This is a genomic window from Stenotrophomonas sp. GSD10 (assembly GCF_056172695.1).
In genome coordinates, this window is sequence record NZ_JAOCMC010000002.1 from 1,483,647 (window position 1) to 1,714,332 (window position 230,686).

Consider the following 230,686-nt stretch of genomic DNA (forward strand, 5'->3'; position numbering starts at 1 on the left):
AGGCGCGATCCTGAAGGGTGTCGTCAAGAACCTGACCGACTACGGCGCGTTCGTGGACCTGGGCGGTATCGACGGCCTGCTGCACATCACCGACATGGCATGGAAGCGCGTGCGCCATCCGTCCGAAGTCGTCAACGTCGGCGACGAGCTGGACGTGCGCGTGCTGAAGTTCGACCGCGAGCGCAACCGCGTTTCGCTGGGCCTGAAGCAGCTGGGCGAAGATCCGTGGGATAACATCGCCCGTCGTTACCCGGCCAACAGCCGCGTCTTCGGCAAGGTCTCCAACGTCACCGATTACGGCGCGTTCGTTGAGATCGAGCCGGGCGTCGAAGGCCTGGTGCACGTCTCCGAGATGGATTGGACCAACAAGAACGTCAACCCGTCCAAGGTTGTGCAGGTGGGTGACGAAGTCGAAGTGATGGTGCTGGACGTCGATGAAGAGCGTCGCCGTATCTCGCTGGGCATGAAGCAGGTTGCCGCCAATCCGTGGGAAACCTTCGCTGCCACCCACAAGAAGGGTGACAAGGTGTCGGGCCAGATCAAGTCGATCACCGACTTCGGCATCTTCATCGGCCTGGACGGCGGCATCGACGGCCTGGTCCACCTGTCCGACATCAGCTGGAACACCACCGGCGAAGACGTCGTTCGCAACTTCAAGAAGGGCGACACCCTGGACGCCGTTGTCCTGGCCGTCGATCCGGAACGCGAGCGCATCTCCCTGGGCGTGAAGCAGCTGGAGCAGGATCCGTTCGGCCAGTACATGGCTGCCAATCCGAAGGGCTCCAAGGTCGAAGGCGTGGTGAAGGAAGTCGACGCCAAGGGCGCGATCATCGAGCTGGCTGACGGCATCGAAGGTTACGTCTCGGCACGCGACATCGCCAACGAGCGCGTTGACGACGCCACCCAGCACCTGAAGGTCGGCGACAAGGTCGAAGCCAAGTTCGTGGGCATGGACCGCAAGGGCCGCACCCTGCAGCTGTCGATCAAGGCCAAGGACGACGCTGAAATGCGCGAAGTGCTGGAGGAATACCAGTCCTCTTCGGCTTCCAGCGGCACCACCCAGCTGGGCGCGCTGCTGCGTGCACAGCTGAACGGCAACAAGTCCGAGTAATATCGGCCTGTAGCTGTTCGTTGTTTCCTGGACGGCCCGGGCATTGCCCGGGCCGTTTCAGGCTGAGTGACCCCTGATGTGAGCCGGCGATGACCAAATCCGAACTGATCGAAATCCTCGCGCGCCGCCAGGCGCACCTGAAGGCCGATGATGTCGATCTGGCGGTAAAGTCGTTGCTGGAAATGATGGGCGGTTCCCTGTCTGCCGGGGATCGCATCGAAATCCGTGGTTTTGGCAGCTTCTCGCTGCACTACCGGCCGCCGCGCCTGGGACGCAACCCGAAGACCGGCGAATCGGTCGCCCTGCCGGGCAAGCACGTTCCCCATTTCAAGCCGGGCAAGGAACTGCGCGAGCGGGTCAGCAGCGTGCTGCCGCTGGACGCCGATCCGGCCTGAGCCCCGTCGCGTCACCGCGTGCGAATCCAGCCGCGAGTCGGATAAGCTACGGACTCCTGCCACTGGAGCTCTCGCATGAAGGTGTTTCGTCTGCTGGTCCTGCTGGCGGTGCTGATCCTTGGATTGATCATCGGTGCGGTCAACATGACCGCGATGTCGATCAACCTGCTGTTTACCCAACTGCACACCTCGGTGGGCGTGGCCCTGATCGCCGCGCTGCTGGTCGGTGTCGTGGTCGGTGCCGGCCTGGTGCTGGTGAGCGTGGTCATTCCGCTCTACAGCCAGCTGCGCCGCGCCAACAAGTCCGCTGCCGCCTCGCCGGCACCGGTTGCCTCCCCAATCCTTTGATGGACGCTGATCGAAGATGGATTTCGTCACCGAGTGGTTCTGGTTCTTCCTGTTCGTCCCGCTGGCCGCTCTGGCCGGATGGGTGATCGGACGACGTGGCGGTCAGCGCCACGGTGACAACCAGGTCAGCCGCCTGTCCAGCACCTACTTCCGCGGCCTGAACTACCTGCTCAACGAGCAGCCGGACAAGGCCATCGAGCTGTTCCTGCATATCGCCGAGCTGGACAAGGAAACCTTCGAGACCCAGGTCGCGCTGGGCCATCTGTTCCGCCGCCGCGGCGAAGTCGATCGTGCCATCCGCCTGCACCAGGGCCTGGTCAACCGCAGCGACCTCAGCGACGCGCAGCGCGTGCAGGCCCTGCTGGCACTGGGCGAGGACTACATGAAGTCCGGTCTGCTGGATCGGGCCGAGACGGTCTTCACCGAACTGGCCCAGCTCGACCAGCGCGCACCGCAGGCGCTCAAGCATCTGATCGGTATCTACCAGGCCGAGCGTGACTGGGAAAAGGCGATCGACAACGCCACCCGTTTCGAAGACGTCACCGGCGAGCCGATGGGCAAGCTGATCGGACAGTTCGAGTGCGAGCTGGCCGAACGCTTCCGTGGCGCCGGCAAGCTGGAAGAGGCGAGGGCGGCGATCGCCCGCGCCTACCAGGCCGATGCGATGTCGGTGCGTGCCGGCATCATCGAAGGTCGCCTGGAAACCGATGCCGGTAACTCCGAAGCGGCCGTGCGCGCGTTCGAGCGTGCCGCCCGCAACGACCCCGAATACCTGCCCGAGCTGCTGCCGGCGCTGATGCAGAACTACCGCAAGGTGGGCGACCTGGCGGGCGCGCGTGCGTTCCTTTCGGAAATGACCGAGCACTACCGTGGCATCGCCCCGGTGCTGGCACTCACCCGCCTGATGGAAGAGCAGGAGGGCGTGGCGCCGGCACGGGCCTATCTCGGCCGCCAGTTGAAGGACCGACCCTCGGTGCGCGGCGAGTCGGCGCTGATCGACCTGACCCTGGCCGAAGGTGCCGATTCCACCGCCACCCTGCACGACCTCAAGCACATCACCGACCAGCTGCTGGTACGCAACCCGGCTTACCGTTGCACGCGCTGCGGCTTCGGTGCGCGCACCCATCACTGGCAGTGCCCGAGCTGCAAGGAATGGGGTACGGTCAAGCCGCTGCTGAACTACGCGGTGCTCTGATCCATGCCGTGGCTTGTGATGGCGGCGCTGCTGGCGCTTGCGCTGCTCAGCGCGGCGCTGACCTGGGCGGCGCGCGGTTACGCCCTGCGTCGGCAGTTGCTGGACCAGCCCGGAGAGCGCCGCAGCCATAGCGTTGCCACGCCCCGCGGTGGGGGCATTGCCATCGTCATCAGCCTGCTGGTGGCCGCCGGCGTGGCCATGTGGGCGTGGCCGCAGGCCATGCCCAGCCTGTTGGTGGCCAGCCTCGGGCTGGGGTTGGTGGCCGGCATCGGCTGGTGGGACGACCACAGACCGCTGCCGGCGATGCGTCGGCTGATGGTGCACTTCATCGCCGCCGCGCTGCTGGCGGGGCTGGTCAAGGTGCACGGCGGCAGCTGGCTGCTGGCGGTGCTGGTACTGCTGTTCACCGCCTCGCTGATCAACATCTGGAACTTCATGGACGGCATCAACGGTATCGCCGCCAGCCAGGCCGTGGTGGCCGCGCTGGGGCTGGCGCCGGTGCTGCCGTGGCCGTACTCGCTGGCGGCCATCGCACTGGGCCTGGCCTGCCTGGGTTTCCTGCCGTTCAATTTCCCCGGGCCCGGATCTTCATGGGCGATGTCGGTAGTGGCGCGCTCGGCTATGCGGTCGCCGTGGTGCTGGCCATCGCCAGCGTGCGTACCGACATCCACTGGATCCTGCTGCTGGTGCCCATTTCGCCGTTCCTCGTGGACGCAGGCTTCACACTGCTGGCGCGCATCATTTCCGGACAACGCTGGATGGAACCCCATACCCAGCACGTCTACCAGCGCGCGGTGCAGGCAGGAGCCAGTCACCCCCAGGTGACAGGGATGTACTTTGCTTTGGGCCTGTTCAGTATTACAGTGTTCAATGTCTGCTCGAATCTGCAGCCGAGGTGGGAGGCTGTCGTGGCGGTCGCGTGGTTCATCGCGCTGACTGTCCTTTGGCTCCTCCTGCGCAATGGAATGCGCCATCGACAAGGAACTACCTGACTTATGGCTTCACCCTGGCGGGACAGAATTCTCGGCCTGATGCCGCGTTCGGCCATCGTCTGCCACGACCTGTTCATGGTCTGGGCATGCTGGCAGTTGCTCCATGCAGGGCGCTACTCGATCCTGCCCAACGCGCCGGCGTTGCCGCTCTGGAATGTCGATACCACCCTGGTGCTGCTGCTGCAGGGCCTGGTGTTCTGGCGGGTGGGCCTGTATCGCGGGCTGTGGCGTTTCGCCAGCGTCAGCGACCTGCTCAACATCTTCAAGGCCAGCTTCATCGGCATGGTCGCCATCGTCCTGGTGCTGATGTGGAAGCGCTTCGACGGTGTGCCGATGTCGGTGCTGGTGATCTATCCCTTCGCGCTGTCGGCGCTGCTGGGCGCACCGCGCCTGTTGTACCGGGCCTGGAAGGACTACCAGGCACTGCAGTCCGATTCCAGCGCGCGCCGGGTACTGATCCTGGGCGCCGGCCAGGCGGCCGAAACCCTGGTACGCGACCTGCGCCGCTCCGGCAATTTCGAGCCGGTCGGCCTGCTCGACGACGCCCCGCACCTGCGTGGGGCCAAGCTGCAGGGCCTGCCGATCCTGGGCACGCTGGACGATGCGCCGACCGTGGTGCGCGAAACCGCGGCCAAGCTGCTGGTCATCGCCATTCCATCGCTGGATGCCGCTGGCATGCAGCGGGTGGTCGCCATCTGTGAAAGCACCGGCGTGCCGTTCCGCACCGTGCCCAAGCTCAGCGACATCCTGCAGGGCCAGTCGTTGCCGGGCCAGCTGAAGGAAGTCGCGATCGAAGACCTGCTGGGGCGCAAGCCGATCATGCCGGACTGGAACCTGATCCGGGGCTGGCTGGGCGGACGCACGGTGATGGTGACCGGCGCCGGTGGCTCGATCGGCTCCGAGCTGTGCCGGCAGTGCGCGCGACATGGTGCCGGCCGCATCATCCTGCTGGAAATCAGCGAGCTGCTGCTGTTGACCATCGAAGGCGAGCTGCGCCGCAGCTTCCCCGATGTCGAGATCGAGGCCGTACTCGGCGATTGCGGCGACCCGGCGGTGATCCGTCACGCGTTGTCACTGCATCCGGTCGATACCGCCTTCCACGCCGCCGCCTACAAGCATGTGCCGGTGCTGGAGCGGCAGCTGCGCGAAGCGGTGCGCAACAACATCCTGGCGACCGAGAACGTGGCCCGCGCGTGCCTGGAGGCACGGGTGGAGCATTTCGTGTTCATCTCCACCGACAAGGCGGTCGATCCGGTCAATGCGCTGGGTGCGAGCAAGCGCTACGCCGAGATGATCTGCCAGAGCCTGGACCAGAAGTCCACGCACACCCGTTTCGTCACGGTCCGCTTCGGCAACGTGCTGGCCTCGGCCGGCAGTGTGGTGCCGCTGTTCCGCGAACAGATCCTGCGGGGCGGTCCGATCACCGTCACCGACCCGGAAGTCAGCCGCTACTTCATGACCATCCCCGAGGCCTGCCAGCTGATCCTGCAGGCGGCCGCCTCGGCGTCGCATGGCGCCATCTATACGCTGGACATGGGCGAGCCGGTGCCGATCCGCGTGCTGGCCGAGCAGATGATCCGCCTGACCGGCAAGCAGCCGTACAAGGACATCCAGATCATCTACACCGGCCTGCGCCCCGGCGAGAAGCTGCACGAGACGCTGTTCTATTCGGACGAGGATTATCGTTCGACCGCGCATCCGAAGATTCTCGAGGCCGGCGTGCGCGCGTTCTCGCGCGACCTGGTGCTGGGCAACGTGCCGCGCCTGCGCGAGGCGATCGCCAGCTACGACACCGCCAGCATCCAGGAAATCCTGTTCACGACGATGCCGGAATTCTCGCCGATCGAACAGGACGCTTACATTTCATCCGCTAAAGTCGTGCCTTTCCCGGCACGTGAGGCCAACAGGCACCAATGAGCAAGCGAATTCGCAAGGCGGTATTTCCCGTGGCAGGGCTGGGCACGCGTTTTCTGCCCGCAACCAAGACCGTGCCGAAGGAGATGCTGCCCATCATTGATCGTCCGCTGATCCAGTACGCGGTGGACGAAGCGATTGAAGCGGGCTGCGACACGCTGGTGTTCATCACCAACCGCTACAAGCACGCGGTGGCCGACTATTTCGACAAGGCCTACGAGCTGGAGCAGAAGCTCGAGCGCGCCGGCAAGCAGGAACAGCTGGAGATGATCCGCCACGTGCTGCCCAACGGCGTGCGCGCGATCTTCGTCACCCAGGCCGAAGCCCTGGGCCTGGGCCATGCGGTGCTCTGCGCCAAGGCGGTCATCGGCGACGAGCCCTTTGCCGTGCTGCTGCCGGACGACCTGATCTGGAACCGTGGCGACGGCGCGTTGAAGCAGATGGCCGATCTCAACGAAGCCAGTGGCGCCAGCGTGATCGCGGTGGAAGACGTGCCGCATGACAAGACCGCCAGCTATGGCATCGTCGCCACCGAGGCGTTCGATGGCCGCAAGGGGCGTATCTCGCAGATCGTGGAGAAGCCCAAGCCGGAGGACGCGCCGAGCGATCTGGCCGTGGTCGGCCGCTATGTGCTGAGCCCGAAGATCTTCGAACTGCTGGAGCAGACCGGCAGCGGTGCCGGCGGCGAGATCCAGCTGACCGATGCGATCGCGCAGCTGCTGAAGACCGAAGAGGTCGACGCCTATCGCTTCGAGGGCACGCGTTTCGACTGCGGTACGCACCTGGGTCTGGTCGAGGCGACGATCCGCTTCGCGCTGGACAACCCGAAGCTGGCCGGCCCGGCGCGGGAGAAGCTGGCGGCGATGCTGGCGGAATAAGGGTTCTATCAAGCGCTCCGTGCAGCGCCTTGATTGATACGTGATGGGCGGGACGGGTGGGCCTTTGCAGGACACGCCGTAAACCCGTCCATGGGGGCTCGATGGCGCCATCCATGGCGCCAACGGTCCTGCAAAGGCCCACCCGTCCCGCCTGTCAGATTTCCCGTGGGCGCGGACGGGAAGGGCGGAATCAAGGGCAGAAGCAAAAGCAAAAAAGGCAGCCATTGGCTGCCTTTTTCGTGGATCGGGGTCAGATCCCTTTGCGCTGCAAAGGGCTCTGCCCCCGGCCTTTGACCCTGCCTTTGCTCATCCCTCCGCCGCGCGGAATGTTGGGTGGCGCGGGTGGGTGAGGCTGACTGGGACCGTTGGCGCCATGGATGGCGCCATCGAGCCCCAGGGACGGGTTCACGGCGTGTCCCGGGCAGCCTCACCCACCCGGGCCCCACAGCCAACCAACAATCAGTCGGCAACGCCTTGAACCTTACAGCGCCTCGAAAATACCCGCCGCGCCCATGCCGGTGCCGATGCACATGGTCACCATGCCGTACTTCTGCTGGCGACGACGCAGGCCGTGCAGCAGGGTGGCAGTACGGATCGCGCCGGTCGCACCCAGCGGGTGGCCCAGGGCGATCGCGCCGCCCAGCGGGTTGACCTTGCTCGGGTCCAGGCCGCAATCGCGGATCACCGCCAGCGACTGCGCGGCGAACGCTTCATTGAGCTCGATCCAGTCCAGCTGGTCCTGGGTCAGGCCGGCCTGCTTCAGCGCCTTCGGAATCGCGGCGATCGGGCCGATGCCCATCACTTCCGGACGCACGCCGGCCACCGAGAAGCTGACGAAACGGGCCAGCGGGGTCAGGCCGTAGTCCTTGATCGCCTGCTCCGAGGCCAGCAGCACCGCACCGGCACCATCGCTCATCTGCGAGGAGTTGCCGGCGGTGACGGTGCCGCCGAACTGGCCGTTGCGGAACACCGGACGCAGCTTGGCCAGGCCTTCAGCGGATGAATCCGGGCGCGGGCCTTCATCGGTATCGGCAATCTTGTTGCGGGTGATGATGCGCTGGCCATCGGCCAGGTCCGGCAGGTGCGAGACGATCTCGTACGGGCTGATCTCATCCTTGAACTCGCCGTTCTGGATCGCGGCCATGGCCTTCTGATGCGAGGCGAGGGCGAAGGCGTCCTGGTCTTCGCGCGAGACCTTCCACTCTTCGGCCACCTTCTCGGCGGTGATGCCCATGCCGTAGGCGATGGCAACGTGGTCGTTGTCGAACACGCTCGGCGCCATCGCGATCTTGTTGCCCATCATCGGCACCATCGACATCGACTCGGTGCCGCCGGCCAGCATCAGGTCGGCGTTGCCCAGGCGGATCGCGTCGGCGGCCTGCGCCACGGCCTGCAGGCCGGAGGAGCAGAAGCGGTTCACGGTCTGCGCGGCGATGGTGTTGGGCAGGCCAGCCAGCAGCACGCCGATGCGCGCCACGTTCATGCCCTGCTCGGCTTCCGGCATGGCGCAGCCGATGATCGCGTCATCGATGCGGTTGACGTCCACCCCGGCGCCTGTGCGACGACGCTGCGCAGCACGTGCGCGAGCATGTCGTCGGGGCGGGTGTTGCGGAACATGCCCTTGGGCGCCTTGCCCACCGGGGTGCGGGTGGCGGCGACGATGTAGGCGTCCTGGATTTGCTTGGTCATTGCGGTGATCTCATGAATGGGTTTTGCCGGTGTGCCCACCAAGGTGGGCACCTACCAGAGGCGGAGGCGTGCCGACCAACGGTCGGCACCCACCAAAAGCAGGGGGCGATCAGTTACGCAGCGGCTTGCCGGTCTTCAGCATGTGCGCGATGCGGGCCTGGGTCTTTTCCTGCTGGGCCAGTTCAACGAAATGCTTGCGCTCCAGGGTCAGCAGCCACTCTTCGTCGACCAGGGTGCCGCGATCGACCTTGCCGCCGCACAGCACGGTGGCGATGCGCTCGGCGATCTCGTAGTCGTACGGGCTGATGAAACGGCCTTCCAGCATGTTGACCAGCATCATCTTGAAGGTGGCGATACCCACGTCACCGGCCACCTGGATGCGGCGTGCCGGCAGCGGCGGGCGGTAACCGGCTTCGGCCAGCGCGCGGGCTTCGGCCTTGGCGATGTACAGCGCCTCGTAGCTGTTGAACACCACCTTGTCGGTGCTGCGCAGCAGGCCCAGTTCCTGGGCGTTGACCGCCGAGTTGGACACCTTGGCCATCGCCACGGTCTCGAAGGTCTTCTTCAGTTCGGCGAACACGTCACCGCCCGGGCCGGCGGCCTGCGAGGCGCGCACGGCCAGTTCCTTCAGGCCACCACCGGCCGGCAGCAGGCCCACGCCGGCCTCGACCAGGCCGATGTAGCTTTCCAGGAAGGCCACGGTCTTGGCGCTGTGCATCTGGAACTCGCAGCCGCCACCCAGGGCCAGGCCACGCACGGCGGCCACCACCGGTACCAGCGAGTACTTGATGCGCTGGCTGGTGCGCTGGAAGTTGGCCACCATTTCTTCGAACTGGTCGACCTTGCCGGCCTGCAGCAGGCCCAGCGCGCCGGCCAGGTCGGCACCGGCGGAGAAGGGTTCCTTCTGCTGCCAGATCACCAGACCCTGGAAGTCCTTCTCGGCGCGGCTGACGCACTCCTGCAGGCCATCCAGCACCTGGTCGGACACGGTGTTCATCTTGGTCTTGAAGCTGACCACGGCGATGCCATCGCCGTCATGCCACATGCGCAGGCCGTCGTTCTCGAACACGGTCTCGCCCGGCGCGAACTTTTCGCCCAGCAGCGGATCCGGGAAGCGCTGGCGCTGGTACACCGGCAGCGACGAGCGCGGCAGCTTGGCGTTGCGCGACGGGCTGTAGCTGCCTTCGGCGGCATGCACGCCGTCGCGGCCATCGAACACCCAGTCCGGCAGCGGGGCGTTGCTCATGCTCTTGCCGGCCACGATGTCATCGGCAATCCACTGCGCCACCTGCTTCCAGCCGGCAGCCTGCCAGGTTTCGAACGGGCCCAGCGACCAGCCGTAGCCCCAGCGGATGGCGAGGTCGACGTCGCGTGCGGTCTCGGCGATGTCGGCCAGGTGGTAGGCGCTGTAGTGGAACAGGTCGCGGAAGGTCGCCCACAGGAACTGCGCCTGCGGGTGCTGGCTCTCGCGCAGCTTGGCAAACTTCTCGGCCGGGTTCTTGATCTTCAGGATCTCGACCACTTCCGGTGCGGCGGTGCGGTCGGCCGGACGGTAGTCCTGCTTCTCCAGGTCCAGCACCACGATGTCCTTGCCGACCTTGCGGAAGATACCGGCACCGGTCTTCTGGCCCAGCGCGCCCTTGGAAATCAGCGCGTCCAGCCACTTCGGCGACTTGAAGAACTCATGCCACGGGTCGTTCGGCAGGGTGTCGCCCATGGTCTTGATGACGTGGGCCATGGTGTCCAGGCCGACCACGTCGGAGGTGCGGTAGGTGGCCGACTTCGGGCGGCCCACCAGCGGGCCGGTCAGGCCGTCCACTTCATCGAAGCCCAGGCCGAACTGCTGGGTGTGGTGGATGGTGGACAGGATCGAGAACACGCCGATGCGGTTGCCGATGAAGTTCGGGGTGTCCTTGGCGTACACCACACCCTTGCCCAGGGTGGTGACCAGGAACGCTTCCAGGCCTTCCAGCACCGCCTTGTCGGTGGTGGTGGCCGGAATCAGCTCAGCCAGGTGCATGTAGCGCGGCGGGTTGAAGAAGTGCACGCCGCAGAAGCGGTGGCGCAGCTGCTCGGGCAGCACGTCGGCCAGCTTGTTGATGCCCAGGCCCGAGGTGTTGGAGGCCAGCACCGCGTGGTCAGCCACGAACGGGGCGATCTTCTTGTACAGGTCCTGCTTCCAGTCCATGCGCTCGGCGATGGCCTCGATGATCAGGTCGCAGTCCTTCAGCTGTTCCAGGCTGGTTTCGTAATTGCCGGGGGTGATGGCTTCGGCCAGCGACTTGCTGGCCAGCGGCGCCGGGCTCAGCTTGCCCAGGTTGGCGATCGCCTTCAGCACGATGCCATCGGCCGGACCTTCCTTGGCGGGGAGGTCGAACAGTACGGTGTCGACGCCAGCGTTGGTGAGGTGGGCGGCGATCTGGGCACCCATGACGCCGGCACCCAGCACGGCGGCGCGGCGGACTAGCAGGGAATTGGACATGGTGTAGGGCCTTTGTTGGTCAGCAGTTACGGGGTGGGTCGCACCCGATGGAATCAAGGGGAAGCGGGCAGGGCGCTGGCGCGTGCGGCGGCGCGGAACCCGGCTTCGGCGAAATGGATCAGTTCGTGGGCGGCATGGGCACGATGCGCCGCTTCGGTGACACCGGCGGGACGCTTGATCAGCCCGAAGTCGGCCATCGCATAGGTCAGCGAGCCGGCCAGGAAGTCCAGGCGCCAGTACAGCTCTTCCTTGCTCAGGTCGGGAATGCACTCGCCGATGGCCTTGCCGAACGCACGCAGCACATGGCCGTAGTGGTCGGACAGGAACTTGCGCAGGTTGTCGTTCTTCTCGGCGTAGGCGCGGGCGATCACGCGCACGAAGGCGCCGCCGTTCTGGCGGTCCTGGGCCAGCGCCAGCGCCGGTTCGACGAAGGCGGCCAGTACCGGGCGCAGCTGGCCGGGGTGTTCGGCACGGGCGCGCTCGAGCTGTGACAGGCGGGCGCCGGTCATCTCGTCCATGCGACGGCGGAACACCTCGTTGACCAGGTTTTCCTTCGAGCCGAAGTGGTAGTTGACCGCCGCGATGTTGACGTCGGCCTGGCTGGTGACCTGGCGCAGCGAGGTGCCGGCGAAGCCGTGCTGGGCGAACAGCTCCTCGGCGGCACCGAGGATCCGGTCCTTGGTCGAGAAGTGGGCGGGCTTGGCCATCGGTGGGCGGACCTTAATCAAACGATTGTTTGATACTAGAACCAGACGGTAGCGTATGGCATTTTGCAGTGCAGCAAAACTGCCCGGGGCGGTCAGAATCCGCTCAGGTGGGTGAATGGGGGCCTGAACCTGTAGAGCCGAGCCCACGCTCGGCTGCCTTTCTGGCCAAAAGCAGCCGAGCATGGGCTGGGCTCTACAGGGGGCGCTGGCCGCCCTCTACCACGGCAGCGCTTTATCTTTTACAATTCGCCTACGTTTATCAGGCTAAGCCCGCGTCCCGACGCGGGTTTTTTCATGTTACCCTTCGGGCCATCAGCGGCCCGATTCCATTGGAGACATCCCATGGCGCTGGAGCGCACCCTTTCGATCATCAAGCCGGACGCCGTTGCCAAGAACGTCATCGGCGAAATCTACGCCCGCTTCGAGAAGGCCGGCCTGAAGGTCGTGGCCGCCAAGTACAAGCAGCTGTCGCGCCGTGAAGCCGAAGGCTTCTACGCTGTGCACCGCGAGCGTCCGTTCTTCAACGCGCTGGTCGAGTTCATGATCTCCGGCCCGGTGATGATCCAGGCCCTGGAAGGCGAGAACGCCGTCCTGGCCCACCGCGACCTGCTGGGCGCCACCAACCCGAAGGAAGCCGCTGCGGGCACCATCCGCGCCGACTTCGCCGAATCCATCGATGCCAACGCCGCCCACGGCTCGGACTCGGTCGAGAATGCCGCGATTGAAATCGCCTACTTCTTCGCCGCCACCGAAGTCGTCTCGCGCTGAGAGTAATGCCGTGAACGAGGTCGTACAGTCCCCCGCCATCCAGCCGCTGCCGAAGTCGGCACCCACGGCTGGCAAGCAGAACCTGCTCGACCTCGATCGCGCGGGCCTGGAACAGTTTTTCGTCGAAAAACTCGGCGAAAAGAAGTTCCGTGCCCATCAGGTGATGAAGTGGATCCACCATCGCTACGTCACCGACTTCGATGAAATGACCGATCTCGGCAAGGTCCTGCGCGCCAAGCTGCAGGCCCATGCCGAGGTCGTTGTCCCCAACATCGTGTTCGACAAGCCCTCCGCCGACGGCACCCACAAGTGGCTGCTGGCGATGGGCGTGGATGGCAAGAACGCCATCGAGACCGTGTACATCCCGGACAAGACCCGCGGCACGCTGTGCGTGTCCTCGCAGGTCGGCTGCGGCCTGAACTGCACGTTCTGCTCCACCGCCACCCAGGGCTTCAACCGCAACCTGACCACTGCCGAGATCATCGGCCAGGTGTGGGTCGCGGCGCGCCACCTGGGCAACGTGCCGCACCAGATGCGCCGCCTCACCAACGTGGTGATGATGGGCATGGGCGAGCCGCTGATGAATTTCGACAACGTTGTGCGCGCCATGAGCGTGATGCGCGACGATCTGGGCTACGGCCTGGCCAACAAGCGCGTGACCCTGTCGACCTCTGGCCTGGTGCCGCAGATCGATCGCCTGTCCGCCGAAAGCGACGTGTCGCTGGCCGTTTCCTGCATGCGCCGAATGACGCGCTGCGCGAAACGCTGGTGCCGTTGAACAAGAAGTACCCGATCGCCGAGCTGATGGCTTCGTGTGCCCGCTACTTGCGCGCCAACAAGCGCCGCGAATCGGTCACCTTCGAGTACACCCTGATGAAGGGCATCAATGACAAGCCCGAGCATGCCCGCGAGCTGGCCCGGCTGATGCACCAGTTCGACAACGCGGTGCAGGCCAGGGACTCTGGCAAGGTCAATCTGATCCCGTTCAACCCGTTCCCGGGCACCCGCTACGAGCGCTCCGAAGAGGCGCATATCCGTGCCTTCCAGAAGATCCTGCTGGACAGCAACGTGCTGACCATGGTCCGCCGCACCCGTGGCGACGACATCGACGCGGCCTGTGGCCAGCTCAAGGGCCAGGTGATGGACCGCACCCGCCGCCAGGCCGAGTTCAACAAGACGCTGCAGGCGGGGAAGGGGAGCGATGCCGCGGCCTGACCGCCTCTGGCTGGTCCTGTTCGCAGGCACGCTGGCCCTCGCGGTCGGCGGCTGCAAATCCCATCCCAAGGCCAGGCTCGGACCGAGCGAGGCGCCGGTGTATTCGGTGCGCGACCCGGATGGGGTGCGCCGCCAGGTGCGCCTGAACGACCTGCTCACGCTGGCGGCCCGCGACATGCAGGTCGGCAATCTCGACGGTGCCGAGCGCAAGGCACGCGAAGCCATGAAACTGGCTCCGGGTGAACCGGACGCGCTGGTGCTGCTGGCCGGCATCGACGAGCGCCGTGGCCGCACCGTGCAGGCCGGCGAGGGCTTCCGGCGGGCTGCCGAGCTGGCCCCGACCCGCGGTGACGTGCTCAACAACTATGGCGCCTGGCTTTGCCAGCAGGGGCGCCCGGCCGAATCGCTGGCGTGGTTCGACCGTGCGCTGCAGGCACCGGGCTATCCCACGCCGGCCGAAGCCCAGGCCAACGCCGGGGGCTGCGCGCTGGACGCTGGCCAGTTCGAGCGTGCCGAACGCGACCTGCGTGCCGCGCTGGCGACGGTGCCCGGCAACCCGGTTGCACTGGAAGCGATGGCACAACTGAGCTTCCGCCAGGGCCGCTACATGGAGGCTCGCGCCTTCGCCGAGCGCCGTATGGCGGCTGCACCGGCAACACGTTCCGTGTTACAACTTGCCTCTCAAATCGAAGCGCGGCTGGGCGATCGGGCGGCATCTGATCGCTATCTGCAGCGGATTCGACAGGAATTTCCGCAGGATGCGGGCTCCTAACTCCAGGGTTGATGCATTGTGATTGATGACCAGACTGTGAGCGCTCTCGAGACTGCGGCCGGCTGTGGCACCCGCCTTCGCCAGGCCCGTGAGGCGGCCGGACTGACCCTTGAAGACGTTGGCTCGCGCCTGCGCATGCCCGTCCAGGTGGTGAAGTCCCTGGAGGAAGAACAATGGCAGAAGCTGGGGGCGCCGGTGTTCGTGCGCGGCCAGCTGCGCAGCTATGCGCGCCTGCTGAACGTGGATATCAGCCAGCTGCTCGAGCAGGCCCAGGTCGGGCCGGTGGTGCCGCCGACGCTGGTCAGCCATACCCATACCCCGCGCGCGCGCCGCATTGCCGAAAACCTTGGCCGGCGCATGCTGTATGTCGGCATCACCGCGGTGCTGGCGGTGCCGGTGTGGTTCGCCACCCGCGGCCATTTCGATGGCAGTGCCAGCTCCTCGCCGAGCACCGCGTCGCTGGATGCGATTCCGGCGGCGGTGCCAGTGGCCCCGTCTGCGGCCGGTGTCGAGCCTGCCGCGCCGTCCGATGCCGGCAGCGCGCCGGCCAGCAAGCCGGCAGCCACCCCGTACGTGGCCTCGCTGGCCCCGGTGCCGCGTCCTGCGCCGGCCCCGGCGGCGGCCGGTAACACGCTGGAGATGCAGTTCAGCGGCGACAGCTGGGTCGATATCGGTGGCCCGGACGGCGCCACCGTCGAGAAGGCTCTGATCAAATCCGGCGAGAGCCGCAGCTTCACCCCCGGCCAGGTGGCCCGGGTGACCCTGGGCAACGCCTCGGCGGTCCAGGTTCAGCAGAATGGCGCTATCGTCGATCTGACCCCCTACCAGCGAGCCAACGTGGCACGCTTTCAGGTATCCTCTGAAGGCTCCGTAGTCCCGGTTTCGCACTGAGGCGCGGTTTCACCACCTTCGATTAAACCCAATGGTCCCTCCCGATGGGCGGGGCGAGAGTACGCATGGCGATCGACGATCTGCTCGACGAGCACGAACAAAGTGAACGCGTCCGCAGCTGGCTGCGGAAGAATGGCGCCAGCATCCTCGGTGGCGTGGTCATCGCCATCGGTGCCATTGCCGGCTGGCAGTGGTACCAGAAGGATCAGGGCGGCAAGCTGGCCTCGGCCAACGTCGAGTACCAGAAGGCGCTCGAAGGCCTGCAGCAGAACAAGCTTGACGATGCCGCCAAGGCGGTCAAGGCGCTTGAGGCCGGCCCGTCCAGCATCTACGGCGACCTCGCGGCGCTGCAGCTGGCCAAGGCCCAGGTCGATGCCGGCAAGAACGAAGAAGCCCTGGCGACCCTGCGCGCGGTGAAGGTTGAAGGCGACCTGCAGCGCGTGGTCGACCAGCGCGTGGCGCGCCTGCTGGTGGCCACCGGCAAGAGCGATGAGGCGATCAAGCTGCTGGGCAGCGCCACCGACAGCAGCAGCCTGGAAATCCATGGCGATGCGCTGCTGGCGCAGGGCAAGCGCGATGACGCCCGTGCACAGTACGAAAAGGCGCTGAAGTCGCTGGACGTGGCAGCGCCGCAGCGGCGCCTGCTGGAAACCAAGGTTATGGACGCCGGCGGCACCGTCGCCGCCCCTGCGGAGTCGGTTTGATGAGTCAGAAGGTCATGATCACCCGCGTCGCCACCGTGCTCCTGATGGGCATGGCCCTGACCGGCTGCAGCACCATGAAGGGCTGGTTCGCCGGCAAGGACGCGGCAGCGAAGAAGGCGCAGGAGCCGGCTGAACTGGTCAAGTTCGAGCCGACCGTGAAGGTCAACAAGATCTGGTCGGTCAACCTGGGCAAGGGCGAGCGCCGTATCGGCGTGCGCCAGGGCCCGGCGGTGGCCAACGGCCACGTGTTCGCTGCGGCGATCACCGGTGGCGTGCATGCCATCGACCTGGAGACCGGCAAGAAGGCCTGGACCTGGGAGCCGAAGAAGGAAAAGAAGAAGGCCAAGCTGCGCCTGTCCGGCGGCCCGGGTGTCGGTGAGAACCTGGTCGTGGTCGGCACCCTGGACGGCCAGGTCATCGCCCTGGACATCAACGACGGCAGCGAGAAGTGGCGCGCCCGTGTTCCGGGTGAAGTCATTGCCGCACCGGCCGTGGCCCAGGGCCTGGTCTACGTGCGCAGCAACGATGGCCGCGTGACCGCCTTCGATGCCGGCAACGGCACCCAGAAGTGGTTCAACCCGAGCGAGCTGCCGGCGCTGACCGTGCGTGGCAACGCGCCGGTGGTGACCGGCCCGGGCGTGCTGTTCATCGGCAAGGACGAGGGCTCGGTTGCAGCCCTGGCCCAACAGGATGGGCGTACCCTGTGGGAGCAGAACCTCGGCAACGGCGAAGGCCGTACCGAGCTGGAGCGCATGGCCGACGTCGACGGCGCGCCGGTGCTCGAGGGCAACACCCTGTATGTGAGCAGCTTCAAGAACCAGACCATGGCCATCGAAGGCCCGACCGGTCGCCCGCTGTGGGCGCGCGACCATGGCGGTGCCGGTGGCGTGGCGGTGTCGTCGGGCAATGTGTTCGTCACCGACAACAAGGGCGGCGTGTTCGGCCTGGACAAGGCCAGCGGCGCGGCCATGTGGTCGCAGACCGAGCTGGCGCGTCGTTCGCTGACCGGTCCGGCGTTGCACGGTGACTACGTGGTGGTCGGCGACTACAAGGGATACGTGCACTGGCTGCGCACCTCCGATGGTGCCATGGCGGCACGGGCCAAGAGCGGTGGCGACGCCCTGCTGGCCCAGCCGGTCGTGGTGGACGGGGTGCTGCTGGTGCAGAACGTGGATGGCAAGCTGACCGCCTTCCGGTTGGCAAATTAAAAATTGGAGTAATCGCGATGCTGCCTTTGGTCGCCCTGGTTGGACGGCCGAATGTCGGCAAGTCGACTATTTTCAATGCGCTTACGCGCACCCGTGACGCGCTGGTCCATGACCAGCCCGGTGTCACCCGTGACCGCAACTACGGCGTCTGCCGCCTCGACGAGGACAACCATTTCCTCGTCGTGGATACCGGCGGTATTGCCGGTGAGGACGAAGGCCTGGCCGGCGCCACCACGCGCCAGGCGCGGGCGGCTGCCGCCGAAGCCGACCTGATCCTGTTCGTCGTCGATGCCCGCGAGGGCACCTCGGCGCTGGACGACGAGATCCTGGCCTGGCTGCGCAAGCTGTCGCGCCCGACGCTGCTGCTGATCAACAAGATCGACGGCACCGACGAGGACAGCGTGCGTTCGGAGTTTGCCCGCTACGGCTTCGGCGAGATGCTGACCGTCTCGGCCGCCCATCGCCAGGGTCTGGACGACCTGCTGGATGAAGTGATCCAGCGCCTGCCCGAAGAAGGCAGCGGCGAGGAGCTGGACAACGATCCGAACCGCATCCGCATCGCCTTTGTCGGCCGCCCGAACGTGGGCAAGTCGACCCTGGTCAACCGCATCCTCGGCGAGGAGCGCATGATCGCCTCCGACGTGCCGGGCACCACCCGCGACTCGATCGCGGTGGACCTGGAGCGCGATGGCCGCGAATATCGCCTGATCGATACCGCCGGCCTGCGCCGTCGTTCGCGCGTGGACGAGGTCGTCGAGAAGTTCTCGGTGGTCAAGACCATGCAGTCGATCGAGCAGTGCCAGGTGGCCGTGCTGATGCTGGATGCCACCGAAGGCGTGACCGACCAGGACGCCACCGTGCTCGGTGCCGTGCTCGACGCCGGCCGCGCGCTGGTGATCGCCATCAACAAGTGGGATGGCCTGACCGAGTACCAGCGCGAGCAGGCTGAAACCATGCTGTCGCTGAAGCTCGGCTTCGTGCCGTGGGCTGAATCGGTGCGCATCTCGGCCAAGCATGGCTCGGGCCTGCGCGAGCTGTTCCGTGCGGTGCACCGCGCGCACGAATCGGCGAACAAGACCTTCACCACCAGTGAAGTGAACAAGGCGCTGGAAGTGGCGTACGAGACCAACCCGCCGCCGACCATCCGCGGCCATGTCTCCAAGCTGCGTTACGTGCACCCGGCCGGCGCCAACCCGCCCACCTTCATCGTGCACGGCACGCGCCTGAAGGAGCTGCAGGAGTCGTACAAGCGCTACCTGGAGAACTTCTTCCGCAAGCGCTTCAAGCTGATCGGCACGCCGGTGAGCTTCATCTTCCGCGAGGGTGCCAACCCGTACGAGGGCAAGAAGAACGTCCTCACCGAGCGGCAGGTCAAGGCCAAGCGGCGCTTGATGAAGCACGTCAAGGGCAAGTGATGGGAAAAAGGCGGCCAGAGGGCCGCCTTTTTCGTTCGCGCTTTGTGGTCGCCTTCCTCAGGCGTGGCCCCACGGCAACAGCACGCCACGGAACCTCATCTTTCCTGACGACAGGCGGTCATACGCCTCGCTTGCCTGGTCAAGATCAAAGGTCTCGACCATCGGCTTCACCTTGCCGGCGGCGGCGAGCTGCAGCACTTCGCTGAGGTAGTGCTGGCCACCATGGGTGGCGCCGATCACCCGCTGACGCATCATGTGGAATGGCACGCCTTCGGACGAGATCGAGAAAGGCTGGCTGAAGTCCAGGCCGCACAGCACAACGCGCCCGTCGACACGCAGGCCGGTCATCGCTTCTTCGGCCGAGCTGAATTCATTGGTGGTCACCAGCAGCACGTCGGCGCCGCCGATGTCCTTCAACTCCTTGCCATTGGCCACGACCTTGTCGGCGCCCAGCTGCTGGGCGAGCGCATGCTTGTCTGCGGAATGGGTGATGGCGATGGTCTCGAAGCCACAGGCCTTGGACAGCTGCAGGGCGACATGGCCCAGTCCACCAATACCCAATACCGCGATCTTCTCCCGTGGCTGGGGCGCCGCATCGCGCAACCCACTCCAGGTGGTGTATCCGGCACACATCATCGGCGCCGCGTCCACGTAGGAGAGGCCGTCAGGCAGCAGTACCGTGCCTTCGGCGGAGATGGCGATGTACTGTGCGTGTCCACCCTGCGCGGCGAAGCCCGTGGTGCGGGGTGCATCGCAGTTCATCGCAGTCTGCCCGGACAGGGGGCGGCTCTCGCGGCAGTAGGGGCAGCGTCCGCACGCGGACTGGACCCATGAGGTGCCCACGCGATCACCCACCCGGCGCGTGTGCACGCCCGCGCCCACTTCCACGACCTCGCCGACCACTTCATGCCCCGGTGTCTGCGGGTAGATGTCGCCGCCATAGCCCTGGGTTGCCCATACGTCCGTGTAGCACATGCCCGATGCGTGGACCTTGACCAGTACCTGGCCCGGTTCGATCACGGGCATCGGCACGTCCTGGACCTGCCACGGTGCATTCGGCCCGGTCATCACAACCGCTTTCATCGTCTTCATCGTCTTGATCCTGTCCCGGTGGGTGAGCGCCGAGGGCGTGTGCCCGCCGACACCCGGAGCGTAGAATCGGTTGACTATCAAGACAATCGCTTCAATATTTCACGATATGGTGAGTCGAATTCAGCAATCGAGCGGAGGGGATCTGGCCGCCTTCACCGCGTTCCTGGCGGTGGCGGCGCATCGGAGCTTCCGCAGCGCGGCGGCAGAGCTGAACATCACGCCGTCGGCGATCAGTCATGCGATCAAGGCGCTCGAGCAGCGGCTGGGTGCGCGCCTATTCAATCGCACCACGCGCAGCGTGTCGCTGACCGACGCCGGGGAGCGCCTGGCGGAAAAACTGCGACCGGCCATGGCCTCGATCGAGGAGGCCCTGCAGTCCGTGGACACTGAGGCGGGCACGCCGCGTGGCACGGTCCGCATCAACGCCAGTGAGGGTGCCATACGGCTCGTGCTGAAGCCGGTGCTTGCGCGGTTCCTGCGCCAGTACCCGCAGGTCCACCTGGACATCGTCAGCGACGGTAGGTTGGGCGATATCGTTTCGGAGGGTTTCGATGCGGGTATACGCCTGACCGAAGCCGTGCCCCAGGACATGGTCGCGATTGCCGTGACCGCCCCCATGCGCTTCGCGGCGGTTGCCTCACCGGCGTACCTGCGGGCGCGTGGCCGACCACTGCGGCCGCTGGATCTGCATCAGCACGACTGCATTCGTTTCCGCTTCGAAAGCGGGGCGATCTACCGGTGGGAGTTCGAGCATCAGGGCACCACCGAACGGGTGAACGTCTCTGGGCCGATCACGCTGACAGACCAGCCGTTGATGGTCGACGCGGCCATTGAAGGTATCGGCATTGCCTTCGTTCCCGAGCATCTGGCGCTGGAACCATTGGCCGATGGCCGCCTGCTGCGGCTGCTCGAGGACTGGTGTCCTGAGTTTCCCGGGCTTTCGCTGTACTACCCGGGCCATCGGCATGTGCCGCCCGGGCTGAAAGCGCTGATCGGTCTTCTTCAGGAGCAGCACGGCGGGCGCGGGCAGACCGGGTAGCGCCGGGCTACGCTTGTGGTGGACCTGTAGAGCCGAGCCTATGCTCGGCTGCTTTTCGCGCATTGTCGCGCGCCAGCCGAGCATGGGCTCGGCTCTACAGATCCTGGTCAAGGCGAGCCGGCGCAACGTGCGTGATAATGCGGGCATGAGCATCCAAGAGCTTTCCCCGCGCAGGCACGCGAGCGCCTGGCCCACGGCGCCGTGCTGATCGATGTGCGCGAGGCGCACGAGCGGGCTGGAGGCATGGCCGAGGGCGCGCGTGGCGTGGCCAAGGGCGAGTTGCTGGCTGACGCGGCCGCGCATCTGCCGCGGCCGGACCAGGAGATCCTGTTGATCTGCCAGAGCGGCAAGCGCTCGGCCGATGCGGCGCAGGCGCTGCTGGATGCGGGCTACACGAACGTGAGCTCCGTTGCTGGCGGCACCGTCGCTTGGCGCGAGTTATCGCTGCCGTTGGTGCAGCCGCTGACCAGCGCCGAAGACCGCGATTTCTTTGATCGCTATTCGCGCCACCTGCTGCTGCCTCAGGTCGGGGAGGCCGGGCAGCGCCGGCTGCAGCAATCGCGCGTGCTGGTGCTGGGCGCGGGCGGGCTGGGTGCGCCGGCTGGCTTCTATCTGGCCGCGGCCGGGGTGGGGCACCTGCGCTTCGCCGACCATGACCGGGTGGAGCGCAGCAACCTGCATCGGCAGATCGTGCACACCGAGGCCAGCGTCGGCCAGCTCAAGGTTGATTCCGCGCGCGAACGGTTGCTGGCGCTGAACCCTCCATCGAGGTCGAGGCGGTGCCGGAGCGGGTGACGTCGGAAAATGTGGATGCGCTGCTGGCGGGCGTGGACGTGGTGCTGGACGGCTCGGACAACTTCCCGCTGCGCTATCTGCTCAACGACGCCTGCATCAAGCACGCAAAGCCATTGGTGTATGCCGCCATCGAGCGCTTTGATGGCCAGGTAAGTGTGTTTGACGCTGGTCGCCAGCGCGGCGTGGCGCCGTGCTACCGCTGCCTGTTCCCGGAGCCGCCGCCGCCGGAGTTCGCGCCGAACTGTTCCGAAGCGGGGGTGCTGGGGGTGCTGCCCGGGTTGGCCGGCGTGCTGCAGGCCACCGAGGTGCTGAAGCTGCTGCTGGGCATCGGCGAGCCGCTGGTCGGGCGCCTGCTGCGTTTTGATGCGCTGGGCATGCGCTTCCGCGAGACGGGCATCCGGCCGGACCCGCAGTGCCCGGTGTGCGCGCCTAGCGTGCCGTTCCCGGGGTATATCGATTACGCCGCGTTCTGCCGGGGCGGGTGAACCGCATCTGGGATTCATCCACGCATGGCGTGGATCTACTGTAGAGCCGAGCCCATGCTCGGCTGCTTCTGCTCTCGGTACGAAGAGCAGCCGAGCATGGGCTCGGCTCTACAGGTCATGGGCCCAGCGAAGCATGTGCCTGATTTCGGGATGATGTTGGGGGTCGATCCCTGCATCGTTCCACCTCCAAGACAATCCGGCGCAACATGCGTGCTATTGCCGTCATCGGCATTGCTCTATTGTTGAACCCGATTCTGGATCTTGGGGAAAACACCGCATGGCGGTAGAAGCAGCGACCAGCGAGCTGGTCAAGGTCGTCGCCCTGTTGGGCGCGGCGGTGGTGATGGTGCCTTTGTTCCGCCGGGCCGGCCTGGGCTCGGTACTGGGCTACTTCGCCGCTGGCCTGGCGATCGGACCGTTCGGGCTGGGCTGGTTCTCCGACCCGCAGGCCATCCTGCATACCGCCGAACTCGGTGTGGTGATGTTCCTGTTCGTGATCGGCCTGGAAATGCGGCCCTCGCACCTGTGGAGCCTGCGCAAGGAAATCTTCGGGCTGGGCACGCTGCAGATCGTCACCTGTGCGCTGGTGCTGACCAGCATCGCCAAGCTGTTCGGCCTGCCGTGGCAGGTGGCTTTCATCGGCGCCACTGGCTTCGTGCTCACCTCCACCGCAGTGGTGATGCAGTTGCTGGCCGAGCGCGGCGACATCGCGCTGCCGTCGGGGCAGAAGATCGTCTCGATCCTGCTGTTTGAAGACCTGCTGATCGTGCCGTTGCTGGCGCTGGTGGCCTGGATGGGCCCGAGTGCTGGCAGCGCCGATGGTGAGGGTTCGCGCTGGCTGTCGGTGGCGATCGGCGTGGGTGCCATCGTCGGCCTGGTACTGGTTGGCCGCTTCCTGCTCAATCCGCTGTTCCGCGTGCTGGCCGAATCGAAGGCGCGCGAAGTGATGACCGCCGCCGCGTTGCTGGTGGTGCTGGGCGCGGCGCTGCTGATGCAGCTGTCGGGCCTGTCGATGGCGATGGGCGCGTTCCTGGCCGGTGTGCTGCTGAGTGAGTCGACGTTCCGCCACCAGATCGAAGCGGACATCGAACCGTTCCGCGGCATCCTGCTGGGCCTGTTCTTCCTCAGCGTGGGCATGGCGCTGGACCTGAGCGTGGTGGCCGCGCACTGGCAGCTGATCCTCGGGCTGGTGCTGGCGTTGATGGCAGCCAAGGCGCTGTGCATCTACGTGGTGGCGCGCATCATGGGCAGCGATCACGCGCAGGCGCTGGACCGTGGCGTGCTGATGGCGCAGGGCGGCGAGTTCGCCTTCGTGTTGTTCTCGGCCGCCGCATCGGCCGGCGTGATCAACATGGAGATCAATGCCAACTTCACCGCCGTGGTGGTGCTGTCGATGGCGCTGACCCCGCTGGTGGTGCTGCTCTACAAGCGCGTCGCGCCGAAGCCGACGGTGAACCTGGACGGCGTGGACGAAGCCGATGGCCTGTCCGGCAGCGTGCTGCTGATCGGCTTTGGTCGCTTCGGCCAAGTTGCCAGCCAGTCGCTGCTGGCGCGCGATGTGGACGTGACCATCATCGACAACGATGTGGAGATGATCCAGAGCGCGGCGCGCTTCGGTTTCAAGATCTACTACGGCGACGGCACGCGGTTGGATGTGCTGCATGCTTCGGGCGCCGCCACTGCGCGCGCGATTGCAGTGTGCGTGGACAAGGCCGAGGCCGCCGACCGCATTGTTGAACTGGTGGCACATGAGTTCCCGCAGGCCAAGCTGATGGTGCGCTCGTTCGACCGCGAGCATTCGCTGCGGTTGATCCATGCCGGTGTCGATTTCCAGATCCGCGAGACGTTTGAATCGGCCGTGCTGTTCGGCCAGGCCGCACTGGTGGAGCTGGGTGCGGATGAGGACGATGCGGTGGAGATCGCCGCCGAGATCCGGCGCCGCGATGCCGAGCGGTTCGAGCTGGAGATTGCCGGTGGTGGTTTGAATGCCGGCGCGCGGATGATCTACGGCAACGCCCCGCAGGGCGTGCCGACGCCGACCCCGTTCACCGCGCCGAAGCGGGCGAGCAAGACGCTGAACCCACAGGATGTGCCGGAAGAGGAAGAATAAAGCCCGGTAGTGCCGGCCGCTGGCCGGCAGATACGGGAACGTTCCGATGTCATGGGGTTGCCGGCCAGCGGCCGGCACTACCGGTGGGTGGTGCCGACGCGTAGCGGTGGGCGAGGGGGCCTGAATCGGGGACAATAGCGTCCCCGCCGCCCCACGCCTGCCCCCGATGACCGATTCCGCCCCCAGCATCCTGCCCGCATCCTCGATGGCCGCCGTATCGCCGAGGACCTGCTCGACAGCCTGAAGGTGCGCGTCGACGCCCGCGTGGCCGCTGGTGGCAGCCGCCCGGGCCTGGCCGTGGTGCTGGTCGGTGGCGACCCGGCCTCGACCGTGTACGTGCGCAACAAGCGCCGTGCCGCAGAGAAGGTCGGCATCGAGGCACACGACTACGATCTGCCGGCCGGCACCACCGAGGCCGAGCTGCTCGACCTGATCGACCAGCTCAACGCCGATCCGAAGATCAACGGCATCCTGATCCAGCTGCCGCTGCCGGGCATTCCCGACGCGCGCCGGCTGATCCAGCGCATCGACCCGCGCAAGGACGTGGACGGCTTCCACCCGGAAAACGTCGGCCACCTGGCCCTGCGCGAGTTCGGCCTGCGCCCGTGCACCCCGCGCGGCATCACCACGCTGCTGGGCCATACCGACCAGCCGGTGCGTGGCCGCAACGCCACCATCGTGGGCGTGAGCAACCACGTCGGCCGCCCGATGGGCCTGGAGCTGCTGATTGCCGGCTGCACCGTCACCAGCTGCCACAAGTTCACCCCCAAGGACGTGCTGGAACAGGCCGTGCGTAACGCTGACATCCTGGTGGTGGCGGTGGGCCGCCCGGGCATCGTGCCGGGCGAGTGGGTGAAGCCGGGCGCGGTGGTGATCGACGTGGGCATCAACCGGCTGGATGACGGTCGCCTGGTGGGCGATGTTGGGTTTGAGGCCGCCGCCCAGCGGGCGAGCTGGATCACCCCGGTGCCGGGTGGTGTGGGCCCGATGACCGTGGCCACGTTGATGCAGAACACCCTGGAAGCCGCGGAAGCGCTGAGCTGACCCCAGTTGGGGCTATCTGCTGTTGGTGGGTGCCGACCGTTGGTCGGCACATTGCCGGGGCAGGCCGATGACCCGCTCCTGGTAGGTGCCAACCTTGGTTGGCACGCATCCATCAGTGCCATCGGCCCATCTGGGGTACCGGTGCCGGACGGATCGTGCCAACCAAGGTTGGCACCTACCAAAGGCGGTTCCGTAGTGGTTCCATGTCCGTGGGGGTTCCGTGGCGGTGCGGCGGCCCCGGTCCATCGCCCTGAACCAATCACCGCCCGCGCGACACTGCGTCGCATCTACCCCCTGCCACACGGCGCGAAAACAGGGTAAAATGTCGCGCTTCCCCACATCTCGGGTATGCCGATGCTGCGCATCCAGGCTGAAGCACTCACTTACGACGACGTCTCGCTCGTCCCCGCCCACTCGACCATCCTGCCCAAGGACGTCAACCTCGAAACGCGGTTGACGCGCGACCTGAAGCTGAAGCTTCCGATCCTGTCCGCAGCCATGGATACCGTCACCGAAGCCCGCCTGGCCATCGCCATGGCCCAGCTCGGCGGCATGGGCATCATCCACAAGAATCTCAGCCTGGAACAGCAGGCCGCGGAAGTGGCCAAGGTCAAGAAGTTCGAGGCCGGTGTCATCCGCGACCCGATCACCGTCGGCCCGGAAACCACCATCCGCGACGTGCTGGCCCTGACCCAGGCGCACAACATCTCCGGCGTGCCGGTGGTGGGCAGCGACGGCCTACTGGCCGGCATCGTGACCCACCGCGATATGCGCTTCGAGACCGAGCTGGACGATCCGGTCCGCCACATCATGACCAAGAAGGATCGCCTGATCACGGTCAAGGAAGGCGCCGCCTCCGACGAAGTGCTGCAGCTGCTGCACCGCAACCGCATCGAAAAGGTGCTGGTGGTCAATGACTCGTTCGAACTGCGCGGCCTGATCACCGTCAAGGACATCCAGAAGAACACCGACTTCCCGAATGCTGCCAAGGATCTGTCGACCCGCCTGCTGGTCGGCGCTGCCGTCGGCGTGGGTGGCGATACCGATCGCCGTGTGGAAGCGCTGGTCGCCGCCGGCGTGGACGTGATCGTGGTCGATACCGCGCACGGCCACTCGCAGGGCGTGCTGGACCGCGTCAGCTGGGTCAAGAAGAACTTCCCGAACGTGCAGGTCATCGGTGGCAACATCTGCACCGGCGAAGCCGCACTGGCGCTGCTGGACAGCGGCGCGGACGCAGTCAAGGTCGGCATCGGCCCGGGCTCGATCTGCACCACCCGCGTCGTCGCCGGCGTTGGCGTGCCGCAGGTCACCGCGATCGACCTGGTGGCCGAAGCGCTGCAGGACCGCATCCCGCTGATCGCCGACGGTGGCATCCGCTACTCGGGCGACATCGGCAAGGCGCTGGCCGCCGGTGCCTCGACCATCATGGTCGGTGGCCTGCTGGCCGGTACCGAGGAATCGCCGGGCGAGACCGAGCTGCACCAGGGCCGTTCGTACAAGAGCTACCGCGGCATGGGTTCGCTGGCTGCCATGGAGAAGGGTTCGAAGGACCGCTACTTCCAGGATGCCGCCACCGCCGACAAGCTGGTGCCGGAAGGCATCGAAGGCCGCGTGCCGTACCGCGGCCCGGTGGGCGGCATCATCCACCAGCTGATGGGCGGCCTTCGCGCCACCATGGGCTACGTGGCTGCGCCACCATCGAAGACATGCGCAGCAAGCCCAAGTTCGTCAAGATCAGCGGCGCCGGTCAGCGTGAGAGCCACGTCCACGACGTGACCATCACCAAAGAGCCGCCGAACTACCGCGCCTGACGCGGGCCGGGCAAAGAGGAACGAGGAAGCTGATTCCCGTTCCTCTTTCTCTATCTGCTGTTGAAAAAGTATTCGAAGTTTCGTTTTCCCTACTGCATTGCCAGGGCGCCATGACCAACATCCATAACGACAAGATCCTGATCCTCGATTTCGGCGCGCAGTACACGCAGCTGATCGCCCGCCGCATCCGCGAGCTGGGTGTCTACTGCGAAATCTGGGCGTGGGACCACAACCCGGCCGAGATCGCGGCGTTTGGCGCCAAGGGCATCATCCTGTCCGGCGGCCCGGAATCGACCACGCTGCCGGGTGCCCCGGCCGCGCCGCAGGAAGTGTTCGACAGCGGCCTGCCGATCTTCGGCATCTGCTACGGCATGCAGACCCTGGCCGCGCAGCTGGGCGGTGCCACCGAGGCGGCGGACCAGCGCGAATTCGGCCACGCCGAAGTGAACGTGATCAACCCGGATGCGCTGTTCAAGGGCCTGAGCGACCACGGCGGCGAGCCGAAGCTGAATGTCTGGATGAGCCACGGCGACCACGTCTCCGTTGCGCCGCCGGGCTTCACCATCACCGCCACCACCGACCGCATTCCGGTGGCCGCCATGGCCAACGAAGAAAAGCGCTGGTACGGCGTGCAGTTCCACCCGGAAGTGACCCACACCCTGCAGGGCCAGGCGCTGCTGCGCCGCTTCGTGGTGGACGTGTGCGGCTGCCAGACCCTGTGGACCGCCGCCAACATCATCGACGACCAGATCGCCCGCGTGCGCGAACAGGTGGGCGATGACGAAGTGATCCTGGGCCTGTCCGGCGGCGTTGATTCGTCCGTGGTGGCTGCGCTGCTGCACAAGGCCATCGGCGAGAAGCTGACCTGCGTGTTCGTGGATACCGGCCTGCTGCGCTGGCAGGAAGGCGACCAGGTGATGGCGATGTTCGCCGAGCACATGGGCGTGAAGGTGGTGCGCGTGAACGCCGCCGACCGCTACTTCGCCGCGCTGGAAGGCGTGAGCGACCCGGAAGCCAAGCGCAAGATCATCGGCAACCTGTTCGTTGAGATCTTCGATGAAGAGTCGAACAAGCTGAAGAATGCCAAGTGGCTGGCGCAGGGCACCATCTACCCGGACGTGATCGAGTCGGCCGGCAGCAAGACCGGCAAGGCGCATGTGATCAAGAGCCACCACAACGTGGGCGGCCTGCCGGAGCACATGAAACTGGGCCTGGTGGAGCCGCTGCGCGAGCTGTTCAAGGACGAAGTACGCCGCCTGGGCGTTGAGCTGGGCCTGCCGCGCACCATGGTCTACCGCCATCCGTTCCCGGGCCCGGGCCTGGGCGTGCGTATCCTGGGCGAAGTGAAGCGCGAATACGCCGAGCTGCTGGCCAAGGCCGATGCCATCTTCATTGATGAGCTGCGCAAGGCGGATCTGTACGACAAGACCAGCCAGGCGTTTGCCGTGTTCCTGCCGGTGAAGTCGGTGGGCGTGGTGGGTGATGCGCGGGCGTATGAGTGGGTGATTGCGCTGCGGGCCGTGGAGACGATTGACTTCATGACCGCGCATTGGGCGCATCTGCCGTATGAGTTCCTGGGTACGGTGAGCAACCGGATCATCAATGAGTTGCGGGGGTGTCGCGGGTTGTCTATGACATCTCGGGGAAGCCGCCGGCGACTATTGAGTGGGAGTGAGTTGAAAGAACGAGGGCGCCGAGAGGCGCCCTTTTTGTAGCCGCATAATCTGTTGAGGTGGCGTCGCGTGGCTCATGAAAGCTATTTGCACGCATCGCCTTTCAAAGCAGTGCTGTCAATACCGACTCGGATCAATAACCTCTACACTCGCGACGTCGATCCAAGGAACATTTCGTGTTTCTCGCCCGGGTGTCGAGGTAGCCATTCCTCATCATCGCTCGTTAGGGGGTAACGGTGGTTAGTGGTCGAGTAGACAATCTGCACGTCGAGACTTCTTGCAAGTTTGCCGAGTTCACTAATGTAATTGGCAAGATCTTCTCTCGAAATGTCTTGCTGTCTGGGCGTGTCTAAGATGAAAAATCTCGGAATAGATCCTTGGCGCTGAGCGGCCAGTTCAAATGTTGCAGTTCGAATGGCCAAGACGACTCTTGTTCGTGTGCTTCCTTTGAACTGAGAAACCTTCTGTCCGCCAAAAGTGACATTGAAATCAACATCGACTTGAATGTTTAGATCCACATTGGAAGTTCTTAGTATTCCGAGCCAGTGTTTAATTCGATCACGAAGCCCATTTCGCAAGCGTAGCTCTTCAATATCAGAAACTCCCCGATTGCTCTCAAGGCTATCGAGGTGTGCTTGGACTCTGTCTCGTTCTTGAAGGCGTTCAAGGTAAGACCTCTCATTTCGTACAAGTTCCTCTTCCAAGCCTTTGTCCTTGCGGAGCTTGATGATTCTTTCTGTCAACGATGCTACCGCTTCAATAAGAGTGCTCGTATTGGCTCTGGCGGTCGCTTCATCGCGGATCCTGCGAGCAGCCGCCATCTGCGATGAAAGATCAGAGAGTTTAATGTCCATCTCCGCGATTCGCTGCAAACTACTCTGATTGGTGCGCTCAAGGTCCTTCATCTGATCGCGCAAGTAGAGGAGGCTTTTACCATAAGATTCCGTGCTGCGCACAAAGAGCTTGCAACTTTCATTCGCGCAGATAGCATCAAATGAAGCGAAAACACGCCGTGCCTCCTCATTCAATGAGAGGGTGTCTGCCTCAACATTTATCTCATTTCTTATTTGAGCAAATCCTCTTGCGCGCGCCTGAACCAGTGATCGCTCTCGGCGAATCGCGCGATCTTGCTCGAGAAGACGTGCGACTTCGGCGTCCAGCGCCGTTGTTACATCCTGAGGGTCGCCGCTGCTCTTCTTCAAATTTTCGAGATTGGCAATGCTCTCCCTAAGGTCGCGATCTATATCGGAAATCGGCCGCCGGGCTTCGGAAAATTCAGATTCAAGTTCTGATATGATTCCCTGAATTCTGAATACTGTTCTGTCTAAATATTCCAGTCGATCCTTCAGCTCAATTCGTTCTCTGCGTCTGTAGAATGGATTCTTTGGCTTTAGTCCGAACGTAATTCTAACTACTTCAGAGTATTGCTCTTTAATGAACTTGCTATGGATGAAGTAGTCTTCTGAATATCCCCTGTCCTGATCTAGATAGAAGAGTGGGATTATCTGTGAGCTGTATGCCTGTGATGGAGTGGCGCCAGCCGTGGTAAAGACTGGATTATCAACTCCCCAGAGGGAAAAAAGAAAATTACTAAACTCTCTTTCGCCGAAGAATTCAACCGCCGGGCCGTTGATCTCTTGGACGTCGACGCTAAGGACGGATGGCGCTCGAATGCGCCGAGTTATCGTCAGCATCCTTCCGGATACTCGTACCGTCAGTACGACGCGATCACAATGCTCAACTATGTCTTCGCGGAACTCAACTTTGTAGCCTAAGGCAAATACTATTGATTGAATAATAGGGGTTTTGCCGCAACCATTTTCCCCGAAAAGCTGCGTGATTCTATTGCCGAATGTCAGGAGGTCTGACGACCAGCCGTTTGGACCATTGCCAATGATTTGTAGGTTAATCAATTTCATCTCGGTGCCAGCCTTAGCTGCCTCTCAACTCGGATATCGCGATAGCGTCGTTCAATGGCTGAGAGTGTTGAGGCTAAGTCCCCCGGCAGTGAATCCGCGCGTTCTAATACGGCTCTGCCAACGCTAGTGGCACAGATTTTCCTATTATTTGACTCTATCTCAACCAAGCCCGATTGCTCCAGGAAAGATAACGCCTGGACCGTTCTGACTCGCAGCGCCGCCGACCATCCAAGATGCTGTGCTGATCCACGAAATCCGGGGAAAGTTCGTTCGTAGCAGTCTCCTACTAGCTGCCCGACCTCTCCAACGCTGGGCTTAACGTGGCCTCTGGATATTGCAAGAATTGTGATGGCGATGAGTGGGAGATGGAACATGGCTTCATTGCTCAACCTCGGTGTTGCCATGCCTTGTGTTCCATCAAAGCTGACTTCTATATTTTCTGACTTTATTGCAGAGAAAAATTCTTCAAACCTCATTTTGTCTCTCCTTTGACCAGTCGGGCGAGGACCCCGCCCAGCAAAACCTTCCTTGTCAAAATTGATGATATTGGCTTTGTAGATATCGACTTCTCTAAGTCATTTATCTCGCCTTCAAGTCCTGCAAAGGAAACCTCACCTTTTGCCCAGCGGACATAGATGGAGTTTATCTTGTTCTGCAGAAACCAGAAGTCATCCTCATGGACATGACGCTGAGTGCGGAACCAATTATCCCATTCAACTTTCCATAGCGATGCGGTCTCAATGATCTCAGGTGTTGCTCCAGCTTGAGCAAGCTTTCTCTGTAGTATCGAGGAATTCTTTAGTGCTTTCTCATCGCCACTATTAATGAAATTGAAATATGCCTCCTTGGATACTGGAAGCAGTTCGAGAAGATCGTGAATGCCAATTCCAGCTGCATCATCAAGTTCGGCTTCAGTAATTCGCGAAAGAAGCTTTCCGCTGGATTTGGATCTAACCAAGGAAATGAGCTTATTTGCAAGCTCTCGGCTTTCAATGTGACTGAGATCTATTTCACTATACTTAAATAGTATCTTTCCCGCTTTTGCGTCAAAGTCGATGTGGCTCGGGTCGATATAGTCAACTTCGGGTACTAATAACAATTTTGCTATCGCAGCTTCCACGTCCTCTTGTGACGGGGTGTGGCTCATATTGTTAATGGCTGCATAGTTGTCGGATAGGTATCGAAGTGTTCTGTTGTTGAAGTCCCTTTTTGCGATGGATGCAACAATATCCTCTACTTCATCTGTCAGATGTGTATTTGTGAGGAATCTGACGCTTCCGCAGGAATTCGTGAATCGCGCGGTATGCTCTAAAAGTCTACCCACGAAACTGCTCTTTATCTTCTCAATCTGTGCCGCCGTTGCGGGCTTTGCTGGGCCTGCAAGTGCGGTTGGCTTTGGCTGGGCCGGGACGTTTGACGCCAGGCCAAAGAGCTCTAGTCGATTCCATTGATGCTTCTTGGAAGACTTGGTCTTCACTTGCACGAAATGATAAACGGATACACCGTCTACCCTTTCGCGTGAAACGTAGTCATCATGAAAGTCACAGTAGACTCGATCGGTGCCGTCTTCGGGGCTGAGTATGCTGAGGCAAGCCATAGCAGCTCCCCTAAACTGTGCCTCGAAACGCGAGGTAGTGTCCCTTCCTGCTACTTCCCGCGCTGGAATTTCGTGCAATTGCGGCGAAGTTGTGTGGCTCTTGCTGTTGATCATCCATGCCCCCTGAGCGTGCCTCTTGGCAATCATCGCCGCGATGCAGGTGCGTAGTCAATTCTCTGTGGAATTCTAGATATTTGAGGTCCTTATTAGGCGGTTGGCCTGCTGAGAATTGGATTATTGACGGGGCTTTCCTTATTCGGGTCCTGAAGTTCCATCGGTGCTCACGGGAGCTCCGCTGGACGCCATATTGGCACAGTGGTGGCGTCAAAAAATTTTAGGGTCCGACCGATTTTCGAAAGATTGGCGGTAGCGTTCGCAATTGAAATCCGATTGGATTCAGTGTCTTCTCTGCCAAAAATACTTACGTAGATTTGAGATGTTGTGCTTTCCCTGATCTGTTTAAAGATGTGTTTGTCATTATCATCCATGGAGTGACCAAGGACTATGAGACACCCTTCCGAAGCTCTGAGCGCGCGAAGACTTGAGCTCAAATAGGGGCTGCGATTTATTCGCCTCAGCTTCTTCTGGGAGGTTGGTTCTGATACAAAAACCGGGAAGTTACCGTTGTTCAGCCTGTCCCTGACCTGATTAATGATGGCTTCGCCTTCATTGGCTGATGAAAATTTCCTGACGCCAGATTGATCTTCATAGATGTGTAGGGCACCATGCAGAAAGTGCACGTTCTGCTGGGTGCCGAATTCGTTCCATCATGCCCCGCCCCGGAAACCGTCATCTGTCCGCCAGTTCTCAGGTCTTAGGTTGTCCTTGTTTCGGGCCCAATAGAGTAGTAGGTCGTAGTTCAGTGTGAAGATATTTTTAAAGCGTGATAGGAAGTCGCGAGTCGATTCGTATCTGTCGTCATCAATTTGGTATGGGTATGTGGGGTGTGTTCTTGATATAACCTCGATGAGAGATGTCTTCAGTTGGATAAGATCCAGGCTAATCTGCTCAAGTAGTGGATTGGCGTTGTCGTAGCGTTCGACTACCAGTTTTGCGGATTCAAGGCACCTGGCGACTGCTTCAAAGTCATATGTCCCAAGATTCTCGAATATTGATCTAATGGTTGCTTCGCGACCGCCGAATTCCGCGCTTTGAAAGAGGCTTTGGTAGCTAAATATTTCATTGAGCAGAGATCTTGAGAATCCGTTGCCTAACAGAACATTGGTGCATGTGTCTTGATGTATTTCTTGAAGAACTTCATCGTAGGACAGGAGCGGCATGAGGAATGATCGCTGTTGTTGAATTCGTTAGAATACGCGCAATGGAACACGTATCGCGAGCGTCATATCTTCACTTCGGAACGACCACCTATTTGAGCTCGTGCCGTGTCCAGCATCTTTGAGCTTGCGCCGCGTTCAGCATGGTTGAGCTAAGTGCCGCTCTACCTAAGGGGAGCAATCATTAGATAGATCACTCCGGCCTAACTTCCCGACAAGCCCACTCAACCAACCCCCGGCAAGCCAGAAACAACCCATCAACCACCCCCTCATCCAAATGCCGCTCCGGGTCCGCTGCCACCCGGCAGCGGTCTGCCGCGTGCAGCAGCTCAAGCACCGTGAGTGCCCCTACCATCGCGCGCTCGCTCCTGGCCAGGCTGACGCGGCGACCGGGTGACACATCCGTTTCTGGCCACGGATGCCCATCTGCACCCTCGCAGCCGCGCATGCGCTTGAGGATGCCGAGGAGGTAGTTCAGGTCGGGCAGGGGAGTGTCGTCGTTGATGGGTTCAACAACGGTGTACGAAGAGAGGGTGTCGGATTCGTTCATGGCGTCGGTTTCCTTGGCTGTGCTTAACAGCGCCACCGCGTGAGCGAGGTGGCGGACGATGCGTGGCTGCAAACCGGGATGAAATAGCACCATAGACCGGTGGGCCCGAAGGCCCCCACGCACCGCCCGCCAAAAAGGCCGACGGATTACCCGCCGGCACCGGTTAAGGACGGTGCCGACGGGTAAGCGCAAACTACAGGTGCATCTCTCATCACGGGTTTGCAGACCCGCTGCCACCCTTTTCCGGTGGCGCGCCATGGTGTTTACGCCGCCGCTTCGAGTTCCAATAGAAATTCGCGAAGGAATCGCGGAATCCGAGAGCGAAGAACTATTGTGGCACGCACCATTCATGCAGCACGCGACACCGCCAGACGTATTCGAGTAGCTGCTCTGTTGATTGCGATTCCGAATGACGCAATCGCCCGCGCCACAAGCGCATAGCGCGACGGCTTTCTTTACAACAGTTCTTAGTCATGCACGGCAGGCAACAGCGCCCAATCAGCCCCACGCCCCGAAAATCGGTTCAAACACGACACCGCCAGCAAGCGTCACAGCCTCAACCACCACCATCCCCAGCCACCCCCGCATTCCCTACCAGCAACTCAATCATCGCCCGCGCCGCCGCCGACTGCCGCCGATGCGGCGCATAGATCACCGAGAACGGCCGCGATCTCCCCCGCAGCTGCGGCAACACCTCCACCAGTTCCCCGCGCCGCAACCGCTCGCGCACGATGAACGCATAGCTCTGGCAGATGCCGATGCCCTGTTCGGCCAGCGACACCACGCCCAGCACATCGTCGGAGGTCTCGATGGACGAACGCGGTAGCCAGTCCACGTCGCGCCCGCCGTCGCGGAAGATCCACGGCGCCAGCCGCCCGGTGCGCGGCATCACGAAGGGCAGGCACAGGTGCTGCTGCAGATCGTCCAGCGTCTGCGGCGTACCCCGGCGCTCGATGTAGTCTGGCGCGGCCACCAGCAGCAGCGGCGCGTCTTCCAGTTTGCGCCCCACCAGCCCGCTGTCCGGCAGCTGGCCCAGGCGGATGGCCAGGTCGAAGCCTTCGGCCACCAGGTCCACGTTGCGGTTGGTGATGTTCAGTTCCACCTGCACCTCCGGGTACTGCTGCGCAAAGCGCACCAGCACGGGCGGCAGCCGGTAGTGGCCATAGGTGGTGGGCACGCTCAGGCGCACGCGGCCGGCCAGCGCACCGTCCTGGGCCAGTACGTCGCGCTCGGCGTCGTCCAGCAGGCCGAAGGCGGTGCGCACCTGTTCCAGATAGAGCCGCCCGGCATCGGTAAGGCCCACGCGGCGGGTGGTCCGCTGCAGCAGCTGCCGGCCCAGCCGCGCTTCCAGACGGGTGACCGCGCGGCTCAGCACCGAGGGCGTGGTGGACAGCGCCACCGCGCCGGCGGTGAACGAGCCGTGCTCGACCACCGCCAGGAACACCTCCACATCGCCCAGGTAGTCGAACTTGCGGCTCATTTGGCTCTCCGGGGAACAGATGTTTTGCGGTGAGGCCAATTTATCGCCGCTGGGGCTATGAATAAAGTGGTCGGCATTCCCCGATAGGAGCTCCCCATGAACCTGATGACCCGGCTGGCCGCAGCGCTGGCCTTGACCTTGGCCGCGACCGGCGCGCAGGCCGCCAACGTGCTGGTGGTGCTGTCCGACGAAAACCACCTGGACCTGAAGGACGGCAAGGTGCTGTCGACCGGCTTCTATCTCAACGAGCTGATGCAGCCAGTCAAGCTGCTGCTGGACGCGGGCCACGAGGTGACCTTCGCCACGCCGCAGGGGCGGGCGCCGACGGTGGATGCGTCCTCGGTGACGCCGGCGTACTTCGGCAACGATGCCGCGCAGCTGAAACTGCACAAGGAGCTACTGGAGAAGCTGGCGCTGACCTCGCCGACGGCCTCTCCGGTGGTCAGCCTGGCGCGCGTTGAGCAGCAGGGCTACGCGCGTTTCGATGCGGTCTACATTCCCGGTGGCCACGCGCCGATGCAGGACCTGCTGAAGAGCCCGGCGCTGGGCCGGCTGCTGGCCGACTTCCACCAGCGCAACAAGACCACCGCGCTGGTCTGCCACGGGCCGATTGCGCTGCTGTCCACGCTGCCGGATGCGGGTGGTTTCGTGGCGAAGCTGGAAGCCGGTGCCACGCCGGCCACGCCGAAGTGGATCTACAGCGGCTACCAGATGACGGTCATCAGCAACCAGGAGGAAGAGCAGGCCAAGCCGCTGCTGGGCGGCGGTGAGATGAAGTTCTACCCGCAGACGGCGTTGCAGCGGGCGGGCGCGAGGTTCAGCAGCAATGCCGCGCCGTGGACCGGGCATGTGGTGGTGGATCGCGAACTGATTACCGGCCAGAACCCGGCTTCGGCGTTGGAGGTGGGGCAGCGGTTGGTGGAGCGGTTGAAGTAAGTCGGGTTCTGCATCGCGTGCGGTGCCATGGCACCATGGCGGACTGGCTTCGTCCTTATGGGCGGAGCCGGTTTTCCCCAAGGAAGCCTCGAACACGACATGCGAACGTCCTTCTTCATTCTCTCCGCCCTGTGCCTTGGCCTGCTGACTGGTTGCGCCAGTGGCCCCGAGGTGAACACCTCAAGCCGCGAAATCACCGGTGCGTTCGTGGCCGACGACGGCCAGCTGTACCTGCTGCCGCGCTTTGAAGAGCCGATGCGTTTCAATGCCGCGCCGTTCCGCGAGTACCGGGCGCTGATGGACAGCCCGCTGCGTGAGGCGGTGGCCTGCGCGCAGATGTACTTCCACGAGGATTGGCGCGACCCGGCCAACAAGGCCAAGGTGCACGGCAGCTATGCGCTGCTGCTGCGGCCGGAGCAGGTGACGCCGGAACAGGCCGCGCAGTTCAAGCTGGAGCGGATTGAGGTGCTCCCGCGCGAGGCGAAGTATGTGGATGAGCATGCACGCTACTACCTGCCGCAGGATCGGAGCCGTTACGCGCTGGCGTTTGATCGGGCCTGCAATCTTTCAAAGAAGGGCGGCAGCTATTACAGCGCGCTGTTCGAGGGCGACGGCGAGCGGGTGAAGTTGCCGGACGCTGCGGCGCTTGCGGAGAAGGCGAAGCTGGCGCAGCCGATCAGTGCACGGGCGCAGCGGATCCAGCCAGAGAGGGAGGACAGGCCGGGTGTTGGGACGGCGGCAGGCAAAGTGCTGGGTGCGGCGCTGGTGCCAGTGGCGGTTCCGGTGTTTGTGTTGAGCCTCCCGTTCCTGGGGCCGGATCATTGGAAGTGATGGGGCGGTGAGGCCCAAGCATCCACGCGCGGCGTGGATCTACCTCGGATGACCGTCAGGTGGCGGCGCTCAGGCCTCCACCTCTACCGCCTGTTCAACAGCTGCCGCGCGTTGCAGCCGGGCCTTGAAGTAGGCCGCAACCTGCGGGTCGGTCGCGTAGACGTAGCAGCCCTTCATCCCTCGGGTCATCAAGGTGCGGTAGGTGTTCTTGATGATGGTGTCCGCAAGCTCGGCCGCGTGTGCGGGATGAGCCTTTGACAGCTTCACGAATCCCTTCATGGTCTTGTCGTGCCGGTCCCGCGCGCGAGGCACGGTCTTGAGCGCGCCGTCTTCCATGACCAGGTCCGGCCCGATGATCACCCCGATGTAGTCGACTTCCAGCCCCTGGCAGGTATGGATGCAGCCTACCTGGTCAACCGAGTCCGGCGAGATGATCCAGAGGCTTCCGTCGTCGTTGAGGTTCCATTGCCGCCGGTAGTTGCCGATGACAATGTCCATTTCCTTGCTGTTCTTCTTGCTGTTCCACGGCCAGCAGTAGCCAGCCACCACGCGCGCGCGGTTGCCGGTGTTCCTGGCTTCGATGGCGGCATGCAGCGCGGACGGATCATCGAAGATCTGGAAGTCGTAGCTGTTCTCGTCCAGCGTTGTGTTTGCGGTGGGCCTGATCTGCAGCACGTCATCCAGCCATGCGAGATAGCCGTCGGAGCCTGCGCAACGGAACTGCGAGGACAGGACATACTCCTCCACCGTCGCGCCACGGGCGAGTGCGAAGTCCCGAATGGCTTCTTTGGTGCCGACATCCTTCAGCGTGACACGCTGGTCTTCGTCAATGAAGAACACGCTGCACAGTGCGGCGTTGATCAATTCCTGGATCTGGTGCGTACCGAGGTTGCCATAGAACCCGCTCTTCTCGGTAAGGCGGTGTGCCTCATCCACGACCAATACGTCGTACGCGTTCTGCGCCGACTCGGTGAACGAGCCGGAGCCGCCGAAAAGATGCACCAGATGGGCGTTCTCGGGCTTCTGGATGAGCGTGTTGCTGTATACGGCGCGAGGCGCGGCATTCTTGGAGATGTACTTGACGGTCAACCCATCGCGAAGCGCCGCGAGCAGGTTCACCGCGACAATCGACTTGCCCGTGCCCGGGCCGCCTTCAACGATGACGACGCGGGGCTTTCCGCTCGCGTGCGCTTGAGCACAGGCGGCCTTGGCGGCTTCAAATACCTGCTTCTGCTCATCGAGCAGCGCAAAGGCGCTGTTTCCCCTCAGCAGCCGATGCACGTCGTCGGCGAGCGCCTTGGAGGGACGGATTCGCCCATTCTCCAGCTCGGCAAGTACAGACGCGCCATCGCCCTTGCAGGTGTACTGGCTGATGAAGCTGCGCAGCCCTTCCAGATCCCCGGTGCTCTTCAGGAAGAGCGGGGCCCGTTCAATGTAGGGCTGATAGTGGGGGAGTTGATGACACCGTCCGGCACATAGTTGTGCAGGTAGGCACAGGGGTGCAGCTGGAGCCTTCCTTCATGGACCGCTTCGTTGAAGCCTTCCAGGAACGCAGCATAGGACCACGCCTGATAGCTGGGGTGGACGAGCGGCTGCCCTTCACGAAGCTCTACGATGGCGTCGCGCTTGGTCGGCTTGATGGCGGACCACTGCTTGAGCTCGACGATGATGACGTGCGGTGAGCCATCCTCGGCGTGACCGGTCAGGACGACGTCGATGCGCTTCTTCGACTGGGGAAGAATGAACTCCACCGCCACGCCGATGTCATCGGGAATGGAGTGATGGGTGAGCGCACGCGCCACGTAGCGAAGCGACTCGCGCCAGGACCGGATCTCGGACTCGCCCACGTCACCCTTTGTCGCGGCCTTGAAACTGGCGCGGATGACCTCCTCGATCTCCTCGTCGTTGCATTGACGAAGGAAGGACGCCTTGTCTGCCTGGTAGACGATCATGGCTGCGACAGCTTGTTGTACTTGGTACTGACACCCCGCGAGAGGTCCACCGGGTACTTGGCGGCATTGGTGGCCAGCTTGCTGCTGACGGCTTCGTTCAGATCGATGCCCAGCACGTCCGACAGCCGGATGAGGTACAGCGCTACGTCGGCGATTTCATCGCGTACGGCGCTGGCGGTGGCTTCTGAAGACGCTGCCTTGAAGGAATCGGCCTCGGTCATCCACTGGAAAATCTCGTTCAGCTCTCCAACTTCGCCGGAAAGGGCCATGACAAGGTTCTTGGGGAGTGGAACTGCGCCCAGTCACGGGCTTCGGCGAACTCCCTGAGCGCCTGGGCAGCGCCCCGAACCTCAACAAGAGGGTGATCCATGGCATGGCCTTGTACGACAGAATTTGGCCAATTCTACCCATGCTGACAGGGCGTAAGCGACATTTCGCCCTTGATTGGCCTGGAAGCAACAAGGGCGCCAATGGGCGCCCTCGTGGGTGAAGCGATCAGGCGATGCGCGCCCGTTTACACATCAATCCCGGCACCTTGGTGTGCCACCTGCCACGCAGTTGGCCCGCCAGTTCTCCCAGGTCTTGGCATCGATGCCGGCCTTCAGTGCGACGGCTCGCAGCTCCTTCCAGTTCGTGGGGGAGGGTGCGGCCAGCAGCCCGCGCATGAAGGCCTGCATCTTCGCCTCACCCACCTGCTTTTCCAGCGAGAGCAGCAGTAAGGGGCCGTAGCCGTAGCGGTACAACTCGCCCAGATCCGAGTTGCTGTCGATGGTGTCGAACGCCTGCAGCGGTTTGTCCGTCTTGTCGACGGCCGATTGCAGCCGCGCGATATGGCGATCGGCTGCAGCATCCCCACTGATCTCACGCAGCGCCTTGATCGACAGGAACTCGGCGCTGGATTCCAACAACACCCAGAAATACGGCCCCTGCGGACGGTTGAGCGTGCCAAAGTAGTAATGGCCCATTTCGTGCGCGATGTACTGCACGCGCCGCTCGGCCTTCTCGCCGCCGGCCAGCAGTGAATCGACCACGTTGCCGATGCTGCCGCTCATGGCGATGGTCGGCCAGGTGGCAAAGCCCCATTCGCTGCCTTCGCGGTCGCGCTCGATCTGGTTGAGCGTGACCATGCGCAGGAAGGTGGGGCGGTCAGCCAACGGTACGCCCATGTAGCGGCTGTGCACGTCGGCCACTTTCTGCACCGTGTTGGACAGCGCATCGACCTTGGCCGCGGGCAGGGTCTCGTTGAGGATGGTGACCTGCGCGGTGCGGGTGATCGGGCTGCTACCGCCGAACAGCAGGATCGGCCGCACGTTGTCGCTGCGGAATCGCCCCTGTGCGCCTTCGACGGCCGGGCTGCCGTTGAGATACAGGAAACGGCAGCCGGCGCAGTCCACCTGCAGGTCGTAACGGCTCTGGCTGCTGCGCACGCGGGCCTTGGGGTCGAACGCCTGCGGCAGCCACGCGGACTGCTCGGTGAAGCGGGCGCTGTCGCCGTTGAACGCCATCATGCCTTTGAAGTCGCCCAGGGCATCGTGATTCGGGTACAGCGGGAACGCGCCGACGTACTGCACGCAGAGCTTGGCGGCGGGTTCGGCCAGGGTGTAGACGCGCGCTTCGCCATCCACGCCCGGGGCGTACCAGCCATCAAAGCCGACCGGCTTGCCTTCGCCATCGGTGACCCGTGCGACGTTCAGGCCGGCGTTGAGCACGAAGTGGGCTTGGGCGGTGGCATTGGATACGCACACATCGCCCTCTACGCGGCCGCTGGCGATATCCACCCGCACGCTGCCGGTGGTGAGCGGCGTGGCTGGTTGCGCGGGCAAGGCGGCCTGGCTGATGGCGGGGGCGAGCAGTGCGGCGACTACGGTGGGCAGCAGAGCCTTGCAGGGGTTCATCGGGCCATCCATGGGTGGATTGGGGTGAATATAGGGGGAATGTGGGTTTATGCCGAGGGGGAGCATCCACGCGTGGCGTGGATCTACACTGTGACTCCGTCCGATGGAAGCTCACCCATGTTCAGTGGCAAGGTTGCGGTGGTTACCGGTTCCACCAGCGGTATCGGTCTTGGCATCGCCACGGCGCTGGCGCGGCAGGGCGCGGACATCGTGCTGAATGGCTTTGGCGATGCGGCGGAGATCGAGCGCATCCGTTCCCGCCTGGAAGCCGAGTTCGGTGTACGGGTGGCGCATGACGGCGCCGACCTGTCCAAGGCCGAGGCGGTGCGCGCGATGATCGATCACGCCGTTGCGAAGATGGGCCGCATCGACATCCTGGTGAACAACGCGGGCATCCAGCACACCGCGTCGATCGAGGAATTCCCGGTCGAGAAGTGGGATGCGATCCTGGCGCTGAACCTGTCGGCGGTGTTCCATGCAACAGCAGCGGCCTTGCCGCACATGAAGCAGCAGGGCGCCGGCCGCATCATCAACATCGCGTCGGTGCACGGGCTGGTGGGCTCGGTGAACAAGTCGGCCTATGTGGCGGCCAAGCATGGCGTGGTGGGCTTCACCAAGGTGACTGCACTGGAGAATGCGGGCACCGGCATCACCGCCAACGCGATCTGCCCGGGCTGGGTGCGGACCGCGCTGGTCGAGCAGCAGATCACTGCGTTGGCCGGGAAGGACGGCACGGATCAAGAATCCGCGGCGCGTGCGCTGCTGGCCGAGAAGCAGCCTTCGTTGCAGTTCGTGACGCCCGAGCAGCTGGGCGAGATGGTGGTGTTCCTGGCCTCGGACGCGGCAGCGCAGATCACCGGTACGGCGCTGCCGGTGGATGGGGGTTGGACGGCGCGCTAGTGTGCCGGTTGCGCGCGCCGCTGCAGCATCGGCAGCGCCACCAGCGTAACGAGGATGGTGAACAGCACCAGCGACGAACCTACCGTGCCGAAGCCCAGCCCGCCCTTTTCCAGCGGCTTGGTGAGCAGGTCGCCGAAGGTGGCGCCGAACGGACGAGTGAGCACGAAGGCGATCCAGAACAGGATGACCCGGTTGATGCCCTTGATGCGGGTGGCCAACGCGGTGAGCGCGATGAGGCTGCCGATCAGCAGTGCGCCGCCGGTGAAGCCGAGCCCGGAATCGTCGGCAAGGAAGTCGCCCAACGCGGTGCCGAGCGTGTTGGAGAACAGCACGGCGGTCCAGTAGAAGCTTTCGGCGCGGCGCGATGCGATGTTGCTGACCGAGATCGACTTTTCCGAGATCCGCCAGGCCAGCAGGACCAGCGCCAGACAGCCGGCCAGCAGGCTGGCGCCAGTGGCGTAGCCCAGGCCGAGCGTGCGGTCGAGCAGGTCGGACATGGTGGTGCCGGCGGTGCTGGTAGCCAGCACCACCGACCAGAACAGCACAGGGTGGAAGCGTCGTGCCGACAACTGCATGCCCAGCAGGCCGGCGAAGATGGTCAGCAAAATGGCCGAGCTGGCTACGTAACCCAGGTTGAGCGTCATCGACAGCAGGTCGCCCGCGGTCTCGCCGAGGGTGGTGGCGGCGATCTTCATCACCCAGAAGCCGAGGGTGACCGCCGCCACTTTGCTGTGCAGGGAATCGGTGTCTGAAGCACGCATCGAACGTTGCCCGTGGAGCCTGTCGGTGATGCTGTGGCGGGCGGCGTCGGAGTGCAGTCGGAACCGGGTTCGGTGAGGGTGGGCGTGGGGCTGGCGTTCAGCCCGCGCTGGCCGAGGCCGACAGGCGGGCCAGCAGCGCATCCCAGTCGGCAACGAAGCAGCCATTGTGGCCGCGGTTGCATTCGGTGATCCACGCGTCCAGCGATTCACTCTGTGCGCGGTAGCCGCTGACATCGCCCAGCACGGCGAAGCGCAGGCGGTAGTTCACCAGCATCTGCAGCCACTGGCCGGCCATGCCGGAGCGCAGCTCGAAGAAGTCTGGAGAGAGGCGCTGCACCGGGATGGCAATCCACTCGGCCTGATGCCCGAGTGCGTCGCCGACCAGATCACGCAGGCCGTTGGCATCGAGTGCGGGACCCTGCGTCTCGGTGCGCAGGATACGGGTGGTGCCGAGCAGTTCCAGAGAAGGGGGCATGGGGTGTCCTGGGGTTTGTCCTTACGTCCAGCCTGTCGGATTGTGCAGTGCTGAGTGTCGTAAAGCACCACATGTTCGGGGCGATCTGTGTGGCCGTGCTGAGAACGTTCCCTTTTCCTTCAGCACCTTACCGGATCGATGCGCTGCGATTGGGTCATTGTTGCTGGATGCCTGCTTGGCAACGCCGCTAGTTTCGTGGCGCCGGCCGAGTAGGCCAGCGCTCACCTCGCGCGGAATGCAGATATGGGTCGATTGATCGTGGTGGTAGGGGATAGAACCAGCGGTGGTGGACGCGTCATCACCGGCGCGCCATTCACCGACATCAATGGCAATGCCGTGGCCCGCATTTCGGACAAAGCGACGTGCCCCAAGCATCAGGGCATCTTCTCGATCGTCACCGGCGACATTACCTGGCGAGTGGATGGCCAGCCAGTTGCCCGGGATGGAGATCGATTGGAATGCGGGTGCAGCCTGATGGCGGGCACCCAGTTGACGGTGGACATTTCTTCAGGGGGAGCACCCGCGCCTGAGAAGTCTGTTGCGCCGGTTGCGGAGCGGCCGCCATGGCTGGCCGCCTCTACGGTGCCCAGCAAGCCCGTCTGCGAGGCATGTCTGCGGGCTGCGGCAGGCCGCGGTACGGCTTTCCTGAGGAGATGAGCATGAACTATGCCATCGTCGATGCAGCACGCTGTGCCGACAGCGCCGCTGTTCTGCATCGGTATGCAGCGGAGGGAAGGGCTCGAGCGCTGTTCGAAGGGCAGCCGGAAAGCCTTCATGAAGATGCCGGACCTTGGCTGTTTCTTCTGAATGAGGACCCGGTCCTGCATCAGTGGCTATTCAATCTCGACGCGATCCCGGGTGCCGTCTGCCGTTTCTCCAGTACAGTGAACGTCGACGCTGTCGTGGCGCATCTTCAGGCCCGCATGGCGATGCAGCTGCAGGATGGAGCCGGGGCGCTGTTCCGCCTTTGGGACGGACGTGCATTGTACCGGATGTGGGGAGTAATGACGCTGGCGCAGAGGGCCGCGTTCATTGGGCCGTTCTCGCGCTGGTCGGTACAGCTGCAGGGGCAGCTTTGGGAGTTGGATCACATGGCGGTGGAGAAACCATGATGCTCAAGCTGGATGCTCGACAGGAGGCCTTGCTGCGTCTGCCTGATCCCTTCTCGTTCCTGCCTCGACTTGCGGCAGAGATCCGTCGTGACCTGCCAGAGCGGGTCATAGGGCTGGATGATGCGGTGTTGCTGGCGGAGACGGATCGCTGCTACACCTATGCCGCCTATGAACTTGGCATCACTCATCTGCCAACACTGGTCGCATGGACCAAGGCGGATGTCGGCAGCGGTGGAGAACTTCATCGCAATGTCGACGTGGACATCGCCATGCGCCATGCGGTCAAGCCCAACATCCAGGCAGCGGATCTGCTGGGTGCCTTGGTGGCTCTTCATCGCTGGCCGAAGGACGTCGTGTAATGGCTGCCATTCCGATTCGATGGGGGTTGGGAAAGCTGGCCGAGCGCGCAGCCGCAGCGGCTGCCGCCGCAGCGGCGGCAGATGCGGCCAAGGACGTAGTGAAGGACAAGCCCGACGTAAGGGCACGTGAGGCGGAGTGTGCAGACACTCACGACGCCAGCGATTGCAACGAGTGCCGGCTCGGCGATGGCAGGGTAGGACAGCCGCCGACGCCTCGGTACATCACGCGGCGCACGCGTATCAACTATGACTACCAGCTCCAGATAGCGAACATGTATGCCGGCCCGGAGAGATTCGGCTATGTGAAGCGAGGCGACAGTGCGGATGAAATCGTGAACATGGATCTTGAATCGTTCAAGAATCTATTTGGACGAGGTGGCGAGTACACAACGCTGGAGTGGTTGTTCGGCGGCCATGCATTCGACGGATTCTGGCGGAGGCGATGCACCGTGGTGGAGGCCAAGGCAAACTTTGACAAGTTCTTCGACGAACGTGGCCTGGATGCGAAGCCGTTCACATTTTCTGTAGTTCAATCATGGATCAGTAGCTACCAAGTTCAGACGGCAGCTGTAGCTCCTGCAGCTCCTCAGGGGCGCCTGGAGTGGCACTTCATGGACGCCTCTGCATTTCTTGCCGCTGTCGAGGCCGGACTTCCACCGGAGAATGTCCGCCACACTCCTTTGCTTCTAGGCAGGATTTGAAATGAGCGCAACGTTGATAGTGAAGTTCACCCCGCAGAAGCTCTCACTGCAAGATGCGTATGCGTTCAGTGAAGCAGTAGTTGAGGGATTGGGTAGCCTGGAGCCTGAACCACGAAACTGGTGGTCCTTGCCCCGGGGACCAAAGGCCCCTTTGTGGCGTTCACGGAGCGATCAAGGATCATCGCGCAGATGGAAGCGGATGACCCCGAGTTTGTGGGGCTGGATCTGGGGCCGCCCAGCGTTCAGCTGACAAACGCTGGCGATGAGAAGGCGTGGAGGGCGCATGGTCGAGTGGGAGTGGCGATCGATCCGAGTCTGGGTACGATCCGGCTCAGTATCTCGGACCTTGAGAAAGCATTCGAACGACCGTCGGATGGCATGTGGTCCATCCTGCACGGATTGTCCGGGACGCCCGACGTTCGTCTGGTACAGACAAACGTAAGGCAAACTGTCGGTGCCGAACGACTGCTCTACAGCATTCATCGCGCGCCCTTCCCACATCGGGAATTCCTCGGCTGGATGGGCTACGTAGACGCCCCGCTGACCCAAGAACAGGTTCCTGCCGCAGCAAGGCTTGAGCGTCGGGGTGGTGGCACGCTCATCCTCGCCACGGAAGTTCTCGATCTTGCTGATGCCCATGCCGTCAAACAGGCCAACCAGGTCGAGATGAGCCTGGTTGACCTGGGGCTGCTTCCGGTTACGGATCCCTTGCTGGGGTAGCGCGTTTCGCGCCCTGCAGCGAATCAACTCGGCTTGGCAAACACATCCAACCCCTTGCCCGTCTCCAGCAGCGACTTCAGGCTCGACAGCACAATCGGCCAGCCCTGTCGGATGCCGGTATCCATGCCGCTGCCGGGTTCCAGTTCGTCATGGGTAACGGTCAGCCGCACCATGTCCTGGTAGGGCACGATCTCGAAGGTGACCCGGCTGTAGGCATCCGGGTTGTCGGCCTGCGTGGCGGCGGCCCAGGTGATGACCAGCCGCGAGGGCGGGGTGCTTTCCACCACCTCGCCGACCAGCTCGACCGAGCGTGTTTCGTTGGCGCGCACATGCTGCCAGCGCGAGCCGGGTTTCCAGTCCGAGACGTTTTCGTGGCCCCAGTAGCGGCTGGCGATCTCGGGGCGGGTGATGGCCTCGAACACCTTCTGCGGTGTGGAGGCGATGTAGATCACGTGGATGAAGCGGGTGGTCTCTGCGGACATCGTCATTCTCCTTCCAGTTCTCGTTTCAGGTCATGCAGCAGGCTCAGGCGCTGCTGCTCGAACTTGCGTACCCAGCGTTCGTAGACCTCATGCAGTGGCACCGGGTTGATGAAGTGCAGCTTCTCGCGGCCACGGCGCACGGTGCTGATCAGGTTGGCGTCTTCCAGCAGGCCCAGATGCTGGGTGACCGATTGCCGGGCCATGTCCAGGTGTTCGCAGAGCTGGCCCAGGGTCTGGCCGTTGTCTGCGCAGAGCAGGTCCAGCAGGGTTCTGCGCGTGGGGTCGGCCAAGGCCTTGAACACCTTGTCTGCATTCATGCGGGGCGTCTTCAGTTCCAGTTGTCGATCCTGATGTCGTGTGGGTTGGGCTGGCCCTTGCCGGTTTCCAGCAGGGCTTTGAGGCTCATCAGGAACACCGCCCACTTGGTGCTGCAGTGGGAGGTGAACTCGACGCGTTCCTTCCAGCCTTCGTGGGTGAACAGCACGATGCAGTAGTCGCCCTCCTGCTTCAGCACGAAACGCGCATGCGTGCCGATCCATTCGGTGGGGCCGGCCAGGAACTGCCAGAGCACGAGTTCGTCAGGAACCAGTTGTTCCAGCTTCATCTGCATGGCGCCGATTTCCTGGCCGTTGTTGGTGAAACGGACCTTGACCGTGCCGCCGACGTTACGGTCGCCGTGGGTGTCTTCTGCCCACCAGGCGGCGACGCCTTCGGGGGTGGCCAGTGCTTGATACACCTGGCGTGCGGGGGCCTTGATGCCAACCCGATGTGCGATATCCACCATTGCAGGTTCCTCGCGATGGGCGGGCGAGTGCCGTCCTTGGTGTCGACTATATGCAGGCAAATGCCTGCATGTCAAATGAGGTCGTTTGGAGGAGCTTTCCAGGCCTGGCCTGGCACTACTGCGTCACTGGGTCGCAGGCGGGCTGAAGCATGAGGGACACGGGTTCGGCGCTAGAGTGGGGTGGACCCCTCCAGGAAGGAGCAGTGCATGTACTACAGCAGTGGCAACTACGAAGCCTTCGCGCGGCCGCGCAAGCCGGCCGGTGTGGATGGCAAGCGCGCCTGGTTTGTCGGCTCGGGGCTGGCCTCGCTGGCCGGTGCGGCGTTCCTGGTGCGCGACGGGCGCATGGCCGGTGAACGCATCACCATCCTGGAACAACAGCAGATTGCCGGCGGCGCGCTGGATGGCCTGAAGGTGCCGGAAAAGGGTTTCGTGATCCGTGGTGGTCGCGAGATGGAGAACCACTTCGAGTGCCTGTGGGATCTGTTCCGCTCGATTCCCTCGCTGGAGATCGACGATGCCAGCGTGCTGGACGAGTTCTACTGGTTGAACAAGGACGATCCGAACTATTCGTTGCAGCGCGCCACCATCAATCGCGGCGAAGATGCACACACCGATGGCCTGTTCACCCTGACCGAGCAGGCGCAGAAGGACATCATCGCGCTGTTCCTGGCCACCCGGCAGGAGATGGAGAACAAGCGCATCAACGAGGTGCTGGGCCGTGATTTCCTGGACAGCAATTTCTGGCTGTACTGGCGCACGATGTTCGCGTTCGAGGAGTGGCATTCGGCGCTGGAGATGAAGCTGTACCTGCATCGCTTCATCCACCATATCGGTGGGCTGCCGGATTTCTCGGCGCTGAAGTTCACCAAGTACAACCAGTACGAATCGCTGGTGCTGCCGTTGGTGACGTGGCTGCAGGACAAGGGCGTGGTGTTCCAGTACGGCACCGAGGTGACCGACGTCGACTTCGATCTCCAGCCGGACCGCAAGCAGGCCACGCGCATCCACTGGTTGCGTGATGGTGTGGCCGGTGGCGTGGATCTGGGTGCGGACGATCTGCTGTTCATGACCATCGGTTCGCTGACCGAGAACTCGGACAACGGCGACCACCACACCGCAGCGCGCCTGAATGAAGGCCCGGCGCCGGCCTGGGACCTGTGGCGGCGCATCGCGGCGAAGGATGCGGCGTTCGGGCGCCCGGATGTATTCGGCGCGCATATTCCGGAAACCAAGTGGGAGTCGGCGACGGTGACCACGCTGGATGCACGCATTCCGGCTTACATCCAGAAGATTGCCAAGCGCGATCCCTTCAGCGGCAAGGTGGTGACCGGCGGCATCGTCAGCGTGCGCGATTCGCGCTGGCTGATGAGCTGGACGGTGAACCGACAGCCGCATTTCAAGAACCAGCCCAAGGACCAGATCGTGGTCTGGGTGTACTCGCTGTTTGTGGATACGCCCGGCGATTACGTGAAGAAGCCGATGCAGGACTGTACCGGCGAGGAGATCACCCGCGAGTGGCTGTACCACCTGGGCGTGCCGGTGGAAGAGATCGACGAACTGGCCGCGACCGGCGCGAAGACGGTGCCGGTGATGATGCCGTACATCACCGCGTTCTTCATGCCGCGCCAGGCCGGTGACCGCCCGGACGTGGTGCCGGAGGGGCGGTGAACTTCGCCTTCATCGGCCAGTTCGCCGAATCGAAGCAGCGCGACTGCATCTTCACCACCGAGTACTCGGTGCGCACGCCGATGGAAGCGGTGTACACGCTGCTGGATATCGAGCGCGGTGTGCCGGAGGTGTTCAATTCCACCTATGACGTGCGCTCGCTGCTGGCCGCGACCGGACGGCTGCGCGATGGCAAGGAACTCGATATTCCCGGGCCGGCGTTCCTGCGCAACCTGCTGATGAGCAAGCTGGACAAGACCCAGATTGGTGGGTTGCTGCGCGAGTTCAAGCTGGTGCAGGAGGACTAGGCCTCGCCGGGCGTGGCCCGGCGCTACCGCACCCCAGCAATCGACCGGTAGCGCCTACGGGGTGCTGTCGGTCGAGCGACTCAGCGGTTCCCACGCATCGATGTTGCCGACCATCGATGCCAGTTTTGCGCGTACCAGTTGCAGTGCGTCGCTGCCCAGCAGCAGATGGCGCGGCGGCGCATCACTGTCGATGATCTGCAGCATGGCCTGCGCCGCCTTTACCGGATCGCCCAGCTGCTGGCCGCTCTTGGCCTGGCGCGCACTGCGGATGGGATCGAACAACGTGTCGTAGTCTTCAATGCTGCGCGGCGCCCGCACCATTGAACGGCCGGCCCAGTCGGTGCGGAATGAGCCCGGCGCGACGGCGGTGACGTGGATGCCGAACGGCGCGACTTCCTTGCCGAGCACTTCGCTGATGCCTTCCAATGCGAACTTGCTGCCGCAGTACCAGGCGATGCCGGGCAGGGTGATGAAGCCGCCCATGGAGGTGATGTTGAGAATGTGGCCGCGGCGGCGCGCGCGCATGTGCGGCAGCACTGCTTTGATCAATGCGGCCGGGCCGAACACGTTCACTTCGAACTGCTGGCGCAGCTCGGCCAGCGTGGATTCTTCGAGGATGCCTTCGTGGCCGTAACCGGCGTTGTTGACCAGTACGTCGATGGCGCCGACGTTCGCTTCGATTTCGGCGACGAGTGCATCGATGGCAGCGGTATCAGTGACGTCCAGCAGGCGACCCAGGGCGCGACCGGGAGCGAGGGCTTCAAACGCGTGGCGCGCGGCGTCGTTGCGTACGGTGCCGATCACGCGATGGCCGGCCAGCAGTGCCTGCTGGGCAAGCGCGCGGCCGAAACCGCTGCTGGCGCCGGTGATGAGGAGGAGTCGGGATGTGGTCATGATCGGGAGTTGGCAGAGGGCAGGGCTTGCACGTTAGTGCTTGCGCGAGGCCATTCCCAGGCCTAGGCTTCGCCCAGTCTTGCCTATTCCTCTGAGGTGCCTGTGGTCGATTCCCTGCAACGGCAGGTGCAGGCGCGCATGGTCGGCCTCCTGCAGACGCTGGCGGTGGAGGAGGGCTATACGCTCACGCCGCTGCCCGGGGTACGGCTGCTGCGATCCAACCGTCCCTTGGCGCGCACGCCGGTGCTGTATGACCCGGGCATCGTGATCGTGTGCCAGGGCGTGAAGCGCGGCTACCTGGGCGGGCAGGTCTACCAGTACGACGCGCAGCACTACCTGGCGGTGTCGGTGCCGGTGCCGTTCACGATGGAAACCGAGGCATCGCCTCAGGCGCCGCTGCTGGCGATCTACCTGCACCTGGATCTGCAGATGGCGGCGGAGCTGCTGATTGAACTGGGCGAGCAGGCGGGTACGACCGAAACGCCGGCGCAGAGCATGATGTCCAGCCCGATGCAGGCGCCGATGCAGGCCACGGTGCTGCGCCTGCTGGAGGCGCTGGCCGAGCCGTTGCAAGCGGCCATATTGGGCCCGGCGCTGGTGCGCGAGCTTTACTTCCGTGTGCTGACCGGCGCACAGGGCGGTGCGTTGCGCGAGGCACTGGCCATGCGCGGGCGCTTCGGCAGCATTGGCCGGGTGCTGCGTACGATCCATGCGGCGTATGCCACGGCGCTGGATGTGGGGCAGCTGGCAGCAGGGGCCGGGATGAGCGTGGCGACCTTCCACGATCACTTCCGCAAGATGACCGGTACCTCGCCGATGCAGTACGTGAAATCGACCCGGCTGCATCAGGCGCGGTTGCTGATGCTGCGCCAGGGGATGACCGCCGAAGCGGCGTCGCTGGCGGTGGGGTATGCCAGCGCGTCGCAGTTCAATCGCGAGTTCAAGCGCCTGTTTGGGTTGCCGCCCGCTGCCGAAGTGGCGCGGATGCGGCGCAGCTTCGCGCTGCCACCGCCGCCGGCCGATGCGATGTACGTGTCTTCGCATTGAACGGGCGCAGGGATCGCCTTGGTTTTCTGGGATGCCGGGCAGCGGCCGGCACTACCGGTGGGGGCGGCAGGGTGGGGTATTGACTGCGGGTCTACCTACTAGTAGGTTGTGACCCATGAAAGAGTCGCTCTCGCCCAAGGCCCAGGAGATCCTGGCCCACGCCCGTTCGCTGCTGGAGGCCGGTGGCTACAACGGTTTCAGCTACGCCGATGTGTCGGCGCGGGTGAACATCAGCAAGGCCAGCATCCATCATCACTTCCCCAGCAAAGCGGAACTGGTGCGTACGGTGGTGGTGCTGTACCGGGCCGAGGCGCGCGAGGGCCTGGCGCTGCTGGATCGGCAGCTGGACGATCCGCTGCGCGAACTCCAGGCCTATGTGGACTACTGGTCCAGCTGCATTGCCGGTGGCACCTCGTCGTTCTGCATCTGCGCAATGCTGGCGGCCGAGGCGCCGATGATTCCGCCGGAAATCGCCGAGGAAGTGCGCGGGCATTTCGAGGACCTGAGCGGCTGGCTGGCGCTCACCCTGGAGAAGGGCGCGGCGGCCGGCCAGTTGCGGTTGCAGGGTTCTGCCGCCGATGAGGCCAAGGCGTTCATGTCTGCGGTGCACGGGGCGATGCTGGCTGCGCGGGGGTTGGGCGATGCAGCGACCTTCGCGGCATTGGCGCGGTTGGCGATCGCGCGGGTGGCCGTGGCTGCCTGAGTTGTGGTGTGTGCGGCCTGCCCAAGCGCAGGCCTTTTCTTTGCCTTTCAGGCCTACCTACTAGTAGGTTCAATCATTCAATGGAGATTCCCATGTCGCATCCACTTTCGACCCTTGGCGTCGTGCATACCGCGGTCAGCCTGGTTCCGGTGCTGGCCGGGGTGTACGGCTTCATCCGCCACGGCGCGATCGATCCTGCCACGCGCTCAGGCAAGCTCTACCTGTGGGGCCTGCTGTTGTCGGTGGCCACATCCTTCACGGTCTCCAGTACGGGCGGGTTGAACCCCGGCCATGCGTTCGGCGTGATCGTGCTGTTGGTGGCGTTCGGCGGTGTGGTACTGGCGCGGCTGCGCTGGCTTGGGCGTGCGGCGCGCTATCTGTCCACGTTCGCGTTGTCTTTCAGCTTCCTGCTGTCGCTGGTGCCAGGCGTGAATGAAACGCTGACGCGGTTGCCGGTGGGTCACCCTGTCGCTGCTGCGCCGCTGGCGCCGGTGATCCAGCAGACGCTGCTCGGCTGCGCGCTGCTGTTCGCCATCGGTTTCCTGGCGCAGTGCTGGGTGATCCATGCGCGCGCTGCACGTACGCGTGGCTGAGACCGCCAGCGCTGCGGATCAGTCGGCCAGGACGGTGTCCGCGCCTTCGCCGTAGGTGGCGCGGGCGCTGCCACATGCAGCGTGGGAAGCAGCGCTGGGCGGCAGGCCGGTGGCCTTGATGCCGCGCAACGTATTGCCCTCGAATATCTCGGCGTAGCGTTCGGCGGCCAGCGCGCCATCGGGCAGCACGTACAGCAGCGTGCGCTGAAGGGTCGATTGGCCCTGCAGTGGCTGCGGTTGCCGGAACGCAGGTACCTGCACGCGCGCGCTGTGCCATCGCGTGGGCGCATCGACAGTCTGCCAGCGGACCTGCAGCGGCAGGTCGAGCGAGATCAGCGCGACACCGGCGGGAAGGCCGTAGGACGTGCAGTCCATTGGTGCTGCGGGGATGTTTGCGAGGGCCCTGTCGCCGATGTCCAGTGCGATGCCGTTGACCTCCAGCCGCACCATCGGCGCACTGCCGTAGTTGTGGACCTTGAACAGCACCAGGCCTTCGAGGCGGCTGCGCTCCAGTTCGTCGGCGGTGAGGCCGCTGAGACGTGCGAGCGTGGGTGCGACCTCCACGTGATCGCTGTAGTGGTAATAGAGGTGCACGAGCTCCGGTGTGCCCGCACGGCGCCATCCGGCGTTGAATGGCGTGGTGTCCGGATACGCCTGGCGCACCAGTGGCACATCGGTCACGGCGCGATCTCCCGACGGTGTGGCGTAGCGGTAATGATCAACGGAGCGCTTCAGGCGCGCGTCCTGGTAGGGGAAGCCACTGTCCGCATCGGATTCCGCGTTGGGGTAGCGGTGGAAGGCCACGAAGCGCTCAGGTGTATCGCCTTGCATCGGCAGGTCCGGGCCAGCGCCGGAGCCGGTGGATGCATACGGCGAGGTGTCCAGCCACAGCGGCTGCCCGCTGAGATTGATGTGCAGCTCCGCAATGGGCGCACGCGAGCCGCCGGCAACGCTATCCCAGCTGCGTTGCAGGGAAAACCACACGGGGACGATGAGCAAGGCCGCGGCGGTCGGTGCAAACATCATCGCGTGCACGCGGCCAGGGACGCGCCCGCGCTGCCGCACCATGTAGCGCAGCCACGCCAGCAGCAGAACCAGCAGCAACGGAACGCCCACCCAGATCGCCACGGTGGCCAGCGCCACGGCGCCCCAGCCCAGGTTGGGGGTGGCCACCGCGATGAGCGAGAGCGCGCCGATGAGCGTGGCCAGCAGCAGCGATATGCCGATGCCAACGCGGTAGTTCCGGTACGGGCTGTCAGTCATCACCGTTCCATCGGCAGTGCGGGGATGGCCCTATCTTGCAGGGGTGGGAACGGCGTGCAAAGTCGGGGAAGGAGACAATCAGCAGCCGACCAGCCGGTCCGCGCCGATGCCATTGCGATGCTGGCTGCGATATTCGGTCGGGCTGGCAGCCGCCTGGCTGCGGAAATGGCGGCGGAACGATTCCTGCGAGCCGAAGCCGGCCTGCTCGGCGATCCACTGCAATGGCCGGTCGGTGGTTTCCAGCAGTTCGCGGGCGTAGGCCACACGCTCGCGGATCAGCCAGTCGATGGGCGACAGGCCGGTGGCTTCGAGGAACTGTCGCTGTAGCGTGCGCTGGCTCAAGGCCGCCTGCTCGGCGAGGCTGCCCAGCGAGTGCGGTTCACGCAGGTTGCGGCGCATCCACTCCATCAGCTTCGCCAGCCGCGTGGGCTCGCCACTGGGGATGGCCCGGCTGACGCGCTGGCTGCGGCCGGCATCACGCCACGGCGCCAGCACCAGCCGTTCGGCTACAAGGTTGGCCACGCGCGCGCCGTAGTCCTTGCGCACCATGTGCAGCATCATGTCCATGCCGGTGGCCGAGCCTGCGGAGGTGATGATGCTGCCGGTGTCCACGTACAGCACATCCTCGCGCACATCGATGCGCGGGAACGCATGCGTCAGCGCTTCGGTGAGGCGCCAGTGGGTGGTGGCCTGGCGGCCATCGAGCAGGCCGGCCCAGGCCAGCACGAAGGCACCGGAGCAGATTGAAGCAATGCGCGCACCACGTGCGTGGGCGCGGATGAGGGCATCGAGCAGCGCCTGCGGCGGACGCTCGCTGGGTTCGCGCCAGCCGGGGATGACGATGATGTCGGCATCTTCGACGGCATCGAGTGAAAAGGGCAGTTGTACCTGCGTGCCGCCGAGCATGCGCAGCGCCCCGGGCTCACCCGCGCACAGCTGCGTGCGGTACCAGGCCACGCCGAGTTCCGGCCGCACGGGCGCGAACAGGCCGACCGCACAGCCGAACTCGAACAGCCCCTGGCCGTGACAGGCGACGATGGCGACGAGCGGCGCGGCGGGATCGGCAGATGGGCTGGACATGGATCGATGCTACGGGCGGTGGTGCGCGGCGCGCAGTAGCGTGCGGGCATGAGGTGATGCCTGTGGAGCATGTGCACGAGGGGGCGTTGATCGGAAGCAGGCTGGGGATGGCCGTCGGGCTTGGGACAACTGACTGGGTAGAGTCGACTGTTAGTCGACTGCTGTTGGCGACACCGCTTGGATGCCCGCGCTACGCGCGATAGTCGACTAACAGTCGACTCTACCCTGCCGTTCGCCGTTCGCCGTTCGCCGTTCGCCGTTCGCCGTTCGCCGTTCGCCGTTCGCCGTTCGTCCGTCGCCATTCATGGAGGCGCCATCGGGCGGCGTGCCGGCCCAGCCTTGCCTAACCTCATTACCAGCAGTCATGTGAGTGGCCGGATGTTACGGCTGGGTGACGCGATTCCGCCTGTCGTGGCGCGTGAACAGGCCCTTGAATGGAAGCGTGTCTCCGGCCCACCCCCACGAGCCCCCATGCCTGCCGCCCACACTCCTGTCCTGAGCTCTCTTGCCGTCCTGATTGCCGCTGTCCTTGCTGCGTCGCCCAGCCATGCCGCTGAAGCCGATGCCGAGCCCGCCACCACGGCAGCGACCGCCAATGTCGCCGCCTCTACGCTGGATGCGGTAGTGGTGACCGGGTCGCGCACCAGTACGCGCACGGTGAAAAACAGTTCCACGCCGATCGACGTGATTTCCGCCGAGGATCTGGCGTCAACGGGTCAGGCCAACCTGCTCGAAGCCCTGCAGCGTGCGCTGCCCTCGCTCAGCCAGATTGGTGGCTACCAGAGTGATCAGGAGAGCCTGATCCGCGGCTACCAGCTGCGCAACCTGTCGCCGGGCTACACGCTGGTGCTGGTGAACGGCAAGCGCCGCAATGCCAGCGCCTACGTGAGTGGGGCAAACGGTGGTGGCTTTCCGGGCCATGCCTGGGCCGACCTGGCGCTGATTCCGGTCTCGGCCATCGACCATGTGGAAGTGCTGCGCGATGGTGCATCGGCCATCTATGGCTCGGACGCGATCACCGGCGTGGTCAACGTGATCCTCAAATCGCAGGCGCACGGTGGCGAGTTGGCCGTGGAAAGCGGGCAGAGCGTCGATGGCGATGGTTCGCGCACCAGCGTGCGCGCGAATGTGGGTCTGCCGTGGGGCGCTGACGGCTTCATCAATCTGTCGGGTGAGACCACGCGTCAGCACCACGCGATCCGCACCCGGCGCTATATCGATGGCTACCTGAGCTATCCGGCGGTGGATGCCAGCGGCAATCGGGTGGCCCTGCGCCCGAACAACCGACTGCCCGCCGGCGCGTCACCGAACCCAGCCGAGGCCACGCGTGATGCTGAGGCCAACACCATCCTCAGCTCGCCCTCGTATGCGCTGAAGGCGTTCGCGGTGAACGTGGGCCATGGACTGGGTGAAAGTGCGCAGTTCTACGCCAATGCCACGGCCAGCGACCGCACCGCGCAGGCGATCCAGAACTTCCGCCTGCCGGCGACGATCTTCACCACCTACAGGGCTCCCGGCGTACTGAGCGTGTTCCCCGATGGCTTCCTGCCGGTGCTGGAAACCAAGGAGAAGCAGTACACCGGCACTGCGGGGGTGAAAGGCCAGATCGCGGGCTGGGATTACGACGCCAGCCTGACCGGTAACCGCAGCACGGTGCGCACCTACACGCGCAACTCGGTGAACTACTCGCTGCCGTATCCCGGTTCGCCCACCGATTTCTACGACGGCAAGCTGGACTACCAACAGGGCATCGCCAATCTGGATCTGCGCCGTGGTTTCGAGGTGGCAGCGTTCGCCTCGCCGCTGGAAGTGAGTGCCGGTGCGGAGTACCAGCATGAACAGTACGAGCGCGGGGCCGGGCAGTGGGAGTCGTACACCGGCTTCGGTGCGGCCGCCTTCGTGGGCTACTCCACCGCCGATGCGGTGAAGGCCACTCGCAACAGCAAGGCGGTCTACGTGGGCGCGGCCACCAACATCACCTCGCGCTGGTACCTGGATGCGGCCGCGCGCTGGGAAGACCATTCCGACTTCGGCAGCGTGTCCACCGGCCGCCTGACCACGCGCTTCGACTTCACCGATGCGCTGGGTCTGCGCGCCACGGTCAGCAACGGTTTCCACGCACCGAGCCTGGGCGCGCAGTTCTACCAGGCCACCGGCAGCTGCCCCTGCGGCACCACGCTGGTGGCGCAGGTATCTTCACCGGCGGCCGTCGCATTGGGCGCCACGCCACTGAAGCCGGAGAAGGCCACCAACTACAGCCTGGGCGTGACCTGGGACCCCAGCCCGGCCTTCCACCTGGCGCTGGACGCGTACCAGATCGACATCCGAGGCCAGCTCGGCCAGTCCAGCCAGATCGGCTACAACGCGCAGGACCCGGCGCGCATCACCGACAACAGCGGCACCGTGCTGAGCGCGGCGCAGAAGAACACCATCGATGCGCTGCTGGGTTCGGCGGGCATCAGCATCCTGCCAGGTGATGCGTTCTACGCCAGCTACTTCACCAACGTGGGCAATACCCGCACGCGCGGGGTCGAGCTGACGCTGGAAGCGAACCAGGAAACGGCGTGGGGCAAGCTGCGCTGGAGTTATGCGGCCAACGTGGGGCGCACCACCATCCAGAAGGTCAGCGACATTCCTGCGGCGCTGCAGGGGCTGCCCAACATCAATCTGTTGACCAAGAGCAGCGAGTACGCGCTGCGCTTCCGCACGCCGAGCTACACGCAGGTGGCCGGGCTGGGCTGGCAGAACGGGCGCTGGCGCTCGAACGTCGATTTCACCTACTACGGCCCGATCAAGCGGCTGAACAACGGCGTGGAGTACAAGCAGCCGCCGGTGCTGGTGACCAACCTTTCAGGTGCGGTGGAGCTGGGGGCGGGTTGGAGCGCGGCGCTGGGCATCAACAACGTGTTCGACAAGCGCACGCGCAAGGTGCCGGAGTACGCACGTAGCGCTACCGACGTGGCGAGTATCGAGACCACCTGGGATTCGGGCGATGTGCTGAGCCGGATCGGGGCGTTCTGGTATGGGCGGATCAATTACCGGTTTTGAGGTTCAGGCCAACGGCAGCCGAGCATGGCTCGGCTCTACAGAGGAGCAGGTCAATGTCAGGTGCTTTGAAGGTGGTTGCGCTGGTGGGGTCGCCGACCAGTTCGGCGACGTCGCGCACGCTGTTGCTGGTGCGGCATCTGCTGGAGTCGCTGCAGCAGCGGCTGCATGCCAGCGTGGAGCTGGTGGAGCTGGCGCCGATCGCGCGCTCGCTGGGGCAGTCGCTGTCGCGTGATGAGGCCGAGCCTGCGGTGGAGCAGGCGCTGCAGACGATCGAGGCGGCCGAACTGCTGGTGGTGGCGGCGCCGGTGTACCGCGGCTCCTATCCCGGCCTCTTCAAGCATCTGGTCGATTTCATCGGGCTGGAGGCGCTGGTGGATACGCCGGTACTGCTGGCGGCAACCGGTGGCAGCGAACGCCACGCGCTGGTGATCGATCACCAGTTGCGGCCGTTGTTCAGCTTCCTGCAGGCGCACACGCTGCCGATCGGGGTGTATGCAACGCCAGCGGATTTCGAAGGCGAGCGCATACACAGCGCGGCCTTGCAGGCGCGGATTGGGCTTGCCGCCGAGCGCGCGGTCGGGCATCTGGCCGCGCAGGCACGGGTCTTGCCGGTGCCGCTTCGGCGCATCGCCTGACGCCATAACGGGCGGCGCTTTGCTTATGGCCAAGGCGCATCTGCATGGCCGGATCTGACCGCCGATTGTCGCCAGGCATCGCCGTCGACGCTGCCGGTATCTCTAGCATCGAAATCGAAGCGGCATGGCATTGCCGGCACCGATGAGGACAACCCCGTGAGTGTGGACGCAACCGATAAACCCATCCTGTTCCTGCTCGACCGCGAGTTCGAGGACGGTCAGCTTCCCGGCCAGCGCTTCTTCTGCCGGCACAGCCTGCTGCTGGAAGGTGCGCTGTCGAGCATCGATGGCCTGGATGCGCAGCTGGACGTGCGCCGCATCGGCTTCGCGCGGCCGCGCCGCGAGGTGATCGCCGCGATCGGCGAGCAGGACCAGTCGCTGCCGAAGCTGGTGTTGCCGCATGGCGTGCGCAGCGAACTGGCCAGTGGCGCCCACCAGGACCGGCAGTACATCTCCGGTGCCGAGCCGATCCTGGCCGCGCTGAACGGGTTGCTGGGCATCCCCGTGGCCCATCCCTGAGCGAGGACGCGAGCATGAGCTATCAGATCAGCGTGTTGGACAAGAGCCCGGTGGCCGAGGGTGCGTCGCCGGAACAGGCGCTGCGCAACAGCCTGCAGCTGGCGCAGCGTGCGGAGCAGCTGGGCTACCACCGCTATTGGTTTGCCGAACACCACGCCGCGCCGACGCTGGCCAGCCCCGCACCGGAAGTGCTGGCGGCGTGGGTGCTGGCGCAGACCCGGCGCATCCGCATCGGCAGCGGCGGGGTGATGCTGCGCCACTATGCGCCCTACAAGGTGGCGGAGAACTTCAACCTGCTGTCCGCGCTGGCACCGGGCCGCGTTGATCTGGGCGTGGGCAAGGCCCCTGGTGGCCTGCCGGCCTCGACGGCAGCACTGGCGGCAGGACGACCGGCGTTCGCTGACTTCGATCAGCAACTGCGCGACCTGGAGGGCTATTTGACGGGCGTTGACGCCGATGCGCTGGCGCGTCCGATTCCGCAGCAGGCGCCGGAGCGCTTCCTGCTCGGTGCCAGCCCGCAGAGTGCGCGGCAGGCGGCCGAGCTGGGTTGGCGTTTCGTCTACGCCGCGCACTTTGATGGCGACCCGAAACATATCGAGGCTGCGTTCGACGCCTACCGCGGTGTCTCCACGCAGCCTCCACTGTTGGCCACGGTGGCGTTCGCCGCACCTACCGCCGAAGCGGCTGCGCGCCATATCGGCGCACTGCGGGTCTACAAGCTGCACCTCGGCCCCGGGCAGACGGTGAACCTGCCCAGCCCCGAGGCCGCTGCCGAGTACGCACGCCAGGTGGGCGTGACCGACTTCCGTGTCGAGGAAACCCGCCCGAGTGTGCTGTCCGGCGATGCGCAGCATGTACGCGGCGAACTGGACGCGCTGCACCGGCGCTTCGGCGTGGGTGAATTCATCCTCGATGCGCCGGTGGCCGACCTCGACGCACGTCTGACATCCCTTGAACTGCTGTCGCCCGCGCCGCGCGCGGCGGTGGCCTGACCTGCAGGAGCGATTCCCATGAGCACGACCCCGCGCCACATTCCGTTCGGCATCATGTTGCAGGGCCCCGGCAGCCATATGCATGCCTGGAAGCATCCGTCCAACCCGGCCGATGCCAGCGTCAACCTGCAGTTCTACATCGACATCGCGCGCACCGCCGAGGACAACGGCATCGCGTTCGGCTTCGTGGCCGACGGCCTGTACATCAACGAGAAGTCGATCCCGCACTTCCTCAACCGTTTCGAGCCGATCTCGCTGCTGTCGGCACTGGCCACGGCAACCAGCAAGATCGGGTTGGCCGGTACTTTGTCGACCTCCTACAGCGATCCGTTCACGGTGGCGCGCCAGTTCGCCTCGCTGGATCTGCTCAGCGGCGGCCGTGCCGGTTGGAATGTGGTGACCTCGCCGCTGGAAGGCTCCGGCCGCAACTATGGCCGCCCGCATCCGGAACACGCCCTGCGCTATCAGATCGCCGACGAGTATCTGGACGTGGTGCAGGGGCTGTGGGATTCGTGGGATGACGACGCCTTCGTGCGTGAGCGCGACAGTGGCACCTTCTTCGCGCCGGAAAAATTCCGCCGGCTCGATCACAAGGGGCGCTTCTTCCAGGTGGAAGGGCCGCTCAACATCCAGCGTTCGCCGCAGGGCCAGCCGGTGATCTTCCAGGCCGGTTCGTCTGATGATGGCATTGCATTGGCCGGCAAGTACGCCGATGCGGTGTTTACCCATTCGCCGTCGCTGGAAGAAACCCGCGCGTTCACCCAGAAGGTGAAGAACTCGGCGATCGCGCACGGCCGCAGCGGCAACGACGTGAAGATCTTCCCGGGCATCGGCCCGATTGTCGGTCGCACCGCCGAGGAGGCCGAGGCCAAATACCAGGCGATCGCCGCGCTGGCCACGCTGGAAGATGCGCTGGCCTACCTTGGGCGATTTTTCGATCACCATGATTTCAGCCAGTACGACCCGGATGCACGGTTCCCGGAGCTGGGTGACATCGGCAGCAATTCGTTCCGCTCCACCACCGACCGCATCAAGCAGGACGCGCGCGAGAAGGGGCTGAGCCTGCGCCAGGTGGCGTTGGAAGCGGTCAGTCCGCGGCCGAACTTCATCGGCACGGCCGAAGACGTGGCCGACGAGCTGATCCGCTGGTTCGATGCCGGTGCCAGCGATGGCTTCATCCTCGGTTTCGCCGCGCAGCGCGAAGGCCTGGACGATTTCGTGACCCAGGTGCTGCCGATCCTGCAGGCCCGTGGCTATCACCAGCGCGAGCTGGAAGGGCAGACCCTGCGCGAGCATCTGGGCCTGCCGTACAAGGCCAGCCGTCATTCAACCGACGCCGAACCGGCGCTGAAGGTGGGGTAGGGCGATGAGCGGAGAGAGTTCGGTAGCGCCGGGCAACGCCCGGCGGACTTCCCCAACAACCGGCGTGCTGCCTGAGATCGCAGCGCGCGCCGAGGCGGCCATCGCGATCCGTCATGATCTGCACCGGCACCCGGAGCTGGCCTTCGAGGAGCATCGCACCAGCGCCCGCGTGGCCGAGCTGCTGCAGCAATGGGGCTATGAGGTGACCACCGGCCTCGGCGGCACCGGCGTGGTCGGCACGCTGCAGCGCGGGCAGGGCAGCCGTCGCCTGGGCCTGCGTGCGGACATCGATGCATTGCCGATCCAGGAAGACTCCGGGTTGGCCTATGCCAGCCAGACCGACGGCCTGATGCATGCCTGCGGTCACGATGGCCACACCGCCATCCTGCTGTCCGCCGCGCACTACCTGGCCCATCACGGGCGCATCGACGGCACCCTGCAGCTGGTATTCCAGCCCGCCGAGGAAACCGGCTCGGGCGCGTCGAAGATGATTGCCGACGGCCTGTTCGAGCGCTTCCCGGTCGATGCGATCTATGGGCTGCACAACTGGCCGGGTGTGCCGGTGGGCCATTTCGGTTTCGTCGATGGTCCGGCGATGGCCTCGGTGGACTGGGCGCGGCTGAAGGTGATCGGCAAGGGCGGCCACGGCGCCGAGCCGCAGGGCAGTGTCGACCCGATCCTGGTGGCGGCACACATCATCACCGCGCTGCAGAGCGTGGTCTCGCGCAATGTCGATCCGCGGCAGATGGGCGTGGTCACCGTCGGCTCGATCCATGGCGGGCAGGCGGCCAATGTGATTCCGGACGTGGTGGAGCTGAAGCTGACGGTGCGCGCCTACCTGCCCGAAGTGCGCGACACGCTGCGGCGCCGGGTCACCGAACTTGCCAAGCAGACCGCTGCTGCGTTCGGTGCGCGTGCCGAGATCGAGTTTCCGCGCGGCTTCCCCAGCGTGATCAACCACCCACAGCAGACCGCCTATATCCGCGAAGTCGCCGAGCGCGGCTTCGGCGCTGGACAGGTGGTGCCCGATTTCGCGCCGCGCACGGCCAGCGAGGATTTCGCCTTCCTGCTGCAGGCGCGGCCCGGCAGCTTCGTGTTCGTCGGCAACGGCGACAGCGCACCGCTGCACAGCCCGCGCTATGTGTTCAATGACGCGGCGATCGCACCCGCGGCCAGCCTGTGGGCGCGGCTGGCCGAAGACTATCTGGTGAAGGATGCCGCATGAGCAGCAACGAACGCTTCCTCTACACCTCGGTGGATGACCCGTTGGCGCGTCCGCTGTTCGACGGCCTGGAGCAGGAGTACGACAGCCGCTATGCCGACGTGCACCGTCGCATCGGCGGCAGCGCCCGCGAAGAGCTGCAACGCTATCCAGCGCAGGCCTTCGCCGCGCCGGTGGGGGCGTTCGTGCTGCTGCTGCGCGATGGCCTTGCCATCTCCGGCGGTGCCTTCATGCCACACCGGGACCCGGATACCGCCGAGTTCAAGCGCATCTGGACGCTGCCGGGTCTGCGCCGCCAGGGCATCGCGCGGCGCGTGCTGCAGGAACTGGAAGACCAGGCGCTGCGCCAGGGGTACCGCCGCGTGTTCCTGACCACCGGCTTCCGCCAGCCCGAAGCGGTGGGCCTGTACCTCAGCCATGGCTACACCGCACTGTTCGACCTTCAGGCCGATCCGGAAACCGTCGCGCATCTGCCCTTCGAGAAGCACCTGCTCGCGCCGGCGGCGGTGATCGCACCTGCACCTGCCGCCGTGCACGGAGCCCACGCATGAGTACGCCCTCGACAGCACTGGAAGGCATCGCTGCACGGCCGGCACAGACGCCGGCGCTGAAGATCGTGCCGGCCCGGCATCCATTGCAGGTGATCGGCACCGTGTTGGCGCTGGCCCTGATCCTGATCGGGCTGCAGTCGGTGCTGGGCAATCCTCGCTGGGGTTGGGGCACCTTCGCCGAATGGTTCTTCGCGCGCCCGGTGCTGGAAGGGCTGGGCCGTACGCTGCTGCTGACTGCACTGGGCACCGGGCTGGGGTTTGCGCTGGGCACGCTGCTTGCACTGGCGCGCGTGTCCGGTTCGCCGTTGCTGTCGGCGGTGTCGTGGGGCTATGTGTGGTTGTTCCGCTCGATTCCGCTGCTGGTGCTGTTGCTGCTGCTGAACAATCTGGGCTATCTGTACAGCACCATCGAACTGGGCGTGCCGTTCACCGGCATCAGCCTGTTCTCGTACCCGACCACGCAGCTGATCGGCGTATTCACTGCCGCGGTGCTGGGCCTTACGCTGAACCAGGCCGCGTTCTCGGCCGAAGTGATCCGTGGCGGCATTCTGTCGGTCGACCACGGACAGTACGAGGCCGCCGCCGCGCTGGGTCTGCCGCGTGGCCGGCAGGTGCGCCGCATCATCCTGCCGCAGGCAATGCGCTCGATCCTGCCGGCCGCGTTCAATGATGTGATCGGCCTGGCCAAGAGCACCTCGGTGGTCTATGTGCTGGCGTTGCCGGAACTGTTCTACACCGTGCAGGTGATCTACCGCCGCAACCTGGAGGTGGTGCCGTTGCTGATGGTGGCCACGGTCTGGTACCTGGTGATCCTGACCGTGCTGTCGCTGCTGCAGCGACGCGTGGAGCAGCGCTTCGCGCGCGGCCAACTGCAGCGTGAGCGCTCGGTGTCGCGCGTGTCATCGCCGCTGCGCGCGCAGAGTGATGCCGCACCGCGCGTGATCAATCGCCCGCGCATCGTCACCCAGGTCGAAGCGGGCGAGGGTGCGGCGGTGTCGCTGCATGGCGTGGGCAAGGCCTTCGGCGAGCAGCCGGTGCTGGAAGATGTGAACCTGGATCTGCGCGCCGGCAGCGTGACTGTGCTGATCGGCCCCTCGGGTGCTGGCAAGTCCACGCTGCTGCGGTTGATCAATCATCTGGAACGTGCCGACAGCGGTTACGTGACCGTCGGCGGCCAGCTGATCGGCTACCGCCGCGACGGTGACACGCTGTACGAGTTGCCCGAGCGCGAGATCCGCCGCCGTCGTGCCGAAGTCGGCATGGTGTTCCAGGGCTTCAACCTGTTCCCGCACCTGACCGCGCTGGAAAACATCGTCGAGGCACCGATCGCGGTACGCGGCGTGTCGCGCGCGCGGGCCGAGCAGCAGGCGCGCACGCTGCTGGAACGGGTCGGTCTGGCCGACAAGGCCGATGCCTTCCCGCGCCAGTTGTCCGGTGGCCAGCAGCAGCGCATTGCCATTGCCCGCGCGCTGGCGCTGCAGCCGAAGGTGCTGCTGTTCGATGAACCGACCTCGGCGCTGGACCCCGAACTGGTGGCCGAAGTGCTCAGCGTGATCGAAGAGCTGGCCCGCTCTGGCACCACGCTGGTGATCGTCACCCATGAGCTGGGCTTTGCCCGCCGCGTGGCCGACCACGTGGTGATGATGGACCAGGGCCGGGTGATCGAGCAGGGCACGCCCGACGCCGTGTTCGAGCGACCGCGCCAGCAACGTACCGCCGACTTCCTGGCCAAGACCCTGTAACCCTCAAGGAATGCCATGAGCCCTGCAGCACCCCGTCGCCCCTCGCGCAGCACCCTGTTGATCGGGGGCGTGCTGGTCATCGGCATCGCCGGCATCGTCTACTCGCGCGTGCGCCAGGCCCCGGAGGCTGCGGTGGTGGCCGCGACCAGCCTGGCCGGTACCAACACCGCCGTGCTGAAGGGCACGCTCGATCCCAAGGCGCAGGCCTTGATTCCCGCCGGCTACCGTTTCGTCACTCCTGGTGCGTTTACCGTAGCTACCCATCCAGGGCAGCTGCCGCTGGCCGACTATGGTGCCGACAGCAGGGAGGTGGTCGGCATCGAGCCGGATATCGCCCGCCTGATCGCCGATGGCCTGGGCCTGAAGCTGGTAATCGTGCCGGTGGCCTGGGCCGACTGGCCGCTGGGGCTGGAATCGGGCAAGTACGATGCGGTGCTGTCGAACGTGACGGTCACTGAAGAGCGCAAGAAGAAGTTCGATTTCTCCAGCTACCGTTACGATCTGCTGGGCATCTACACGCGCAGCGACGGGCCGATCCAGAAGATCGAAAAGCCCGCCGATGTGGCCGGGCTGAAGGTGGTGGTCGGCGCCAGCACCAACCAGGACCAGATCCTGCGCCAGTGGGACCAGCAGAACATCGCCGCCGGCCTGAAGCCGGTGGAGTACCAGTACTTCGATGACGCGGTGGTTGGCCGGTTGGCGGTGATCACCGGCCGCGCCGATGTCTCGTTCGAGCCCAATGCCACCGGCGCCTATTCGGCGCGCGACGGCAAGGTGCGGCGCGTGGGCCTGTTTCCGGGTGGCTGGCCGAATGCCGCGGCGATCTCGGTGACCACGCGCAAGGGCAGTGGCCTGGCTGATGCAGTGACGCAGGCGCTGAACACGCAGATTGGCAGTGGCACCTATGCGCAGGCGTTGGCGCGCTGGAACGTGGCGGAGGAGGCCGTGCCGCAGTCGCAGACCAACCCGCCGGGGTTGCCGACGCTGCAATAACGCCGGGCACAGCCCGGCGCTACCACGACGTCGGGATCGCGCCGGTGATCTCGTAGCGTCGAGCTTGCTCGACGGGCGTGATGATGGGCGAAGAGCAGTCGAGCAAGCTCGACTCTACCAACGCGCCTCCAGCGTCCGGCATCTCCGCCGGGGTTGCCGACGCTGCAATGACGCCGGGCACGGCCTGGCGCTACCACAACGTCGGGATCGCACCGGTGATTTCGTAGCGTCGAGCTTGCTCGACGGGCGTGATGATGGGCGAAGAGCAGTCGAGCAAGCTCGACTCTACCAACGCGCCTCCAGCGTCCGGCATCTCCGCCGGGCTTGCCGACGCTGCAATGACGCCGGGCACGGCCCAGCGCTACCACGACGTCGGGATCGCGCCGGTGATCTCCTAGCGTCGAGCTTGCTCGACGGGCGTGATGATGGGCGAAGAGCAGTCGAGCAAGCTCGACTCTACCAACGCGCCTCCAGCGTCCGGCATCTCCGCCGGGGTTGCCGACGCTGCAATGACGCCGGGCACGGCCTGGCGCTACCACAACGTCGGGATCGCACCGGTGATCTCGTAGCGTCGAGCTTGCTCGACGGGCGTGATGTTTGGCGAAGAGCAGTCGAGCAAGCTCGACTCTACCAACGCGCCTCCAGCGTCCGGCATCTCCGCCGGGGTTGCCGACGCTGCAATGACGCCGGGCACGGCCTGGCGCTACCACAACGTCGGGATCGCGCCGGTGATCTCGTAGCGTCGAGCTTGCTCGACGGGCGTGATGATGGGCGAAGAGCAGTCGAGCAAGCTCGACTCTACCAACGCGCCTCCAGTGTATTGAACGGCTTCGCCAGCCGCACACCCTCGGCATCGAAGCTGCTGACCGCTCGACCGTCCACGCGTACCGTCTTCGGTGCCGTGCGATCAGGCCACCAGACCTTCACCACGGTCCCGCTGCGCAGCCCTCGCCGAGCGCCACCGTCAGCACGCCGTCGCGCTGCCGCGCCTGCATCTGCAACGTGCCATACGCCGTCGGCAGGCGCTCCACTGCCAACCCATCCCCCGCCACCCACGACGATGGCGTGCCTGGCAGCAGCGACAGCGCATCGTCGTCTTCGCGCATCAGCATGCCGAACAGCGTGCGGCCGTATTCGGCGCCGATCCAGGTGTGCGGCATGTCGCCCAGGTAGCGTGGGAAGCGCAGGCGTGAGTGCACGACCTCGGCCAGCACTTGCCACTCAAGCGGGCGTCGATCATGCAGCAGGCCCTGCAGCAGCTCGTCGGCCGCCTGCGGCTGGCCAAGGTGCACGTAGCTCAGCACGTTGCGGATCTCGTATGGCGTGTAGGCGTACAGCGCACCGGGCTGGCTGCGCTTGCGCACGTCCTCCAGATAACGGGCGAAAGTGGTCTTCAACGCCTCGGGAGGCAGCACGCTCTGCGCTCCGGTCGGGTCCAGCGCGATCGATACCCCGGTGGGGTCACCATCGCCCAGATCGGCAGAGGAGGGGATGAAGTCGATGCCCTTCCACGCCATCGTCGCCCGGATCGATGCATGCAGCGCGTCGTACAACGCCTTGTACTGTTCGCGTGCCCACACCGCAGTCTCGTGGTCGCCCAGCGATTCGGCCAGCCAGGCGCCGTCGTGCCAGCCTTTCAGTCCCCAGTAGTCATCCCAGTAGCTGTGGGTGGGCGAGGGGTAGCCCTCGTGGCTGATCGACGGCGCAAGAATGCCGGCGAAGCGCTCCGGTGCCGGCTGGTCGGCCTTGTAACCTTCCACCAGCGTGCGCTCGCGCAATTCCTGCAGGAAGCGCAGGGCCGCTTTCACCTTCGGCAGATACGGGCGTACCGATTCGGGCCCGCCATCGAGGCGCGCCACATCGGCCACCAGCGCGACGTACTGGCCCTGGCTGTCGTACTCGATGTCCGAGCCGAAGCCGGTATTGACGCTGCCATCGTCGTTGAGGATCGGTGAGACCAGGCCGTTGGCGTGCACGCCGTGCTCGCTGTACCAGGCCAGGTAGTCGCGCGCGACCTTCGCCTCGCCCATGCGCAGCAGCACCGCCGAGGTGGCCATGCCGTCGCGGATGAACGAGCGGTTGTAGTTGCGTGGGCCGGGCTGCATGGCCGGACCGGTCTGGTTGATCAGCATGTAGGCGGCCTGCGCGCGCAGCATGTCCACCAGGGACGGATCGGGCAGGCGCAGGCCAACCTGGCCGAGTCGTGCCTGCCAGTCCGCCGAGGCCTGCGTGGCCAGTGTGTCGAAGGCGCCGTTGGCGTCGTCTGGCAGCGAGGCCAGATCGAGCGGTGGCGCTTCGGGCAAGCTGCCGTTGGCATCGGCCGCAGCGGTACCCAGCGGGAAAGCCACCACGACCGATTGGCTGGCACCCGGCGCCAGCGAGATGGGATAGTCCAGCGCCGCTGCTGCAAGACCCTGGTCGTCGCGCGCCTGCTGTGCGGAAGGCAGCTGTCCGGCGGCAATTCCCGCGGTGATTTCTGTTGCACCATCCTTGCCGAAGGGCGCCGCACCGGACGCAGCCACCGGCGTGAGTGACTGCAGCAGCGTGCGCCCGTTGATGCGCACAGCCTGTCCGTTGATGACCACCTCGCGGATCGGCGACAGCCCGCCGTTCTGCCACGGTGGGTTCATCTGCATCGGGCGCACGACCAGGCTGAGTGTGCCTTCCACCCTGGTGCTGCCGGTGTTGTGCAGGCGGTGGCGCAGGAAGGTGACCGGCTGGCCAGCGCGTTCGATGGCGAAGGCCTCGCTGCGCAGCTCCAGGCCTGGCTGCGGTGACCAGGAGGCCGAGGGTATCGGCTTCCAGCCATCGCGCAGTGCGTGCTGCACGGGCTGTTCGGCGGCACCTGCGCTGCGGCCGCCAGCGTCGCGCCAGATCGGCTGCACCAGGGGGCGCCCTTGAACGCTTCCAGGTTGCCGTACTCGTCGAAGATGGACTTCTGTCGCCCGGCATGCACGCCCACCGCAGTCCAGTAGGTCTGCTGCATCTGCAGCGATGCGGGAAACAACGCGCGCTGCGCACCGCTTGCGGCAATCTGGTACTGCCTCATCGGCGTCATCACCGCCTTCGGGCCGAGCAGGCGCAGGCGTGCCACCTTTGGTGCAGGACCATCCACGCTCAGGCGGAATGCACGCACGGACTGCGCGGTATTGGCCGCGAGCCAGCTCTGCTTGTGGTCTGCCGCCTGCGCATCGTGGGCCAGTTCCTGCCAGCGGCCTTGGGCGTCCTGTGCCTGCAGGCGGGCCGCACCGCGCGTGCCATCGGCCCATTCCACGACCAGACCGGCCGTGGACTGCGCACGTGGCAGGGTGACTTCGAGCATGTGGCTGCCGCCTCGTCCGGCCGGCAGGGCGACCGCTCTGCCGCCTTGCCAGAGTGCGGCTGCCTGCGTTGCATCAATACCGGCGATGCGTGCGCTGAGTGTGCTGTCCAGCGGCTCCATCTCGAAGATCGACACCCCCAGTCGGAGGTGCGCTGCGGGCTGGCCAGCCGCAGGTAGCGCGCCTGGCGCGGTGCGAAGTACAGCGTTTCCACATCGCCCAGCGAATCGGCCATGGTGTAGGCGGTCTGCCACTGCGTGCCGTCCAGCGAGGTCTGCAGCGAATAGCCTTCCGGGTTGGAGACATCCCAGGTGAGGCGGGCGCCGGTCAACTCTGCCGGTGCGCCCAGATCGATCTGGAACCAGTGGCCGGGACTGAAGGCGCCGCCGGTGACGGTTTTCGCATCGCCATCGATCAGGTGGCTGATCGCCATGGCCGGCACCTGCTGCGAGGAACTGCTGGCCTGCCACTGGCTGCGCGGGGAAGGGTCTGTGCGTGCGCGGCGGCGGCCAGGGCGGTGAGCAGCAGGGCCGCAGCAGGCCGCATCGGAGGGAGAGGGAGTGAGCCTGGAACGTTCAGCGCGCAACGTCATTACGGACAGCCTCGCAGGTTCGGCCGGAATCGGGCGAGCGCTACGCTAGCAAGGGATGTAATCGTTTTCATGACGCGCTGCAATAACGTCGATGCCGTTGCGGGCATGATCCGGGCCGGCCGGCTGACGGGTATGGCTCTGGACGTGTTGGCACGATCGGCCAGGTTCGATGCACGCCACGGAGCTTGGGTGGGTTGTCATTTGACAATGCGCCCGAACAGGTACAGACTTCGGAGAACAGCGGATGTCTCGAGTGCGTCACCCTGACAAGGACATCGAAGCCGCGTTGCGTTTTGCCGAGACGCGGGGCTGGAGATTGCGCGTCGGCGGGAGCCACGCCTGGGGCCGGATGTACTGCCCCTACAACGACAGCGAATGCCGGTGCGGGGAGTTCTGCGTTGTGAGCATCTGGAGCACGCCGCGCAGTGGCCGCAATCACGCCCGGGCGCTGCGTCGCGTTGTCGAGAACTGCAGCCGCGAGCAATGAGAAGCGGTCGAAGCCGAAACGAGGTGGGCCATGATGGAATTCAATTTCACCCTGAAGTACCGCGTGCCGGACGTGTACGACGATACCGATATCCTGGAGCAGCGCCTGGCGGCATCGGGTTGCGACGATGCGCTGTTGGGCATCGGGCGTCCGGGCAGGATGGCGCTGGCGTTCTGCCGTGAGGCCTCGCGTGCCGATGAAGCGCTGCACTCGGCGCTGGAGGATGTGCAGCAGGCGGTGCCGGGCGCCGAACTGGTTGAAGTAGGCCCCGATCTGGTGGGGTTGACCGATGTGGCCGACCTGCTGGGGATGTCGCGGCAGAACATGCGCCAGCTGATGCTGGCCCACCCGCAGTCGTTTCCGTCGCCGGTGCACGAAGGCAGCACGTCAATCTGGCACCTGGCCGACATCCTCGGCTGGTTGCAGGCGCGTGGCAGCGGCAAGGTCAGCTCGGAACTGGCCGAGCTGGCCGCCGTTGCATTGCAGCTGAATCTGGCCCGCGAAGGGCGCAGGCTGCAGCCCAAGGCATAGTGCCGGGCAGGGCCGGCACCTATCCGCAGCGCGCTGCGTTACAGCTGCACCTTTTCCCACCAGCGTGTGCCGGCCTGCGGCGCCTGCATGTCCAGGGCCTCACCCATCATCGGCGTCGCTACCGGCACGTTGCTGGCGGCGGCCAGCGCGGTGATGCGTTCGAACGGCTGCTGCCATTCGTGCAGGGCCAGATCGAAGGTGCCGTTGTGGATCGGCAGCAGCCACTTGCCGCGCAGGTCCAGATGCGCCTGCAGGGTCTGCTCGGGCTGCATGTGCACGAAGGCCCAGCGCGGGTCGTAGGCACCGGTTTCGATCATGGTCAGATCGAACGGGCCGTACTTCTCACCGATGGCCTTGAAGCCGTCGAAGTAGCCGGTGTCGCCGCTGAAGAAGATGCGGAAGTCGTCGTCCTGGATCACCCACGACGCCCACAGGCTGCGGTCGCTGTCGCCCAGCCCGCGGCCGGAGAAGTGCTGGCCTGGCGTGGCGGTCAGGCGCAGGCCGTTGGCCTCGGTCGATTGCCACCAGTCCAGTTGTTCCACCTTGCCCGCATCGATGCCCCAGGCGATCAGCTGGTCACCCACGCCGAGCGGGGCGATGAAGCGCGCGGTCTTGCGATCCAGCTGCATCACCGCAGCGTGGTCGAGATGGTCGTAATGGTTGTGCGAGAGGATCACGCCGGCAATCGGCGGCAGTTCATCGATGCTGATCGGCGGGGCATGGAAGCGCGCCGGGCCCATCCACTGCACCGGCGAGGCGCGCTCGGAGAACACCGGGTCGGTCAGCCAGTACTGGCCGCGCAGCTTCAGCAGGATCGTGGAATGGCCGATGCGGAACAGGCTGCGGTCGGGCGCAGCATCCAGCGTGGCGCGGTCCAGCGGCTGCACCGGGATGGGGTGGGCGGGCACGGTGCCCTTGGGCTTGTTGAACAGGAACGTCCACCAGATCTCAAGGCCGTCGCGTAGGCCCATCGCCGGCTTCGGCAGGGCATTGCGGAACTTGCCGTCGCGGTATTGCGGCGAGGCCGGGAAGTCGGGGAGGGACCAGGACTTGCAGAAGGTGTAGGCGGTCACGGCAAGGATTCCAAGCAGGAGGACAAGGAGCAGGCGCTTCATGGGTGACGTCCGCTGAGTACACTGCACAGTGTAGTTTCCTGTTTTTCAAAAGTACACTGCCGGGTGTAAAATGTGCGCATCCGTTCAGCTTCCTGGTGCTCCGCCATGCCCCGTGCCCCGCAACGCCTGACCGACCGCAAACGCGAGGCCATCGTGCGCGCTGCGGTCGAGGAGTTCCGTGCAGCGGGCTACGAGGCCACCAGCATGGACCGCATTGCCGAAGTGGCGGGGGTGTCCAAGCGCACCGTCTACAACCACTTCCCGAGCAAGGAAGCGCTGTTCTCGATGATCCTGGAGGAGCTGTGGGAGCGCAGCGTGGCCAGCGACACGCTGCCGTACCGCGCCGACCAGCCATTGGAGGCGCAGTTGCTGCAACTGCTTGGCCAGAAGCTGGAGCTGCTCAGCGACGCCAACTTCATCGACCTGGCGCGGGTGGCAATGGCCGAGATCATCCATTCCCCCGAACGCGCGCAGGCCATCGTCTGCCGCATGGGCGAGAAGGAGAGCGGCGAGAGTGCCTGGATCCGCGCCGCGATGGCCGATGGCCGGCTGCGCGCGGTCGATCCGGAGTTTGCCGGCCACCAGCTGCACGGGCTGGTGAAGAGTTTTGCGTTCTGGCCGCAGGTGACGATGGGGCAGGCGCCGTTGAGTGCGGCCGAACGCACGCGCGTGGCCGAGTCGGCGGTGGCGATGTTCCTGGGCTTCTACGCGATCTGAACGCTGCGGGCTAGCGTGCCGCAAGCTGGCGGAACTCGGCGGCCGGCAGCGCCGCCGAGTACAGGTAGCCCTGTCCGACATCCACCCCCAATGCACGCAGCTGTTGTTCCTGAGCCAGCGTTTCGGTGCCCTCGGCCACCACGATCGCGCCGCAGCGATGAGCAACCTCGACGATGAAGCGGACAATCGACTGCGATTTCGCGTCGGCCAGGGTGGCAATCAGCGACTGCTCGATCTTGACCTCGGCGATGGCCAGCTGCGAAAGCAGGATGAGCGTGGAGTAGCCGGCGCCGAAATCATCCAGCGACAACGTCACGCCTGCGGCGAGCAACTGGGCGATGTTGGCGTCGACGACGTCGCGTTCGACGATCTCCGTCCACTCGACGATCTCCAGGCGCAGCATCGCACCGGCCACGCCATGCAGCTGCAGCAGCTCCTGCAGGCGCAGGCCGAAGTCGGGCAGGCGCAGTGATTCGGCCGATACGTTGACGGCGATGGTCAGCGCGGCGACTTCCTGCTGGCTGTGCTGCAGGAAACGCACCGCCGAACGCAGCGTGGCCCACTCCAGATCTGCCAGCCGGCCGTGCCGGCGCACCAGCGCGATCACCCGCATCGGTGCGATGGCGCGCCCTTCACCGTCGCGCATGCGCAGCAGCGCCTCGGCACCTACCAGCTGCCCATCGTGCAGGCGATGCTTGGGCTGGTAGCACAGCGGAGCGTCGCCCTGCTGCAGCCAATGATCGAGCGCGCTCTCGATCAGGGCGTCGATCTCGCTGTCGCGCTGGATCGGATCATCGAAGAACACCACGCCGGATTCGATCGTACTCAGTGCCAGGGTGATCGCGCGGAACGGCAGGTGGCCATCGTCGGTATCACCCGGGGGCTTCAGTTCCACCACCGCGCAACGGAACAGCGGCCGGAAGCCTGGCCAGTCCTGCGCAACCCGGTCGGCCAGGTTGGAGGCCAGTTCGGCAATCTGCGGCTGCACGCGCAGTTCGGGCAGCGACAGGTCATGGATCAGGATCGCCAGCGCGGCGTCGCCAAACTGGTAGATCTCCACCCGCTCTGCGGGCAGCGGCGGCAGCAGCCGACGCACGTCGTCGCTGCTGTCGCGTCGCCACAGCCCGTTGTCCTGCAAGGGCCCATAGCGAAGGCGCAGGTCGCGCAGGTTGCCCATCTCGGCCACGATCAGGCAGGCCTTGCCGATGCCGTCGTTGTCGCGCCATACCTGCTGCAGGCGTTCGCCCAGTGCACGCATGTTCGGCAGCCCACTGATCGGATCGACGCGCAGCCAGGCCTGTTCGCGCTGACGCTGCGCATCGATCTGCGCGTCGTTGTAGACCAGCGCGAACACCGCGCCGAGCATCAGCAGCGAAAGCGGCAACGCCAGCAAACGCTGGATCGCCAGTTCTTCCACCGGCAGGTGGGCGGCACCGATGATCGCCACGCCCAGCGCCAGGCCAAGGGCGGTGACCACGATGCGCACCCCCACGCCTGCAGGAGAATGCGCAGCGAGAGTTCGCCGAGCATGCGCGGGTGCAGGCGACGACGCAGCCAGATGCCGGCCAGCATCTGCAGGGTGGATTCGAGGCTGGCAGGCAGGAAGAACTGCGTACCCGAAAACTGATAGCGCGCCATCAGGCTGCCGGCGAGACAGGCCAGGCCGCCGCGCCAGCCGCCGAGCAGACCACTGATCAGCAGGATATCGAAGCCGAGGTGGAGCTTGACCACCCCCTGGGTGTAGCGGGCCACGAACCAGGAATTGAACAGGTAGATCAGGCCCAGCGCCACGCCCACGTACAGCCGGCGGCCTTCGATGGCATGGCCGGCACGGCGGGTGGCGATCAGCAGCACGCCGATCATGCCGATCACCGCAGTGGCCTGCAGCAGGTACAGCGGCAGGCTGGGCAGGGCGCTGTCCAGGACCTGGGCCGCAACCCGTGAAAGCGCATCCATAGCAGGTTCCCGCCTGTGACCGACGGCCAGTGAGGAGCAGGGTAAACCACGGCCGCGCGCGCGGCCACTGAGGCCGCGCGGCGCTGGCTGCCGGGGTCAGTAGCGAGGGTCGGCGATGGCCGGCAGCACCAGTTCGCGTACGAAGCCGGACGGCGACAGCTGCAGCAGTGCACGCACCATGGCCACCACGTCGTGCACCGGTACCAGTTCACCTTGGCCACGTGCCGCCGCGTCGGCCACCGGTACAGACAGCGCATCGTCGGTATTGAGATAACCCAGCTGCAGGCTGGTCACCGCCAGGCGTCGATCACGGAAGCCTTCGCGCAATGCGTCGGCGATGCCATTGAGTGCGAATTTCGAGGCGCCGAACGCTACTTCCGGACGGCCACTGCGCGGCAATGCCGAGGTCGAGCCGGTCAGCACCAGCTGCGGCCGAGGCGCGTTCAGTACGCGCGGCAACAGGCGCTGCAGCAGCATCAGCGTGGCGCTGATGTTGACGTCGACCAGCTGCGTGAGCGCCGCATCGCTTTCATCGAGGAAGGCGTACTCGTCGCTGAAAGCCTTCTCTTCCCAGATACCCAGGTTGTGGATCAGCACGTCCAGATCGGCCGGTGCCTGCGCGGCAATGTGGTCGGCGGCAGTGGAGGGTTGGGCCAGGTCGGCCTCGATCCATTGCAGGGTGATTCCATCCGGGCATTGCAGGTCGCGCGGGCGGCTGCGGGAAACGCCGATGACCGTATCGCCGGGGCTGCACAGGCCTTCCACGAACGCCCGACCGAGGCCCCTGCTGGCGCCGATGACCATCAACTTCATGTTGCTTCCTTGTATTCGGGAGGTGCAGCGATCGTCGCGGCGCCGGCCACTGTGGACGGCATGCAGCGATTCGTCCATCGCCGCGCGCGCTGGCGTACGGATCCGGTTCAGCGCGGCGACGTGCCTGCCGGAAGTACGCGACAATTGCCAACGTCACCGACCGACGCCGGACCTTCGCATGTGCATGGACGAACCCGAACCCACCGCTGGCGATATTCCGCTGCCGCAGGCGTGGCGGGAAATGCTGGCCGGCGCCCGCATCGAACGGCAGTCGATTGGTGTCTCGCGTGCGGATGTTGCCCGCGTATATCGGCCCGGACAGGCCGACGCTTTCCTGAAGTCGGAAGTGATCGATGCCTTCAGTGAACTGGGTGACGAGATCGCGCGCCTGCGTTGGCTGCAGGCTCAGGGCCAGCCTGCGCCGACGGTGATTGCCACCGCAGAGGAAGCCGGTCGACGCTGGTTGCTGATGAGTGCGCTGCCGGGTCGTGATCTGGCTTCTTCACCGGACCTGCCGCCGCAGCAGGTGGTAGCTGTGCTGGCCGACGCGTTGCGCGGCCTGCATGCCTTACCGGTGGCGGCGTGTCCGTTCGACCAGCGGTTGGCCTCGCGCCTTCAAGCCGCACAGGCGCGCGTCAAGGCGGGTCTGGTCGACGCCGACGACTTCGATGACGAACGTCTGGGGCAGAGCGCGCAGCAGGCGTTCGCCGCGCTTGATGCCACCCGGCCGGAGCACGAGGACCTGGTGGTGAGCCACGGCGATGCCTGCCTGCCCAATCTGATGGTGGCCGATGGCCGCTTCAGCGGTTTCATCGACTGCGGGCGGCTGGGCGTCGCCGACCGCTACCAAGACCTGGCATTGGCGGCGCGCAGCCTTGTGCACAATTTCGATGACACCCGCTGGGTGGCACCGCTGTTCCAGCGCTATGGCGTGATCGCCGATGAGCGACGGTTGGCGTTCTATCGATTGCTCGACGAGTTCTTCTGAGGCAACAGGCGGGCGCTGACCTGCAGAAGGCCGTTGCCGGCCGACGCTGCCGAAGTGAACTGCAGAGCCACGGGCTCGGGTAGTAGGTCGAACAGGCGTACACCGCCGCCGAGCAGCACGGGCAGCCAAGTCAAAACCAGTTCGTCCAGCAGTTGTGCCTGCACCACTTGGCGGACCATCGCGCCACCATCGACATAGACGTCCTTGCCAGCGGCGAGGGCGCCTGCCCGTTCGACCAGATTGCCGATGCTGCCCTGTGCAACCTGCACGTTGGCAGGGGCGTCATGCAGTGCGCGATGGCTGGCGACGAGCACTGGAAGGTCGCGGTACGGCCACTCCGGCATGGCGGCCACCACGTCGTAGGTGGTGCGCCCCATCAGCAGGCAACCGATGTCGGCGATGAAGCGTGGGTAATCCAGATAGTCCGGTGACGCGGGCAGATCACCTTGGCATGCGTGGTCTGCGCTGAGCCAGTCCAGATCGTTGTCCGGTCCAGCAATGTAGCCATCCAAAGAACTACCCAGATAGGCGCGGATGCGTGATCGAAGCTGAGTCATTGCCAGGTTATATATAAACGAATATTCATTTATATTATGCCAATGGCACGGACCAAATCCATTTCCGACGAACGCGTGGTCGACCTGGCCGTGGACCTGTTGGTGGACGCCGGCCCGCAGGGCTTTACCCTTGCCGCGCTCGGCGCGCGCGCGGGGCTGTCGGCGGCGACGCTGCTTCAGCGTTTTGGCAGCCGCGCCGCATTGCTGGAAAGGGCGATCCGCCGTTCCAGCGAGCGCCTGGCCGCCTCGGTACCGGCACCTGCAGCAGCGACGGTGGAATCGCTGGTGAGCTGGCTGGGTGGGCAGACCCGCGGCATGGAAACGCGTCAACGTCTCGCCGGTCATATGGCGCTGCTTATGGAAGACCTGCGTGCGGCTGGCGGGCGCCGGGCCCTGTTGGCCAATACACATGTGCTTGACATGCGGGCCGGCATTGCGAAGCAGCTGCAGGCGATGGGGTTCATCGATGCCGACGCAGCTGCGTCGACGGTGGAAGCGCACTGGCATGGCCTGGTTATCCAATGGGGGCTCACCGGCAAGGGCAGCCTTCGCAGCTGGGTTGAGGCCGGACTGCGGCGGGTCATCGCTCTGCTGCCGAAGCGCTGATCGCGCGGGGGCGACGGGCGGAGTTGAATCTTCGTTGAGGTCAGGGCTGGCTGAACGAATCCCGGCTGAGGATAGATGGGTGCTTACAATAGAACGAACGTTCGTTCATTGTTGGGGCCATGAACCGCATCGACCGCAATCAGCAACGCATCGCGCAGATCCTGCAGGCGGCCCTGCAGTGCTTCTTGGCCAAAGGCTTCCATCAGACCAGCATGCGCGACATCGCACAGGCAGCCGGGGTCAGCCTGGGCAATCTCTACAACCACTTCCCGGGCAAGGAGGCGATCATCCTTGCGGTGGCAGTGGCCGAGAGCGAGGAACTGGCGCCGCTGCTGGCGCGGTTGACTGCAGCAGACGGTGAACGTACGCAGGTGCTCGCGTTCCTGCGGGCGTTCCACGCGCTGTGCCGGCAGCCGGAATGGGCCACGCTTGCCGTCGAGATCCTCGCCGAATGTGCGCGGACCCCGGAAGTAGCCGCCGCCTTCAACGCCAATCGACGGCAGGTGCAGCAGGCGCTGGCAGATGCATTGCTGCGCCTGGCGAAGCGCGAACGCCGGCGACCTGCACTGGCACCGGCGCTGCAGGCGCAGGTCATGCTGGACGCCATCGAGAGCGATGCGCTGCGCCGGGGCCTTTTCCAGGCGGGGATGTGCAGGAAGTCGCGCTTGATCCCGGCCAGCTGCTGGCACTGCTGGGCGCACACGGGTGAGTGCCGTCGACCGGCGCATGCATGGCCTGGATCTCGCGCGCTACCTGGCCCTGGCCGGCATGGTGCTGGTCAACTTCCGGCTGGCGATGGCCGTGCCTGCGGAAGGTGACGGCTGGCTGGCCGGCTTCTTCCATCTACTCGAGGGCAAGGCATCGGCGACGTTCGTCACGCTGGCAGGGTTGGGCCTGGTACTGGCCACGCAGCGCCAGCAATGGGGGCCGGCAACGCTGCAGACCTGGCGGCGCGCGATGGCCCTGCTGGTGCTGGGCCTGCTCAACCTGACCCTGTTTCCGGCCGACATCCTGCACTATTACGCGGTGTACTTCGCGCTTGCAGTGCTGTGGCTGCGCGCGTCGCCGAAGGTGTTGCTGGCGAGCATCGTCGGCCTGGCGGCGTGCTCGTTCTGGGCGCTGCTGCGCTGGGATTACAGTCAAGGCTGGAACTGGCAGACACTGGAGTACGCGGGCCTCTGGCAATGGCCTGGCGCGGTGCGCAACCTGCTGTTCAACGGTTTCCATCCAGTGCTGCCGTGGCTGTGCTTCTTCCTGCTGGGGATGCTGTTGGCGCGCCTGCCGCTGTCGCTACCCCGGGTGCAGCGGGCAGTGCTGATGCTGGGGCTTTTGCTGATCGTTGCCGGCCACGGTGTGCAGCATCTGGCGCAGGCAACGCCCTGGCAGGCGTGGCTGGGAACGCAGCCGATGCCACCCGGTCCGGCCTACCTGCTGACCGGCGCTGGTGCGGCGTGTTCGCTGATCGCCACCTGCCTGCTGCTCACGCGTCGATACCCGGGTGACTGGATGGAACCGTTCACCGCCGCAGGGCGCATGACCCTGACCCTGTATGTCGGCCACATCCTGCTGGGCATGGGCACACTGGAAAGCCTGGGCCTGCTGGACAGCAGGGCTTCGTTGGCGTCGGTGCTGTTGTGGGCGCTGCTGTTCCTGATGCTGGCGACAGGCGCAGCGTGGCTGTGGTCGTGGCGGTTTGCGCGTGGCCCGCTGGAAGCGTTGATGCGTCGCGTCGCGAGCTAGCCTTCAGCGCGCCCCGGCACGACGTTGTGACGGACATGTCTGTGTCTCGGCGAGGGCATCTGCGATAGTGGGCGCAGGTAATACTTTCCCCTTCCATTCATGTCATTCGCGTCGGCGCAGCATCTCGGCGAAGTTCTACAACAGTCCTACGGCATTACGGCGACCGCAGTGGTGCCACGCGCGGTCGGCGCCGACGCGGGCGCCAGCGTGTACCGCGTCGATGCGCGGCATGGCCAGTGGTGGCTGAAGTGCCGAACCTACCAGGTTGATCCCACGGTGTGGGACAGCCTGCATTGGTTGCGCGGCACCTCCGGTATCGACGAGATCGTGGCGCCCTGGCCGGCACTCACCGGCGGCGCATCGGTTCAGCGCTGGGGCCTGCAGTTCACCCTGTTTCCCTATATCGAAGGTCAGTCCGGTTTCGAGGCCCCCTTGAGCCGCGCCCAGTGGAACCGGTTGGGCCAGGTGCTGCGGCGTCTGCACGAGGTGCAGCTGCCTGCGGAACTGCACGGCGCATTGCCGCGCGTGCGGCTGGAGCCCGCAGCGCTGGAAACGGTGGGCCGCTGGCTGGCGGAGGGCGGCCTGCCGGCGGCCCAGGACGGGCTCAGTCGCGCGTTCGTCTCCATATGGGAGCAGCAACACGCGCGCATCGCCGCGCTGCACGCACACGCGCTGCAGCTATACGGCGCACTGCAGGGCGTTGCGATGGACCTGCACCTGTGCCACACCGATCTGCACGCCGGCAACCTGCTGATGGGCAACGATGGTGGCCTGCACCTGATTGACTGGGACGGCCTGTCACTGGCACCGCGTGAACGTGACCTGATGTTCGTCGGTGCCGCCGTTGGAGGGCGTTGGGGCCGTGAGAATCCGGCGGGTTTCGGCGAAGGTTATGGCAGCGCCCCGGGCGATCCGCGCTGGATCGCCTGGTATCGCCACTGGCGCATCCTGCAGGACCTGATCGAGTTCCAGCAGGTGCTGCTGGCGCCAGGCGCGTTGGATCGCTCGCCCCAGCTGCGCCGGCAGTCGCTGCATTTCCTCAGCGAGCAGTTCGCTCCGGGCAACGTGTTTGATGCCGCCGAGCGCGCGTATCGCGCGCTGGGCTAGGTTCCGGGCCGCTGCCAGAATCGCCCCGGGTAGAGTCGACCGTTCGTCGACTGCGCTTCGACTGGGCCAGGCAAAGCACGCGCTGCGCGCGATAGTCGACTAACCGTCGACTCTACCCATGGCTTGTCCATGCAAGACCCATGGCTTGTCCATGCGGGCAGTTTTCATTCGGCCGGTTTGGCGGCGGCAGAGGCGGCAGCGCTGGCGGCACGCCGCGACAGCACGGCTTCGCGATGGGCGATATAGGCATTGGCGGCGAGGATGATGCCGGCACCGAGGATCGTCCAGCGATCGACGGTTTCATTGAACAGCAGCCAGCCGCACAGGGTCACCAGTGGAAGCTGCAGGAAGCTGATCGGGGTCAGCGCTGACACCTCGCCCAGGCGCAGTGCGCGCGTCCACAACAGCTGGCCCAGGGTGCCAAGCACGCCGGTGGCCAGCAACCACAACCAGGCCAGGCCGGTGGGCCAGACCCAGACGAACAGCGCCGGGACCAGCGACAACGGCACCCAGAACACATAGGTGTAGAGCACCACGGTATCGGCGCTGTCGATGCGGGTCAGCTGTTTGATCTGGATTGCCACCAGCGAGCTGAGCACGGCCGCGCAGACCGCGACCAGGCTGCCAGCGGTGAAGCCGGCGGTGCCAGGGCGCACGATCACCAGCACGCCGATGAAGCCGACCACCACCGCCGCCCAGCGGCGCACGCGCACGGTTTCGCCCAGCCAAAGTACCGCCGCAATGGTGACGAACAGCGGCGTGGAGTATGAGAGCGAGACCGCCTGCGCCAGTGGCAGGTGGCCCAGCGCCCAGAACGCACACAGCATCGACGCCAGGCCGATCGCACTGCGCACGAAATAGCGGGGCAGCTGCTGGGTCTTCAATGGCGCGCGGCCCGGCCGCAGCAGCATCGGCAGCAGCGCAAGCAGGCCGAAGGCGTTGCGGAAGAACGCCACTTCCTGGGTCGGCACATAGCGGGTGGCATAGCGGATGGCGACTGCCATCAGGCCGAAGGCCATCGTGCTGCCGAGCATCAGCAGCGCCGCCCGCATCGGGGTGGCGCCGGGGGAGAGGGTGGGGCTGTTCACCACTGTGCGCCGAGCAGGCGGGGCTCCGGTTCGATCGGTACGCCGAATTTCTCCAGCACCGAGGCCGAGATGCGGCGCGCCAGTGCCAGCAGTTCGGCGCCGGTGGCGTTGCCGTGGTTGACCAGCACCAGCGCATGGCTCGGCGCCACGCCCGCATCGCCTTCGCGGAAGCCCTTCCAGCCGCAGGATTCGATCATCCAGGCCGCCGAGACCTTGCGTTTGTCCTCCTGCTCGCCCGGGAACACCGGCAGCTCGGGGAAGTGCTGCAGCAACACGTCGACCTGCTCCAGCGGCAGCACCGGGTTCTTGAAGAAGCTGCCGGCATTGCCCAGCACAGCCGGATCGGGCAGCTTGCGGCGGCGGATGGCGATCACTGCATTGGCCACGTCCACCGCGCCGGGCAGTTCCACGCCCTGAGCGTGCAGCTCCTCGCGGATGCCGGCGTAGTCCATGCGCAGGTCATGCAGCAGCGGCAGCTTCAGTTCGATGGCGGTGATCAGGTAACGGTCCATCTGCTGCTTGAACACGCTGTCGCGGTAGGCGAAGCCGCACTGCTCGTTGTCCAGGCGGACCCACGCCTGTTGCTGGCAGTCCCAGGCTTCGACGGCCTGGATGAACTCGCCGACCTGCACGCCATAGGCGCCGATGTTCTGGATGGGGGCGGCACCGGCGGTGCCGGGAATCAGTGCCAGATTTTCCAGGCCGGACAGGCCTTCCTGCAGCGACCACATCACCAGGCCATGCCACGGTACACCGGCGCCGGCGCGGATCACCGCATGGTCGGCGCGGTGCTCGAGGAAGCTGATGTCGCGGTTGCCGAACACCAGCACGGTGCCGGGCAGGTCCTCGGCGATCAGCACATTGCTGCCACTGCCCAGCACCAGCAGTGGACCGTTGGCCACTTCGGGCAGCGCCAGCACCTCCGGCAACAGCGCCGGGTCGTGCAGTTCCAGCAGCTGTGCCGCGCTGGCCTGCACATGGAAGGTGTTCAGTGCCTGCAGCGGCGCATTGCGGGTGAGCGTCCAGCGCAGCGGTGCGGCGGCGTCGGTGCTGTCCATGGGCGCGCTCACAGCGGTGCCACCGCGCCACGGCTCGGCGCTTCGCGGCGGCGACGGATCGCCTCCACGCATTCGGAAACCAGCGCTGGGCCACGGAATATCAGGCCGCTGTAGCACTGCACCAGTGCTGCGCCGGCGGCCATCTTGGCCACCGCGTCGGCACCGGACAGAATGCCGCCGACACCGACCAGCGGCACCGACTCGGGCAGGCGCGCGCGCAGCCGGCGCAGCACCAGGGTGGATTGTTCCAGCACCGGTGCGCCGGACAGGCCGCCGGCTTCGTTGGCCAGCGGATCGCCAGCCACCTTGCTGTGGTCGATGGTGGTATTGGTGGCGATCACGCCGTCCACCTGAAGCTCACCGAGCACACGCGCGGCGGCGTCGATGTCGCGCTCGCTCAGGTCCGGTGCCACCTTCACCAGCATCGGCACGCGACGACCGTGCTGCGCGGCCAGCGTTTCCTGGCGGTCACGCAGCTGGCTGACCAGCTGGCGCAGCGCGGTCTCTTCCTGCAGTTCGCGCAGGCCGGCGGTGTTGGGCGAGGAAATGTTGACCGTGATGTAGTCGGCCAGCGGGTACACCTTGTCCATGCAGGCGATGTAGTCATCGGCCGCCTGTTCGTTGGCGGTGTCCTTGTTCTTGCCGATGTTGATGCCGAGCAGGCCGCGGCGGTTGCGCGCGCGCTCGACGTTGCGCACCAGCACGTCCACGCCCGCATTGTTGAAGCCCATGCGGTTGATGATGGCGTTGTGTTCCGGCAGGCGGAACAGGCGCGGCTGCGGGTTGCCGGCCTGCGGGCGCGGGGTGATGGTGCCGATCTCGACGAAGCCAAAGCCCAGCGCAAACAGGGCATCGATGTGTTCGCCGTTCTTGTCCAGGCCGGCGGCCAGGCCGACCGGGTTGGGGAAGCTCAGCCCGAACACGGTGCTCGGCATCGGCGCGATGCGGGCAGCCAGCAGCGGCGTGGTGCCGGTGCGCCAGGCCAGGTCCAGTGCGGACAGGCCAAGGCCGTGGGCGCGCTCGGCGTCGAGCGAGAACAGGAAGGGGCGGGCAAGCGAATACATGCGTCGGTTCAGTCCAGCGTGCCGAGGAAGGCTCGGGTTTGATATTCAAAAGCGACCTGGCCGTCGACCGCGTGGGCGGCGAACAGGTCCTGCAGCGCGGCGATCATCGGCGCGTGCTGCGGATGGCCAGCCTGCGGTGCATAGGAAGAGGACAGCAGCCGCCCGCGCAGGGCGTCCAGATCCAGGTACTGCACGTTCGGCAACTGGACCATGCCGCGCAGCCCCTTCCCGAACCATGCCTGCATCGTGGCATCGTCCTGGTAGCGCTCGGCCACCGCGCTGTAGTCGGTGCCGAAATCCAGCAGCAACTGCTCGTAGCCGATCAGGAACGGGTTGGCATCGAGCAGGCGCGAGTTCCAGTAGATCAGCGCCTGGCCGCCGGGACGCAGGATGCGCTGCCATTCGGTGCGCACGGCCACGGTGTCGAACCAGTGGAAGGCCTGCGCGACGCTGACCAGATCGATGCTGGCATCATCCAGGCCGGTGGCCTCGGCGCGGCCATCGACCGCCCGGAACTGCGGGTACTGCGGGCCCAGCCATTGCTCGGCGGCGGCGCGCATGGCCGCGTTGGGTTCAACGGCGATAACGGGATGACCGGTGGCCAGGAACAGGCGGCTGGAGATGCCCGTGCCGGCGCCGATGTCGGCGACCTGGACCTGATGGCTGACGCCCATCGGGCCATGCAGCCACTCCAGCAGGGCGGGTGGGTAGTCAGGCCGATAACGGACGTAGTCGGCGACGCGGCTGCTGAAGCGTTCAGTGCTGTCGGAAGTCGTCATGGCGGGCTCAGTTCGACATCGCGGCGAGCCAGGCCAGGCCGCCGAAGAACAGGATGAAGACCACGATCGCGGCGATCACGGCGCCGACCATCAGCCAGCCAAGCACCAGGCCGGTGACGGCCAGACCGTCACCGTCAAGGTCATGCGGGCGGCGGTGGATCTCGGCGCGGGCCATGTGCCCGGTGACGATGGCCACGATGCTGGCCACGAACGGCAGGACGGTCCAGCTGGCGATGCCGGCGACCAGGCTCACTACGGCCAGGGCACTTGTCTGTCGGGGTGCCACGCTCATCGGGGTCCTCCTTGCAGTGTGCACATGATAGTGCCTCTGCCCGGGCAATCCCATGGGCAATGCCCTGTAGAGCCGAGCCCATGCTCGGCTGGACCCTGGACAATGCAGTGTAGACCGCGCCTCGCGCGTTAGCCGAGCGTGGGCTCGGCTCTACAGATTCAGCCCATCAATACCTGGCCACCGTCCACATTGAGCACGCTGCCGGTGATCCAGCGCGCCAGCGGCGAGCACAGGAACAGGGCGGCATCGGCGACCTCGCGTGGATGACCGAAGCGTCCGAACGGAATTTTCGCCAGGGTGCCGTGGTACAGCGCAGGATCTTCGGTGCGGCGACGGTCCCACAGGCCATCGTCGAACGCGATCGAGCCCGGTGCGATGGCGTTGACCCGGATGCGGTGCGGGGCCAACGCCAGCGCCTGCGAGGTGGTGTAGTGCGAAAGCGCGGCCTTGGCCGCGGCGTAGGGCGCGCCACCGGGGCGCGGCTGCTGCGCGGCGATCGAGGACAGATTGAGGATGCAGGCATCGCCGGACGCGCGCAGCCAGGGCAGTGCCAGGCGCGAGGCACGCACGGCCGCCATCAGATCGATCTGCAGGCTCGCAGCCCAGCCGTCCTCATCGTCGGCCATGCCGTAGCCGGTGGCATTGTTGACCAGTACGTCGATGCCGCCGAGTGTGTCGGCGGCGGTGTCCAGCCACGCCTGGATCTGGCCGATGTCGGCCAGATCGGTGGCAAACGTGTGCAGCGGTGTGCCCTGGGCGCGGGCGTCGGCCTGCAGCGCATCCAGCCCGGCCTGGCCGCGGGCGCAGGTCGAAACCTGCGCACCGGCAGCAGCGAATGCCAGCGCCATTTCACGGCCAATGCCCTTGCTGCCGCCGGCGATCAGCACTCGGCGGCCGGTGAAGTCGAGGGTCGGCGCCCCTGCGGGGGCCGACCCTGGGCAGGGGTCAGATCCCCGGAGGGGCTCTGACCCGCAGGCATGGCCGAATCGTTCGCCATTACAGGTCGAACTTGATGCCCTGGGCCAGCGGCAGCGAATCCGAGTAGTTGATGGTGTTGGTCTGGCGGCGCATGTAGACCTTCCACGCATCCGAGCCCGACTCACGACCACCGCCGGTGTCCTTCTCGCCACCGAAGGCGCCGCCGATCTCCGCACCGGACGTGCCGATGTTGATGTTGGCGATGCCGCAGTCGCTGCCGGCCGCCGACAGGAACTTCTCGGCGGTCTTCAGGTTCTGGGTGAAGATCGAGGACGACAGGCCCTGCGGCACGCCGTTCTGCATGTCGATGGCTTCGTCGATGCTGTCGTACGGCATCACGTACAGGATCGGCGCGAAGGTCTCGTGCTGGACCACGGCGTCGCTGTTCTTCAGGCCGGAGACGATGGCCGGCAGCACGAAGTTGCCTGCGCGGTCGATGCGGGTGCCGCCGGTCTCGATGGTGCCGCCGGCGGCCTTGGCCTGGGCGATGGCATCGAGGAACTGCTGCACGGCGCCGTCGCTGTTCAGCGGGCCCATCAGATTGGCGGCATCGGTCGGGTCGCCGATCTTGCCTTCCACCTGCTTGTAGGCCTTGACCAGGGTGGCCAGCACGTCAGCGTAGATCGAGCGGTGCACGATCAGGCGGCGGGTGGTGGTGCAGCGCTGGCCCGCAGTGCCGACGGCGCCGAACACGATGCCCGGCACGGCCAGCTTCAGGTCGGCGGTTTCGTCCAGGATGATGGCGTTGTTGCCGCCCAGTTCGAGCAGGCAGCGGCCGAGGCGGCGCGCCACCTTCTCGTTGACGGTGCGGCCGACCTGGGTGGAGCCGGTGAAGCTGATCAGCGGCACACGGCGGTCATCGACCATCTTTTCCGACAGCGCGGTGCCGGCGTCGTTGATCAGGAAGAAGATGTCCGGGAAGCCGGCTTCGCGCAGGGCATCGTTGCAGATCTTCAGCGAGGCGATGGCGGTCAGCGGCGTCTTGTTGGACGGCTTCCAGATGCACACGTCTCCACAGATGGCGGCCAGGAACGAATTCCAGCTCCACACTGCCACCGGGAAGTTGAAGGCCGAGATGATGCCGACCAGGCCCAGCGGGTGGTACTGCTCGTACATGCGGTGGCCGGGGCGCTCGGAATGCATGGTGTAGCCGTACAGCATGCGGCTCTGGCCCACGGCGAAATCGGCGATGTCGATCATCTCCTGCACTTCGCCATCGCCTTCGGGCTTGCTCTTGCCCATTTCCAGGGCGACCAGCGAACCGAGGGCATCCTTGTGCTTGCGCAGCGCTTCGCCGCACAGGCGCACGGCTTCACCGCGGCGCGGCGCCGGCGTGGTACGCCAGATCTTGAAGGCTTCCTGGGCGCGAGCGACGACGGTCTCGTACTCGGCCTCGGTGGTCGCGCGGACCTGCGCGATCGGCTCGCCGGTGGTCGGGTTGACCGGGGTGATCAACTCACCGCTGGTCGCGCTCGACCACTCCCCGTTGCCCAGGTACGTGCCAGCGTTGATCGCGTCCAGGCCAAGGGACTTGAGCAGCTCGGAAGACATGCAGACTCCTGTGTTTCGTTACGTTGTTTGGCGCCATCGCGGGCAGGTGGGGGCGCGATGAACGGAACCGCCGATGGTAGCAGAGGCCGGTTGCGCGGCTTTGGTGCGGTGCGGGGTAGGGGGCGCGGCCCGGGGCGTCAAGCGCTTGGCACCCTGTGAAGGCCTGTTGACGGTTTGTGACGCAAGGTGACGCATATCGACACCCTCCGAAACAAACAAAAATAGTAATAGTCCTAATGACTTAGCTCTGCCAGGAGCGGAAGGTGTGCGCCATTGAGTGACCGGGTTCCTATCTTTTGCGCGTGACATCATTCACAATCCCTGCACATTTAATTGACACAGCCTCGACACTTCCGCGCGGGCTGGGAGTCCCGCGCGCGACAGCGAGCCGCTCGCTGTCAAGTCGGGTAGACATGGAGAAGTGCTTTGCTACATGGATCCGTAGAAGACCTTCCCGCCGAGCGGGCCCGGGCTGGCCGCCGCCGGGTCGAAGCCCGGGCGGCCCTGGAGCTGGGGCTGCGCCTGGGGGATCTGTTGCTGCTGCCAGGCATGGCGGTGCTTTCGCACGTGCTGTGCTACGCCACCGGGGCGCCCAGTCCCTCGCAGCGCATCGTGTTCGGCGCGGTGATTCTCAGCGCCATCGTCTGTTTCTCCATTGCCCCGGTCTATCGGAACTGGCGCGTGCGTGGCCTGCTCGCCGACCTGTGGCTGCTGCTGCTGGCCTGGTCCGGCACGTTCGCCCTGTTCTCGCTGTACGCGGTGCTGGTCGGCCTGGGTGACGCGGTGCCGGCGCAGTGGCTGGTGGGCTGGTATTTCACCGGGCTGGCCTCGATGGCGACGGTACGCGTGCTGCTGCGGGTGCAGCTGCACCGGCTGCGATCGCGTGGCCTGGATCGGGAGCGGGTGTTGCTGGTGGGCCTGCGGGCGCCGGCGCTCAGGCTGCACCGGCTGCTGCGTGGCAAGCCGGAGCTGGGCAAGGAAGTGGTCGGCTATTTCACCAGTGCTGGCGACATCGCCACCCGCCGTGGCGGCGACGCGCCGCGCCGTCTGGGTGCTCTGAACGACGTTCCGCAGTACATGGACCTGCACCGCGGCGAGTTCGACCAGGTCTGGGTCTCGATGCCCATGGGTGACACCGCGCCGATCAAGGACATGCTCAAGCAGATCGAGCGCTTTCCCGTGCCTGTGCGCCTGATTCCCGATACCACTGGCCTGGGTGCGTTGAATCCCGGGGTGCACCAGGTGGGCGATGTGCCGATGATCGGCGTTCGCCAGGGCCTGGCCGACCATCGCTTCCGGCTGTTCAAGCGTGTCGAGGACATCCTGGTGGCCGGCGTGGCGGTGGTGCTGCTGTCGCCGCTGTTGGTGGTGCTTGCGCTGGGGGTGAAGCTCAGTTCGCCGGGCCCGGTGCTGTTCCGGCAGCGGCGTCATGGGCTGGGTGGCAAGGAATTCTGGATGCTCAAGTTCCGCTCCATGCGCGTGCATGAAGAGGGTGCGGGGCAGCTGACCCAGGCTACGCGCGGCGATCCGCGGGTTACCCGGTTCGGTGCGTTCCTGCGCCGCAGCAGCCTGGATGAGCTGCCACAGTTCTTCAACGTGCTGGGCGGCAACATGTCGGTGGTGGGGCCGCGGCCGCACGCGATCCAGCACAACAACCACTACGAGCGGGTGATCGAGCGCTACATGCATCGTCATTACGTCAAGCCGGGCATCACCGGCTGGGCGCAGGTGCACGGGCTGCGTGGCGAGACCCCCGAGCTGCGCTCGATGAAGAAGCGTGTGCAGTACGACATCGACTACATCCGCCGCTGGAGCCCGACGCTGGACGTGCGGATCATCGCGTTGACCGTGCTGAAGGTGCTGGGCCAGAAGTCCGCGTATTGAGCTGGCCGATGTGCGGAACTGCGACGTAATTCCATGAATCTGTTGGCGATTTCATCGCCTGTAATGCGCATGTAAGGTATCCTGTGCGGCTGCCGCCGGCCCATGTTGTTCTGGCCGGGCGCGCCGCAAGGAATGCCACAGGATCCAGGTCAGTGTTCAAGAACGTTCTTTTTGTATGTGTAGGCAACATCTGCCGCAGCCCTTCGGCTGAAGTCATGCTCAGGCAGGCCGTGGCCGGCAAAGGCATCCAGGTGTCTTCGGCGGGCCTGGGTGCGCTGGTGGGGCATGGCATCGATGCCACCGCACAGGAGCTGCTGGTGGAGCAGGGCATGGATGGGGTGGCCCACCGCGCCCGTCAGATCGATGACGCCATCCTCGGCGCCGCCGATCTGGTGCTGACCATGGAGCGCAAGCACGTGCGCCGCATTGCCGAGATCGCTCCGCAGGCGTCCGGCAAGACCTTCCTGCTGGGCAAGTGGCAGCAGGATCGGGAGATTCCCGATCCCTACCGCCAGCAGCGTCCCGCGTTCGAACATGTCTACAAGCTGATGGCTGAGGGCGTGGAGAGTTGGGCGCGTCATCTTTGATTGCTGCCCGCTTCGCCGGATCGACCGACACTTCTTTCAATTTGAATCCAAGCGCACATGACCACTGATTCACGTTCCATCACACAGGATGATGCAGAAGAGATCGATCTTCGCCAGCTGCTCGGTACCCTGGTCGATCACAAGTGGTGGATCCTGCTCATCACCGGCGCGTTTCTGGTCGCATCGGTCGCCTACGTTCTTCTGGCCACGCCGATCTATCGCGCCGACGCGATTGTGCAGGTTGAGCCGAAGACGCCCTCGCTGCCAGGCTTGACGGACTTGAGCCAATCGCTGGGCATCAATGCCGGCACTGCGGAAGCGGCAACAGAGATTGCATTGATCAAGTCCCGTGCGGTTGTCGGCAGTGCTGTGGATGCGCTGCGACTGGATATTGAGATCGTTCCCAGGCACCTCCCCTTGATGGGCGGGTACTTCGTGCGCCGCGCCGAGAAGCGCGCTCCAGGTGAGCTGGCGGACCCGCTGCTGGGTCTGTCGAGCTTCGGTTGGGGTGGTGAGCAGCTTCGGATCTTCCAGCTGGACGTTCCCACCGCTTTGCTGACCACCGATCTGGAGTTGGTGGCTGGGGAGGGTGGGCGCTACGAGCTGTTTGACGAAGATGGGCAGCGCCTCCTGTCGGGCGTAGTGGGCAAGGCTGCCAGTGGCAAAGGCGTGACGATTCAGGTCGAGACGCTGAATGCTCATCCCGGCATGCGGTTCAAGGTGGTGCGTCATCGCCACCTCAGTGTCGTCAGCGACCTTCAGAAGGAAATTGGAGTGGGTGAGGCCGGAAAAGACTCCGGGATTCTCACGCTGACCTACGAAAATGCGGATTCCGACCTCGCCAGGAACTTCCTGCAGCAGGTGGCGCAGGCCTATGTTCGGCAGAACGTGGAGCGCAACTCTGCTGAAGCGTCTGCACAGCTGACTTTCGTCAAGGAGCAGTTGCCGAACGTCCGCAATCAGGTCGACGCCGCCCAGAAGGCGTTGAGTGCGTATCAGATGCGCGCAAACTCCGTGGACCTGAGCCTGCAGACCAAGGGGCTGTTGGACCAGGAGGTTGCGGTTGAAACCAGCATCCAGCAGCTGCGGTTGCAGCAGGCGGAAATGGATCGCAAGTTCACTCGCGATCATCCGGCGTACCAGGCGTTGATGCGCCAGATCGGCGATCTTGAGTCGCGCAAGCACGGCTTCCAGGGGCAGGTGAAACAGCTTCCGGAAGCCCAGCAGGAACTTCTGCGCTTGACCCGCGACCTGCAGGTCAGCAATGAGATGTACACCGCGATGCTGAATCAGGCACAGCAGCTGGATGTTGCGCGTGCCGGCACGGTGGGCAACGTACGCATCGTGGACGCTGCGGAAGTCGACGCCACCGAGCCGGTGAAGCCGCGAAAGGGCATGGTCGTGCTTGTAGGGGCGCTGCTGGGTGCCTTCCTCTCCATCGGTCTGGTTCTTCTGCGCCAGCTGCTCAACCGCGGCGTCGAAGACCCTTCCCAGATCGAAGAGATCGGCTTGCCGGTCTATGCCTCCATTCCTGTCAGCCCGGGGCAGCAGTCCGACTCGGTGCGCGGCAAGTTCCGCGCCGATGGCAAGTTGCACCTGCTGGCCATGAAGGATCCGGCAGACCTCGCAATCGAGGCGGTGCGCAGCCTGCGGACCAGCCTGCACTTTGCACGGTTGGAGGCGAAAAACAACATCGTGCTGATCTCCGGCTCGAGCCCCAACGCCGGCAAGACCTTTGTCTCCTCGAACCTGGCGGCGGTCATCGCGCAGGCCGGCCAGCGTGTGCTGATCATCGATGCGGACATGCGAAAGGGCACGCTGCACAAGGCGCTGGGTGCAACCCAGACGCCGGGCCTGTCTGACGTGCTGGTTGGCAAGGCGACGCTGGAGGAGGCCATCCGCACCGTTGACGGCTTGGGAAATCTGAGCTTCATCTCGCGCGGTGACGTTCCGCCGAACCCTTCCGAACTTCTGATGCACCGCAACTTCACGGAACTGCTTGAGCAGGTCGAGAAGCAGTTTGATCTGGTCATCATCGATACGCCGCCGATCCTGGCGGTGACCGACGCGGCGATCATTGCCCACCACGCCGGCACCTGTCTGCTGGTGGCGCGTTTCGGCCTGAATCAGCCCAAGGAGCTGGCACTTGCCCGCAAGCGCTTCGAGCAGAACAACGTCCAGTTGAAGGGCGCGATCTTCAATGCGGTCGAGCGCCGTGCGACCGGCTATTACAGCTACGGCTACTACGAGTACAAGTCGACCCGATGAGTGGGAACTGAGGCAGGGTGCCATCTGGCGCCCTGCGTGACACGGAAGTCACGGCTGCTGCAGAACGCGGAACCGCGACGCAATTCGAGAGGCTGCGGAGATACACATGAAAGTACTGATTACCGGTGGTGCAGGGTTCATTGGCAGTGCCTTGGCGCGCGCGCTGGTTGCGCGCGGCGACCAGGTAACCATCCTGGACAACCTTTCGCCGCAGATCCACGGCGACAGCCCGGAAGATTCGGCGCTGCTGGCTTCGCTGCCGCCTGAGGCCGTCGTGGTCAAGGGCGACGTGCGCCTGCGCGAAGATTGGCTGAAAGTGCTTCCCGGCCAGGACGTAGTCGTCCACCTGGCGGCAGAAACGGGAACCGGTCAGTCCATGTACGAGATCGATCGCTACGTTGATGTCAACGTGCGCGGTACCTCGCTGTTCCTCGATCTGATCGGCAACAAGGTGCAGGGCTGCGGGTCGGTCAAGCGGGTCGTTGTCGCGTCTTCGCGCTCGATCTACGGCGAAGGCAAGTACAAGGGTGCCAACGGTCCGGTCTATCCGGGGGCGCGCATCGACGCGGACCTGCAGGAGGGCATCTTTGAATGCCGCGATCCGGCAACGGGCGATCTGGTGGAGCCGCTGGCAACCGATGAAGAATCGCGCATCCATCCGAGCTCGATCTATGGCATCACCAAGCAGGTGCAGGAACAACTGGTGCTGGTGGGTGCTGCCGCCATTGGTATCCAGGGAATCGCCCTGCGCTATCAGAATGTCTACGGCCCGGGCCAGTCGCTGAAGAACCCCTACACCGGCATCCTGTCGATCTTCTCCACCCTGTTGCTGCAGGGCAAGGACGTGAACATCTTCGAGGACGGCAAGGAAACCCGCGATTTCGTCTTCATTGATGACGTGGTGGCGGCGACGGTGTCGGCCATCGATGCAGATGTCAGTGGGCAGGCCTTCAATGTGGGTACCGGCGAAGCGACCGATGTGATCACCGTTGCCAGTGCGCTGAAGGACGCATACGGCAAGGGCGGAGAGATCCGCATCTCCGGCAACTACCGCATTGGTGACATCCGGCACAACTTCGCCGATCTCAGTCGCGCTGAAGCTGCCATCGGCTATCGCCCGCGCGTGACCTTCGCCGAAGGCGTGAAGCGCTTTGCCGCGTGGGTACTGACCCAGCAGATTGAAGACTCCGGTTACCAGCGCTCGGTCGACGAGATGCGGGCAAAGGGACTGCTCAAGTGAAGGTTGAAGGGCGATCAGAGGAGCAGGTTGTGAGCGAATCCCTTGAAGGGAAGCGTGTGCTCTTCATCGCCCCGATGTTCTTCGGCTATGAGAAGCTCATCAAGGCCGAGCTGGAGCAGCAGGGCGCGCACGTTGATTTCCACCCTGATCGCCCGGGTGTGGATTTCCTCACCAAGGCCTTGATCCGTATTGATCGGCGCCTGCTTGCCCGGCGAATCGCCAAGCATTACCGGGGCATCGTCGAGGCTGCGGCTGGCGCGCAGTACGATCATGTCCTGGTCATCCGTGGTGAAGCCATCTCGCCGCAGATCATTGCGCAGCTCCGTGCCACCCAGCCGGCCGCGAAGCTGACGCTGTATCTCTGGGACTCGATGCATTACAACCCGAACGCGCGTCTGATCAAGCCGTACTTCGATTCCGTCTTGTCGTTCGACCGGGTTGATGTGTCCGAGAACCCGGAGATCGAGTTCCTGCCGCTGTTCTTCGCCAACGAGTATGGCCGTGCGGCAGAGTGGCGCGGCGAGTACGAGTACGACGCCTGCTTCATCGGCACGATCCATACCGACCGTTACCGGATTCTGGAGAAACTGCTGGACGCTCTGGAGCGGGATGGCCGCCGGGTATTCGTGTACTGCTATTACCCCTCGAGGATTCTGCATCGCCTGCGCTCGCTGGTGGATCCCGGCTTCCGCAGGTTCTCGAAGAAGTATGTGAATTTCGTCGGGCTGCCGTTGGCAAAGGTTGTTGATTACATCAGCGTGTCGCGCTGCGTGATCGACATCAATCGGCCCGATCAGAAGGGCCTGACGATGCGGACAATCGAGGCATTGGGTGCGCAGCGGAAGCTGATCACCACCAATGAGGATGTCAGTTCCTATGACATCTACAGCAGTTTGGCGGTACAGATTGTGGACAGGATTGCCCCGGTTGTGCAGGGCGAATTCCTGGCACTCAATGACGAACCCTTCGATGATGCTGTCAGGAGGCGCTACACAGTTGGAAACTGGGTGAGGCGGGCCTTGCTGCAAGCGCGTGCCGCTGGCGAGACTATGGAACCCGGTGCTGAATGAGCGCATCCAATGTAACTCTGTCGATCCCGAGGCGTCGGAAGTTCGGCGAAATGTGGCTTCCCAAGCTGGCGTTGTCCACGATATTCATATCAGGGATCTATGTGCCGACACCGGTCGGCAATCTGTACTTCTCCTACCTGTGCATGATCGCGACCTATGTCGTGCTGGTGATGAAGACGGGTGGCCTCGGGCTTCGGCGAGAGTATGTGGGCCTGGCTGGGGTGCTGGTCCTGCTCTCACTTGCAGGGGCGCTTTTCCATGACTCGGCTGGAGGCGCGCGCGCGTCGGTGTTTCTGGTCTCAGTAGCGAAGATCGCGCTGCTTCTGTTCTTCGTCCTGTTCTACACATCGATTTACAACCTGCTTGGGCGATCGGTGTCCAGGCTATTCTCTGTATATCTAAGGGTTGCGTACTTCTTTGCTGCCTTGGGCGTGCTGCAGCAGCTGGTCTTCGTGATCGCAGGAATCGACGTTCTGGCCGTGCTGTCCCCGGGTTCAAAGCAACTCGGCTCCCATCTCGGTATTGCTGCCCTAAGTGTTGAGCCTGCATTCTATGCTTGCGCACTGCTTCCTGCGGGTGCGTACTACGTTTCGAAGTTTGTGCAGAAGCTTCGCATGCCGTTCCGGGGTGCGGTGATCGTCCTCGCCATTGTCTTGTCAACTTCCGCTCTTGGCTACATAGGTCTGTTCTTCGCTGCCGCGGCGACCTTCGTGGTCGGGTTCAGTGTGAGGCGTTTCTGGATCCTGATTCTTTCGGTTCCCATCATCTTGATTCTTGCCATCAAGGTCAGCAGCCTGGAGTTCTTTCAGATCAGGTGGAACGATACGATCTCAGTCCTGCAGGGCGGGGAGCTGACCATGGAGGATGGGATGAACCTCAGCACCTATTCGAATGCGGTCAATTCGCTTATATCGTTCCGCTCCTTTGCTGACAACTACGGAGTGGGCGTAGGCTTTGGGATGTACAGCTCGGTGTTCGACCAGTACATCTCTGGATATGAACTGCCGGCCTACCGCGATGATCTGCCTGGACGCGGTTCGGCGACGTCCTTGTTTGCGCGTGTCACTGCTGAACTTGGGTTGGCAGGTTGGATCATTCTGCTGACAGTGCTGTACTGGGCGTGGAGGAATCTGCGGTCCGTTGGAGATAGGTCGATGGCGATCGCCTACATGGCCACACTGTCCATCATCATGCTGCGCATGGGTGAGTACTACGCAAATGGCGTGATTCTTGCTTTTGTAATGATCTATCTCTCGCGCATTGCTGAATCGGCGGCGATGCAAGGTAGAACTGGGCGGACAGGTTCCGTCTGATGGTTGTCCGGAATGTCGTGGCAGTCTTCAGGACCTTGATTTTTCGCGGGTTGGGTTCTGGCGTTGCAGTGCTCTTCACCCTGCTTGTTTCTCGGATGCTGCCAACGCCTGAAGCTGCATTGTTCTTTGTTCTGTTCAATACGAGCGTAATTGCTGCTGTCTGCTTCCGCTGGGGTATGGATGAGGTGGTGATAAGGCGTATCGCAGCGGCAGATTCGATCGACCGCGAGCGACTTGCAGTGTCATTGGTCGTCCATACCCATCGCCGAGTTCTGCGTTGGGTTGCGGTAGCTCTGCTGCTGGGGCTCCTGCTGTATGTGCCTTCGATCGGCGGGTATGTTCGTCTGAACTACTTCGATTTCTGTCTGATGGTGATCGCATCGGGCCTGATTGCTTGTACTGCCTCCGCGGCACGGGTGATGCAGGCGAATGGGAGGGTAGACGCGGCAGTCTTCTACTTGAACATCTGCGCGCCAGCTCTCTCTTTGGTTGCGCTTCTGCTGCTGTGCATTACGGTTCCGAAGATTACTGCTCGGGCCCTGATTGTGTGCTACCTGTTGGCGGCAGCTTTCATGTACACGCTTGTGGTGGTATTTCAGTATGGCGCAGCCGTTCGACGTGCCTTCTCCCGCAAGAGTACGGCGGTCATGGATGGCGCAGACATCGCTGCAGCCAATCGATTGGGTGCGGTTGTGTTGGCGCAGCAAGCGCTGGGTTGGAGTGCTGTTGGAATCGTGCCAGCCTTCTTTGGGGACGCTTCCTACGCCGCTTTCGTCGTTTCTCAGAAGCTGGCAACGCTTATCAGTTTGTTGATGCTGGCAATCAATTTTACTTTCTCCTCCAGGTTCGCATCGCTGCATGCTCAGGGGCAACAGCAGGAGCTGTGGAGGCTTATATGCATTTCGGTCGCAGCGATTCTTGTTGCGAGCATCTTTGTCTTGATGGGGGCTTGGCTGTTCATGCCCCAGATTCTGAACTACGCCCGAGTGCCTGAGGAGTATGCCGACGTCGTACTTGTCATGATGATCGGGCAGGTCGCATTCTCGGTTGCAGCAATTTTCGCCCTGGTGCTGAGCATGTGCCGTATGGAAGTATTCCTTCTTCGCGTGCAGATGGTCCTTGCAATCGCTTCGACCGCAGTGCTGATCGTCTGTTGCATGTTCTTGCCGCTCTACATTGCGGCAGTTGTGTTCCCGGCATCCTACGGCTTACTGGCCTGCATCCTGTGTGTGAAGGTTCGAGCCTCCGTTGCAGCGGTGGCCTGAGTCTTTGGGAGATGCTCGGGCTCGGATGCAAGCCAGGGAAGTTCGAACGACGCGCGGTCCTGTGCCATGTGAGCGGCCGGTGCCGCAGCTTTGAGATGGAGAGAACGCCAATGATTACTGATGTCTATCAGCGTCACCTTCGAATTCAGGCATTCAAGAAGAGCGAAGTGGCAGTCGTCGATGGCACAAACTTCGCAAATGTAGTTGCCACACTACTTTACGAAACCACCGTCAGGGGGTGGCTGAGGCGAGCAATCCACGCTCTTGTCATGGGAGTTCGCATTACCAAAGATGGTCCAGAGACGGGCAGTCACGTGATGCTGTACTCGGCGCGCGGAAAGCGTCGTGCTGACTACGATTACATGGTGGACTCGCTGGCGGGTCTTATGTCGGGCCGAGTACGGTTGGTTGAGATCAGCGATAGTCCCTCACTGTTTCAGCCATTCAAGACAATGGCAGGATTGGTGGCTGCTTGGCCGTTGACGCGTGGGTATGAAGAGGGATTCATGCAGCGCCTGCTGTGTGCTCTGGTGATCTCCAGGGTGCGTGGCGCGCTCCATTCACCGGTTGCGCAGGTCCTGGGTAGCGCTGGCACTCTGGTGACGTTCTGCGACGCGCACCCAATCGAGAATCTGGCCACGCAGATTGCAAACTTGAGAGGCTTGTTGACCATTACCAATCAACACGGCCAGTACAGGTTGTTGGACCACACGAACATGAGTGCTGATTCTGAGGCATATGCGAACTTCCAAAGCGATCAGATGCTGGCTTGGGGAGCGGCGACCGTCCGCGAGTTCGAGAGGGCCGGCATTGAATCATCGCGATTGACCATAACTGGATGGATCAAACGGCCCGGGGCCGCAGGCGCGCGATTGGGGATGGGTGCGCGATGTTTTGGAGTAATGCTGAACGGTGAGAACGCCAGACGATCGAACCTGAATCTTCTGCGGGCAGCGGACGAGATTGCCGAAAGGCTTGGCATCGGCTACCAGGTGAGGTTGCATCCGTGGAGCCGAGCTCTCGATTACTCCACGGCGGTGGGCTCGCGTTGCGTCGGCCTGGCCCATCTTCCACTTGAAGAGTATCTGGACCAGGTTCGATTCAGTCTGGGGCACATGTCGGGCGCTGTAGTGGAGGTCTTGGAGCACGGATATCCGGTCTATCTGCTCGACGACGGCTCTTTGGCTTCGGTCTTTCGCTTAGATGGACTGTCTTGGCCAGATGCAGCTTCGATACTGAATGCGATTGAGGCGGACATGGAGGACGAGGCAGGGATGACTCAGCGCATCGACGGTCTAGCTCGGTGGTTCAATGATAGCGATGAGCAGGTGGATCGAATCTGCTCTGCACTGCAGGTAGGCGTACCTTTGAGTGAGAGGATCGGACATGTTGTGTAATGGCTTCGAGTTCCCGGTTCGTTGTCGGGTGTCAGTTCGCGGCATCTACGAAGCTGGTTCGGCACCGCAGCAGTGCGTACATTACAACCGGAGGCAGGTTCATGGGCTTGTTCTTTAAGCTGACATGGGTCCTTCGCGCGTTGATCCTTGGGCGCTTCTTCGGCCGGTTTGGCTGGGGAGGGTATCTGGGTCCCCCGGCCTTCATCGCAGGGGTGCGTCGCATGCACTTCGGGCGCGCAGTTCGCATCTTTCCTGGGTTGCGCGCGGAATGTATCGGCTCAGGAACCCTCTCGATTGGTGACGATGTCTCCATCGGGCAGGGATTTCATGTGATTGCAAGTGGGTCGGTTCAGATTGGCGGAGGTGGCCTGATATCCGCGAATGTTTTTGTTACCGACACCGACCATGGTTTCGATGATCCTGGCACCCCGATTCTGCGCCAGCCCAATATTGTTCGTCCAACAGTCATCGGTGAAGGATGCTTTCTCGGCGTGGGTGCCCGTATTCAGGCTGGGACCTGCTTGGGTGACGGATGTGTTGTTGGAGCCAATTCAGTGGTGAGAGGGAGTTTTCCGCCGTACTCGATGCTTGTTGGTGCACCGGCTCGTGTGGTCAAGTACTACGACTTCGGGAAGTCTGCATGGGTTCGGCCTTCAGAGGCCAATGCTCGGGAGGTTTGCTGATGAGTTTTTTCTCGAAGGTGGCGTGGGCAATCCGCGCTCTGATCTATAGCGTTTTGATGAGATCATTTCGATTCCCGGGGTACATTGGACCTCCGATATTTCTTCTGGGAATGCGCAGAATGACGCTGGGGCAGCGAGTTCGCATCTTTCCCGGATTGCGAGCCGAGTGCCACGGTCCAGGAGAGTTGGTGATCGAGGACAATGTCGCGCTCGGGCAGTGTGTGCACATTACATGCGGTGCGCGATTGATTATCGGGCAAGGAACGGTGATTGCTGGATTCGTATCAATTACCGATATCGACCACGATTACCAGGAAGTTGGTGTGCCGGTGATGTCCCAGGGTCATACAACTCGGGAAACCAGCATCGGGAAGAATTGCTTCATCGGGATGGGGGCTCGGATTCAGCCTGGTACGCGCCTTGGCGATGGCTGCGTGGTTGGCGCGAACTCGGTAGTCAGGGGAGAATACCCCGCCAATTCGGTCCTTGTCGGCGCTCCTGCGAGAGTCGTCCGGACCTATGACTCAAGCCAGCAGGCGTGGGTGCGAGCTGTTAACCATTGATGAGAGGGTGTGTGATGAACGTTTCCATTTCCGAGAAGGTAGTCGTCGGCAACGACCTCCCCTTCGTCCTGTTCGGCGGCCTGAACGTCCTTGAGGACCTCGACTCCACGCTGTTTGCAGCGGAGAAGTACGTCGAGGTCACCGGTAAGCTCGGCATTCCCTATGTCTTCAAGGCTTCGTTCGACAAGGCCAATCGCTCGTCGATCAAGTCCTTCCGTGGCGTGGGCCTGGAAGAAGGTATCCGCATCTTCCAGGAAGTGAAGAACCGCTTCGGCGTGCCGGTGATCACCGACGTCCATGAAGTGGACCAGGCGGCTCCGGTGGCCGAAGTGGTCGACGTGCTGCAGATCCCCGCGTTCCTGGCACGCCAGACCGATCTGGTCACCGCCATCGCGCGCACTGGCCGGGCGATCAACATCAAGAAGCCGCAGTTCCTCAGCCCATCGCAGATGAAGAACATCGCCAGCAAGATCCGCGAGGCTGGCAACGAGCGGATCATCCTGTGCGAGCGTGGCGCGCAGTTCGGCTATGACAACCTGGTCGTGGACATGCTGGGCTTCCGCGAGATGATCGAGGCCACCGGTGGCCTGCCGGCCATCTTCGATGTGACCCACAGTCTGCAGCGCCGCGATTCCGGCAGTGAGGCCTCCGGTGGCCGCCGCCGTCAGGTGGTGGAGCTGGCGCGCGCGGGTATGGCGGTTGGCCTGGCCGGGCTGTTCCTGGAGGCGCATCCGGACCCGGACAACGCGCGTTGCGATGGTCCGAGCGCGTTGCCGCTGAGCGCCCTTGAGCCGTTCCTGGCACAGATCAAGGCAGTCGATGATCTGGTCAAGTCGTTCCCGAAGCTCGACATTGCCTGACATGGAATCGGCGAAGTACCAGGGGCCGATCAAGCTGGTCCTGTTCGACGTGGACGGCGTACTGACCGATGGCGGCCTGCACATCGATGGCAAGGGCGAGCAGTTCAAGACGTTCAACGTCCGCGATGGCCTGGCTGTCGCATTGCTGCGTGTGCATGGCATCCGGTGTGGTGTGTTGTCGGGCAAGGCGAGTCCCTCCCTGGACTTCCGGATCCAGCAGCTCGGCATGGATGTGGCGGTGACGGGTCGGCTCGAGAAGCTCGATGCGTTGGCCGCCATCTGTGGTGACCTTGGCATCGCTGAAGGCGAGATCGCCTATGTCGGCGACGATGTTGTTGACCTGCCATTGGCGGGCAGGGTGGGGCGCTTCTATGCGCCCGCCGACGCGCATCCGCTGGTGTTGGCTGCCGCTGATGTGGTCGCCGATACCTGTGGCGGCCGTGGCGTCGGGCGGGAAGTAGCCGAGCGCGTACTTGCCGAGGGTGGCATTGGCCTGCAGCAAGCGTACGCACCGCTGGTTGCAGGTTGGAGCGCCGCGGGAGCGGTGCAGTAACCGGCGCAGGGTTGCGCGGGTAAGCGTGGCGCACGCAGGTGCGCCGCGAATGATCATCAGAAGGAAGCACGTATGTCCTCCGTGGTATCAGTTGCCGATCACATCGCATCGGCCAAACGCGTCCTGCAGATCGAAGCGTCGGCCGTCGCCGCGCTTGCCGACAGGCTCGATGGGCAGTTCACCGAGGCGGTAGAGCAGGTGCTGGGCTCACAGGGCCGGGTCATCATCTGTGGCATGGGCAAGTCGGGCATCATCGGGCGCAAGATCGCCGCCACGTTGGCCAGCACGGGCACGCCCAGCTTCTTCATGCATCCGGGCGAGGCGTTCCATGGCGATCTGGGCATGGTCACCGCCACCGACGTGTTCGTTGCGATCTCCTACTCCGGCGAAACCGAAGAGGTGGTGAAGCTGCTGCCGTTCCTGAAGGACAATGGCAATTTCCTGGTAGCGATCACCGGCCGTGCGGCCTCGACGCTGGCACAGGCGGCTGATTGCCATCTGGATGCCGGTGTTGCGCAGGAAGCCTGCCCGCTGGCGCTGGCGCCGACCGCATCGACGACCGCGACGCTGGCGATGGGCGATGCACTGGCCGTTGCATTGATGGAGGCGCGGGGCTTCCAGCCGGAGAACTTCGCACGCTTCCATCCGGGTGGTTCGCTGGGCCGGCGCCTGCTGTCGCGTGTGGAACACGAGATGATCGTTGGCGATCTGCCGGTGGTGGATGCGGCAGCAACGATGATGGACGTTCTGCAGGCCATCACCCGCTCCAGCCTGGGCTTGGCGATTGTACGGGCCGACTCGGGCTACGCGATCATTACCGATGGTGACGTGCGCCGTGCGCTCGAACGCCATGGTCGCGAGGTGTTCGACAGGTCTGCGGCGGAGCTGATGACCGCGTCACCTGCGCAGGTGAGCGTGGGGACGCGGGTTGAGGATGCGCTGGTACTGATGGAGCGGCGGCGGATCTCGTCGTTGCTGGTATTCGATGGCGACGTGCTGGCCGGGGTTTTCAAGAAGTAGAAAGAGGAAGGCGCCCTTGCAGGGCGCCTTCTTCATGTTCCGGCATCATTTCGCGATCGCATCGAAGTTCCGGTAGAAGATCTCTGAATCGCGCTCGGAGGTCAGCTGATAAAGGCTGTGCGAGTGTGAGAGGCGGGCGCCGCCGTCACGGTACAGGGGGTTCCACATGAAGTCGGCGCGGGCACGGGTCGAGCGCGGCAGCATGAAGTCGAAAGGCACCGAAAAGTAGATGCCCTTGTCGAAACTGCCTTCGCCGAAGTCCCGCGATGAAACGTCGGTCTTGGTGGCGTAGGCGCCCATGGTCACGCCGTTGTCGAACAGGCGGGCCACCGATACCGTCGCACCCCAGTCCTTGGCCAGGTATCGACCCGCGCTGACCGCGCTGATGAGGCGCCGCTGGTCACCCCACAGGTAATAGAGCGTGGCATGGCCGGTGGTGACGCTGTAGTCGCGGAAGCTGAAACGCTGATCGAAATCGCGCTGCTTGACCCAGTTCAGTTCGGCGCCCAGCGCCCAGCGTTCGTCCATCGGGCGATACAGGACTTCGCCGCCGACGCCGCCATACATGTACTCCAGCATGCCGGCATAGGCCATGCCGTACAGGTCGCGGCCGAGCTGCTTGGTGCCGGTCAGCTGCAGGTTGGGCAGGGTGAAGTCGGAGGTGGTCAGATACTGGCGCACGTAGGTGCGCACGCGCGGCAGCCTGCTGGGGGCGTCGTACTTGAACTTGTCGTAGTTGTTGTAGGCGTTGTAGCTGGCGGTGCCGCTCAGCCAGAGGTTCTCGTTGAAGCGGAGGGTCGCGCCGTACATCGCCGCAACCTGGAACAGGATGAAGCCGTCGGGGCCACCCACGCTCTGCCGATAGCCGACGTTGAACGCACCGTCGAAGCGCTTCAGTGGCGCTTCGTACAGCGTTTCCGATCGCCTCGCATAGGGGGCATTCATCTCGACGTGGCGGCTGACGGTTGCCAGATCGGTCCGGTCGTCCAGGTACTGGTTGAAGGTCTTCCGTTCCAGGCTCGTCTCGACCACCGGCAGGCCGAGGCGGACGTTGCGCAATGTCCACCAGTTGACGTCCGGTGGCGTCTGCGGTTCAAGAATGCGCGCCGCGCGACCAATGCCCTGCGCCGGATAGATGAAGCGGCGCTGCTCGGCACTGACGATCAGTTCCTGGCCGCTTCGATCAATGCGCTTCACGCGCAGGCCGGCGTTTTCCTCCAGCTCGTGGGCAATGGACGGCCAATCGGTAGGGGCTGCCGCCGAGGTTGCAGCGACGGTCTGCGGCTCATTCTGTGCTGCAGGCTTCCTGGCAACCGGCGGTGGGTCCATGAGCTTGGCCATGGGCTTGGCCTGGGCCAGGTTGGAGTGCAGCGTGATGCCGACCATGGCCGTGTTCCCGCGCTCCCAGCCCAGGTGCAGCATCACGCTGTTGTTCACGGCGAACACAGCACCCAGATTGATGGGCGATGACTGCTTCTGGTTGTTGCGCTGCGGCTCGTGGCGGTAGTCGTTGCCGTCATATTCGAGCTTCAGCTGCAGGCGGTCCCAGGGCGTCTGGTAGCTGACGCCGCCAAACACCCCCAGCCGGCCGCGGAACATCGCGCTGGTATTGAAGTCGCCGGGCGTGTTGACGCCGGGGCGCTCCTTGAAGCGGTCGTCGATCGCGCCCAGCGGATTGTCCAGGTCGCCACGGTTGCCGATATAGCCGGTCGCCACGCCAAGGCTTGCGTCGAATGCGCCGAAGCGCTTGCTGGCAACGACGTACTCGCTTGAGAACAGGCCGGTACCGCCAAGATCGCGCGCGCCGACGGACACTTCCGGAAGCCAGCGACCTTCCTGCCACAAGCGCAGCTTGAGGTCGATCGACTTGTCCTTGTAGTTCTGGTTGCCGCTGAGCCACTCCGAGCCATAACGGCGGTTGGCCACCGAAATGTAACGGAATGATCCTTCCACCCACGGCAGGGGCTGCATCACCACCGTGTAGCGGCTGTAGGGCGAGGTGTGACTGGCGGTGAGGCTGAGCTCGCCTTCCTCGCTCATGCGGGCGCTGGGTGTCTGCAGCAGGCCGATGCCACCCCAGTCGCTGGCGGTGGGGGCTGGACCTTCCTGGGCGTACAGGGCTGCGCTGATGCTGAGGCTCAACAGGGCGATGCCGGCGCGAGCCAGCGGCAATCGGTTACGGCACATCACTCTGGAACTCCGGGCGCATCCAGCACCTGGGTGGCGAGGAAGCGCGCGGCTTCTTCGTTGATATCGGGGGTGGTGGAGCGCACGGCGGATCCGGCAATGGGGACGTAGACGACCGCCCCCGGCGCCAAGGGGGTCCGTGCACTGCGGTTCCACAACGCAATGCCGATCTTCGTGACCCGGCCGTCGGGTTGGATCACATACAGATCATCAGGGCTGGCGGCGGGCAACAGTCCACACTGGTTGCGGTAGATGCGCGCATCCTGCATCGCCGCATGCGGCACCGCGCATGGCTGGGTAACCGCACCGGTGACAGTGACCGTCTGTGGACGCGACGGGTAGATCAGCCGGTCGCCGGGTCGTGCCGGTCGATCCTGTGGGCGGTCGGCCTCCAGCGAGCGCGGTTGGAGCAGTTGCGGTTCGCGCCCGGTGACCGGAAGTGCGCCGAACTCGCGGGCCATCCGGGCGGCGGCGTCGGCGATGTCGGGCACGTCGTCAAGGGCGGCCAGTGTCTCAAGGTCGAACAGCACGCCAGCTTTCAGGCGCGTCTGTTGTGCCGTGTTGTGCGCGCGCAGCAAGGCGGCGCCCGCAATGTAGGCATGCTCGTCCGGAGCGGCGGCAAGGGCCGCGGCGCTCAGGCGGGCGTCGCCTGCCAGGGTGTGCGGGCCCGGAGCACGGACGTGACCATAGGCCTCAATCACGATTGGAGGCGCCGCTTGGACGGTGCCGGCGAGTACGGCGCCAAGGGCCATGACGATAAGGTGCCGCGTCATCGGGGCTGCAGGTCCGGCGAATAGGGTTTGAGCTGGACGATGTCCAGATGGGTATCCGGCGCGATGGCCTGGCGGCTTTTCCAGATGAAGCCGTTGGCCGGGTCCACCCAGAAGTGGTTGTCCCGTTTCCAGCCGTCACCGCGCAGCTGCTCGCGGATGTGCAGCAGCTCGTGCGTCCGCCCCAGGATATCGACGCGCTCGGTGCCCAGCGGGTGCAGGGTGCCGGTCACTTCCATGCCGAAGCGGTAGCCGGGCATGAGGTCATAGCGTCGTTGCACGACCTGGCCCTCGTGCACCTTGCGCAGGTCGAGGAACGGGTTCGGCCCGACGATCCGCATCTGCTGCAGCTCGGGCGCGCCGCCGTGGGTCGCTTCGATCAGCCCGTTGCGCAGGAACACGATGCTGCGTTCGCTGCTGTACCAGGCCTGGCGACCGTCATCCACTGCGCCAAGCACCAGCACGGCGCCGCCTGCCGGTCCATTGACCTTGATCTGCGGGTAGCGGTTGCGGGCAACGTCCTGGGCAGTGGGCTGCACATCCGGCGCGCCCTGCACGGCCAGTTGCACGGCCTTGACGCTGCTGCGGCTGACGACGCCGCAGCCGGCTGCCGAGGCCGCGATGGCAGCAGCCAGCAGGCCCAGGCGGAAACTCCGGAGTACGAGGCCGGAGCGAGCGTTCCTGCTCATCTGAAGCCTCGTCAATTGTCCAGATCGTTGCGCGCGCTTGCCGCGTTGCTGATGATGGCGGTGAAGGGCAGCAGCTGGTTCACGAAGCGGCTCCAGCGCGTCACGCCGGCTGCACCGACGAACACGACATCACCCGGCTGCAGGTTGAACTGGCTGGCAACGGCGAATGCGGCGGGGGACTTCGCTTCCAGGTGGAACACCTGAGACGGCGCATCCTGCAGGTCGTTCGAGCCGCGGATCACATACACCGCGTTGCCATTGGAGGTGGTCTGCAGCAGGCCACGGGCGCGGCCCAGCGCCTGGCTCAATGAGATCTCGCCGGTCTTGAAGCTCATGGCGCCAGGCTGATTCACTTCACCGACAACGAAGACTTCCTTGCGGTCCAGGTACGGCACATACAGGTGATCGCCGGCCTTCAGGAAGACGTTCGTGTCGCCGCCGCCATTACGGCCCAGCGCGTCAAGGTCGATGGTATAGGTGGTGCCGTCGCGGGTGAGGCGAACGCCGGACAGGTCGGCCTGTGCCGGGTCCAGGCCGGCCTGGCTGACGGCATCGCCGAGGGTGAGCGGGGTGACCGTCAGTGGCACCGTGGCCGGCTGGCGCGAGGCGCCGGTGACCCACACGCGCTGGCTGGCGTAGGTCAGCATCGAGACATCCACCTGCGGCGCTTCAATGTAGCGGGCCAGGCGGGTGGTGATCTCATCACGCAGCTCGGCTGGCGTCTTGCCGGCGGCGGTGACCTTGCCGATGTAGGGGTAGAACAGCGTGCCGTCGGATTGCACCAGGCGGCCGGCAGCGCTGAGCTGCTGCTGCGGGCCGGCCGGAACGGTCAGTTCGGGGTGGTCCCAGACCGTGATGTACAGGATGTCGCCTGCGCCGATCTGGTAAGGACCCGGCTGGTACTGCATCAACGAGGCCGGAATGCCGGGTGCGCTCTTTTCGGCGCGTTCCATGGCGATGAGCTTGGGCGTGATCGGAATCAGCTCGATCTGATCGTTGCCAACCTGCTGGCTGCTACCCATCAGGGAGTTGGAGCGCATGTGCTGGCCCGGGGCCCACATGCAACCTGACATGGTAAGGGTGAACGCCATGGCGGCGGCGAGACGCTTGCAGTCCATCGTTAATCATTCCTGGCCCGAACGGGCATGAAAAAGCCCTCGCCGAACTGCCGCCCGGCGAGGGCGTGGGTACTACAACGGCGTCCCGATCAGCGGGTGCCGGTGGTGCCGGTGGTACCGGTGGTGCCGGTGGTGCCGCCCGGCGGGTTGGTGGTGCCACCGTTGTTGTTGCCGGCATCGTCGCTGCTGCTGTCGGCGGCGACGCTGTAAACGACCGCGGCCGCTGCGACGCCGAGACCGATGGTCGCAGCCGTGGTCAGGGTGCCAGCGGCAGTGGCGCCGGCGGCTTCAGCGCCTGCAACTTCAGCGCTGGTTTCGGCGGCTACAGGAGCTTCCTGAGCGAACACCGGCGAGGACAGGCCCAGCAGGGCCAGGGCGGCAATCATCTTCTTCATCTACGGGGTCTCCTACTCCGTGAGGGAAATTTTTCCGCTGCTATGGTGGTGTCTGTTCATTTGCCCTGTCAAGGTATGTGAAGGAAATGTGGAGTCGTCTTCGCGGTTTTCAGGGGTGCTGGAAGATTTCAGCCCTTCCGGAGATGAGCTTTGCCAGTGCGATGACCAGCTGATGCGTCTGGATGTCGGGCAGGGTGAGGGGCAGGATCAGTCCGGCAAGCACGGCGGCTGTGGCCGTCACGGCCGTCGGTCGGCGGGCGGGCAGTGCGCCGCGCAACACGTATGCACTGCACCCCAGCCCGAGCATCAGCCCTGCGATGACTTCAGACAGGCTGTGCGCGTGCAGGGGGATGCGCGACCAGGCGATGGCGATCGCCAGCAGCACGCCAGTCATCAGGCCGATTGCGCGCGCGGGCCTGCCGGGGCCGGCCAGCAGCACGCCAACCAGCGGGTACACAACGCTGGACAGTGCCGCATGACCGGAAAAGCCGGTGAAGTGCAGGCGGCTGATGCCGATGCCCCAGCCCATGAAGGCCAGCTTTGAAGCGAGTGTCACGCCGGCAGCAACGGCGACGGCGCGCAACCATCGCCATTTCAGGTCGCTGTCGGCGCGCGGCAGGGTGAGCAGCAGCACCAGTGCCATCGGCAGGAGCCAGCGGCTGTCACCGAGGGCGGAGAGGGACAACCAGAGGGTCTGCATCGATGGGTCATGCGGGAGCGGGAAGCCCTCAGCTTAGGCGTGATTGCCTGTCCGCGGCCTTTCGATGGCTTGGTCCATTCAGCTGGACGCGGTATGCTTCGCAGCTGCCAATGGCCCCGTAGCTCAGCTGGATAGAGCGTCCCCCTCCTAAGGGGAAGGTCGCCCGTTCGAATCGGGCCGGGGTCACCATCGGCCGGTTCGCTACCGCGCTGAGCGGTTGCCGCCGTGCGGAGGTGCAGCGGCCCTAATGCGAAACAAACAACGGCGCCGGCACCTCCGCCAGCAGGTCCTCGGTCACCCCGCCCAGCACACGCTCGACCACGCGGCTGCGGCTGTACGGCCCAAGCACCAGCAGGTCGGCGTCGGCATCCAGCACATGCTGGCGTATGGTGGCGGCCACGCCGCCCTGGCTTGAACTGATCGCCTGGATCTCCACCTCCACACCGTGCCGGGCCAGATGCTGGGCCATCTCGGCACCGGGCGTCGCTTCGGCTTTCGGGGTGTCGACCGTCAGCAGATGGACGGCCTGCGCACGCGCGAGCAGGGGCAGGGCATCGGCCACCGCGCGGCGCGCCTGCTTGCTGGCATTCCACGCCACCACGATGCGCCGCCCCACCTGTTCGCCCTGCCAATGCGGCGGTACCAGCAGCATCGGCACGCCGGTCTCGCGCAGCGTGCCCAGTGGATGCCAGCCGGAGGGGCGCCGGGCGTGTGCGGGTAGCCGGCGACGATCAGGTCGCAGTACAGCGATTGCAGCGCCAGATCGGCGCCGCCGAGGTAGTCGGAAACGATGCGCAGCTCGGTGCTGATCTGCAGCGGTTCGGAGGCGTTGCGCAGGTTCTGCATCAACTGCGCGGTGCAGGCGGCGTCGGCGCGTGCCTCATGGTCAAGCGCGGCGGCAATGCCGGCGCCACGGGCGAATCCACTGGCGATGTCGGTTGGGTGCTGGGCGGTGGAGACCGCGACCAGGTGCGCCTGCTGGGCCTGTGCCAGCTGTGCGGCGATGTGCAGGATGCGGTTGCCGGTGTCGCTGGCATCGAACAGCACGGCGATATCGCGTAGCGGGTGCAGCATGGCGTTGTCTCCTTCGATGCCGTGACGCGTTCCCTGGCGTGCACCGACCCGGGTGCACCGGACGCACGTTCGTTGTAGCGCACTAATGATTTAAATGAATCATCTGTGATTCAGTTCATTAATTCATGATTCATGCTAGCGTGAGGCGCCCCTCCTCAGGTACCGCCATGCATGCCGCCTCGCTTCGCTCCCGTCGCGACCTGCACCACGCGCTGGCCGCCACCCTGGTCAGCCATCCGCGTTGCACGCTGAGTGAGCTGGCGCGGGGGCGGGGATCAGCCGCGCCACGTTGTACCGGTTCGCGCCCACCCGCGAAGCGATCGACGAAGCGCTGTTCGCGGCGGGGTTCGAACGTCTGGAGGCGGCGGCCGTTGCGTTCGAGGGCGGTGGCGATGCGCGGCAGGTACTGGAACAGTTCACCGTCGCGCTGCTGGCGGACTGGGAGCTGGTGACCCTGCTGTTTGCCCGGATGATGGAAGAGCAGCAGCGGCACGGGGACCTGCATCTGCTGCCGGCGCGCTGGGCGCCGCTGGGCGAGCGTTTCGAAGCCTTTTTCCTGCGTGGACAGACCGCAGGCGTATTCAATGTCGGCTTTTCCGCCGTGTGGCTGGCCGACTTCTACTGGACCTGCTTCTACGGCATCACCTGGTCGCTGGCCCGCGGCCGGCTGGCTCCGGCCGCGGCGGCGTCCACGTTGCTGGCGTCGTTCCAGCATGGGGCGATGAAGCCCTGAGCCGCAGTCAGGCCTGTCGCTGCTGCCGAATCTGCGTGGCGATTTGCCGGAAAGTGGGGGACGGGTGCCGGAATCGTGCCGAGACGCTCCATCCCCGGTGGCTATAACTGTGGTCGTGGGGCTTGGCGCCAAAGTCCGCAAACTTGAATGTGATGTTCATCACACAATTGTTTGTAATGTGTTATCTTCGTCACAGAAATAGGTGCCTGACCAACGGGGTCCAGGGACGAAAGTGATTGCCACGGAGCCGGCAGGACACGCAATCGGGTGTGCCGCCGTCCCGCGGAATTCGTCGCTGGCCGCCCACTGACCATCGGCCCGGCATGGGCCGACGACGGGGAAATCAACCATGTGGCAGTCGACGACGTCGCGCGCAAGCGCGGGCGGTGAACGCGTTCATCCCGAAAATGGTGCCCGGACGGGCCGATCCAGCCGCTGGCTGGCTACGAGCCTGCTGGCGCTGGTGTCGCTGCTGGCGCCCTCGCTGGCCTGGGCGGCGGCCTACGCCACCGGCGGCAGCAGCCCTTATCGCAATACGGTGCTGTGGCTGACCTGGGGCGGTGGTGCCAATGGGGTGAACAACGTCGTGCTCAACGATGGCGCGACCTCGTCGATCGACATGCCGGTCGCAGCCGGGGTGAACCTGCGCGTCGATTGCCGTCTGAACACGGCCGAGACCAACGTGCTGCGCAGCTATCGCCCCGGCAACTTCGGCGGCGACAGCCTCGACGATCTGTACAACATCGGTGGCACCGGTACCAGCAACCAGCTGATTGCCGGCATCGCCCGCGCCAGTGGCACCTCCAGCTTCAGCATCACCTGTACCTCGACCCTCGGTGGTGCGCCGTACCGCCTGCGCGGCGTGGTGATGGCCGACGCCGAGTCGATCAACAACAGCGGTGAATTCGTCGAGGCCAGCGCGCAGGGCACCTGGAACGTGGTCGAGGTCCGCAAGAACCTGGCCAACGCCACGCCCTATCTGGTGAACAAGTCGACCAGCGGCGCCAACCAGGTGATCCGTTTCGGCCCCGGCAACGACGACAACACCGCGGCGGTCACCTTCCTCAGTTTCGACAACGCCGCACACGCGCCGGGCAACCTGGCGGTGAACATGGGCTTCTCGATGCGCGGCGGCGGCACCACCGCCATCGCCATCGGCCTGCTGGTGCCGTATGCCGACTTCGGCGATGCGCCGTCCAGCTATGGCGACGCCATGCACGTGGTGGACGACCTGCAGTTCCGCTCCGACGGCATTCCGGCCGGCGCCAGCAACTTCAACATCAACACCGCCGGCTACACGCCCGGTGGCCTGGCACCGCCGTTGACCGATTTCCTCGGCAGCCTGGGCCCTGATACCGAGCAGCGCAGCAGCTACAGCGCCGATGCACTGGGCGACGACAACTCGCCGCTGGCCGGCAGCCGCGAGGAAGACGGGTGGCCAACGAGCTACCGCCTGACCGTGATGCAGGCCGGTACGCTGATCAACCAGCCGGTGGCCTGCGTGGGCAACGGCAGCGTGGCCGGCTGGATCGACTTCAACCGCAATGGCCAGTTCGACACCAACGAGCGCAGCAACACTGCGTTGTGCAGTGGCGGCCAGGCCAACCTGAGCTGGACCGTGCCGGCCGCGGTGAGTGCCGGCACCAGCTACGTGCGACTGCGTTACGCCACCCTGGCCACGCAGATCCAGAACCCGACCGGTGTGGCCGATGATGGCGAAGTGGAAGACCACCGGGTCACCATCACCGCGCCGTCGCTGAAGGTGGTCAAGGGCAACAATGCCACCGGCGGCGTCTGGAACTATGGCCAGGCCGGTACCTCCTACACGCTGACGGTGAGCAACACCACCGATGTGCCGACCGGCAATCCGCCGAATGTGCCGGCCGCAGCCATCGTAGTGCGCGACCAGCTGCCGGCCGGCATCGTGCCGAACTGGACGGGCACCCATGTGAGCGGCAGCTGGAGTTGTACCGCCAGTGGCCAGGATGTGACCTGTACCAGCAGCCAGGTGCTGGCCGCCGCGGGTAGCCCCGGCTCCAGCTCGGCCTTCACCCTGCCGGTGACCGTCACCGCCGCTGCCACCGGTGTGCTGACCAACCATGCCAGCGTGGGCGGCGGCCACGACCCGTTCAACAACGGCACGCCGCCGGCGCCGGGTGTGGGCTGCACCGATGCCGACCACTGCACGCGCAGCGACGTCACCGTGCCGGTGACGCGCGTGAGCTACGCCAAGCGTTCGAACACCGCCGGTCCGGTCGCAGTGGGCGCGACGGTCAGCTACACGGTGGATGTCACCGTGGCCGACGGCAACACCCGCGATGTGCTGACCCTGACCGACACCCTGGGCACCGGCCTGGATTTCGCCAGCGTCAGCAGCCCGGGTGCATTCACCTGCAATGCCGCCAATCCGCTGGTATGCACGTTGCCGGCCGGCACCGCACCGGGCACCTACAGCCTGAGCTACACGGCCACGGTCAACGCGCAGGCCAGCGGGCAGGTGGTCAACACCGTGGTCGGCACCGGTACCGACACGCCCACCTGCAGCAGCAGCTGCACCACCACCACGCCGGTGGCGGTGCCACGCATCTCGGTGTCCAAGGCCAGCAGCACCGCCGGTCCGGTTGCCATCGGTGACAGCGTCGCCTACACGGTAACCGTGCTGGTAGCCGACTCGCGCACCACGGCGGTGACCACGCTGACCGATACGCTGGGCACCGGCCTGGACTTCGGCAGCGTCACCAGCGCCGGCAGCTTCAGCTGCGTGCCGGGCAATCCGCTGGTCTGCACGCTGCCGGCCGGTACCGTGCCAGGCAGTTATGCGTTCTCCTACACCGGCGTGGTCAATGTGCAGGCCAGCGGCCAGGTGCGCAACGCGGTGGTGCCCAGCGGCACCGACAACCCGACCTGCGTGGGTGCGTGCGATACCACCACGCCGATGGCCAGCGCGCAGGTGGTCTACGCCAAGCAGGCCTCCACCGGCGGCCCGGTGCGGGTGGGTGACCGCATCGACTACACCCTGACGGCAACGGTGACGCGCGCGCGCACCAGCGCCGTGGTCACGCTGACCGATACCCTGGGCAGTGGCCTGGACTTCGCTGGTGTCAGCAGCGCGGGCAGCTTCACTTGCAACGCCGCCAATCCACTGGTGTGCACGCTGCCGGCCGGCACCGTGCCGGGCACCTACAGCCTCACCTATGGCGCCACCGTGAACGCACAGGCCAGCGGCAGCGTGCGCAACGCTGTGCTTGGCAGTGGCACCGACAACCCGTCGTGCAGCGTGAACTGCGATACCACCACGCCGGTGGCGACGCCGGGCGTGAGCTATGCCAAGTCGGTGAACAGCACGGGCCCGGTCGCGGTGGGTGATCGGCTGACCTATACCCTGACCACGGTGGTGACCAACTCGCGCACCACCGATGTGGTGACCCTGACCGATACCCTGGGCACCGGCCTCGACTTTGGCGCGGTCACCAGCGCGGGCGCCTACACCTGCAACGCCGCCAATCCGCTGGTGTGCACCCTGCCGGCCGGGACCGTGCCGGGCAGCTACAGCCTGTCCTACACCGCCGTGGTGAACGCGCAGGCCACTGGCCAGGTCACCAACGCCGTACTCGGCAGCGGTGGCGACAACCCCTCGTGTACCGCCAACTGCGGTACCACCACGCCGGTGACCGGCAGTGCCATCGATTACCGCAAGACCTCGGCGGCGGCCGGTGCGGTGAAGGTGGGCGACAGCATCGCCTATACGCTCACCGCGGTGGTCAGCAACTCGCGCACCACCGCGGTATTCACCCTGACCGACACCATGGGCACCGGCCTGGACTTCGGTGCGGTGACCGCCAGCCAGGGCTTCAGCTGCAATGCGGCCAACCCGCTGGTGTGCACGCTGCCGGCCGGCACCGTGCCTGGCACCTACACGGTGAACTACACCGCCACAGTGAACGCCCAGGCCAAGGGCAGCGTCAGCAATGCCGTGCTCGGCAGTGGCACCGGCATCAACACCTGCACCAGCAACTGCGGCACCACCACGCCGGTGCTGGCGGCAGTGGTGACCTACCGCAAGCAGTCGAGCACCGTGGCCCCGGTCGATATCGGCGATGCGGTGGACTACACGGTGGAAGTGACCGTGGCCAATTCGCAGACCGCCGATGTGGTCACCCTGACCGATACGCTCGGCCGTGGCCTGGACCTGCAGGCGGTCACCCAGCCCGGTCCGTTCACCTGCAACGGCGCCAACCCGCTGGTGTGCACGCTGCCGGCCGCAACGGCCCCGGGCACTTACACGTTGGGGTATCGCGCGGTGGTCAATGCGCAGGCCAGCGGCAGTGTCCGCAATGCGGTGCTGGGCAGTGGCGGTGACACGCCGACCTGCAGCGGCGACTGCAGCACCGAGCACGCACTGGCCGACCCGCGCGTCGTGCTGGAGAAGCTGTCCGGTCCGGCCAGCGGTGCCGAAGTACGGCCGGGCGATCGCCTGCGCTACACGCTGGTGGCCACCGTCGAGCGGGCAGCGCTGCGCCAGCCACTGCAGCTGGTGGATACCCCGGACGCAGGCCTGAGCGTCGAGAGCCTGCCGGCGGGCTGTGCACAGCAGGGCGCGGACATCGTCTGCACCGTGCCCAGCGGAACCCCGGTGGGTCGCCACGAATACGTCTACCAGGCCATCGTCAACCAGGAAGCCCGCACCGAAGTGCTGAACCGGCTGCGGGGCCAGTATCCGGACGGCTCGCCGCCGCCGGAATGCACCACCTGCGAGACGCGCCACAAGGTGGTGTCCGACTTTGCGCTGCGCATCACCAAGACGGCCAACCCGCGCCGGGTGAAGGTGGGCGACCTGGTGCGCTACCAGCTGGTGGTGGAGAACGTGGGGGCAGCCACTGGCGCGATGGCGTGGTGGTGGACACGCCGCCGCCGGGCTTCAGCTACGTGGATGGCTCGATGCGGGTGGCCGACGATGACGGGGCGTTCGCCCTGGCCAGCAGCCAGTCGCCGTTGCGCATCGGCGCGGTGGATATTGCTGTGGGCCGCAGCGCGACCATCACCTACCTGCTGCGGGTGGGCGCTGGCGTGCGTGCCGGTACCCATGTGAACCAGGCCGTGGCGACGGCGGAAGACGGAAGCCCCGTGTCGAACGTGGCCACCGCCGAAGTGGCGATGGACGCCGACCCGTTGCTGGAAGACAGCCTGGTGTTCGGTACCGTGTTCGATGATCGCGACGGCGACGGCTGGCAGGACAGCGCCGAGCTGACCGGGGTGCGCGTGCAGGGTGGCTTCGCCGCGTCGGCCTATGTGCCGGGCTCGACCACGCTGGAACGCGGCGAGGGTCCGCAACCGGTGGCCGACGCCAGTGCGCCGTTGCTGCATGGCGTCCAGATCGGCGTGGTGCATGGCCGCGCGTCGACCTCCGACACGGCCGAAATGCACCAGGTGGTGCTGCGCCAGCGCTTGCGCGAGCTGACGTTTACCGATGACTTCGTGCTGGAAAGCGCGCAGGGCCATCGCCTGCGGATGGATGCACAGGGCGCCACGCGTGTGGAGCGCAGTGGCGAGGCCGGCAAGGGCCTGACCGCCGCCGAACCGAGCGTGCGCCGCGAGATCGCCCGCGTCGCCGAGGGCTACGAGGTGGCCTATGTGATCGGCAACGACGGTATCCAGGAGCAGGGCATCCCCGGCGTGCGCCTGGCTACGGTGGAAGGCCTGCTGGTGGAGACCGATCCGTTCGGCCGCTATCACCTGGCCGACGTACACGGAGGTGACGCGCGCCTGGGCCGCAACTTCATCATCAAGCTGGATCCGGCGACGTTGCCGGGCGGTGCCGAGCTGACCACCGAGAATCCGCTGCTGCGGCGGGTGACGCAGGGCGTGCCGACCCGCTTCAGCTTCGGCGTGCGCCTGCCGCCGTCGCCGCAGGCCGCCGCCGAGCGCATGGAGATCGCATTGGGCGAGGTGCTGTTTGCGCCGGACAGCAGCGAGCTGCAGGCCAGCTATCGCCCGGTGCTGAAGAAGATGGCCGAGGTGGTGGACCGCTATCAGGGCGGCGACGTGGTGATCGCTGCCAATGGCGAGAGCCAGGCACTGGCCTTTGCCCGCGCCGCAGCGGTACGCGATGCACTGCAGGCCGAGGTGGCCGAGAGCGCGCGCGCTGGCCTGACCGTGCAGCTGCGCACCGACGTGCGTGATCCGCACTCGCTGCTGGCCGGTGTGGATGCCGGTGGCGCGCTGCTGGGCAACGTGCTGTTCGACACCGACAAGGCCACCGTGCGTGAGGAGTTCAAGCCGTTGCTGGCCGCCATCGCCGCACGCCTGGAGGCGCTGGGTGGTGGCCAGGTCAGCCTGGTCGGCCACACTGATGTGCGCGGCAGCCACGCCTACAACCAGGCACTGGGCCTGCGACGTGCCAACGCCGTGTTCGAGGCGCTGCGCAGCCAGCTCAGTCCCGCCGTGCAGCAACGCCTGCGCGTACGCAACGAGGAGAGCGCCGCCACCCGTGCGGCCGCCCGCCAACAGGAGGCCCGCCGATGAGCGCGCATCACTCTGCCGCCCGCCGCGCGGCCCGCCTGCCGCGCGCTGCCCTGTACCAGGCGCTGTTGCTGGGCTTGGCCGCGACGGCCCAGGCGGCCCCGCCGGCTGCCGAGCCGACGCCGATCCGCTGTGACGGCACCCAGTGCGATGCCCAGGGCGAACTGTTGTTCAGCCTGCGCTCGCGCAGCTATGACGAACCCGTCACCGAGGACACCTCGGCGCGTTCCGGCTCGCAGGCGCTGCAGCCGGATCGCCGGGTCAGCCTGGCCATCGATGAGCCGGGAAAGGCCACCGTGCGCGGTGAGTTCATGATCCGCCTGCCGGAAGGTGGTGCGATCTGGGCCACCGAGGATCCGGCGATGGGCCAGCCCGAGTTGTCGGTGTCGGCGCCGGGCATGGTCGCCTTCGATGAAGGCCGCATCGTGCGGCCGGTCGAGTTCTACGTGCGCGGCAACTACACCGCCTTCATCCAGCGACTGGAAGTCAGCGTCTACCGCGGCAGCGACACGGATCGTGTGGCAGCACTGGCGACCTTCGAGCTGCCGGTGGCGGCGGTGTCGCAGGGGTACTGGGACGGGACGATGCCAGCGTCGACGCCGCTGCGTCGGGGTGATCGCCTCGTCTTTGTGCTGCGTGCCTTCGACGCTGATGGCAACGTGGATGAAACCACCGCGCAGTCGATGCAGCTGGTGACGCCGGCGGAGTTCGAGCGTGGCAACCAGCAGTTGCGTGACGCGCTGGAAGACCGTCGCGGCACCTCGGTGGACGCCAACCAGGCCGCGTCGCTGTCGTTGCTGCAGCAGGTGTTCGACGGCAATGGCCTGCGCCAGCAGAACATTCCGGTGTACGGCTCGCGGGTCCGCCTGCGTGGTCGCGACCTGCCGCTGGGTGCCGCACTGAAGATCAACGGCGACAGCTACCCACTGGACCAGGACCGCAAGTTCGCCGCCGAGTACCTGATGCCGATCGGCCACCACGCCTTCGACGTGCGTGTGGAGCGGCCGGACGCCCCGGCCATCGCGCGTACGCTGGAGGTTGATGTCAGTGGCCAGTACCTGTTCGGTGTCGGCCTGGCCGACATCACCGTGTACCAGAACAAGGCCAGCGGGGCAGGGCAGGACCTGGCCCGTGGCGAGCGCAATGACGATGTGCTCAGCGATGGCCGCCTGGCGTTCTACCTGAAGGCCAAGACGCGCGGCCGCTACCTGTTGACCGCGCAGGCCGACACCCAGAACCGTCCGCTGGACGAGCTGTTCACCGGTTTCACCACCGCCGACCCGCGCGACCTGTTCCGCAGCCTGGACCCGGACCTGTATTACCCGACCTATGGCGACGACTCGCTGACCCAGCGCGACGTGGACAGCATGGGCCGCTTCTACCTGCGCATGGACTGGGACAAGAACCAGGCGTTGTGGGGTAACTACAACACCGGCCTGACCGGCACCGAGTACGCGCAGTACGTGCGCTCGCTGTACGGTGCGGCACTGTCGTGGCGTTCGCGTGGTGCCAACGCCTGGGGCGATGCGCGCAGTGAGCTGCGCCTGTTCGGCTCTCAGGCCGAAACGGCGCCGGGCCACAGCGAGTTCATTGGTACCGGCGGCAGCCTGTACTACCTGCGCCACGCCAGCATTCTCAGCGGCTCGGACCAGGTGGTGCTGGAAATCCGTGACCGCACCACCGGCCGCGTGGAGCAGCGTGTGCCGATGGTGCGTGGTGCCGACTACGAGATCGACGCCCTGCAGGGCCGCATCCTGCTGACCCGGCCGCTGGCCCAGGTCAGCCGCGAGAACCTGCGCCGGATCAGTCGCGACGTGCCACTGGACGGCTATGAGCAGCGCTTGATCGTGGACTACGAGTGGGTGCCGACCGGCTTCGACAGCGACGACATCACCGCCGGCGTGCGCGGCAAGCACTGGTTCGGCGATCACGTGGCCGTCGGCGCTACCTACGTGGACGAGCAGCGCTCCGGTCAGGACTATTCGCTGAAGGGCGCGGACCTGACCCTGCAGGCCGGCCGTGGCACCTACCTGAAGGTGGAACACAGCCGCAGTGAAGCCACCAGTGCACCGGTGTTCTTCTCCGACAACGGCGGCCTGAGCTTCAGCCGCCTCAATCCGGAAGGGCCGCGCGAAGGCGAGGCGACTGCGGTGGAGGCGCGCATCAACCTGCGTGAACTGGGCTGGACCCAGCGCGACTGGAGCGCCGGGGCCTGGTGGCGCCAGGTCGATGGCGGCTATTCGGTGGGGCGCTTCGACACCGGCCAGCGCGTGCGCGAGCAGGGTGCCGAGCTGCTGGGATACGTGACCGACGACTTCAGCCTGTACGCCCGCTACAGCGAGGCCCGTCGTGGCAGCGAGTCGCTGATCCAGGCGCAGGCCACCGCCGAGTGGCGGATCGGCGAGAACGATCGCCTGTCGGCCGAACTGCGTCGCGTGCAGGAAGACCGTGGTACCGGCGGCAACGTGGCCGGTGTGCTGGCCGCCGCCCGCTACACGCACCGCATCGGCACCTCGCTGGACGTGTACGGTGGAGGCCAGCTGACCGTGGATGATGACCATGGCCGCTATGCCGACAACGATGCGGTGGTGGCCGGTGGTACCTGGACCTTCGCCAACCTGTCCACCGTCGGTGCCGAGGTGAGCGATGGTGACCGTGGCACCGCCGCGCAGGTCAACGCCGAGTACCGGCTGACTCCGCAGCACAGCTTCTATGGTGCGTTCACCCAGTCCACCGACCGCAGCGAGTACGACCCGTTGTTCAGCCCGAACGCACAGGATGGCTGGACGCTGGGCCAGCGCTGGCGCCTGTCCGATCAGGTCAATGTGTTCAATGAGAGCCAGTTCCTCAAATCCGGGCAGGACTCCGGACTGGCGCACACCTTCGGCATGGATTTCTACCCGGCGGTGGGGTGGAATGCCGGCTTCACTCTCAGCGACGGCAAGCTCGATTCCAGCAGTGGCCAGGTGGACCGCAAGGCGGTGAGCCTGTCCGGCGGGCGGACCTCGCCCGGCACCGAATGGCAGAGCAAGCTGGAATGGCGCCGCGATACCGGTGCCGAACGACGCACGCAGTGGGTCAGCACCAACCGCCTGAGCCATCGTCTCAACGACAGCTGGCGGATCGCTGCGCGCTTCAACTACGCCGACACCGATGATGCGATCAACCCGGTGGCAGGGGCGCGCTTCATCGAAGGCAACCTGGGCTTCGCTTACCGCCCGTGGGACAACGACCGCTGGGCGTTGTTCGGTCGCTACAGCTACCTGTATGACCTGTCCACGATGGGCCAGGTCAATGGCGTGGACTACGACCAGCGCACCCAGGTGCTGTCGCTGGAAGGTGTCTACCGCATCGACCAGCGCTGGGAAGTGGCGGCCAAGGCGGCGCGCCGCGAGGGCGAGGTGCGCTATGGGCGCGGCACCGGGCCGTGGTTCGATTCGGCCACCAACTTTGCTTCGGGCCAGCTGCGCTACGACCTGTACTACCAGTGGCATGGCCTGTTGGAGTATCGCCTGCTGGACGTGCGCGATGGCGGTCGCCGGCAGGGCTGGCTGGCCGGTGTCGATCGCGATATCGGGCGCAACTTCCGCGTCGGTGTGGGCTACAACTTCACCGATTTCAGCGATGACCTGACCCGGTTCGACTACACCCATCGCGGGTGGTACCTGAACCTGGTGGGGCGCTATTGATGAGGGCAGCCGAGCGTGGGCTCGGCGCTACAGGAGCGAGATGCCGGGCCAGGCCCGGCGGCAGGTCATTCCTGCTTCAGCAGCTGCACCAGCTGGCGCAGGCGGTAGGGCTTGGGCAGGAATTCCACCTGCTCGGGCAGCGGTGGCAGCTGCGAACGCGCATAGCCGGACGACAGGATCATCCGCGCCTGTGGCTGTTCACGGGCGACGTGCTCGCTCAGCTCGATGCCGGACATGCCGTTGGGCATGCTGATGTCACTGAACACCACATCGAAACGCGCTTCGCCCTTCAGCAGCGCAGCCGCTTCATGGGCATCGGCGGTCGTGGACACGTCGATGCCGAAGTCGCGCAGGGCCAGGCCGATCATCTCGCGCAGATCGGTCTGGTCCTCCACCATCAATACGCGGATCGGGTCATCAGTCATCGGCAGGGTCCTCTATTGCAGGGAGCAGCAGGCTGACCGTGGTGCCGACACCGGGCGTGGTGGACACGTCGACGAAGCCGCCGCTCTGGGTGGTGAATCCGAACACCTGGCTCAGGCCCAGACCGCTGCCCTTGCCGATGTCCTTGGTGGTGAAGAAGGGTTCGGTTGCGCGCTCGGCGATGTCGGCAGCCATGCCATGGCCCTCGTCACAGACGCTGAGGGTGACATAGCCACGTTGCAACGTGCTGTCCGCATCCGGGTCGAGCCGATGCTCCAGTGCGGTGGCCACCAGGATGCGGCCGCCATCGAGGGTGGCTTCCACTGCATTGGCCACCAGATTGCTCAGCGCGGTCTGCAGCTGCATCGCGTCGGTGCTCACCGCGGGCAGGCCGGGCGTCAGCCGCAGGTCCAGCACCACCGTGGGCGGACAGGCGCGCTGCAGGTCCGGCAGCCAGTGCTGCAGCCGTGCGTTGAGGTCCACCGGCTCGCGGATCAGGGTCTGCCCGGTGCTGAAGGCCAGCAGCTGGCGGGTCAGCAGCGCGCCGCGGTCGGTAGCGGCCTGCGCCGCATCCAGCAGTTCGGCCGCGCGCCTGTCGTCGCTGCCTACGCGCATGGCCAGCAGATCCAGCGCATTGCCGATGGTGGTCAGCAGGTTGTTGAACTCGTGCGACAGCCCCCGGCTGAGCCGGCCGACCGTCTCGAACTGCTGGGTGTTGCGCAGCGCACGCTGGGCATCGCGCAGCAGCCGTTGTGCCTGCCATTGCTCGGTGATGTCACGGGTGATCTTGACGAAACCGAGCAGCTCGCCGGCTTCAACCACCGGCTCGATGACGATGCTGGCGCGGAACGAGGAACCGTCGCGGCGCAGGCGCCAGCCCTCGCTGGCGTGGTGGCCATGCTGCGCGGCAAGGCGCAGCAGGCGCTGTGGTTCGCCGGACTCGCGATCGGCCGGCAGGTAGAAGCGGCCGAAATGGGTGCCGATGACTTCGTCGGCTGAATAGCCCTTGATGCGCTCGGCGCCCGGATTCCAGCTGCACACCATGCCCTGCGGATCAAGCAGGTACAGCGCATGGTCGCGCACGCTGTCGATCAGCAGTCGCAGTTGTCGGGAAGGGTCCGTCAGCACGGACGTCGTAGAAGCGGCTGCGTCCACGTGGAAATGAGCATTACCCCAGGGAGGGACGTGAAGCTAGGCAGTGCAGTGTGAAGAGTGCGTGCAGGCGTGGCACGTGCCATTCGTCCTGTGCGGCTGAATGCGACACGGAGTACCATCACCCACCCTTTGACCTCTGGAACCGACCCGCATGCGTCCTGGTGCAACCACGCGTGACCGCTGGATCTGGATGACGTCCACCGTATTGCTGGCGGCGACCATCGCGCTGGAGCTGGTGGTGCCACTGGGCTACGCGGTGTGGCTGGCCTACTTCCTTGCCGTGGGCGTGATGGTGTTCCAGCGCAGTGCGCGGGCGCCGTTCATCGTGGCCGTGCTGGCCTGCATGCTGCTGATCGTCGGCTACAACATCGCGCCGGCCAGCTCCAATTCCGCGTTCTCGTTCGTCAACCGCAGCATTGGTGGCGGCGCGTTCCTGATGATCGCGCTGATCGTCTCCCGCGCCATCCAGGCACGCCGCGAGGCGATGCGCGCGTTGTGGCTGCAGGAGGCCGAGAACGCCGTGGCGATGAGCCTGCGTGGCGACCTGGGGCCGGAGCAGATCGCCGAAGCGGCGGCGACCAGCCTGGGCGCGCAGCTGCAGGCCGAGGTCGGTGCGGTATACCGCCTGGAGGGTGGGCGGCTGCAGCTTACCGGCGGCCTGGCGTTGCCGTCGGGCATGCCGGCATCGCTGGCCCTGCAGGAAGGCGTGGCCGGGCAGGTGGCCCGCGACGGGCGCATCCGCCATCTGCAGGGGGGCGAGGCGACGGTGCTTGAACTGCAGACCAGCCTGGGGCGGCTGCCGGTGCGCGAGCGCCTCCTGGCGCCGATCAGCAGTGATGGCAGCGCGGTCGGCATCATCGAGCTGGGCCGGACCCGTGCCGGTGAGCAGCCGCGCCTGGATGTCGAACTGCTGGAACGTTGTGCCGAGACCATCGGCATGGCACTGCGGGCTTCGCTGCTGCGTGCACAGCTGGTGGTGCTGCTGGAGGAGTCGCAGCGCCAGGGTGAGGAGCTGCAGGCCCAGCAGGAAGAGCTGCGCGTGGCCAACGAGGAGCTGGAAGAGCAGAGCCGCAGCCTGCTGCAGTCGCAGAGCCATCTGGAAGAGCAGCAGGCCGAGCTGGAGCAGAGCAACGTCCAGCTGGAAGAGCGCACCCATGAGCTGGAGGCGCAGAAGCAGGCGCTGCTGGTGGCGCAGGGCCAGCTGGTGCGCAACAGCAACGAGCTGGCCGCCACCTCGCGCTACAAGTCCGAGTTCCTGGCCAACATGTCGCACGAGCTGCGTACGCCGCTGAACAGCTCGCTGATCCTGGCCAAGCTGCTGGCCGACAACAAGGACGGCACGCTGACCGAAGAGCAGGTCAAGTACGCACGCGCGATCCTGTCCTCGAACAACGACCTGCTGGCGCTGATCAACGACATCCTGGACCTGTCGCGCATCGAAGCGGGCCATGTCGAACTGGCCGATGAAGTGGTGGTGGTGGACAGCGTGCTGCAACGCCTGCGCGAAACCTTTGAGCCGATGGCGCGGCAGAAGGGCCTGGCGCTGCAGATCGAGGCCGACGCGCTGGCGCCAAGCCAGCTGGTGGCCGACAACCAGCGCCTGCAGCAGATCCTGAAGAATCTGCTGGCCAATGCACTGAAATTCACCGAACACGGCAAGGTCAGCCTGCACGTGCGCGCCGCCGGCGACGGCCGCATCCGCTTCGAGGTCTGCGATACCGGTATCGGTATCGCCCGCGAGCAGTTGCAGGTCATTTTCGAGGCTTTCCGCCAGGCCGATGGCAGCACCCGGCGCCGCTACGGCGGCACCGGGCTGGGGCTGTCGATCTCGCGTGATCTGGCCGAGCGCATGGGCGGTGCCATCCGGGTCGACAGCGAGCCGGGGCGCGGCAGTTGCTTCATCCTGGAGTTGCCGTTGCAGGGGCACCGGCGGCAGCGGAGCCGGGCACCGCCGAAGCTGCCAGCGTGGCGCCGGCCGTGGCGGTTCCCGCGATCGCGCCGGTTGCCGCCGCTGCAGCGGCTCCGGCTCCGGTCGCGACGGTGGCAGGCGTCGCCGATGATCGTGGCCGCCGCCAGCGTGCTGGCCGGCTGATCCTGGCCGTGGAGGACGATGCCACCTTCGCCGAAGCGCTGGTAGCGCTGGCCCACGAACTCGATTTCGACTGCGTGGTGGCCGGCACGGCGGAAGAGGCGCTGGTGCTGGCCGCCGATCTGCGCCCGAATGGCATCCTGCTCGACATCGGCCTGCCCGATGTGTCCGGACTGAGCGTGCTGGAGCGCCTCAAGCGCAATCCGGAAACCCGCCATATCCCGGTACATGTGGTTTCGGCGATGGACCGCAGCCAGGTCGCGCGCGAACTGGGCGCGATTGGTTTTGCGATCAAGCCGACCACGCGCGAACGCCTTGTGTCGGCCATCGAGCAGCTGGAGCAGACCAGTCAGCGTGACGTGCGGCGCCTGCTGATCGTCGAGGACGACAACGAGCTGCGCCACAACCTGGAACTGCTGCTGGGTCGCGAGCAGTTGCAGATTGTCGCGGTGGGCACCCTGGCCGGTGCGCTGGAGCAGCTCAGCTCGGTCACCTTCGACTGCATGGTGATGGACCTGTCGCTGCCCGACGGCAGCGGCTACGACCTGCTCGAGCACATGGCCGGCAATGATGATGTCGGCTTCCCGCCGGTGATCGTCTACACCGGCCGCGCGCTCAGCCGCGAGGAAGAACAGCGCCTGCGCCGCTACTCGAAGAGCATCATCATCAAGGGCGCACGTTCGCCCGAGCGCCTGCTGGACGAGGTCACCCTGTTCCTGCACAGCGTGGAAGCCAGCCTGCCCAGCGACCAGCAGCGCCTGCTGCGCGAAGCACGTCGGCGCGACACCGTGTTGGACGGACGCACCGTGCTGCTGGCCGAAGACGATGTACGCAACATTTTCGCGCTGTCCAGCGTGCTTGAACCGCTGGGCGTGACTCTGGAGATCGCCCGCAATGGCCAGGAGGCGGTGGATCGCCTGGCCGAGCGTGAGGTCGACCTGGTGCTGATGGACATCATGATGCCGGAGAAGGACGGGCTGGCCGCGATGCGCGAGATCCGCGCGCAGCGCCACCTGCAGGACCTGCCGATCATCGCGCTGACCGCCAAGGCCATGCCGGACGATCGCGAACGCTGCCTGCAGGCCGGCGCCAACGATTACATCGCCAAACCCATCGACGTGGACAAGCTGGTTTCGCTGTGCCGGGTCTGGTGCTCGCGGCAATGAACGATCAGGCGCTGTTCGACCTGGAACTGAAGGTCCTGCTGGAGGCGATCTACCAGCGCTACCACTACGACTTCCGCAGCTACGCGGTGTCATCGCTGCGGCGGCGCATGCGCCAGGCCATGCAGCGCTACGAGTGCGCACGCCTGGCCGACCTGCAGCATCGCCTGCTGCACGAGCCGGAGCTGTTCGCCCAGGCGATGCAGTTCTTCACCGTGCAGGTGTCGGAGATGTTCCGAGATCCGGCCTACTTCCGCGAACTGCGCGAGCAGGTGGTGCCGGTGCTGCGTACCTATCCCTCGGTGAAGCTGTGGGTAGCCGGTTGCAGCACGGGTGAGGAGGTCTGGTCGCTGACGATTCTGCTGCACGAGGAAGGCTTGCTTGAACGCAGCATCGTCTATGCCACCGACATCAATCCCTCGGCGCTGGCCAGCGCCGAGGCAGGCGCCTATGGCATCGACCGCATGGCCCAGTTCAGCCGCAATTACCTGGCTGCCGGTGGTACCGCATCGCTGTCGGACTATTACGCCACCGCGTACGACGGCGCCGTGTTCGATCGCCAGCTGCGGCGCAATGTGGTGTTCGCCGACCACAGCCTGGCCACCGACACCGTGTTTTCCGAAGTGCACCTGGTGTCGTGCCGCAATGTGCTGATCTACTTCAACCGCGATCTGCAGGACCGTGCCGTTGGCCTGTTCCGCGAGGCGCTGGTGCATCGCGGCTTCCTTGGCCTGGGCAGCAAGGAGTCGTTGCAGTTCGGTCGCCACCACGAGGCGTTCGAGGTCTGCTCGCGCGAACACCGCCTGTATCGGAAGGTTGCGTGATGACCATGAGCAGGCGGCCTGGGTTGCTGGTAATCGGCGCATCCGCAGGCGGGGTGGCTGCCCTGCAGTCGGTGCTCGGTGCGCTGCCCGCAACGTTTCCCGCGCCGGTGTTGGCGGTGCTGCATCTGCCACGCGATCGCTCCAGCCGCATTGCCGAAGTGCTGGCGCCCTGCTGTGCGCTGCCTGTGCGCGAGGCGGAGGACAAGCAGCCACTGCAGCCGGGAACCGTCACCTTCGCCCCGCCGGACTACCATCTGCTGGTGGAAGACGCTGCCTCGGTGGCGCTGTCGGTTGACGCGCCGGTGCTGTATTCGCGCCCGGCCATCGACCCGCTGTTCGAATCGGCTGCTGCGGTGTTTGGCCCGCAGGTACTGGCCCTGCTGCTGACCGGGGCCAGCAGCGACGGCAGCGAAGGCGTGGCTGCGGTACGCGCTGCCGGTGGCCATGCCTGGCTGCAATGTCCCGAGGAGGCCGAGGCATCCATGATGCCGGCCTCCGCCCTGCAGCACGCCGGCGCCGATGCCGTGCTGCCCCTTGAACTGATGTGCCGTCGCCTGAAGGAGTTTTCCGCATGAACCTGCTGCCACCGGACCCTGCGCAATCGCAGACCCCGGTCAACCTGCTGATCGTCGATGACGTGCCGCAGAACCTGGTAGCCATGCAGGCGCTGCTGCAGCGCGAGGGCGTGAATCTGCTGCTGGCCGGCTCGGGCGCACAGGCGCTGGAGCTTCTGCTGGAACATGAGGTGGCGTTGGCGTTGCTGGACGTGCATATGCCGGAGATCGACGGCTTCACCCTGGCCGAACTGATGCGGGGTTCGCACCGCAGCCGCACCATCCCGATCATCTTCCTGACCGCCTCGCCGGATGACCCGGTGCGCGCCTTCAAGGGCTATGAGACCGGCGCGGTGGATTTCCTGCACAAGCCGGTGGCGCCGCAGGTGATCCTGAGCAAGGTCAATGTCTTCATCGAGCTGTACCAGCAGCGGCAGCTGCTGAAGGCGCGCAACGAGGCACTGGAGCGCGCACTCAAGCTCAACGAGACCATGGCGGCGGTGCTGACCCACGACCTGCGCACGCCGCTGTCGGCGATCCTGTTGTGCGCCGACAAGCTGGCGCTGGATCTGCCTGCCGACAACATCGGCGCCCGCCAGACCCTGGCCCACCTGGAGGCCAGTACGCTGCGCATGGCGCGGATGGTGGAGCAGCTGCTGGACTTCTCGCGGATCCGCAGCGGCGGCCTGCGCCTGCAGGCGAGCAGCTGCGATCTGGGCGATGTGGCGCGTGCGGTGGTGGCCGAAGCCGGCAGCGCACATGGCCACTCACGGATCCGCCTGGACATGCACGGTGATACCGCCCTGCAGGGCGATTTCGATCGCCTCGGCCAGGTCGCGGCCAACCTGGTCGGCAATGCGCTGACCCATGGCAGCGAGGCGAGGGTGGAGGTGGATGGCCGCGATGCGCGCAACGTGCTGCTGCGGGTGAGCAATGCCGGGCACATCGATGAAGCCCTGCTGCCACGCCTGTTCGAACCGTTCAAGGCCAGCTTCCATCCCAGCAACGGGTTGGGCCTGGGTCTGTACATCGTCGATCAGTTCGTACGTGCCCACGGCGGGCGCATCCAGGCCCGCAACGAGGCCGGGCAGGTGGTGTTCGAGGCGCGGCTGCCCCGACGCTGCGACGGTCCGGGCGTCGCCGCAAACTGAATTCTTCAGCAAGCGTGAACCGGTTCTGAGACGGGCTCGTCCGTAACTGCTACCGTGGCTTCACCTCCTGCCAGGGAAGCGCCATGCCTCTGCGCGCCATCGCCTACGTCAGCCAGGCGTCGCCGGACCTGTCACCCGAACGGCTGGATGCATTGGTCGAAGACGCTGCGCGCTTCAACAAGCTGGCCGGGGTGACGGGTGTGCTGCTGCATGACGGCGGTCGCTTCCTGCAGTACATCGAAGGGCCGCCGGATGGCATCGATTCGGTGTACGAACGCATCCTGCAGGCGGGCAGCCATATCGACATCGTGGAGCTGGCGCGCGGGCGCCTGGGCCAGCGCCAGTTTCCCTATTGGGCGATGCGCGCACTGGCGGTGGACGCGATGCTGCTGCGCCAGCTCTCATCCAGCGACTGGTCCGGGTTTACCCGCGCCCTGCAGGGCGACCGTTCCGCGCCCACCCCGGTGGACCTGCTCGACACCGTCGTGCAGCCGGTGCTGCACGCCGTCTGAGCGTCAGCGTGGCGGGCCGCCGCAGTAGGCGGCGTGCAATGCCTGCAGTACGCCCAGTGCCGGGCCTTCGACCATCCGGTAGTGGATCGATTGTGCCTGGCGCCGCGTCGCCACGATGTCCAGTGCGCGCAGCACCGCCAGATGCTGCGACAGCGCCGATGCGCTCAGCCCGGTCAACGCCTGCAGTTCCGGTACCGGCGCTTCGCCTTCCACCAGCCGGCACAGCACCTGCAAACGCGCCGGGTGGGCCAGGCTCTTGAGCAGGGCGGCCGCATGCTCGGCATGTTCGGCCATCGCGGTGGTGTCGAGCGGGGCGCGGGCCATGGTTGACCTTGTGGTTTGGATGACGCTAATTTAGCGAAAGCTAAATTAAGCGGCAATCGAATGCGCACAACGTACGAGGGCAGGGCATGAACGTGCCGTGGGCGGCACTGGCCGGTGGCGGGCTGATCGGGCTGGCTGCGGTGCTGTTGCTGGCGACCACCGGCCGCGTGGCCGGCATCAGCGGGATCGCGGCCGGCACGCTGCGCCCCGCGCGGGGCGAGCGCGGTTGGCGCTGGGCCTTCCTGCTCGGTCTGCTGCTGGCAGCGGGCGCAGTGCTGTGGTGGCAGGCGGCGCCCGGGCAGCCGGCGCGCGCGCTGATCCGCGATGCGCTGCCAGCCTGGCAGCTGGTCGGCGCGGGCCTTCTGGTCGGCTTCGGGACCCGGCTGGGCAGTGGCTGCACCAGTGGACACGGCGTGTGCGGCATGGCGCGAGGTTCGCGCCGATCATTGGCCGCGGTGCTGGTGTTCATGGGCTGCGCGATGCTGACCACCTTCGTGATCCGTCACGGCGGAGCCATCGCATGAGCCGCGCGATCTGGGCCGCAGGCCTGTCCGGCGCGCTGTTCGGCGCAGGGCTGGCGCTGGCCGGCATGACCGACCCGCGCCGGGTGCTCGGCTTCCTCGACGTTGCTGGCGACTTCGATCCCACCCTGGCCTGGGTGCTGGGCGCGGCCGTGCTGGTCAGCGCGCTGGGCCAGCGCTGGGTGCTGCGGCGTACGCAGCCGCTGTTCGCCACGGGTTTCCAGCGGCCCGCGCTGACCGGCGTCGATGCGCGTCTGCTGCTGGGCGCGGCCCTGTTCGGCATCGGCTGGGGCTGGGCGGGCTACTGCCCGGGGCCGGCCCTTGCCGGGCTGGCTGTGGGGTCGCGTGAAGCGCTGTGGTTCGTGCCCGCCATGCTGGCAGGCTTCTGGCTGCACGCGCGGGTCACGCGCTGAGCTTTCACCGTTGTGTCACCGCGCGTGCGGTGAGATCCGCTGATCACGGGGAACGGAGCGCAGCGACATGGCACGGATGAAGTGGAAGCAGAAGGCGATGCTGGCGGTGGCACTGGTGGCGGCCGGCGCCCCCGCACTGGCCTGCACGCGTGCGGTGTACCTGGGTGACAACGGCGATGTGATCACCGCGCGGTCGATGGACTGGAAGGTCGATGTGGCGACCAATCTCTACGTTCTGCCGCGTGGCATGGCACGCACCGGCCAGGCGGGACCGAAATCGCTGGCGTGGACGGCGCGCTACGGCAGCGTGGTGGCCACCGGCTACGACGTGTCGACCACCGATGGCATGAACGAGAAGGGTCTGGTTGCCAACCTGCTGTGGCTGGTCGAGTCGGAGTACCCGCAGCAGCGTGGCAACAAGCCCGGCCTGGCCATCTCACTGTGGGCCCAGTACGTGCTGGACAACTTCGCCACGGTGGATGAAGCGGTGGCGGCGTTGCAGCGCGAGCCGTACTCGATCATCACCGACAAGGTGCCGGGCGAGGATCGCCAGGCGACGCTGCACCTGTCTCTGTCCGATGCCAGCGGTGACAGCGCCATCGTCGAGTACATCGGCGGCCGCCAGGTGATCCATCACGACCGACGCTACCAGGTGATGACCAATTCGCCGATCTTCGAGCAGCAGCTGGCGCTCAACAGCTACTGGCAGCAGATCGGCGGCACGGTGATGCTGCCGGGCACCAACCGCTCGGCCGACCGCTTCGCGCGCGCTTCGTTCTACATCAATGCCATTCCCAAGGCCGAAGATCCGGTGGTGGCGTTGGCCAGCGTGTTCAGCGTCATCCGCAATACCTCGGTGCCGTATGGCATCACCACCCCGGGCGAGCCGAACATCTCATCCACGCGCTGGCGCACCGTGGCCGACCACAAGCGCCGGCTGTACTTCTTCGAATCGGCGTTGACCCCGAACACGTTCTGGGTCGATCTGAACAAGGTCGATTTTGCTGGCAAGGTGCTCAAGCTCGACCTCGGCCCGGACCAGCGCAATACCTTCGCAGGTGATGCACTGGGCCAGTTCGTGCCCAGCGCACCGTTCACCTTCCTGGGAGTCGACGGCTAGCGCGAGGCCTGGTCGGGCAGGTCCTTCGGATAGACAGCCAGTACGCCACAGCTTGGGCGGGCGAAGCGCGGTGTGCTGGCGCGAAGGTCTTCGCCGCCGAATGGAGAGGGCAGCATGACCATGCGATCGCCGGGATTGCCGCAGATCAGCCCGTTGCCGAAACCGGATTCGAAGTTCACTTCCTGTGCACCGGCCAGGATCGAGCAGCTGCCGGCCAGTTCGACCCGGTAGTAGCGAATGCCGCCATTGCGGCGTGGGTTGGTTTCCACCACCACGCCCTGCGAATCTTCGCTCCAGCTGCGTACATGGCGGCTGGCGAAGCAGAACGCCGGCGAGGTCTGGAAGGTGTGCCGCGGGCTGTTGCCGCCGCGGGTCGGTGTGCCCTTGGCGGTCACATCCACGCGCGGCAGGGTGGACGCATACAGGCGGCTGCTCGCGCGCGCGGTGATGGCGAACTCCCGGCTGTCGATCGGCGTGACGCTGCCAACGCCGCAACGGCGGCCATCCACCACCACCTGCTCGCTGGGCCGCCCGCAGGCCCAGCCTGACGGTGCTTCCAGGCGCAGCGCGCTGGCTTCGTTGATACCCGGGCACGCGGCGCTGAAATCAATGCGGTAGGCCTGGCCCCGGCCATCGCGGACGGCGATGGCGGTCGGAGTCTGCTGCTCGACCTGATGCACGTCGCGCGCGTCCAGGCAGTGCGGGGCGGGCGCGATGCGCTCGCCGGCCGATGGTGTTGTGGACTGGCCCTGTGCGGCCAGCGGCAGCAGGATGGCCAAGGCAAGCGGAAGCATGCGGATCATCGTGTTCACGTTGCCATCCCTGCGTCTGGAACTGGCTGGAACATAGCACGCGCGACGCCGGGCTGCGTTGCAGGCAGATGTCGGCACGCGCACACTCGTCACATGGGCGCGATCTTCCACCTTCGGCACTATGGCCAGGCCACCGGCCTGGACCGGCATGACTATGCGCAGTGGGTGCTGCCGCTGCAGGGCGAGCTGCAGTTCGAGATGGAAGGTCAGGGTGGCCGGTTGGATCTGCTGCAGGGAGCCTTCGTTGCCGCTGGCGAGGCACACGACCAGATGGCCGATGGTCCCAATGGCTTCGTGATCGTGGATTGCCCTCCTGGCGTGCTGGATGACGATACCCAGGAGCACCTGCGCCGCCAGCGTTGGCTGTACCTGCCATTGTCAGTGCGCCAGCGGCTGGCACAGGTGCGCGAGGATCAGCCATTGCCGGCGCTGTTGCCGCAGCTGCTGCAGATGTTCGCCCCTGCCGGCAGCGGTGCACGGCTGCAGAGCCTGTGCGCGCAGGTGCAGGCCGATCCCGGAAGGGCGTGGCCGGTGGCGCGCATGGCGGTTGTCGTGGGCGTCAGCGAAAGCCGCTTGCATGCACTGTTCCAGCGTGAGTTCGGGCTCAGTCCGCAGGCCTGGCTCAGTGCCTGCCGGCTGCGTTGGGCCAAGCACCAGCTGCGCACCAGCGCCGCGCCGATCAGCGATATCGCGCTGGCCGCAGGCTATTCCGAGCAGAGTGCACTGACCCGCGCACTGCGCCGCGAATATGGGCAGACGCCCGCTGCCTGGCGCCGGGGCGCCATCTGATGTGTAGAGCCGAGCCCGCGCTCGGCTGCGATTGCCCGCTGCGCAGACACGGGCAGCCGAGCATGGGCTCGGCCCTACAGATCAGCGACAGCGACGGGCAGTAGCCTGGGTCAAGCGCGCTCGCCGCGCCGCCGCTTACACTGCGCGGCCTGTGCTCCCCCTGACAATTCCAATGCGCAACAACCCGATGGCCCTGGGCATCGCCAATGGCGTTGCCGCCGGCGCGCTGTGGGGCGTGGTCTTCCTCGCGCCCGCCGTGCTGCAGTCATTCAATGCCCTGCAGTTGTCCGCAGGCCGCTATCTGGTCTATGGCCTGATCGCGGTGGTGCTGCTGTTGCCGCGCTGGAAACGGCTGGCGACGAAGCTCGGCCGCGCCGAATGGATCGGCCTGCTATGGCTGAGCCTGGCCGGCAACCTGGTGTACTTCCTGCTGCTGGCCACCGCCGTGCAATGGGCCGGTGGTGCGGCGGCGTCGCTGATCGTCGGCCTGATCCCGGTGGTGGTCACCCTGGTCGGCGTGCGCGAGCAGGGTGCGGTGCCGCTGAAGCAGCTGCTGCCGGCGCTGGGCCTGTGCGTGCTCGGCGTGGCCCTGGTTGGCTGGGAAGCATTGATGTCCGAGCATCTGGCAACACCGTGGCGGCAGCGCCTGATCGGCCTGTTGTGCGCGTTCGGCGCGTTGTTCTCCTGGGCGCTGTACTCGATCGGCAACAGCCGCTGGCTGGCCCGTCGCCCGGACCTGTCCAGCCATGACTGGTCACTGCTGACCGGCCTCACCACCGGCGGCCTGGCCCTGCTGTTGGTGCCGATGGCGTTCATCGGCCACACCGGCAGCCATACCCCGGCACAGTGGAGCGGCTTCTGGGCGATCAGCGCCGGCGTGGCGGTGGTGGCCTCGATCCTCGGCAACGCGTTCTGGAACCGGGCCAGCCGCCTGCTGCCACTGACCCTCACCGGGCAGATGATCGTGTTCGAAACCCTGTTCGCGCTGTTGTACGCGTTTGCCTGGCAGCAGCGCTGGCCAACCCTGCTGGAAGCGTTGGCGATCGTGTTCCTGGTCGCCGGGGTGATGCTGTGCGCGCATGCCCATCGTGCGCCGCGGGCGATCGCCGAACATGCGGGCTAGTTGCGGGCGTCAAGCACGCTGATGCCCGCGTTGTCTCAGATGCAACCAAATGCCCGCACGTTGAGCGATGATCGCGGCAGTCGATTTTTGCATCGCAGCACTTGACAGCCGCCCGGCGCGCAGTGTTTTCTGTACGCCATGGTCCTTGATGCCGCCCACGCCAGCCTGATCGCTCCCGCAACCGCGGGCCGTTCGACTGCGCCGGTCGCCACCACCACCATTACCACCACCACCGTCACCACTGCCCTGGTGCGGCCCGTCGTCTTCGTGTAACTCCCGAAAACCACGGCCCCGCACCATCCAGGTGACGGGGAAACTCGACACCTGCATGCGACGGGGCCTCCTGCCGAGGTCTGCATGTCTTCCCACGCCCCCGCCCATTCCGTAGCTCCGGCCGATCTGGCTGCGCCGTCCACTGTCGTGCACAAGTTCGGTGGCACCTCCGTGGCCGACGCCGAGCGCTACCGCCATGTCGCCGGCCTGCTGCTGGCCCGTCCCGAATCGCTGCAGGTCACTGTCGTCTCGGCGATGAAGGGCGTCACCGACGCACTGATCGAGCTGGCGCAGCTGGCGGCCAAGGGCGATGAAGGCTGGCGCGAGGCGTGGCATGCGCTGCGTGCCCGTCATCGCGGCGCGGCCGTGGCCCTGCTCGGCGAGCAGGTGGGCGACACCGTGGAGTGGATCGACACGCGCTTCGATCAACTGGCCGAGGTGCTGGCGGCGCTGGCGGTGATCGGCGAGCTGCCGCGCGAGGTGCTTGACCGCGTGCAGGGCCTGGGCGAAGTGTTCTCCGCACAGCTGCTGGGTACCCATCTGCGCGCGCTGGGCGAAGACTGCGCGGTGCTCGATGCTCGCGACGTGCTGGTGGTGGGGCATGGTGAGCTGGGCGTGGATGTCGACTGGGAAGCCAGCGCTGACCGCCTGGCCAAATGGCGCCTGCAGCATCCGCAGTCGCGTCTGGTCGCCACCGGCTTCGTGGCCCGTGACCGCCACGACCGCATCACCACGCTGGGCCGCAATGGCAGCGACTATTCCGGTGCGATCTTCGCCGCGCTGTTCAACGCCGATGAACTGCACATCTGGACCGATGTCGATGGTGTGCTGTCGGCCGACCCGCGGCTGGTGCCCGAGGCGGTGCAGCTGGAATCGCTGAGCTACGACGAAGCCTGCGAGCTGGCCTACTTCGGCGCCAAGGTGGTGCATCCGCAGACGATGTCGCCGGCGATCCGCCTCGGCCTGCCGATCTTCATCCGCAATACCTTCCAGCCGGCGCACCCGGGCACGCGCATCAGTGCCGAGCGCTCGCCGCGCGGGCCGGTGAAAGGGTTGACCCTGAGCCCCGGGCTGGCCCTGCTGAACCTGGAAGGCACCGGCCTGATCGGCGTGCCGGGTACGGCCGAGCGTGTGTTCGCGGCGCTGCGCCAGGCACAGGTGTCGGTGGTGATGATCTCGCAGGGCTCGTCGGAACATTCGATCTGCAGCGTGGTACGCGCCGCCGAAGCCGCACGCGGTCGCGAGGCACTGCTGCACGCATTCGCGCATGAACTGTCGGTCGGCCAGGTGCAGCGCGTGCAGGTCAGCGAGGGAGTGAGTGTGCTGGCGGCCGTCGGCGACGGCATGGCCGGCCAGCCGGGTGTGGCCGCACGCCTGTTCGAGGCACTGGGGCGTGCGCAGGTGAACATCCTGGCGATCGCCCAGGGCTCGTCCGAACGCAACATCTCGGTGGCGGTGGACAGTGCTGATGCCACCCGTGCGCTGCGTGCGGCGCATGCGGGCTTCTGGCTGTCGCCGCAGACCTTCGCGGTGGGGGTGATCGGGCCGGGCAATGTGGGCGCCGCGCTGCTGGACCAGCTGCTGGTGGCGCGGCCGCAGCTGCTGGCCAAGGCCAACGTCGACCTGCGCCTGCGCGCGCTGGCCTCGCGCTCGCGCATGCGCCTGGAAGCCGACGGCCTGCACACCGACTGGCGGCAGGCGTTGCAGCAGGCCGGTGAGGCCAGTGACCTTGATCGTTTCACCGAGCATCTGCTGGGCGCGCATCTGCCGCATGCGGTGGTGATCGACTGCAGTGGCAGTGCCGAGGTGGCCGAACGCTACGAGGGCTGGCTGGCAGCCGGTATCCATGTGGTCACGCCGAACAAGCAGGCCGGCGCCGGACCCTTGCCGCGCTACCAGCGCATCCGTGCGGCCGCCGCCGCCAGCGGGGCGCGCTTCCGCTACGAAGCCACGGTAGGTGCGGGCCTGCCGGTGATCACCACGTTGCGCGATCTGGTCGATACCGGTGACGAGGTGCTGGCCATCGACGGCATTTTCTCCGGCACGCTGGCCTGGCTGTTCAACCGCTTCGATGGCAGCCAGCCGTTCTCGGCGCTGGTGGCGCAGGCGCGCTCGATGGGCTACACCGAGCCGGACCCGCGCGATGATCTGTCCGGCGTGGATGTGGCGCGCAAGCTGGTGATCCTGGCGCGCGAGGCTGGGCACGCGCTGAGCCTGGAGCAGGTGCAGGTCGAAAGCCTGGTGCCGGCGCTGTTGCGCGAGGGCAGTGTGGATGACTTCATGGCGCGCCTGGGCGAGTCCGATGCCAGCCTGCTGCAGCGGCTGCAGGAGGCGCGCAAGCGCGGTGCGGTACTGCGCTACGTGGCGCGGCTCGGTGCCGATGGCGCCTCGGTCGGCCTGCAGGAATTGCCGGCCGACCACGCCTTCGCCAACCTGCGGCTGACCGACAACGTGGTGCAGTTCCGCACCCGTCGTTACTGTGACAACCCGCTGGTGGTGCAGGGGCCGGGTGCTGGTCCGGAAGTGACCGCGGCGGGTGTGTTCGCCGATCTGCTGCGGGTTGCGGCCGGTGAAGGGGCACGCCTGTGATCGCACGTGCATTCGCACCGGCCTCGGTGGCCAATGTTGCGGTCGGCTTCGACATTCTTGGCCACGCGATTGCGGGCATCGGCGATACCGTGAGCGTGCGTCGCATCGATGAGCCGGTGGTGCGCATCGATGCCATCCGCGGCAGCGCGGTCGAGTTGCCGCTGGAGGCGGCCGGCAATACCGCCGGCGCCGCGTTGATCTCGCTGCGCGAGCGGCTCGGGCTGGCGTTCGGCTTCGCCATCGAGATCGACAAGGGCATTCCATTCGGCTCGGGAATGGGCGGTTCGGCAGCCTCCTGTGTGGCGGCACTGGTCGCCGCCAACGCGCTGCTGGAGCTGCCGCTGTCGCGTGAGGCGTTGTATCCGTTCGCGCTGGAGGGCGAGGCGGTGGCCAGTGGCGGCCGCCACGGCGACAACGTAGGCCCGCTGCTGCTGGGCGGGCTGGCGTTGTGCACGACCGATCGGCTGCTGCCGATTCCGGTGCCGGCGCAGTGGCACAGCCTGCTGGTGCATCCGCACGCGGTGCTGGAAACGCGACGCGCGCGACAGGCGTTGCAGGGCAGCTATGCCTTGGGCGAGTTCGTGGCGCAGAGCGCGAATCTGGCGCTGGTGCTCAGTGGCTGCCACCGCAGCGATGCCGGACTGGTGCGGTCCGGGCTGCGCGATGTGCTGGTCGAGCCGCGGCGTGCTGGCCTGATCGTGGGCTTCGAAGCGGCGCGCGACGCAGCGCTGGCGGCGCAGGCGATGGGCGCGGGCATCTCCGGTGCTGGTCCCAGCGTATTCGCCTGGTTTGAAGACGCCGGGCTGGCCCACGCCGCCGCCGCGCCGGTGCAGGCCGCCTTTGCCGCCGCCGGCTTCGACAGCGATGCCTGGGTGTCGCCGCTGGACGCGCCGGGAGCCCGGCTGTGCTGAATCCTTCCCCTTTACTGGATACCGAACCCATGCAATTCGTTTCGACCCGTGGCCAATCGCCGGCCGTCGGCCTCAGTGCGGCCATCGCCGCTGGATTGGCGCCCGATGGCGGCCTGTATGTGCCCGGGACGCTGCCGGCTGCGCGTGAACTGCACGCGGGCGCGACACTGGCCGAGACCGCAGCTGATCTTCTGGCGCCGTTCTTTGCCGGCGATGCGCTGGCGTCCGCGCTGCCGTCAATCTGCGGTGAGGCCTTCGATTTCCCGGTGCCGCTGCGTCCGCTTGGCGGCGGCGATCATGTGCTGGAGCTGTTCCATGGGCCGACCGCCGCGTTCAAGGACATCGGTGCGCGCTTCCTGGCGGGCACGCTGTCGCGGCTGCAGGCCGGCCAGGATCGCGACCTGACGATTGTCGTTGCCACCTCCGGCGATACCGGTGCCGCGGTGGCGGCGGCGTTCCATCGCCAGCCTGGTGTGCGCGTGGTGGTGCTGTATCCGGATGGCCGCGTGTCGCCCCGGCAGGCGCATCAGCTTGGCTGCTTCGGCGACAACATCGTGGCCCTGCGCGTGGCCGGTGCGTTCGACGACTGCCAGGCCATGGTCAAGCAGGCGCTGGCCGACCGCGAACTACAGGCACAGGTGCCGCTGAGCTCGGCCAACAGCATCAGTCTGGGCCGCCTGCTGCCGCAGATGAGTTACTACGCACATGCGGCACTGACCCATCATGCTCAGACCCGGCGCCGGCTCAACCTGGTGGTGCCGACCGGCAACCTCGGCAATGCGATGGCCGCAGTGCTGGCGCGCGCGCTGGGCGTGCCGATCGGCCAGATCGTGCTGGCGACCAATGCCAATGCCGTGCTGCCGGCGTACTTCAATGGCGGCGACTACCAGCCGCAGGCCAGTGTGGCGACCGTGGCCAATGCGATGGACGTGGGCGCGCCGAGCAACTTCGAGCGGCTGCGCTGGCTCTACCACGGCGACGATGCCGAACTGCGCGCGGCGTTCCGTGCATTCGCGGTGGATGATGTGACCATCCGTGCCACGATTGCCAGCGCGCATGCCAGCCGCGGCGAGCTGTTCTGTCCGCACACGGCGACGGCGGTGAAGGTACTGCAGGACCTGCGTGCGCGCGGCGCCAAGGGCGACTGGGCGGTGGTGGCCACCGCGCATCCGGCCAAGTTCGAGGCGGTGGTGGAGCCGTTGATCGGCGAAACGGTGGCGGTGCCGCCGGCGCTGGAGGCGTTGTTGCAGCGGCCGGCGCACGCCGAACCATTGGCGGCCGATTACGCGGCGTTGCGCGAGGTGTTGTTGCGTTGATCGAGGATGTCCGGGGTTGCCGGCCAGCGGCCGGCACTACCAGAAGGATGCAGCGCGGTTGGGCGCGACCGGATGGACGCCGCCCGGTAGTGCCGGCCGCTGGCCGGCAACCTAACCCACCATACTGTGGTCAGATCAACCCTTCACCGGCCAGCCCGCGCAATCCGTCCTCGTCGAGGATCTCCACCACGTTCAGGTGGGGCAGGGCGATCAGCCCTGCTGGCGCAGCTTGGTGAAGGTGCGGCTGACCGTTTCCATGGTCAGGCCCAGATGGTCGGCAATGTCACCACGCCCCATCGGCAGCGACACGCGCAGTCCGTTGCCGCCAAGCCGGGCTTCGCGTGCGGCCAGGCGCAGCAGGAAATCGGCCACCTTCTCCGCCGGCTGCAGCCGGGCCAGCGCCAGCGCGGCGTCCTGCGCCGCATCCAGTTCCTGGCAGGCGCGTTGCAGCAGCTTGCGCTCCAGGTGCGGGAAGCGGCTGCGCAGCGCTTTCATCTGCGGCAGCGCGACGCGGCACACGCGGCTGTCGGCGATGGCTTCGATATCGTAGCGATGGTGGTCGCTGCCACTCAGGCCCAGATAATCGCCCGGCAACACGAATCCACTGATCTGGCGGCGGCCATCGGCCAGGGTGCGCACCAGGCGCAGCGCCCCGGCGGTCAATGTATAGACATGCTGGCGCTCTTCGCCGCTGCGGGCCAGCGTACTGCCCAGGGTGATCTGCTGCGAATGGGTGACCTGTTCCAGCGCCTGCACTTCATCGGGCGACAGCGCCGAGCACACCGCAAGGTGGCGGACCGAGCAATGCAGGCAGTCCAGCGTGGTGCAGGACGGCGAGGCGGGATCGGGGGTGGCGGGCGGAGCGCCGGAAGGCCGGGACATGTTGCGGGGGCGTATCACGGGCGGGGAGGCCTTTATGATACTTCATGCGGCCTTGCGGCCCCCTATCGGCGGCTGAGCGCTGCGGGGCGCTAGAATGTCGCCCCCTCCCACGTCCCGTTCCAGCAGGAGTTCCGCCCGTGATCAAGCCCCGTACCCCGCCCGGCACCCTTGAACTGCTGCCGCGCGAGCAGATTGCGTTCCAGCGCATGCTGGACGTGATCCGTCGCAACTACGAGCGCTTCGGGTTCCTGCCGGTGGAGACGCCGGTGTTCGAGCTGTCCGACGTGCTGCTGACCAAGTCCGGCGGTGAAACCGAGCGCCAGGTGTATTTCGTGCAGTCCACCGGTGCGCTGGCCAACGCCGCCGAGTCCGGTGACCGCTCGCTGCCGGAAATGGCACTGCGCTTCGACCTGACCGTGCCGCTGGCACGCTACGTGGCCGAGCACGAGCACGAGCTGACCTTCCCGTTCCGCCGCTACCAGATGCAGCGCGTGTACCGCGGTGAGCGTGCCCAGCGCGGCCGCTTCCGCGAGTTCTACCAGTGCGACATCGATGTGATCGGCAAGGACAGCCTGAGCGTGCGCTATGACGCCGAAGTGCTGGCGGTGATCCATGCGGTGTTCTCGGAACTGCGCATCGGTGACTTCAGCATCCAGTTGAACAACCGCAAGCTGATGCGAGGCTTCTTCGAAAGCCTGGGCGTGGCAGAAGGCGAGCGCCAGCTGGCGGTGCTGCGGGAAGTGGACAAGCTGGACAAGCGCGGCGCCGATTACGTGCGCGAGACGCTGGTGGGCGAGGGCTTTGAAATCCCGGCCGAACAGGTCGAGAAGATCCTGGCCTTCGTGGCTGTGCGTTCGCAGGGGCACGACGATGCACTGGCGCAGCTGGCCGCGCTGGAGGCCGGTGCGGCGTCGTCGGAGACGCTGCGTACCGGCGTTGCCGAGTTGCGCGAAGTGCTGCAGCTGGTGCAGGCGCTGGGCGTGCCGGAAAGCGCGTACTGCCTGAATTTCTCGATCGCGCGCGGCCTGGATTACTACACCGGCACCGTGTACGAGACCACGCTCACCGATCACCCGCAGATCGGCTCGATCTGCTCGGGCGGCCGTTATGAAGACCTGGCCAGCCACTACAGCAAGTCGAAGCTGCCAGGCGTGGGCATCTCCATCGGCCTGTCGCGCCTGTTCTGGCAGCTGCGCGAAGCCGGCCTGATCGACGGCATCGAGGCCAGCAGCGTGCAGGCGCTGGTGGCGCTGATGGACGAGCAGGGCATGGCGCAGTCGCTGGACATCGCCCGCCGCCTGCGCAGCGGTGGCATCAACACTGAAGTGCAGATGGAGCCGAAGAAGATCGGCAAGCAGTTCCAGTACGCGGCCAAGGCGGGCATCCGCTTCGTGGTGCTGGCCGGTGAGGACGAGCTGGCCCGTGGCGTGGTGGCGGTGAAGGACCTGCTACGTGAACAGCAGTTCGAAATCTCCCGCGACGAGCTGGCCAGCGCTCTGCAGGTGGAGCTGGAACAGTCGAAGGCGATGGCGTGATGCGCACCGCCGCAGGAGTGCTTCTCGTGCTCCTGCTGGCGGGCTGTCAGAGCGATCCGGCGCTGCATGCGGCGCGGATCGGCCCGGCACAGTACCGGTTGCAGGTCGATCGCTGCCACGTGATCGACCGCGCGCATCTGGAAGGCGACCTGCGGGCCCTGGCCGCGCGGAAGTGCCCGGCGGGCGCGGGTGCGCTGGAAAACATCCAGCCCCTGCCGAGCCGGCAGGGCAGCCTGTTGGGCGAGTGCCTGCGCCGCGGTGCGCTGCAGGCCGAGGTGCGCTGCCTGACGCCTTGAGTGGCGACAAGTTGATGATTTGAAAGAAAAACGCTCGCCCTTTGGCGGGCGTTCTGCGTTTGCGGACGAAGCGCAGTCGAGCATGGCTCGACTCTGCAAAAGCCGTTCCTGATCAGTTCCCAGCGAGATCCAGCAGAGCGCGGCCAACTGTCGAAGGCGGGGTGGGTCCGGTTGAGGGGGCGTGAGCGCCATGGATGGCGCGACCGAGGCTACATGGACGTATTTACGCCGTCCCCTCAACCGGACCCACCCCGCCAACCCTCAGCAGCCCAGCTCTTGCCGTTGACGTTGACGTTGGCGGGTGCATGGCGCAGCCCTGCCCGCAACCCCCGATTTGACGCACTGCGCAAGAATGCGTTAATGTACTAACGCGCTATTACATTGATGCATGAGCACGACCCCATGAAAGCCCGCCCCGAGATTGCCGCCAAAGACCCGAAGGCCGACCTGCACGCCCTGGCCCAGGCCTTTGCCGCCCTGCGCGAGCCGGAGCAGGTCGAGGCTTTCCTGCGTGACCTGTGCACGCCGGCCGAGCTGGAAGCCATGGCCGACCGCTGGAAGGTGGTGCCGCTGCTGCAGCAGGGCGTGCCGTACCGCGAGATCCACGAGCGCACGGGTGTCAGCGTGACCACCACCGGACGGGTGGCGCGCACGCTCGAGCATGGCCATCGAGGCTATGCCGCCGCCATCGACCGCCTTGCTGCGCGCTGACCCGCGCCCCGTTCCGAACTTCGAGACCTCCCCTATGAGTGCAACCCAGGCAGCGCCGGCGCGAGACCGGCTGCGTATCGCCATCCAGAAGAGTGGCCGGCTGGCCGAGCCCGCCCGCAACCTGCTCAGCGCCTGTGGCCTGAGCTGGCGCGAAAGCCGCGACAAGCTGTTCTGCTACGGCGAATCGCTGCCGGTGGACCTGCTGCTGGTGCGCGACGACGATATCCCCGGGCTGATTGCCGACGGCGTCTGCGATCTCGGCATCGTCGGCCGCAACGAGCTGGACGAGCAGGCCGCCGCACGCCGCCAGATTGGCCTGCCGGATGCTTACCAGGCGCTGCGCGGGCTGGGCTTCGGCCAGTGCCGGCTGATGCTGGCGGTGCCCGAGGAATGGCAGTGGCAGGGGCCGGCGCAGCTGGCCGGCACCCGCATTGCCACCAGCTACCCGGCCATCCTCAAGCAGTGGCTGGCCGAACAGGGCGTGGACGCACAGGTGGTGGAACTGTCCGGTTCGGTGGAGATCGCTCCGCGGCTGGGCACCGCCGACCTGATCTGCGATCTGGTGTCCAGCGGCGCCACGCTGCGCGCCAACCAGCTGACTCCAGTGCACAACCTGCTCGACAGCGAGGCGGTGCTGGCCGGCGCGGTACGCGTGCCGGACGATGCGCGTGCGTCGCTGCGCGCGATGCTGTTGCGCCGCCTCGACGGCGTGGTGCAGCGCCAGGACCGCAAGCTGCTGATGTTCCGCGCCAGCGAGGATCGCGTGGATGCGTTGGCGCAGTTGCTGGCCGATGCCGAACCGCTGGTGCGGCTGCCGGCCGATGGCGGCGCGCTGCGCCTGCAGACCATGTGCCCCGGCCCGCTGAGCTGGCAGCGCATGGAGGAACTCGAGCGCGCCGGTGCGCAGGGCCTGATGGTATTGAGCGTGGAGCGGTCGCTGGCATGAATCGTCTGATCTGGTCGCAACTTGATGACGCCGCGCGCACCGAGGCCTTGACCCGCCCGGTGCAGACCGTGGCCCAGCAGACCCGCGATGCGGTGGCGTCGCTGATCGCACAGGTGCGCGCGCAGGGCGACGACGCGCTGCGTGCGATCACCGCGCGCTTCGATGGGGTGGAGCTGGCGTCTTTCGAAGTGTCGAACGCCGAATTCGTGGCCGCCGAAGCGGCGGTACCCGCCGAACTGCGCCAGGCGATGGTCGAAGCTGCCGATCGCATCACGCGCTTCCACAAGGCCGGCATGGGCCAGGGCTACGCGGTGGAAACGGCGCCGGGTGTGGTCTGCGAACGCATGCTGCGGCCGATCGGCCGGGTCGGCCTGTACGTGCCGGCGGGCAGCGCGCCGCTGCCGTCCACGGCGCTGATGCTGGGCGTGCCGGCGCAGCTGGCCGGCTGCCCGCAGGTGGTGCTGTGCACGCCGCCGCGTGCCGATGGCACGGCCGATCCGGCGGTACTGGTGGCCGCGCGGCTGACCGGTGTGCAGCGGGTGTTCAAGCTCGGCGGTGCGCAGGCCATTGCCGCGATGGCCTATGGCACCGACAGCATTCCCGCCTGCGACAAGCTGTTCGGGCCGGGCAACAGCTTCGTCACCGAAGCCAAGCAGCAGGTCGCGCAGGACGGCGCCGCCGCCATCGATATGCCGGCCGGTCCCTCCGAAGTGCTGGTGATTGCCGATGCCGGCGCGAACCCGGCGTTCGTTGCGGCCGACCTGCTGTCGCAGGCCGAGCACGGCCCGGATTCGCAGGTGCTGCTGTTGACCGACGATGCCGCGATGCTGGCGGCGGTCGAGGCGGAGGTGGAGCGCCAGGTCTCGCTGCTGCCACGACAGCAGATTGCGCGTCAGGCCTTGTCGGCATCGCGTCTGATCCAGGTCGGCACCCTGGGTGAGGCGTTCGCGATCAGCAACCGCTATGCACCTGAGCACTTGATCCTGGCGCTGCGCGAGCCGCGCGACTGGTTGCCGCAGGTGCAGGCTGCGGGCTCGGTGTTCCTGGGCGATTACACGCCTGAAGCGCTGGGGACTATTGCAGCGGCACCAACCACGTGCTGCCCACCGCCGGCGCCGCGCGTGCCTACAGCGGTGTCAGCGTCGCCAGCTTCCAGAACCTGATCAGCGTGCAGAGCGCCAGTGCTGCCGGGCTGGCCGCGATCGGCGGCTGCGCGCGCATCATCGCCCGCGCCGAGGGCCTGGATGCGCACGAGCGTGCGGTGGCACTGCGCATGGAGGTGGCCGCATGAGCGCCGCCATTGATGATGTGCTGGCATTGGTACGCCCCGATCTGCAGGCCTTCGCCGGCTACAGTTCGGCGCGTAGTGCGGCGGTGCAGGGTGAGGTCTGGTTGAACGCCAACGAATCGGCCTGGGCCAATCCCGCTGATGCCGCAGGCAGCAGCCGGCGCTATCCGGAGCCGCAACCGCTCGCGCTGCGCGAAGGACTGGCGGCGTTGTACGGCGTGACGCCACAGCAGCTGCTGATCGGTCGCGGCAGCGATGAAGCCATTGATCTGCTGGTACGTGCGCTGTGCGTGCCGGGTCGCGATGGCGTGCTGGTCACGCCGCCGGTGTTCGGCATGTACGCGGTCTGCGCACGCCTGCAGGGCGCCACACTGATTGAAGCGCCGCTGGTGGACAGCGAGGATGGCCTGCGTGCCGATCTGGATGCGGTGATCGATACCGCCAAGGCGAGCAACGCCAAGCTGGTGTTCCTGTGCGCACCGTCCAACCCGGGCGGCAGCGATATCAGCCTGGACGAGATCGAGCGCGTGGCCACGGCGTTGCGCGGGCAGGCACTGGTGGTGGTGGACGAGGCCTACGTGGAGTATGCCGGACGTGCCTCGGCAACCACGCTGCTGGCCGCGCACGCCAATCTCGCGGTGCTGCGCACGCTGTCGAAGGCGCACGCTCTTGCCGCTGCGCGCATCGGCACCCTGATCGCAGCACCGGAACTGATTGCCGTGCTGCGCCGCTGCCAGGCGCCCTATCCAGTGCCGACCCCGTGCGCCGAACTGGCCGTGCAGGCACTGCAACCGGCGGCGCTGGCGCGTACCGCCGAGCGCGTGGCCACGGTCATCGCAGAGCGCGAACGACTACGCGCGGCACTGCCAGGCCTGCCTGGAGTGCGCCAGGTGTATGCCTCGGCCGGCAACTACCTGCTGGTCCGCTTCACCGATGCCCAGGCCACGTTCGATGCGCTGCTGGCTGCAGGCGTGGTGGTGCGCGACCAGCGCGCCGCACCGCAGCTGGGTGATGCGCTGCGCATCAGCATCGGCAGCCCTGAAGAGAATGACCGCGTACTCGCGGCCCTGTCGGCGCGGAGGGCCGCAGCATGACCCCGATCCTGTTCATCGACCGCGACGGCACCCTCATCGAGGAGCCAGCGGACTTCCAGATCGACACCTACGAGAAGCTGCGCTTCGTGCCGCAGGTGATCCCGGCACTGCTGAAACTGCGCGATGCCGGCTACCAGTTCGTGATCGTCACCAACCAGGATGGCCTGGGCAGCGACAGCTACCCGCGCGCCAGCTTCGATGGCCCCAACGAGCTGATGCTTCAGATCTTCGAGAGCCAGGGCATCACTTTCCGTGACGTACTGATCGATTGCAGCTGGCCGCAGGACAATGCGCCGACCCGCAAGCCGGGCATCGGCCTGATGACTGCCTACCTGCAGGACCGCAGCATCGACTGGGCGCGTTCGGGCATGGTGGGGGACCGCATCACCGACCTGCAGTTCGCCGACAACCTCAACATTCGCGGTTTCCAGCTGCGCACCGAACAGTTTGGTGGCCAGTGGGACTGGCCGGGCATCGCCCACGCGCTGGCCGACGCGCCGCGCACCGCCGTGGTCCAGCGCAATACGAAAGAGACGAAGATCCGCGTCGAACTGGACCTGGATCGCGCAGGCGATGCACGCATCTCCACCGGCCTGCCATTCTTCGACCACATGCTGGAGCAGATCGGCAAGCACGGCGGCTTCGCTCTGGACATCCAGGCCGAGGGTGACCTGCACATCGACGAGCACCACACCATCGAGGATACCGGCCTGGCGCTGGGCCAGGCGCTGCGTGAGGCGCTGGGCGACAAGCGCGGCATCGGTCGCTATGGCTTCACCCTGCCGATGGATGAAACCCTGGCCAGCGCTGCACTGGATTTCAGCGGCCGCCCGTACTTCGTGTTCGACGGCGAGTTCAAGCGCGAGCGGGTGGGCGATATGCCGACCGAGCTGGTGCCGCATTTCTTCCGCTCGCTGTGCGATGCCAGCGGGCTGAACCTCAACCTGCAGGTACGCGGGGAGAACGACCACCACAAGGTCGAGGCCTGCTTCAAGGCCTTGGCCCGCGCACTGCGTCCGGCGCTGGCCCGCCAGGGCACGGCGCTGCCGAGCACCAAGGGTGCGCTATGAGTGATGTCGCGTTGATCGATGCCGGCGGTGCCAACCTGGGCTCGGTGCGCTATGCACTGGAGCGGTTGGGCGCGAGCGTGCGGCTGGTGCGTGATGCCGATGGACTGGTCGGCGCGCAGCGGGTGATCCTGCCCGGCGTCGGCGCCGCAGGCCCGGGCATGCAGCGCCTGCATGCGCAGGGCCTGGTCGAGCCGCTGCAGCGGCTTGAAGTGCCGCTGATGGGCATCTGCCTGGGCATGCAGCTGTTGTTCGAGCGATCCGAGGAAGCCGGCGTGGAAACGCTGGGGTTGATTCCCGGCGTGGTACGCAAACTGGTACCGGCCTGCGGCATCCGCGTGCCGCACATGGGCTGGAACCGGCTGCTGCCGCTGCGCGAGTCATTGCTGCTGCGCGGCGTTCCGGAGCGCGCCAGCGCCTACTTTGTGCACAGCTATGCGGCCCCCTGAACAGCCACACTGTGGCCGCCTGCGATCACGGCGGCCTGTTCACTGCCGTGGTGGAGCAGGGGCGCTACTACGGCGCGCAGTTCCATCCCGAACGTTCCGGCGACACCGGTTCGCTGATGCTGCGCAATTTTCTCGAGGGCACCGTTGCATGAGTTTCATCGTCTACCCCGCACTGGATATCCGCGATGGCCGTGTGGTGCGGCTGCGGCAGGGCGACTACGCGCAGGAAACCTCCTATGGCGACGATCCATTGCCGCGCGCGCAGGCGTTCGCCGCACAGGGCGCGCAGTGGATGCATCTGGTCGACCTGGATGCCGCGCGTGCCGGCGGCTATACGCTGGCGCCGCTGCTGGCGGCGATCCGCGCGAACACGCCGCTGCAGGTGCAGACCGGTGGCGGCGTGCGCGGCCGTGATGATGTGGCGCGTATTCTCGATGCCGGCGCCCACCGCGTCGTGGTCGGTTCGCTGGCGGTGCGCCGCCCCGACGAAGTGGTCGGCTGGCTGGAGGAATTCGGCGCTGAACGCATCACCCTTGCACTCGATGCACGCCAGGACGCGCAGGGGCAATGGCAGCTGCCGGTGCACGGCTGGACCGAGAACGCCGGGGTGACGCTGGATGATCTGGCCCAGCGCTACGCGCGCGCCGGCATGCGTCATCTGCTGTGCACCGACATCGCCCGTGACGGCATGCTGGCCGGGCCCAACATCAGCCTCTACCAGCACCTGTCGGCACTGCTGCCGGGCGTGGCGGTGCAGGCCTCCGGTGGCATCCGTGACGTGGCCGACGTCGCCGAGGCCCGCGCGGCGGGCTGCGGCGGTGCGATCCTCGGCAAGGCGCTGCTGGAGCAGCGCATGGACCTGGGCGAGGCGCTGGCATGTTGAGCCGCCGCATCATTCCCTGCCTGGATGTACGCGATGGCCGCGTCGTCAAGGGCGTGCGCTTCCGCGATCACGTCGACATGGGCGACATCGCCGAACTGGCGCAGCGCTACCGCGACCAGGGCGCCGACGAGCTGGTGTTCTATGACATCGGCGCCAGCCCCGAGGCACGTTCGGTGGATGTGGAATGGATCGAGCGCATCGCCCGGCTGATCGACATTCCGTTCTGCGTGGCCGGTGGCATCGACAGCGTGGAAACCGCACGTCGCGTGTTGTTCGCCGGTGCCGACAAGGTCTCGATCAATTCACCGGCGTTGGGGCGCCCCGAGCTGATCACCGAACTGGCCGACGAATTCGGCGTGCAGTGTGTGGTGGTGGGCGTCGATTCGGTGCGCGAGGCCGACGGGCAATGGCGGGTGCGCCGCTTCAGCGGCGATCCGGACAAGACCCAGGCGGTGCCATTGCGCACCCTGGACTGGATCGTCGAAGCGCAGCGCCGTGGCGCCGGCGAGATCGTGTTGAACTGCATGGACAGCGACGGCGTGCGCCGCAGCTACGATGTCGCGCAGCTGCAGCAGGCGCGGGCACTGTGCCAGGTGCCGCTGATCGCCTCCGGTGGCGCCGGCACGATGGAGCACTTTGCTGAAGCGTTTGATCAGGCCGATGTGGATGGCGCGCTGGCCGCCAGCGTGTTCCACAGCGGCGCGATTGCCATTGCGGACTTGAAGCGCTACCTGCGCGAGCAACAGATCGAGGTGCGGGATGTCTATTGAGATCAAGCCGTCATTGGACGCACTGCAGACACTGGACTGGGGCAAGGGCGAAGGCCTGCTGCCGGCGGTGGTGCAGGACGTCGATACCCTGCAGGTGCTGATGCTGGGCTACGTCAGCGCGGAGTCGCTGGCGGCCACCCTGGCGATCGGTCACATGACCTTCTTCAGCCGCAGCAAGCAGCGGCTGTGGACCAAAGGCGAGCAGTCCGGCAACGTGCTGGTGGTGCAGTCGATCCATGTCGACTGCGATGCTGATTCGCTGCTGGTGGTGGCGCGCCCGGCCGGGCCGACCTGTCATACCGGCGCGGAGAGCTGCTTCGACGGGGCACCGAAGGATTTCCTGGGCGGGCTGAACCAGCTGGTGGCGGTGCGCGATGCGCAGCGGCCCGCCGGCAGCTACACCACGAGCCTGTTCGAAGGCGGTATCCGCCGCATCGCGCAGAAGGTGGGCGAGGAGGGCGTGGAGACCGCGCTGGCGGCGGTAGCACAGGATGACGACGCGCTGCTGGGCGAGGCCTCGGACCTGCTGTATCACCTGCTGGTGCTGCTGCGCGCGCGCGGGCTGTCGCTGGATGATGCGCGGGCGATGCTGGAAAAGCGCCATCGTTGACATGCGGTAGTGCCGGCCGCTGGCCGGCAACGCATGCTCGCCCGCCATCTGCAAGACAGTCGAGCAAGCTCGACTCTACAATGGGCGGTCTTTCTTTCCCGGACCGCCCCCATGAAACTGCCTGCCGCCTGGCTGTGCTGCCTGTTGCTGACCTCGCCGGCCTGGGCCGCCGATACCGTGGTCACCGGCAAGGTCTATCTGGAGCGCGACGGCAAGCCGGGCCGTGGTGCCACCGATCCGGGCCTGGCCGGGGTACAGGTCTCCAATGGCGAGACCATCGTCAAGACCGCCGCCGACGGCAGCTACAGTCTGCCGTTGCGCGACGGCCAGACCGTATTCGTGATCAAGCCCGATGCCTACGCCTTCCCGAAGGCGGCCGATGGGCTGCCTTCGTTCTGGCGCCACTACCGCCCGAACGGCTCGCCGGCGCTCAAGTACGGCGGCATCGCCGCCACCGGCGACGTCACCCGCAACTGGGATTTCGCCCTGCAGTCGGATCGCCATGACAGCCGCCGTGGTTTCCAGATGCTGGTGTTCACCGATTCGCAGACCGCCAGCCTGAAGGACATCGGCTACTACCAGCAGTCGATCGTGGCGCCGCTGGTCGGCCAGACCAAGGCGCGCATGGGCACCACCCTGGGTGACATCGTCAACGATGACCTGACCCTGTATCCGGCGATCAACACGGTCACCACCTCGCTGGGCGTGCCGTGGTTCCATGTGCCGGGCAACCACGACCTCGATTTCGATGCGGCCAGCGACGAGCATTCGCTGGACAGCTGGCGCAACATCTATGGCCCGGACACCTACGCGGTGGAAGAGGGCGGTGCCAGCTTCGTGTTCCTCGATGATGTGGTGTATGACCCGAAGGCCAAGCCGAAGTACGTCGGCGGCCTGCGCGAGGATCAGTTCGCGTTCCTCGCCAGCTACCTGAAGGGCCTGCACAAGGACCGCCTGCTGGTGCTGGGCATGCACATCCCGCTGTTCGATGCGGCACCGGGGCGCGAGACCTTCCGCCATGCCGACCGCCAGCGCCTGTTCGATCTGCTCAAGGACTTCCGCAACGTGCTGGTGCTCAGTGGCCACAGCCACACCCAGCAGCACGTCTACCACGGCAAGGCCGACGGCTGGAATGGCGACAAGCCGTTGCACGAGTACAACGTCGGTGCCAACTGCGGCGCCTTCTGGTCGGGCGTGAAGGATGCCGCCGGTGTGCCGGACAGCACCATGAGCGATGGCACGCCCAAGGGTTACGCGCTGCTGGATGTGGCCGGCAACGGGAGCTACACGCTGCGCTACCGGGTGGCGGGCAAGCCGGCCAGCGAACAGATCGGCCTGCACGCACCCAAGGTGCTGCGCCAGGGCGCCTACCCGGCGTGGGGCATCTATGCCAACGTCTACATGGGCGAGGACGCCAGCGTGGTCGAGTACCGCGTCGATGGCGGCGCCTGGCAGCCGATGAAACAGGTCAGCCAGCCCGATCCGCGCCTGATGGTGGAGAACGTGGCCGATGATCTGGCCAGCACGCTGCGCGGCTACGACCGCTCGCCGGAAGCCACCGCGTCGCCGCACCTGTGGCGGGGCGCGCTGCCGACCGACCTGGCGGTAGGCAGCCACAAGGTTGAAGTACGCTCGACCCAGCCCGACGGCGCAGTGTTCACCGCCACCACCAGCTACAGCCTGCAGACGGCCCAGCCCTGAGCCCGGCACTTCAGACCCACGGTTCCCATCACGAAAGGACGCAGCATGGATATCCGTTTCATGGCCGGCACCACGCCGGTCACGCTCAGCCGTCACTGGTTCACCGGCGCGATGCTGCTGCAGAGCGGCACCGAGAAGGTCTGGGTGCAGCATCCGTGGCACCCGGGCACGCATTTCTCGTTCTCGCTGGTACAGTCGTGGCTGCGCCACATCGCCGGCCACGAAGTGCTGGTCGAGCGCACCCGGCCGCTGCTGTTCGCCGGGTTCCGTCCGCAGCGCCTGCGCGTGCTGGTGGACGGCGTACAGGTGGCCGAACAGGAAGGCATGTAGGCCCACCTGAACCACCGGCGCGCTAGGCAAAGCCGCCCCGATGCCTGAGAATCGGGGCGATTCAATCGATCCAAGCAGGCCAGCGTGACCATCGCAGCAGCGTCTCCGGTTTCTTCCGACTCCGCCCGCGGCGGGCTTCCACGCAGCCTGGTTGTCGCCGATGTCGGCGGCACCTTCGCGCGCCTGGCGCTGGCCGAAACGCAGCCCGGCCAGGCCCCGCGGCTGGGCGGTTATCGCACCTACGCCTGTGCCGACCATCCCAGCCTGGCCGCGATCCTGGCCGACTTCACCGCCGGCCTCGGCCAGCCGGTGCAGACCGCGGTGGTCGCCATCGCCGGCCTGCTCGATGGCGATGTACTGATCAACGCCAACCTGCCGTGGACGGTGTCGCTGTCGGCCACCCGCGCGCAGTCCGGGCTGCACGAGCTGCAGCTGATCAATGATTTCGAGGCGGTGGCGCTGGCCATTCCCTACCTGCAGCCTGACACGCTGGTGCCGCTGAACGGCGATGCCGATCCGGCGCACGCGTTTCCGGCCCTGGTGCTGGGCGCCGGCACCGGCCTGGGCGCCGCACTGCGCTTTGCCGACGGCGAGCGCCCGGTGCTGGCCAGCGAAATCGGCCATGCCGCGCTCGGCGCCGGCAATGCGCTGGAACTGCAGGTGCTGGGCAAGCTGCTGCAGCGCTGGGCGCACGTGGACAACGAGCGCGTGCTGTCTGGCAGCGGCCTGATGAACCTGTATCCGTGCCTGTGTGAACTGCGCGGCGTCGCCCCGGTGTGGACCAGTACCGAAGCGCTGATCGGCGCGGCCCGCAGCGGTGAGGATGCGCTGGCGGTCGAGACGCTGCAGGTGTTCTGCGCCTGGCTGGGCAGCCTGGCCGGTGACGCGGCAATCGCCGTCGGCGCGCGCTCGGTGTACCTGGCCGGCGGCATCTCCGCGCATGTGCAGGATTTCCTGGCCGATGGCCGCTTCCGTGAGCGCTTCCTCAACAAGGGCGTGCTGACCGAGGTGCTGCGCCAGGTGCCGGTGTGGCGGGTGGAGCATGGCCAGCTGGGCGTGCTCGGCGCGGCGGTCTGGCATGCCGCGCGGCAACCCACGCACGACTGATCGCTGCGACCGGCATCGGGCCGGCCGCGCATTGCAGACTGGGAGGGGAAGATGGTGGATCGCAGGCAGTTCCTGCAGGCCGGCGCACTGGCCGCAGGCATCGCAGCATTACCGGGCGTGCAGGCGCGCAGCCAGGGCGGGGCGAAGGTCGTTTCAACCTGGGATTTCGGCGTGCCGGCCAACCAGGCGGCGTGGAAGGTGTTGGCCGGCGGCGGCAGCGCGCTGGATGCGGTCGAAGCCGGCGCACGCTGGGCCGAGAGCGAACTGTGCAACCCGACTGTCGGCCATTGCGGCAACCCCGATCGCGACGGCGTGCTGAGCCTGGACGCCAGCATCATGGATGGCGATGGCCGCTGTGGCGCGGTGGCCGCACTGATCGACATCCTGCATCCGGTGTCGGTGGCCCGCAAAGTGATGGAGAACAGCCCGCATGTGCTGCTGGTGGGCGAGGGCGCGCAGCAGTTCGCGGTGCAGCAGGGTTTTGAACGCCAGCACCTGCTCACGCCACAGGCCGAGGCGGCCTGGCGTGAGTGGCTGAAGACCGAGAAGTACCAGCCGCAGATCAACGCCGAGCGCCGCGGCATCCCCGGCAACAGCGACAACCACGACACCATCGGCATGCTGGCACTGGACGCCAAGGGCCACCTGGCCGGCGCCTGCACCACCAGTGGCATGGCCTGGAAGCTGCACGGCCGGGTCGGCGACAGCCCGATCATCGGTGCCGGCCTGTATGTCGATAACGAGGTGGGTGCGGCGACCGCTTCGGGCGTGGGTGAGGAGATGATCCGCAACGCCGCCTCGTTCCTGGTGGTCGAGCTGATGCGCCAGGGGCGCTCGCCGGCGCAGGCCTGCCGCGAGGCGATCGACCGCGTGGTGCGCAAGCGCCCCGAAGCGAGCAGGACCCTGCAGGTGTGCTTCCTGGCCATGAACAAGCAGGGCGAGGTGGGCGCGTATGCGCTGCATCGCGGCTTCGTCTATGCGGTGTGCGATGCGCAACGCCAGGACGACCTGCGCGATTCGCCGTCGATCTACGCGAGCACGCAGGCGTGAGCACGCGGCTCACCCTGGAGATCGCCAGCAACTCGCTGGCCTCGGCGTTGGCTGCGCAGGCCGGCGGCGCCGACCGCATCGAGCTGTTCGACAACCTGGCCGAGGGCGGCACTACGCCGTCGTTCGCCAGTATTGCGATTGCCCGCGAACGCCTGTCGATTCCGCTGTTCGTGCTGGTGCGCCCGCGACCGGGTGACTTCCACTACGACGCGCTGGAAGCCGAACTGATGCTGCGTGACATCGCGCAGTGCCGCGCGCTGGGTTGCGATGGCGTGGTGATCGGTGCGCTGGATGTGCAGGGCAACGTCGATCTGCCACTGTGCCGTGAACTGGTGCAGGCCGCCGGGCCACTGCAGGTGACCTTCCATCGCGCCTTCGACGCCGCGCGCGATCTGCCGGCCGCGCTGGAGCAGGTGATCGGGCTCGGCTGCCAGCGCGTGCTGACCTCGGGGGCGAGGTCAGCGCCGAGGCGGGTGCCGATGTGCTGGCGGGCCTGGTCGCGCAGGCGACGGGGCGCATCAGTGTGATGGCTGGCGCGGGGCTGGGCCCGGCCAACATTGGCGCCGTGGCACGACGGAGCGGCTGCACCGAGCTGCACGCCTCGGCCAAGGGACTGCGCCGCTCGGCCATGCAGTTCCAGAATGCCGCCCTGCGCGGTCTGGACCCGGACTGGAGCCAGACCGCCACCGCCACCGTGGCCGCACTGCGGCAGGCGCTGGACAGCGCAAGCTAGCCCGCTTCTTCTGTAGAGCCGAGCCCACGCTCGGCTGCTCTTTGGGCGCGGGGTCGGATCCCTTCGCAGAAGGGCTCCGAGCCTGGTCCCGCCCACCGTTGTGGCCGAAGATGTGACGCTTACAGCACGTTCGTACGGCTCGGGGGCAGGCCAAGTCGTTGAAATGCATACGCTGGCGCGCCGTCGCATGGCGGCGCAGTCGGTGATTGCCGATAGTGGTTCATACCGTCGTTCGCCATCGAATTCCCGCATGTTTCGATTGTTTCTGCTGCTTGTCTGCGCGGTGCCAGCCATTGCAGTCGGCGCACGTGAAGGGCAGGCACCGGAGTGGGTGCGGGAGGTGGCTGCCGACAAGGACCTGCAGGTTGACCCCGAAATGGTTGGTGTGAGGCTTGAGCCGACCGCGCGGAGCGCGCTCCTCGACACGCGTGCACATCGCATCGGGGCGAGGCGTTTTCGCGCGCTGTATCAGGTATTCGATTCCAACGCGGATAACCCGATGGGCTTTTGCGGCGCTGGACGCGAGATCCATCTCTTCGTCTACGAAGTGACGCCGCTGGAGCCCGTGGAGCGCGGCAGGATACGGATCAGCAGTTGCCTTGAGAATGTGTCACTGGCCAGCTAGAACTCGGGGCAAGTGGGCGACGAGTCCGACTTTTCCTCGGTTACCTGGCAACGGGATGGATTCACCGTCCAGTGGCGGGGGAGCGGGCCCGGAAGCGATGTTTCACGCCGCTATCTGCTCCGCAACAGCCGCTTCGTCGTGGATCAACCGGGTGCGGCAAGTCCTTGAGGCGGACAGAACCGTTCCGCGCGTGATTGTCGCAATCGTGTCATGCATACCTGCGCCGCTCTCTCGGCGATAGTCCGCAACCTATTGATTGCTCTCGATACCGGTAGCCAATAACGGCATTCCGTCGCCGCTTGCTGCGTCGCCGCATGCTCGGCACGGTTCAGCTGTGCTTTAGTTTGGATCGATCCACAGGGAGGGTGCCTGGACGGTCTTGAACCGATCCAGGCGCCCGGATCAGCCGTCGTGCCGCGCCACCACCCGTCCGTGCGTCCACACTTTCCAAGAGCAACCACCCATGGCTCAGTCCGTCCGCAAGCGTCGTCACCTGCTGTCCCAGGCTCTGGTCCTGGCCCTGTTGCCCCTGGCTGCCAGCGCGCAGGAGGCGGCCAGTTCCTCCACCAAGGATCTCGACGCGGTCACCGTGACCGGCTCGCGCATCAAGCGCGCCAGCGTCGAGGGCCCGGCACCGGTCAATGTGATCACCGCCCAGCAGATCCAGAAGGAAGGCTTCGCCAGCGTGTACGACGCGCTGAAGACCCTCACCGAGGCCACCGGTACCGTCGAGGCGGCCTCGCAGTGGGGCTCGCACACGCCCAACGCCAGTGGTCTGAACCTGCGCGGGATGGGCCCGAACCGTTCGCTGCTGCTGGTCAATGGCCGTCGTGTGGCGGACTACCCGCTGCCTTACGGCGGTGAAACCAACTTCTCCAACTACGGCAACATTCCCGCTGCCGCGGTCGAGCGCATCGAAGTGCTGACCGGCGGCGCCTCGGCCATCTATGGTTCCGACGCGATTGCCGGCGTGGTCAACGTCATCCTGAAAACCAATTACGACGGCGACGAAGTGCGCGTACGCGGAGGCACCTCCACCGAAGGCGGCCGCGATACCTGGGATCTGTCGTGGGCCGGCGGCAAGACCGGCGACCACTGGAGCGTGACCTACGCGCTGCAGTACACCAAGCGCGACCCGCTGTTCGGCCGCGACCGCCCGCAGATGGACGATGCCGACGATGCGCCGTACCCATCCTGGAACATGGAACAGCGCAAGGTCGGCTTCCGTCCGACCGCAGGCCTGGCGCTGATCGATCCGAGCAACGGCCAGCGCCTGGCGCCACCGGCCGGCACCTGCGAGAAGTTCGACGGCGAGTACTACACCGCCGACCGCCTGGTCTACAACTACGCCGCCAACACCATCAGCAACACCGGCCGTCTGTGCGGCATGAGCGCCGACTACGCCAACTGGCTGCTCACCGGCGGTGCCGAGAACGTGTCCGGCAACCTGTACGCCACCTTCGATTTCAGCAACGACCTGCAGGCCTGGACCAACCTGGCGGTGTACCGCTCCGAAGCGATCTGGGGCACCAACCCGCCCGGCGTGTCGCTGATCGACGATGCCAACGGCTACTACTGGGATGCCAACCGCAACCGCCCGATCCTCGGCGTGCGCCAGTTCACCCCGAACGAGGTGGGCGGTCTGGATACCCTGCGCAACACCAATCGTGAACTCTCCTGGGACTGGAGCGCCGGCCTGCGCGGACGCCTGGCTGAGCGCTTCGACTGGAGCGCATCGGTGGGGCGCTCGTACTACCGGGTGGAGGAGCGGCAGAACGTGGTGGACGAGCAGAAGTCCTATGATTTCTTCCTCGGCCCGCGGCTGGGCACCACTGCCGATGGCGAGGCGATCTACGCACTGAACGAATCGCGCTGGTGGAACCCGATCACGCCGGACCAGTACTGGCAAATGGGCACGGTGGCCAAGAACCGCGCCGCCTCGTGGGTCAACCAGGCCTCGGCGGACATCACCGGCGAACTGTTCCAGGGCTGGGCCGGCCCGATCTCGTTCGCAGCCGTGGCCGAAGTCGCGCAGCAGGGCTACCACCTCAGTCCGGACCCGCGCGCCGGCATCGACTTCGATCTGCAGAACGTCGACCGTGGTGGTGGCGAGCGCACCCGTTATTCGGCGGGCGTCGAGTTCAAGATTCCGCTGCTGGAGAGCGTGACCGCCACCGCGGCCGCGCGCTATGACCGCTATGGCAACTACAAGGCCGACGACAGCAGCGAAGCGCTGAACATCGGCAGCCAGAAGGAAACCACCTGGAACGTCGGCCTGGAATGGCGGCCGGTCGAATCGCTGCTGGTGCGGGGTTCGTACGCCACCAGCTTCCATGCACCGGACATGCATTACCTGCTGGGCCAGCCGAGCAGTTCGGAGGTGCTGACCTACGATCGGCTGCGCTGCATCCAGAGCGGCGCCTACCTGGTCAACAACTGCGGTGTCGGCAACACCGATGTCTGGTATGCGTTCGACGTGAACCGTCGTGGCACACCGCTGCTGCGCTCGGAGACCGGTGATTCGTGGACGGTGGGCTTCGTGTGGGACGTGATGCCGAATTTGTCGGTCAGCGCTGATTACTGGGCGATCAAGCTGGAAGACATGATCGTCGATGTGGGTGCCGACGAAGTGCTGGCCAGCGAGGCGGGCTGCCTGACCGGCAAGAACATGGACGGTACGCCGTGGGCCAATCCGGCCGGTGGCGAGTACTGCGCCGGCATCCTGGCCCGTGTGAACCGCGACAGCAACGGGCGCCTGGTGTCGATCGAGCGTGGCCCGTTCAACCTGGCCAGCCGTGAAGTGCGTGGCATCGATCTGACCGCGCGGTATCGGCTGGATACCGCGCAATGGGGCAGCTTCCAGCTGGGCCTGAACTACACCAACCAGATTTCCACCAAGGAGCAGCGTTACGCCGCCGACCCCAACCCGGAACGCCGTGACCGCGACCTGCGCAGCAAGCTGCGTGCGAGCCTGGCCTGGCAGCGGGGCAACTGGAACGCCAATGTCTATGCCGACCGTGTGGGCTCGGTGCCAGGCGTGCGCTACCACTGGGGCACCGACCGCCTCGACAACCCGGGTGGCTGCCTGCCGTTCGCCGATGGCTACGTGCCCAGTGACAGCCCCTCGCTGAACTGCCTGGAGCCGTCGACGCGTCCGGATGGCTCACCCAATCCGAACCCGAATGCAGGCCAGCAGACCGCGCGCTACTTCGGCCGGGTCGGGCCGTTCATCACCTGGAACTTCAACGTGGGCTACCAGGTGACCGAGCACGCCAAGGTCAATGTGTACGTCAACAACGCGTTCAACTCGACCAGCTGGAACCACAAGGACCCGTACAAGCTGGACTACGACTTCGCGCCGACCCGCCTGTTGAGCGCAGTGGGCCGCGAGTTCGCGCTGGAGTACGTGTTCACCTTCTGAGGCGGGTTGCAGGCGGTACGCCGGGCCTGGCCCGGCGCTACCGCTCGGTCCCGGGGCGGCTGGATTTGACCTTCCCACGATGGCAAGGTTTAGCCTGTGCGCATCCACAAGCACGCCCGGGAATCCGATCATGAGTACGCCTCGCGCCACTGCCATCCCTGCCACGATCAGCCTGCCCATCGAGGGTATGACCTGCGCCAGCTGCGTGGGCCGCGTCGAAGCGGCGCTGTCAAAGGTGGAGGGCGTGGGCAGCGTAGCGGTGAACCTGGCCACCGAGCGTGCGGACATCCGCCCCACCGGCCCGGTTGATCGCGCAGCGCTGATCCAGGCCGTGGAGCGGGTGGGCTATGACGTACCGGCCGCCACCACCGAACTGGCCGTGGAAGGCATGACCTGTGCCTCCTGCGTGGGCCGTGTCGAGCGCGCGCTGCTGGCGGTTCCCGGCGTCAGCCAGGCCAGCGTGAACCTGGCCACCGAACGCGCCACCGTGCGTGGCGTGGCCGATGCGGCTGCGCTGATTGCGGCCATCGACAAGGCCGGCTATGACGCACGTGTGATCGAGGACGGCGCGCCCGCCGAGGATGAAGCGGCCGAAAGGAAGGACGTCGAGCGCGCCGAACTCAAGCGCGACCTGATCGTGGCCACCGCGCTGGCACTGCCGGTGTTCGTGCTGGAGATGGGCTCGCATCTGGTTCCCGGCATGCATCACTGGGTGATGTCCACGATCGGCCTGCAGGCCAGCTGGTACCTGCAGTTCGTGCTGACCGCCCTGGTGCTGGCGATCCCGGGCCGCCGCTTCTACCTGAAGGGCTTCCCGGCACTGCTGCGGCTGGCACCGGACATGAACTCGCTGGTCGCGGTAGGCACCGCCGCAGCATTCGGCTACTCGGTGGTGGCCACCTTCCTGCCGCGGCTGCTGCCGCCGGGCACGGTGAACGTCTACTACGAAGCGGCGGCGGTGATTGTCGCCCTGATCCTGCTCGGGCGATTCCTCGAAGCGCGTGCCAAGGGCCGGACCTCGGAGGCGATCAAGCGCCTGGTCAAGCTGCAGGCGAAGGTCGCCCATGTCATCCGTGACGGGCGCGCGGTCGATGTTCCGGTCGGCCAGGTGCTGGCCGGTGACGTGGTGGAGGTGCGCCCGGGCGAGCGGGTGCCGGTGGATGGCGAGGTGATCGAAGGCCGCAGCTACATCGACGAATCGATGATCAGTGGCGAGCCGGTTCCGGTCGAGAAGCAGCCCGGCAGCAACGCGGTGGGAGGCACGATCAACCAGACCGGCGCATTGACCGTGCGCGCGACGGCGGTCGGCGGGCAGACCCTGCTGGCGCAGATCATCCGCATGGTCGAACAGGCGCAGGGCTCGAAGCTGCCGATCCAGGCCGTGGTCGACAAGGTGACGCTGTGGTTCGTGCCGGCGGTGATGCTGGCCGCGCTGGTGACCTTCCTGGTCTGGCTGGTGGTCGGTCCGTCGCCGGCGCTCAGCTTTGCCCTGGTCAACGCGGTGGCGGTGCTGATCATTGCCTGCCCGTGCGCGATGGGGCTGGCGACGCCGACCTCGATCATGGTCGGCACCGGCCGCGGCGCGGAAATGGGTGTGCTGTTCCGCAAGGGCGAGGCCTTGCAGCTGCTGAAGGACGCGCAGGTGGTGGCGGTGGACAAGACCGGCACCCTGACCGAAGGCCGTCCGCGGCTGACCGACCTGGAGATCGCCGACGGCTTTGATCGCAGCACGGTTCTGGCAGCGGTGGCGGCGGTGGAGTCGCGCTCGGAGCATCCGATTGCCCGCGCGATTGTGGACGCGGCCACCGCGCAGGGCATCGCACTGCCGGCGATGGTCGATTTCGACTCGGTGACCGGCATGGGCGTGCGTGCCGGTGTGGGTGGCACGCGGGTGGAGGTCGGTGCTGATCGCTTCATGCGCGAGCTGGGCGTGGACATCACGCCCTTTGCTGCACAAGCCAGCCAGCTCGGAACGCAGGGCAAGTCGCCGCTGTATGCCGCCATCGACGGGCGCCTGGTGGCGATCATCGCGGTCTCCGATCCGATCAAGCCGAGCACGCCAGCGGCCATCGCGGCGCTGCACCAGCTGGGCCTGAAGGTGGCGATGATCACCGGTGACAATGCAGGCACCGCGCAGGCGATCGCGCGTCAGCTCGGCATCGATGAGGTGGTCGCCGAGGTGCTGCCGGCAGGCAAGGTCGAGGCGATACGTCGACTGAAGGCGGTGCATGGACACGTCGCCTTCGTCGGCGACGGCATCAACGATGCGCCAGCACTGGCCGAGGCCGATGTCGGACTGGCCATCGGCACCGGTACCGATATCGCGGTGGAGTCGGCCGATGTGGTGCTGATGTCGGGCAGCCTGCAGGGCGTGCCCAATGCCATCGCGCTGTCGAAGGCGACGCTGGGCAACATCCGGCAGAACCTGTTCTGGGCTTTCGCCTACAACACCGCGTTGATTCCGGTGGCAGCCGGCGTGCTGTATCCGGTCTGGGGCGTGCTGCTGTCGCCGGTGTTCGCGGCCGGTGCGATGGCCTTGTCCAGCGTGTTCGTGCTGGGCAACGCGCTGCGCCTGCGCCGGTTCCAGCCGCCGATGGCGGATGCGCCCGCTGCGACCCGTTGAAGGAGACCTGCATGAACATCGGTGAAGCCGCCAAGGCCTCGAATGTCTCGGCGAAGATGATCCGCTACTACGAACAGATCGGCCTGATTCCCGCGGCCGATCGCACCGAGTCGGGCTACAGGGCTTACTCGCAGGCGGACATCCACCGCCTGCGCTTCATCCGCCGCGCACGTGATCTGGGCTTCCAGGTGGCCGAGATCACCGATCTGCTCGGCCTCTGGAATGACACCTCGCGGCACAGTGCCGACGTCAAGCGCCTGGCCGAACAGCACATCGTCGACCTGGAGCAACGCATCGAAAGCATGCGGCAGATGGCCGACACGCTGAAGTCGCTGATCAGCTGCTGCGCCGGCGACGAACGCCCGGAATGCCCGATCCTGGAGCAGTTGGGTAAGGATGAAGAGATGCAGCTGCCGGTGGATGCACCGAAGACCGGCGCGGTGCGGCGGCGCGTGCACAAGCACTGAGACGCTGTCGCGCACATGAAAAAGCCCGCCGGGTGTGATTGCACCGGGCGGGCCTGGTCGTCGACGCGAGGCTGCGGATCAGGCGGTGCGCGGCGGGAAGCCTGCATCGTTCACCGCGGCGAACACCTGCTCCTGCGAGGCAGTGGTCTGCACCTTGACCCGCCCGGTCGGCGGGTCGGCCTCCACGCGGGCGTCCGGATCAATCTGCTGGATCGCACGGGTCACGCTGCGCGCGCAGCCGCCGCAGGTCATGCCGTCAACATGGAATTCCATCTGTCGCTCCTTCGCTGCTCTTGAGAGGGCTCCAGTGTGCACCTTCCAACGATGGCAGGGTCAAGCGCGGGGCTGAACGCCCGGCCATCGCCGCCAACGCATCACCCCTTCCAACAAAAACGGCAGCCACCTGTACCAGCGTGGCTGCCGTGGAGGATTGGCCCCGCGCGCGGCGGGGCGGGGCAGCTCCGGGTCAGGCCCGGGCCGCCCGGTGCGACGTCAGAACTTCCAGGTAGCGCCGAAGTACAGCTGGCGGCCTGCATAGGTGTTGGAGATGAGGCGGGCCTTGCTGTCACTGCCCAGGTGCACGCGCTGTTCGGACTTGGTGGCGTTGATCACCGAGGCGGTCAGCGTCCAGTCCGGGGTCAGGTTGTAGGCAACGTTCAGATCCAGCTGATCGTAGGGTTCGGTGTAGACGGTCAGGCCGTTGTTGAGCCCGCCGACCACCTGGCCACGCCGGTTGAACGAAGCGCGTGCGAGGAACTTCTCGTTCTCGTAGAACACCGTCACGTTGGCCTGGTTCTTGGCACTGCCGACCAGCGGCGAGGAGCCGATCTCCTGGCCATCCAGCACGATCGATGCCAGGTTGGTGTCGTTGTAGGTGTAGTTGGCCTGCACGCCCACGCCGAAATCGAAGGTGTACTGGCCGTACAGCTCCACGCCCTGGGAAACGCCATCACGGCCGTTGGCCTGGGTCTCGTAGCGTTGCACGGTCACCGCCTCGCCACCGATGACCATCGGCGTGTCACGCACTACCGGCAGGGTGAAGTTGTCCACGTTCTTGCGGAACAGGCCCACGCCGGCAACGGCGCCGGGCTGGAAGTACCACTCCAGGCCCAGGTCGAACTGGGTGGCCTTGAACGGCTCCAGCTGCTTGTTGCTGCCCTGGCCGACCCAGCCGGCGGTCGATGCACCGCCCGCCACGCGGCGATCATTGACGTACTCCTGGCTGTAGTAGCTCAGTGCGCCGGGCGCAGCGATGTCGGTGTAGCCGGGGCGGGCGATGACCTTGGACGCCGCACCGCGCAGGACCAGCGTATCGGTGATGTCCCAGGCGATGTTGAAGCTCGGCAGCACATCGGTGTAGGTGCGGTCCACGCCGATCAGGTCGTAGGTCTTGCTCTGCGCCAGATCATGCGGAAGGCGCACGAAGCCACTTTCGCAGCTGTAGGTCGGATAGGCCGCCGCGGCCGGATCGGTGCACGCCATCGGCGCGCCGGAGGCGTTGTCCAGGAAGTAGTCGTTGAACTTCTCGATCGAGTCGGAGGACTGGGCGAACTGCTTGGTACGCACCACGCGCACGCCGACGTTGCCGCGCAGGCGCTCGGTACGGAAGTTGGCCTGGAAGTAGCCGGAGTAGATCTTCTCGTTGACGTTGTAGACGAAATCTTCCTCGGTCCGGTTGTGCGAACCGCCGTAGGTCTGGTTCAGGTAATCGATGTAGGCCGGGTAGTTGATGCCCGGGAACACATTGGCGTTGAAACCGCCGGCGATGTTGCTGATCGGGTTGGACAGGAAGAAGCCCGGCTGCGCGTTGCCGGCGGTCGGGTCGCAGCCGCTCTGGTAGCGGCTGTTGTCATAGTCGGCGGGGTCGCGGCCCGGGCACACCCAGTAGGTATTGCCGGTGTTGCGGTGGACCTTGCCGTCACGGTACTTGGCGCCGAACTGGATCGAATCCAGCCAGCCGGACTCGAACAGCTTGGTCACATCGGCCTGGAAGTAGTTCTGCTTGACCTCGGTGCGCTTCCACGACGAATCGGTGGAGCCGGTATCGACTTCGGCGATGCCGTTCATCAGCTGCTGCTGCAGGTCCGGCGAGAAGGTCGCAGACGGCGTGCCGGTCAGATCCCAGGCGCTGTACAGGTTGCCGGGCAGGTAGACGTTGCCGTCCTTGCGGCGCGGCTTGGCCGACATGCGGAAGTTCATCGACGGGCCACCTTCGGACCAGGTGCGGCCACCGGTGAACGAAGCCTTCCACAGCGGGCTGATGTCCCAGTCGATGCTCAGGTCGGCGGTCTGCGACAGTGCCTTTTCCTTGCTGTAGCCACCGGTCAGCTGCGGGGTGGGAACGGTGCAGTCGTCCGGGCCCCAGCCGCCGGGTGCGAGACCGGCGGCCTTGGCCTCGTCCTCGCTGCAGTAGTAGGTTTTACCGGCCAGCTTCTCGAACTGGCCACCGGTGACGATGCTGCCACTGGGATCGAAGTCCAGGCCGTTGAGCAGGCGGCCGCCGGCCCAGTTGCCGTCGCCGTTGAAGCGGGCCATGCTCCATTCGGGAATCTTCAGCATGTTCTGGGTGTAGTCACCCTGAAGCTCGAAGCGGAAGTAGTTCGCGGTCAGGGTGAGGTTGTCGACCGGCTTGAACTGGAAGGTCAGCTGGCCGCCCTTGCGTTCGCGCTTCTCTTCCTTCACCGCGAAGTTCACCGAGGTCGGCATGAAGAAGTCGGTGTAGTTCTGGCCGGACTGGTTGTTGAAGCCGGAGCGGCCCCACCAGTAGTGGATGCCATCCTGTGCCTGCGTATTGCCGTAGGCATCACGCGCCTTGCCGGCGCCATACCACTGGTAATCCTCGGTGCTGGCTTCCATGGTCCGGGTGGTGCGCTTCTGCTGGGTCACGCCCACCAGCACGCCGAAGCGTTCGTCCTGGCTGTGCCACGAGTACAGCGCCGACGCCTGCGGATCGATATCGTGATGGGTGTCGGAGGAGGTGCCTTCGAGCGTGACGAAGCCCGAGTTGGATTCCATGTCCAGCGGGCGTCGGGTGTGCAGGATGACCGTGCCGCCGATGCCGCCTTCATCGATGCGCGCTTCCGGCGACTTGAACAGCTCGGCGCTGGACAGCATGTTCGACGGCAGCAGGGTGTAGTTGAACGAACGCGTGGCTTCGTCGTTGGTTTCCGAAGTAGCAACGTAATTGCCGTTCAACTGGGTCAGGGTCAGGTCCGGTGCCAGGCCGCGCACGCTGACGCTTTTGCCTTCACCGCCACTACGGGTGATGACCACGCCGGGGACGCGCTGCAGCGCATCGGCGACGTTCTTGTCGGGGAACTTGCCGACGTCTTCAGCGGTGATCACTTCGACCACGGCGTTGGCGTCGCGCTTCTGCTCGAGGCTCTTCTCGATGGCGTAGCGGTAGCCGGTGACCTGGACGCTGTCCAGGGTGGTGGCGTCCTGCGTGCCGGTGCTGGTGGCCTGCTGCGCGGCGGCGCCAGCCGGCAGAACGGCGGCAGCCAGGGCCAGCGCGATGGCCAACGACAATGCGTCCTGGCCATGCGTACGTGTTGAATGCTTCATTCCCATCTCTCCTCTCTCCTGGATTGATCCGGTGACGTGGCACGGACAACTTGAATCGATCTAATTTGAAGTGACATTGTCGCTGTCGCCATGCAGTGGCAGTGGCACCGTGCGCGTGGCCTGGTACGTCCTGTTCCCGCTTCCCCAACTCCCGGCCATCGCAATGTCGTCTTGGATCGATCTAAGCGATGGGCGGGCGATTTTTAGCATGGGTCGCCCGTGGGCGCATGCTGCTGCGCAATATGGTACTGGCGTGGCAATGCTGTGACGGTTTGCTGAAAACAGTGGAAACGTTTTCGTGCGCAGGCGAGGGTGGGTCGGCAGGGCGGCGCCCTGCACCTGCGGGTAGTGCCGGCCGCTGGCCGGCAACAGCCAAAGCCAATGCCGGGCTGGCAGGACACGCCGTAAACCCGTCCATGGGGGCTCGATGGCGCCATCCATGGCGCCAACGGTCCTGCCAGCCCACTCCGCCCCGCCTTCGACAGTTTCCCGGTGACGGTTGGATGGGGCCTGGGGACGGCAGGGGTAACGGCCTGGGGTCAGATCCGTTTTCCTTTGGAAAACGGATCTGACCCCAGATTGATTTCGTTATCTGACAGAGATTGATCCAAGCATGGCGTGGATCCGTCGCAGATCGCGGAAATCTGTCGAAGGCGGGGTGGGTCCGGTTGCGGGGGTGTCCGCGGCATGGATGCCGCGGCCAAGCCCCCAAGGATGGGTTTACGGCGTCCCCCGCAACCGCCCCCCCGACTCCCCACAGGAAACCGGCTTCTGCTGTTGCTGTTGCTGTTGCTCCAGCTCGGAGCAGGTGCAGGTGCAGGTGCAGGTGCAGGTGCAGGTGCAGGTGCAGGGCGCAGGTGCAGGGCGCAGCCCTGCCGAACACCCCTTCATGCTGCGCCGCAGAATGCAATCGGCTGAACCTGCATGCTCTACTTGAATCGATCTAAATTCACGGTCACGTGGGTCAGGCGTCATTCCAGGGGAGCCATCTGCCGATGCGGGCAAGGCTCAGCGGAACGGTGCCGGACGGCCCCGATCGTCTGCCTTCGCGTCATCGACTACAGGAACCCGACATGCGTCCAGTGCCGTCCGCTCCCGCCGTCCCCTTGTCCGAGCGCCCGCTGGCGCGCCTGGCCTGCCTGCTCGCCCTGTCGGCCATGCCGATGCTGCTGCAGGCGGCACCGGCGGCGCTGGAGCGCGAGGTCAATACCTTCATCGGCAGCAAGGACGATGGCAACACCTTCCCGGGCGCGTCGGCGCCGTTCGGCCTGATCCAGGTCAGCCCGATCGGCAGCCATTACTCGGGCTGGCGCTACGACGACGAGAAGATCCGCGGCTTCGGCCACTCGTTCATTTCCGGTGCGGGTTGCTGGGAGCAGGGCGGCCAGGTGTCGGTACTGCCGGTGACGGGCAGCATCGGCCCGGGCGGCGATTTCGATACCGGCAACCCCAAGCAGTTCGACCACAAGGCCTACGCCTCGAACTACACCCATGACGGCGAAATCGGACAGGCCGGCTACTACAAGGTGCGGCTGACCAGCTATGGCGGCATCGACGCCGAGGCGACCGCGCGCACTCGCGCCGCCGCCGAGCGCTACACCTTCAGCCAGCGCAGCGGCGACGGCCACGTGCTGGTCAATGTCGGCCAGGCCAACGAGCGCCATTCGGTGATCGGCAGTGTGGTCGACGTGGTCGGTGACCGCGTGGTGGAAGGCAAGCTGGTCACCAAGAGTTTCTGTGGTGGGCACCAGTACACCACCTGGTTCCGCATCGAGTTCGACCGCCCGTTCAAGGCGCACGGCACCTGGGGCGAGGGCGGTGGCCTGCCCGGTGCGCGCCACAGCATGGAAGGCGAGCAGAAGCCGAATGGCGCCTGGCTCAGCTTCGACCTGGCCAAGGGCCAGTCGGTGACGGCGGTCAGTGCGATCTCGCACGTGGACGCCGAAGGCGCGCGCACCAACCTGCGCGCCGAGGGCATGCAGGGCGGGGCGCTGCTGGGTTTCGACCGCATGCGCACGCTGTCCCAACAGTCCTGGCGCGAGCAGCTGGGCCGGGTGCGCGTGCAGGGCGGCAACGCTGACGACCGCGCCGTGTTCTACAGCGCGGTCTACCACGCGCTGCTGCAGCCGATGACCGGCAACGATGCCGACGGCCGCTATCGCGGTTATGACGATGGCATCCATCGTGCCGATGGCTGGACCTACTACGAGTACTTCTCGCTGTGGGATACCTACCGCGCGCAGAACCAGTGGCTGGCACTGACCCGTCCGGATGTGGCGCGCGACATCGGCCGCACGCTGCTGGCGATCGACGAGCAGGGCGGCTGGCTGCCGCGCTGGGGCTATGCCAACTTCGAGACCAACATCATGACCGGCGATCCGGTCACCCCGTTCATGGTCGACCTGTGGCGCTTCGGCGCGCTCAAGGGCCGCGAGTCGCAGGCCTGGGATGCACTGCGTCGCAACGCGTTCGGCACGCCGCCGCTGAACTCGCGCATGGCCGGCCGTTCCGGCAACCCGACCTACCTGGACAAGGGCTATGTGGTCTATGACCGCGCGTTCCCGTCCAAGGGCATGGACGTTGATCCGCACCACGGCGGCTCGGCCACGCTGGAATACGCGCTGGCCGACTGCGCGCTCTCGCAGATGGCCGATGGCCTGGGCCATGCGCAGGATGCGGCGACGCTGCGTGAGCGCGGCCGCAACTGGCGCAAGGTGTGGGACCCGCAGGTGCGCGATGCCGAGACCGGTTTTACCGGTTTCCCGCGCCCGCGTACCGAAGATGGCCAGTGGTACACCCCGGCCGATGGCCGCTACAGCCCGCGTTCGCACCACGGCTTCCATGAGGGCACCGCGTGGCAGTACCAGTGGCTGGCGCAGCAGGACGTGCCGGGTCTGGTGGAAGCCATGGATGGCCGCGAACAGGCCGGCCGCCGCCTTGATGCCTTCTTCGCGATGGACGCGCTGCAGGCCGATCCGCTCAATGCCGCGCGCAAGGAGTGGGTGGTCGGGCCGTACAGCTACTACAACCAGTTCCGCTACAACCCGAACAACGAGCCGGACCTGCACTCGCCGTGGCTGTACACGCTGATCGGCCAGCCGTGGAAGACGGCGGCGGTGGTGCGCGCCGCGCAGCAGCTGTTCACCAATGCCCCCAACGGCGTGACCGGCAACGATGACCTCGGCACGATGTCGGCCTGGTATCTGTTCAGCGCCATCGGCGTCTACCCGGCGGTGCCCGGCAGCGGCCAGTTCCTGCTGCACACCCCGCGCTTTGCCAAGGTGGAAGTGGACATGGGCAATGGCCGCACCCTGCGCATCGACGCGCCGGGCGCCGACGGCCGCCGCCTGCAGTACGTGCAGGGCGTGCAGGTCGATGGCCAGGCGCATGCGCCGGTGTGGCTGGACTGGGACCGCCTGCAGCAGGGCCCGCGCCTGCACTTCAGCCTGGACGCCAAGGCACCGGAGCAGGGCTGGGGCACCGCCGTGAAGGACCTGCCGGTGTCCTGGTGCGCGGCACCGGGCAGCGCATTGCGCTGAGCCGGACTGTGCCGTTCGCGGTGACCCAGCGAACGGCACCGCACGACATGGCCGTGATCCATTAGGCTTGAGCCTCCAGCGGAGTCCGGGAAGACGATGAACGACAACGGCAGCAGTTCCAGCAAGCGCGCCGGCAAGGCGGTGACGGTGACCGACATCGCGCGTGCCATCGGCGTGTCACGGGCCACCGTGTCGCTGGTGCTGCGTGGCAGCCCGCTGGTCAACGTCGACACCCGGGCCAAGGTCGAGGCCGAGCTGCGTCGTCAGCGCTATGTCTACAACCGCGCGGCGGCCAACCTGCGCCGGCGCACCTCGTCGAGCATCGCGCTGGTGATCAACGACCTGTCCAACCCGTTCTTCGCCGAATTCGCCTCCGGTGTGGACGAGGCGCTGGGCGGGCGTGGTTACGTGACCCTGCTCGGCAGCACCGGGGAATCGCCGGAGCGGCAGCAGGCGGTGCTGTCCACGTTGATGGAGCACACCCCCGCTGGCCTGATCCTGTCGCCGGCCGAGGGCAGCGATACCACGCAGCTGCGGCAGGCACTGGGTGCCAATGCCAACGTGCTGCTGTTCAACCGCGAACTGGACGGCGCCGACTGGGACTTCCTGACCCTGGACAACCAGCATGGCGCCTACCTGGCCACGCGTCACCTGATCGAGCGCGGCCATCGCCAGATCGCCTTCTTCGGCGGCCATGCGGCATCGAGCTCGTGCCACCAGCGCCGCGCAGGTTTCCAGCAGGCCCTGGCCGAGGCCGGCCTGTCGCTGCCGCCGGGCTGGATGATCGAGTCGGCACCGAACCGGCTGGAGGCTGCCGCGCGCACCGATGAACTGTTCGCTGATGGCCATCGACCGAGTGCGGCGGTCTGCTACAACGACACCGTCGCGCTGGGCCTGATGCTGGGCCTGAACTCGCGCGGCATCCGTCCCGGCGGTGATTTCGCGGTGACCGGCTTCGACGATATCTCCGAGGCCGCGGTGGCCGTGCCGCCGCTGACCACGCTGACCGCCGACCCGCGCGAGCGCGGTCGCCAGGCCGCCGCGCTGCTGCTGCAACGGTTGGACGAACCGGATGCGCCGCCGCGGCGCACGGTCGCGCCGGTGCAGTTGCGCATCCGCGAAAGCAGTGCCGCACGGCCGAACTGAATTCTTTCCACAGACTCCCTTCCACGCAACAACGACCTTCCGCGCATCGAGGCGCGTACCGCATGCCGATCTCCGCAACGCCCCGTCCATCGGGTTCTTCGGGCAACGCACCTGCCGTCACCAACGGCAAGGCGCTGGCCGTGGTCACCACGATCTTCTTCATGTGGGGCTTCCTGACCTGCCTCAATGACATCCTGATCCCGCACCTGAAGGCGGTGTTCGAGCTGAACTACGCCAAGGCGATGCTGGTGCAGTTCACCTTCTTCGGCACCTATTTCCTGATGTCGCTGCCCGCAGGCCGGTTGGTCGCCGCGCTGGGCTACAAGAAGGGCATCGTGGCCGGCCTGGTGATCGCCGGCATCGGCGCGCTGGGCTTCTGGCCGGCGGCAGAGCTGCGCGTGTACGGTGCCTTCCTCGGCGCGCTGTTCGTGCTGGCCACCGGCATCACCGTGCTGCAGGTCGCAGCCAATCCCTACGTCGCGCTGCTGGGCCCCGAGCAGACCAGCTCCAGCCGGCTGACCCTGGCGCAGGCCCTGAACTCGCTGGGCACCGCCATTGCGCCGATCTTCGGCGGCATGCTGATCCTGTCCAACACGGTCAAGAGTGCCGATGACCTCGCCGCGATGCCGGCCGCCGAGCAGCTGGCCTACCGTGCCGCCGAGGCGCAGGCCGTGCAGGGCCCCTATGTGGGCCTGGCGGTGGCGCTGGTGCTGCTGGCGCTGTTCGTGTTCCTGTTCCGCCTGCCGGCATTGAGTGATGCCACCGAGCAGGCCGACCAGGGCCACCACCACAGCTATCTGGATGCGCTGCGCAAGCGCCACCTGCTGCTGGGCGTGCTGGGCATCTTCTTCTACGTCGGTGCCGAAGTATCGATCGGCAGCTTCCTGGTCAACTATCTGTCGATGCCCAACATCGGCGGCTTCAGCGAGCAGGAAGCCACGCACTATGTGTCGGCCTACTGGACGATGGCAATGATCGGCCGCTTCGCCGGTTCGGCGCTGCTGGCCCGTTTCTCGCCCAGCCGCCTGCTGGCGATCTTCGCGCTGGTCAATGTGGCCCTGCTGGTCACGACCATGCTGAGCTCCGGCAACATCGCGCTGTACTCGGTGGTGGCGATCGGCCTGTTCAACTCGATCATGTTCCCGACCATCTTCGCGCTGAGCATCGAGCGCCTGGGCCCGCTGACCAACAAGGGCTCCAGCCTGCTGATCATGGCCATTGTCGGTGGTGCCGTGGTGCCGTACCTGCAGGGCGTGCTGGCCGACCACATCGGTGTGCAGGCCAGCTTCGTCCTGCCGCTGCTGTGCTACGGCTACATCATCTTCTACGGACTGGTCGGCGCGCGTACGCCGGCTTCCGCAACGCAGGGAGGCTGAGTCCGGAATGGGTTCCATCGTTTGCTTCGGCGAAATTTTGATCGATCTACTAGCGCAGCCGCCGGCCTCGGCCGATACCCCGCGCGCATTCCTGCAGTACGCCGGCGGTGCGCCGGCCAACGTCGCCGTGGCGGCCGCGCGGCTGGGTGCAAAGACCCAGTTCGTCGGCATGCTCGGCCGCGACATGTTCGGTGACTTCCTGGCCGACAGCCTGGTCGAGCATGGCGTCGGCACCGACTACATCGTGCGTACCGACGCGGCCAAGACCGCGCTGGCGTTCGTGGCGCTGGACGCTACGGGCGAACGCAGTTTCAGCTTCTACCGCCCGCCGGCGGCCGATCTGCTGTTCCGTGACCGCGATTTCCAGGCTGCCTGCTTCGACAGCGCGCAGTGCTTCCACGTCTGCTCCAACAGCCTGACCGAGTCGTCCATCGCCGAAGCGACCTTCGCCGGCATGGAGCGCGCGCGTGCCGCCGGTGCGGTGGTCAGCCTCGATCTCAACCTGCGCCCGGCGCTGTGGCCGGCCAACGAAGACCCGACGCCGCGCCTGTGGCAGGCGCTGGAACGGGCCGACCTGGTCAAGCTGTCGCGCGAGGAGCTGGACTACCTCGCCGCGCCGCTCGGCGATGACGGTGAGCGGCTGGTGCTGCGGCGCCTGCTGGCCGCGCAGGCACGCTGGGTGATCGTCACCGACGGTGCGGCCACGCTGCACTGGTATACCCGCGACGACCACGGCACGGTCACCAGCTTCCGTGTGGCCGCGGTCGATACCACCGCCGCCGGCGATGCCTTCGTCGGTGGCGTGCTGGTCGGCCTGCTGGAGCGGGGTGGGGCCGGCGCTGGTTTCGCTGCGTTCTGCCAGGACCCGCAGGCGATTACTGCCACGCTCCGCTTCGGTGCTGCGGTCGGCGCACTGGCGGTTACCCGCAAGGGCGCGTTCGCCGCGATGCCCTCGCTCGATGAAGTGCAGCTGCTGCTGCAGGCCCAGGACATTACCGCATGAGCACCTCGCCCGATTTCCGTTCGCCCGCCTTCCTGCGTGCGCATATCGCCGACACGATGGCGTTCTACCATCCGCGCTGCATCGATCCGAACGGCGGCTTCTTCCACTACTTCCGTGATGACGGCAGCATCTACGATGCCAGCCATCGCCATCTGGTGAGCAGTACGCGCTTTGTCTTCAACTACGCGATGGCCTACCGCGAGTTCGGCAACGCCGAATACCGCGACGCGGTCGAGCACGGCGTGCGCTACCTGCGCGAGGTGCATCGCAATCCGGCCACCGGTGGCTATGCCTGGACCCTGCGCGAGGGCAAGGTCGAGGACGATATGAACCACTGCTATGGTGTGGCGTTCGTGCTGCTGGCCTACAGCTGTGCGCTGAAGGCCGGTGTCGAGCAGGCCCGCGGCTGGATGGACGAGACCTGGCAGCTGCTGGAGGCGCGCTTCTGGGAGCCGCAGCACGGCCTGTACAAGGACGAAGCCGATGGCCAGTGGAACTTCACCGGCTATCGTGGCCAGAACGCCAACATGCACATGTGCGAGGCGATGCTGGCCGCGTTCGAGGCCAGCGGCGAGCAGCGCTATGTCGAGCGCGCGCTGCAGCTGGCCGACACCATGACCCGCCGCCAGGCGGCCAAGGCCGGTGGTCTGGTCTGGGAGCACTATGACGTGAACTGGGAGATCGACTGGGACTACAACCTGGACGATCCCAAGCATCTGTTCCGCCCCTGGGGCTTCCAACCGGGCCATCAGACCGAATGGGCCAAGCTGCTGCTGATCCTCGATCGCCACGTGCAGGCCGATTGGCTGGTGCCGACCGCGCAGCACCTGTTCGATGTTGCCGTGGTGCGCAGCTGGGACGAGGCGCGCGGTGGCCTGTACTACGGTTTCGCACCGGAATCGCGCCGGCAGCCGGGCATGGACGGTGCCCCGATCGGCGGCGACAGTTTCGTCTGCGACGATGACAAGTACTTCTGGGTGCAGGCCGAGACGCTGGCCACGGCCGCGCTGATGGCCCAGCGCACCGGCGATGACCGCTACTGGCAGTGGTACGAGCGCATCTGGGCCTATTCCTGGGAGCACTTCGTCGACCACCAGTACGGCGCCTGGTTCCGCATCCTGGATGCCGACAACCGCAAGTACAGTGACGAGAAGAGCCCGGCCGGCAAGGTGGATTACCACACCATGGGTGCGTGCTACGAAGTGCTGAACGTGGTGCGTTGAGGTTGGTACGCCGGGCATGGCCCGGCACTACCGTGAATCGGATCTGCAGGTAGCGCCGGGCCACGCCCGGCGGAAAAACAGGAGCATTCCGTGCATCGTCTTTCCCTCGTTGTCCGTCTGCTCCTGCTGCTGATCGCAGCCTCTGCTTTCCCTGCGTTGGCGGCCCCGCTGCAGGCGCAATGGGAATTCCGCATGCTGCCCGGTGACGCACAGGGCGCTGCCCATCCCGGCCTGCAGCGGTGGCGTGGCGCCACGGTGCCGGGCAGTGTGCATGCCGACCTGCTGGCGCATGCGTTGATCCGCGACCCCTACGTCGGCGCGCCGGAGAACGAGCTGCAGTGGATCGGGCTGGCCGATTGGGAGTACCGGGCCCGTTTCGACGTGGATGCCGCAACCCTGGCCAAACCCAACGCCGAGTTGCGCTTCGACGGGCTGGATACCTATGCCGAGGTCAGCCTCAACGGCAAGCCGCTGCTGCGCGCAGACAACGCGCACCGTACCTGGCGTGCCCGTGTGGACGGCCGTCTGCGCGCGAAGGGCAACGAGCTGCGGATCGTGTTCCGGTCGCCGATCCGCACCCTGTTGCCAGGCGTGCAGGCAATGCCGCACAGGATTGCCGGCAACTATCCCTCGCCCTATGGCGATGAGCCGAAGGACGCGATGGTCGGCAACTTCGCGCGCAAGCCGGCCTATCACTTCGGCTGGGATTGGGGCCCGCGCTACGTCACCGCCGGTGTCTGGCGCGGGATCGACCTGCAGGCCTGGGATGCGCATCGGCTGAACGATGTGGCGGTACGCACCGACGCGCTGGATGCCCGGCAGGCGAAGCTGACGGTGCTGCTGCAGGTGGAGCAGGGCAACGCCGCCGGTTCTGCGGTCGTCAATATCGACGTGCGCGATCCGCAGGGTCGCAGCGTGGCCCAGGTGCAGCGCACGGTGCTGCTGAAGCCCGGCCAGAACAGTGTGGAACTGCCGGTTGAATTGGCAGAACCGAAACGCTGGTGGCCGGTGGGCCACGGCGCACAGGATCGCTACACCGTGCAGGCACGCCTGGACGGTGGCGCCGATGCAACGCTGGTGCGCGAGCAGCGCATCGGCCTGCGCACGGTTGAGCTGCGCCGCGAGGAGGATGGCAAGGGCGGGCAGGGCTTCGCTTTTGTCATCAACGGTGTGCCGGTCTTTGCCAAGGGCGCCAACGTGATTCCGTTCGACGCCTTCCCCGCACGCGTGGATGCCGCGCGCCTGCGCCAGGTGCTGGTGGCGGCGCGCGATGCCAACATGAACATGCTGCGCAACTGGGGCGGCGGCTACTACGAGGACGACGCGTTCTTCGATATCGCCGATGAGCTGGGCCTGCTGGTCTGGCAGGATTTCATGTTCGGTGGCGGCATGCAGCCGGGCTACGATCCGGCGTTCCGCGCCAGTGTGGTCGCCGAGGCCCGCGACAACGTGCGCCGCCTGCGCCATCACCCCAGTATCGTGTTGTGGTGTGGCAACAATGAAGAAGAAACCGCCTGGAAGGATTGGGGCCATGGCCGCGACCTGAAGGCGGCCGATCCGGCGTTCGCGGCCAAGGTCTGGCAGGGTTATGTCGATCTGTTTGGCAATGATCTGCGCCAGGTGGTCGGCGAGGAAGGGCTGGGCGTACCGTACTGGTCCAGTTCGCCCAGCAACGATCTGGACGAGAAGGCCAACGATTCCACCCGCGGCGACAAACACTACTGGCAGGTCTGGGGCAATCCGGCGTTGCCGGTGCAGGCCTATCTGCGCGAGACCCCGCGTTTCATGTCCGAGTACGGGTTGCAGGCATGGCCGTCGGTGGCGACGGTGGACCAGATCGCGACCCGTGCCGAGCAGCGCATCGACAGCCCGGTGATCCGCGCACACCAGAAGTTCATGGCCGGCGAAGGCAACAGCCGCCTGCTGCACTACATCGAACTGGGCTACGGCACGCCGAAGGACTTCGAGGACTTCGTCTACCTCAGCCAGGTGATGCAGGCCGATGGCATCGCGCTGGCCGCGTTGCATCACCGCGCCTCGCGGCCGTACACGATGGGCTCGTTGTACTGGCAGCTCAACGACGTCTGGCCGGGGGCTTCATGGTCCAGCGTGGACTACTTCGGCCGCTGGAAGGCGTTGCACTTCGCCGCGCGGCGCTTCTTCGCGCCAGTGACGGTGGCCGCGCTGCGCGATGAGGGCAGCACACGGGTGCGCCTGATCAATGACGGTGCTGCACGGGATGCGCGCTGGCGGCTGCGGGTGATGGACATGGACGGCAAGGTGCTGCGTCGTCGCGAGCAAGCGGTGAGCCTGGCCGCAGCAGGGTGACCTCGATCGGTGATTTCACCGATGCGGAACTGCTGGCCGGCGCCGACCCGAAGCGCACGGTGGCGGTGTTCGAGCTGCTGCAGGACGGCAAAGTGAGCGCGCGGCAGGTGGTCGGCTTCGCTGAAGCCAAGGATCAGGTGTTGCCACGGCAGAAATTGAAGGCGACTCTCGCCATCGACGGCGATCACTATCGCCTGCGGCTGCAGAGTGCGGCCTATGTGCGCGCGGCGTGGATCGACTTCGGCGCGTTGGACGTGACGCTTGAAGACAACCTGCTGGACCTGCTGCCGGGCGAAACCCGCGACATCGCGGTACGCGGCCCGGTGGACCTGACCACCCTGCGCGACGCGCTGAAGGTGAAGACCCTCAACGACCGTTGAGGGCTGGAACATTCTGCTCTGGTAGATGCCAACCTTGGTTGGCTCACCAGGAGGATGCCAACCAAGGTTGGCATCCTCCTCATTGTTACAGCTGGATCTGCTGGAAGTTCTCGACGCGATCGTGGCCGTTGGCCGCCTGGCCGGTGCGCGGCAGCGGGTAATCGTCCAGGCGGTCGATCAGGCGGGTCTGCAGGCCGGCTTCGCGGGCGGCGTCCAGTTCTTCCACCACATCCGACAGGAACAGGATCTCGCCAGCCGGTACGCCGACGGACTGCACGATACGGCGATAGCTGTCCGCCTCACGCTTGCCGCCCACTTCGGTATCGAACCAGCCCGACACCAGCGGGCTGAGGTCGCCGGCATCGCTGAAGCCGAAGAACAGCTTCTGCGCCGGCACCGAACCGGAGGAGTACACGTACAGCGGCAGGCCCGAGGCGTGCCAGCCCTTCAGTACCGCCGCCACTTCCGGATAGAAGTGCGCGGTGTAGTCGCCGCGACGGTAGCCGGCGTCCCAGATCCGGCCCTGCAGCGCCTTCAGTGCGGTGTGCTTGCGGTCCTGGTCGATCCAGCCCTGCAGCGTCTCGACCACCAGGCTGTCCTGGCAGGCGCCGCCGATCTCGGTGGCCACCGCGTCCAGCCAGCGGCGCACGTCCGGGTCCTGGCCATGTTCGGCAACGAAGCCGGGCAGCGCCTGGCGCGCATAGGGAACAGCACGTTCTTGACGAACGAGATGCTGCTGGTGGTGCCTTCGATATCGGTCAGGATGACGCGGGGCTGCATGGATCAGGATGCCTGGGTAGGGACGTAACGGGGGAACTTCTGCGCGATGTCGTTGCCGGTGAAATGGCCGACCCAGCCATCCGGCTCGGTGAAGAAACGGATCGCCACGAAGCTGGGCTCATCGCCCATGTCGAACCAGTGGGTGGTGCCATCGGGCACGGCGATCAGGTCATCCTTCACGCACTCGATCTCGTACACCTTGTCTTCCACGTGCAGGGTGAACAGGCCGGAGCCGGCGACGAAGAAGCGCACCTCGTCTTCCTTGTGGAAGTGTTCGTCGAGGAACTTCTTGCGCAGCTCGGCGCGGTTCGGGTTGTCCGGCGCGATCGAGGCCACATCCACGCTCTTGAAGCCGTTCTCGGCCACCAGGCGGTCGATGTCGGCGCGGTAGGCGGCGAACACTTCCTCCTGGCTGGCGCCCGGCGCGACCGGGGCAGTGGCCTGCCAGCGTTCAAAGGTGACGCCGATCTGCTTCAGCTCGGCAGCGATGAGCGCGCCGTCCTGGGTGTCCAGCAGTGGCGATTCGGGGCGGGTGTCGTCGTAGATGCGCAGTCGGCTCATGGCGGCAGCTTGAACGTCTCGGGGGAAGACAGGGTAGCAGGGTAGGGGCAGGGTGCAGATTCCGGATCGGCATCTGCACCTGCGCGCGGGTTCAGCCGCGCAGCCTGCGCAGCTCCAGCTCGCAGTGGAACAGGAACTCGAAGGCCTCCAGGTGGCGGCGCGCCTCGGCCATGTCACGGCCCCAGGCGTACAGGCCGTGGCCATCGATCAGGTAGCCCCACAGGTTCTGCCGATCGAGCAGGTCGTCGACCTGCGCCGAGAGCACGTTCATGTCCTGGGTGTTGGCGAACACCGGCACATCCACGGCCATTTCATGGGTGCTGTTGCCGGCGAACGCTTTCAGCAGCTCGTAGCCTTCCAGGTGCACATGGCCTTGCGGCGCGTACAGGCGCGAGGCGATGGTCTGCACCGGCGAATGGGTGTGCAGCACGCAGCCCACTTCGGGGAAGCGGCGGTACAGCTGGGTGTGCAGCAGGGTTTCGGCGGACGGGCGCAGCGGGCGGCCGACGGCCTGGCCGTCGAAGTCCACCACCATGATGTCGTCCTCGATCAACCGGCCCTTGTCCTTGCCGGACACGGTGATCGCGGCGTGGCGGTCGTCCAGGCGGTGGGAGAAGTTGCTGCTGGTGGCCGGGGTCCAGCCGGCGTGGGCCAGCTCGCGGACGTTGTCGATCAGCAGCTGGGCCAGCTCGCTCAGGCGCGCGGTGTCGTAGGGGAAGGTGGGGGTGTCCATGGGGCGATTTTACTGGATTCGGCCAACGGCTGAGCCCCTCGTGGCGGGAGGCGGGGCTGGATTTCTTGCTTTGGCCGGGCGGGTGGGCTGTGCAGGGGACGCCGTGAACCCATCCATGGGGGCTTGGCCGCGGCATCCATGCCGCGGACACCCCTGCACAGCCCACCCGCCCGGCCATGGACAGTTTCCGTGCGCGCCAGCCACGGAGTGAAGAAGGAAGAGCGAAAAGCGGGTCGCGGCGCTACGCTTGCTCGCAGCGGAGCATGGCTCCGCTCTACAGAAGCATCTTCTGCCGGAAAGATTCCATCCACGCATGGCATGGAGTTACCACAGACGCATCATTCCCCGGACAGAGTTCATCCACGCATGGCGTGGATCTACCGGACGCGCCGGGAGACTGTCAGGGTGGGGAGGCATGGGTTCGCGGGGGTGTCAGTCGCATGGATGCGGCTGCCAAGCCTACAGGGACGTACTTGCGGCGTCCCCCGCGTACCCATGCCTCCCCGCCAAACCAGCACACCCGCTCTTGCCGTTGCTCTGGCTTCACACGCGGGTGCAGGGCCGCAGGCCCTGCAATGCAAAACCTTACTTAGCCCGCAGGCGGCTGTGCCGGAACCCGTAGCAGAAATAGATCACGAAACCGACGAAGGTCCACACGCCCATCAGCATCCAGTTGTGCATCGTCATCGCCGACAACAGCGCCAGGCAGCTCAGCACGCCCAGGCTGCAGATCAGCCAGGCCATCGGCATGCGGAACGGGCGCGGCAGGTCCGGCTGGGTGCGACGCAGGATCAGCACGCCGGCACACACGGCGGCAAACGCGATCAGCGTCCCCATCGACGTCAGTTCGCCGAGGATGTCCAGCGGGAACAGCGCCGCCAGCAGCGCGATGCCGATGCCGGTGATCACGGTGTTGATGTGCGGGGTGCGGTACTTCGGGTGGATCTTGGTGAACACCGGCGGCAACAGGCCGTCGCGACCCATGATCATGAAGATGCGCGGCTGGCCGATGATCATCACCAGCACCACCGAGGACAGGCCGACCAGTGCGCCGACCTCGACCACCCAGCGCAGCCAGCCCAGCTGCGGATGCGCGGCCACCGCCGTCACTACCGGCTCATCGGTGCCGAGCAGCGGGTACGGCACCAGGCCGGTCATCACCGCGGCCATCGCGATGTACAGCACGGTGCAGACCACCAGCGACAGCATCATGCCGATCGGCATGTCACGCTGCGGGTTCTTCGACTCCTGCGCCGCCACCGACACCGCCTCGAAGCCGATGTAGGCGAAGAACACCATCGCTGCGCCGCGCAGCACGCCTTCCATGCCGTACTTGCCAGGGCCTTCGTTGGCCGGAATGAACGGGGTCCAGTTGCTGGTGTCCACGTATTTCCAGCCGACCACGATGACCAGCACGATCAGGCCGGTCTTGAGCACAACCATGGCCATGTTCATCGCCGAGGATTTGCTGATGCCGACGTAGCACAGCCAGGTCAGCAGCAGCACCAGTCCGGCTGCGGGCAGGTTGGCGATTGCGCCGGTCGGACGCAGCTGTGCGTCCAGTGGCGCGCTGACCAGCGCGGCGGGCAGATGGATGTCGAACTGGCTGAGCAGGCTGAGGAAGTAGCCGGTCCAGCTGACCGCCACTGCCGAGGCGGAGACGCCGTATTCGAGCACCAGCATCCAGCCGATGAACCAGGCCGAGAGTTCGCCGAAGGTGGCGTAGGTATAGGTGTAGGCGCTGCCGGAGACCGGCACCATCGAGGCGAACTCGGCGTAGGCCAGTGCGCAGAAGGCGCAGCAGATCGCGGCCAGCACGAACGACAGCATGATCGCCGGGCCGGCGTGGTTGGCGGCGGCCTGGCCGGTGATGACGAAGATGCCGCCGCCGATCACCGCGCCGATGCCGAGCGCGGTCAGGCCCCAGGGACCGAGGTGGCGGCGCAGGCTCAGGCCGTTGGCGTCTTCATGGGCGGCGTGCGGGTGCTTGGTGGCCCACAGTTGCTTGAACATGTCTGGTGGTCTTGTCGAAGCGCCGTTGGAGGCGGCGCAGGGAAACGGACGGGCCGGCGCAGGGCCGGCCCGTAGGCGGATCAGGAGGACTTGGCCAGCTTGCTGTTGCGGATGCCGTAGCCCAGGTAGATCAGCATGCCCAGCACGGTCCAGCCGACGAACAGGTGCCAGTGGACCACGAACGCCTGCCAGAACAGGAACAGGCAGGTGGCGGCGCCCAGCGGGCAGATGATCCAGACCATCGGCACGCGGAACGGGCGATGGATCTCCGGCTTGGTATAGCGCAGCACCAGCACGCCGATGCAGACCGTGGCGAAGGCCAGCAGGGTGCCCATCGACACCAGCTCGCCCAGCACGTTCAGCGGCACCAGGCCGGCCAGTGCGGCGGCGATCACGCCGACCACGATGGTGGCGACGTACGGGGTGCGGAAACGGGCGTGGACCTTGCCGAAGAACCTCGGCAGCAGGCCGTCGCGGGAGATGGTGTAGGCGATGCGGGTCTGGCCCATCATCATCACCAGCACCACCGAGGACAGGCCGGCGATGGCGCCGATTTCCACCGCGGTCTTCAGCCACGACAGCTGCGGGTAGCCTTCCAGCGCGGTGGCCACCGGCTTGTCGGTGCCCAGCAGGTGGTACGGCATCATGCCGGTCAGCACCGCGCAGACGATGATGTAGACGATGGTGCACACGGCCAGCGAGCCGAGCAGGCCGATCGGCATGTTGCGCTGCGGGTCCTTGGTTTCGCCGGCGGCGGTGGAGACCGCGTCGAAGCCGATGTAGGCGAAGAACACGATGGTGGCCGCGCGGAAGATGCCGCTCCAGCCGAACTCACCCGGCACGCCGGTGTTTTCCGGGATGAACGGCTGCCAGTTGGCCGGGTCGATATGGGCCGCGCCGATGCCGATGAAGAGGCAGATGACGGTGACCTTGATCGCCACGATGATCGCGTTGACGAAGGCCGACTGGGTCACGCCCACGTACAGCAGGCCGGACACCGCCGCCACGATCAGCACCGCCGGCAGGTTGAACAGCTTGCCGGAGGCGACGAACTCGCTGCCGGTCCAGGCAATGGGCGCGGCGCTGAGCAGGTCCGGGAACGGCATGTGCAATGTGGTGGTGATGAAGCTGATCAGGTACGCCGACCAGCCCACCGCGACCGAGGCCGAGGCGAACAGGTACTCCAGTACCAGGCACCAGCCGATGAACCAGGCCATGCCTTCGCCGAGGGTGGCGTAGGAGTAGGAGTAGGCGCTGCCGGAGACCGGCATCATCGCCGCGAATTCGGCATAGCACAGGCCCGCCAGCGCGCAGGCGAAACCGGCGATCACGAACGACAGCATGACGGCCGGGCCGGCGTGGTTGGCCGCCGCCTGGCCGGTCAGTACGAAGATACCAGCGCCGATCACCGCACCCACGCCAAGCAGGATGAGGTGTTTAGCCGTGAGGGTCCGTTTCAACGTGGCTTCGCCGTCCAGGCTGCCTTCGATGGGTTCGCCGGCATCGACGTGCCCGGCCGGCTGGACCGGCTTGACCCTCAACAGAGCTTTCAGCATGCAGTACTTCCTAGTGATCGGATTTGGGTGGGCCGCCGATACGTTGCCGGCAACCTTGAATGGTGAAGGCCGCGCGAACGGCCCGCTGTACCTTAGCCAAAGCTGAAGCCAACGCACAAGCGCAATCGCAACAATGAACGGCGATAATGAGGGGTCTTTTTCCGGACCCCGCCCATTCATGCAGCAGACCGCCGAAACCCTTGCCGTGCTTGACGATCAACTGCGGGGGCTGCTGCAGGACTACGCCCGCCGCGAGCCTTCCCACGACGCGTTGGCTGCCGAATTCGGCACATTGATCGACGATCCGGAGGACGCCTTCCGCCGTGAACGTCTGGCCGGGCACTTCACGGCCAGCTGCTGGCTGGTCAGCGCTGATGGCCAGCGCCTGCTGCTGACCCACCACCGCAAGCTGCAGCGCTGGCTGCAGCTGGGCGGCCACGCAGACGGTGACCGTGACCTGGCCCGGGTGGCGCTGAAGGAAGCGGAAGAGGAATCCGGCTTGGCCGGCCTGGTGCTGGATGATCCGGCGATCTTCGACATCGACAAGCACTGGATTCCGGAACGCAAGGACGTGCCGGGGCACTGGCACTACGACGTGCGTTTCGTGATCCGGGCACTGGGCGGCGAGGCCTTCGCGCTCAGCGAAGAGTCGCTGGCGCTGGCCTGGCGGCCGGTGACCGAGGTCGCGGCCGATCCGGAATCGGACGAATCGATGCAGCGCATGGCGCGCAGGTGGTTGGCGCGCTAGCAACCTGTAGCGCCGAGCCGATGCTCGGCTCAATGCGGGCCGGAGCCGCAGCCGAGCATGGGCTCGGCGCTACAAGTGCGTGGCGGGATCCGCGTCAGTACAGGATGCGGGTACGCAGCGTGCCCGGAATCGCGGCCAGCTCGTCGCGCACGGCGGCGGCCTGTTCCTCGCTGGCGGTGATGTCGATCACCACGTAACCCACCTTCGGGTCGGTGCGCAGGAACTGGCCGTCGATGTTGACGTTGTGCCGCGAGAAGATCTCGTTGACCTTGGACAGCACGCCCGGCACGTTCTGGTGGATGTGCAGCAGGCGCAGGCTGTCGGCGTGCTCGGGCAGGGTCACTTCCGGGAAGTTGACCGCCGACAGGGTGCTGCCGTTGTCGCTGTAGCGCACCAGTTTGGCCGCCACTTCCACACCGATGTTGTCCTGCGCCTCCAGCGTGCTGCCGCCCACATGCGGGGTCAGGATCACGTTGTCGTGGCGGGTCAGCGGCGATTCGAAGATATCGCCGTTGCCCTTCGGCTCGACCGGGAACACGTCCAGCGCGGCGCCGCCGACGTGGCCGCTGGCCAGCGCGGCATCCAGCGCATCGATGTCGACCACGGTGCCACGCGCGGCGTTGATCAGGTGCGCGCCCTTGCGCATCTTCGCCAGCTCGGTGCTGCCGATCATCCACTGCGTGGACGGGGTCTCCGGCACGTGCAGGGTGACGATGTCGGCGCGGGCCAGCAGGTCGTCCAGGCTGGCCGCGGCGCGCGCATTGCCCAGCGCCAGCTTGGTTTCCACGTCGTGGAAGATCACCTGCATGCCCAGCGATTCAGCCAGTACGCCGACCTGGGTGCCGATGTGGCCGTAGCCGATGATGCCCAGCGTCTTGCCGCGCACCTCGTGGCTGCCGCTGGCCGACTTCGACCAGCCGCCGCGATGGCATTCGGCGTTCTTCTGCGGAATGCCGCGGGTCAGCATGATCGCTTCGGCGATCACCAGCTCGGCCACGCTGCGGGTGTTGGAGTAGGGCGCGTTGAATACCGGGATGCCGGCCAGCTCGGCCGCGTCCAGGTCGACCTGGTTGGTGCCGATGCAGAAACAGCCCACCGCGATCAGGCGCTTGGCCTCGGCCAGCACCTCGGCGCTGAGCTGGGTGCGCGAACGGATGCCGACGATGTGCGCCTCGGCGATGCGCGCCTTCAGTTCGTCCTCCGGCAGCGCCTTGGTATGCGCTTCGATCTGGCTGTAGCCGGCGGCGCTGAACACCCCCACGGCGGTCTGGCTGACCCCTCCAGCAACAGCACGCGGATATCCTGCTTCGGGAACGAGGTCTTCTTCGGCGACATGGGGCAACACGGCCAGTGGGACAGGGGCCAATCACTATGCCAGATCGGGACGCCGATGGTGCAGTGCGCAATTGGTTGCATCGGTAGCTATCTGCCTGCCTGCGGGGCTGGACGCTGGCGCGTGCCGCTGGCACGCTTGCCCGTTCTTCACGCCCCGCGCTGGACCGTCATGACCGATTCCCGCATTGCCTCGCTGCAGCAGGCCTGTCCCGGCCTGAAGCTGAAGACCGACCCGGCCGACCTGGAGCATTACGGGCGCGACTGGACCCGACGCTGGACGCCGGCGCCGCTGGTGATCGCGTTGCCGGCCACGGTCGAGGAAGTACAGGCGGTGATGCGCTGGAGTGCCAAGCATGGCGTGGCGGTGGTGCCGTCCGGCGGCCGCACCGGCCTGTCCGGCGGCGCAGTGGCGACCAACGGCGAGCTGGTGCTCAGCCTGGAACGGATGAACAAGGCGCTGGCCTACGATGCGGTCGATCGCACGCTGGTGGTGCAGGCCGGCATGCCGCTGGAAGCCGTGCACAACGCCGCACTGGACCACGGCCTGATCTACCCGGTGGATTTCGCTGCACGCGGTTCCTGTTCGATCGGCGGCAACATCGCCACCAATGCCGGCGGCATCCGGGTGATCCGCTACGGCAACACCCGTGAGTGGATTGCCGGGCTGAAGGTGGTGACCGCCAATGGCGAACTGCTCGAACTCAACAAGGGCCTGATCAAGAACTCCAGCGGCTATGACTTCCGCCAGCTGCTGATCGGCTCGGAAGGCACGCTGGGCGTGATCGTCGAGGCGACGCTGAAGCTGACCGACCCGCCGCCGGCCAGCAACGTGATGCTGCTGGCAGTGCCCAGCTTCGAAGTGCTGATGCAGGTGTTCGCCGCGTTCCGCGCGCGCCTGCAGCTGCAGGCCTTCGAATTCTTCACCGACCGCGCGCTGGAGCACGTGCTGGCGCATGGCGCGCAGGCGCCCTTCGATGAGGTGCATCCGTACTACGTGGTGACCGAGTTCGCAGCCAATGACGAGGCGCAGGAAGCGGCGGCGATGGCCGCCTTCGAGGACTGCATGGGCAATGGCTGGGTCAGCGACGGCGTGATCAGTGCCAGCGACGCCCAGGCCGCCCAGCTGTGGCGCCTGCGCGAAGGCATCACCGAAGCGCTGGCGCGCTACAAGCCCTACAAGAACGACGTCTCGGTGCGGATCTCGGCGATGCCGGCGTTCCTGGCCGAGACCCAGGCGCTGATCGGGCAGGCCTACCCGCACTTCGACGTGGTCTGGTTCGGCCATATCGGCGACGGCAACCTGCACATCAACGTGCTCAAGCCCGATGACACCAGTGACGCCGATTTCGTGGCGCAGTGCGAGCACGTGACCAAGCTGCTGGCGCAGGTGCTGGCCCGCTTCGACGGCAGCATCTCGGCCGAGCACGGCATCGGCCTGGTCAAGAAGGGCTACCTGGACAGCACCCGCGGCCCGGCCGAGATCGCGCTGATGAAGGCGGTCAAACGTGCGTTCGATCCCCAAGCGCGGCTGAATCCCGGCAAGCTGTTCGACGTCTGAGCCGCGCACAGTCTTCACGCACCCGTTACGCTCCCTGCATCCCAACAACCGGCTTCGAACCGATGACCCGTCCGCTTCTGCTGCTCGCCCTGCTGTCCCTGCCGCTGGCCGGCTTTGCATCCAGCTTCGCTGGCACCTCGGCCGGTTCGGCCACCGGTGCATCTTCCGGTTCCTCGGGCAGCAGCTCGGGTGATGACAAGGTGGTGCTGGCCGCACGCGATGACGCGGCCGCTTTCGTGGCCAGTGATGGCCAGATCCGTGGCGCGCGCCTGCAGGCGGCGCTGGTTCACCTGCGCGAGCAGAGTGCTGCCGCGCAGCAGCAGAGTGACCTGGAGCTGGCCCGCGCGCTGCTGGCGCGTTGATTCGGGTTGCATGGCACCCGCGATACCGCATTCTGTAGAGCCGAGCCATGCTCGGCTGAACATCTGCACGCCGACCGTGACAGCCGCCGAGCATGGCTCGGCGCTACAGAAGCGTGGGCGCTGGAACCCAGCCAGGCATGGCCTGGCTCTACTGCTGGCGGCTCCGGCCGTTCATGCCAGCGGATACCTGGAACTTGACCCTGCCGGGCTGAGCCCGGCGCAGCAGCAGGTGGCGACGCAGACCCTGGCCGACGTGCAGTCGCTGCTGCCCGATGGCCTGCTGCGCGCGCTGCCGGCACACGTGCAGGTGCGCTGGAGCGACGACCTGCCGGTGGACGTGCACGGCCGTGCCTTCGCTGGCGGCATTACCCTGCGCCGCGACCTGCTTGCAGACGGCCTGCCGGGTGCGCGCCGGGCAAGACGCAGCGCGCTGGTGCACGAACTGACCCATGTGGCAGATCGCAGCGGCGCGGCATGGTCGCGCAGCCCGCGTTGGCGCGATCTGGCCGGGTGGCAGCGCAAGCCCTGGCATCTGGGCCGCGGCGACAACGACTTCCGTGACCGCAGCCCGGATGGCTATGAGCTGAAGAGTCCGGCCGAATACCTGGCGGTGAATGCCGAGCACTTCGTGCTCGATGCCGACTTCGCCTGCAGGCGCCCGGCGCTGGCGCAGTGGTTCCAGGCCCATTTCGGAGCGCCGCCATCATTGCCGCGGCCGCAGTGCGCGGCGACGCTGCCGCTGCTGCAGGCTGAAGCCGAGGAGGGTGCGGCGTCGCTGCTGCAGCTGGACCCTGCGCGCGTCTACGCGGTGGACTACCTGTTCGCCGAGGGCAGCGCGCAGCCGATGAGTCGTTGGGGCCACAGCATGCTGCGGCTGGTGATCTGCCGTCCGGGGCGTGCGCCGGGTCCGGACTGCCGGCTGGATCTCGAGTACCACCGCGTACTGTCCTTCCGCGCCTTCGTCGGCGATGTGCAGATTTCCAACTGGCGCGGACTGACCGGCGGCTATCCCTCGCGGCTCTTCGTGCTGCCTCTGCAGCAGGTGGTGGATGAGTACACCAAGGTCGAGCTGCGTGGGCTGCAATCGCTGCCGTTGCAGCTGCAACGCGACGAGATCGCCAGCCTGCTCGAGCGCAGCGCGCAGGTGCATTGGAGTTATGACGGCCGCTACTACTTCGTCAGCAACAACTGCGCGGTGGAGACGGCCAAGCTGCTGCAGGCCGGCGTGCCACGCCTGGGCCGGGCCGGCCTGGCGCAGTTGACCCCGCGTGGGCTGAAGCGTCGCCTGGCACGGCTGCAGGTGCTGGATCAACAGGTGTTGGCCGATCGCGACCTGGCGCAGGCGCAGGGCTACTATTTCGCCTCGGCGCGTGACCATTACCAGCAGCTGTTCGGCGTGGCGGCCGCGCAGCTGGCCTTGCCCGCACGCGATGTACGCGGTTGGCTGAAGCTGCCGGCACAGCAGCGCGCGCCCTGGCTGTTGCAGGGCGATCTGCGCGCCAGCGCCGGCCTGCTGCTGCTGGAACAGGCCGCGCAACGGCGCGCCGAACTGCGCGCCCGCGATCTGCTCAAGCGGCGCCTGCTGGCGGCAGCGGACAGCGACCAGACCCGCGCGCTGCGCCGACTGCTGGAACAGAGTGGGCAGTGGTTGCGCCCGGCAGCGTTGTTGGCCGACGGCGGCTACGGGCTGCCGCAGGCCGATGAGCAGGTGCCGCTGGCGCAGGCGGTGGCGGCGATGAGTGCGCAGGCGGTGCCCGGTTGGCAGGCGCTGCGCGTGCAGCTTCGCCAGCAGCTGCCGGCGCAGCAGCGTGCCGAGATGGACGCCATCGATGCCAACCTGGCTGCACTGGGCGCACACCTGCGCAGGCAGGCGGCGATGCCGGCTACTGGCGAGGCAGCTCGATGACGAAGCGGCTGCCGCCGGCACTGCCCGGGGTGCAGTACGCCTGGCCGCCGTGCGCATCGGCGATCGCCTTCACCACCGCCAGGCCGAGGCCGCTGCCGCCGCCTTGACGCGAGCGCGATCCGTCGGCGCGCATGAACGGGGTAAAGATGTCCGCGTGCAGCTCCGGGTCGATGCCGGGCCCCTCGTCTTCGATGGCCACCTGCACATGGCCCGGTGTGTCATGTACGGCAATGCGGACCCTGCCCGGGCTGGCGTAGCGCCGCGCATTCTCCAGCAGCGCCAGCAGCGCCTGCCGCAGCCGGGTCGGGTCGCAGTGCGCGTTGTGTTCCTCGCGGCTGGTTTCCAGCTCCAGCACGAAGCCGGCGGTGCGGAACTGGGGATCGACCAGGGTCATCACCGAATGCACTTCGGCCACCACATCGGTGCGTGCGCGGCGCACGTCCAGCCGTGCGTTGTCGGCCAGGCTGAGCACGCGCAGGTCCTCGATCAGCCGCGACAGGCCCTCGACCTGTGCCAGCAGGCTGCGGAACTGCGATTCATCGGGCTGGAACACGCCTTCGGCCAGCCCCTGCAGGCGGCCGCGCAGGATGGTCACCGGCGTTCGCAGTTCATGGGCGATGGCGGCATGCCACATCGCGCGCTCGCTTTCCATCTGCTGCAGCCGGCGCGCCATCGCATTGAAGTCCTCGACCAGGGTGGCCACTTCGCCCGGTGAGTTCTCCTCGGCACTGGCACGTGCGCCCAGATCGCCGTCGGCAAGCGCGCGCACGCTGTCCACCAGCGAGTTCAGCGGTGACAGGATGCGGTGGGCCAGGCGGAAGGACGCGGCGATGGCCAATGCCAGACCGGTCAGGATCACGCCCACCATCCAGGCCAGTTCAGGCCCGGTCGGCAGCCATCCTTCCGGCTCATCGGTGCTGCCGGGGAAGAATTCCACCAGCACTGCATACAGCAGCCACGACGACAGGATCATCATCACGATGACGCCGATCACCATCAGCGACATCGATACGATGATGTGCCGGCTGAGCCCGGAGCGACGCAGGCCGGCCATCAGCGGTCGGCCATCAGCCGGTAGCCGACGCCGCGCACGCTGGCCGGCACGTTCAGCATGCCGACCTCATCCAGTTTGCGGCGCAGCTTGCTGACGTGGCTGTCGACGGTGCGCTCCAGCGCCTCGCTTTCGGGCAGGCATTCGTGCATCAGCTCGCTGCGGCTGAAGATGCGCGTGGGCGCCAGGGCCATGCAATGCAGCAGCTTGAATTCGGTGAGCGTGAGCAGGACCTCGTGGCTGTAGCCGTCTCCTTCCACGTGCACCGCATGGGTGCCCCAGTCGATCAGCAGCGGACCCACGCGCAGCGCGGTGGGTGCATCGACGCGCGCGGCGCGCAGGGTGCGGCGCAACACGGCGCGCACGCGCGCGGCCACTTCGGCCGGGTTGAAGGGTTTGACGACGTAGTCATCGGCACCCATGCGCAGGGCGGTCAGCTTGTCCAGGTCCTGATCCAGCGCGGTCAACATGATCACCGGTGTTTCGCCGCGTTGGCGCAGCTGGGTCAGTACGCTCCACCCGTCCAGGCGCGGCAGCTGCACGTCCAGCAGCACCAGGTCCGGGCGGGCGCTGCGGTGCAGGTCCAGTGCGGTGTGGCCATCGGCGGCGCGCAGCGTGCGCAGCCCTTCGCGTTCCAGATAGGCGGTGAGGATGTCGGCGATCTCGGCCTCATCCTCGACGATCAGGACGAGGGCGGCCAGGGCGGGGGAGGCGTGCATGCAGGGGCGGGGCGGTAAGGTGCTTGCCTCCATCGTATCTCCACACTTCCTCCATCGAAACCCCATCATCGGCCCGCACACTGCGCGCTTCAGAACCTATCCGCCGCCTGCGCGGCATTGTGCACAGCAATGAGAACCTTCAGGACGCCGGTCGCGTTGATCGCGGCGCTCACCCTGGCCATGACGGCCTGTTCCTCCCCGAAGCCACTCCGGAAGCGGCGCCGCGCGTCAGCGTGGTCACTGTCGCCCCGCAGGTGGTGCAGCGCGATGACGAGCTGCCCGGGCGCGTCGCCGCGGTGCGTACCGCGCAGATCCGGGCGCAGGTGGGCGGCATCGTGCAGCGCCGCCTGTTCGAGCAGGGCGCCGAAGTGCGTGCCGGCCAGGCCCTGTTCCAGATCGACCCGGCCGCGTTCCGTGCCGACGTCGATTCGGCACTGGCCGCTCTGCAGCGCAGCGAGGCGGCGCTGGGCCGCAGCCGCGTGCAGTCGCAGCGCCTGCATGCGTTGGCCGCGGCACAGGCGGTCAGCCAGCAGCACCGCGACGATGCCAGCGCCGAGTTCGAGCAGGCCCGCGCCGCAGTGAATGAGGCGCGCGCGATTCTCGCCCGTCGCCAGCTTGATCTGCGTTATGCCACGGTCAGTGCGCCGATCGAGGGGCGTATCGACCAGGCGCTGGTGACCGAAGGTGCGCTGGTCGGCGTGGCCGACGCCGAACCGATGGCGGTGGTGCAGCAGATCGATCAGGTCTACGTCGATGTGCGCCAGCCCGCCGCACAGCTGGAGTCGCTGCAGCGCAGTGCCGCCGGTGGCGGCGAGCTGCCCGTGACCATCATCGGCGCGGCCGGCAAGGCATTGCCGGAGCGTGGCCAGCTGCTGTTCTCGGGCATCAATGTCGATGCGCGTACCGGCGATGTGATCCTGCGGATCCTGGTCGACAATCCGCAGCGCCAGTTGCTGCCGGGCATGTATGTGCGTGCCAGGGTGCCGCGTGGTGCGCCGGCCAGCGCGCTGACGGTGCCGCAGCAGGCGGTGCTGCGCAGTGCCGGTGGCCAGGCCTACGCCTGGGTGGTGGGCGCCGACGGCAAAGCGGTGATCCGCACATTGGAGGTGGACGGCAGCGTCAACCGCCAGTGGCTGGTCCGGCATGGGTTGAAGGCGGGCGAGAAAGTGGTGGTCGAGGGCCAGGAGCGGCTGCAGGAAGGCGTGGTGGTCGATGCGCGTGACTGGCAGTTGCCGGTCGCCAGCGCCAGCGCGGCACAGGCCGGCAGCAAGGGCTGAGTCTTTCCAGGGTCAGTCCCTCCAGGGCCCGCTCCTCCACGGCCCGCTCCTTCAAGACCCGCTCCTCCAGGAGTTTCCAACATGGCACGTTTTTTCATCGATCGCCCGGTGTTCGCCTGGGTGCTGGCGATCTTCATCATTCTGGCCGGCGTGCTGGCGATACCGCGCCTGGCCGTGGAGCGTTATCCGTCGGTTGCGCCCCCAGCGTCAGCATCTATGCCAGTTATCCGGGCGCCAGCCCGCAGACGCTCAACGACGCCGTGGTCGGGCTGATCGAGCGCGAGCTGTCCAGCGTCAAGCACCTGCTGTATTTCGAATCGTCGGTGGATACCTCCGGCGAGGCCTCGATCACCGCCACCTTCAAGCCGGGTACCGACCCGGAGCTGGCGCAGGTGGATGTGCAGAACCGGATCAAGGCGATCGAGCCGCGATTGCCGCGCAGCGTGCGCCAGAACGGCCTGTTCGTGGAGGCCGCCGATTCCGGTTTCCTGATGCTGGTGGGCCTGCGATCGCCCGACGCCAGCGTCAGCGAGGCGGCGCTCGGTGATTTCATGGCGCGCAACATCATCGAAGAGCTGCGTCGCGTCGACGGTGTCGGCCGCGTGCAGCTGTTCGGTGCCGAGCAGGCGATGCGGGTGTGGCTGGATCCTGCCCGGCTGACCGGCTACGGCCTGACCATCGGCGATGTGGCCACCGCCATCGAACAGCAGAACCTGGAGATTTCCCCGGGGCGCATCGGTGATTCGCCGGGCGTTCCTGGGCAGCGCATCACCGTTCCGCTGAGTGCCGACGGGCAGTTGTCCACGCCGGAGCAGTTTGCCGCCATCGTGCTGCGCGCCGGCGCCGATGGCTCGCAGGTGGTGCTGGGTGATGTTGCGCGTGTCGAACTGGGCGCACAGAGCTACGCCTGGGGTACGCGCGAGGACGGTCACCCGGCCACCGCCGCCGGCGTGCAGCTGCGCCCGGGCGCGAACGCGGTGCGTACGGCCGCCGCGGTGCGGGAGCGGATGGTGGAGCTGGCGCCGTTGCTGCCGCGCGGCGTGGAATCGAGCATCCCGTTCGACACCGCGCCGTTCGTGAAGATCTCCATCCAGAAGGTGGTGCAGACCCTGCTGGAAGCGATGCTGCTGGTGTTCGCGGTGATGTACCTGTTCCTGCAGAACTGGCGCTATACGCTGATTCCTGCCCTGGTTGCGCCGATCGCGCTGCTGGGAACGTTCGCGGTGATGCTGGCGCTGGGCTTCTCGATCAACGTGCTGACCATGTTCGGCATGGTGCTGGCGATCGGCATCATTGTCGACGATGCGATCGTGGTGGTGGAGGGCGTCGAGCGGATCATGGCCGAGGAGGGCCTGCCGCCGCGCGAGGCGACGCTCAAGGCGATGCGCGAGCTGACCGGCGCGGTGATCGGCATCACCCTGGTGCTGACCGCGGTGTTCATTCCGATGGCGTTCTCCAGCGGTTCGGTGGGCGCGATCTATCGCCAGTTCACTGTGGCGATGGCGGTGTCGATCCTGTTCTCGGCGCTGCTGGCATTGAGTCTGACCCCGGCGTTGTGCGCGACGCTGCTGCGCCAGGCCGATCCTGGCCACAAGGGGCGCGGTGGGCTGCTGGGCGGGTTCAACCGTGCATTCGAGCGGATGACCGGGCGTTACCAGCGTGGCGTGGCCGGGGTGCTCAAGCGCAGTGGCCGGGTCATGGCGGTGTTCGTGGCACTGGTGGCGGCCCTGTTGCTGGGACTGCACTGGTTGCCGGGCGCGTTCCTGCCCGAAGAGGACCAGGGCTACTTCATGACCTCGATCCAGCTGCCGGCCGAAGCCACCGCCGAGCGCACGCTGGCGGTGGTGGAAGCCTACGAACGGCACGTCGGATCGCGGCCGGGCATCGCCTCCAACCAGTCGATTCTGGGCTACAGCTTCTCCGGCTCCGGCCCGAGTGCGGCGCTGGCCTACACCATGCTGAAAGACTGGGGTGAGCGCGCCGGCGCCACCGCTGCCGGTGAAGTGGAGGCGGCGCAGAAGGCGATGGCCGCGGTGGGCGAGGGCGAAGTGATGAGCGTGATGCCGCCGGCCATCGACAGCCTGGGGCGGTCCTCCGGTTTTTCGCTGGCATTGCAGGCGCGGACCGGGCAGAGCCAGGCGGAACTGCGCGCGGCGCTGCAGCAGCTGCTGAAGCTGGCCGAGGCCAGCCCGCTGTTGTCGGAGGTGCATGCCGATGGCTTGCCGGCCGGTACCAGTGTGCGGCTGGACATCGACCGGGCCAAGGCCGAGGCGATGGGGGTTGGCTTTGCCGACATCAGCAGCACGCTGTCAGCGGCGATGGGGTCGCAGTACGTCAACGATTTCCCCAACAAAGGGCGGTTGCAGCAGGTGATCCTGCAGGCCGATGCGCCGCACCGGATGGAACTGGACGACGTGCTCAAGCTCTATGTGCGCAACAGCGAGGGCGGCATGGTGGCCCTGTCCGAACTGGTGGTTCCGCACTGGACCGAAGCCCCCTGCAGTTGCAGCGTTATCTCGGCTTCCCCGCGCTGAACCTGTCGGGCGCACCGGCGCCGGGCACCTCCACCGGCCAGGCCATGGCCGAGATGGAGCGGCTGGCCCGGCAGCTGCCTGACGGTTTCGCCCTGCAGTGGACCAGCCAGTCGCTGCAGGAGCGTGAATCGGGCGCGCAGGCGCCGTGGCTGCTGCTGTTGTCGATGCTGGTGGTGTTCCTGGTACTGGCGGCGTTGTATGAGAGCTGGTCGATTCCAGTGTCGGTGATGCTGGTGGTACCGCTGGGCCTGCTCGGCGCGGTAGCGGCTGTGCTGCTGCGTGACATGCCGAACGACGTGTTCTTCAAGGTCGGCATGATCACCGTGATCGGCTTGTCGGCGAAGAACGCGATTCTCATCGTCGAGTTCGCACGCCAGCTGCAGCAGCAGGGCCGCGGCCTGGTCGAGGCGGCGTCGGAGGCGGCACGCCTGCGACTGCGGCCGATCGTGATGACCTCGCTGGCGTTCGCACTGGGCGTGGTGCCGTTGATGCTGGCACAGGGCGCGTCGAAGGAAACCCAGCAGGCGATTGGAACCGGTGTGTTCGGTGGCATGGTCAGCGCGACCGTGCTGGCGGTGTTCTTCGTGCCGGTCTTCTATGTAGTGGTGCAGGGCGCGCGGCAATCGATCGCGCGGCGCCTGCGCAGGCGCCGGCCGATGCCGGAAGGATCCGTGGATGGAACGGAACATCGTTGATGATCTGCACGAACGCCAGCTGGCGGTGCTGGAGCAGCGCCTGTGCCAGGCGTTGCTGGAAGATGACCACGAAGCACTGACCGCGCTGGTATCGCCGGCGTTGTTCATGATGGAGGGCAACGGCGGGCGCATGCTCGAGCTGCCATGGCTGGGCGATTGGCTGGCCGGCAATCTGCAGGTCAAGGGCCTGCAGGTGCAGGCGGTGGAAACATTGTTGTGCGGGCGGCTGGCGTTGCTGTCCAGCGACGTGCGATGTGTGGTGCACTGGCGCGGCCGTGAGCATGCGATGGGGCTGCGCCTGCTGCGGGTGTGGACGTGCAGTTCCGGTGCCGGTGGCGCGCAGCTGCTGTCGATGGCGGTGCTGGCTGCATGAATGCGGTCAGCCCGGTTTCAGCCCCGCTCAGCGCCAGATGGTAGGGTCGGGCTTCCCTGTAGTGTCGACAAGGAGTCGAGCCATGCGTGTAGTTCCCGGTCTGTTGGCCGCTTCCCTCGGCCTGGCGCTGGCTGCCTGCCAGCCGCCGTCGTCTCCAGCGGCGGGCGGTGATGCGGCTGCATCGGCAACGCCACAGCCCAGCACCGCGAGCGGCGGTGGCAGCCAAACCACGTACCAGTGTGGTGACCTGAGCGTGCGCGCCACCTTCAACGGCGAGGACGCGGCCACGGTGGTGATTGGCGATCGCACGTTGGCGATGACCTCCGAGCGTGCTGCGTCGGGTGCGAAGTACGCTGACCGCCAGGGCAACAGCTTCTGGACGAAGGGCAGCGATGACGGCCTGCTCAGCCTGAAGGGCGAGGCGGACCGCGAATGCCATGCAGAGCAGGCGACAGAAGGTGATGGCAGTGCCGGCGCTGCCGCCTTCCGTGCCACCGGTAATGAGCCGGGCTGGCTGGCGGTTGTCGACGGCGACACGCCGGGCCTGCAGGTCGAAGTCGATTATGGCGAGCGCCGCTTCGACGTGGCCGCGCCCACCGCAGGTGCAGACGGCTGGAGTGGCAAGGCGGCTGACGGCACCGACCTCAAGCTCAGCTTCCAGCGCACCACCTGTCAGGACGACATGAGTGGCGAAGCCTTCGAGGCCAAGGCGATGTTGACGGTGGGTACCCGCCAGTATCACGGCTGCGGCAACTTCGGCGCGAAGCAGCCGTAAGCCCTCTGTAGAGCCGAGCCCACGCTGGGCTGCGTTGTGCTCTGCACAGACATCGCAGCCGAGGGTGGGCTCGGCTCTACCTCAAGATTGCGACTCAGCCCTCGCAGGGCTTCAGGTCCAGCTCGAACACCAGGTCGTAGCGGCCGTTGATCGCGATCAGTGCCTGGCGGACCACGCAGTCGTCGCGATGCCGGGCAACCAGCGCGCTGAAAGTCTTCTCGCGGCCCTCGCAGTACTCGGCATTGGCCACTTCCAGCTCACGGCGGCGCTCGTCGTCGTACGGTTCCTCGCCGGCGAAGTGCTGGCAGGTGTTTTCGCGCGCGAGGAAGGCCTGCACATCGCTGGGCATCTGGCAGTAGATGCGCACGTCGTCGACGTCATGCACGTCGGCAGGAACCGGGCAGCCGGCGGCGGCGCGCGTCCTGTCCAGCGCCTCGTCGCCCGAAGGCCGGTCGGCAGCGGGTTGCGGCCCGGTTGTGGGCGGCGCGTCTGTGGGTGCGGCGTTCGGCGCGACGCCGGCGGCGTTGTCCGCTGCCTGCGGCGAGCACGCCGCAAGCAGGGACAGGCAACCGATCAGCGCCAGGTGCTTAGTCGGCACGGCCGGCGAATTCGCCGGTGGCGGTGTTCACCAGCACGCGCTCGCCGTTGACGATGTACTCCGGCACCATGATCTCGATACCGGTGTTGAGCTTGGCCGGCTTCGGGCGCTTGGTGGCGGTGCCGCCCTTCAGTTCCGGCGGGGTCTCGATCACTTCCAGCACCACCGAGGCCGGCAGCTGGATCGCCACCGGCTGCTCGTCGATCACCTGCACGTAGATGCCGGTCAGGCCGTCGGTGATGTAGCCGGCGTCGTCGCCGATCACGTCCGCGTCCAGGGTGTAGGGGGTGTAGTCCTCGTCATCGAGGAACACGAAGGCGTCGCCGTCCTTGTACGAATAGGTGGACTGGCGGCGCAGCAGTTCGACTTCGACCAGGTTGTCGTCGGCATCGAAGCTGGCATCGAGCTTGTTGCCGCCCGGCACGCTGTACATGATGAAGCGGAAGCGGACGTTGCCGCCGCGACCCTGCGGCGAGCTGCGCTCGATGTCGCGGATCTGGTAGACGCCGTTGTTGTACTCGACGACGTTGCCCTTCTTGATGTCGTTGGCTTTCATGGTGATCTAGGTCGTTGGGGAGGGCGCCGTCCCGGCGCCCGGGGAATCACTTCGGAGCGAGGCGGGTAGCGCCGTCCAGGCGGATGGTCTCGCCGTTGAGGTAGGTGTTGCCGAGGATGAAACCGACCAGGCTGGCGAAGTCTTCCGGCTTGCCCAGGCGCGACGGGAACGGGATCGAGGCGGCCAGCGACTGCTGCACGGCCTCGGGCATGCCGTCGACCATCGGCGTCCAGAACACGCCGGGCGCAATCGTATTGACGCGGATGCCGAAGCGCGACAGTTCGCGCGCCATCGGCAGCGTCATCGACACCACGCCGCCCTTGCTGGCGGCATAGGCGGCCTGGCCGATCTGGCCTTCGTAGGCGGCGATGCTGGCGGTGTTGATGATCACCCCGCGCTCGCCATCGGTGCCCGCCTCGTTGTGCTGCATGCGGTTGGCCGCGGCCTTGGCGACGTTGAAGCTGCCGACCAGATTGACCATCACCGTGCCCTGGAAACCGGCCAGCGGCATCGGGCCTTCCTTGCCCAGCACACGGCCGGCGCCGAGGATGCCGGCACAGTTCATCGCCACGTTCAGGCCGCCGAGGAAATCGTGGGCCTGGTCGATGGCCGTAGCAACCGCCGCCTCATCGCTGACGTTGACGTTGAAATAGCGGGCCTTGTCGGCGCCCAGTGCGGCAACGGCGGCAGCGCCCTTGTCATCGTTGAGGTCGAACAGGGCCACCTTGCCGCCCTGGGCGACAAGGTGCTGGGCCACGGCCAGGCCGAGGCCGGAGACGCCGCCAGTGATCACGGCACGTACGGAAGACAGCTGCATTGAACGGTCCTGCAGGTTCGAGAACCGCCGATTCTAACGGAAGCGGCGATCGTCGCCGTTGTGCACTGCGCCGCCGTTGCGGGGCGGCGCAGTGCGGTGGTCAACCGGCGGCGGCCAGCGCCTGTCCGGTGCGGCTGGCAGTGGCACGGCCAAGCAGGCCGGCCAGCCAGCGGCCGGTCTCGGCCAGCGCCGGCAGGTCCACGCCGCTGTCCAGGCCCAGCCCCTGCAGCAGATAGACCACGTCTTCGCTGGCCACGTTGCCGCTGGCGCCCTTGGCATACGGGCAGCCACCGGCACCGGATACCGCGCTGTCGACCACGCGCACACCTTCTTCCAGGCAGCTGGCGATGTTGGCGATGGCCTGGCCGTAGGTGTCGTGGAAGTGCACGGCCAGTGCCGTCATCGGAATCTCGGCGGCCACCGCCTGCAGCATCGCCCGCGCCTTGCGCGGGGTGCCGACGCCGATGGTGTCGCCCAGCGAGATTTCGTAACAGCCCATCTGGTGCAGGGTGCGCGCCACGCGCACCACGTCGGCCAGCGGCACTTCGCCCTGGTAGGGGCAGCCGAGCACGGTGGAGACATAGCCGCGCACGCGCACGCCATCGGCGGCGGCGCGACGCAGGATCGGCTCGAAGCGGGCCAGCGATTCGTCGATGCCGGCATTGGTGTTGGTTCGGTTGAATGCTTCGGAGGCGGCAGTGAACACCGCCACTTCCTCCACGCCCACCGCACGGGCACGGTCGTAGCCCTGTTCGTTCGGCACCAGCACCGGGTAATGGATGCCGGGCCGGCGCTGGATGCCGGCGTAGACTTCGGCTGCGTCGGCCAGCTGCGGAATCCACTTCGGGCTGACGAAGCTGGTCGCCTCGATGCTGCGCAGGCCGGTGGCCGACAGCCGGTTGATCAGTTCGATCTTGTCGGCGGTGGACACCGACTGCTTTTCGTTCTGCAGGCCGTCACGCGGGCCGACCTCGACGATACGGACGTAATCGCTCATGCGGCCTCCCCGGCGGTGGGGCGGTGGCAGACCGCTTCGATGTTGTTGCCATCCGGGTCGAGCACGAAGGCGCCGTAGTAATCCGGGTGGTACCAGGGGCGCAGGCCCGGGGCGCCGTTGTCGCGGCCACCGGCGGCGAGCGCGGCGGCGTGGAAGGCATCCACCTGGGCGCGGCTGGCGCAGGCAAAGGCCACGTGCACGCCCTGGCTGGCGGTACCGGCATTGCCGAGCCAGAAGAACGGCTTGCCGTCGCAGCCGAAGCCGATGTGGTCGTGGGCGCCGGTCTGCTCGGCGGTCACTTCCATCACCACACCGATCTGCAACGGCGCCAGCGCCTGCAGGAAAAAGGCTTTGCTGCGCGCCAGGTCGGCGCTGGTCAAACCAAGATGATCGAACATGTTCAGGCTTCCGTGACCCAATGGGGCGCGCGCTTGTCGAGGAAGGCGCCCAGGCCTTCCTGGCCCTCGGCGGATACCCGCAGGCGCGCGATCAGGGCGGCATTATCCCGATCCAGCGCGTCACGGTCATGGCTGTCGCGCACCTGCCGGACCAGTTGCTTGGCCGTGGACGAGGCGATCGGGCCGGCCTTGTCGAGCAATGCCAGCTGGCGTTCCAGGGCTTCGTCCAGGCGTTCGGGCTCGACCAGCTGGTGGACCAGGCCGATGCGCAGGGCCGTTTCGGCATCGAAGTGCTCGCCGGTGGCGAACCAGCGGCGGGCCTGGCGCGGGCCGATGGCCTCGATCACGTAGGGCGAGATCACCGCCGGCAGCAGGCCCAGGCGGCTCTCGGTCAGGCCGAAGCGGGCCGAGGTGCTGGCGATGGCGATGTCGCAGCAGGCGACCAGGCCGACGCCGCCACCGAAGGCGGCGCCGTGGACCCGGGCCAGGGTCGGCTTGGGCAGCTCGTCCAGGGTGCGCATCAGCCGGGCCAGGGCCAGCGAGTCCTCGCGGTTGTCTGCCTCGCTGGCGGCGGCCATGCCGCGCATCCACTGCATGTCGGCACCGGCCGAGAAGGAGGCGCCGTGGCCGGCCACCACCACCGCGCGCACCGCATCATCGCGCCCGGCGGCCTCCAGGGCGGCGGTCAGCCGGGCGATCAGGCCGGCGTCAAAGGCATTGTGCAGCTCCGGCCGGTTCAGCCAGAGGGTGAGGACGGCGCCGCTGCGCTCGATCTGCAAAGCATCGTTCATGGGATTCCAGGGTCACTCCATACCTGTATGGATCATAGCGGGCCATTGGTCATGGGCCATGACGCGACGCGGGAATGTTAGAATCGAGAACCATTTACATCCAGCAGAGATTACGCTAGATGACGCTGTCCGAACTGCCGCTGCACACCTCGGCCGTGGTCGAGTCCGTGCAGGACCTGCATGCCAACGATGCCATTGCCCGTCGCCTGCGCGAGCTGGGTTTCGTCAAGGGCGAGGAAGTGCGCCTGGTGGCCAAGGGTCCGGTGGGAGGGAGCCGCTGCTGGTGCAGGTCGGCTTCACCCGGTTCGCGCTGCGGATCAGTGAAGCCAAGCGCGTCGTGATCGACGCCGCCAGCCAGGAACGACGTGCATGACCGCCACTGCCTCCACCGCCCCCTGCGCGTCGCGCTGGTCGGTAACCCGAACAGTGGCAAGACCGCGCTGTTCAACCAGCTGACCGGCAGCCGGCAGAAGGTCGCCAACTACACCGGCGTCACCGTCGAGCGCAAGGAAGGCCGCCTGCGTGCGCCGTCCGGCCGCGAATTCGCCGTGCTCGACCTGCCCGGCGCCTACAGCCTGCAGCCGGCCAGCCTGGATGAGGCGATCACCCGCGACCTGTGCCGCGGTTTCTACCCGGGCGAAGCGGCGCCGGACGTGCTGCTGTGCGTGATCGATGCCACCAACCTGCGCCTGCACTTGCGCTTCGCGCTGGAACTGCGCGAGCTGGGCAAGCCGATGGTGGTGGCCCTGAACATGATTGATGCGGCCCAGCGCCGCGGCATCCAGGTGGACGTGGCCGCGCTGGAGCGCGAGCTGGGCGTGCCGGTGGTGGAGACCGTGGCAGTGCGCAAGCAGGGCGCCAAGGCCCTGGTCGAGCGGCTGGATGCGATGGTGCCGCACCTGGATGCGCCCGTGCCGGGCCCGGAAGGCGGCATCGACTACCACGCCAAGGTACGCCAGATCCTGTCGGTGGCCGTGCGCATGCCGGCGCGTACCGCCAAGATCGATGATGCGCTGGACCGCTGGCTGCTGCATCCGGTGTTTGGCCTGATCAGCCTGGCGGTGGTGATGTTCCTGATCTTCCAGGCGGTGTACGCCTGGGCCACGCCGCTGATGGACGGCATCGAGGCCGGCTTTGCCTGGCTCGGCCAGTTCGTCGGCAGCGTGCTGCCTGAAGGGCCGCTGGCCAGCCTGCTGACCGACGGCATCATCGCCGGTGTCGGTGGCGTGGTGGTGTTCCTGCCGCAGATCCTGATCCTGTTCTTCTTCATCCTGGTGCTGGAGGAATCCGGTTACCTGCCGCGCGCGGCGTTCCTGCTGGACCGCATGATGGCGGCCGCCGGCCTGTCCGGCCGCTCGTTCATCCCGCTGCTGTCCAGCTTCGCCTGTGCGGTGCCGGGCATCATGTCCACCCGCAGCATCCAGGACCCGCGTGACCGCCTGGCCACGATCCTGGTGGCGCCGCTGATGACCTGCTCGGCGCGTTTGCCAGTGTATGCACTGCTGATCGGCGCGTTCATCCCGCAGAAGACGGTGTGGGGCGTGTTCAACCAGCAGGGCCTGGTGCTGTTTGGCCTGTACGCCGCCGGCATCCTCAGCGCGCTGGCAATGTCGTGGATCATGAAGAAGTGGCGCCGCGACAAGAGCGAGCACCCGCTGATGCTGGAGCTGCCGTCGTACCGCCTGCCGCACGTGCGCGACCTGGCGGTGGGCCTGTACGAGCGCGGCATGATCTTCCTCAAGCGCGTCGGCGGCATCATCCTGGCGCTGACCATCCTGCTGTGGGTGCTGCTGTCGTTCCCGGCGGCCCCGGTCGGCGCCACCATGCCCGCGATCGATTACAGCTACGCCGGCCAGATCGGCCATGCGATGGCAGTGTTCTTCGCGCCGCTGGGCTTCAACTGGCAGATCTGCATTGCGCTGATCCCGGGCCTGGCCGCGCGCGAAGTGGCGGTGGCCTCGCTGGCCACGGTGTACGCGCTGTCGGCGGCCGACGACGATGCCGCCAGCCAGGCGCTGACCCCGCTGATCAGCGACGGTTGGTCGCTGGCCACCGCGCTGTCGCTGCTGGTCTGGTACATCTACGCGCCGATGTGCATTTCGACGCTGGCCACCATCAAGCGCGAGACCAACTCGTGGAAGCAGATGGGTTTTGCCGCGTTCTACCTGTTCGCGGCGGCCTATGTGGCGGCGCTGATCACCTACCAGGTGACCGTGGCGCTGGGAGGCGGCTGATGGACGCGGGGCTGCTGCTGCAGTACCTGATCATCGCGGTGGCCGTGCTGGTCAGTGCCTGGGTGGTGTTGAAGAAGCAGTTCCCGGGCACTGTGCGCAAGCTGCGCGGTGCACTGGCGCTGGCGCTGCTGAAGCCGGGCCGTGCGGCCTGGATGCAGGCGCTGGGGCGCAAGGTCGCACCGCCGGCCAGCGGCGGTGGTGGCGCCTGCGGTGGCTGCGACAGCTGCGGACCCACCAAGAAGTAGCGTCGAGCTTGCTCGACTGCTTCTGGATGCCTTCATCCACGCATGGCGTGGATCTACCGAGGCCGCTCGGGTTCAGACCTCCCTGCGGATGATCGCCCGGAAGCTTCCGTCCTGAATCAACCGCCGCACCGCTTCGCGGTTGCCGTGGGTTGCCGCGAAGCCGGCCACGTCGGCCAGGGCATCGAGCAGCAGGCATTTCATCGCGTCACGATTGCCCGCCTCGAGCAGGTCATCAAGATCCTGCTGGGTGAAGTGCCGACGCAGCCCTGGCGTCTCTTCGATCCGCCAATCGACATGGGGCGTGGGAATGCTGGTGCGGTACCTGAAGGCGTTCTCCAGATCGCAAGGCTCAAGCGGGTGCTCCAGCAGCTCTGCAAAGTAGAGCCCGGCATTGACGTAGAAACCTCGGCTCTCGCTGGCACGCTGGTGATTGATCACCAGTGAGGCGCCTTCCAGCAGCCGGTAGCGGGTGGTGGACGTTCCGGCAAAGCCTGTCTTCTTCGCACATTTGCTGAAAACAGTTGCGGATTTCATGGGCTGTGCCTGGGCCGGGAGAAGGGCTCCCAGCCTTGAGGTACGGTGATTCCAGGTCAATTGGCAAAAGCGACACCTGAGTCGTGGCCGGGCATTCCATCCACGCATGGCGTGGATCTACCGGGCCTGTGCACCGAGCTCCGCCGCCAGCGCCAGCCACGTGGCGCGTTGTGCGGGCGTGCTGCTGCGTACCGCGCCAAGCCGGCTGATCTTCACCGGCCGGATGCCGCAGAACGCCAGGATGGTGGCGCGGAGCTGGGTGATGCCCGGGTCGCGGTAGATCCAGCGGTAGTACCACGGTGGCGTGTCCAGCGTGGTGATCACGCGGGCGCTGCGCCCGGTCAGCAGCCGGTCCCACCACACCGAGTCGCGCCGGTAGCGGAAGGCGAAGCCCGGCAGCAGCACGCGATCAAAGAAGCCTTTCAGCAGGGCCGGCATCGCGCCCCACCAGGTGGGATAGACCAGTACCAGATGGTCGCAGGCCAGGATCGCATCGGCAGCGTCCTGCAGGTCGGCTTCAAGTGGCTGGATCTGGCGGTAGCCGTGACGCAGCACCGGGTCGAACTGAAGCTCGCCGAGTGCGATCAGGCGCACCCGGTGCCCCGCGTTCTCGGCGGCGGTGGCGTAGCGCTGGGCGAGGGCGCCGCACAAGCTGTCACGGTCGGGGTGGCCAAGCAGGATCAGGATGGAGCGGGACACGGCAACCTCGGCAATGGAAAGTGCGCGAGGGTGCGGTCTGCCCCTGGGGCAGAGTCAAACGCCGGTGGCGCAGCCGCTGGCGGCCACAACGCAGTCGCCGCTGCCGGAGTGCAGCCACTGCCGTAGTTCATCGCTGACCTGCTGCAGGGCCAGGTCAACCTGCTCCAGTCGCGCCCGCTCGCCGGCAATGCGCTTGCGCTGTTGATCCAGCAAGGCCAGCACGGCCGGCCAGTCGAGCCGGCCGTCGGATGCTTGCAGGCGCGAGATCGCGGCCAGCGTGATGCCCAGCGCCAACGCCTGGCGGATCAGCTGCACCCAGGCCACATCCTGTTCACTGTAGTCGCGATAGCGGTTCACGCGTGGCACCGGCGGCAGCAATCCGCGTGCCTCGTACAGGCGGATGGCTTTGGCACTGGCGCCGGTCAGCCGGCTGACCTCGGAAATGCGCACCGGCTCAGTCCCTTACCAGGCCGCCATCCACCACCAGGTTCTGGCCGGTCACCGCGCGTGACCATGGGCTGGCGAAGAACAGCGCGGCATCGGCGAACTCGGCCGGGGTGGTGACGCTGCGCAGCGGCGTGTTGGCGGCGATGTAGTCGAATACTGCTTCGGGCGTGGCGGCGCTGGCATCGGTGGTGCGCAGCAGGCCGCCGGACAGCATGTTCACGGTGATCCCGTGCGGGCCGAGATCGCCGGCCAGGGTGCGGGTCAGCGACAGCAGCGCGGCCTTCGCCGCGGTGTAGTCGTGGTAGGGCACCACCGGGTTCTGGAACAGATTGGTACCGATATTGATGACACGGCCGAAGCGCCGGGCCTGCATGCCGGGCAGGGCGGCCTGCACCGTGTTCAATGCACCGCGCACGCTGCCTTCGAACTGTGCCTGGAACGCTGGCCAGCCGATGTCGGCAGCGCCGTCGCGGGCGTCACCATTGAACGAGAACGTGGCCAGCGCGTTGTTGACCACGGTGTTCACGCCCTGGCCGAAGTGGGTCAGCGCGTGCTGCAGCATCGAGTCCACCTGGGCGCGGTCGGTGATGTCAGCCTGCAGGGCGATGGCCTGCCCTCCCAGTTCGCTGGCCAGTGCACGGGCGGCAGCTTCGCTGCGGCGGTAATTGATGATCACCCGTGCGCCCTGCGCGGCGAAGGCACGGGCGATGTGCTGGCCGAGGCCGCGACCGGCGCCGGTGACCAGCACCAGCTGTTCGCTGATCTGCATGAGGGAGCTGCCATCCATTGCATGAAAGGGCATGCAGCGTAGCAGCGATGGCGCTTGCCGGAGCGGGCGTGCTGCCGCTAGCCTGCAGGCATGAACCAGACTCCCCTGCGATTGCTCATTCACGGCGCTTCCGGGCGCATGGGCCAGGCCCTGCTGCGGCTGGCCGCCGAACATCCCGACAGCCTGCAGATCGTCGCGGCGGTGACCGGCCGTGCGCCGGCCCAGCGCGTGGTCGATGGCGTGCCGTTCTTCGCGGCCAGCGAGCTGCCCGGTGCGCCGGCGTTCGACGTGGCGATCGACTTCAGCCTGCCCGAAGGCTTCGACCCGATGCTGGCGCTGTGCGTGGAGCGCGGCGCCGGCCTGGTTTCCGGCACCACCGGCATTTCCACGGCGCAGCGGCAGGCGCTGGACACGGCGGCGACGCAGATCGCGCTGGTCTGGGCCTCGAACTTCAGCCTGGGCGTGGCGGTGCTGGACGAGCTGGTCGAGCGCGCGGCGCAGGCGCTGGCCGGCTGGGACTGCGACATCGTCGAATCGCACCACACCCAGAAGAAGGACGCGCCGTCGGGCACCGCGCTGACCCTCGGCGCGGCCGCGCAGCGGGGCGGGGCACAGCCGCACTACGCCAGTCTGCGGGCGGGCGACATCGTGGGTGAACATCTGGTCCAGTTCACCGGGCCGGGCGAGCGCATCGAGCTGGTGCATCGGGCGACCAACCGCGACATCTTCGCCCGCGGCGCCTGTTCGCCGCCCGCCAGCTGCAGGGCCGGGCGCCGGGCAGCTACCGCGTGCGCGATCTGCTGCAGTAGGACGGTAGTGCCGGCCGCTGGCCGGCAGCCTCGGGGCGGCTGAGGCCGTTGGGATTGCAGGCCAGCGGCCGACACTACCGTAGGATGAGAGCCCTTTTCCCGCAGGAAAAGGGATCCGACCCCGGCCATCGTGCTTTGCACACGCGGGCGTATTGAAATGAATGCGCAATCGCCTGTTCATGAAGCGCGATAACCGCTGGCGCGAGCGGCCCGGCAGCGCTACAATTCGCACTCGCCGAATCACCAAAGCCGGACCGGTCCTGTACCGCACGTCCGCGCTTTTTTGCAACCCGATTCCCGAGAAGCACAGGCGTGACTTCGGCACCCCCTCGGTAGCCAAAGTGAGATTTCCGTGACCCAAGCCGCAATCCTCGTCCTCGAAGACGGCACCGTATTCGAGGGCGAATCCGTAGGCGCGCCCGGCCTGTCCGTCGGTGAAGTGGTGTTCAACACCGCCATGACCGGTTACCAGGAAGTGCTGACCGACCCGTCCTACGCCCGGCAGATGGTCACGCTGACCTATCCGCATATCGGCAACACCGGCATGACCGACCAGGACAATGAAGCGTCCAAGGTGTGGTCGGCCGGCCTGATCGTGCGCGATGTGCCGCGCCGCCCCAGCAACTGGCGCAGCCAGGTGTCGCTGCAGGACTGGCTGATCCAGCGGGGCGTGGTCGCCATCGCCGGCATCGACACCCGCAAGCTGACCCGCATCCTGCGCGAGAAGGGCGCGCAGAACGGTGCGCTGATGGCCGGCGACATCGACGTGGAAAAGGCACTGGAAGCTGCCCGCACGTTCCCGGGGCTGAAGGGCATGGATCTGGCCAAGGTCGTCACTACCGAGAAGACCTACACCTGGACCGAGGGCCAGCTGGACCTGGACGCCAACGCCTTCGTCAGCGTGCCGGCCCGGTTCAAGGTCGTGGCCTACGACTTCGGCGTGAAGACCAACATCCTGCGCATGCTGGCCGAGCGCGGCTGCGAAGTGACCGTGGTGCCGGCCCAGACCCCGGCCGCCGAAGTGCTGGCGCTGAAGCCGGACGGCGTGTTCCTGTCCAACGGCCCGGGTGACCCGGAACCGTGCGACTACGCCATCGAAGCGATCAAGACCTTCATCGATGTGAAGATCCCGACCTTCGGCATCTGCCTGGGCCACCAGCTGCTGGGCCTGGCCTCGGGCGCGAAGACCATGAAGATGGGCCACGGCCACCACGGTGCCAACCACCCGGTGCAGGACCTGGACAACGGCCGGGTGATGATCACCTCGCAGAACCACGGCTTCGCGATCGATGAAGCGACCCTGCCGGCCACCCTGCGCGTGACCCACCGCTCGCTGTTCGACGGTACCAACCAGGGCGTCGCCCGCACCGACGTGCCGGCCTTCTCGTTCCAGGGCCACCCGGAAGCGTCGCCGGGCCCGACCGATGTCGGCCCGCTGTTCGACCGCTTCGTGGTGCTGATGGAGCAGGCCAAGGCGTGATCAGTACGCCGCCGGCCCGCCGGTGGCGTCGCGATGGACCGTAAACCCCGCATCGCGGCTGCCCCTGGCGCGGCGCTGCGGATCAAGATTCCTGATCGACAGCGTGCGATCACTCCCCCTTGTCACGCTGTACTGACTTAGAGAAGAAAATGCCCAAGCGCACTGACCTCAAGACCATCCTCATCATCGGTGCTGGCCCGATCGTCATCGGCCAGGCCTGCGAGTTCGACTACTCTGGCGCCCAGGCCTGCAAGGCCCTGCGCGACGAGGGTTACCGCGTGGTGCTGGTCAACAGCAACCCGGCCACCATCATGACCGACCCGGAGATGGCTGACGCCGTCTACATCGAGCCGATCAACTGGCAGACGGTCGAGAAGATCATCGCCAAGGAAAAGCCCGATGCGCTGCTGCCGACCATGGGTGGCCAGACCGCGCTGAACTGCGCGCTGGACCTGGCCGACCACGGCGTGCTGGAGAAGTACAACGTCGAGCTGATCGGCGCCAAGCGCGAAGCGATCCGCATGGCCGAAGACCGCGAGCTGTTCCGCGTGGCCATGGGTGAGATCGGCCTGGAATGCCCGACCGCCGCCGTCGCCCACACCCTGGACGAAGCGCTGGAGATCCAGACCCGCGTCGGCTACCCGACCATCATCCGCCCCAGCTTCACCCTGGGCGGCAGCGGTGGCGGCATCGCCTACAACCGCGAAGAGCTGGTGGAGATCGTCAGCCGCGGCCTGGAGCTGTCGCCGACCACCGAAGTGCTGGTGGAAGAGTCGGTGCTGGGCTGGAAGGAGTTCGAGATGGAAGTGGTCCGCGATACCGCGGACAACTGCATCATCGTCTGCTCGATCGAAAACCTGGACCCGATGGGCGTGCACACCGGTGACTCGATCACCGTGGCCCCGGCCCAGACCCTGACCGACAAGGAATACCAGCGCCTGCGCGATGCCTCCATCGCCGTGCTGCGCAAGATCGGCGTGGATACCGGTGGCTCGAACGTGCAGTTCGGCATCAACCCGAAGACCGGCCGCGTGGTCGTCATCGAGATGAACCCGCGCGTGTCGCGTTCCTCGGCGCTGGCCTCCAAGGCCACCGGCTTCCCGATCGCCAAGGTCGCCGCCAAGCTGGCGGTGGGCTACACCCTGGACGAACTGAAGAACGAGATCACCGGCGGCCTGACCCCGGCCTCGTTCGAGCCGTCCATCGATTACGTGGTCACCAAGATTCCGCGTTTTGCCTTCGAGAAGTTCCCGGCCGCTGATGCACGCCTGACCACCCAGATGAAGTCGGTGGGCGAGGTGATGGCGATGGGCCGTACCTTCCAGGAGTCGGTGCAGAAGGCGCTGCGTGGCCTGGAAACCGGCAAGGTCGGCTTCGACCCGACCGGCCTGGACCTGGGTAACGAAGAAGACCTGCAGACCCTGCGCCGCGAACTGAAGGCACCGGGCCCGGAGCGTCTGTTCTTCGTCGCCGACGCCTTCCGCGCCGGCATGAGCGTGGAAGAGATCTACGCACTGTCGTTCATCGATCATTGGTTCCTGGACCAGATCGAGGAAATCATCGCTGCCGAAGCTGACGTCGCTGCCGGTGGCATCGACGCGCTGGACGCTGCACGCCTGCGCAAGCTCAAGCGCGCCGGTTTCTCCGACGCCCGCCTGGCCCAGCTGACCGGCACCAACGAAGCGGCCATCCGCGCGCTGCGTCGTGCCCACAAGGTGCGCCCGGTCTACAAGCGGGTGGACTCGTGCGCCGGTGAGTTCTCCACCGGTACCGCCTACCTGTACTCGACCTACGAGGACGAGTGCGAGGCCGCGCCGACCAACCGCGACAAGATCATGATCCTGGGCGGTGGCCCGAACCGCATCGGCCAGGGCATCGAGTTCGACTACTGCTGCGTGCACGCGGCACTGGCGCTGCGCGAGGATGGCTATGAAACCATCATGGTCAACTGCAACCCGGAAACCGTGTCGACCGACTACGACACCTCCGACCGCCTGTACTTCGAGCCGCTGACCCTGGAAGACGTGCTGGAAATCGTCGAACTGGAACAGCCGAAGGGCGTGATCGTGCAGTACGGCGGCCAGACCCCGCTGAAGCTGGCGCGCGCGCTGGAAGCCAACGGCGTGCCGGTGATCGGCACCAGCCCCGACTCGATCGACCTGGCCGAAGACCGCGAGCGCTTCCAGCAGCTGGTCGACAAGCTGGGCCTGAAGCAGCCGCCGAACCGCATCGCCCGCAACGACCAGGAAGCCCTGCTGCTGGCCCGCGAGATCGGCTATCCGCTGGTGGTGCGCCCGAGCTACGTGCTGGGTGGCCGCGCGATGGAAATCGTCTACGGTGAGTCCGACCTGGCCCGCTACGTCCGTGACGCGGTGAAGGTGTCCAACGATTCGCCGGTGCTGCTGGACCGCTTCCTCGACAACGCCGTCGAGTGCGACGTGGACATCATTGCCGACAAGGATGGCAACGTGCTGATCGGCGGCGTGATGGAGCACATCGAAGAAGCCGGCGTGCACTCGGGCGACTCGTCCTGCTCGCTGCCGCCGTACTCGCTGTCGGCTGAAACCCAGGCCGAGCTGCGTCGCCAGGTGGTGGAGCTGGCCAAGGCCCTGAACGTGGTCGGCCTGATGAACACCCAGTTCGCGATCCAGACCAGCGACGAAGGTGCCGACACCATCTACCTGCTGGAAGTGAACCCGCGTGCCTCGCGCACCGTGCCGTTCGTGTCCAAGGCCACCGGCATGGCGCTGGCCAAGATCGCCGCCCGCTGCATGGCGGGCAAGACCCTTGCCGAGCAGGGCGCGACCAAGGAAATCGTGCCGGACTACTACTCGGTGAAGGAAGCGATCTTCCCGTTCGCCAAGTTCCAGGGCGTGGATCCGATCCTCGGGCCGGAAATGCGCTCCACCGGCGAAGTGATGGGCGTGGGTCGCACCTTCAACGCCGCCTTCGCGCGTGCGCAGGAAGCCGGCGGCATCAAGACCCCGCCGATCGGCAAGGCCTTCGTGTCGGTGCGCGATCCGGACAAGAAGCGCGTGCTGCCGGTGGCCAAGGCGCTGCTGGCGCGTGGCTACAGCCTGGTCGCCACCCGTGGCACCGCCGCGTGGCTGCAGCAGCACGGCATGGACTGCGAGATCATCAACAAGGTGGTCGAAGGCCGTCCGCACATCGTCGACTCGATCAAGAACGGCGAGATCGTCTACATCGTCAACACGACCGAAGGTCGCTCGGCGATCAACGATTCGTTCTCGATCCGTCGCGAGGCGCTGCAGCATCGCGTCACCTACTCGACCACCATTGCCGGCGCCAAGGCGCTGGTGGATTCACTGGAATTCCGCGGCACCGGCCCCGTCTGGTCGCTGCAGGAGCTGCACAAGGAGTTGAATGCATGAGAGCCCCCATCACGATGAAGGGCGCGCAGAGGCTGCGCGATGAACTGGATCACCTGAAGTCGGTCAAGCGTCCGAAGGTCATTGCGGCCATCGCCGAGGCGCGCGAGCACGGTGACCTGAAGGAGAACGCCGAGTACCACGCCGCGCGCGAGGAACAGGGCTTCATCGAAGGCCGCATCAAGCAGCTGGAAGGCGAGCTGTCGCACGCCGAGATCATCGACGTAAGCAAGCTCAACGCCGGTTCGAAGGTGGTGTTCGGCGCCAGCGTGACCCTGGCCGACGTGGAAACCGACGAAGAGAAGAAGTACCAGATCGTCGGTGACCTGGAAGCGGACATCAAGCTGGGCCTGATCGCGATTTCCTCGCCGGTGGCGCGCGCGATGATCGGCAAGCTGGAAGGCGACTCGATCGTGATCGACGCCCCGGCCGGCCAGCGCGAGTACGAAATCGTCAGCGTCAGCTACGTGGACTGACGCGTGGCAACGGCGACCCTGCTGTTGCCGGCACGCAGCCGCTTTGCCGCGGCTGCGCTGCCGGACGATGTGGCACGCGCGCTCGGCCGTGCCACCACGCTGCAGGTCGCGCCGGGCGAACGCGCACAGCTGACGCGCCATTTCACGGTCGCCGCGCCGCACTGGCCGGTGGCCGCGTTGACCCGCCAGCGCGACGTCGGCGACGCCGCCGGCGCCAGCTGGCTGCGCGCCGACCCGGCCTGCATGGTGCCGGACATGCATGGCGCACGGATGATGGCCTACGGCGAAACGTTGCGGCCGACGCTGGCCGACAGTCTGGCCCTGCTGCCGGTACTGCAGCCGTTGTTCGCCGACGCCGGTTTTTGCTGGATGCGCCCGATCCCTCGCGCTGGTACCTGCGGCTGCCGATCGATCTGGCGTTGCCGGATTTCGACAGCCCCGACGAAGTGCTGGGCGATGACCTGTTCTCGCACCTGCCCGAAGGCGAGGGCGGTCGCCGCTGGCGCGCGCTGATGACCGAAGCGCAGGTGCTGCTGCACAACCATTCCTGGAACCAGCAACGTTCCGCGCAGGGCCAGCAGCCGATCAATTCGTTGTGGTTCTGGGGCGGTGGCGTGATGCCGGTGTCGGTCAGTACCGCGCACGCGCAGGTGCGCAGCCGCGACGCCCTGCTGCAGGGCCTGGCCCAGGCGGCAGGCGTTGCCGTCGATGGCGAGCAGGCGGTGGATGCCCTGGTCGACCTGCGCCAGCTGCGTTCATTGCAGCAGTTGGGCAATGATGCGATCCGGCCGTTGCTGGCCGCGCTCAAGCGTGGCGAGCTGCAGCGGTTGGTGCTCGATTTCGAGGATGGCCTGCAGTTCCAGCTCGACCGTGGCCAGCGCTGGCAGTTCTGGAAGAAGCCACGCCAGCTTCACGATTGAGCGCCGATTGGATCCGGTAGAGTCGACTGTTAGTCGACTGACGCGCAATGCGCGGGGTTGCCTGCATCCGAGTGAAGTGCAGTCGACTGACAGTCGACTCTACCGGTCGGTTGCCGTGGCGGTATCATCGGCGGGTCTTTCGTAACCGGCGATGCCGATGTCCCTTGCCGCCGAAGCTGTGCAGTCCGCCTCTGATACGCCGATGATCCGCCGCCGCGATGCAGTCGTGCCCGGTGCGTGGCCCGACGGCACGCTGCCACTGCTTGCACGCCTGTACGCCGCCCGCGGCGCACACCCCGGAACTGGCGCTGCCCAAGTTGGGCAACCTGCATGCGCCGGAACTGCTGACCGGCATCGACGCTGCGGTGGGCCTGCTGGTCGAGGCCATCGCCAACGAAAAGCGCATCCTGGTGGTCGGCGATTTCGATTGCGATGGCGCCACCGCCTGCGCGGTCGGCGTGCGTGGCCTGCGCATGCTCGGCGCGCAGCATGTCTTCCACGCGGTGCCGAACCGCATGGTGCATGGCTACGGCCTGTCGCCGTCGCTCGTGGAGGAACTGGCCGCGCTGCAGCCGGACCTGCTGGTCACCGTCGACCATGGCATCGCCTGCCATGCCGGCGTCACCGCCGCCAAGGCGCGCGGCTGGCAGGTGCTGGTCACCGACCACCATCTGCCGGGGCCGCAGCTGCCGCCGGCCGACGTGATCGTCGACCCCAATCTGGACGGCGACGCCTTCCCCAGCAAGTCGCTGGCCGGCGTCGGCGTGATCTTCTACGTGCTGATGGCGCTGCGCCGGCAGATGCGCGAGGCCGGTGTCTTCGCCGATGGCAAGGGCCCGGATCTGACCGCGCTGCTGGACCTGGTAGCGGTCGGCACCGTGGCCGACCTGGTGGCGCTGGACCCGAACAACCGTGCGCTGGTCAGTGCGGGCCTGCGCCGCCTGCGGGCGGGGCAGGGCTGTGTCGGCCTGCGTGCTTTGATCGAAGCCAGCGGCCGCGATGCCGCGCGACTGACCGCCACGGACATCGGCTTCGCGCTCGGTCCACGCCTGAATGCCGCCGGCCGGCTGGAAGACATGGCGCTGGGCATCGCGCTGTTGCTGACCGAGGACCCGCGCCAGGCGCGCGAGATCGCGCAGACGCTGGAGCAGATCAATGCGGAGCGCCGCGCCGTGCAGCAGTCGATGACCGACGATGCCGAGCAGGCGCTGACTCGCGTGGTGCTGGAGATGGCCGGGCAACGGCCGGTGGCGGCCTGTCTGTTCGATGCCGAGTGGCATCCGGGCGTGGTCGGACTGGTCGCGTCGAAAATGAAGGATCGCCTGCATCGGCCCGTCATCGCCTTCGCCCCGGCCGAACCCGGTGCCGACACCCTGCGTGGCTCGGCGCGCTCGATTCCGGGCCTGCATATCCGTGACGCGCTGGCATTGGTCGACGCACGCCATCCGGGCCTGATCGAACGCTTCGGCGGTCACGCCATGGCAGCCGGCCTCAGCCTGCGCCTGGATCACCTTGAAGACTTCAAGGTGGCCTTCGTCGCCGTCGTGCTGGAAATGCTCGACCCGGCGGCACTTCAACAGCAGGTGCTCAGCGACGGCGAACTGGCGGCGGACGAACTGGACCATCGCCACGCTGATGCGCTGCGTCTGGCCGGTCCTTGGGGGCAGGGCTTCCCCGAGCCGCTGTTCGATGGCCATTTCGAAGTGGCCAACTGGCGCGTGCTGAAGGAACGCCACCTCAAGCTGGAACTGCGCCTGCCGGGTGTGCCCGGCACGATCAACGCGATCCATTTCGGCGGCTGGCATGGCAATGCGCCGAGCCGCCACGTGCACCTGGCCTACCGGCTGGCCTGCGATGACTATCGCGGTGGCAGCGCCATCCAGCTGATCGTCGAGCACTGCCTTCCGGCGTGAGCGGCTATGTTGCCTCGCGCATCGGCATGCGCGAGGCCGTTGTCAGGCTCAGTGCTGGATCCTGCTGACGACGGTGGGCATTTCCCATGCGCCACCGGCGGTCACCATCCGGCACAGGCCGGAGGTGGCTTCACTGGTCGCCACGAAGCGCTTGCCATCCCAGCCCCAGTCGGCGGTCCAGCCGCAATCGCCGAGGCCGCGCCCCTTCTGCCAGGCGCTGATGGTGGCGCCGTCGTTGTCGGTCCCGGAGGTGGTCACCAGCACCGGCTGGAACGGCGCCTTGTCGTTGGCCACCCAGAAGCCGTAGCCCTCGTTGTACGCGGCGCGCCAGCACAGCGTCGACACCAGCACCTTGTCCTTCGACAGGCGGGTGACGCTCAGCTCCTGCGGCTCGCTGACCAGCGGATGGCCTTCGGCGCTGATCGCGCTGCAGTCGTCGCCCGGCGTCGCGCTGCGCAACGCGGCGCGCAGGGCAGGCGACTGCGCCAGAGCGGCATCGCCGGGACGCGCGGGTGCCAGCTTGGCCAGCGTCACCACCGGCACCGGTAGTGCCGGCACTACCTTGCCTTCGCCCGCGCTTCCCTTGCGCATCAGTGCGCCCGTGGTGCCGAGGCGGCCCTGGAACTCGTCCATCTTCAGCAGCACCGCCGAGGCGCCGCGGTCGGACAGCGTCCAACGCTGCGGGCCGTTGCCGATCACCACGATGCGGCTGCTGCGGGTCAACGCGGCCAGCAGGGCATCGGTCTGCGCGGCGGAAAGCGTGGCGCCGCCGCCCTGCAGCTGCAAGCGGCCCAGATCCTTGCCGTTGATCTGCAGCTGCGCCTGCGCCGGGGGTCTTGGCGAGTCCTCATCGTACTGGCCCAGCAGCAGCTGCGCCTCGACGCGCTGGCCCGGCCCAGCGGCGCGGGTCAGCAGTACCGACACGGGCGCCGCATCACCTTCATCCTGCTGGTAGCCCGCCGCGCGACAGGTGCGGATGTTGTCGCAGGCCAGGGTCCAGTCGTGGTGGGTGAAGGGGAAGGGCGCCGAAGGTGCGGCAGCGGCCGGCAATGACGCGGCCAACAGGACACAGAGATACAGCGGGCGCATGACACATCCTTTTGAAAGCGGGCGCACATGGTGCGCCTCGGACGCCGCCCTGAACAGCCGTCACACACCCACATATCTGTGATCAAATTCGCACTCCCTTCAATTTTCTTAATCAATTCATCTCCTTATCCAGAGGCAGGTGCGTCAAAAAGCTGGCGCATGGCACAGGTCAATGGCAAAGTCGGGCCACGACCAACATGGGACGACGGAACGCCCGATGTACGCCGAATCACTGCTTCCCGGCGCCGCGCTGCAGCGCCTGCACCAGGACCGACGCCTGATCCGCGTCGACACCGCCTTGGATCCGGACACCTTCCTGGTCAAGCGCTTCGAGGGAAGCGAGGCGGTGTCGAACCCGTTCAGCTACCGCATCGACCTGCTCTCGATCCAGCCACGGCTGGAGCTGAAGCAGCTGGTCGGGCAGCCGCTGCGCCTGCAGCTGGGCGACGAGTTCGGCAACCGCAGCGTGCATGGCTACGTGCGCGAGTTCGCCAGCACCGGCCAGCAGGCACAGTTCAGTGCGTATCGCGCTGAGCTGGCGCCGTGGTTCGCATTCCTGGACTACACCTGCAACTGCCGCATCTTCCAGGACCGCACCGCGTTGCAGATCGTTGAAGAGGTGTTCGCCGGCTACGCGCAGCTGGCGAAGTTCCGTTACGACCTCAACGCCGGCAAGCTGGCGCCGTTGCCGTACTGCGTGCAGTACAACGAATCGGACTACGCCTTCGTCAGCCGCCTGCTGGAGGATGCCGGGCTGTACTACAGCTTCGTGCACGATGACGAAGGCCACACGATGGTGATCAGCGACGATTCCACGCTGAGCACCGTGCATGGCGAGCCACGCTCGATTGCCTTCGTCTCCGATCAGGGCACGCTGGCCAGTACCGGCCTGCACCGCTGGGGCGCGCGGCGCCGGGTCGGGCCGAGCGTGCAGACCCTGCGCAGCTTCGATTTCAAGCAGCCCAGCCAGGCGCTGGACGGCAACCAGGGCAACCAGGTGCCACTGGGCCTGCTGCCGCCGCTGGAGCAGTACCGCTACGATGGTGCAGCACGCTTCAGCAACAGCCGCATCGGTACCGCGCTGGCCAATGTACGCAATGAAGAGGTGACCTGGCCGACCAAGCTGTTCGAATGCGCCGGCAATGCCGGTGAGCTCGACGCCGGCGCCTGCTTCGAACTGGAGCGACACCCGGATTTCATCGGGCGCGACGATGCCGATCGCAGCTTCTTCGTGGTCAGCGTGCAGCGCGAAGGCCATAACAACTTCGCCGCCGATTTCGGCAGCGCCGAAGCGCCCAGTGTGGAGGTGCAGGCCGAAGTGTTGCGCCGGCGCATCCCGTACCGCCCACTGCGACGCACGCCGTGGCCGCGCATGCCGGGCCCACAGACCGCCACCGTGGTCGGCCCGCCGGGTGAGGAGCTGCATGCCGACCGCTACGGACGGGTCAAGGTGCAGTTCCACTGGGATCGCCAGCTGGACCGCCGCGAGAACGCCTCGTGCTGGATCCGCAGTGCCAGCCCCTGGGCCGGCGCCGACATGGGCGGCGTATCGCCACCGCGCGTGGGCCAGGAAGTGATCGTCGACTTCCTCGACGGCGACCCGGATCGCCCGATCATCACCGGCCGCGTCTACAACGAAGACAACATGCCGCCATTCGGCATGGAAGTGAGTGGCCTGAAGTCGAAGACGGTCAAAGGCGCCGGCTGGAACGAGATCACCATGCACGATGGCGCCGGTGGCGAGCTGCTGAACATGCGCGCGCAGCGCGACATGGTCACCACCGTGCTCAACGACCAGAACGCCAGCATCCAGAACAACAAGTCGACCACGGTGGCGGTGAACCACACCATGGGCGTGGGCGCCAACCAGGACATCAGTGTCGGCGGCAACCGCGGCATCACCGTCACCGGCACCGATACGCTCGGCGTCACCGGTACCCGCACCACCAACGTGACCGGCGCGGTGACCGAGAAGTACGAGACCGGCGAAACCAAGACGATTGCCGCCGCCGGCTACACCGAGACCATCACCGGCGATTTCAAGACCACCCTGACCGGCAACTACACCAGCCAGCGTACCGGCACCTGGACCGAGACCGTCACCTCCACCTCCAGCCGGACCGTGGGTGGCCTGGTCACCGAAACGCTGCAGGCCGCACGCAATGTGACCATCACCGGCCAGGACAAGCGCAAGGTGCAGGGCAAGGTGGACGACAGCAATGTCGGCGAGCGGGTGATCGATGTCACCGGCAATTTCAGCCAGGACGCCAGCGGTACCCACAGCCAGGGCTCGGACGGCGCGATGAGCCTGGAGTCGGCGGTGAAGCTCACCAGCAAGGTCGGCGGCTCGGTCATCGAGATCACCGACAGCGCGATCAAGATCACCGCCGGGGGTTCGGAGGTGGTGATCGATGCCGGTGGCGTCTCGGTCAATGGCAGCGAGATCAAGCTCAACTGCTGAGCCGCACGGGAGAAACACGATGCAGGACACCCCCATGCTGCGCGGCCTGAACGCATTGCGCGATGCCTGGCTGGAGGCAAGCGCGGACAGCAGTCGACGACTGCTGGTCTGGCGCTTGCCGGCTGCCGCAAGCCGCTTGTTGGCAGCGTTCTTCGAAATGCAGCGCCACGATGCCGGGCGCGATACACCGGACTACTTCCTGCGCATCGATACCGCCTACGAACTGGGCTTCCGCTACAGCCGGCAGCTCAAGCAGGATCTGCTGGAGCGCTATGTGGCCAGCCAGGAGGATCTGCGCGCGCAGCAGGTGCCGCTGGGCTGGCGCGGCCCGCATGAAGGGCATCCGGACAGCGCGCAGGGCGTGGTCGAGGTGCTGGAAAGTTTCATCGATCACCACGGCGAACATCTGCGCCTGCTGGCGGCGGTGCTGGAGCCCGAGCGCAGCGTGCCCGGCGAAGGTTTCGAGCGCTGGGTGGACGCCGCGCTGGCCGCCGGCCCTGGCCCGCGCCTGCGTCTGGTACTGGTGGATACCGAGGAGGATCCGCGCTGGCAGGCGATGCTGGAGCGGCACGGCAGGATCGCGCGTGTGGTCAGTGCGCCGATCGACATGTTCGGCATTGCCCGCGATACCGCCGCGCAGTCTGGCGGCCGCGGCCCGGATGTGCTGTACCGGCAGCTGCTGGCCGACCTGATGCTGCTGCTCGAACGCGGCAGCCCTTCCCAGGTTGTTGCTCGCGCAGAGCGCGCACAAGGGCTGGCGCAGCGGCAGGGCTGGCAGGACCAGCAATCGGTGGTGCAGATGATGGTGGCCGGCGCATGGTTGAAGCACGGCGATCACGGCCAGGCGATCAACAGTTATCGGCAGGCGCGCAGTGCGGCCGAAGGCGCACGCATGAGCGGAAACCCGGCTGCGCCGGAACTGGTGATGCAGAGCTGGTTCGGCGAGGCCGGTTGCTGGTTGGCCGCCAAGCAGCCCGAGCGTGCTGCGCAGACCTACCTGCAGGCCTCGGCGTCGGCGGCCAGCATTCCACATCCGATGTTCGCGCTGGAGGGCCAGCGCATGGCTGGCTGGTGCCAGTTGCAGGCGGGCCAGCGCGAAGCGGCACGCACCCAGTTGCTGGAAGCGATCCGCATCGCCAAGCCGCTGGCCCCGGCCGACCGCAAGGCCACCACGCTGCCGCAGGCGCTGTGGGACCTGCTGCAGCTGCAGGACGCGCGCCGCTGCGAATCGCTGCAGCAGGTGGCCGCCGATTACCTGCAGGCCAGTACCAGCCTGCTGGAAAAGGCCGATGCACAGGGCCGCGCGCTCGGCCCGCGACCCGCACGGCCGGCGCTGGACGCCATCGACGCGGAGCTGGATGCCGCGCTGGAGCGTGGCTTCCACCGCGCCCAGCAGGAGCGCGAGCGGTTGATCCAGGGAGGCGACGAATTCTTCCGCAAGATCGTGGCCGTGGGCCGCGACTTCCTCGACCCGGGCTGGAACGGCCTGCCGGCCATCGAACACCCGCTCGATCACGAGATACCGGTGTGGAGCGAGCCGCCGGCGATGCAGCCGTTGCCCGATCCCAGTGGCCTGCTGCAGGCGTCCGTGGCGGCGCCGGCCGGGCCTGCCGTTACAGGAGTGGCTGTTGCATGAAGTCGAACAAGACCGTGGTGATGCTGGTGGCCATCGTGCTGGGCATCATCGTCGTGACCTGGATCAGCGCCGAGTACCGTGACGAAGTAAAGGCGTTCCTGCGCGCGTTGTTCCGCGCCTTGTAAAGCAACAGGGAGTGTTGCCGTGAGCATCGCCGCCAAGCATTTCGATCCGCAGCTGGGCATCGACATCCACATGTACGCGGTGCCGCCGTGCCCGCTGCCGACGCCGCATATCGGCCTGGTGCTGGATCCGTTCGACTACATTCCGTTCATCGGCTCGACCATCAAGGTCAACGGTGTCCATCGCGGCACCGCCGGTACCGGCGGCCTGGACATCCACATTCCACTGGGCGTGTGGGGACCGCCGCTGGCTGCGCCGATGGGGCCGCAGTTCGACGGCGAAGAGATCTTCATGGGCAGCCGCACGGTGTCGGCCGATGGCGAGCCGTTCTCGCGGCTGGCGATGCCGGTGCTGGACTGCAACCTGGCCGGCATGATCAATCCGTTCCGGGTGAAGAAGCCGAAGAAGCCACTGCGTGCGATGTCGCTGCCGACTGGCCTGAATGTGGCCATTCCCACCAGCGTCAAGGTGGGAGGGCCGCCGACGGTGTCATGGACCGCGCTGGCGTTCCGCGCCGCGTTCGCCGGACTGGGCAAGCTGCGCAAGAGTGCGTTTTTCCGCAAGAAGATGGATGCGTTCGCGAAGTGGCGGCGCGGCAAGTGGGGCCATCTGCCCTCCGGCTTCCTGAAATGCAAGGTGCTGCGTGCAGAGCCGGTGGATATCCGCGATGGCAGCGTGGTGGTCAGCCACCAGGACTTCGACATTCCGGGGCGGCTTTCCTTCGCCTGGCAGCGCAGTTATGGCTCGCGCCGCGCGGGCGAACCCGGCTTGTGTGGCGCCGGCTGGCAGACGCCGGCCGATATTCGCCTGGAACTGCTGGACGACGGCAGCGTGTGGTTGTCCGGTCCGGACCAGGCCGCGTTCTTCCCGGAGCTGCCACCCGCTGAAGGCGAGGCCGGGGCGATCCTCGATTTCGTCGATGGCGCGCGCCTGCTGCGGCGGCGCGGGCAATGGCAGGTGCGCTTCAAGAGTGGCCTGAAGTATGTGTTCGGTGGCGAACTGCCGGCAGGCGTGAGCGTGCTGCCGAATCCACAGTCCTGGCCGATCGAGCGCATCGAGGACGCGCACGGCAACCACTGGCGGTTCGAGCGTCGCGACGGCCATCTGGTGCGCATCGTCGAGAGTGGCATCGGTGACCTGCAAGGCCGTTTCATCGAGGTGGAGGCGCGCCACGGCCGCATCGACCGCATGGCGCTGCATGACCCGGCCACCGGCCTGGTGCATCCGCTGGTGAGCTACCGCTACAGTGCCGACGGCGATCTGCTGGCTGCAGTGGATGCGCTGGGCGCGCCGCGCACGTTTGCCTACGCGCAGCACCGCATGGTGCGGCATACCGACCGTGTCGGACTGTCGTTCCATTACGCGTTCGACGCGCAGGGCAGGGTGGTGCATTCCTGGGGCGATGGCGGCCTGTACGATTATCATTTCGAGTACGACGCGCTGCTGCGCGAGACCCGGGTAACCGACTCGCTGGGCCACCTGAGCGTGGTCAAGTTTGACGAGAACCAGCTGCCGCTGTGCGAGATCGATCCGCTCGATGGCGTGACGCTGTTCGAGTACGACGATTTCGGGCGGACCGTGGCGGTGACCGATCCGGAGGGACTCCGAACGGCGTTTGCCTATGATGCGCATGGCAACCTGATCTGCCTGACCCGCGCCGATGGCACGACGATCCAGATGGAGTACGACCTGGACGACCACATGGTGTCGTTGCGGACGCCGGATGGCGTCGACTGGCAACAGGCGTATGACGGCCAGGGCCTGCTGGTCAGCCAGACCGATCCGTTGGGTGCGACCACCCGCTTCGACTACGACGCACAGGGCCAGTTGGAGTCCCAGACCAACGCGCGCCAGGCGGTCACACGCCTGCGCTATGACCGGCATGGACTGGTCGCTGCCGTCATTGATGCGCTGGGCCACGAAAGTCGTTATGAGCATGACCCACTAGGCAACCTGCTGCGCCAGGTGGATCCGTTGGGACAGGTCAGTCGCTACGAGTACGACGCCAAGGGTCGCCTGCTCGGCACGATTGGCCCGGACGGCAGCGGCGTGCGCTGCGAGTACGATGCCGAAGATCAGCTGGTCCGCTACACCGATGAGGTGGGCGCGCAGACGCGGCTGCAGTACGTGGGCATCGGCCAGATCGGCAAGCGGCTGCAGGCAGACGGCCACAGTGTGGAGTACCGCTACGACACCGAGGAGCAGCTGGTCGCGGTCATCAACCAGCGCGGCGAAACCTACCAGCTGGTGCGCGATGCGCTGGGACGCATCGTCGAGGAGGTTGATTACTGGGGCCAGTCGCGGCGCTACAGCTACGATGCTGCCGGGCGACTGACGGCGACCCTGGATCCATTGGGTCAGCGCATCGCCTTCGCTACCGACAAGCTTGGGCGCATCACCCGCAAGACGCTGCCGGATGTGCGCCATCCTGGCCAGCAGGTACAGGAGCACTTTGCCTACGACGTGCAGGGCCAGATTGTCGAGCTGCGCAATCCGTCGCGTACAGTGAAGCGCGTGTATGACGTGCTGGGCCAGCTGCTGGAAGAGCAGCAGGATGGTTTCCGCGTGGGCTATGGCTACGATGAAGTGGGAAATGAGGTCCTGCGCGAGACATCGATGGGTAACCGGGTGGCGTTTGGCTACGATCTGCGAGACCAGGCGGTATCGGTGGCGATCAATGACGAGCCGCCGATTTCCATTGAGCGCGACGCGTTGGGTCGCACGACACGCGAGCAGCTGAGCCCGCATCTGCAGCGCGACTTCACCTATGACAGCCGCAACCTGCTGACCTCGCAGTCGATACTGAAGGATGCTGCGCCGCTGTTCGAGACTCGCTACGACTATGACCGCAGTGGCAACCTGACCCGTCGCAGCGACAGCGCACAGGGCGTGGACGAGTACCGCTACGACGCGATTGGGCGCCTGCTGCAGCACATCGACCCGAAGGGAAGGGTCGAGCGCTACTTCAACGACCCGGCCGGCGACAGGCTGCGCACCGAGGTGAAGCAGGTGCAGGCGCGCAAGGTGGTGGGCGGCGACGATGACGACCTGACCACCTGGACGCGCGAGGGCACCTACCAGGGCATGCACTACGTGTTTGACCGGGCGGGCGACCTGGTTCGCAAGGGCGTACCGCATGGGGATGTGCCGGATGACCTGACGCTGATCTGGGATGCCAACCATCGGTTGGCCGAGAGTCGCCGCAACGGGCAGTCAACGTACTACGGCTATGACCCGTTGGGACGGCGGGTGTTCAAGCGTAACCCGACGCAGACGACGTGGTTCTTCTGGGATGGCGATGCGTTGCTGGGGGAGGTGCAGCAGGCTAATGACGCCGAAGAGGCGGCGCCGGTGTGGGTGGGGAATGTGGCGAGCCTGGTGGAGGTGAGGCGCCGGCAGCGGCGGTTGGAAAAGCTGCATGAGCGAGTGCGGGAGTATGTGTACTACCCGGGTACGTTTGAACCTCTTGCACTTCTTGTGAAGCGAGCGGAGGGATGTGCTGGTGAGCTTCCAATCTCAGCGCGAACTGTGCCAGGTGGTCCAGCAAAAGTTGAGTCTGCCGACGTCCCCAGAAAAAGAGCGCCATTGATGGACTCTATTGGAGGTAAGGGGTTTGGGGCGCTGGGCCAATTCGTTCTGGGAGAGCCAACAGCTGACTTGGCAGAGATGTCAAAGGAAGGGGGCGCAGAGTACTGTTCCTCGCATGTCGCCTATCCGGCCGCAGAAGATCGCTCTGGAGAGAGTCCCGTCGCTGACGTTGAAGAGCTATCTAAGGCAACTCTGAAAGAAGATTCGACGACGGTAGCACTGCTTTACCAACTCGACCCGAATGGAGCTGCCGTTCGAATTCTGGACACGAATGGGACCCTGCATTGGCAAGCGCGATTCACGGGCCTCGGCGCTGCATTTGTCTCCGATAACTGCAAGTTAGAACAATCTCTCCGCCTGCTCGGGCAGTGCTACGACGAAGAAACCGGTCTTCATTACAACCGTCATCGCTACTACGACACTTGGATTGGCGGCTACATCTCTCAGGATCCAATCGGCTTGGATTCCGGCGTAGTAAATGTGTACGAGTTTGGTTCAAATGCGCTGTGTTTTGTCGATCCCTTAGGGCTATGGAACAAGCATCGAAAGAATGGCCAGTTTGCACGAAAGCCTGGTCCGAAGCCAAAGCTGAAACCGAGTGTTCATGGCAATTCAAAGACGTCAACTAAGCCCTCAGTTCTGTATGCGCAGTATGACGAGTCCGGTGTTTTCCAGAAGTGGGGTATCACTCAAGAAGTGGCCAATCCGAGGGCTCGATACGGGAATTCCATTCCGCGTGACTGGGACGTAATTGAGGTGGCGCGAGGGACGAGGCAAGACATGCTCAATCTTGAACGCGAGTTGACAAGTGCGCTGCCGGGACCCAGGAACTTTGAGAGCTGGGCTGGTAGCAAGCCCGGTGCAGCGCTATCCTCGGCGGCGAAGAACGCCTTGACTATGGCGGACGATTTGGCGAAGAGGCTTGCGGCTGCTTCCGGTTGTCGCAGCTAGACCTATGGAGGACAGATGGAAGTGACGTTGAGCGGAAGGTTGGGCGGGCCAGAGGTGGGGGTGAAGTTTCAACCTGAGATCGTCCAGGCACGCGCTAGATTGAAGTTCGCGTTCGCAGAGCTGTCTATTGATGGTCTGGAGACGATCGATGTTGAACTGTGGATCAGTGGCAGTTTGACAGAATATTGCCCGGAAGGGATTTCATCGTCGGTTAGATTCTCTGCCAAGAAGAAAAGTGTTCTGCTTGCTGTCTGCGTTGGAAAGGACGAGGCAATGTCCATCGATGATGATTGCGCTGCATCGGCAATTGGAGGTTGGCTGACGCGCGGTTTCGAAAGTGCAAAGCTGCCGCGCAGTGCCGGTAAGATCGATTTCTCGGGTGTTGCTGGCGCCGTGAAGCTCTGTTTCGCTTGATTGATCCAGGAGGCCTGGTGTGTCCTGATTGGAGTTCCTGTTTTGAGCGCCTTGATGAAATGATCGCTGGATCGGCGCGGGTAAGGGTGTTTCCTGGCCGTGCTGCTTCTCCGGAGCTTGTGGAGGATGCAGAGAAGGAGCTTGGCTTGGCTCTGCCCGTTTCCTACAAGGCTTGGCTAGTTGAGTTTGGCAACCTTTTTGTAGGTCCAGATCCCGTTTTCGGCCTCGCAGATGTGGAGAACCGTGACGTGGCTGATGACGACCTTGTCTACAACGCTCGCTTGGTCGAGGAGAACGGCTTTCCGCCAGAAGGCCTGATTCCGATTTTTGTTCCGGACTCGGACGAAGCCTTCTACTTCGATACACGTGAAGGATTGAAGGATGGAGAGTATCCAATTCTGCGGTACGACTACAATACCGGGGAGTTCGAGTTCTCTTCGCCATCATTCTTTGATTTCCTGATGGGCCTCGTTCGTCACTCAGCGTAGAAGGGCTTTCGGGCCTTAAGGCTTGCGCAGTCGATAGCATCTTCGGCATCGCTTCAAGTGCGGCTTGGCTGGACCCTGCTGCATTGGCCACGACCCTGTTCGGCGCCATTGAGCAGGTGCAGGACAAGGCAACGCGCTGGCTATCTTCCGACAATGAGGTGTGTTCATGTTTGATAATCTGGAGGCGCTGGTGGCGCAGCACCCGCGAGTCAAGGTGTTCCCAGGGCGCCAGGTTGAACCTGGCCTTATCCGGGAGGCCGAAGCTGAGCTGGGGATTCCATTGCCTGATTCGTACAAGGAGTGGTTGCTCAAGTATGGGAATCTGAGGGTCGGTGCTTATCCTGTCCTGACCCTTGCGCCTCGGGATGTGCGTGAAATTTCCGATAGTGATCTGATCTGCAATTTCAGACTGGATTCACGTGATGGCGACCTGCCGGGCGGGTATATCTCAATTCATCTTCCGGATGCGGATGAATCATTCTATTTCGATACCAGTAACGGGCTGATTGGCGGAGAGTATCCAGTTGTCAGGCGGGATTGGTCTGACGGATCTTATGAGCCGTTTGTCGATAGTTTTATGGGCTTTCTAGAGGAGATTGTTCGGCGGGCCTGATGTAATTTGCGATTTCGTGCGTCACAAATGAATGATGGAATTTGATGAGGTTCGATTGGGTTCCAGAGCTTGAACGTGTGATGAAATGATCGCTGGAATATCGTGCCTCAGGGTCATTCCTGGCCGCGCTGTTCCTTCACGGCTGATGGAGGATGCAGGGGAGTGCTTGGCCTGCCTCGGCCGCTGTCCCACAAGGCACGGCTAACTGAGTGTCGGCCGGTAATCGCGTAGCGTTTGGCTGCGACCTGCGGGACCAGACGGTATCGCTGGGGATCAATGACGAGTCGCCGATCTCGATGGAACGTGAAGCGCTGGGCCGCACCACGCGCGAGCAGTTGAGCCCGCATTTGCAACGCGAGTTCACCTACGACAGCCGCAATCTGCTGACCTCGCGGTCGGTACTGAAGATCGCATTGAGATCTTCGTCAGGTGCACGGTTCACGAATCTATTGGAAGGTGAACGCCCGGTTTTGAGGGCTACACGTGACTGGAAATTCGTTCTCTCGCTTCTACGATGCGGGTTCGCTGGAAGTGAGTACCAAGGTGCTTGGCGACTTTGGACTTGATCCTTTGTCCAGTGAGTTGATGTTGAAGCTCGGTTTGCCGTCAAGACTTCCTGGTGAAGTACCCGTTGTGCAGTTCGAAGCGCCGCAGATGGCCGATTTCTACGGCGAGGCGCTTCTGGTCGTGGCGCACGAGCCATGGGGAAAGGAACTGCTGCTCTGCCTTTCCGTGGCCGGAAAGGTGATTGCGGCAGGTGACGGCGGACATCAGTTCGTCAATAGTCGCCTTTCGAGCTTCCTTGGCTTTCTGGAGGCGTATGAGGTATTTCAAGCGCAGGCAACATCAAGCGATTCCATGCCGGTTGTCTACTCTCAGGCAGTAATGCAGGCCAGACTTGAGGCGTTCAAGCGAGGCGAGATTCACGCGCGTCCAGCAAGACAAGGGTTCAATCGCGATGATGCAATCAAGGCGATGGCGGCGGCATGGGGAAGGCTTGATCCTGCTGCACTTGCTGAGGGTTCATCGTGGTCCGTCGTGCTGGAGCAGCTCGAAGACGGCCTGATCTGAAGCTGCGCTGTGCGGGACGGCATCCTGAAGTCGCCCCCCATCCAACCCCATTCCCCCCAGCCACGCGTTGAACCGTCCAACCTCCCGCTGGAGCAGTCCGATGCCCCTCGTCCGCCGTGTGATTCCATCCGTACTGGCCCTGCTGCTCTGTGCTGTCGCCGGGGTTGCCCAGGCGCAGTCCAGCAAGGCCGTCCGGCCCGTCCGGTCGGTGCCACTACTGCAGGTTGCCGGCGCCGAGCAGCCCATCGCGCTGCGCCAGGCCCGCATCGAAGGCGACATCCAGGCCGGCATCGCCCAGACCCGCATCACCCTGGAATTCCACAATCCGAACCGGCGCGTGCTGGAAGGGGAGTTGCAGTTCCCGTTGGCCGAGGGCCAGCAGATCACCGGGTTTGCCCTGGATATCGGCGGCGAACTGCGCGAGGCGGTGCCGGTGCCCAAGGATCGCGGCCGCCAGGTCTTCGAGGAGATCGCCCGCCGTGGCGTCGACCCCGGCCTGCTGGAGCAGACGGCGGGCAACCAGTTCCGCCTGCGCATCTACCCGCTGCCGGCCGGTGGCAGTCGCCGCGTGCAGCTGGTGCTGCGCGAGCCGCTGGCCTTCTCGGGCCAGGGCTGGCGATGGACGCTGCCGCTGCAGTTCGCCGCAGGTGCCGCCTCCGTTGACGTCAAAGTGCAGGCGCCCGGGGCGATGACCGCGGGTACCGCACCGTTCCAGATCACGGCGGGCCAGCTGCAATGGCAGGGCCAGGGTGCGCAGCTGCCGCCACAGCTGCAATGGACCCTGCCGGCTGAAAGAAAGCCGCAGGTGCAGGTGGCGCCGTGGCAGGACGGCCACTATCTGCTGGCGCAGGTGCCGGTGCCGGCCAGCGGTACTCCCCGTACGCCGCCGAGCGAGGTCGGCCTGCTGTGGGATGGCTCGGGTTCCTCCGGCCGGCGCGACCGCGCGCGTGAGTTCGCGTTGCTGGATCGCTACTTCGCCGCGATGGGCAATGGCACGGTCGCGTTGACTGTGCTGCGCGACCGTGCCGAGCCGGTGCGCCGCTTCCGTATCCGCGCAGGCAACTGGAGCGAGCTGCGCGCGGCTTTGCAGGCGGTGCGCCCGGACGGTGCCAGTGCGCTGGCCCAGTGGCAGCCGCAGCAGAGCGTGAAGGAGTACCTGCTGGTCAGCGACGGCCTGCTGACCTACGGGCCGGAACAGCTGCCAGCGATGGCGCCGGATCAGCGCCTGTTTGCCGTCAGCAGCGCCGGTGCCCGCACCGACAGCACGCGCCTGCGCAGCTGGAGTGAAGCGCACGGTGGCCGCTTCGTCGCCCTGGAAGCCGACGTCGATGCCGCCGCGCGTGCACTCCTGTCTTCGCCGCTGGATGTACAGGTGGACGCGGGGCGTGGCGTGCAGGACGTGGTGATTGATCGTCGCAGCGAAGCCGAAGGCTGGCTGTGGCTGCACGCGCGGCTGGCGGCGGACGGTGTGCCGATGCGGGTGCGCGTTGGTGGTGGTGAGTGGCTGGCGCTGCCGGCCACGCAGAAGAGCGACGACGGTGAACTGCTCGCCGGTTTGTGGGCGCAGGCGCGCCTGCAGCAGCTGGCGGCCGACCGTCGCGGCAACCGCGAGGCGATGCAGCGCCTGTCGCAGCAGTTCGGCCTGGTCGGGCCGGATACCTCGCTGATCGTGCTGGAAACGCTGGAGGATTACCTGCGCTACGCGATCCGTCCGGCGGGCAAGCTGCGCGCCGAGTACGACGCCCGCTTCGCGCGCCAGGTGAGCGACCGCGCCGCTGCCGATCGCCGGCGTCTGGACGAGGTGGCCGCACGCTGGAAGGAGCGCCAGCAGTGGTGGAGCCGCAGCTGGCCGAAGGATGCGCCGCCGCAGTTGAAGGGCAGGGCGCTGGAAGTGGCGTCTGCAGATGCTGCGATGGAATCGGCGCCGGTGGCGATGCTGGCGGCACCTTCTCCGGCGGCCCCGCCTGCACCGATGGCAGCGGCAGCCGAGCAGCGCAGGGAGGCCAGCAGCGCACGCGCGCGCCGCTCCGTGTCCGCGGCGAACCAGACGCTCGACGCGGTGGTGGTCACCGGTTCGGCCATCGATCAAGCCGGGCCCGCCAACGAGGGCGAGCTCGGCATCCAGCTGGCCGCATGGCAGCCGGATTCGGCCATCGCCCGGCGCCTGCGCCAAGGGCCATCCGCGCAGCTGTACAACCGCTACCTGGCCGAGCGCGATGCGCATGCCGACAGCAGTGCGTTCTTCCTGGATGTGGCCGATCTGCTGCTGGAACAGGGCCAGCGCGAGCTGGCGCTGCGTGTACTGTCGAACCTGGCCGAGATGGACCTGGACAACCGCCACCTGCTGCGCGTGCTCGGCTACCGGCTGATACAGGCCGATGCGCCTGCGCTGGCGGTGCCGGTGTTCGAGCAGGTGCTGGCGATGGGCCAGGAAGAACCGCAGAGTTTCCGTGACCTCGGCCTGGCGCTGGCCGCCGCCGGGAAGCCGCAGCTGGCGCTGGCGCCGCTGTACCAGGTGGTGGTGCGGCCGTGGGACAGCCGCTTTGATGGCATCGCGCTGATCGCGCTGGATGAGCTGACCCATCTGGTTGCACGCAGCACGCCCAGGCTCGACACCCGCAGCATCGACCCGCGCCTGTTGCAGGCGATGCCACTGGACCTGCGCGTGGTGTTGTCGTGGGATGCCGACAACAGCGACATGGACCTGTGGGTGACCGACCCGAATGGCGAGCGTGCGTACTACGGCAACCGCCTGACCTACCAGGGCGGGCAGATGTCGCAGGATTTCACCGGCGGCTATGGGCCCGAGCAGTTCTCGCTGCGCAACGCCAAGCCCGGCAGGTACAAGGTGGAAGCCAACTATTTCGGCAGCCGCCAGCAGCTGGTGACCGGTGCGACCACGCTGATGCTGCGCCTGACCACCCATTGGGGCACGCAGAAGCAGAAGGACCAGATGGTGACGATGCGGCTGAAGGACCGCGCCGAGACCGTACTGGTCGGCGAGTTCGAAGTGAAGTAGCGCCACGCCATGCGTGGCTGCCCAGGCCGCAATGCTGTAGAGCCGAGCCCATGCTCGGCTCACCCCAGAAGCAGCCGAGCATCGGAGCCGCCGTTGAGGACAGCGGTTCATCGGTTCATCGGTGGGTCGCGCCCAACCCATGCGCTGCGCATGGCAGGGGCAGCCGGGCAGGGACTCGGCTCTACATCAGCGTGACGCTCGCTGCGCCGTTGCGGATCGGCTTTCAGTCCGAACAGCGGCCGCAACCAGCGCGTGCGGCGGATCAGCAGTTCGTGGATCAACAGGCAGCCAGCCACCGTGCCGCCCAGCAGCAGGGTCGGCTCCAGCCACGGCCCCAGCTGCAGCGGCTTGAGCCAGAACAACAGCGCGATGATCAGGCTCTGGTGCAGCATGTACCAGGGGTAGATCGCCTCGGTGCAGTACGGCAGCCAGCGGAACGGATGGTCGAGCAGCACCTTGCCCCAGCCGAGGATGGCCAGCAGCGCGGTCCACACATACAGCGACTGGGTGGTCCTGACCTGCAGATCCCAGAACGGTTCGGGCCACTGCCTCAGCGGTGAATCGTCCGGCAGCAGCTGGCCGAGGATGCGCAGGCCCATGTACCCGCCCACCGCCGTCAGGGCCAGCCACAGCGTGGTGCGGCGCAGGGCGACCACTCGTTCCCAGAACATCGGCTCGCGCGCCAGCAGGTAGCCGGCCAGGAACACCGTGGCGTACTTGGCGTGCTGGTACCAGTCGCCCATCAGCGCATTGGTGGAGGGGTAGATCGGCTCCAGCCAGACCACCCAGGCCAGCAACAGGGCGAACGGAATGCCGATCAGCAGGGTCGGCGAGGCGGCCACGCCGGCCACGACCCTGCGCACCACTGCCAGTCCCAGCGCCGGCATCAACAGCGCCAGCGCCAGCGTGTAGTTCCACAGGTAGGCCAGGTACCACAGATGGTTCCAGGTGATGCCGTACTGCCAGCCGGCAAAGCTGCCTTCCGGCCATGGCTGCACCTGCCAGTAGCGCAGCAGGAAGTGGCCGAAGCCTGGTGCCTCGTGGCCGTTGGCAACGCCCTCGCAATAGGGCTGGATCGGCACGATCACGAACATGCCGAACAGCAGCGGCAGCAGCAGCCGCCAGGTGCGCAGGCCGGCGAAGCGCAGCAGCTTTCCTTCCGGGCGCATCAGCGCAATGGCGATACCCGAGATCAGGAACAGCAGCGACATCCGCCAGCGGTTGAAGAACAGCATCGGCCATTGCAGCCATTCGGCGGTATGCACGCTCTTGAGGTGGAAGCCCCAGTCGTCCACGTAGGCCATGCCGGTGTGGTAGAGGATCAGCAGCGCGAAGGCGAACACGCGCAGGGCGTCGATGTCGTGGCGTCGGGTCATGGTCGGGCCAGGCCGGGAGGTCGTGCCAATCTCGCCCTCATCGGTGGGTCGGGCCATCGCCAGGGGCCTGCCGGCGCCCGTGCAGTGACCAATGGCGGGCGTGATGGGACCAATGGAGCGGCTACCCTCGGTCCCTTCAGGCAGGCTGGAGAGCCACCCCACCATGGAAGCTGCAATGGCCCCGGGCCGTCCTCCGCGCTGGCGCACGTCCACCCGCCTGCTGCTGTGGGCCGCGATCCTGTCGGCCTCGGCAGTGACCAATGCGCTGGTCGAGGTGATGGACGCCGCGCGCCGGGGGCCGATCTCGGGCTGTGGGAGCCGATGATCTGGGAATTCAGCAGCCTCAGCATGATCCTGTTGACCCTGCCGCTGCTGTGGTGGGGCTGCGAGCGCTGGCCGCTGCATGCCGATACCTGGACGCGGCGTTTGCCGATGTATCTGCTGGCCAGCGTGGGTTGGTCGCTGCTGCACGTGGTGGGCATGATGCTGGTGCGGCATCTGGCCTATGCAGCGCTGGGCTACCGTTACCAGGACGATGCCGGCTGGTTGGAGCGTCTTGCCTACGAATACCTGAAGGATGTGCGCACGTTCGCGCTGTTCGTGGCGCTGGAGCACTTCGCCAGCTGGTTCGGCCGGCGCCGGCAGGGTGAGGCGAGCCTGCTGGCCGAGCCCGATGTGGGCCCGCCGGTGGAGCCGGTCGAGCGTCCGCAGCATTTCCTGGTGCGCAAGCTGGGCAAGGAGTTCCTGGTCGCCACCGGAGATGTGGAATACGCCCAGGCCGCAGGCAATTATGTGAACCTGCGTGTGCGCGGGCATGACTACCCGCTGCGGATCACCATGGCGGTGCTGGAGCAGCGGCTGGACCCGGCGCTGTTCCTGCGGCCGCACCGCAGCTGGCTGATCAACCGCGACCAGCTGCGCTCCATCGAGCCGCTGGACGGGGGCGAAGCCCTGCTCCACATGGCCGATGGCGTCAAAGTGCCGTGCAGTAGGCGACAGCTGCCGCTGCTGCGCCAGGCCCTGGCGGGGTCTGAGCGGGCGGACCGGTCGGCCCGCCCGCGCAGGGATTACTTCTTGTCCTTCTTGATCATCGCGTCGATGCGCGCGGCACGGGCTTCCGAGCCCGGGTGCGAGGACATCAGGCCACCGTCGCTGGACAGCTTGCGGAACATGCTGGCCAGGGCGGCCGGGTCGTAGCTGTGGCGCTTCATGAACTGGTAGCCGTACTCATCGGCGGCGCTCTCTTCCTTCTGCGAGAACTGCGCGTTGATGAAGCCCTCGGCCAGTTCGCCCAGCTGGCCCTGGCTGAGCTGGGTCAGGTTGCCGTTGCCCGAGGCCGCCAGGCCTTCACGGCCGGCCGAAGCGAGCAGGGCGGTGCGCATCTTGGTCTTGCTGTGGCCGAGCTTCACGTGGCCGATTTCGTGGCCGATCACGCCACGCACTTCGTCATCGCTGGCCATGTCCATCAGGCCGGTGTAGACGCGGACGCAGCCGTTGGCCATGGCCCAGGCATTGACGTCGGCGGTGCGGTAGACCTTGAAGTTCAGGTTCAGGCCGTCCTCGTTGGACAGGCCCTGGGTGATCTTGGCCAGGCGCTGGG

175 protein-coding genes, 1 tRNA gene and 28 pseudogenes (2 of these 204 only partly in view) are annotated in these 230,686 nt (G+C 66.0%); 134 read left to right on the plus strand and 70 right to left on the minus strand.

What is annotated here, in order from left to right:
* From rpsA to galU, 7 genes and pseudogenes are all read left to right on the plus strand, one after another.
* Positions 1-1,111, plus strand: the 3' portion of a protein-coding gene (rpsA, locus tag N4G47_RS07170; protein WP_057498113.1) for a 30S ribosomal protein S1. 575 nt of this gene lie to the left of the window's left edge; the window shows 1,111 of its 1,686 coding nt (coding positions 576-1,686); its start codon lies off the left edge, out of view; the stop codon is at positions 1,109-1,111.
* An 89-nt stretch (positions 1,112-1,200) separates the two neighbouring features.
* Positions 1,201-1,506 (plus strand): integration host factor subunit beta, encoded by a 306-nt coding sequence (locus N4G47_RS07175; RefSeq protein ID WP_005409286.1) that lies wholly within the window; start codon positions 1,201-1,203, stop codon positions 1,504-1,506.
* 75 nt (positions 1,507-1,581) lie between these two features.
* Positions 1,582-1,854: a lipopolysaccharide assembly protein LapA domain-containing protein gene (locus N4G47_RS07180; protein ID WP_475286105.1), complete on the plus strand. Its 273-nt coding sequence runs from the start codon at positions 1,582-1,584 to the stop codon at positions 1,852-1,854.
* Between the two features lie 16 nt (positions 1,855-1,870).
* Positions 1,871-3,049: a lipopolysaccharide assembly protein LapB gene (lapB, locus tag N4G47_RS07185; protein WP_057498115.1), complete on the plus strand. Its 1,179-nt coding sequence runs from the start codon at positions 1,871-1,873 to the stop codon at positions 3,047-3,049.
* 3 nt (positions 3,050-3,052) lie between these two features.
* Positions 3,053-4,041 (plus strand): annotated as a pseudogene (locus N4G47_RS07190) (MraY family glycosyltransferase).
* Positions 4,042-4,044: 3 nt separating this feature from the next.
* Positions 4,045-5,958, plus strand: coding sequence for a polysaccharide biosynthesis protein (locus N4G47_RS07195; protein WP_249844262.1), 1,914 nt, complete (start codon positions 4,045-4,047; stop codon positions 5,956-5,958).
* On the plus strand, positions 5,955-6,833 hold the full coding sequence (gene galU / locus N4G47_RS07200; RefSeq protein WP_057498118.1) for a UTP--glucose-1-phosphate uridylyltransferase GalU: 879 nt from the start codon (positions 5,955-5,957) through the stop codon (positions 6,831-6,833). The genes N4G47_RS07195 and galU overlap by 4 nt, the downstream gene beginning before the upstream one ends.
* A 481-nt stretch (positions 6,834-7,314) precedes the next feature.
* Here the strand turns inward: galU and N4G47_RS07205 are convergent.
* The 3 genes and pseudogenes from N4G47_RS07205 to N4G47_RS07215 all read right to left on the minus strand — a co-directional run bounded on the left by N4G47_RS07205 (position 7,315) and on the right by N4G47_RS07215 (position 11,711).
* Positions 7,315-8,522 (minus strand): annotated as a pseudogene (locus N4G47_RS07205) (acetyl-CoA C-acyltransferase).
* A gap of 109 nt (positions 8,523-8,631) precedes the next feature.
* The gene (locus N4G47_RS07210) at positions 8,632-11,004 is read right to left on the minus strand and encodes a 3-hydroxyacyl-CoA dehydrogenase/enoyl-CoA hydratase family protein (RefSeq protein WP_475286108.1); all 2,373 of its coding nucleotides are present in this window, start codon (positions 11,002-11,004) and stop codon (positions 8,632-8,634) included.
* 53 nt (positions 11,005-11,057) lie between these two features.
* Positions 11,058-11,711 (minus strand): TetR/AcrR family transcriptional regulator, encoded by a 654-nt coding sequence (locus tag N4G47_RS07215; RefSeq protein WP_107232306.1) that lies wholly within the window; start codon positions 11,709-11,711, stop codon positions 11,058-11,060.
* Between the two features lie 342 nt (positions 11,712-12,053).
* Here N4G47_RS07215 and ndk point away from each other — a divergent pair, with 342 nt between their 5' ends.
* The 7 genes and pseudogenes from ndk to der all read left to right on the plus strand — a co-directional run bounded on the left by ndk (position 12,054) and on the right by der (position 18,684).
* Positions 12,054-12,479 (plus strand): nucleoside-diphosphate kinase, encoded by a 426-nt coding sequence (gene ndk / locus N4G47_RS07220; protein ID WP_008265389.1) that lies wholly within the window; start codon positions 12,054-12,056, stop codon positions 12,477-12,479.
* Positions 12,480-12,489: 10 nt separating this feature from the next.
* A pseudogene (gene rlmN, locus N4G47_RS07225) lies at positions 12,490-13,694 on the plus strand (dual-specificity RNA methyltransferase RlmN).
* On the plus strand, positions 13,681-14,466 hold the full coding sequence (pilW, locus tag N4G47_RS07230; protein ID WP_107232308.1) for a type IV pilus biogenesis/stability protein PilW: 786 nt from the start codon (positions 13,681-13,683) through the stop codon (positions 14,464-14,466). The pseudogene rlmN and the gene pilW overlap by 14 nt, the downstream one beginning before the upstream one ends.
* An 18-nt stretch (positions 14,467-14,484) precedes the next feature.
* Positions 14,485-15,357 (plus strand): RodZ domain-containing protein, encoded by an 873-nt coding sequence (locus N4G47_RS07235; RefSeq protein ID WP_475286111.1) that lies wholly within the window; start codon positions 14,485-14,487, stop codon positions 15,355-15,357.
* Between the two features lie 65 nt (positions 15,358-15,422).
* Positions 15,423-16,061, plus strand: a complete 639-nt coding sequence (locus tag N4G47_RS07240; protein ID WP_107232310.1) for a YfgM family protein — start codon at positions 15,423-15,425, stop codon at positions 16,059-16,061.
* Entirely contained in the window at positions 16,061-17,269 is a 1,209-nt protein-coding gene (gene bamB, locus N4G47_RS07245) for an outer membrane protein assembly factor BamB (RefSeq protein WP_475286114.1), read from the plus strand. Before N4G47_RS07240 ends, bamB begins: the two co-directional genes overlap by 1 nt.
* A 17-nt stretch (positions 17,270-17,286) precedes the next feature.
* The gene (gene der, locus N4G47_RS07250; RefSeq protein ID WP_107232312.1) at positions 17,287-18,684 is read left to right on the plus strand and encodes a ribosome biogenesis GTPase Der; all 1,398 of its coding nucleotides are present in this window, start codon (positions 17,287-17,289) and stop codon (positions 18,682-18,684) included.
* Between the two features lie 57 nt (positions 18,685-18,741).
* On the opposite strand, the gene N4G47_RS07255 is transcribed toward der, so the two are convergent.
* Positions 18,742-19,776, minus strand: a complete 1,035-nt coding sequence (locus N4G47_RS07255; RefSeq protein ID WP_475286117.1) for an alcohol dehydrogenase catalytic domain-containing protein — start codon at positions 19,774-19,776, stop codon at positions 18,742-18,744.
* A 118-nt stretch (positions 19,777-19,894) separates the two neighbouring features.
* Here N4G47_RS07255 and N4G47_RS07260 point away from each other — a divergent pair, with 118 nt between their 5' ends.
* From N4G47_RS07260 to guaA, 6 genes and pseudogenes are all read left to right on the plus strand, one after another.
* Positions 19,895-20,815: a LysR family transcriptional regulator gene (locus N4G47_RS07260; protein ID WP_475289906.1), complete on the plus strand. Its 921-nt coding sequence runs from the start codon at positions 19,895-19,897 to the stop codon at positions 20,813-20,815.
* A gap of 213 nt (positions 20,816-21,028) precedes the next feature.
* Positions 21,029-22,095: pseudogene (gene moeB, locus N4G47_RS07265) on the plus strand (molybdopterin-synthase adenylyltransferase MoeB).
* Positions 22,096-22,372: 277 nt separating this feature from the next.
* Positions 22,373-24,205, plus strand: a complete 1,833-nt coding sequence (locus N4G47_RS07270) for a monovalent cation:proton antiporter-2 (CPA2) family protein (protein ID WP_475286119.1) — start codon at positions 22,373-22,375, stop codon at positions 24,203-24,205.
* Positions 24,206-24,403: 198 nt separating this feature from the next.
* On the plus strand, positions 24,404-25,249 hold the full coding sequence (gene folD / locus N4G47_RS07275; RefSeq protein ID WP_239510521.1) for a bifunctional methylenetetrahydrofolate dehydrogenase/methenyltetrahydrofolate cyclohydrolase FolD: 846 nt from the start codon (positions 24,404-24,406) through the stop codon (positions 25,247-25,249).
* Positions 25,250-25,603: 354 nt separating this feature from the next.
* Positions 25,604-27,060, plus strand: a pseudogene (guaB, locus tag N4G47_RS07280) (IMP dehydrogenase).
* 110 nt (positions 27,061-27,170) lie between these two features.
* Positions 27,171-28,735 (plus strand): annotated as a pseudogene (gene guaA / locus N4G47_RS07285) (glutamine-hydrolyzing GMP synthase).
* A gap of 141 nt (positions 28,736-28,876) precedes the next feature.
* On the opposite strand, the gene N4G47_RS07290 reads toward guaA, so the two are convergent.
* From N4G47_RS07290 to N4G47_RS07315, 6 genes and pseudogenes are all read right to left on the minus strand, one after another.
* Positions 28,877-30,652: a hypothetical protein gene (locus N4G47_RS07290; RefSeq protein ID WP_475286121.1), complete on the minus strand. Its 1,776-nt coding sequence runs from the start codon at positions 30,650-30,652 to the stop codon at positions 28,877-28,879.
* Entirely contained in the window at positions 30,649-31,128 is a 480-nt protein-coding gene (locus N4G47_RS07295; protein ID WP_475286123.1) for a hypothetical protein, read from the minus strand. Before N4G47_RS07295 ends, N4G47_RS07290 begins: the two co-directional genes overlap by 4 nt.
* Complete coding sequence (locus N4G47_RS07300; RefSeq protein ID WP_475286125.1) at positions 31,125-32,396, minus strand: dsDNA nuclease domain-containing protein; 1,272 nt, start codon at positions 32,394-32,396, stop codon at positions 31,125-31,127. The genes N4G47_RS07295 and N4G47_RS07300 overlap by 4 nt, the downstream gene beginning before the upstream one ends.
* A gap of 134 nt (positions 32,397-32,530) precedes the next feature.
* Positions 32,531-33,529: pseudogene (locus N4G47_RS07305) on the minus strand (DUF4917 family protein).
* A 190-nt stretch (positions 33,530-33,719) separates the two neighbouring features.
* A complete protein-coding gene (locus tag N4G47_RS07310) occupies positions 33,720-34,076 on the minus strand; it encodes a hypothetical protein (RefSeq protein WP_475286127.1) in 357 nt (118 codons plus the stop codon).
* Positions 34,077-34,632: 556 nt separating this feature from the next.
* Positions 34,633-35,556, minus strand: coding sequence for a LysR family transcriptional regulator (locus tag N4G47_RS07315; RefSeq protein ID WP_475286129.1), 924 nt, complete (start codon positions 35,554-35,556; stop codon positions 34,633-34,635).
* 96 nt (positions 35,557-35,652) lie between these two features.
* Here N4G47_RS07315 and N4G47_RS07320 point away from each other — a divergent pair, with 96 nt between their 5' ends.
* Positions 35,653-36,492 carry a type 1 glutamine amidotransferase domain-containing protein gene (locus N4G47_RS07320; RefSeq protein WP_475286131.1) on the plus strand — a complete coding sequence of 280 codons (840 nt, stop codon included), beginning with the start codon at positions 35,653-35,655 and terminating at the stop codon, positions 36,490-36,492.
* A 99-nt stretch (positions 36,493-36,591) separates the two neighbouring features.
* A complete protein-coding gene (locus tag N4G47_RS07325) occupies positions 36,592-37,323 on the plus strand; it encodes a hypothetical protein (protein ID WP_475289907.1) in 732 nt (243 codons plus the stop codon).
* A gap of 69 nt (positions 37,324-37,392) precedes the next feature.
* Here N4G47_RS07325 and N4G47_RS07330 read toward each other — a convergent pair whose 3' ends face one another.
* The 4 genes from N4G47_RS07330 to N4G47_RS07345 all read right to left on the minus strand — a co-directional run bounded on the left by N4G47_RS07330 (position 37,393) and on the right by N4G47_RS07345 (position 41,170).
* Positions 37,393-38,604: a DUF2075 domain-containing protein gene (locus tag N4G47_RS07330; protein WP_475286133.1), complete on the minus strand. Its 1,212-nt coding sequence runs from the start codon at positions 38,602-38,604 to the stop codon at positions 37,393-37,395.
* Between the two features lie 128 nt (positions 38,605-38,732).
* Positions 38,733-39,275: a hypothetical protein gene (locus N4G47_RS07335; RefSeq protein ID WP_475286135.1), complete on the minus strand. Its 543-nt coding sequence runs from the start codon at positions 39,273-39,275 to the stop codon at positions 38,733-38,735.
* On the minus strand, positions 39,272-39,544 hold the full coding sequence (locus tag N4G47_RS07340; protein ID WP_475286137.1) for a nucleotide pyrophosphohydrolase: 273 nt from the start codon (positions 39,542-39,544) through the stop codon (positions 39,272-39,274). The genes N4G47_RS07335 and N4G47_RS07340 overlap by 4 nt, the downstream gene beginning before the upstream one ends.
* A gap of 252 nt (positions 39,545-39,796) precedes the next feature.
* A complete protein-coding gene (locus N4G47_RS07345) occupies positions 39,797-41,170 on the minus strand; it encodes a M1 aminopeptidase family protein (RefSeq protein WP_475286139.1) in 1,374 nt (457 codons plus the stop codon).
* Between the two features lie 117 nt (positions 41,171-41,287).
* On the opposite strand from N4G47_RS07345, the gene N4G47_RS07350 reads away from it, so the two are divergent.
* The gene (locus tag N4G47_RS07350) at positions 41,288-42,070 is read left to right on the plus strand and encodes a 3-hydroxybutyrate dehydrogenase (protein ID WP_475286142.1); all 783 of its coding nucleotides are present in this window, start codon (positions 41,288-41,290) and stop codon (positions 42,068-42,070) included.
* On the opposite strand, the gene N4G47_RS07355 is transcribed toward N4G47_RS07350, so the two are convergent.
* Positions 42,067-42,831 (minus strand): COG4705 family protein, encoded by a 765-nt coding sequence (locus tag N4G47_RS07355; RefSeq protein ID WP_475286144.1) that lies wholly within the window; start codon positions 42,829-42,831, stop codon positions 42,067-42,069. The two genes, N4G47_RS07350 and N4G47_RS07355, sit on opposite strands and share 4 nt — an antisense overlap.
* Before the next feature lie 97 nt (positions 42,832-42,928).
* Entirely contained in the window at positions 42,929-43,306 is a 378-nt protein-coding gene (locus N4G47_RS07360) for a DUF4180 domain-containing protein (protein ID WP_475286146.1), read from the minus strand.
* A gap of 243 nt (positions 43,307-43,549) precedes the next feature.
* Here N4G47_RS07360 and N4G47_RS07365 point away from each other — a divergent pair, with 243 nt between their 5' ends.
* The 5 genes from N4G47_RS07365 (at position 43,550) to N4G47_RS07385 (ending at position 46,198) form a co-directional block, all read left to right on the plus strand.
* On the plus strand, positions 43,550-43,963 hold the full coding sequence (locus tag N4G47_RS07365) for a PAAR domain-containing protein (protein WP_475286148.1): 414 nt from the start codon (positions 43,550-43,552) through the stop codon (positions 43,961-43,963).
* 2 nt (positions 43,964-43,965) lie between these two features.
* Positions 43,966-44,418 carry a DUF4123 domain-containing protein gene (locus tag N4G47_RS07370; RefSeq protein ID WP_475286150.1) on the plus strand — a complete coding sequence of 151 codons (453 nt, stop codon included), beginning with the start codon at positions 43,966-43,968 and terminating at the stop codon, positions 44,416-44,418.
* Positions 44,415-44,777: a hypothetical protein gene (locus N4G47_RS07375; RefSeq protein WP_475286152.1), complete on the plus strand. Its 363-nt coding sequence runs from the start codon at positions 44,415-44,417 to the stop codon at positions 44,775-44,777. Before N4G47_RS07370 ends, N4G47_RS07375 begins: the two co-directional genes overlap by 4 nt.
* Entirely contained in the window at positions 44,777-45,478 is a 702-nt protein-coding gene (locus N4G47_RS07380; RefSeq protein WP_475286154.1) for a Tox-REase-5 domain-containing protein, read from the plus strand. Before N4G47_RS07375 ends, N4G47_RS07380 begins: the two co-directional genes overlap by 1 nt.
* A 189-nt stretch (positions 45,479-45,667) precedes the next feature.
* The gene (locus N4G47_RS07385; protein WP_475286156.1) at positions 45,668-46,198 is read left to right on the plus strand and encodes a hypothetical protein; all 531 of its coding nucleotides are present in this window, start codon (positions 45,668-45,670) and stop codon (positions 46,196-46,198) included.
* A 23-nt stretch (positions 46,199-46,221) separates the two neighbouring features.
* On the opposite strand, the gene N4G47_RS07390 is transcribed toward N4G47_RS07385, so the two are convergent.
* From N4G47_RS07390 to N4G47_RS07400, 3 genes are read right to left on the minus strand one after another with little or no spacing between them, the layout of a single operon-like run.
* The gene (locus N4G47_RS07390; protein ID WP_475286158.1) at positions 46,222-46,680 is read right to left on the minus strand and encodes an SRPBCC family protein; all 459 of its coding nucleotides are present in this window, start codon (positions 46,678-46,680) and stop codon (positions 46,222-46,224) included.
* A 2-nt stretch (positions 46,681-46,682) separates the two neighbouring features.
* Positions 46,683-46,997 carry an ArsR/SmtB family transcription factor gene (locus N4G47_RS07395; RefSeq protein ID WP_010484635.1) on the minus strand — a complete coding sequence of 105 codons (315 nt, stop codon included), beginning with the start codon at positions 46,995-46,997 and terminating at the stop codon, positions 46,683-46,685.
* 11 nt (positions 46,998-47,008) lie between these two features.
* On the minus strand, positions 47,009-47,464 hold the full coding sequence (locus N4G47_RS07400; protein ID WP_475286160.1) for an SRPBCC family protein: 456 nt from the start codon (positions 47,462-47,464) through the stop codon (positions 47,009-47,011).
* Positions 47,465-47,671: 207 nt separating this feature from the next.
* Between N4G47_RS07400 and N4G47_RS07405 the strand changes: the two are divergent.
* Positions 47,672-49,440, plus strand: a pseudogene (locus tag N4G47_RS07405) (oleate hydratase).
* A 54-nt stretch (positions 49,441-49,494) separates the two neighbouring features.
* Here the strand turns inward: N4G47_RS07405 and N4G47_RS07410 are convergent.
* The gene (locus N4G47_RS07410) at positions 49,495-50,334 is read right to left on the minus strand and encodes an oxidoreductase (protein ID WP_475286162.1); all 840 of its coding nucleotides are present in this window, start codon (positions 50,332-50,334) and stop codon (positions 49,495-49,497) included.
* A 102-nt stretch (positions 50,335-50,436) separates the two neighbouring features.
* On the opposite strand from N4G47_RS07410, the gene N4G47_RS07415 reads away from it, so the two are divergent.
* From N4G47_RS07415 to N4G47_RS07425, 3 genes are all read left to right on the plus strand, one after another.
* Complete coding sequence (locus N4G47_RS07415) at positions 50,437-51,381, plus strand: AraC family transcriptional regulator (protein ID WP_475286164.1); 945 nt, start codon at positions 50,437-50,439, stop codon at positions 51,379-51,381.
* 115 nt (positions 51,382-51,496) lie between these two features.
* On the plus strand, positions 51,497-52,084 hold the full coding sequence (locus N4G47_RS07420; protein ID WP_475286166.1) for a TetR/AcrR family transcriptional regulator: 588 nt from the start codon (positions 51,497-51,499) through the stop codon (positions 52,082-52,084).
* 92 nt (positions 52,085-52,176) lie between these two features.
* A complete protein-coding gene (locus N4G47_RS07425) occupies positions 52,177-52,677 on the plus strand; it encodes a hypothetical protein (RefSeq protein WP_475286167.1) in 501 nt (166 codons plus the stop codon).
* Positions 52,678-52,695: 18 nt separating this feature from the next.
* On the opposite strand, the gene N4G47_RS07430 is transcribed toward N4G47_RS07425, so the two are convergent.
* A complete protein-coding gene (locus N4G47_RS07430) occupies positions 52,696-53,940 on the minus strand; it encodes a hypothetical protein (RefSeq protein WP_475286169.1) in 1,245 nt (414 codons plus the stop codon).
* Between the two features lie 78 nt (positions 53,941-54,018).
* Entirely contained in the window at positions 54,019-55,020 is a 1,002-nt protein-coding gene (gene ftrA / locus N4G47_RS07435; RefSeq protein WP_475286171.1) for a transcriptional regulator FtrA, read from the minus strand.
* 471 nt (positions 55,021-55,491) lie between these two features.
* On the opposite strand from ftrA, the gene N4G47_RS07440 reads away from it, so the two are divergent.
* The 10 genes from N4G47_RS07440 (at position 55,492) to N4G47_RS07485 (ending at position 66,482) form a co-directional block, all read left to right on the plus strand.
* The gene (locus N4G47_RS07440) at positions 55,492-58,068 is read left to right on the plus strand and encodes a TonB-dependent receptor plug domain-containing protein (RefSeq protein WP_475286172.1); all 2,577 of its coding nucleotides are present in this window, start codon (positions 55,492-55,494) and stop codon (positions 58,066-58,068) included.
* Positions 58,069-58,121: 53 nt separating this feature from the next.
* Entirely contained in the window at positions 58,122-58,703 is a 582-nt protein-coding gene (msuE, locus tag N4G47_RS07445; protein ID WP_475286174.1) for an FMN reductase, read from the plus strand.
* 156 nt (positions 58,704-58,859) lie between these two features.
* Positions 58,860-59,222 (plus strand): DUF3088 family protein, encoded by a 363-nt coding sequence (locus N4G47_RS07450; protein ID WP_475286177.1) that lies wholly within the window; start codon positions 58,860-58,862, stop codon positions 59,220-59,222.
* Positions 59,223-59,236: 14 nt separating this feature from the next.
* Positions 59,237-60,214 (plus strand): MsnO8 family LLM class oxidoreductase, encoded by a 978-nt coding sequence (locus tag N4G47_RS07455; RefSeq protein ID WP_475286179.1) that lies wholly within the window; start codon positions 59,237-59,239, stop codon positions 60,212-60,214.
* Between the two features lie 18 nt (positions 60,215-60,232).
* The gene (locus tag N4G47_RS07460) at positions 60,233-61,576 is read left to right on the plus strand and encodes an LLM class flavin-dependent oxidoreductase (RefSeq protein ID WP_475286181.1); all 1,344 of its coding nucleotides are present in this window, start codon (positions 60,233-60,235) and stop codon (positions 61,574-61,576) included.
* A gap of 4 nt (positions 61,577-61,580) precedes the next feature.
* The gene (locus N4G47_RS07465; RefSeq protein WP_475286183.1) at positions 61,581-62,801 is read left to right on the plus strand and encodes a M20 aminoacylase family protein; all 1,221 of its coding nucleotides are present in this window, start codon (positions 61,581-61,583) and stop codon (positions 62,799-62,801) included.
* Complete coding sequence (locus tag N4G47_RS07470; RefSeq protein ID WP_475286185.1) at positions 62,798-63,349, plus strand: GNAT family N-acetyltransferase; 552 nt, start codon at positions 62,798-62,800, stop codon at positions 63,347-63,349. The genes N4G47_RS07465 and N4G47_RS07470 overlap by 4 nt, the downstream gene beginning before the upstream one ends.
* Complete coding sequence (locus tag N4G47_RS07475) at positions 63,346-65,091, plus strand: amino acid ABC transporter permease/ATP-binding protein (protein ID WP_475286187.1); 1,746 nt, start codon at positions 63,346-63,348, stop codon at positions 65,089-65,091. Before N4G47_RS07470 ends, N4G47_RS07475 begins: the two co-directional genes overlap by 4 nt.
* Positions 65,092-65,106: 15 nt before the next feature.
* Positions 65,107-66,084: an ABC transporter substrate-binding protein gene (locus N4G47_RS07480; RefSeq protein WP_475286189.1), complete on the plus strand. Its 978-nt coding sequence runs from the start codon at positions 65,107-65,109 to the stop codon at positions 66,082-66,084.
* A 251-nt stretch (positions 66,085-66,335) separates the two neighbouring features.
* Entirely contained in the window at positions 66,336-66,482 is a 147-nt protein-coding gene (locus tag N4G47_RS07485; RefSeq protein ID WP_475286191.1) for a hypothetical protein, read from the plus strand.
* Positions 66,483-66,882: 400 nt separating this feature from the next.
* On the opposite strand, the pseudogene N4G47_RS07490 reads toward N4G47_RS07485, so the two are convergent.
* Positions 66,883-69,996: pseudogene (locus N4G47_RS07490) on the minus strand (galactose-binding domain-containing protein).
* 520 nt (positions 69,997-70,516) lie between these two features.
* Here N4G47_RS07490 and N4G47_RS07495 point away from each other — a divergent pair.
* The gene (locus N4G47_RS07495) at positions 70,517-71,014 is read left to right on the plus strand and encodes a helix-turn-helix transcriptional regulator (protein WP_475289908.1); all 498 of its coding nucleotides are present in this window, start codon (positions 70,517-70,519) and stop codon (positions 71,012-71,014) included.
* 38 nt (positions 71,015-71,052) lie between these two features.
* Here the strand turns inward: N4G47_RS07495 and N4G47_RS07500 are convergent, their stop codons facing one another.
* Positions 71,053-72,129, minus strand: a complete 1,077-nt coding sequence (locus N4G47_RS07500) for an MBL fold metallo-hydrolase (protein ID WP_475286192.1) — start codon at positions 72,127-72,129, stop codon at positions 71,053-71,055.
* 105 nt (positions 72,130-72,234) lie between these two features.
* Between N4G47_RS07500 and N4G47_RS07505 the strand changes: the two genes are divergently transcribed.
* Complete coding sequence (locus N4G47_RS07505) at positions 72,235-72,846, plus strand: TetR/AcrR family transcriptional regulator (protein WP_229557921.1); 612 nt, start codon at positions 72,235-72,237, stop codon at positions 72,844-72,846.
* Between the two features lie 10 nt (positions 72,847-72,856).
* On the opposite strand, the pseudogene N4G47_RS07510 reads toward N4G47_RS07505, so the two are convergent.
* Positions 72,857-74,802, minus strand: a pseudogene (locus N4G47_RS07510) (EAL domain-containing protein).
* Between the two features lie 96 nt (positions 74,803-74,898).
* Complete coding sequence (locus tag N4G47_RS07515) at positions 74,899-75,615, minus strand: SDR family NAD(P)-dependent oxidoreductase (RefSeq protein WP_475286194.1); 717 nt, start codon at positions 75,613-75,615, stop codon at positions 74,899-74,901.
* A gap of 184 nt (positions 75,616-75,799) precedes the next feature.
* On the opposite strand from N4G47_RS07515, the gene N4G47_RS07520 reads away from it, so the two are divergent.
* Complete coding sequence (locus N4G47_RS07520) at positions 75,800-76,603, plus strand: APH(3')-II family aminoglycoside O-phosphotransferase (protein ID WP_475286196.1); 804 nt, start codon at positions 75,800-75,802, stop codon at positions 76,601-76,603.
* Here N4G47_RS07520 and N4G47_RS07525 read toward each other — a convergent pair.
* The gene (locus N4G47_RS07525; RefSeq protein ID WP_107232355.1) at positions 76,576-77,160 is read right to left on the minus strand and encodes a dihydrofolate reductase family protein; all 585 of its coding nucleotides are present in this window, start codon (positions 77,158-77,160) and stop codon (positions 76,576-76,578) included. The genes N4G47_RS07520 and N4G47_RS07525 overlap by 28 nt on opposite strands.
* A 42-nt stretch (positions 77,161-77,202) precedes the next feature.
* On the opposite strand from N4G47_RS07525, the gene N4G47_RS07530 reads away from it, so the two are divergent.
* From N4G47_RS07530 to N4G47_RS07545, 4 genes and pseudogenes are all read left to right on the plus strand, one after another.
* The gene (locus N4G47_RS07530) at positions 77,203-77,766 is read left to right on the plus strand and encodes a TetR family transcriptional regulator (RefSeq protein ID WP_475286199.1); all 564 of its coding nucleotides are present in this window, start codon (positions 77,203-77,205) and stop codon (positions 77,764-77,766) included.
* Positions 77,767-77,885: 119 nt separating this feature from the next.
* A pseudogene (locus tag N4G47_RS07535) lies at positions 77,886-78,475 on the plus strand (TetR/AcrR family transcriptional regulator).
* On the plus strand, positions 78,472-79,506 hold the full coding sequence (locus tag N4G47_RS07540) for a DUF418 domain-containing protein (RefSeq protein ID WP_475286201.1): 1,035 nt from the start codon (positions 78,472-78,474) through the stop codon (positions 79,504-79,506). Before N4G47_RS07535 ends, N4G47_RS07540 begins: the two are co-directional and overlap by 4 nt.
* 99 nt (positions 79,507-79,605) lie before the next feature.
* Complete coding sequence (locus N4G47_RS07545; RefSeq protein WP_475286203.1) at positions 79,606-80,613, plus strand: phosphotransferase; 1,008 nt, start codon at positions 79,606-79,608, stop codon at positions 80,611-80,613.
* Between the two features lie 164 nt (positions 80,614-80,777).
* Here the strand turns inward: N4G47_RS07545 and N4G47_RS07550 are convergent, their stop codons facing one another.
* The 7 genes from N4G47_RS07550 to amaB all read right to left on the minus strand — a co-directional run bounded on the left by N4G47_RS07550 (position 80,778) and on the right by amaB (position 87,423).
* Entirely contained in the window at positions 80,778-81,665 is an 888-nt protein-coding gene (locus tag N4G47_RS07550; RefSeq protein WP_475289909.1) for a DMT family transporter, read from the minus strand.
* A gap of 32 nt (positions 81,666-81,697) precedes the next feature.
* Positions 81,698-82,759 carry a UDP-N-acetylmuramate dehydrogenase gene (gene murB, locus N4G47_RS07555; protein ID WP_475286205.1) on the minus strand — a complete coding sequence of 354 codons (1,062 nt, stop codon included), beginning with the start codon at positions 82,757-82,759 and terminating at the stop codon, positions 81,698-81,700.
* 8 nt (positions 82,760-82,767) lie between these two features.
* Complete coding sequence (locus N4G47_RS07560) at positions 82,768-83,823, minus strand: quinone-dependent dihydroorotate dehydrogenase (protein WP_475286207.1); 1,056 nt, start codon at positions 83,821-83,823, stop codon at positions 82,768-82,770.
* An 8-nt stretch (positions 83,824-83,831) separates the two neighbouring features.
* Entirely contained in the window at positions 83,832-84,602 is a 771-nt protein-coding gene (locus tag N4G47_RS07565; RefSeq protein ID WP_475286209.1) for a class I SAM-dependent methyltransferase, read from the minus strand.
* 7 nt (positions 84,603-84,609) lie between these two features.
* Complete coding sequence (locus tag N4G47_RS07570) at positions 84,610-84,894, minus strand: DUF4190 domain-containing protein (RefSeq protein ID WP_475286211.1); 285 nt, start codon at positions 84,892-84,894, stop codon at positions 84,610-84,612.
* Positions 84,895-85,052: 158 nt separating this feature from the next.
* The gene (locus N4G47_RS07575; RefSeq protein ID WP_475286213.1) at positions 85,053-85,781 is read right to left on the minus strand and encodes an SDR family NAD(P)-dependent oxidoreductase; all 729 of its coding nucleotides are present in this window, start codon (positions 85,779-85,781) and stop codon (positions 85,053-85,055) included.
* Between the two features lie 109 nt (positions 85,782-85,890).
* Positions 85,891-87,423: an L-piperidine-6-carboxylate dehydrogenase gene (amaB, locus tag N4G47_RS07580; RefSeq protein ID WP_032127496.1), complete on the minus strand. Its 1,533-nt coding sequence runs from the start codon at positions 87,421-87,423 to the stop codon at positions 85,891-85,893.
* 549 nt (positions 87,424-87,972) lie between these two features.
* Here amaB and N4G47_RS07585 point away from each other — a divergent pair.
* From N4G47_RS07585 to N4G47_RS07645, 13 genes are all read left to right on the plus strand, one after another.
* Positions 87,973-89,307 carry an undecaprenyl-phosphate glucose phosphotransferase gene (locus N4G47_RS07585; protein WP_475286216.1) on the plus strand — a complete coding sequence of 445 codons (1,335 nt, stop codon included), beginning with the start codon at positions 87,973-87,975 and terminating at the stop codon, positions 89,305-89,307.
* A 152-nt stretch (positions 89,308-89,459) separates the two neighbouring features.
* A complete protein-coding gene (locus tag N4G47_RS07590; RefSeq protein ID WP_475289910.1) occupies positions 89,460-89,894 on the plus strand; it encodes a low molecular weight protein-tyrosine-phosphatase in 435 nt (144 codons plus the stop codon).
* Between the two features lie 57 nt (positions 89,895-89,951).
* Positions 89,952-92,162, plus strand: coding sequence for a polysaccharide biosynthesis tyrosine autokinase (locus N4G47_RS07595; protein WP_475286218.1), 2,211 nt, complete (start codon positions 89,952-89,954; stop codon positions 92,160-92,162).
* A 106-nt stretch (positions 92,163-92,268) separates the two neighbouring features.
* Entirely contained in the window at positions 92,269-93,402 is a 1,134-nt protein-coding gene (locus tag N4G47_RS07600; protein WP_249844218.1) for an NAD-dependent epimerase/dehydratase family protein, read from the plus strand.
* 29 nt (positions 93,403-93,431) lie between these two features.
* Positions 93,432-94,472, plus strand: coding sequence for a WaaS/CpsH family glycosyltransferase (locus N4G47_RS07605; protein ID WP_475286221.1), 1,041 nt, complete (start codon positions 93,432-93,434; stop codon positions 94,470-94,472).
* Positions 94,469-95,785, plus strand: a complete 1,317-nt coding sequence (locus tag N4G47_RS07610) for a hypothetical protein (protein WP_475286223.1) — start codon at positions 94,469-94,471, stop codon at positions 95,783-95,785. Before N4G47_RS07605 ends, N4G47_RS07610 begins: the two co-directional genes overlap by 4 nt.
* Before the next feature lie 68 nt (positions 95,786-95,853).
* A complete protein-coding gene (locus tag N4G47_RS07615) occupies positions 95,854-97,050 on the plus strand; it encodes a lipopolysaccharide biosynthesis protein (protein WP_475286225.1) in 1,197 nt (398 codons plus the stop codon).
* Positions 97,051-97,160: 110 nt separating this feature from the next.
* On the plus strand, positions 97,161-98,447 hold the full coding sequence (locus N4G47_RS07620; RefSeq protein WP_475286227.1) for a hypothetical protein: 1,287 nt from the start codon (positions 97,161-97,163) through the stop codon (positions 98,445-98,447).
* Positions 98,448-98,548: 101 nt separating this feature from the next.
* The gene (locus tag N4G47_RS07625) at positions 98,549-99,130 is read left to right on the plus strand and encodes an acyltransferase (RefSeq protein ID WP_475286229.1); all 582 of its coding nucleotides are present in this window, start codon (positions 98,549-98,551) and stop codon (positions 99,128-99,130) included.
* Between the two features lie 188 nt (positions 99,131-99,318).
* Positions 99,319-99,693: an acyltransferase gene (locus tag N4G47_RS07630; RefSeq protein ID WP_475286231.1), complete on the plus strand. Its 375-nt coding sequence runs from the start codon at positions 99,319-99,321 to the stop codon at positions 99,691-99,693.
* 14 nt (positions 99,694-99,707) lie between these two features.
* Positions 99,708-100,553, plus strand: a complete 846-nt coding sequence (gene kdsA, locus N4G47_RS07635) for a 3-deoxy-8-phosphooctulonate synthase (protein ID WP_475286233.1) — start codon at positions 99,708-99,710, stop codon at positions 100,551-100,553.
* A gap of 1 nt (position 100,554) precedes the next feature.
* Positions 100,555-101,106 carry a KdsC family phosphatase gene (locus N4G47_RS07640; protein WP_475286235.1) on the plus strand — a complete coding sequence of 184 codons (552 nt, stop codon included), beginning with the start codon at positions 100,555-100,557 and terminating at the stop codon, positions 101,104-101,106.
* Positions 101,107-101,178: 72 nt separating this feature from the next.
* On the plus strand, positions 101,179-102,126 hold the full coding sequence (locus N4G47_RS07645; protein ID WP_475286237.1) for a KpsF/GutQ family sugar-phosphate isomerase: 948 nt from the start codon (positions 101,179-101,181) through the stop codon (positions 102,124-102,126).
* A 45-nt stretch (positions 102,127-102,171) separates the two neighbouring features.
* On the opposite strand, the gene N4G47_RS07650 is transcribed toward N4G47_RS07645, so the two are convergent.
* From N4G47_RS07650 to N4G47_RS07675, 6 genes are all read right to left on the minus strand, one after another.
* Positions 102,172-104,313 carry a YjbH domain-containing protein gene (locus tag N4G47_RS07650; RefSeq protein ID WP_475286239.1) on the minus strand — a complete coding sequence of 714 codons (2,142 nt, stop codon included), beginning with the start codon at positions 104,311-104,313 and terminating at the stop codon, positions 102,172-102,174.
* On the minus strand, positions 104,313-105,086 hold the full coding sequence (locus N4G47_RS07655) for a capsule biosynthesis GfcC family protein (protein ID WP_475286241.1): 774 nt from the start codon (positions 105,084-105,086) through the stop codon (positions 104,313-104,315). The genes N4G47_RS07650 and N4G47_RS07655 overlap by 1 nt, the downstream gene beginning before the upstream one ends.
* The gene (locus tag N4G47_RS07660; protein WP_475286243.1) at positions 105,083-105,772 is read right to left on the minus strand and encodes a YjbF family lipoprotein; all 690 of its coding nucleotides are present in this window, start codon (positions 105,770-105,772) and stop codon (positions 105,083-105,085) included. Before N4G47_RS07660 ends, N4G47_RS07655 begins: the two co-directional genes overlap by 4 nt.
* Before the next feature lie 11 nt (positions 105,773-105,783).
* The gene (locus tag N4G47_RS07665; RefSeq protein WP_475286245.1) at positions 105,784-106,812 is read right to left on the minus strand and encodes a polysaccharide biosynthesis/export family protein; all 1,029 of its coding nucleotides are present in this window, start codon (positions 106,810-106,812) and stop codon (positions 105,784-105,786) included.
* 167 nt (positions 106,813-106,979) lie between these two features.
* A complete protein-coding gene (locus tag N4G47_RS07670) occupies positions 106,980-107,285 on the minus strand; it encodes a hypothetical protein (protein WP_475286247.1) in 306 nt (101 codons plus the stop codon).
* 109 nt (positions 107,286-107,394) lie between these two features.
* The gene (locus N4G47_RS07675; protein WP_475286249.1) at positions 107,395-107,985 is read right to left on the minus strand and encodes a phosphatase PAP2 family protein; all 591 of its coding nucleotides are present in this window, start codon (positions 107,983-107,985) and stop codon (positions 107,395-107,397) included.
* 112 nt (positions 107,986-108,097) lie between these two features.
* On the opposite strand from N4G47_RS07675, the gene N4G47_RS07680 reads away from it, so the two are divergent.
* Positions 108,098-108,174 (plus strand) — tRNA-Arg (locus N4G47_RS07680).
* A gap of 55 nt (positions 108,175-108,229) precedes the next feature.
* On the opposite strand, the gene N4G47_RS07685 is transcribed toward N4G47_RS07680, so the two are convergent.
* The gene (locus N4G47_RS07685) at positions 108,230-108,637 is read right to left on the minus strand and encodes a universal stress protein (RefSeq protein ID WP_475286251.1); all 408 of its coding nucleotides are present in this window, start codon (positions 108,635-108,637) and stop codon (positions 108,230-108,232) included.
* A gap of 98 nt (positions 108,638-108,735) precedes the next feature.
* Between N4G47_RS07685 and N4G47_RS07690 the strand changes: the two genes are divergently transcribed.
* From N4G47_RS07690 to N4G47_RS07710, 5 genes and pseudogenes are all read left to right on the plus strand, one after another.
* Positions 108,736-109,047: a hypothetical protein gene (locus N4G47_RS07690; protein WP_475286253.1), complete on the plus strand. Its 312-nt coding sequence runs from the start codon at positions 108,736-108,738 to the stop codon at positions 109,045-109,047.
* Positions 109,048-109,226: 179 nt separating this feature from the next.
* Positions 109,227-109,792, plus strand: a pseudogene (locus N4G47_RS07695) (TetR/AcrR family transcriptional regulator).
* A gap of 349 nt (positions 109,793-110,141) precedes the next feature.
* Positions 110,142-114,074 (plus strand): annotated as a pseudogene (locus N4G47_RS07700) (CshA/CshB family fibrillar adhesin-related protein); the annotation flags it as partial.
* A 614-nt stretch (positions 114,075-114,688) separates the two neighbouring features.
* Entirely contained in the window at positions 114,689-116,314 is a 1,626-nt protein-coding gene (locus N4G47_RS07705; protein ID WP_475286255.1) for an OmpA family protein, read from the plus strand.
* Positions 116,311-120,000: a TonB-dependent receptor gene (locus N4G47_RS07710; RefSeq protein ID WP_475286257.1), complete on the plus strand. Its 3,690-nt coding sequence runs from the start codon at positions 116,311-116,313 to the stop codon at positions 119,998-120,000. The genes N4G47_RS07705 and N4G47_RS07710 overlap by 4 nt, the downstream gene beginning before the upstream one ends.
* A 65-nt stretch (positions 120,001-120,065) precedes the next feature.
* Here the strand turns inward: N4G47_RS07710 and N4G47_RS07715 are convergent, their stop codons facing one another.
* Complete coding sequence (locus N4G47_RS07715; protein ID WP_107232384.1) at positions 120,066-120,425, minus strand: response regulator; 360 nt, start codon at positions 120,423-120,425, stop codon at positions 120,066-120,068.
* Positions 120,418-121,578, minus strand: a complete 1,161-nt coding sequence (locus tag N4G47_RS07720; protein ID WP_475286260.1) for a two-component system sensor histidine kinase NtrB — start codon at positions 121,576-121,578, stop codon at positions 120,418-120,420. Before N4G47_RS07720 ends, N4G47_RS07715 begins: the two co-directional genes overlap by 8 nt.
* A gap of 151 nt (positions 121,579-121,729) precedes the next feature.
* On the opposite strand from N4G47_RS07720, the pseudogene N4G47_RS07725 reads away from it, so the two are divergent.
* From N4G47_RS07725 to N4G47_RS07745, 5 genes and pseudogenes are all read left to right on the plus strand, one after another.
* Positions 121,730-124,833, plus strand: a pseudogene (locus N4G47_RS07725) (response regulator).
* Entirely contained in the window at positions 124,830-125,654 is an 825-nt protein-coding gene (locus N4G47_RS07730; protein WP_475286262.1) for a CheR family methyltransferase, read from the plus strand. The pseudogene N4G47_RS07725 and the gene N4G47_RS07730 overlap by 4 nt, the downstream one beginning before the upstream one ends.
* On the plus strand, positions 125,654-126,229 hold the full coding sequence (locus N4G47_RS07735; RefSeq protein WP_475286264.1) for a chemotaxis protein CheB: 576 nt from the start codon (positions 125,654-125,656) through the stop codon (positions 126,227-126,229). Before N4G47_RS07730 ends, N4G47_RS07735 begins: the two co-directional genes overlap by 1 nt.
* Positions 126,226-127,359 (plus strand): hybrid sensor histidine kinase/response regulator, encoded by a 1,134-nt coding sequence (locus N4G47_RS07740; RefSeq protein WP_475286266.1) that lies wholly within the window; start codon positions 126,226-126,228, stop codon positions 127,357-127,359. The genes N4G47_RS07735 and N4G47_RS07740 overlap by 4 nt, the downstream gene beginning before the upstream one ends.
* A gap of 83 nt (positions 127,360-127,442) precedes the next feature.
* Positions 127,443-127,871 (plus strand): BLUF domain-containing protein, encoded by a 429-nt coding sequence (locus N4G47_RS07745; RefSeq protein ID WP_475286268.1) that lies wholly within the window; start codon positions 127,443-127,445, stop codon positions 127,869-127,871.
* Positions 127,872-127,874: 3 nt separating this feature from the next.
* Here N4G47_RS07745 and N4G47_RS07750 read toward each other — a convergent pair whose 3' ends face one another.
* Positions 127,875-128,195, minus strand: coding sequence for an ArsR/SmtB family transcription factor (locus N4G47_RS07750; protein ID WP_475286270.1), 321 nt, complete (start codon positions 128,193-128,195; stop codon positions 127,875-127,877).
* 44 nt (positions 128,196-128,239) lie between these two features.
* Here N4G47_RS07750 and N4G47_RS07755 point away from each other — a divergent pair, with 44 nt between their 5' ends.
* The 3 genes from N4G47_RS07755 (at position 128,240) to N4G47_RS07765 (ending at position 130,249) form a co-directional block, all read left to right on the plus strand.
* Positions 128,240-128,719, plus strand: coding sequence for a YeeE/YedE family protein (locus N4G47_RS07755; protein ID WP_475289911.1), 480 nt, complete (start codon positions 128,240-128,242; stop codon positions 128,717-128,719).
* Complete coding sequence (locus N4G47_RS07760; protein ID WP_249844192.1) at positions 128,716-129,129, plus strand: DUF6691 family protein; 414 nt, start codon at positions 128,716-128,718, stop codon at positions 129,127-129,129. Before N4G47_RS07755 ends, N4G47_RS07760 begins: the two co-directional genes overlap by 4 nt.
* A 67-nt stretch (positions 129,130-129,196) precedes the next feature.
* Positions 129,197-130,249, plus strand: a complete 1,053-nt coding sequence (locus N4G47_RS07765) for a linear amide C-N hydrolase (RefSeq protein ID WP_475286273.1) — start codon at positions 129,197-129,199, stop codon at positions 130,247-130,249.
* Here the strand turns inward: N4G47_RS07765 and N4G47_RS07770 are convergent.
* Complete coding sequence (locus N4G47_RS07770) at positions 130,246-131,052, minus strand: DUF6491 family protein (protein ID WP_475289912.1); 807 nt, start codon at positions 131,050-131,052, stop codon at positions 130,246-130,248. The two genes, N4G47_RS07765 and N4G47_RS07770, sit on opposite strands and share 4 nt — an antisense overlap.
* A gap of 102 nt (positions 131,053-131,154) precedes the next feature.
* On the opposite strand from N4G47_RS07770, the gene N4G47_RS07775 reads away from it, so the two are divergent.
* Positions 131,155-131,850 (plus strand): helix-turn-helix transcriptional regulator, encoded by a 696-nt coding sequence (locus N4G47_RS07775; protein ID WP_249844189.1) that lies wholly within the window; start codon positions 131,155-131,157, stop codon positions 131,848-131,850.
* Between the two features lie 172 nt (positions 131,851-132,022).
* Positions 132,023-132,973: a DMT family transporter gene (locus N4G47_RS07780; protein ID WP_475286275.1), complete on the plus strand. Its 951-nt coding sequence runs from the start codon at positions 132,023-132,025 to the stop codon at positions 132,971-132,973.
* Between the two features lie 9 nt (positions 132,974-132,982).
* Here the strand turns inward: N4G47_RS07780 and N4G47_RS07785 are convergent, their stop codons facing one another.
* The gene (locus tag N4G47_RS07785) at positions 132,983-133,303 is read right to left on the minus strand and encodes a hypothetical protein (RefSeq protein ID WP_475286277.1); all 321 of its coding nucleotides are present in this window, start codon (positions 133,301-133,303) and stop codon (positions 132,983-132,985) included.
* Positions 133,304-133,330: 27 nt separating this feature from the next.
* On the opposite strand from N4G47_RS07785, the gene thrA reads away from it, so the two are divergent.
* The 3 genes from thrA to thrC are packed head-to-tail and all read left to right on the plus strand — an operon-like array spanning position 133,331 to position 138,062.
* Complete coding sequence (gene thrA, locus N4G47_RS07790) at positions 133,331-135,835, plus strand: bifunctional aspartate kinase/homoserine dehydrogenase I (protein WP_475286279.1); 2,505 nt, start codon at positions 133,331-133,333, stop codon at positions 135,833-135,835.
* A complete protein-coding gene (locus tag N4G47_RS07795) occupies positions 135,832-136,746 on the plus strand; it encodes a homoserine kinase (protein ID WP_475286280.1) in 915 nt (304 codons plus the stop codon). Before thrA ends, N4G47_RS07795 begins: the two co-directional genes overlap by 4 nt.
* A 29-nt stretch (positions 136,747-136,775) precedes the next feature.
* Positions 136,776-138,062, plus strand: coding sequence for a threonine synthase (thrC, locus tag N4G47_RS07800; protein WP_475286282.1), 1,287 nt, complete (start codon positions 136,776-136,778; stop codon positions 138,060-138,062).
* 130 nt (positions 138,063-138,192) lie between these two features.
* Here thrC and N4G47_RS07805 read toward each other — a convergent pair.
* Positions 138,193-138,944 (minus strand): annotated as a pseudogene (locus N4G47_RS07805) (Crp/Fnr family transcriptional regulator).
* Positions 138,945-139,081: 137 nt separating this feature from the next.
* Here N4G47_RS07805 and hisS point away from each other — a divergent pair.
* The 20 genes and pseudogenes from hisS to cueR all read left to right on the plus strand — a co-directional run bounded on the left by hisS (position 139,082) and on the right by cueR (position 160,650).
* Complete coding sequence (gene hisS, locus N4G47_RS07810) at positions 139,082-140,479, plus strand: histidine--tRNA ligase (protein WP_475286284.1); 1,398 nt, start codon at positions 139,082-139,084, stop codon at positions 140,477-140,479.
* A complete protein-coding gene (locus tag N4G47_RS07815; protein WP_475286286.1) occupies positions 140,479-140,775 on the plus strand; it encodes a hypothetical protein in 297 nt (98 codons plus the stop codon). The genes hisS and N4G47_RS07815 overlap by 1 nt, the downstream gene beginning before the upstream one ends.
* A 402-nt stretch (positions 140,776-141,177) precedes the next feature.
* On the plus strand, positions 141,178-141,486 hold the full coding sequence (locus N4G47_RS07820; protein ID WP_249844180.1) for a YerC/YecD family TrpR-related protein: 309 nt from the start codon (positions 141,178-141,180) through the stop codon (positions 141,484-141,486).
* 34 nt (positions 141,487-141,520) lie between these two features.
* A complete protein-coding gene (hisG, locus tag N4G47_RS07825; protein WP_010482592.1) occupies positions 141,521-142,432 on the plus strand; it encodes an ATP phosphoribosyltransferase in 912 nt (303 codons plus the stop codon).
* A pseudogene (gene hisD, locus N4G47_RS07830) lies at positions 142,429-143,723 on the plus strand (histidinol dehydrogenase). The gene hisG and the pseudogene hisD overlap by 4 nt, the downstream one beginning before the upstream one ends.
* Entirely contained in the window at positions 143,720-144,814 is a 1,095-nt protein-coding gene (hisC, locus tag N4G47_RS07835; RefSeq protein ID WP_475286289.1) for a histidinol-phosphate transaminase, read from the plus strand. Before hisD ends, hisC begins: the two are co-directional and overlap by 4 nt.
* Positions 144,811-145,884 (plus strand): bifunctional histidinol-phosphatase/imidazoleglycerol-phosphate dehydratase HisB, encoded by a 1,074-nt coding sequence (gene hisB, locus N4G47_RS07840; protein ID WP_475286291.1) that lies wholly within the window; start codon positions 144,811-144,813, stop codon positions 145,882-145,884. Before hisC ends, hisB begins: the two co-directional genes overlap by 4 nt.
* Positions 145,881-146,482, plus strand: a pseudogene (hisH, locus tag N4G47_RS07845) (imidazole glycerol phosphate synthase subunit HisH). The gene hisB and the pseudogene hisH overlap by 4 nt, the downstream one beginning before the upstream one ends.
* Positions 146,479-147,213, plus strand: a complete 735-nt coding sequence (hisA, locus tag N4G47_RS07850; RefSeq protein WP_107232410.1) for a 1-(5-phosphoribosyl)-5-[(5-phosphoribosylamino)methylideneamino]imidazole-4-carboxamide isomerase — start codon at positions 146,479-146,481, stop codon at positions 147,211-147,213. Before hisH ends, hisA begins: the two are co-directional and overlap by 4 nt.
* A complete protein-coding gene (hisF, locus tag N4G47_RS07855; RefSeq protein ID WP_475286293.1) occupies positions 147,207-147,983 on the plus strand; it encodes an imidazole glycerol phosphate synthase subunit HisF in 777 nt (258 codons plus the stop codon). Before hisA ends, hisF begins: the two co-directional genes overlap by 7 nt.
* On the plus strand, positions 147,973-148,593 hold the full coding sequence (gene hisIE / locus N4G47_RS07860; protein WP_475286295.1) for a bifunctional phosphoribosyl-AMP cyclohydrolase/phosphoribosyl-ATP diphosphatase HisIE: 621 nt from the start codon (positions 147,973-147,975) through the stop codon (positions 148,591-148,593). Before hisF ends, hisIE begins: the two co-directional genes overlap by 11 nt.
* Before the next feature lie 111 nt (positions 148,594-148,704).
* Positions 148,705-150,294 (plus strand): calcineurin-like phosphoesterase C-terminal domain-containing protein, encoded by a 1,590-nt coding sequence (locus N4G47_RS07865; RefSeq protein WP_475286297.1) that lies wholly within the window; start codon positions 148,705-148,707, stop codon positions 150,292-150,294.
* Between the two features lie 45 nt (positions 150,295-150,339).
* Positions 150,340-150,624 carry a hypothetical protein gene (locus N4G47_RS07870; RefSeq protein ID WP_475286299.1) on the plus strand — a complete coding sequence of 95 codons (285 nt, stop codon included), beginning with the start codon at positions 150,340-150,342 and terminating at the stop codon, positions 150,622-150,624.
* Positions 150,625-150,708: 84 nt separating this feature from the next.
* A complete protein-coding gene (locus tag N4G47_RS07875; RefSeq protein WP_107232414.1) occupies positions 150,709-151,731 on the plus strand; it encodes a glucokinase in 1,023 nt (340 codons plus the stop codon).
* Between the two features lie 51 nt (positions 151,732-151,782).
* Positions 151,783-152,781 (plus strand): glycosylasparaginase, encoded by a 999-nt coding sequence (locus tag N4G47_RS07880; protein WP_475286301.1) that lies wholly within the window; start codon positions 151,783-151,785, stop codon positions 152,779-152,781.
* Positions 152,778-153,514, plus strand: a pseudogene (locus tag N4G47_RS07885) (copper homeostasis protein CutC). The gene N4G47_RS07880 and the pseudogene N4G47_RS07885 overlap by 4 nt, the downstream one beginning before the upstream one ends.
* 163 nt (positions 153,515-153,677) lie before the next feature.
* Positions 153,678-154,139, plus strand: coding sequence for a hypothetical protein (locus N4G47_RS07890; RefSeq protein ID WP_475286303.1), 462 nt, complete (start codon positions 153,678-153,680; stop codon positions 154,137-154,139).
* Between the two features lie 463 nt (positions 154,140-154,602).
* Positions 154,603-157,560 (plus strand): TonB-dependent receptor plug domain-containing protein, encoded by a 2,958-nt coding sequence (locus tag N4G47_RS07895; RefSeq protein WP_475286305.1) that lies wholly within the window; start codon positions 154,603-154,605, stop codon positions 157,558-157,560.
* A 130-nt stretch (positions 157,561-157,690) separates the two neighbouring features.
* Positions 157,691-160,183, plus strand: coding sequence for a heavy metal translocating P-type ATPase (locus tag N4G47_RS07900; RefSeq protein ID WP_475286306.1), 2,493 nt, complete (start codon positions 157,691-157,693; stop codon positions 160,181-160,183).
* An 11-nt stretch (positions 160,184-160,194) separates the two neighbouring features.
* Positions 160,195-160,650, plus strand: coding sequence for a Cu(I)-responsive transcriptional regulator (gene cueR / locus N4G47_RS07905; protein WP_475286308.1), 456 nt, complete (start codon positions 160,195-160,197; stop codon positions 160,648-160,650).
* A 78-nt stretch (positions 160,651-160,728) separates the two neighbouring features.
* Here the strand turns inward: cueR and N4G47_RS07910 are convergent, their stop codons facing one another.
* Both N4G47_RS07910 and N4G47_RS07915 read right to left on the minus strand, forming a co-directional pair.
* Positions 160,729-160,923, minus strand: coding sequence for a heavy-metal-associated domain-containing protein (locus tag N4G47_RS07910; RefSeq protein WP_107232420.1), 195 nt, complete (start codon positions 160,921-160,923; stop codon positions 160,729-160,731).
* 219 nt (positions 160,924-161,142) lie between these two features.
* On the minus strand, positions 161,143-164,220 hold the full coding sequence (locus N4G47_RS07915; protein WP_475286309.1) for a TonB-dependent receptor: 3,078 nt from the start codon (positions 164,218-164,220) through the stop codon (positions 161,143-161,145).
* A gap of 1,067 nt (positions 164,221-165,287) precedes the next feature.
* Between N4G47_RS07915 and N4G47_RS07920 the strand changes: the two genes are divergently transcribed.
* The 6 genes and pseudogenes from N4G47_RS07920 (at position 165,288) to N4G47_RS07945 (ending at position 175,209) form a co-directional block, all read left to right on the plus strand.
* The gene (locus tag N4G47_RS07920) at positions 165,288-167,753 is read left to right on the plus strand and encodes a GH92 family glycosyl hydrolase (RefSeq protein WP_475286311.1); all 2,466 of its coding nucleotides are present in this window, start codon (positions 165,288-165,290) and stop codon (positions 167,751-167,753) included.
* A gap of 96 nt (positions 167,754-167,849) precedes the next feature.
* Positions 167,850-168,899 carry a LacI family DNA-binding transcriptional regulator gene (locus N4G47_RS07925; RefSeq protein ID WP_107232423.1) on the plus strand — a complete coding sequence of 350 codons (1,050 nt, stop codon included), beginning with the start codon at positions 167,850-167,852 and terminating at the stop codon, positions 168,897-168,899.
* A gap of 62 nt (positions 168,900-168,961) precedes the next feature.
* Entirely contained in the window at positions 168,962-170,275 is a 1,314-nt protein-coding gene (fucP, locus tag N4G47_RS07930) for an L-fucose:H+ symporter permease (RefSeq protein WP_475286313.1), read from the plus strand.
* 7 nt (positions 170,276-170,282) lie between these two features.
* Positions 170,283-171,278, plus strand: coding sequence for a carbohydrate kinase family protein (locus N4G47_RS07935; RefSeq protein WP_475286315.1), 996 nt, complete (start codon positions 170,283-170,285; stop codon positions 171,276-171,278).
* Entirely contained in the window at positions 171,275-172,501 is a 1,227-nt protein-coding gene (locus tag N4G47_RS07940) for an AGE family epimerase/isomerase (protein ID WP_475286317.1), read from the plus strand. Before N4G47_RS07935 ends, N4G47_RS07940 begins: the two co-directional genes overlap by 4 nt.
* Before the next feature lie 90 nt (positions 172,502-172,591).
* Positions 172,592-175,209, plus strand: a pseudogene (locus N4G47_RS07945) (beta-mannosidase).
* An 85-nt stretch (positions 175,210-175,294) separates the two neighbouring features.
* On the opposite strand, the pseudogene mtnC reads toward N4G47_RS07945, so the two are convergent.
* The 5 genes and pseudogenes from mtnC to N4G47_RS07970 all read right to left on the minus strand — a co-directional run bounded on the left by mtnC (position 175,295) and on the right by N4G47_RS07970 (position 180,852).
* Positions 175,295-175,989 (minus strand): annotated as a pseudogene (mtnC, locus tag N4G47_RS07950) (acireductone synthase).
* A 3-nt stretch (positions 175,990-175,992) separates the two neighbouring features.
* Positions 175,993-176,550, minus strand: coding sequence for a 1,2-dihydroxy-3-keto-5-methylthiopentene dioxygenase (locus tag N4G47_RS07955; RefSeq protein WP_475286319.1), 558 nt, complete (start codon positions 176,548-176,550; stop codon positions 175,993-175,995).
* Between the two features lie 91 nt (positions 176,551-176,641).
* Positions 176,642-177,283 (minus strand): methylthioribulose 1-phosphate dehydratase, encoded by a 642-nt coding sequence (locus N4G47_RS07960; protein ID WP_475286321.1) that lies wholly within the window; start codon positions 177,281-177,283, stop codon positions 176,642-176,644.
* 585 nt (positions 177,284-177,868) lie between these two features.
* Positions 177,869-179,296, minus strand: a complete 1,428-nt coding sequence (locus N4G47_RS07965) for an amino acid permease (protein WP_475286323.1) — start codon at positions 179,294-179,296, stop codon at positions 177,869-177,871.
* An 80-nt stretch (positions 179,297-179,376) separates the two neighbouring features.
* On the minus strand, positions 179,377-180,852 hold the full coding sequence (locus tag N4G47_RS07970; protein ID WP_475286325.1) for an amino acid permease: 1,476 nt from the start codon (positions 180,850-180,852) through the stop codon (positions 179,377-179,379).
* A gap of 133 nt (positions 180,853-180,985) precedes the next feature.
* On the opposite strand from N4G47_RS07970, the gene N4G47_RS07975 reads away from it, so the two are divergent.
* A complete protein-coding gene (locus N4G47_RS07975) occupies positions 180,986-181,600 on the plus strand; it encodes an NUDIX hydrolase (protein ID WP_475286327.1) in 615 nt (204 codons plus the stop codon).
* Between the two features lie 94 nt (positions 181,601-181,694).
* Here N4G47_RS07975 and serA read toward each other — a convergent pair.
* A pseudogene (gene serA / locus N4G47_RS07980) lies at positions 181,695-182,935 on the minus strand (phosphoglycerate dehydrogenase).
* A gap of 169 nt (positions 182,936-183,104) precedes the next feature.
* Between serA and N4G47_RS07985 the strand changes: the two are divergent.
* The 3 genes from N4G47_RS07985 (at position 183,105) to N4G47_RS07995 (ending at position 186,761) form a co-directional block, all read left to right on the plus strand.
* Entirely contained in the window at positions 183,105-184,493 is a 1,389-nt protein-coding gene (locus N4G47_RS07985) for an FAD-binding oxidoreductase (protein ID WP_475286329.1), read from the plus strand.
* Between the two features lie 62 nt (positions 184,494-184,555).
* Positions 184,556-184,855: a DUF2388 domain-containing protein gene (locus tag N4G47_RS07990; protein ID WP_049447145.1), complete on the plus strand. Its 300-nt coding sequence runs from the start codon at positions 184,556-184,558 to the stop codon at positions 184,853-184,855.
* Positions 184,856-184,865: 10 nt separating this feature from the next.
* Complete coding sequence (locus N4G47_RS07995) at positions 184,866-186,761, plus strand: DUF7844 domain-containing protein (protein ID WP_475286332.1); 1,896 nt, start codon at positions 184,866-184,868, stop codon at positions 186,759-186,761.
* Here N4G47_RS07995 and N4G47_RS08000 read toward each other — a convergent pair.
* Both N4G47_RS08000 and N4G47_RS08005 read right to left on the minus strand, forming a co-directional pair.
* Positions 186,739-187,815, minus strand: a complete 1,077-nt coding sequence (locus tag N4G47_RS08000; RefSeq protein WP_475286334.1) for an ATP-binding protein — start codon at positions 187,813-187,815, stop codon at positions 186,739-186,741. The two genes, N4G47_RS07995 and N4G47_RS08000, sit on opposite strands and share 23 nt — an antisense overlap.
* Complete coding sequence (locus N4G47_RS08005; RefSeq protein WP_181358678.1) at positions 187,815-188,531, minus strand: response regulator; 717 nt, start codon at positions 188,529-188,531, stop codon at positions 187,815-187,817. Before N4G47_RS08005 ends, N4G47_RS08000 begins: the two co-directional genes overlap by 1 nt.
* A gap of 129 nt (positions 188,532-188,660) precedes the next feature.
* On the opposite strand from N4G47_RS08005, the pseudogene N4G47_RS08010 reads away from it, so the two are divergent.
* The 4 genes and pseudogenes from N4G47_RS08010 to N4G47_RS08025 all read left to right on the plus strand — a co-directional run bounded on the left by N4G47_RS08010 (position 188,661) and on the right by N4G47_RS08025 (position 194,185).
* Positions 188,661-189,808, plus strand: a pseudogene (locus tag N4G47_RS08010) (efflux RND transporter periplasmic adaptor subunit).
* Positions 189,809-189,889: 81 nt separating this feature from the next.
* Positions 189,890-193,037 (plus strand): annotated as a pseudogene (locus N4G47_RS08015) (multidrug efflux RND transporter permease subunit).
* Positions 193,018-193,410, plus strand: a complete 393-nt coding sequence (locus N4G47_RS08020; protein WP_475286337.1) for a nuclear transport factor 2 family protein — start codon at positions 193,018-193,020, stop codon at positions 193,408-193,410. Before N4G47_RS08015 ends, N4G47_RS08020 begins: the two are co-directional and overlap by 20 nt.
* A gap of 82 nt (positions 193,411-193,492) precedes the next feature.
* Positions 193,493-194,185 carry a COG3650 family protein gene (locus tag N4G47_RS08025; RefSeq protein WP_475286339.1) on the plus strand — a complete coding sequence of 231 codons (693 nt, stop codon included), beginning with the start codon at positions 193,493-193,495 and terminating at the stop codon, positions 194,183-194,185.
* A 94-nt stretch (positions 194,186-194,279) separates the two neighbouring features.
* Here N4G47_RS08025 and N4G47_RS08030 read toward each other — a convergent pair whose 3' ends face one another.
* The 6 genes from N4G47_RS08030 to N4G47_RS08055 form a co-directional block, all read right to left on the minus strand.
* Entirely contained in the window at positions 194,280-194,783 is a 504-nt protein-coding gene (locus N4G47_RS08030) for a hypothetical protein (protein ID WP_475286341.1), read from the minus strand.
* The gene (yeiP, locus tag N4G47_RS08035; RefSeq protein ID WP_005409468.1) at positions 194,773-195,339 is read right to left on the minus strand and encodes an elongation factor P-like protein YeiP; all 567 of its coding nucleotides are present in this window, start codon (positions 195,337-195,339) and stop codon (positions 194,773-194,775) included. The genes N4G47_RS08030 and yeiP overlap by 11 nt, the downstream gene beginning before the upstream one ends.
* Positions 195,340-195,385: 46 nt before the next feature.
* A complete protein-coding gene (locus tag N4G47_RS08040) occupies positions 195,386-196,156 on the minus strand; it encodes an SDR family oxidoreductase (RefSeq protein ID WP_409461341.1) in 771 nt (256 codons plus the stop codon).
* Between the two features lie 100 nt (positions 196,157-196,256).
* The gene (locus tag N4G47_RS08045; protein ID WP_475286343.1) at positions 196,257-197,153 is read right to left on the minus strand and encodes a hydroxymethylglutaryl-CoA lyase; all 897 of its coding nucleotides are present in this window, start codon (positions 197,151-197,153) and stop codon (positions 196,257-196,259) included.
* Entirely contained in the window at positions 197,150-197,551 is a 402-nt protein-coding gene (locus N4G47_RS08050; RefSeq protein WP_475286345.1) for a VOC family protein, read from the minus strand. Before N4G47_RS08050 ends, N4G47_RS08045 begins: the two co-directional genes overlap by 4 nt.
* A gap of 2 nt (positions 197,552-197,553) precedes the next feature.
* Complete coding sequence (locus N4G47_RS08055; RefSeq protein ID WP_475286347.1) at positions 197,554-198,342, minus strand: enoyl-CoA hydratase/isomerase family protein; 789 nt, start codon at positions 198,340-198,342, stop codon at positions 197,554-197,556.
* 119 nt (positions 198,343-198,461) lie between these two features.
* On the opposite strand from N4G47_RS08055, the pseudogene N4G47_RS08060 reads away from it, so the two are divergent.
* The 3 genes and pseudogenes from N4G47_RS08060 to N4G47_RS08070 all read left to right on the plus strand — a co-directional run bounded on the left by N4G47_RS08060 (position 198,462) and on the right by N4G47_RS08070 (position 200,821).
* Positions 198,462-198,715, plus strand: a pseudogene (locus tag N4G47_RS08060) (FeoA family protein).
* On the plus strand, positions 198,708-200,576 hold the full coding sequence (gene feoB, locus N4G47_RS08065; RefSeq protein ID WP_475286349.1) for a ferrous iron transporter B: 1,869 nt from the start codon (positions 198,708-198,710) through the stop codon (positions 200,574-200,576). Before N4G47_RS08060 ends, feoB begins: the two are co-directional and overlap by 8 nt.
* Positions 200,576-200,821: a DUF6587 family protein gene (locus tag N4G47_RS08070; RefSeq protein ID WP_475286351.1), complete on the plus strand. Its 246-nt coding sequence runs from the start codon at positions 200,576-200,578 to the stop codon at positions 200,819-200,821. The genes feoB and N4G47_RS08070 overlap by 1 nt, the downstream gene beginning before the upstream one ends.
* Positions 200,822-200,893: 72 nt before the next feature.
* On the opposite strand, the gene N4G47_RS08075 is transcribed toward N4G47_RS08070, so the two are convergent.
* The 4 genes from N4G47_RS08075 to N4G47_RS08090 all read right to left on the minus strand — a co-directional run bounded on the left by N4G47_RS08075 (position 200,894) and on the right by N4G47_RS08090 (position 203,270).
* On the minus strand, positions 200,894-201,355 hold the full coding sequence (locus N4G47_RS08075; RefSeq protein ID WP_475286353.1) for a DUF4304 domain-containing protein: 462 nt from the start codon (positions 201,353-201,355) through the stop codon (positions 200,894-200,896).
* Between the two features lie 117 nt (positions 201,356-201,472).
* The gene (locus tag N4G47_RS08080) at positions 201,473-202,054 is read right to left on the minus strand and encodes an NAD(P)H-dependent oxidoreductase (RefSeq protein WP_475286355.1); all 582 of its coding nucleotides are present in this window, start codon (positions 202,052-202,054) and stop codon (positions 201,473-201,475) included.
* 54 nt (positions 202,055-202,108) lie between these two features.
* On the minus strand, positions 202,109-202,504 hold the full coding sequence (locus N4G47_RS08085) for a MerR family transcriptional regulator (RefSeq protein ID WP_475286356.1): 396 nt from the start codon (positions 202,502-202,504) through the stop codon (positions 202,109-202,111).
* Between the two features lie 4 nt (positions 202,505-202,508).
* Positions 202,509-203,270: a 3-oxoacyl-ACP reductase gene (locus N4G47_RS08090; RefSeq protein ID WP_475286358.1), complete on the minus strand. Its 762-nt coding sequence runs from the start codon at positions 203,268-203,270 to the stop codon at positions 202,509-202,511.
* A gap of 138 nt (positions 203,271-203,408) precedes the next feature.
* On the opposite strand from N4G47_RS08090, the pseudogene N4G47_RS08095 reads away from it, so the two are divergent.
* The 6 genes and pseudogenes from N4G47_RS08095 (at position 203,409) to recJ (ending at position 212,257) form a co-directional block, all read left to right on the plus strand.
* A pseudogene (locus N4G47_RS08095) lies at positions 203,409-204,079 on the plus strand (4-hydroxy-tetrahydrodipicolinate reductase).
* Positions 204,080-204,431: 352 nt separating this feature from the next.
* Positions 204,432-205,559: a glutamine-hydrolyzing carbamoyl-phosphate synthase small subunit gene (gene carA / locus N4G47_RS08100; RefSeq protein WP_475286360.1), complete on the plus strand. Its 1,128-nt coding sequence runs from the start codon at positions 204,432-204,434 to the stop codon at positions 205,557-205,559.
* A gap of 149 nt (positions 205,560-205,708) precedes the next feature.
* Positions 205,709-208,951: a carbamoyl-phosphate synthase large subunit gene (carB, locus tag N4G47_RS08105; RefSeq protein WP_107232456.1), complete on the plus strand. Its 3,243-nt coding sequence runs from the start codon at positions 205,709-205,711 to the stop codon at positions 208,949-208,951.
* 8 nt (positions 208,952-208,959) lie between these two features.
* A complete protein-coding gene (greA, locus tag N4G47_RS08110) occupies positions 208,960-209,424 on the plus strand; it encodes a transcription elongation factor GreA (RefSeq protein WP_170272484.1) in 465 nt (154 codons plus the stop codon).
* Positions 209,425-209,427: 3 nt separating this feature from the next.
* Positions 209,428-210,344: pseudogene (locus N4G47_RS08115) on the plus strand (phosphoglycerate mutase).
* A gap of 157 nt (positions 210,345-210,501) precedes the next feature.
* Positions 210,502-212,257, plus strand: a pseudogene (gene recJ, locus N4G47_RS08120) (single-stranded-DNA-specific exonuclease RecJ).
* A 48-nt stretch (positions 212,258-212,305) separates the two neighbouring features.
* Here the strand turns inward: recJ and N4G47_RS08125 are convergent.
* A complete protein-coding gene (locus tag N4G47_RS08125) occupies positions 212,306-213,346 on the minus strand; it encodes a DUF1176 domain-containing protein (RefSeq protein WP_475286363.1) in 1,041 nt (346 codons plus the stop codon).
* Positions 213,347-213,563: 217 nt separating this feature from the next.
* Here N4G47_RS08125 and N4G47_RS08130 point away from each other — a divergent pair, with 217 nt between their 5' ends.
* The 9 genes from N4G47_RS08130 to N4G47_RS08170 all read left to right on the plus strand — a co-directional run bounded on the left by N4G47_RS08130 (position 213,564) and on the right by N4G47_RS08170 (position 227,710).
* Complete coding sequence (locus N4G47_RS08130) at positions 213,564-215,807, plus strand: type VI secretion system Vgr family protein (RefSeq protein ID WP_475286365.1); 2,244 nt, start codon at positions 213,564-213,566, stop codon at positions 215,805-215,807.
* A 19-nt stretch (positions 215,808-215,826) separates the two neighbouring features.
* Positions 215,827-217,443, plus strand: a complete 1,617-nt coding sequence (locus tag N4G47_RS08135) for a hypothetical protein (protein ID WP_475286367.1) — start codon at positions 215,827-215,829, stop codon at positions 217,441-217,443.
* On the plus strand, positions 217,440-217,568 hold the full coding sequence (locus N4G47_RS08140; protein WP_006441023.1) for a hypothetical protein: 129 nt from the start codon (positions 217,440-217,442) through the stop codon (positions 217,566-217,568). Before N4G47_RS08135 ends, N4G47_RS08140 begins: the two co-directional genes overlap by 4 nt.
* A 19-nt stretch (positions 217,569-217,587) precedes the next feature.
* Positions 217,588-222,105, plus strand: coding sequence for an RHS repeat-associated core domain-containing protein (locus N4G47_RS08145; RefSeq protein WP_475286369.1), 4,518 nt, complete (start codon positions 217,588-217,590; stop codon positions 222,103-222,105).
* Positions 222,106-222,120: 15 nt separating this feature from the next.
* A complete protein-coding gene (locus tag N4G47_RS08150) occupies positions 222,121-222,519 on the plus strand; it encodes an Imm12 family immunity protein (protein WP_475286372.1) in 399 nt (132 codons plus the stop codon).
* 17 nt (positions 222,520-222,536) lie between these two features.
* Positions 222,537-223,007, plus strand: coding sequence for an SMI1/KNR4 family protein (locus tag N4G47_RS08155; protein ID WP_475286374.1), 471 nt, complete (start codon positions 222,537-222,539; stop codon positions 223,005-223,007).
* A 166-nt stretch (positions 223,008-223,173) separates the two neighbouring features.
* Positions 223,174-223,620 carry an SMI1/KNR4 family protein gene (locus tag N4G47_RS08160; RefSeq protein WP_180864690.1) on the plus strand — a complete coding sequence of 149 codons (447 nt, stop codon included), beginning with the start codon at positions 223,174-223,176 and terminating at the stop codon, positions 223,618-223,620.
* A gap of 483 nt (positions 223,621-224,103) precedes the next feature.
* Entirely contained in the window at positions 224,104-224,691 is a 588-nt protein-coding gene (locus tag N4G47_RS08165) for a hypothetical protein (protein ID WP_006441081.1), read from the plus strand.
* Positions 224,692-224,791: 100 nt separating this feature from the next.
* Positions 224,792-227,710, plus strand: coding sequence for a VIT domain-containing protein (locus N4G47_RS08170; protein ID WP_475286377.1), 2,919 nt, complete (start codon positions 224,792-224,794; stop codon positions 227,708-227,710).
* Positions 227,711-227,817: 107 nt separating this feature from the next.
* Here the strand turns inward: N4G47_RS08170 and N4G47_RS08175 are convergent, their stop codons facing one another.
* On the minus strand, positions 227,818-229,086 hold the full coding sequence (locus tag N4G47_RS08175; RefSeq protein WP_475286379.1) for an acyltransferase family protein: 1,269 nt from the start codon (positions 229,084-229,086) through the stop codon (positions 227,818-227,820).
* 175 nt (positions 229,087-229,261) lie between these two features.
* On the opposite strand from N4G47_RS08175, the pseudogene N4G47_RS08180 reads away from it, so the two are divergent.
* Positions 229,262-230,109 (plus strand): annotated as a pseudogene (locus tag N4G47_RS08180) (LytTR family DNA-binding domain-containing protein); the annotation flags it as partial.
* 44 nt (positions 230,110-230,153) lie between these two features.
* On the opposite strand, the gene N4G47_RS08185 reads toward N4G47_RS08180, so the two are convergent.
* Positions 230,154-230,686 carry the 3' portion of a M48 family metallopeptidase gene (locus N4G47_RS08185; RefSeq protein ID WP_080393032.1) on the minus strand. It continues 208 nt past the right edge of the window, so the window shows 533 of its 741 coding nt (coding positions 209-741); its start codon lies beyond the right edge, outside the window; its stop codon occupies positions 230,154-230,156.

Excerpts from the sequence above, each read along its gene's own strand:
- N4G47_RS07595 (WP_475286218.1), top strand. The coding sequence starts at position 89,952 with ATGACCACTGATTCACGTTCCATCACACAGGATGATGCAGAAGAGATC.
- N4G47_RS07935 (WP_475286315.1), top strand. The coding sequence starts at position 170,283 with ATGGGTTCCATCGTTTGCTTCGGCGAAATTTTGATCGATCTACTAGCG.
- N4G47_RS07320 (WP_475286131.1), top strand. The coding sequence starts at position 35,653 with ATGAACCTGATGACCCGGCTGGCCGCAGCGCTGGCCTTGACCTTGGCC.
- cueR (WP_475286308.1), top strand. The coding sequence starts at position 160,195 with ATGAACATCGGTGAAGCCGCCAAGGCCTCGAATGTCTCGGCGAAGATG.
- bamB (WP_475286114.1), top strand. The coding sequence starts at position 16,061 with ATGAGTCAGAAGGTCATGATCACCCGCGTCGCCACCGTGCTCCTGATG.
- lapB (WP_057498115.1), top strand. The coding sequence starts at position 1,871 with ATGGATTTCGTCACCGAGTGGTTCTGGTTCTTCCTGTTCGTCCCGCTG.
- N4G47_RS07865 (WP_475286297.1), top strand. The coding sequence starts at position 148,705 with ATGAAACTGCCTGCCGCCTGGCTGTGCTGCCTGTTGCTGACCTCGCCG.
- N4G47_RS07455 (WP_475286179.1), top strand. The coding sequence starts at position 59,237 with ATGAGCTATCAGATCAGCGTGTTGGACAAGAGCCCGGTGGCCGAGGGT.
- N4G47_RS07645 (WP_475286237.1), top strand. The coding sequence starts at position 101,179 with ATGTCCTCCGTGGTATCAGTTGCCGATCACATCGCATCGGCCAAACGC.
- N4G47_RS07570 (WP_475286211.1), bottom strand. The coding sequence starts at position 84,894 with ATGAGCGTGGCACCCCGACAGACAAGTGCCCTGGCCGTAGTGAGCCTG.
- N4G47_RS07560 (WP_475286207.1), bottom strand. The coding sequence starts at position 83,823 with ATGTATTCGCTTGCCCGCCCCTTCCTGTTCTCGCTCGACGCCGAGCGC.
- N4G47_RS07815 (WP_475286286.1), top strand. The coding sequence starts at position 140,479 with ATGCGCACCGCCGCAGGAGTGCTTCTCGTGCTCCTGCTGGCGGGCTGT.
- N4G47_RS07545 (WP_475286203.1), top strand. The coding sequence starts at position 79,606 with ATGTCATTCGCGTCGGCGCAGCATCTCGGCGAAGTTCTACAACAGTCC.
- N4G47_RS07995 (WP_475286332.1), top strand. The coding sequence starts at position 184,866 with ATGGCACCCGCGATACCGCATTCTGTAGAGCCGAGCCATGCTCGGCTG.
- N4G47_RS07485 (WP_475286191.1), top strand. The coding sequence starts at position 66,336 with ATGATGGGCGAAGAGCAGTCGAGCAAGCTCGACTCTACCAACGCGCCT.
- pilW (WP_107232308.1), top strand. The coding sequence starts at position 13,681 with ATGCCGCGGCCTGACCGCCTCTGGCTGGTCCTGTTCGCAGGCACGCTG.
- N4G47_RS07505 (WP_229557921.1), top strand. The coding sequence starts at position 72,235 with ATGCCCCGTGCCCCGCAACGCCTGACCGACCGCAAACGCGAGGCCATC.
- N4G47_RS07300 (WP_475286125.1), bottom strand. The coding sequence starts at position 32,396 with ATGATTGCCAAGAGGCACGCTCAGGGGGCATGGATGATCAACAGCAAG.
- murB (WP_475286205.1), bottom strand. The coding sequence starts at position 82,759 with ATGGACAGCACCGACGCCGCCGCACCGCTGCGCTGGACGCTCACCCGC.
- thrC (WP_475286282.1), top strand. The coding sequence starts at position 136,776 with ATGCAATTCGTTTCGACCCGTGGCCAATCGCCGGCCGTCGGCCTCAGT.
- N4G47_RS07515 (WP_475286194.1), bottom strand. The coding sequence starts at position 75,615 with ATGAAGTTGATGGTCATCGGCGCCAGCAGGGGCCTCGGTCGGGCGTTC.
- N4G47_RS07970 (WP_475286325.1), bottom strand. The coding sequence starts at position 180,852 with ATGCTGAAAGCTCTGTTGAGGGTCAAGCCGGTCCAGCCGGCCGGGCAC.
- N4G47_RS07660 (WP_475286243.1), bottom strand. The coding sequence starts at position 105,772 with ATGAGCAGGAACGCTCGCTCCGGCCTCGTACTCCGGAGTTTCCGCCTG.
- N4G47_RS07975 (WP_475286327.1), top strand. The coding sequence starts at position 180,986 with ATGAACGGCGATAATGAGGGGTCTTTTTCCGGACCCCGCCCATTCATG.
- N4G47_RS07650 (WP_475286239.1), bottom strand. The coding sequence starts at position 104,313 with ATGTGCCGTAACCGATTGCCGCTGGCTCGCGCCGGCATCGCCCTGTTG.
- N4G47_RS07370 (WP_475286150.1), top strand. The coding sequence starts at position 43,966 with ATGAACTATGCCATCGTCGATGCAGCACGCTGTGCCGACAGCGCCGCT.
- N4G47_RS07730 (WP_475286262.1), top strand. The coding sequence starts at position 124,830 with ATGAACGATCAGGCGCTGTTCGACCTGGAACTGAAGGTCCTGCTGGAG.
- N4G47_RS07915 (WP_475286309.1), bottom strand. The coding sequence starts at position 164,220 with ATGGGAATGAAGCATTCAACACGTACGCATGGCCAGGACGCATTGTCG.
- N4G47_RS07310 (WP_475286127.1), bottom strand. The coding sequence starts at position 34,076 with ATGAACGAATCCGACACCCTCTCTTCGTACACCGTTGTTGAACCCATC.
- N4G47_RS08125 (WP_475286363.1), bottom strand. The coding sequence starts at position 213,346 with ATGCGCCCGCTGTATCTCTGTGTCCTGTTGGCCGCGTCATTGCCGGCC.
- N4G47_RS07940 (WP_475286317.1), top strand. The coding sequence starts at position 171,275 with ATGAGCACCTCGCCCGATTTCCGTTCGCCCGCCTTCCTGCGTGCGCAT.
- N4G47_RS08140 (WP_006441023.1), top strand. The coding sequence starts at position 217,440 with ATGAAGTCGAACAAGACCGTGGTGATGCTGGTGGCCATCGTGCTGGGC.
- hisIE (WP_475286295.1), top strand. The coding sequence starts at position 147,973 with ATGTCTATTGAGATCAAGCCGTCATTGGACGCACTGCAGACACTGGAC.
- amaB (WP_032127496.1), bottom strand. The coding sequence starts at position 87,423 with ATGTCTTCCGAGCTGCTCAAGTCCCTTGGCCTGGACGCGATCAACGCT.
- N4G47_RS07960 (WP_475286321.1), bottom strand. The coding sequence starts at position 177,283 with ATGGACACCCCCACCTTCCCCTACGACACCGCGCGCCTGAGCGAGCTG.
- N4G47_RS07640 (WP_475286235.1), top strand. The coding sequence starts at position 100,555 with ATGGAATCGGCGAAGTACCAGGGGCCGATCAAGCTGGTCCTGTTCGAC.
- msuE (WP_475286174.1), top strand. The coding sequence starts at position 58,122 with ATGTCAGGTGCTTTGAAGGTGGTTGCGCTGGTGGGGTCGCCGACCAGT.
- N4G47_RS07350 (WP_475286142.1), top strand. The coding sequence starts at position 41,288 with ATGTTCAGTGGCAAGGTTGCGGTGGTTACCGGTTCCACCAGCGGTATC.
- N4G47_RS07760 (WP_249844192.1), top strand. The coding sequence starts at position 128,716 with ATGAGCCGCGCGATCTGGGCCGCAGGCCTGTCCGGCGCGCTGTTCGGC.
- N4G47_RS07530 (WP_475286199.1), top strand. The coding sequence starts at position 77,203 with ATGGCACGGACCAAATCCATTTCCGACGAACGCGTGGTCGACCTGGCC.
- N4G47_RS07965 (WP_475286323.1), bottom strand. The coding sequence starts at position 179,296 with ATGTTCAAGCAACTGTGGGCCACCAAGCACCCGCACGCCGCCCATGAA.
- N4G47_RS07740 (WP_475286266.1), top strand. The coding sequence starts at position 126,226 with ATGAACCTGCTGCCACCGGACCCTGCGCAATCGCAGACCCCGGTCAAC.
- N4G47_RS07215 (WP_107232306.1), bottom strand. The coding sequence starts at position 11,711 with ATGGCCAAGCCCGCCCACTTCTCGACCAAGGACCGGATCCTCGGTGCC.
- ndk (WP_008265389.1), top strand. The coding sequence starts at position 12,054 with ATGGCGCTGGAGCGCACCCTTTCGATCATCAAGCCGGACGCCGTTGCC.
- N4G47_RS08070 (WP_475286351.1), top strand. The coding sequence starts at position 200,576 with ATGGACGCGGGGCTGCTGCTGCAGTACCTGATCATCGCGGTGGCCGTG.
- N4G47_RS07425 (WP_475286167.1), top strand. The coding sequence starts at position 52,177 with ATGTCGCATCCACTTTCGACCCTTGGCGTCGTGCATACCGCGGTCAGC.
- N4G47_RS07340 (WP_475286137.1), bottom strand. The coding sequence starts at position 39,544 with ATGGCCCTTTCCGGCGAAGTTGGAGAGCTGAACGAGATTTTCCAGTGG.
- N4G47_RS07925 (WP_107232423.1), top strand. The coding sequence starts at position 167,850 with ATGAACGACAACGGCAGCAGTTCCAGCAAGCGCGCCGGCAAGGCGGTG.
- N4G47_RS08130 (WP_475286365.1), top strand. The coding sequence starts at position 213,564 with ATGTACGCCGAATCACTGCTTCCCGGCGCCGCGCTGCAGCGCCTGCAC.
- N4G47_RS08170 (WP_475286377.1), top strand. The coding sequence starts at position 224,792 with ATGCCCCTCGTCCGCCGTGTGATTCCATCCGTACTGGCCCTGCTGCTC.
- N4G47_RS07620 (WP_475286227.1), top strand. The coding sequence starts at position 97,161 with ATGATTACTGATGTCTATCAGCGTCACCTTCGAATTCAGGCATTCAAG.
- N4G47_RS07195 (WP_249844262.1), top strand. The coding sequence starts at position 4,045 with ATGGCTTCACCCTGGCGGGACAGAATTCTCGGCCTGATGCCGCGTTCG.
- N4G47_RS07295 (WP_475286123.1), bottom strand. The coding sequence starts at position 31,128 with ATGAGGTTTGAAGAATTTTTCTCTGCAATAAAGTCAGAAAATATAGAA.
- N4G47_RS07785 (WP_475286277.1), bottom strand. The coding sequence starts at position 133,303 with ATGCAGGTGTCGAGTTTCCCCGTCACCTGGATGGTGCGGGGCCGTGGT.
- N4G47_RS07955 (WP_475286319.1), bottom strand. The coding sequence starts at position 176,550 with ATGAGCCGACTGCGCATCTACGACGACACCCGCCCCGAATCGCCACTG.
- N4G47_RS07670 (WP_475286247.1), bottom strand. The coding sequence starts at position 107,285 with ATGAAGAAGATGATTGCCGCCCTGGCCCTGCTGGGCCTGTCCTCGCCG.
- hisC (WP_475286289.1), top strand. The coding sequence starts at position 143,720 with ATGAGCGCCGCCATTGATGATGTGCTGGCATTGGTACGCCCCGATCTG.
- N4G47_RS07345 (WP_475286139.1), bottom strand. The coding sequence starts at position 41,170 with ATGAACCCCTGCAAGGCTCTGCTGCCCACCGTAGTCGCCGCACTGCTC.
- N4G47_RS07985 (WP_475286329.1), top strand. The coding sequence starts at position 183,105 with ATGACCGATTCCCGCATTGCCTCGCTGCAGCAGGCCTGTCCCGGCCTG.
- N4G47_RS07520 (WP_475286196.1), top strand. The coding sequence starts at position 75,800 with ATGGACGAACCCGAACCCACCGCTGGCGATATTCCGCTGCCGCAGGCG.
- N4G47_RS07775 (WP_249844189.1), top strand. The coding sequence starts at position 131,155 with ATGGGCGCGATCTTCCACCTTCGGCACTATGGCCAGGCCACCGGCCTG.
- N4G47_RS07750 (WP_475286270.1), bottom strand. The coding sequence starts at position 128,195 with ATGGCCCGCGCCCCGCTCGACACCACCGCGATGGCCGAACATGCCGAG.
- N4G47_RS07820 (WP_249844180.1), top strand. The coding sequence starts at position 141,178 with ATGAAAGCCCGCCCCGAGATTGCCGCCAAAGACCCGAAGGCCGACCTG.
- N4G47_RS07765 (WP_475286273.1), top strand. The coding sequence starts at position 129,197 with ATGGCACGGATGAAGTGGAAGCAGAAGGCGATGCTGGCGGTGGCACTG.
- N4G47_RS08090 (WP_475286358.1), bottom strand. The coding sequence starts at position 203,270 with ATGCAGATCAGCGAACAGCTGGTGCTGGTCACCGGCGCCGGTCGCGGC.
- N4G47_RS07355 (WP_475286144.1), bottom strand. The coding sequence starts at position 42,831 with ATGCGTGCTTCAGACACCGATTCCCTGCACAGCAAAGTGGCGGCGGTC.
- N4G47_RS07390 (WP_475286158.1), bottom strand. The coding sequence starts at position 46,680 with ATGTCCGCAGAGACCACCCGCTTCATCCACGTGATCTACATCGCCTCC.
- N4G47_RS08020 (WP_475286337.1), top strand. The coding sequence starts at position 193,018 with ATGGAACGGAACATCGTTGATGATCTGCACGAACGCCAGCTGGCGGTG.
- N4G47_RS08040 (WP_409461341.1), bottom strand. The coding sequence starts at position 196,156 with ATGCAGCTGTCTTCCGTACGTGCCGTGATCACTGGCGGCGTCTCCGGC.
- N4G47_RS07475 (WP_475286187.1), top strand. The coding sequence starts at position 63,346 with ATGAGTACGCCCTCGACAGCACTGGAAGGCATCGCTGCACGGCCGGCA.
- N4G47_RS07890 (WP_475286303.1), top strand. The coding sequence starts at position 153,678 with ATGCATACGCTGGCGCGCCGTCGCATGGCGGCGCAGTCGGTGATTGCC.
- N4G47_RS07500 (WP_475286192.1), bottom strand. The coding sequence starts at position 72,129 with ATGAAGCGCCTGCTCCTTGTCCTCCTGCTTGGAATCCTTGCCGTGACC.
- N4G47_RS07585 (WP_475286216.1), top strand. The coding sequence starts at position 87,973 with ATGGCGGTGCTTTCGCACGTGCTGTGCTACGCCACCGGGGCGCCCAGT.
- fucP (WP_475286313.1), top strand. The coding sequence starts at position 168,962 with ATGCCGATCTCCGCAACGCCCCGTCCATCGGGTTCTTCGGGCAACGCA.
- N4G47_RS07880 (WP_475286301.1), top strand. The coding sequence starts at position 151,783 with ATGGTGGATCGCAGGCAGTTCCTGCAGGCCGGCGCACTGGCCGCAGGC.
- N4G47_RS07610 (WP_475286223.1), top strand. The coding sequence starts at position 94,469 with ATGAGCGCATCCAATGTAACTCTGTCGATCCCGAGGCGTCGGAAGTTC.
- N4G47_RS07290 (WP_475286121.1), bottom strand. The coding sequence starts at position 30,652 with ATGAAATTGATTAACCTACAAATCATTGGCAATGGTCCAAACGGCTGG.
- N4G47_RS07270 (WP_475286119.1), top strand. The coding sequence starts at position 22,373 with ATGGCGGTAGAAGCAGCGACCAGCGAGCTGGTCAAGGTCGTCGCCCTG.
- galU (WP_057498118.1), top strand. The coding sequence starts at position 5,955 with ATGAGCAAGCGAATTCGCAAGGCGGTATTTCCCGTGGCAGGGCTGGGC.
- N4G47_RS07525 (WP_107232355.1), bottom strand. The coding sequence starts at position 77,160 with ATGACTCAGCTTCGATCACGCATCCGCGCCTATCTGGGTAGTTCTTTG.
- N4G47_RS07495 (WP_475289908.1), top strand. The coding sequence starts at position 70,517 with ATGGAATTCAATTTCACCCTGAAGTACCGCGTGCCGGACGTGTACGAC.
- N4G47_RS08045 (WP_475286343.1), bottom strand. The coding sequence starts at position 197,153 with ATGAGCGATTACGTCCGTATCGTCGAGGTCGGCCCGCGTGACGGCCTG.
- N4G47_RS07410 (WP_475286162.1), bottom strand. The coding sequence starts at position 50,334 with ATGACCACATCCCGACTCCTCCTCATCACCGGCGCCAGCAGCGGTTTC.
- carB (WP_107232456.1), top strand. The coding sequence starts at position 205,709 with ATGCCCAAGCGCACTGACCTCAAGACCATCCTCATCATCGGTGCTGGC.
- N4G47_RS07675 (WP_475286249.1), bottom strand. The coding sequence starts at position 107,985 with ATGCAGACCCTCTGGTTGTCCCTCTCCGCCCTCGGTGACAGCCGCTGG.
- N4G47_RS07335 (WP_475286135.1), bottom strand. The coding sequence starts at position 39,275 with ATGATCGTCTACCAGGCAGACAAGGCGTCCTTCCTTCGTCAATGCAAC.
- N4G47_RS07240 (WP_107232310.1), top strand. The coding sequence starts at position 15,423 with ATGGCGATCGACGATCTGCTCGACGAGCACGAACAAAGTGAACGCGTC.
- N4G47_RS08055 (WP_475286347.1), bottom strand. The coding sequence starts at position 198,342 with ATGAACGATGCTTTGCAGATCGAGCGCAGCGGCGCCGTCCTCACCCTC.
- N4G47_RS07440 (WP_475286172.1), top strand. The coding sequence starts at position 55,492 with ATGCCTGCCGCCCACACTCCTGTCCTGAGCTCTCTTGCCGTCCTGATT.
- N4G47_RS07910 (WP_107232420.1), bottom strand. The coding sequence starts at position 160,923 with ATGGAATTCCATGTTGACGGCATGACCTGCGGCGGCTGCGCGCGCAGC.
- N4G47_RS07685 (WP_475286251.1), bottom strand. The coding sequence starts at position 108,637 with ATGCTGCTGGTACCGCCGCATTGGCAGGGCGAACAGGTGGGGCGGCGC.
- N4G47_RS08150 (WP_475286372.1), top strand. The coding sequence starts at position 222,121 with ATGGAAGTGACGTTGAGCGGAAGGTTGGGCGGGCCAGAGGTGGGGGTG.
- kdsA (WP_475286233.1), top strand. The coding sequence starts at position 99,708 with ATGAACGTTTCCATTTCCGAGAAGGTAGTCGTCGGCAACGACCTCCCC.
- N4G47_RS07430 (WP_475286169.1), bottom strand. The coding sequence starts at position 53,940 with ATGACTGACAGCCCGTACCGGAACTACCGCGTTGGCATCGGCATATCG.
- N4G47_RS07745 (WP_475286268.1), top strand. The coding sequence starts at position 127,443 with ATGCCTCTGCGCGCCATCGCCTACGTCAGCCAGGCGTCGCCGGACCTG.
- N4G47_RS07565 (WP_475286209.1), bottom strand. The coding sequence starts at position 84,602 with ATGACGACTTCCGACAGCACTGAACGCTTCAGCAGCCGCGTCGCCGAC.
- N4G47_RS07735 (WP_475286264.1), top strand. The coding sequence starts at position 125,654 with ATGACCATGAGCAGGCGGCCTGGGTTGCTGGTAATCGGCGCATCCGCA.
- N4G47_RS07870 (WP_475286299.1), top strand. The coding sequence starts at position 150,340 with ATGGATATCCGTTTCATGGCCGGCACCACGCCGGTCACGCTCAGCCGT.
- N4G47_RS07315 (WP_475286129.1), bottom strand. The coding sequence starts at position 35,556 with ATGAGCCGCAAGTTCGACTACCTGGGCGATGTGGAGGTGTTCCTGGCG.
- N4G47_RS07780 (WP_475286275.1), top strand. The coding sequence starts at position 132,023 with ATGCGCAACAACCCGATGGCCCTGGGCATCGCCAATGGCGTTGCCGCC.
- N4G47_RS07460 (WP_475286181.1), top strand. The coding sequence starts at position 60,233 with ATGAGCACGACCCCGCGCCACATTCCGTTCGGCATCATGTTGCAGGGC.
- N4G47_RS07380 (WP_475286154.1), top strand. The coding sequence starts at position 44,777 with ATGGCTGCCATTCCGATTCGATGGGGGTTGGGAAAGCTGGCCGAGCGC.
- N4G47_RS07395 (WP_010484635.1), bottom strand. The coding sequence starts at position 46,997 with ATGAATGCAGACAAGGTGTTCAAGGCCTTGGCCGACCCCACGCGCAGA.
- N4G47_RS07420 (WP_475286166.1), top strand. The coding sequence starts at position 51,497 with ATGAAAGAGTCGCTCTCGCCCAAGGCCCAGGAGATCCTGGCCCACGCC.
- N4G47_RS07655 (WP_475286241.1), bottom strand. The coding sequence starts at position 105,086 with ATGACGCGGCACCTTATCGTCATGGCCCTTGGCGCCGTACTCGCCGGC.
- N4G47_RS08160 (WP_180864690.1), top strand. The coding sequence starts at position 223,174 with ATGTTTGATAATCTGGAGGCGCTGGTGGCGCAGCACCCGCGAGTCAAG.
- ftrA (WP_475286171.1), bottom strand. The coding sequence starts at position 55,020 with ATGTCCAGCCCATCTGCCGATCCCGCCGCGCCGCTCGTCGCCATCGTC.
- N4G47_RS07470 (WP_475286185.1), top strand. The coding sequence starts at position 62,798 with ATGAGCAGCAACGAACGCTTCCTCTACACCTCGGTGGATGACCCGTTG.
- der (WP_107232312.1), top strand. The coding sequence starts at position 17,287 with ATGCTGCCTTTGGTCGCCCTGGTTGGACGGCCGAATGTCGGCAAGTCG.
- N4G47_RS07625 (WP_475286229.1), top strand. The coding sequence starts at position 98,549 with ATGGGCTTGTTCTTTAAGCTGACATGGGTCCTTCGCGCGTTGATCCTT.
- N4G47_RS07400 (WP_475286160.1), bottom strand. The coding sequence starts at position 47,464 with ATGGTGGATATCGCACATCGGGTTGGCATCAAGGCCCCCGCACGCCAG.
- N4G47_RS07325 (WP_475289907.1), top strand. The coding sequence starts at position 36,592 with ATGCGAACGTCCTTCTTCATTCTCTCCGCCCTGTGCCTTGGCCTGCTG.
- N4G47_RS08075 (WP_475286353.1), bottom strand. The coding sequence starts at position 201,355 with ATGAAATCCGCAACTGTTTTCAGCAAATGTGCGAAGAAGACAGGCTTT.
- N4G47_RS07900 (WP_475286306.1), top strand. The coding sequence starts at position 157,691 with ATGAGTACGCCTCGCGCCACTGCCATCCCTGCCACGATCAGCCTGCCC.
- N4G47_RS07550 (WP_475289909.1), bottom strand. The coding sequence starts at position 81,665 with ATGCGGGCGGCGCTGCTGATGCTCGGCAGCACGATGGCCTTCGGCCTG.
- hisF (WP_475286293.1), top strand. The coding sequence starts at position 147,207 with ATGTTGAGCCGCCGCATCATTCCCTGCCTGGATGTACGCGATGGCCGC.
- N4G47_RS07180 (WP_475286105.1), top strand. The coding sequence starts at position 1,582 with ATGAAGGTGTTTCGTCTGCTGGTCCTGCTGGCGGTGCTGATCCTTGGA.
- hisA (WP_107232410.1), top strand. The coding sequence starts at position 146,479 with ATGAGTTTCATCGTCTACCCCGCACTGGATATCCGCGATGGCCGTGTG.
- N4G47_RS07385 (WP_475286156.1), top strand. The coding sequence starts at position 45,668 with ATGGAAGCGGATGACCCCGAGTTTGTGGGGCTGGATCTGGGGCCGCCC.
- N4G47_RS07360 (WP_475286146.1), bottom strand. The coding sequence starts at position 43,306 with ATGCCCCCTTCTCTGGAACTGCTCGGCACCACCCGTATCCTGCGCACC.
- N4G47_RS07375 (WP_475286152.1), top strand. The coding sequence starts at position 44,415 with ATGATGCTCAAGCTGGATGCTCGACAGGAGGCCTTGCTGCGTCTGCCT.
- N4G47_RS07715 (WP_107232384.1), bottom strand. The coding sequence starts at position 120,425 with ATGACTGATGACCCGATCCGCGTATTGATGGTGGAGGACCAGACCGAT.
- N4G47_RS07990 (WP_049447145.1), top strand. The coding sequence starts at position 184,556 with ATGACCCGTCCGCTTCTGCTGCTCGCCCTGCTGTCCCTGCCGCTGGCC.
- N4G47_RS07895 (WP_475286305.1), top strand. The coding sequence starts at position 154,603 with ATGGCTCAGTCCGTCCGCAAGCGTCGTCACCTGCTGTCCCAGGCTCTG.
- N4G47_RS07365 (WP_475286148.1), top strand. The coding sequence starts at position 43,550 with ATGGGTCGATTGATCGTGGTGGTAGGGGATAGAACCAGCGGTGGTGGA.
- N4G47_RS07770 (WP_475289912.1), bottom strand. The coding sequence starts at position 131,052 with ATGATCCGCATGCTTCCGCTTGCCTTGGCCATCCTGCTGCCGCTGGCC.
- N4G47_RS07255 (WP_475286117.1), bottom strand. The coding sequence starts at position 19,776 with ATGAAGACGATGAAAGCGGTTGTGATGACCGGGCCGAATGCACCGTGG.
- thrA (WP_475286279.1), top strand. The coding sequence starts at position 133,331 with ATGTCTTCCCACGCCCCCGCCCATTCCGTAGCTCCGGCCGATCTGGCT.
- N4G47_RS07600 (WP_249844218.1), top strand. The coding sequence starts at position 92,269 with ATGAAAGTACTGATTACCGGTGGTGCAGGGTTCATTGGCAGTGCCTTG.
- N4G47_RS07710 (WP_475286257.1), top strand. The coding sequence starts at position 116,311 with ATGAGCGCGCATCACTCTGCCGCCCGCCGCGCGGCCCGCCTGCCGCGC.
- N4G47_RS07465 (WP_475286183.1), top strand. The coding sequence starts at position 61,581 with ATGAGCGGAGAGAGTTCGGTAGCGCCGGGCAACGCCCGGCGGACTTCC.
- hisG (WP_010482592.1), top strand. The coding sequence starts at position 141,521 with ATGAGTGCAACCCAGGCAGCGCCGGCGCGAGACCGGCTGCGTATCGCC.
- hisB (WP_475286291.1), top strand. The coding sequence starts at position 144,811 with ATGACCCCGATCCTGTTCATCGACCGCGACGGCACCCTCATCGAGGAG.
- N4G47_RS08175 (WP_475286379.1), bottom strand. The coding sequence starts at position 229,086 with ATGACCCGACGCCACGACATCGACGCCCTGCGCGTGTTCGCCTTCGCG.
- N4G47_RS07210 (WP_475286108.1), bottom strand. The coding sequence starts at position 11,004 with ATGTCCAATTCCCTGCTAGTCCGCCGCGCCGCCGTGCTGGGTGCCGGC.
- N4G47_RS08000 (WP_475286334.1), bottom strand. The coding sequence starts at position 187,815 with ATGGCCGGCCTGCGTCGCTCCGGGCTCAGCCGGCACATCATCGTATCG.
- yeiP (WP_005409468.1), bottom strand. The coding sequence starts at position 195,339 with ATGAAAGCCAACGACATCAAGAAGGGCAACGTCGTCGAGTACAACAAC.
- N4G47_RS07920 (WP_475286311.1), top strand. The coding sequence starts at position 165,288 with ATGCGTCCAGTGCCGTCCGCTCCCGCCGTCCCCTTGTCCGAGCGCCCG.
- N4G47_RS07665 (WP_475286245.1), bottom strand. The coding sequence starts at position 106,812 with ATGCGCTCCAACTCCCTGATGGGTAGCAGCCAGCAGGTTGGCAACGAT.
- N4G47_RS08050 (WP_475286345.1), bottom strand. The coding sequence starts at position 197,551 with ATGTTCGATCATCTTGGTTTGACCAGCGCCGACCTGGCGCGCAGCAAA.
- N4G47_RS07175 (WP_005409286.1), top strand. The coding sequence starts at position 1,201 with ATGACCAAATCCGAACTGATCGAAATCCTCGCGCGCCGCCAGGCGCAC.
- N4G47_RS08005 (WP_181358678.1), bottom strand. The coding sequence starts at position 188,531 with ATGCACGCCTCCCCCGCCCTGGCCGCCCTCGTCCTGATCGTCGAGGAT.
- N4G47_RS08135 (WP_475286367.1), top strand. The coding sequence starts at position 215,827 with ATGCAGGACACCCCCATGCTGCGCGGCCTGAACGCATTGCGCGATGCC.
- N4G47_RS08025 (WP_475286339.1), top strand. The coding sequence starts at position 193,493 with ATGCGTGTAGTTCCCGGTCTGTTGGCCGCTTCCCTCGGCCTGGCGCTG.
- N4G47_RS07480 (WP_475286189.1), top strand. The coding sequence starts at position 65,107 with ATGAGCCCTGCAGCACCCCGTCGCCCCTCGCGCAGCACCCTGTTGATC.